General features: G+C 33.1%; 245 protein-coding genes and 1 tRNA gene (1 of these 246 running past the window's edge). 143 read left to right on the top strand and 103 right to left on the bottom strand.

Going from position 1 to position 230,686, the window contains the following annotated elements:
* The 29 genes from ABZA65_RS03305 to ABZA65_RS03165 all read left to right on the top strand — a co-directional run.
* Positions 1-48, top strand: the end of a protein-coding gene (locus tag ABZA65_RS03305) for an aldo/keto reductase (RefSeq protein WP_373070564.1). The gene continues 972 nt to the left of window position 1, outside the view; 48 of the gene's 1,020 nt are visible here — the last part of the coding sequence; its start codon lies off the left edge, out of view; its stop codon occupies positions 46-48.
* A 2-nt stretch (positions 49-50) separates the two neighbouring features.
* Positions 51-1,049 (top strand): hydrogenase expression/formation protein HypE, encoded by a 999-nt coding sequence (hypE, locus tag ABZA65_RS03300; protein ID WP_373070562.1) that lies wholly within the window; start codon positions 51-53, stop codon positions 1,047-1,049.
* Positions 1,050-1,391 (top strand): hydrogenase/urease nickel incorporation protein HypA, encoded by a 342-nt coding sequence (hypA, locus tag ABZA65_RS03295; protein WP_373070560.1) that lies wholly within the window; start codon positions 1,050-1,052, stop codon positions 1,389-1,391.
* Between the two features lie 81 nt (positions 1,392-1,472).
* Positions 1,473-1,781: a 50S ribosomal protein L21 gene (gene rplU, locus ABZA65_RS03290; protein ID WP_152306927.1), complete on the top strand. Its 309-nt coding sequence runs from the start codon at positions 1,473-1,475 to the stop codon at positions 1,779-1,781.
* Between the two features lie 28 nt (positions 1,782-1,809).
* Positions 1,810-2,067, top strand: coding sequence for a 50S ribosomal protein L27 (rpmA, locus tag ABZA65_RS03285; RefSeq protein ID WP_373070557.1), 258 nt, complete (start codon positions 1,810-1,812; stop codon positions 2,065-2,067).
* A gap of 108 nt (positions 2,068-2,175) precedes the next feature.
* Entirely contained in the window at positions 2,176-3,282 is a 1,107-nt protein-coding gene (gene obgE, locus ABZA65_RS03280) for a GTPase ObgE (protein WP_373070555.1), read from the top strand.
* Positions 3,282-4,190: a methionyl-tRNA formyltransferase gene (fmt, locus tag ABZA65_RS03275; RefSeq protein WP_373070553.1), complete on the top strand. Its 909-nt coding sequence runs from the start codon at positions 3,282-3,284 to the stop codon at positions 4,188-4,190. Before obgE ends, fmt begins: the two co-directional genes overlap by 1 nt.
* A complete protein-coding gene (locus ABZA65_RS03270; RefSeq protein ID WP_373070551.1) occupies positions 4,171-4,806 on the top strand; it encodes a biotin--[acetyl-CoA-carboxylase] ligase in 636 nt (211 codons plus the stop codon). Before fmt ends, ABZA65_RS03270 begins: the two co-directional genes overlap by 20 nt.
* Entirely contained in the window at positions 4,803-5,585 is a 783-nt protein-coding gene (locus ABZA65_RS03265; RefSeq protein WP_373070549.1) for a ParA family protein, read from the top strand. Before ABZA65_RS03270 ends, ABZA65_RS03265 begins: the two co-directional genes overlap by 4 nt.
* Entirely contained in the window at positions 5,585-6,436 is an 852-nt protein-coding gene (locus ABZA65_RS03260; RefSeq protein WP_373070547.1) for a ParB/RepB/Spo0J family partition protein, read from the top strand. The genes ABZA65_RS03265 and ABZA65_RS03260 overlap by 1 nt, the downstream gene beginning before the upstream one ends.
* A 77-nt stretch (positions 6,437-6,513) precedes the next feature.
* Positions 6,514-6,936 carry a FoF1 ATP synthase subunit B' gene (locus tag ABZA65_RS03255; protein ID WP_373070545.1) on the top strand — a complete coding sequence of 141 codons (423 nt, stop codon included), beginning with the start codon at positions 6,514-6,516 and terminating at the stop codon, positions 6,934-6,936.
* A 9-nt stretch (positions 6,937-6,945) separates the two neighbouring features.
* Positions 6,946-7,458 carry a F0F1 ATP synthase subunit B gene (locus tag ABZA65_RS03250; protein WP_373070543.1) on the top strand — a complete coding sequence of 171 codons (513 nt, stop codon included), beginning with the start codon at positions 6,946-6,948 and terminating at the stop codon, positions 7,456-7,458.
* A complete protein-coding gene (locus ABZA65_RS03245; protein WP_373070541.1) occupies positions 7,459-7,992 on the top strand; it encodes a F0F1 ATP synthase subunit delta in 534 nt (177 codons plus the stop codon). It begins immediately after the preceding gene.
* A 20-nt stretch (positions 7,993-8,012) separates the two neighbouring features.
* Positions 8,013-9,530 (top strand): F0F1 ATP synthase subunit alpha, encoded by a 1,518-nt coding sequence (gene atpA, locus ABZA65_RS03240; RefSeq protein ID WP_373070539.1) that lies wholly within the window; start codon positions 8,013-8,015, stop codon positions 9,528-9,530.
* A gap of 10 nt (positions 9,531-9,540) precedes the next feature.
* Positions 9,541-10,434, top strand: a complete 894-nt coding sequence (gene atpG / locus ABZA65_RS03235; RefSeq protein ID WP_373070537.1) for an ATP synthase F1 subunit gamma — start codon at positions 9,541-9,543, stop codon at positions 10,432-10,434.
* A gap of 11 nt (positions 10,435-10,445) precedes the next feature.
* Complete coding sequence (atpD, locus tag ABZA65_RS03230) at positions 10,446-11,840, top strand: F0F1 ATP synthase subunit beta (RefSeq protein WP_373070535.1); 1,395 nt, start codon at positions 10,446-10,448, stop codon at positions 11,838-11,840.
* A gap of 19 nt (positions 11,841-11,859) precedes the next feature.
* Complete coding sequence (gene atpC, locus ABZA65_RS03225) at positions 11,860-12,252, top strand: ATP synthase F1 subunit epsilon (RefSeq protein ID WP_373070533.1); 393 nt, start codon at positions 11,860-11,862, stop codon at positions 12,250-12,252.
* A 12-nt stretch (positions 12,253-12,264) separates the two neighbouring features.
* Positions 12,265-12,831: a MotA/TolQ/ExbB proton channel family protein gene (locus tag ABZA65_RS03220; protein ID WP_373070531.1), complete on the top strand. Its 567-nt coding sequence runs from the start codon at positions 12,265-12,267 to the stop codon at positions 12,829-12,831.
* Between the two features lie 2 nt (positions 12,832-12,833).
* Entirely contained in the window at positions 12,834-13,226 is a 393-nt protein-coding gene (locus tag ABZA65_RS03215) for an ExbD/TolR family protein (protein ID WP_373070529.1), read from the top strand.
* A complete protein-coding gene (locus ABZA65_RS03210) occupies positions 13,219-13,935 on the top strand; it encodes a TonB C-terminal domain-containing protein (protein WP_373070527.1) in 717 nt (238 codons plus the stop codon). The genes ABZA65_RS03215 and ABZA65_RS03210 overlap by 8 nt, the downstream gene beginning before the upstream one ends.
* A gap of 2 nt (positions 13,936-13,937) precedes the next feature.
* Positions 13,938-15,185, top strand: coding sequence for a Tol-Pal system protein TolB (tolB, locus tag ABZA65_RS03205; protein ID WP_373070525.1), 1,248 nt, complete (start codon positions 13,938-13,940; stop codon positions 15,183-15,185).
* 65 nt (positions 15,186-15,250) lie between these two features.
* On the top strand, positions 15,251-15,814 hold the full coding sequence (locus ABZA65_RS03200; protein WP_373070523.1) for an OmpA family protein: 564 nt from the start codon (positions 15,251-15,253) through the stop codon (positions 15,812-15,814).
* A 15-nt stretch (positions 15,815-15,829) separates the two neighbouring features.
* Entirely contained in the window at positions 15,830-16,759 is a 930-nt protein-coding gene (locus tag ABZA65_RS03195; RefSeq protein WP_373070521.1) for a tetratricopeptide repeat protein, read from the top strand.
* A gap of 46 nt (positions 16,760-16,805) precedes the next feature.
* Positions 16,806-17,327 carry a peptidylprolyl isomerase gene (locus ABZA65_RS03190; RefSeq protein WP_373070519.1) on the top strand — a complete coding sequence of 174 codons (522 nt, stop codon included), beginning with the start codon at positions 16,806-16,808 and terminating at the stop codon, positions 17,325-17,327.
* Positions 17,278-18,057 carry a helix-turn-helix domain-containing protein gene (locus ABZA65_RS03185; RefSeq protein WP_373070517.1) on the top strand — a complete coding sequence of 260 codons (780 nt, stop codon included), beginning with the start codon at positions 17,278-17,280 and terminating at the stop codon, positions 18,055-18,057. The genes ABZA65_RS03190 and ABZA65_RS03185 overlap by 50 nt, the downstream gene beginning before the upstream one ends.
* Positions 18,058-18,073: 16 nt before the next feature.
* Positions 18,074-19,012: an ACP S-malonyltransferase gene (gene fabD / locus ABZA65_RS03180; protein ID WP_373070515.1), complete on the top strand. Its 939-nt coding sequence runs from the start codon at positions 18,074-18,076 to the stop codon at positions 19,010-19,012.
* Positions 19,013-19,729 (top strand): nitrilase-related carbon-nitrogen hydrolase, encoded by a 717-nt coding sequence (locus ABZA65_RS03175; RefSeq protein WP_373070513.1) that lies wholly within the window; start codon positions 19,013-19,015, stop codon positions 19,727-19,729.
* A gap of 10 nt (positions 19,730-19,739) precedes the next feature.
* On the top strand, positions 19,740-20,438 hold the full coding sequence (locus tag ABZA65_RS03170) for a 5'-methylthioadenosine/adenosylhomocysteine nucleosidase (protein WP_373070511.1): 699 nt from the start codon (positions 19,740-19,742) through the stop codon (positions 20,436-20,438).
* 9 nt (positions 20,439-20,447) lie between these two features.
* The gene (locus ABZA65_RS03165) at positions 20,448-21,212 is read left to right on the top strand and encodes a tRNA 2-thiocytidine biosynthesis TtcA family protein (RefSeq protein ID WP_373070509.1); all 765 of its coding nucleotides are present in this window, start codon (positions 20,448-20,450) and stop codon (positions 21,210-21,212) included.
* Here ABZA65_RS03165 and ABZA65_RS03160 read toward each other — a convergent pair.
* On the bottom strand, positions 21,205-21,711 hold the full coding sequence (locus tag ABZA65_RS03160; protein WP_373070507.1) for a hypothetical protein: 507 nt from the start codon (positions 21,709-21,711) through the stop codon (positions 21,205-21,207). The genes ABZA65_RS03165 and ABZA65_RS03160 overlap by 8 nt on opposite strands.
* A 9-nt stretch (positions 21,712-21,720) precedes the next feature.
* Positions 21,721-22,425 (bottom strand): sensor histidine kinase, encoded by a 705-nt coding sequence (locus ABZA65_RS03155; RefSeq protein WP_373070505.1) that lies wholly within the window; start codon positions 22,423-22,425, stop codon positions 21,721-21,723.
* 99 nt (positions 22,426-22,524) lie between these two features.
* Between ABZA65_RS03155 and ABZA65_RS03150 the strand changes: the two genes are divergently transcribed.
* Genes ABZA65_RS03150 through ABZA65_RS03140 form a run of 3 tightly spaced genes read left to right on the top strand, consistent with a single transcriptional unit; the run spans position 22,525 to position 24,162 of the window.
* The gene (locus tag ABZA65_RS03150) at positions 22,525-22,872 is read left to right on the top strand and encodes a hypothetical protein (RefSeq protein WP_373070503.1); all 348 of its coding nucleotides are present in this window, start codon (positions 22,525-22,527) and stop codon (positions 22,870-22,872) included.
* 9 nt (positions 22,873-22,881) lie between these two features.
* On the top strand, positions 22,882-23,592 hold the full coding sequence (locus ABZA65_RS03145) for a YebC/PmpR family DNA-binding transcriptional regulator (protein WP_373070501.1): 711 nt from the start codon (positions 22,882-22,884) through the stop codon (positions 23,590-23,592).
* On the top strand, positions 23,593-24,162 hold the full coding sequence (locus ABZA65_RS03140) for a YigZ family protein (RefSeq protein ID WP_373070499.1): 570 nt from the start codon (positions 23,593-23,595) through the stop codon (positions 24,160-24,162). It abuts the gene before it with no gap.
* Here ABZA65_RS03140 and ABZA65_RS03135 read toward each other — a convergent pair whose 3' ends face one another.
* The 18 genes from ABZA65_RS03135 to ABZA65_RS03050 all read right to left on the bottom strand — a co-directional run bounded on the left by ABZA65_RS03135 (position 24,163) and on the right by ABZA65_RS03050 (position 41,492).
* On the bottom strand, positions 24,163-25,410 hold the full coding sequence (locus ABZA65_RS03135; protein ID WP_373070497.1) for a type II secretion system F family protein: 1,248 nt from the start codon (positions 25,408-25,410) through the stop codon (positions 24,163-24,165).
* Complete coding sequence (locus ABZA65_RS03130; protein ID WP_373070495.1) at positions 25,410-27,143, bottom strand: GspE/PulE family protein; 1,734 nt, start codon at positions 27,141-27,143, stop codon at positions 25,410-25,412. The genes ABZA65_RS03135 and ABZA65_RS03130 overlap by 1 nt, the downstream gene beginning before the upstream one ends.
* A gap of 13 nt (positions 27,144-27,156) precedes the next feature.
* Complete coding sequence (locus ABZA65_RS03125; RefSeq protein WP_373070493.1) at positions 27,157-27,699, bottom strand: hypothetical protein; 543 nt, start codon at positions 27,697-27,699, stop codon at positions 27,157-27,159.
* Complete coding sequence (locus ABZA65_RS03120) at positions 27,696-28,508, bottom strand: CDC27 family protein (RefSeq protein ID WP_373070491.1); 813 nt, start codon at positions 28,506-28,508, stop codon at positions 27,696-27,698. The genes ABZA65_RS03125 and ABZA65_RS03120 overlap by 4 nt, the downstream gene beginning before the upstream one ends.
* A complete protein-coding gene (locus tag ABZA65_RS03115; protein WP_373070489.1) occupies positions 28,501-29,310 on the bottom strand; it encodes an AAA family ATPase in 810 nt (269 codons plus the stop codon). The genes ABZA65_RS03120 and ABZA65_RS03115 overlap by 8 nt, the downstream gene beginning before the upstream one ends.
* Positions 29,300-30,895, bottom strand: coding sequence for a pilus (MSHA type) biogenesis protein MshL (gene mshL / locus ABZA65_RS03110; protein ID WP_373070487.1), 1,596 nt, complete (start codon positions 30,893-30,895; stop codon positions 29,300-29,302). The genes ABZA65_RS03115 and mshL overlap by 11 nt, the downstream gene beginning before the upstream one ends.
* A gap of 13 nt (positions 30,896-30,908) precedes the next feature.
* The gene (locus tag ABZA65_RS03105; protein ID WP_373070485.1) at positions 30,909-31,388 is read right to left on the bottom strand and encodes a hypothetical protein; all 480 of its coding nucleotides are present in this window, start codon (positions 31,386-31,388) and stop codon (positions 30,909-30,911) included.
* Positions 31,388-32,011, bottom strand: a complete 624-nt coding sequence (gene pilO, locus ABZA65_RS03100) for a type 4a pilus biogenesis protein PilO (protein ID WP_373070483.1) — start codon at positions 32,009-32,011, stop codon at positions 31,388-31,390. The genes ABZA65_RS03105 and pilO overlap by 1 nt, the downstream gene beginning before the upstream one ends.
* Positions 32,008-33,546 (bottom strand): hypothetical protein, encoded by a 1,539-nt coding sequence (locus tag ABZA65_RS03095; RefSeq protein WP_373070481.1) that lies wholly within the window; start codon positions 33,544-33,546, stop codon positions 32,008-32,010. Before ABZA65_RS03095 ends, pilO begins: the two co-directional genes overlap by 4 nt.
* An 11-nt stretch (positions 33,547-33,557) precedes the next feature.
* On the bottom strand, positions 33,558-34,844 hold the full coding sequence (locus ABZA65_RS03090) for a M99 family carboxypeptidase catalytic domain-containing protein (protein ID WP_373070479.1): 1,287 nt from the start codon (positions 34,842-34,844) through the stop codon (positions 33,558-33,560).
* Positions 34,845-35,813, bottom strand: coding sequence for a murein L,D-transpeptidase family protein (locus ABZA65_RS03085; protein ID WP_373070477.1), 969 nt, complete (start codon positions 35,811-35,813; stop codon positions 34,845-34,847). It abuts the gene before it with no gap.
* Entirely contained in the window at positions 35,810-36,688 is an 879-nt protein-coding gene (gene era / locus ABZA65_RS03080; RefSeq protein ID WP_373070475.1) for a GTPase Era, read from the bottom strand. The genes ABZA65_RS03085 and era overlap by 4 nt, the downstream gene beginning before the upstream one ends.
* Before the next feature lie 11 nt (positions 36,689-36,699).
* Positions 36,700-38,031 carry an HslU--HslV peptidase ATPase subunit gene (gene hslU, locus ABZA65_RS03075; RefSeq protein WP_373070473.1) on the bottom strand — a complete coding sequence of 444 codons (1,332 nt, stop codon included), beginning with the start codon at positions 38,029-38,031 and terminating at the stop codon, positions 36,700-36,702.
* Positions 38,032-38,034: 3 nt separating this feature from the next.
* Positions 38,035-38,571 carry an ATP-dependent protease subunit HslV gene (hslV, locus tag ABZA65_RS03070; protein ID WP_373070471.1) on the bottom strand — a complete coding sequence of 179 codons (537 nt, stop codon included), beginning with the start codon at positions 38,569-38,571 and terminating at the stop codon, positions 38,035-38,037.
* A 3-nt stretch (positions 38,572-38,574) separates the two neighbouring features.
* The gene (rplI, locus tag ABZA65_RS03065) at positions 38,575-39,024 is read right to left on the bottom strand and encodes a 50S ribosomal protein L9 (RefSeq protein ID WP_373070469.1); all 450 of its coding nucleotides are present in this window, start codon (positions 39,022-39,024) and stop codon (positions 38,575-38,577) included.
* Positions 39,024-39,761 (bottom strand): ferredoxin-thioredoxin reductase catalytic domain-containing protein, encoded by a 738-nt coding sequence (locus ABZA65_RS03060; RefSeq protein ID WP_373070467.1) that lies wholly within the window; start codon positions 39,759-39,761, stop codon positions 39,024-39,026. Before ABZA65_RS03060 ends, rplI begins: the two co-directional genes overlap by 1 nt.
* Before the next feature lies 1 nt (position 39,762).
* Positions 39,763-40,995, bottom strand: coding sequence for an argininosuccinate synthase (locus ABZA65_RS03055; protein WP_373070465.1), 1,233 nt, complete (start codon positions 40,993-40,995; stop codon positions 39,763-39,765).
* A gap of 134 nt (positions 40,996-41,129) precedes the next feature.
* Positions 41,130-41,492, bottom strand: a complete 363-nt coding sequence (locus ABZA65_RS03050; RefSeq protein WP_373070463.1) for a flagellar protein FlaG — start codon at positions 41,490-41,492, stop codon at positions 41,130-41,132.
* A gap of 115 nt (positions 41,493-41,607) precedes the next feature.
* Here ABZA65_RS03050 and ABZA65_RS03045 point away from each other — a divergent pair, with 115 nt between their 5' ends.
* From ABZA65_RS03045 to ABZA65_RS02995, 11 genes are all read left to right on the top strand, one after another.
* A complete protein-coding gene (locus ABZA65_RS03045) occupies positions 41,608-42,813 on the top strand; it encodes an MFS transporter (RefSeq protein ID WP_373070461.1) in 1,206 nt (401 codons plus the stop codon).
* 19 nt (positions 42,814-42,832) lie between these two features.
* Positions 42,833-43,105, top strand: coding sequence for a hypothetical protein (locus ABZA65_RS03040; RefSeq protein ID WP_373070459.1), 273 nt, complete (start codon positions 42,833-42,835; stop codon positions 43,103-43,105).
* The gene (locus tag ABZA65_RS03035) at positions 43,098-43,880 is read left to right on the top strand and encodes a hypothetical protein (protein ID WP_373070457.1); all 783 of its coding nucleotides are present in this window, start codon (positions 43,098-43,100) and stop codon (positions 43,878-43,880) included. Before ABZA65_RS03040 ends, ABZA65_RS03035 begins: the two co-directional genes overlap by 8 nt.
* A 6-nt stretch (positions 43,881-43,886) precedes the next feature.
* On the top strand, positions 43,887-45,212 hold the full coding sequence (locus ABZA65_RS03030) for an MATE family efflux transporter (RefSeq protein ID WP_373070455.1): 1,326 nt from the start codon (positions 43,887-43,889) through the stop codon (positions 45,210-45,212).
* A gap of 54 nt (positions 45,213-45,266) precedes the next feature.
* Complete coding sequence (locus ABZA65_RS03025) at positions 45,267-47,258, top strand: EAL domain-containing protein (RefSeq protein ID WP_373070453.1); 1,992 nt, start codon at positions 45,267-45,269, stop codon at positions 47,256-47,258.
* Positions 47,259-47,300: 42 nt separating this feature from the next.
* Positions 47,301-49,250, top strand: a complete 1,950-nt coding sequence (ligA, locus tag ABZA65_RS03020; protein ID WP_373070451.1) for an NAD-dependent DNA ligase LigA — start codon at positions 47,301-47,303, stop codon at positions 49,248-49,250.
* Positions 49,247-49,789: an outer membrane beta-barrel protein gene (locus ABZA65_RS03015; protein WP_373070449.1), complete on the top strand. Its 543-nt coding sequence runs from the start codon at positions 49,247-49,249 to the stop codon at positions 49,787-49,789. Before ligA ends, ABZA65_RS03015 begins: the two co-directional genes overlap by 4 nt.
* Positions 49,789-50,496, top strand: a complete 708-nt coding sequence (locus ABZA65_RS03010; RefSeq protein ID WP_373070447.1) for a TlyA family RNA methyltransferase — start codon at positions 49,789-49,791, stop codon at positions 50,494-50,496. The genes ABZA65_RS03015 and ABZA65_RS03010 overlap by 1 nt, the downstream gene beginning before the upstream one ends.
* On the top strand, positions 50,468-51,310 hold the full coding sequence (locus ABZA65_RS03005; RefSeq protein ID WP_373070445.1) for a bifunctional riboflavin kinase/FAD synthetase: 843 nt from the start codon (positions 50,468-50,470) through the stop codon (positions 51,308-51,310). Before ABZA65_RS03010 ends, ABZA65_RS03005 begins: the two co-directional genes overlap by 29 nt.
* On the top strand, positions 51,307-52,326 hold the full coding sequence (locus ABZA65_RS03000; RefSeq protein WP_373070443.1) for a tRNA pseudouridine(13) synthase TruD: 1,020 nt from the start codon (positions 51,307-51,309) through the stop codon (positions 52,324-52,326). Before ABZA65_RS03005 ends, ABZA65_RS03000 begins: the two co-directional genes overlap by 4 nt.
* A gap of 56 nt (positions 52,327-52,382) precedes the next feature.
* A tRNA-Ile gene (locus ABZA65_RS02995) sits at positions 52,383-52,459 on the top strand.
* A 14-nt stretch (positions 52,460-52,473) separates the two neighbouring features.
* On the opposite strand, the gene ABZA65_RS02990 is transcribed toward ABZA65_RS02995, so the two are convergent.
* The gene (locus ABZA65_RS02990) at positions 52,474-54,891 is read right to left on the bottom strand and encodes a DUF748 domain-containing protein (RefSeq protein ID WP_373070441.1); all 2,418 of its coding nucleotides are present in this window, start codon (positions 54,889-54,891) and stop codon (positions 52,474-52,476) included.
* 208 nt (positions 54,892-55,099) lie between these two features.
* Between ABZA65_RS02990 and ABZA65_RS02985 the strand changes: the two genes are divergently transcribed.
* From ABZA65_RS02985 to ABZA65_RS02975, 3 genes are all read left to right on the top strand, one after another.
* A complete protein-coding gene (locus ABZA65_RS02985; RefSeq protein ID WP_373070439.1) occupies positions 55,100-55,624 on the top strand; it encodes a transglycosylase SLT domain-containing protein in 525 nt (174 codons plus the stop codon).
* Between the two features lie 91 nt (positions 55,625-55,715).
* Positions 55,716-56,003, top strand: coding sequence for an HU family DNA-binding protein (locus ABZA65_RS02980; protein WP_373070437.1), 288 nt, complete (start codon positions 55,716-55,718; stop codon positions 56,001-56,003).
* Entirely contained in the window at positions 56,000-56,905 is a 906-nt protein-coding gene (locus ABZA65_RS02975; RefSeq protein ID WP_373070435.1) for an HU family DNA-binding protein, read from the top strand. The genes ABZA65_RS02980 and ABZA65_RS02975 overlap by 4 nt, the downstream gene beginning before the upstream one ends.
* 40 nt (positions 56,906-56,945) lie before the next feature.
* Here ABZA65_RS02975 and ABZA65_RS02970 read toward each other — a convergent pair whose 3' ends face one another.
* The gene (locus ABZA65_RS02970) at positions 56,946-57,785 is read right to left on the bottom strand and encodes a class I SAM-dependent methyltransferase (protein ID WP_373070433.1); all 840 of its coding nucleotides are present in this window, start codon (positions 57,783-57,785) and stop codon (positions 56,946-56,948) included.
* Between the two features lie 259 nt (positions 57,786-58,044).
* On the opposite strand from ABZA65_RS02970, the gene ABZA65_RS02965 reads away from it, so the two are divergent.
* A complete protein-coding gene (locus tag ABZA65_RS02965; RefSeq protein WP_373070431.1) occupies positions 58,045-58,218 on the top strand; it encodes a hypothetical protein in 174 nt (57 codons plus the stop codon).
* 8 nt (positions 58,219-58,226) lie between these two features.
* On the opposite strand, the gene ABZA65_RS02960 is transcribed toward ABZA65_RS02965, so the two are convergent.
* Positions 58,227-59,342 (bottom strand): FtsW/RodA/SpoVE family cell cycle protein, encoded by a 1,116-nt coding sequence (locus ABZA65_RS02960; protein ID WP_373070429.1) that lies wholly within the window; start codon positions 59,340-59,342, stop codon positions 58,227-58,229.
* A gap of 60 nt (positions 59,343-59,402) precedes the next feature.
* Between ABZA65_RS02960 and ABZA65_RS02955 the strand changes: the two genes are divergently transcribed.
* The 8 genes from ABZA65_RS02955 (at position 59,403) to thrC (ending at position 67,419) form a co-directional block, all read left to right on the top strand.
* Positions 59,403-60,377 (top strand): RluA family pseudouridine synthase, encoded by a 975-nt coding sequence (locus ABZA65_RS02955; RefSeq protein WP_373070427.1) that lies wholly within the window; start codon positions 59,403-59,405, stop codon positions 60,375-60,377.
* Positions 60,322-61,596: a fibronectin type III domain-containing protein gene (locus tag ABZA65_RS02950; protein ID WP_373070425.1), complete on the top strand. Its 1,275-nt coding sequence runs from the start codon at positions 60,322-60,324 to the stop codon at positions 61,594-61,596. The genes ABZA65_RS02955 and ABZA65_RS02950 overlap by 56 nt, the downstream gene beginning before the upstream one ends.
* On the top strand, positions 61,597-62,769 hold the full coding sequence (gene trmB, locus ABZA65_RS02945; RefSeq protein WP_373070423.1) for a tRNA (guanosine(46)-N7)-methyltransferase TrmB: 1,173 nt from the start codon (positions 61,597-61,599) through the stop codon (positions 62,767-62,769).
* Positions 62,762-63,433, top strand: coding sequence for a cell division ATP-binding protein FtsE (locus tag ABZA65_RS02940; RefSeq protein ID WP_373070421.1), 672 nt, complete (start codon positions 62,762-62,764; stop codon positions 63,431-63,433). The genes trmB and ABZA65_RS02940 overlap by 8 nt, the downstream gene beginning before the upstream one ends.
* Entirely contained in the window at positions 63,420-64,232 is an 813-nt protein-coding gene (locus ABZA65_RS02935; RefSeq protein ID WP_373070419.1) for a cell division protein FtsX, read from the top strand. Before ABZA65_RS02940 ends, ABZA65_RS02935 begins: the two co-directional genes overlap by 14 nt.
* The gene (locus ABZA65_RS02930; protein WP_373070417.1) at positions 64,229-65,443 is read left to right on the top strand and encodes a murein hydrolase activator EnvC; all 1,215 of its coding nucleotides are present in this window, start codon (positions 64,229-64,231) and stop codon (positions 65,441-65,443) included. Before ABZA65_RS02935 ends, ABZA65_RS02930 begins: the two co-directional genes overlap by 4 nt.
* A 62-nt stretch (positions 65,444-65,505) precedes the next feature.
* Entirely contained in the window at positions 65,506-65,886 is a 381-nt protein-coding gene (locus ABZA65_RS02925) for a hypothetical protein (RefSeq protein ID WP_373070415.1), read from the top strand.
* A gap of 63 nt (positions 65,887-65,949) precedes the next feature.
* Positions 65,950-67,419: a threonine synthase gene (gene thrC / locus ABZA65_RS02920; RefSeq protein ID WP_373070413.1), complete on the top strand. Its 1,470-nt coding sequence runs from the start codon at positions 65,950-65,952 to the stop codon at positions 67,417-67,419.
* A 7-nt stretch (positions 67,420-67,426) separates the two neighbouring features.
* Here the strand turns inward: thrC and ABZA65_RS02915 are convergent, their stop codons facing one another.
* Complete coding sequence (locus tag ABZA65_RS02915) at positions 67,427-68,281, bottom strand: DMT family transporter (protein ID WP_373070411.1); 855 nt, start codon at positions 68,279-68,281, stop codon at positions 67,427-67,429.
* Positions 68,282-68,322: 41 nt separating this feature from the next.
* A complete protein-coding gene (locus ABZA65_RS02910; RefSeq protein ID WP_373070409.1) occupies positions 68,323-69,087 on the bottom strand; it encodes a pyrroline-5-carboxylate reductase in 765 nt (254 codons plus the stop codon).
* A 97-nt stretch (positions 69,088-69,184) separates the two neighbouring features.
* On the opposite strand from ABZA65_RS02910, the gene proB reads away from it, so the two are divergent.
* The gene (proB, locus tag ABZA65_RS02905; protein WP_373070407.1) at positions 69,185-69,961 is read left to right on the top strand and encodes a glutamate 5-kinase; all 777 of its coding nucleotides are present in this window, start codon (positions 69,185-69,187) and stop codon (positions 69,959-69,961) included.
* A gap of 3 nt (positions 69,962-69,964) precedes the next feature.
* Positions 69,965-71,200 (top strand): glutamate-5-semialdehyde dehydrogenase, encoded by a 1,236-nt coding sequence (locus ABZA65_RS02900; RefSeq protein ID WP_373070405.1) that lies wholly within the window; start codon positions 69,965-69,967, stop codon positions 71,198-71,200.
* On the opposite strand, the gene ABZA65_RS02895 is transcribed toward ABZA65_RS02900, so the two are convergent.
* On the bottom strand, positions 71,197-72,909 hold the full coding sequence (locus tag ABZA65_RS02895) for a response regulator (protein ID WP_373070403.1): 1,713 nt from the start codon (positions 72,907-72,909) through the stop codon (positions 71,197-71,199). The two genes, ABZA65_RS02900 and ABZA65_RS02895, sit on opposite strands and share 4 nt — an antisense overlap.
* A gap of 120 nt (positions 72,910-73,029) precedes the next feature.
* Here ABZA65_RS02895 and rsmH point away from each other — a divergent pair, with 120 nt between their 5' ends.
* The 7 genes from rsmH (at position 73,030) to thiS (ending at position 79,291) form a co-directional block, all read left to right on the top strand.
* The gene (gene rsmH / locus ABZA65_RS02890) at positions 73,030-73,956 is read left to right on the top strand and encodes a 16S rRNA (cytosine(1402)-N(4))-methyltransferase RsmH (protein WP_373070401.1); all 927 of its coding nucleotides are present in this window, start codon (positions 73,030-73,032) and stop codon (positions 73,954-73,956) included.
* Complete coding sequence (locus tag ABZA65_RS02885) at positions 73,953-74,231, top strand: hypothetical protein (protein ID WP_373070399.1); 279 nt, start codon at positions 73,953-73,955, stop codon at positions 74,229-74,231. The genes rsmH and ABZA65_RS02885 overlap by 4 nt, the downstream gene beginning before the upstream one ends.
* Positions 74,232-74,244: 13 nt before the next feature.
* Positions 74,245-77,358, top strand: a complete 3,114-nt coding sequence (locus tag ABZA65_RS02880) for an efflux RND transporter permease subunit (protein ID WP_373070397.1) — start codon at positions 74,245-74,247, stop codon at positions 77,356-77,358.
* Positions 77,359-77,437: 79 nt separating this feature from the next.
* Positions 77,438-78,112, top strand: coding sequence for a F0F1 ATP synthase subunit A (locus tag ABZA65_RS02875; RefSeq protein ID WP_373070395.1), 675 nt, complete (start codon positions 77,438-77,440; stop codon positions 78,110-78,112).
* Positions 78,113-78,127: 15 nt separating this feature from the next.
* Positions 78,128-78,382 carry a hypothetical protein gene (locus tag ABZA65_RS02870; protein WP_373070393.1) on the top strand — a complete coding sequence of 85 codons (255 nt, stop codon included), beginning with the start codon at positions 78,128-78,130 and terminating at the stop codon, positions 78,380-78,382.
* Positions 78,383-78,426: 44 nt separating this feature from the next.
* A complete protein-coding gene (locus tag ABZA65_RS02865) occupies positions 78,427-79,020 on the top strand; it encodes a transglutaminase family protein (RefSeq protein ID WP_373070391.1) in 594 nt (197 codons plus the stop codon).
* Between the two features lie 70 nt (positions 79,021-79,090).
* Complete coding sequence (gene thiS / locus ABZA65_RS02860; protein WP_373070389.1) at positions 79,091-79,291, top strand: sulfur carrier protein ThiS; 201 nt, start codon at positions 79,091-79,093, stop codon at positions 79,289-79,291.
* On the opposite strand, the gene acpS is transcribed toward thiS, so the two are convergent.
* On the bottom strand, positions 79,292-79,645 hold the full coding sequence (gene acpS / locus ABZA65_RS02855; RefSeq protein WP_373070387.1) for a holo-ACP synthase: 354 nt from the start codon (positions 79,643-79,645) through the stop codon (positions 79,292-79,294).
* Positions 79,646-79,732: 87 nt separating this feature from the next.
* Between acpS and ABZA65_RS02850 the strand changes: the two genes are divergently transcribed.
* Complete coding sequence (locus ABZA65_RS02850) at positions 79,733-82,105, top strand: AAA family ATPase (protein ID WP_373070385.1); 2,373 nt, start codon at positions 79,733-79,735, stop codon at positions 82,103-82,105.
* A gap of 1 nt (position 82,106) precedes the next feature.
* On the opposite strand, the gene fliL is transcribed toward ABZA65_RS02850, so the two are convergent.
* The 4 genes from fliL to radA all read right to left on the bottom strand — a co-directional run bounded on the left by fliL (position 82,107) and on the right by radA (position 85,006).
* Positions 82,107-82,655: a flagellar basal body-associated protein FliL gene (gene fliL, locus ABZA65_RS02845; protein WP_373070383.1), complete on the bottom strand. Its 549-nt coding sequence runs from the start codon at positions 82,653-82,655 to the stop codon at positions 82,107-82,109.
* 20 nt (positions 82,656-82,675) lie between these two features.
* On the bottom strand, positions 82,676-83,332 hold the full coding sequence (locus tag ABZA65_RS02840) for a carbonic anhydrase (RefSeq protein WP_373070642.1): 657 nt from the start codon (positions 83,330-83,332) through the stop codon (positions 82,676-82,678).
* Positions 83,328-83,588: a hypothetical protein gene (locus ABZA65_RS02835; RefSeq protein WP_373070381.1), complete on the bottom strand. Its 261-nt coding sequence runs from the start codon at positions 83,586-83,588 to the stop codon at positions 83,328-83,330. The genes ABZA65_RS02840 and ABZA65_RS02835 overlap by 5 nt, the downstream gene beginning before the upstream one ends.
* Positions 83,589-83,659: 71 nt before the next feature.
* Complete coding sequence (gene radA, locus ABZA65_RS02830) at positions 83,660-85,006, bottom strand: DNA repair protein RadA (RefSeq protein ID WP_373070379.1); 1,347 nt, start codon at positions 85,004-85,006, stop codon at positions 83,660-83,662.
* Positions 85,007-85,132: 126 nt separating this feature from the next.
* On the opposite strand from radA, the gene xseA reads away from it, so the two are divergent.
* Positions 85,133-86,377: an exodeoxyribonuclease VII large subunit gene (gene xseA / locus ABZA65_RS02825; protein ID WP_373070377.1), complete on the top strand. Its 1,245-nt coding sequence runs from the start codon at positions 85,133-85,135 to the stop codon at positions 86,375-86,377.
* On the opposite strand, the gene sppA is transcribed toward xseA, so the two are convergent.
* A complete protein-coding gene (sppA, locus tag ABZA65_RS02820) occupies positions 86,363-87,232 on the bottom strand; it encodes a signal peptide peptidase SppA (RefSeq protein WP_373070375.1) in 870 nt (289 codons plus the stop codon). The two genes, xseA and sppA, sit on opposite strands and share 15 nt — an antisense overlap.
* Positions 87,233-87,297: 65 nt before the next feature.
* On the bottom strand, positions 87,298-87,741 hold the full coding sequence (locus ABZA65_RS02815; RefSeq protein ID WP_373070373.1) for a hemerythrin family protein: 444 nt from the start codon (positions 87,739-87,741) through the stop codon (positions 87,298-87,300).
* An 89-nt stretch (positions 87,742-87,830) separates the two neighbouring features.
* Between ABZA65_RS02815 and ABZA65_RS02810 the strand changes: the two genes are divergently transcribed.
* The 6 genes from ABZA65_RS02810 to ABZA65_RS02785 all read left to right on the top strand — a co-directional run bounded on the left by ABZA65_RS02810 (position 87,831) and on the right by ABZA65_RS02785 (position 94,778).
* Positions 87,831-88,481 carry a Crp/Fnr family transcriptional regulator gene (locus ABZA65_RS02810; RefSeq protein ID WP_373070371.1) on the top strand — a complete coding sequence of 217 codons (651 nt, stop codon included), beginning with the start codon at positions 87,831-87,833 and terminating at the stop codon, positions 88,479-88,481.
* Positions 88,482-88,529: 48 nt separating this feature from the next.
* Positions 88,530-89,285, top strand: coding sequence for a UDP-2,3-diacylglucosamine diphosphatase (locus tag ABZA65_RS02805; RefSeq protein WP_373070369.1), 756 nt, complete (start codon positions 88,530-88,532; stop codon positions 89,283-89,285).
* A complete protein-coding gene (locus tag ABZA65_RS02800) occupies positions 89,261-90,013 on the top strand; it encodes a patatin-like phospholipase family protein (RefSeq protein WP_373070367.1) in 753 nt (250 codons plus the stop codon). Before ABZA65_RS02805 ends, ABZA65_RS02800 begins: the two co-directional genes overlap by 25 nt.
* A gap of 77 nt (positions 90,014-90,090) precedes the next feature.
* The gene (locus ABZA65_RS02795) at positions 90,091-92,169 is read left to right on the top strand and encodes a TonB-dependent receptor plug domain-containing protein (RefSeq protein ID WP_373070365.1); all 2,079 of its coding nucleotides are present in this window, start codon (positions 90,091-90,093) and stop codon (positions 92,167-92,169) included.
* Complete coding sequence (locus ABZA65_RS02790; RefSeq protein ID WP_373070363.1) at positions 92,170-92,817, top strand: hypothetical protein; 648 nt, start codon at positions 92,170-92,172, stop codon at positions 92,815-92,817.
* Between the two features lie 20 nt (positions 92,818-92,837).
* Entirely contained in the window at positions 92,838-94,778 is a 1,941-nt protein-coding gene (locus tag ABZA65_RS02785; protein ID WP_373070361.1) for an EAL domain-containing protein, read from the top strand.
* On the opposite strand, the gene ABZA65_RS02780 is transcribed toward ABZA65_RS02785, so the two are convergent.
* The 12 genes from ABZA65_RS02780 to ABZA65_RS02725 all read right to left on the bottom strand — a co-directional run bounded on the left by ABZA65_RS02780 (position 94,775) and on the right by ABZA65_RS02725 (position 106,417).
* Positions 94,775-95,119, bottom strand: a complete 345-nt coding sequence (locus tag ABZA65_RS02780) for a translation initiation factor (RefSeq protein WP_373070359.1) — start codon at positions 95,117-95,119, stop codon at positions 94,775-94,777. The genes ABZA65_RS02785 and ABZA65_RS02780 overlap by 4 nt on opposite strands.
* A 1-nt stretch (position 95,120) precedes the next feature.
* Positions 95,121-95,957, bottom strand: a complete 837-nt coding sequence (locus ABZA65_RS02775; RefSeq protein WP_373070357.1) for a DUF5718 family protein — start codon at positions 95,955-95,957, stop codon at positions 95,121-95,123.
* A gap of 65 nt (positions 95,958-96,022) precedes the next feature.
* A complete protein-coding gene (locus ABZA65_RS02770; protein ID WP_373070355.1) occupies positions 96,023-96,457 on the bottom strand; it encodes a pyrimidine dimer DNA glycosylase/endonuclease V in 435 nt (144 codons plus the stop codon).
* A 27-nt stretch (positions 96,458-96,484) separates the two neighbouring features.
* Entirely contained in the window at positions 96,485-96,970 is a 486-nt protein-coding gene (locus ABZA65_RS02765) for a J domain-containing protein (protein WP_373070353.1), read from the bottom strand.
* Between the two features lie 9 nt (positions 96,971-96,979).
* The gene (locus ABZA65_RS02760; protein WP_373070351.1) at positions 96,980-97,573 is read right to left on the bottom strand and encodes a hypothetical protein; all 594 of its coding nucleotides are present in this window, start codon (positions 97,571-97,573) and stop codon (positions 96,980-96,982) included.
* Positions 97,551-97,748: a hypothetical protein gene (locus tag ABZA65_RS02755; protein WP_373070349.1), complete on the bottom strand. Its 198-nt coding sequence runs from the start codon at positions 97,746-97,748 to the stop codon at positions 97,551-97,553. The genes ABZA65_RS02760 and ABZA65_RS02755 overlap by 23 nt, the downstream gene beginning before the upstream one ends.
* Positions 97,749-97,797: 49 nt before the next feature.
* Positions 97,798-98,214, bottom strand: coding sequence for a DsrE family protein (locus ABZA65_RS02750; RefSeq protein ID WP_373070347.1), 417 nt, complete (start codon positions 98,212-98,214; stop codon positions 97,798-97,800).
* Positions 98,215-98,273: 59 nt separating this feature from the next.
* Positions 98,274-98,999, bottom strand: a complete 726-nt coding sequence (locus ABZA65_RS02745) for a hypothetical protein (protein WP_373070345.1) — start codon at positions 98,997-98,999, stop codon at positions 98,274-98,276.
* 143 nt (positions 99,000-99,142) lie between these two features.
* Positions 99,143-100,747: an ABC-F family ATP-binding cassette domain-containing protein gene (locus ABZA65_RS02740; RefSeq protein ID WP_373070343.1), complete on the bottom strand. Its 1,605-nt coding sequence runs from the start codon at positions 100,745-100,747 to the stop codon at positions 99,143-99,145.
* A 64-nt stretch (positions 100,748-100,811) separates the two neighbouring features.
* Positions 100,812-102,725 (bottom strand): diguanylate cyclase domain-containing protein, encoded by a 1,914-nt coding sequence (locus tag ABZA65_RS02735; RefSeq protein ID WP_373070341.1) that lies wholly within the window; start codon positions 102,723-102,725, stop codon positions 100,812-100,814.
* Between the two features lie 97 nt (positions 102,726-102,822).
* A complete protein-coding gene (locus ABZA65_RS02730; protein WP_373070339.1) occupies positions 102,823-104,325 on the bottom strand; it encodes an FAD-dependent oxidoreductase in 1,503 nt (500 codons plus the stop codon).
* Between the two features lie 127 nt (positions 104,326-104,452).
* Positions 104,453-106,417: a putative bifunctional diguanylate cyclase/phosphodiesterase gene (locus tag ABZA65_RS02725; protein ID WP_373070337.1), complete on the bottom strand. Its 1,965-nt coding sequence runs from the start codon at positions 106,415-106,417 to the stop codon at positions 104,453-104,455.
* A gap of 86 nt (positions 106,418-106,503) precedes the next feature.
* Here ABZA65_RS02725 and ABZA65_RS02720 point away from each other — a divergent pair, with 86 nt between their 5' ends.
* Positions 106,504-106,920, top strand: a complete 417-nt coding sequence (locus ABZA65_RS02720; protein ID WP_373070335.1) for a GNAT family N-acetyltransferase — start codon at positions 106,504-106,506, stop codon at positions 106,918-106,920.
* On the opposite strand, the gene ABZA65_RS02715 is transcribed toward ABZA65_RS02720, so the two are convergent.
* A complete protein-coding gene (locus ABZA65_RS02715) occupies positions 106,915-107,985 on the bottom strand; it encodes a PAS domain S-box protein (protein WP_373070333.1) in 1,071 nt (356 codons plus the stop codon). The two genes, ABZA65_RS02720 and ABZA65_RS02715, sit on opposite strands and share 6 nt — an antisense overlap.
* 121 nt (positions 107,986-108,106) lie before the next feature.
* Between ABZA65_RS02715 and pta the strand changes: the two genes are divergently transcribed.
* The gene (pta, locus tag ABZA65_RS02710) at positions 108,107-110,203 is read left to right on the top strand and encodes a phosphate acetyltransferase (RefSeq protein WP_373070331.1); all 2,097 of its coding nucleotides are present in this window, start codon (positions 108,107-108,109) and stop codon (positions 110,201-110,203) included.
* Positions 110,184-111,197 (top strand): acetate/propionate family kinase, encoded by a 1,014-nt coding sequence (locus tag ABZA65_RS02705; RefSeq protein WP_373070329.1) that lies wholly within the window; start codon positions 110,184-110,186, stop codon positions 111,195-111,197. The genes pta and ABZA65_RS02705 overlap by 20 nt, the downstream gene beginning before the upstream one ends.
* 20 nt (positions 111,198-111,217) lie before the next feature.
* Here ABZA65_RS02705 and ABZA65_RS02700 read toward each other — a convergent pair whose 3' ends face one another.
* Entirely contained in the window at positions 111,218-111,436 is a 219-nt protein-coding gene (locus ABZA65_RS02700; RefSeq protein ID WP_373070327.1) for a cold-shock protein, read from the bottom strand.
* A 219-nt stretch (positions 111,437-111,655) separates the two neighbouring features.
* Here ABZA65_RS02700 and ABZA65_RS02695 point away from each other — a divergent pair, with 219 nt between their 5' ends.
* Positions 111,656-112,207 (top strand): hypothetical protein, encoded by a 552-nt coding sequence (locus ABZA65_RS02695; RefSeq protein WP_373070325.1) that lies wholly within the window; start codon positions 111,656-111,658, stop codon positions 112,205-112,207.
* Here ABZA65_RS02695 and ABZA65_RS02690 read toward each other — a convergent pair.
* Positions 112,204-112,767: a putative metalloprotease CJM1_0395 family protein gene (locus ABZA65_RS02690; RefSeq protein WP_373070323.1), complete on the bottom strand. Its 564-nt coding sequence runs from the start codon at positions 112,765-112,767 to the stop codon at positions 112,204-112,206. The two genes, ABZA65_RS02695 and ABZA65_RS02690, sit on opposite strands and share 4 nt — an antisense overlap.
* Before the next feature lie 97 nt (positions 112,768-112,864).
* On the opposite strand from ABZA65_RS02690, the gene ABZA65_RS02685 reads away from it, so the two are divergent.
* Together ABZA65_RS02685 and ABZA65_RS02680 are read left to right on the top strand one after the other, a co-directional pair.
* Positions 112,865-113,071 (top strand): RNA-binding S4 domain-containing protein, encoded by a 207-nt coding sequence (locus ABZA65_RS02685; protein WP_373070321.1) that lies wholly within the window; start codon positions 112,865-112,867, stop codon positions 113,069-113,071.
* Positions 113,072-113,100: 29 nt separating this feature from the next.
* Positions 113,101-113,577: a cytochrome c3 family protein gene (locus ABZA65_RS02680; RefSeq protein ID WP_373070319.1), complete on the top strand. Its 477-nt coding sequence runs from the start codon at positions 113,101-113,103 to the stop codon at positions 113,575-113,577.
* Between the two features lie 5 nt (positions 113,578-113,582).
* Here the strand turns inward: ABZA65_RS02680 and ABZA65_RS02675 are convergent, their stop codons facing one another.
* From ABZA65_RS02675 to ABZA65_RS02665, 3 genes are all read right to left on the bottom strand, one after another.
* A complete protein-coding gene (locus ABZA65_RS02675; protein WP_373070317.1) occupies positions 113,583-113,936 on the bottom strand; it encodes a nitrous oxide-stimulated promoter family protein in 354 nt (117 codons plus the stop codon).
* A 30-nt stretch (positions 113,937-113,966) separates the two neighbouring features.
* Positions 113,967-115,421, bottom strand: coding sequence for a hypothetical protein (locus ABZA65_RS02670; RefSeq protein ID WP_373070315.1), 1,455 nt, complete (start codon positions 115,419-115,421; stop codon positions 113,967-113,969).
* Positions 115,422-115,495: 74 nt separating this feature from the next.
* Complete coding sequence (locus ABZA65_RS02665) at positions 115,496-116,206, bottom strand: DUF445 domain-containing protein (RefSeq protein ID WP_373070313.1); 711 nt, start codon at positions 116,204-116,206, stop codon at positions 115,496-115,498.
* A 65-nt stretch (positions 116,207-116,271) separates the two neighbouring features.
* Between ABZA65_RS02665 and ABZA65_RS02660 the strand changes: the two genes are divergently transcribed.
* Positions 116,272-116,679 carry a hypothetical protein gene (locus ABZA65_RS02660; protein WP_373070311.1) on the top strand — a complete coding sequence of 136 codons (408 nt, stop codon included), beginning with the start codon at positions 116,272-116,274 and terminating at the stop codon, positions 116,677-116,679.
* Here the strand turns inward: ABZA65_RS02660 and ABZA65_RS02655 are convergent.
* Together ABZA65_RS02655 and ABZA65_RS02650 are read right to left on the bottom strand one after the other, a co-directional pair.
* On the bottom strand, positions 116,671-116,802 hold the full coding sequence (locus ABZA65_RS02655; RefSeq protein WP_373070309.1) for a hypothetical protein: 132 nt from the start codon (positions 116,800-116,802) through the stop codon (positions 116,671-116,673). The two genes, ABZA65_RS02660 and ABZA65_RS02655, sit on opposite strands and share 9 nt — an antisense overlap.
* Positions 116,803-117,198 carry a rhodanese-like domain-containing protein gene (locus ABZA65_RS02650; protein WP_373070307.1) on the bottom strand — a complete coding sequence of 132 codons (396 nt, stop codon included), beginning with the start codon at positions 117,196-117,198 and terminating at the stop codon, positions 116,803-116,805. It lies immediately after the preceding gene.
* Between the two features lie 77 nt (positions 117,199-117,275).
* Between ABZA65_RS02650 and ABZA65_RS02645 the strand changes: the two genes are divergently transcribed.
* Together ABZA65_RS02645 and ABZA65_RS02640 are read left to right on the top strand one after the other, a co-directional pair.
* The gene (locus tag ABZA65_RS02645) at positions 117,276-118,586 is read left to right on the top strand and encodes a M23 family metallopeptidase (RefSeq protein ID WP_373070305.1); all 1,311 of its coding nucleotides are present in this window, start codon (positions 117,276-117,278) and stop codon (positions 118,584-118,586) included.
* A 39-nt stretch (positions 118,587-118,625) separates the two neighbouring features.
* On the top strand, positions 118,626-118,994 hold the full coding sequence (locus ABZA65_RS02640; RefSeq protein WP_373070303.1) for a hypothetical protein: 369 nt from the start codon (positions 118,626-118,628) through the stop codon (positions 118,992-118,994).
* Here the strand turns inward: ABZA65_RS02640 and ABZA65_RS02635 are convergent.
* From ABZA65_RS02635 to ABZA65_RS02565, 15 genes are all read right to left on the bottom strand, one after another.
* Positions 118,991-121,210 (bottom strand): PAS domain S-box protein, encoded by a 2,220-nt coding sequence (locus tag ABZA65_RS02635; protein WP_373070301.1) that lies wholly within the window; start codon positions 121,208-121,210, stop codon positions 118,991-118,993. The genes ABZA65_RS02640 and ABZA65_RS02635 overlap by 4 nt on opposite strands.
* A 22-nt stretch (positions 121,211-121,232) precedes the next feature.
* On the bottom strand, positions 121,233-123,140 hold the full coding sequence (locus tag ABZA65_RS02630; protein ID WP_373070299.1) for a methyl-accepting chemotaxis protein: 1,908 nt from the start codon (positions 123,138-123,140) through the stop codon (positions 121,233-121,235).
* Between the two features lie 108 nt (positions 123,141-123,248).
* Positions 123,249-124,739, bottom strand: coding sequence for an NADH-quinone oxidoreductase subunit N (locus tag ABZA65_RS02625; RefSeq protein ID WP_373070297.1), 1,491 nt, complete (start codon positions 124,737-124,739; stop codon positions 123,249-123,251).
* Positions 124,739-126,226, bottom strand: coding sequence for a NuoM family protein (locus ABZA65_RS02620; RefSeq protein WP_373070295.1), 1,488 nt, complete (start codon positions 126,224-126,226; stop codon positions 124,739-124,741). The genes ABZA65_RS02625 and ABZA65_RS02620 overlap by 1 nt, the downstream gene beginning before the upstream one ends.
* Position 126,227: 1 nt before the next feature.
* Complete coding sequence (gene nuoL, locus ABZA65_RS02615; RefSeq protein ID WP_373070293.1) at positions 126,228-128,072, bottom strand: NADH-quinone oxidoreductase subunit L; 1,845 nt, start codon at positions 128,070-128,072, stop codon at positions 126,228-126,230.
* The gene (gene nuoK / locus ABZA65_RS02610) at positions 128,072-128,383 is read right to left on the bottom strand and encodes an NADH-quinone oxidoreductase subunit NuoK (RefSeq protein ID WP_373070291.1); all 312 of its coding nucleotides are present in this window, start codon (positions 128,381-128,383) and stop codon (positions 128,072-128,074) included. The genes nuoL and nuoK overlap by 1 nt, the downstream gene beginning before the upstream one ends.
* A complete protein-coding gene (locus ABZA65_RS02605; RefSeq protein ID WP_373070289.1) occupies positions 128,380-128,871 on the bottom strand; it encodes an NADH-quinone oxidoreductase subunit J in 492 nt (163 codons plus the stop codon). The genes nuoK and ABZA65_RS02605 overlap by 4 nt, the downstream gene beginning before the upstream one ends.
* Positions 128,858-129,382, bottom strand: a complete 525-nt coding sequence (locus tag ABZA65_RS02600; protein ID WP_373070287.1) for an NADH-quinone oxidoreductase subunit I — start codon at positions 129,380-129,382, stop codon at positions 128,858-128,860. The genes ABZA65_RS02605 and ABZA65_RS02600 overlap by 14 nt, the downstream gene beginning before the upstream one ends.
* Entirely contained in the window at positions 129,382-130,671 is a 1,290-nt protein-coding gene (locus ABZA65_RS02595) for an NADH-quinone oxidoreductase subunit H (protein WP_373070285.1), read from the bottom strand. The genes ABZA65_RS02600 and ABZA65_RS02595 overlap by 1 nt, the downstream gene beginning before the upstream one ends.
* Positions 130,668-132,029 carry a 2Fe-2S iron-sulfur cluster-binding protein gene (locus ABZA65_RS02590; protein ID WP_373070283.1) on the bottom strand — a complete coding sequence of 454 codons (1,362 nt, stop codon included), beginning with the start codon at positions 132,027-132,029 and terminating at the stop codon, positions 130,668-130,670. The genes ABZA65_RS02595 and ABZA65_RS02590 overlap by 4 nt, the downstream gene beginning before the upstream one ends.
* Entirely contained in the window at positions 132,026-133,270 is a 1,245-nt protein-coding gene (gene nuoF, locus ABZA65_RS02585; protein ID WP_373070281.1) for an NADH-quinone oxidoreductase subunit NuoF, read from the bottom strand. The genes ABZA65_RS02590 and nuoF overlap by 4 nt, the downstream gene beginning before the upstream one ends.
* Positions 133,267-133,704, bottom strand: coding sequence for an NAD(P)H-dependent oxidoreductase subunit E (locus ABZA65_RS02580; protein ID WP_373070279.1), 438 nt, complete (start codon positions 133,702-133,704; stop codon positions 133,267-133,269). Before ABZA65_RS02580 ends, nuoF begins: the two co-directional genes overlap by 4 nt.
* A complete protein-coding gene (locus ABZA65_RS02575; protein WP_373070277.1) occupies positions 133,701-135,320 on the bottom strand; it encodes an NADH-quinone oxidoreductase subunit D in 1,620 nt (539 codons plus the stop codon). The genes ABZA65_RS02580 and ABZA65_RS02575 overlap by 4 nt, the downstream gene beginning before the upstream one ends.
* Positions 135,310-135,828 carry an NADH-quinone oxidoreductase subunit B gene (locus ABZA65_RS02570; protein WP_373070275.1) on the bottom strand — a complete coding sequence of 173 codons (519 nt, stop codon included), beginning with the start codon at positions 135,826-135,828 and terminating at the stop codon, positions 135,310-135,312. The genes ABZA65_RS02575 and ABZA65_RS02570 overlap by 11 nt, the downstream gene beginning before the upstream one ends.
* On the bottom strand, positions 135,819-136,178 hold the full coding sequence (locus tag ABZA65_RS02565) for an NADH-quinone oxidoreductase subunit A (RefSeq protein ID WP_373070273.1): 360 nt from the start codon (positions 136,176-136,178) through the stop codon (positions 135,819-135,821). The genes ABZA65_RS02570 and ABZA65_RS02565 overlap by 10 nt, the downstream gene beginning before the upstream one ends.
* A gap of 149 nt (positions 136,179-136,327) precedes the next feature.
* On the opposite strand from ABZA65_RS02565, the gene ABZA65_RS02560 reads away from it, so the two are divergent.
* The 17 genes from ABZA65_RS02560 (at position 136,328) to fumC (ending at position 154,708) form a co-directional block, all read left to right on the top strand.
* On the top strand, positions 136,328-137,062 hold the full coding sequence (locus ABZA65_RS02560) for a fumarate reductase cytochrome b subunit (protein ID WP_373070271.1): 735 nt from the start codon (positions 136,328-136,330) through the stop codon (positions 137,060-137,062).
* Complete coding sequence (locus tag ABZA65_RS02555) at positions 137,062-139,059, top strand: fumarate reductase flavoprotein subunit (protein ID WP_373070269.1); 1,998 nt, start codon at positions 137,062-137,064, stop codon at positions 139,057-139,059. The genes ABZA65_RS02560 and ABZA65_RS02555 overlap by 1 nt, the downstream gene beginning before the upstream one ends.
* Positions 139,052-139,795, top strand: a complete 744-nt coding sequence (locus ABZA65_RS02550; RefSeq protein WP_373070267.1) for a fumarate reductase iron-sulfur subunit — start codon at positions 139,052-139,054, stop codon at positions 139,793-139,795. Before ABZA65_RS02555 ends, ABZA65_RS02550 begins: the two co-directional genes overlap by 8 nt.
* Positions 139,796-139,835: 40 nt before the next feature.
* Positions 139,836-141,188 (top strand): NADP-specific glutamate dehydrogenase, encoded by a 1,353-nt coding sequence (gdhA, locus tag ABZA65_RS02545; RefSeq protein WP_373070640.1) that lies wholly within the window; start codon positions 139,836-139,838, stop codon positions 141,186-141,188.
* A gap of 15 nt (positions 141,189-141,203) precedes the next feature.
* Positions 141,204-142,454 (top strand): mechanosensitive ion channel family protein, encoded by a 1,251-nt coding sequence (locus ABZA65_RS02540; protein ID WP_373070265.1) that lies wholly within the window; start codon positions 141,204-141,206, stop codon positions 142,452-142,454.
* 20 nt (positions 142,455-142,474) lie between these two features.
* Entirely contained in the window at positions 142,475-143,533 is a 1,059-nt protein-coding gene (gene flhB, locus ABZA65_RS02535; protein ID WP_373070263.1) for a flagellar biosynthesis protein FlhB, read from the top strand.
* 32 nt (positions 143,534-143,565) lie between these two features.
* Positions 143,566-144,237 carry a bifunctional oligoribonuclease/PAP phosphatase NrnA gene (locus ABZA65_RS02530; protein ID WP_373070261.1) on the top strand — a complete coding sequence of 224 codons (672 nt, stop codon included), beginning with the start codon at positions 143,566-143,568 and terminating at the stop codon, positions 144,235-144,237.
* Entirely contained in the window at positions 144,234-145,601 is a 1,368-nt protein-coding gene (locus ABZA65_RS02525) for a M23 family metallopeptidase (RefSeq protein ID WP_373070259.1), read from the top strand. The genes ABZA65_RS02530 and ABZA65_RS02525 overlap by 4 nt, the downstream gene beginning before the upstream one ends.
* A 9-nt stretch (positions 145,602-145,610) precedes the next feature.
* Positions 145,611-146,495: a UDP-3-O-acyl-N-acetylglucosamine deacetylase gene (gene lpxC, locus ABZA65_RS02520; protein WP_373070257.1), complete on the top strand. Its 885-nt coding sequence runs from the start codon at positions 145,611-145,613 to the stop codon at positions 146,493-146,495.
* Positions 146,488-146,949, top strand: coding sequence for a hypothetical protein (locus tag ABZA65_RS02515; RefSeq protein ID WP_373070255.1), 462 nt, complete (start codon positions 146,488-146,490; stop codon positions 146,947-146,949). The genes lpxC and ABZA65_RS02515 overlap by 8 nt, the downstream gene beginning before the upstream one ends.
* 9 nt (positions 146,950-146,958) lie before the next feature.
* Complete coding sequence (gene thrB / locus ABZA65_RS02510) at positions 146,959-147,840, top strand: homoserine kinase (protein ID WP_373070253.1); 882 nt, start codon at positions 146,959-146,961, stop codon at positions 147,838-147,840.
* 276 nt (positions 147,841-148,116) lie between these two features.
* The gene (gene infB, locus ABZA65_RS02505) at positions 148,117-150,753 is read left to right on the top strand and encodes a translation initiation factor IF-2 (protein ID WP_373070250.1); all 2,637 of its coding nucleotides are present in this window, start codon (positions 148,117-148,119) and stop codon (positions 150,751-150,753) included.
* 9 nt (positions 150,754-150,762) lie between these two features.
* Positions 150,763-151,128 carry a 30S ribosome-binding factor RbfA gene (rbfA, locus tag ABZA65_RS02500; RefSeq protein ID WP_373070248.1) on the top strand — a complete coding sequence of 122 codons (366 nt, stop codon included), beginning with the start codon at positions 150,763-150,765 and terminating at the stop codon, positions 151,126-151,128.
* Positions 151,118-151,567, top strand: a complete 450-nt coding sequence (gene rimP, locus ABZA65_RS02495) for a ribosome maturation factor RimP (protein WP_373070246.1) — start codon at positions 151,118-151,120, stop codon at positions 151,565-151,567. The genes rbfA and rimP overlap by 11 nt, the downstream gene beginning before the upstream one ends.
* Before the next feature lie 17 nt (positions 151,568-151,584).
* A complete protein-coding gene (gene ribD, locus ABZA65_RS02490; RefSeq protein WP_373070244.1) occupies positions 151,585-152,571 on the top strand; it encodes a bifunctional diaminohydroxyphosphoribosylaminopyrimidine deaminase/5-amino-6-(5-phosphoribosylamino)uracil reductase RibD in 987 nt (328 codons plus the stop codon).
* A 7-nt stretch (positions 152,572-152,578) separates the two neighbouring features.
* Complete coding sequence (ubiE, locus tag ABZA65_RS02485; protein ID WP_373070242.1) at positions 152,579-153,289, top strand: bifunctional demethylmenaquinone methyltransferase/2-methoxy-6-polyprenyl-1,4-benzoquinol methylase UbiE; 711 nt, start codon at positions 152,579-152,581, stop codon at positions 153,287-153,289.
* 36 nt (positions 153,290-153,325) lie between these two features.
* Positions 153,326-154,708 (top strand): class II fumarate hydratase, encoded by a 1,383-nt coding sequence (fumC, locus tag ABZA65_RS02480; protein WP_373070240.1) that lies wholly within the window; start codon positions 153,326-153,328, stop codon positions 154,706-154,708.
* A 26-nt stretch (positions 154,709-154,734) separates the two neighbouring features.
* Here fumC and ABZA65_RS02475 read toward each other — a convergent pair whose 3' ends face one another.
* Positions 154,735-155,763 carry a hypothetical protein gene (locus ABZA65_RS02475; protein WP_373070238.1) on the bottom strand — a complete coding sequence of 343 codons (1,029 nt, stop codon included), beginning with the start codon at positions 155,761-155,763 and terminating at the stop codon, positions 154,735-154,737.
* 98 nt (positions 155,764-155,861) lie between these two features.
* Here ABZA65_RS02475 and ABZA65_RS02470 point away from each other — a divergent pair, with 98 nt between their 5' ends.
* Both ABZA65_RS02470 and ABZA65_RS02465 read left to right on the top strand, forming a co-directional pair.
* The gene (locus tag ABZA65_RS02470) at positions 155,862-157,448 is read left to right on the top strand and encodes a hypothetical protein (protein ID WP_373070236.1); all 1,587 of its coding nucleotides are present in this window, start codon (positions 155,862-155,864) and stop codon (positions 157,446-157,448) included.
* Complete coding sequence (locus ABZA65_RS02465) at positions 157,445-157,699, top strand: EscU/YscU/HrcU family type III secretion system export apparatus switch protein (RefSeq protein ID WP_373070234.1); 255 nt, start codon at positions 157,445-157,447, stop codon at positions 157,697-157,699. The genes ABZA65_RS02470 and ABZA65_RS02465 overlap by 4 nt, the downstream gene beginning before the upstream one ends.
* On the opposite strand, the gene ftsY is transcribed toward ABZA65_RS02465, so the two are convergent.
* Positions 157,696-158,577, bottom strand: a complete 882-nt coding sequence (ftsY, locus tag ABZA65_RS02460) for a signal recognition particle-docking protein FtsY (RefSeq protein WP_373070232.1) — start codon at positions 158,575-158,577, stop codon at positions 157,696-157,698. The genes ABZA65_RS02465 and ftsY overlap by 4 nt on opposite strands.
* Entirely contained in the window at positions 158,577-159,152 is a 576-nt protein-coding gene (locus tag ABZA65_RS02455) for a TlpA family protein disulfide reductase (protein ID WP_373070230.1), read from the bottom strand. The genes ftsY and ABZA65_RS02455 overlap by 1 nt, the downstream gene beginning before the upstream one ends.
* Before the next feature lie 68 nt (positions 159,153-159,220).
* On the opposite strand from ABZA65_RS02455, the gene ABZA65_RS02450 reads away from it, so the two are divergent.
* The 6 genes from ABZA65_RS02450 to arsC all read left to right on the top strand — a co-directional run bounded on the left by ABZA65_RS02450 (position 159,221) and on the right by arsC (position 164,127).
* A complete protein-coding gene (locus tag ABZA65_RS02450) occupies positions 159,221-159,769 on the top strand; it encodes a 5-formyltetrahydrofolate cyclo-ligase (RefSeq protein WP_373070228.1) in 549 nt (182 codons plus the stop codon).
* Positions 159,770-159,780: 11 nt separating this feature from the next.
* Positions 159,781-161,349, top strand: coding sequence for a ribonuclease Y (rny, locus tag ABZA65_RS02445; protein WP_373070226.1), 1,569 nt, complete (start codon positions 159,781-159,783; stop codon positions 161,347-161,349).
* A gap of 132 nt (positions 161,350-161,481) precedes the next feature.
* Positions 161,482-161,967, top strand: a complete 486-nt coding sequence (locus ABZA65_RS02440) for a PAS domain-containing protein (protein ID WP_373070224.1) — start codon at positions 161,482-161,484, stop codon at positions 161,965-161,967.
* On the top strand, positions 161,936-163,399 hold the full coding sequence (locus ABZA65_RS02435; protein ID WP_373070222.1) for a methyl-accepting chemotaxis protein: 1,464 nt from the start codon (positions 161,936-161,938) through the stop codon (positions 163,397-163,399). The genes ABZA65_RS02440 and ABZA65_RS02435 overlap by 32 nt, the downstream gene beginning before the upstream one ends.
* Positions 163,400-163,520: 121 nt before the next feature.
* Complete coding sequence (locus ABZA65_RS02430; protein WP_373070220.1) at positions 163,521-163,769, top strand: hypothetical protein; 249 nt, start codon at positions 163,521-163,523, stop codon at positions 163,767-163,769.
* 10 nt (positions 163,770-163,779) lie between these two features.
* A complete protein-coding gene (arsC, locus tag ABZA65_RS02425; protein WP_373070218.1) occupies positions 163,780-164,127 on the top strand; it encodes an arsenate reductase (glutaredoxin) in 348 nt (115 codons plus the stop codon).
* Here the strand turns inward: arsC and ABZA65_RS02420 are convergent.
* Complete coding sequence (locus ABZA65_RS02420) at positions 164,124-165,017, bottom strand: cation diffusion facilitator family transporter (protein ID WP_373070216.1); 894 nt, start codon at positions 165,015-165,017, stop codon at positions 164,124-164,126. The genes arsC and ABZA65_RS02420 overlap by 4 nt on opposite strands.
* A 58-nt stretch (positions 165,018-165,075) precedes the next feature.
* Here ABZA65_RS02420 and cmoB point away from each other — a divergent pair, with 58 nt between their 5' ends.
* Positions 165,076-165,963, top strand: coding sequence for a tRNA 5-methoxyuridine(34)/uridine 5-oxyacetic acid(34) synthase CmoB (gene cmoB / locus ABZA65_RS02415; protein WP_373070214.1), 888 nt, complete (start codon positions 165,076-165,078; stop codon positions 165,961-165,963).
* Positions 165,963-166,472 carry a PaaI family thioesterase gene (locus ABZA65_RS02410; RefSeq protein ID WP_373070212.1) on the top strand — a complete coding sequence of 170 codons (510 nt, stop codon included), beginning with the start codon at positions 165,963-165,965 and terminating at the stop codon, positions 166,470-166,472. Before cmoB ends, ABZA65_RS02410 begins: the two co-directional genes overlap by 1 nt.
* On the opposite strand, the gene ABZA65_RS02405 is transcribed toward ABZA65_RS02410, so the two are convergent.
* On the bottom strand, positions 166,469-167,065 hold the full coding sequence (locus tag ABZA65_RS02405; RefSeq protein ID WP_373070210.1) for a class I SAM-dependent methyltransferase: 597 nt from the start codon (positions 167,063-167,065) through the stop codon (positions 166,469-166,471). The genes ABZA65_RS02410 and ABZA65_RS02405 overlap by 4 nt on opposite strands.
* 8 nt (positions 167,066-167,073) lie before the next feature.
* Positions 167,074-167,667, bottom strand: coding sequence for an MBL fold metallo-hydrolase (locus tag ABZA65_RS02400; protein WP_373070208.1), 594 nt, complete (start codon positions 167,665-167,667; stop codon positions 167,074-167,076).
* 22 nt (positions 167,668-167,689) lie between these two features.
* Between ABZA65_RS02400 and ABZA65_RS02395 the strand changes: the two genes are divergently transcribed.
* The 12 genes from ABZA65_RS02395 to ABZA65_RS02340 all read left to right on the top strand — a co-directional run bounded on the left by ABZA65_RS02395 (position 167,690) and on the right by ABZA65_RS02340 (position 177,451).
* Positions 167,690-168,505 (top strand): ferritin-like domain-containing protein, encoded by an 816-nt coding sequence (locus ABZA65_RS02395; protein WP_373070206.1) that lies wholly within the window; start codon positions 167,690-167,692, stop codon positions 168,503-168,505.
* Positions 168,506-168,575: 70 nt separating this feature from the next.
* Positions 168,576-169,382 (top strand): NAD+ synthase, encoded by an 807-nt coding sequence (locus tag ABZA65_RS02390; RefSeq protein ID WP_373070204.1) that lies wholly within the window; start codon positions 168,576-168,578, stop codon positions 169,380-169,382.
* A 12-nt stretch (positions 169,383-169,394) separates the two neighbouring features.
* Positions 169,395-170,516 (top strand): DegT/DnrJ/EryC1/StrS family aminotransferase, encoded by a 1,122-nt coding sequence (locus ABZA65_RS02385; RefSeq protein ID WP_373070202.1) that lies wholly within the window; start codon positions 169,395-169,397, stop codon positions 170,514-170,516.
* A gap of 7 nt (positions 170,517-170,523) precedes the next feature.
* Positions 170,524-171,231 (top strand): nitrous oxide reductase accessory protein NosL, encoded by a 708-nt coding sequence (locus ABZA65_RS02380; protein WP_373070200.1) that lies wholly within the window; start codon positions 170,524-170,526, stop codon positions 171,229-171,231.
* A 30-nt stretch (positions 171,232-171,261) separates the two neighbouring features.
* Positions 171,262-172,173 carry a tetraacyldisaccharide 4'-kinase gene (locus tag ABZA65_RS02375; protein ID WP_373070198.1) on the top strand — a complete coding sequence of 304 codons (912 nt, stop codon included), beginning with the start codon at positions 171,262-171,264 and terminating at the stop codon, positions 172,171-172,173.
* Positions 172,157-173,008: an acetylglutamate kinase gene (gene argB, locus ABZA65_RS02370; RefSeq protein ID WP_373070196.1), complete on the top strand. Its 852-nt coding sequence runs from the start codon at positions 172,157-172,159 to the stop codon at positions 173,006-173,008. Before ABZA65_RS02375 ends, argB begins: the two co-directional genes overlap by 17 nt.
* A 1-nt stretch (position 173,009) precedes the next feature.
* Positions 173,010-173,831 carry a peptide chain release factor N(5)-glutamine methyltransferase gene (gene prmC / locus ABZA65_RS02365; protein ID WP_373070194.1) on the top strand — a complete coding sequence of 274 codons (822 nt, stop codon included), beginning with the start codon at positions 173,010-173,012 and terminating at the stop codon, positions 173,829-173,831.
* A gap of 9 nt (positions 173,832-173,840) precedes the next feature.
* Entirely contained in the window at positions 173,841-174,320 is a 480-nt protein-coding gene (locus tag ABZA65_RS02360) for a DUF4149 domain-containing protein (RefSeq protein WP_373070192.1), read from the top strand.
* Positions 174,321-174,379: 59 nt separating this feature from the next.
* Positions 174,380-174,676: a hypothetical protein gene (locus ABZA65_RS02355; protein ID WP_373070190.1), complete on the top strand. Its 297-nt coding sequence runs from the start codon at positions 174,380-174,382 to the stop codon at positions 174,674-174,676.
* Positions 174,673-175,851, top strand: coding sequence for an ABC transporter permease (locus ABZA65_RS02350; RefSeq protein WP_373070188.1), 1,179 nt, complete (start codon positions 174,673-174,675; stop codon positions 175,849-175,851). The genes ABZA65_RS02355 and ABZA65_RS02350 overlap by 4 nt, the downstream gene beginning before the upstream one ends.
* Positions 175,809-176,516 (top strand): ABC transporter ATP-binding protein, encoded by a 708-nt coding sequence (locus tag ABZA65_RS02345; protein ID WP_373070186.1) that lies wholly within the window; start codon positions 175,809-175,811, stop codon positions 176,514-176,516. Before ABZA65_RS02350 ends, ABZA65_RS02345 begins: the two co-directional genes overlap by 43 nt.
* Positions 176,513-177,451 (top strand): hypothetical protein, encoded by a 939-nt coding sequence (locus ABZA65_RS02340; protein ID WP_373070184.1) that lies wholly within the window; start codon positions 176,513-176,515, stop codon positions 177,449-177,451. The genes ABZA65_RS02345 and ABZA65_RS02340 overlap by 4 nt, the downstream gene beginning before the upstream one ends.
* 22 nt (positions 177,452-177,473) lie before the next feature.
* Here ABZA65_RS02340 and ftsZ read toward each other — a convergent pair whose 3' ends face one another.
* From ftsZ to ABZA65_RS02325, 3 genes are read right to left on the bottom strand one after another with little or no spacing between them, the layout of a single operon-like run.
* A complete protein-coding gene (gene ftsZ / locus ABZA65_RS02335; protein ID WP_373070182.1) occupies positions 177,474-178,592 on the bottom strand; it encodes a cell division protein FtsZ in 1,119 nt (372 codons plus the stop codon).
* A 12-nt stretch (positions 178,593-178,604) separates the two neighbouring features.
* Positions 178,605-179,972 (bottom strand): cell division protein FtsA, encoded by a 1,368-nt coding sequence (gene ftsA / locus ABZA65_RS02330; protein ID WP_373070180.1) that lies wholly within the window; start codon positions 179,970-179,972, stop codon positions 178,605-178,607.
* 1 nt (position 179,973) lies between these two features.
* Positions 179,974-181,302: a peptidylprolyl isomerase gene (locus ABZA65_RS02325; protein WP_373070178.1), complete on the bottom strand. Its 1,329-nt coding sequence runs from the start codon at positions 181,300-181,302 to the stop codon at positions 179,974-179,976.
* Positions 181,303-181,469: 167 nt separating this feature from the next.
* Here ABZA65_RS02325 and ABZA65_RS02320 point away from each other — a divergent pair, with 167 nt between their 5' ends.
* Together ABZA65_RS02320 and ABZA65_RS02315 are read left to right on the top strand one after the other, a co-directional pair.
* The gene (locus ABZA65_RS02320; RefSeq protein ID WP_373070176.1) at positions 181,470-181,820 is read left to right on the top strand and encodes a hypothetical protein; all 351 of its coding nucleotides are present in this window, start codon (positions 181,470-181,472) and stop codon (positions 181,818-181,820) included.
* A 36-nt stretch (positions 181,821-181,856) separates the two neighbouring features.
* Complete coding sequence (locus tag ABZA65_RS02315) at positions 181,857-183,152, top strand: adenosylmethionine--8-amino-7-oxononanoate transaminase (RefSeq protein ID WP_373070174.1); 1,296 nt, start codon at positions 181,857-181,859, stop codon at positions 183,150-183,152.
* A 6-nt stretch (positions 183,153-183,158) separates the two neighbouring features.
* On the opposite strand, the gene ABZA65_RS02310 is transcribed toward ABZA65_RS02315, so the two are convergent.
* Together ABZA65_RS02310 and dnaJ are read right to left on the bottom strand one after the other, a co-directional pair.
* The gene (locus ABZA65_RS02310; RefSeq protein WP_373070172.1) at positions 183,159-183,749 is read right to left on the bottom strand and encodes a class II aldolase and adducin N-terminal domain-containing protein; all 591 of its coding nucleotides are present in this window, start codon (positions 183,747-183,749) and stop codon (positions 183,159-183,161) included.
* Between the two features lie 18 nt (positions 183,750-183,767).
* Positions 183,768-184,898: a molecular chaperone DnaJ gene (gene dnaJ / locus ABZA65_RS02305; protein WP_373070170.1), complete on the bottom strand. Its 1,131-nt coding sequence runs from the start codon at positions 184,896-184,898 to the stop codon at positions 183,768-183,770.
* 72 nt (positions 184,899-184,970) lie between these two features.
* On the opposite strand from dnaJ, the gene ABZA65_RS02300 reads away from it, so the two are divergent.
* From ABZA65_RS02300 to ABZA65_RS02290, 3 genes are read left to right on the top strand one after another with little or no spacing between them, the layout of a single operon-like run.
* Positions 184,971-186,062, top strand: a complete 1,092-nt coding sequence (locus tag ABZA65_RS02300; RefSeq protein WP_373070168.1) for a murein transglycosylase A — start codon at positions 184,971-184,973, stop codon at positions 186,060-186,062.
* Positions 186,059-186,628 (top strand): recombination mediator RecR, encoded by a 570-nt coding sequence (gene recR, locus ABZA65_RS02295; protein ID WP_373070166.1) that lies wholly within the window; start codon positions 186,059-186,061, stop codon positions 186,626-186,628. Before ABZA65_RS02300 ends, recR begins: the two co-directional genes overlap by 4 nt.
* Before the next feature lie 52 nt (positions 186,629-186,680).
* The gene (locus ABZA65_RS02290) at positions 186,681-186,977 is read left to right on the top strand and encodes a DUF2018 family protein (protein WP_373070164.1); all 297 of its coding nucleotides are present in this window, start codon (positions 186,681-186,683) and stop codon (positions 186,975-186,977) included.
* Between the two features lie 8 nt (positions 186,978-186,985).
* Here ABZA65_RS02290 and ABZA65_RS02285 read toward each other — a convergent pair whose 3' ends face one another.
* The 9 genes from ABZA65_RS02285 to ABZA65_RS02245 all read right to left on the bottom strand — a co-directional run bounded on the left by ABZA65_RS02285 (position 186,986) and on the right by ABZA65_RS02245 (position 195,365).
* Positions 186,986-187,777 carry a shikimate dehydrogenase gene (locus tag ABZA65_RS02285; protein WP_373070162.1) on the bottom strand — a complete coding sequence of 264 codons (792 nt, stop codon included), beginning with the start codon at positions 187,775-187,777 and terminating at the stop codon, positions 186,986-186,988.
* Positions 187,777-189,180 (bottom strand): anthranilate synthase component I family protein, encoded by a 1,404-nt coding sequence (locus ABZA65_RS02280; protein WP_373070160.1) that lies wholly within the window; start codon positions 189,178-189,180, stop codon positions 187,777-187,779. Before ABZA65_RS02280 ends, ABZA65_RS02285 begins: the two co-directional genes overlap by 1 nt.
* A 6-nt stretch (positions 189,181-189,186) precedes the next feature.
* A complete protein-coding gene (locus ABZA65_RS02275) occupies positions 189,187-189,828 on the bottom strand; it encodes an SPOR domain-containing protein (protein ID WP_373070158.1) in 642 nt (213 codons plus the stop codon).
* Between the two features lie 34 nt (positions 189,829-189,862).
* A complete protein-coding gene (locus ABZA65_RS02270) occupies positions 189,863-190,405 on the bottom strand; it encodes a DUF1882 domain-containing protein (protein ID WP_373070156.1) in 543 nt (180 codons plus the stop codon).
* Between the two features lie 34 nt (positions 190,406-190,439).
* The gene (locus ABZA65_RS02265; protein WP_373070154.1) at positions 190,440-191,687 is read right to left on the bottom strand and encodes a serine hydroxymethyltransferase; all 1,248 of its coding nucleotides are present in this window, start codon (positions 191,685-191,687) and stop codon (positions 190,440-190,442) included.
* Positions 191,688-191,754: 67 nt separating this feature from the next.
* Positions 191,755-193,275 carry a lysine--tRNA ligase gene (gene lysS / locus ABZA65_RS02260; RefSeq protein ID WP_373070152.1) on the bottom strand — a complete coding sequence of 507 codons (1,521 nt, stop codon included), beginning with the start codon at positions 193,273-193,275 and terminating at the stop codon, positions 191,755-191,757.
* A 10-nt stretch (positions 193,276-193,285) separates the two neighbouring features.
* Positions 193,286-193,771 carry a Fur family transcriptional regulator gene (locus ABZA65_RS02255; protein ID WP_373070150.1) on the bottom strand — a complete coding sequence of 162 codons (486 nt, stop codon included), beginning with the start codon at positions 193,769-193,771 and terminating at the stop codon, positions 193,286-193,288.
* Entirely contained in the window at positions 193,764-194,447 is a 684-nt protein-coding gene (locus ABZA65_RS02250; RefSeq protein WP_373070148.1) for a CvpA family protein, read from the bottom strand. The genes ABZA65_RS02255 and ABZA65_RS02250 overlap by 8 nt, the downstream gene beginning before the upstream one ends.
* Before the next feature lie 3 nt (positions 194,448-194,450).
* A complete protein-coding gene (locus tag ABZA65_RS02245) occupies positions 194,451-195,365 on the bottom strand; it encodes a GGDEF domain-containing protein (RefSeq protein ID WP_373070146.1) in 915 nt (304 codons plus the stop codon).
* A 150-nt stretch (positions 195,366-195,515) separates the two neighbouring features.
* Here ABZA65_RS02245 and ABZA65_RS02240 point away from each other — a divergent pair, with 150 nt between their 5' ends.
* Together ABZA65_RS02240 and ABZA65_RS02235 are read left to right on the top strand one after the other, a co-directional pair.
* A complete protein-coding gene (locus ABZA65_RS02240; protein ID WP_373070144.1) occupies positions 195,516-196,865 on the top strand; it encodes a class II 3-deoxy-7-phosphoheptulonate synthase in 1,350 nt (449 codons plus the stop codon).
* A gap of 3 nt (positions 196,866-196,868) precedes the next feature.
* Complete coding sequence (locus ABZA65_RS02235; protein WP_373070142.1) at positions 196,869-197,495, top strand: glucosaminidase domain-containing protein; 627 nt, start codon at positions 196,869-196,871, stop codon at positions 197,493-197,495.
* Here the strand turns inward: ABZA65_RS02235 and abc-f are convergent.
* The 4 genes from abc-f to ABZA65_RS02215 are packed head-to-tail and all read right to left on the bottom strand — an operon-like array spanning position 197,492 to position 201,899.
* Positions 197,492-199,441 (bottom strand): ribosomal protection-like ABC-F family protein, encoded by a 1,950-nt coding sequence (gene abc-f, locus ABZA65_RS02230; RefSeq protein ID WP_373070140.1) that lies wholly within the window; start codon positions 199,439-199,441, stop codon positions 197,492-197,494. The two genes, ABZA65_RS02235 and abc-f, sit on opposite strands and share 4 nt — an antisense overlap.
* Positions 199,441-199,770, bottom strand: a complete 330-nt coding sequence (locus ABZA65_RS02225) for a hypothetical protein (RefSeq protein ID WP_373070138.1) — start codon at positions 199,768-199,770, stop codon at positions 199,441-199,443. Before ABZA65_RS02225 ends, abc-f begins: the two co-directional genes overlap by 1 nt.
* A 3-nt stretch (positions 199,771-199,773) precedes the next feature.
* Complete coding sequence (locus tag ABZA65_RS02220) at positions 199,774-201,210, bottom strand: FAD-dependent oxidoreductase (RefSeq protein WP_373070136.1); 1,437 nt, start codon at positions 201,208-201,210, stop codon at positions 199,774-199,776.
* On the bottom strand, positions 201,207-201,899 hold the full coding sequence (locus ABZA65_RS02215; protein ID WP_373070134.1) for a phosphoglycolate phosphatase: 693 nt from the start codon (positions 201,897-201,899) through the stop codon (positions 201,207-201,209). The genes ABZA65_RS02220 and ABZA65_RS02215 overlap by 4 nt, the downstream gene beginning before the upstream one ends.
* Before the next feature lie 155 nt (positions 201,900-202,054).
* On the opposite strand from ABZA65_RS02215, the gene htpG reads away from it, so the two are divergent.
* Both htpG and ABZA65_RS02205 read left to right on the top strand, forming a co-directional pair.
* Complete coding sequence (gene htpG, locus ABZA65_RS02210; RefSeq protein WP_373070132.1) at positions 202,055-203,941, top strand: molecular chaperone HtpG; 1,887 nt, start codon at positions 202,055-202,057, stop codon at positions 203,939-203,941.
* A gap of 151 nt (positions 203,942-204,092) precedes the next feature.
* Positions 204,093-204,602, top strand: coding sequence for a hypothetical protein (locus ABZA65_RS02205; protein WP_373070130.1), 510 nt, complete (start codon positions 204,093-204,095; stop codon positions 204,600-204,602).
* Between the two features lies 1 nt (position 204,603).
* Here ABZA65_RS02205 and ABZA65_RS02200 read toward each other — a convergent pair whose 3' ends face one another.
* Positions 204,604-204,750, bottom strand: coding sequence for a hypothetical protein (locus tag ABZA65_RS02200; RefSeq protein WP_373070128.1), 147 nt, complete (start codon positions 204,748-204,750; stop codon positions 204,604-204,606).
* A 50-nt stretch (positions 204,751-204,800) separates the two neighbouring features.
* Here ABZA65_RS02200 and ABZA65_RS02195 point away from each other — a divergent pair, with 50 nt between their 5' ends.
* Positions 204,801-205,316, top strand: a complete 516-nt coding sequence (locus ABZA65_RS02195) for a hypothetical protein (RefSeq protein WP_373070126.1) — start codon at positions 204,801-204,803, stop codon at positions 205,314-205,316.
* Here ABZA65_RS02195 and ABZA65_RS02190 read toward each other — a convergent pair whose 3' ends face one another.
* Complete coding sequence (locus ABZA65_RS02190) at positions 205,317-205,613, bottom strand: hypothetical protein (RefSeq protein ID WP_373070124.1); 297 nt, start codon at positions 205,611-205,613, stop codon at positions 205,317-205,319.
* A 195-nt stretch (positions 205,614-205,808) separates the two neighbouring features.
* On the opposite strand from ABZA65_RS02190, the gene ABZA65_RS02185 reads away from it, so the two are divergent.
* The 3 genes from ABZA65_RS02185 to ABZA65_RS02175 are packed head-to-tail and all read left to right on the top strand — an operon-like array spanning position 205,809 to position 209,177.
* A complete protein-coding gene (locus ABZA65_RS02185; RefSeq protein WP_373070122.1) occupies positions 205,809-206,039 on the top strand; it encodes an OadG family protein in 231 nt (76 codons plus the stop codon).
* An 8-nt stretch (positions 206,040-206,047) separates the two neighbouring features.
* The gene (locus ABZA65_RS02180; RefSeq protein WP_373070120.1) at positions 206,048-207,844 is read left to right on the top strand and encodes a biotin/lipoyl-containing protein; all 1,797 of its coding nucleotides are present in this window, start codon (positions 206,048-206,050) and stop codon (positions 207,842-207,844) included.
* Between the two features lie 4 nt (positions 207,845-207,848).
* A complete protein-coding gene (locus ABZA65_RS02175) occupies positions 207,849-209,177 on the top strand; it encodes a sodium ion-translocating decarboxylase subunit beta (RefSeq protein WP_373070118.1) in 1,329 nt (442 codons plus the stop codon).
* Between the two features lie 200 nt (positions 209,178-209,377).
* Here the strand turns inward: ABZA65_RS02175 and ABZA65_RS02170 are convergent, their stop codons facing one another.
* Positions 209,378-210,325 (bottom strand): chemotaxis protein CheW, encoded by a 948-nt coding sequence (locus ABZA65_RS02170; protein WP_373070116.1) that lies wholly within the window; start codon positions 210,323-210,325, stop codon positions 209,378-209,380.
* A 127-nt stretch (positions 210,326-210,452) separates the two neighbouring features.
* Between ABZA65_RS02170 and ABZA65_RS02165 the strand changes: the two genes are divergently transcribed.
* The 7 genes from ABZA65_RS02165 (at position 210,453) to zupT (ending at position 217,869) form a co-directional block, all read left to right on the top strand.
* Positions 210,453-211,250: an HlyD family efflux transporter periplasmic adaptor subunit gene (locus ABZA65_RS02165; protein ID WP_373070114.1), complete on the top strand. Its 798-nt coding sequence runs from the start codon at positions 210,453-210,455 to the stop codon at positions 211,248-211,250.
* The gene (locus ABZA65_RS02160) at positions 211,243-212,976 is read left to right on the top strand and encodes a molybdopterin-dependent oxidoreductase (RefSeq protein ID WP_373070112.1); all 1,734 of its coding nucleotides are present in this window, start codon (positions 211,243-211,245) and stop codon (positions 212,974-212,976) included. Before ABZA65_RS02165 ends, ABZA65_RS02160 begins: the two co-directional genes overlap by 8 nt.
* A gap of 49 nt (positions 212,977-213,025) precedes the next feature.
* On the top strand, positions 213,026-214,210 hold the full coding sequence (locus ABZA65_RS02155; RefSeq protein WP_373070110.1) for an aspartate aminotransferase family protein: 1,185 nt from the start codon (positions 213,026-213,028) through the stop codon (positions 214,208-214,210).
* The gene (locus ABZA65_RS02150) at positions 214,167-215,408 is read left to right on the top strand and encodes a TolC family protein (protein ID WP_373070108.1); all 1,242 of its coding nucleotides are present in this window, start codon (positions 214,167-214,169) and stop codon (positions 215,406-215,408) included. Before ABZA65_RS02155 ends, ABZA65_RS02150 begins: the two co-directional genes overlap by 44 nt.
* Position 215,409: 1 nt before the next feature.
* Complete coding sequence (locus tag ABZA65_RS02145) at positions 215,410-216,432, top strand: SAM-dependent methyltransferase (RefSeq protein WP_373070106.1); 1,023 nt, start codon at positions 215,410-215,412, stop codon at positions 216,430-216,432.
* Between the two features lie 77 nt (positions 216,433-216,509).
* Entirely contained in the window at positions 216,510-217,025 is a 516-nt protein-coding gene (locus tag ABZA65_RS02140; RefSeq protein WP_373070104.1) for a ferritin-like domain-containing protein, read from the top strand.
* A gap of 1 nt (position 217,026) precedes the next feature.
* Positions 217,027-217,869: a zinc transporter ZupT gene (zupT, locus tag ABZA65_RS02135; RefSeq protein WP_373070102.1), complete on the top strand. Its 843-nt coding sequence runs from the start codon at positions 217,027-217,029 to the stop codon at positions 217,867-217,869.
* 1 nt (position 217,870) lies between these two features.
* Here the strand turns inward: zupT and ABZA65_RS02130 are convergent, their stop codons facing one another.
* From ABZA65_RS02130 to gatC, 8 genes are all read right to left on the bottom strand, one after another.
* Positions 217,871-218,581: a TonB family protein gene (locus tag ABZA65_RS02130; RefSeq protein WP_373070100.1), complete on the bottom strand. Its 711-nt coding sequence runs from the start codon at positions 218,579-218,581 to the stop codon at positions 217,871-217,873.
* Positions 218,574-221,657, bottom strand: a complete 3,084-nt coding sequence (locus ABZA65_RS02125; protein WP_373070098.1) for an efflux RND transporter permease subunit — start codon at positions 221,655-221,657, stop codon at positions 218,574-218,576. The genes ABZA65_RS02130 and ABZA65_RS02125 overlap by 8 nt, the downstream gene beginning before the upstream one ends.
* A 14-nt stretch (positions 221,658-221,671) precedes the next feature.
* Positions 221,672-223,504 (bottom strand): nitrous oxide reductase accessory protein NosL, encoded by a 1,833-nt coding sequence (locus ABZA65_RS02120; protein ID WP_373070096.1) that lies wholly within the window; start codon positions 223,502-223,504, stop codon positions 221,672-221,674.
* Positions 223,505-223,888 (bottom strand): ExbD/TolR family protein, encoded by a 384-nt coding sequence (locus ABZA65_RS02115; RefSeq protein WP_373070094.1) that lies wholly within the window; start codon positions 223,886-223,888, stop codon positions 223,505-223,507.
* Positions 223,878-224,324: a TonB-system energizer ExbB gene (gene exbB, locus ABZA65_RS02110; protein ID WP_373070638.1), complete on the bottom strand. Its 447-nt coding sequence runs from the start codon at positions 224,322-224,324 to the stop codon at positions 223,878-223,880. The genes ABZA65_RS02115 and exbB overlap by 11 nt, the downstream gene beginning before the upstream one ends.
* A 12-nt stretch (positions 224,325-224,336) precedes the next feature.
* Complete coding sequence (locus ABZA65_RS02105; protein WP_373070092.1) at positions 224,337-226,538, bottom strand: TonB-dependent receptor; 2,202 nt, start codon at positions 226,536-226,538, stop codon at positions 224,337-224,339.
* 165 nt (positions 226,539-226,703) lie between these two features.
* Complete coding sequence (locus ABZA65_RS02100; RefSeq protein WP_373070091.1) at positions 226,704-227,798, bottom strand: type IV pilus twitching motility protein PilT; 1,095 nt, start codon at positions 227,796-227,798, stop codon at positions 226,704-226,706.
* A 15-nt stretch (positions 227,799-227,813) separates the two neighbouring features.
* Positions 227,814-228,104 carry an Asp-tRNA(Asn)/Glu-tRNA(Gln) amidotransferase subunit GatC gene (gene gatC / locus ABZA65_RS02095; RefSeq protein WP_373070089.1) on the bottom strand — a complete coding sequence of 97 codons (291 nt, stop codon included), beginning with the start codon at positions 228,102-228,104 and terminating at the stop codon, positions 227,814-227,816.
* 116 nt (positions 228,105-228,220) lie between these two features.
* On the opposite strand from gatC, the gene ABZA65_RS02090 reads away from it, so the two are divergent.
* Genes ABZA65_RS02090 through ABZA65_RS02080 form a run of 3 tightly spaced genes read left to right on the top strand, consistent with a single transcriptional unit; the run spans position 228,221 to position 230,630 of the window.
* Positions 228,221-228,817, top strand: a complete 597-nt coding sequence (locus tag ABZA65_RS02090) for a hypothetical protein (RefSeq protein ID WP_373070087.1) — start codon at positions 228,221-228,223, stop codon at positions 228,815-228,817.
* Between the two features lie 3 nt (positions 228,818-228,820).
* Complete coding sequence (locus tag ABZA65_RS02085) at positions 228,821-229,816, top strand: hypothetical protein (protein WP_373070085.1); 996 nt, start codon at positions 228,821-228,823, stop codon at positions 229,814-229,816.
* The gene (locus tag ABZA65_RS02080; RefSeq protein WP_373070083.1) at positions 229,794-230,630 is read left to right on the top strand and encodes a tyrosine-type recombinase/integrase; all 837 of its coding nucleotides are present in this window, start codon (positions 229,794-229,796) and stop codon (positions 230,628-230,630) included. The genes ABZA65_RS02085 and ABZA65_RS02080 overlap by 23 nt, the downstream gene beginning before the upstream one ends.
* Positions 230,631-230,686: the final 56 nt, after the last annotated feature.

Raw genomic sequence — 230,686 nt, 5'->3', positions numbered from 1 at the left:
AAAGAGATACAAGATATCCAAAGCGATATAATGTATCCGATGGGGTAAAGATGAACAAAACAATAACTTTAGCACAGGGAAATGGCGGAGTTGAGAACAATGAACTGATCTCAAAAGTTTTTTACAAGGCATTTAAAAATGAGATACTGGAAAAAAGTGAAGATGCTGCTGTTATACACGGCGGTGAACTTGCGTTCTCAACTGACAGTTTTACTGTAAGCCCTATTTTTTTTAACGGTGCTGATATAGGAAAATTAGCAGTATGCGGTACTTGTAACGATCTTGCTATGATGGGTGCTAAGCCTAAGTATTTAACTTGCAGCGTAATCATAGAAGAGGGTTTTGAGACAGAACAGCTAGAAACCATAGTTTCATCTATGAAAAAAGAGCTGGAATTAAACGGGGCTGTAGTTGTAAGCGGAGATACAAAGGTTATGCCAAAAGGCTCTGTAGATAAAATAATTATAAATACAACAGGTATAGGCGAGATCCAAACAAAAGGGATCAGTTCAAACAATATTTCTAGCGATGATGTAATTTTGGTAAGTCGTGACATAGGAGCGCATGGCGCTACAATTTTTATAGCACGTGAAGGTATTGAGATGGAGTCGTCTTTAAAAAGTGACTGCAAATCTCTTTATCCTCAAGTGCAGGCTTTAATAGATGCCGGTATTAAAATTACAGCTATGCGTGATGCTACACGCGGTGGAGTTGGAGCTGTTTTAAATGAGTGGGCAAAACAGTCAAACATATGTATAGAAGTAGAAGAAGATTCTATTCCCATCAGTGATGAGGTTAAGGGCGTATGTGAGATTCTTGGATTTGAAGCTACATCTTTGGCAAATGAGGGAACATTTGTTTTGGCAATTAAAAAAGATGATGCCGATAAAGCTTTAGAAGTATTAAAAAGTTTTAAAGATAATTCTATGGCGTCTAAGATTGCACAAGTTTCAGATGAGCATATTCAAAAAGTTATACTAAAGAGTTCGTGGGGTACAAAAAGATTTTTAGATACACCTACCGGTGAGCTTCTTCCAAGGATATGTTAGATGCATGAATATTCAATAGTACAGGCTTTATTAGATAGTTGCGAAGATTATGCGAAACAAAACGATGCTAATAAAGTTACAAAGGTAGTTGTAAAAATTGGTGTAATGAGTGGAGTTGAGCCGGATCTTTTAAAAACTGCATTTGATACTTTTAAGGAAGAGAGCATTTGTGCCCAGGCGGAGTTTGTCATGAACATACAAGCAATTAAAATAATCTGTAATGATTGTTCCAAAGAGAGTGAGCTGAAAAAACTTGAATATCTATGTCCTAGTTGTAAAAGTGATGATCTAAAAATCATTGACGGCGAAGATATGTATCTAATGCAACTTGAATTAGAATAGCTGATTAAATAAAACTTAAAGCTTATTTGGGTATAATTCCGAACTTTTTAAAATAGAATTATGAATTGACAAGGAATTGTAATGTACGCAATTATCAAAAATGGTGGTAAGCAATATAAGGTTGAAGAGGGCGATATCTTATTATTAGATAAAATGTCTTTAGAGCCAAAAGCTACTATCGAAATCGAAGAAGTTCTTGCAGTTAACGCTGGAGAGCTTAAAGTTGGAGCTCCATATGTAGATGGTGCTAAAGTTACTGCTGAGGTTATTAATGAAGGTCGTGATAAGAAAGTTGTAATTTTCAAAAAACGTCGTCGTAAAGACTCAAAAGTTAAAAGAGGTTTCAGAAGAGACTTCACTCGTGTTCGTATCACGAAAATTGCTGCGTAAGTCGCAAATAAAATAAAGGAGAAACAAAATGGCACATAAGAAAGGTCAAGGTAGTACACAGAATAATCGTGATTCAGCTGGTAGAAGACTTGGTGTTAAGAAATATGGTGGTGAGTCAGTAGTAGCTGGTAACATCATTATTCGTCAGCGTGGGACAAAAGTTCACCCAGGTAAAAATGTTGGTATGGGTAAAGATCATACTATTTTTGCTCTTGTTGATGGTGAAGTGAAATTTGAGCGTAAAGATAAAAAACGTCAACAAGTTTCAATCATTCCTGCTGCATAATTCTTCATACATTTAATATTTGGGTTTTTCCCAAATATTTTTCTTTCAATATTTAGAGTATAATCTCTTACACTATTTACTAAAAATTTTTCATATCAAGGATATACAATGTTTACTGACAGTGTCGAATTAAAAGTTTCATCAGGTAAAGGCGGCGCAGGGTGTGTATCGTTTCGTAGAGAAAAATTTGTATTAAATGGTGGTCCAAACGGAGGTGATGGCGGCAAAGGCGGCGACATCTACTTTAAATGTGACAATAACACACATACTCTTTCAGCTTTCCAACGCAAGATGCATATAAAAGCAGATAACGGTATGCCGGGTGAAGGTTCGAATATGACCGGTAAGTCTGGAAAGAAAAAAGTTATCATCGTTCCTCCAGGAACTCAGATCATCGATATGGAGACTGGTGAAGTTCTTTTTGATATGGTAAAAGACGGTCAGGAAGAGAAGTTTTTAGAAGGTGGAAAGGGTGGACTTGGAAACCCCCACTTTAAAAGCTCTACTAAACAACGTCCGACTTATGCACAGCCTGGTCAGAAGGGTGAAACAAGAGAGATAAAGCTTGATCTTAAACTGATCGCAGATGTAGGTTTGGTAGGTTTTCCAAATGTAGGAAAATCTACTTTGATCTCAACAGTATCAAATGCACGTCCAGAAATTGCTAACTACGAGTTTACAACTCTTACTCCAAAACTTGGTCAGGTAAACATAGGTGATTATGAATCTTTCATTATGGCTGACATTCCTGGAATAATTGGTGGGGCACATGAAGGTAAGGGTCTTGGAATTAAATTTTTAAGACATATTGAACGTACAAAAACTTTGCTTTTTATGATAGACCTAGCTTCATACAGGGATTTAAAAGAACAGATAGAAGTTCTTAAAGATGAAGTTGCATCTTTCTCCCAAAAACTTGGAGAGTCAAAATACGCTATTGCTCTTACTCGTACAGATATTATAAATCCTGAGGAGTTAAATGACTTGGTTCAGAGCTTTTTAGATATTATGGGTGTTAAAGCAAATACTAAGAGTGATTTTAACTTTGACGAAAATATTCCATATTACATTCAAGAAAGTGCAGATGAGACTTTAGGATTTGATAAAACTCTACCTTATTTCATAGCACCAATATCTTCTGCTACACATAAAAATATAGATGCACTTAAACACGCTTTATTTGATCTAGTTCAAAGTGACAGAAAGACTTATTAATGCGCGTAATCTTTATGGGGACACCCGATTATGCCCAAGCTATTTTAGATAAACTTCTTAATACTGAAAATATTGATGTAGTTGCTGTTTATACTCAGCCTGATAAACCTGTTGGGCGTAAAAAAATTTTAACTCCTCCTGTTGTAAAAACTTTGGCATTAAAGAATAATATAGATGTATATCAGCCAGATAGACTTCGTGATGAAGATGTAGTAACTGAGCTTTTAAAGATTAAATGTGACTATATAGTAGTAGCTGCATACGGTCAGATCTTACCAAAAGCCGTGTTAGATCATGCTCCCTGTATAAACCTTCATGCTTCAATACTCCCAGATTATCGCGGTGCAAGCCCTATTCAGCAGTCACTTTTAAATAATGATAATAAAACAGGTGTTACTGCAATGCTTATGGATGTAGGTTTAGACACAGGTGATATTATAAAGATAGAAGAATTCACAATTCCTAAAGATATGATAGTTGGTGAGCTTTTTGAAGCATTAACAACTGTTGCTGCTGAGCTTACTGTAGATGTATTAAAAAACTTTAATTCATATACACCTGTAAAACAAGATGACTCTTGTGCTACACATTGTACTAAGATTACAAAATCAAACGGTTTAGTAGAGTTTGATAATGCACGAGGTTTATATAATAAATATCGTGCGTATACACCATGGCCTGGAATATACTTAGATAGCGGACTTAAAATCAAAAATATATCGTTAGTTGATGAAGAAAAAGCTGGAGAGGCTGGAAAAATCTTATCTGTAAATAAAGACAGCATAGATGTCTCTTGTTCAGTTGGTATAATTCGAATTTACAAAGTTCAGCCACAGTCTAAAAAAGAGATGGATGTACTATCATATATAAACGGTAAAAGACTATCACTTGAAGATCACTTATCTTGATAGTGTTGATTCAACACAAACCTATTTAAAAAATCTTATAAAAAACTCATCTATAGAACTTCCACATGCCGTAAGTGCGGATCTGCAAACTGATGGACTTGGAAGTCGTAATAATTCATGGATCGGGTATAAAGGTAATCTTTTTTTATCTTTTGCTATAAAGTTAAAAGATTTGCCCAAAGATTTAAAATTAGAGTCCGCATCTATCTATTTTGCATATATTTTAAAAGAAACTCTAGAAAAAGAGAAATCTAATGTTTGGTTAAAATGGCCAAATGATTTTTATGTAGGTGATGAAAAAATAGGCGGTATGATTACTAATATTGTATCAGATATTCTTATTTGTGGAGTTGGAATTAACTTAGTAAAATCACCAACAAATTTTAATACGTTAGATATAGATATTTCTAAAAGTACACTACTAAATAAATATTTTAAAAATATTGAAAATTTTTCATCATGGAAGCAAATTTTTAGAAAATATAAGTTAGAATTTTATCGTAATCAAAACTTTTTTACACACAATGAGAATGATAAGATTTCGTTATCTAAAGCAGAACTTCTAGATGATGGGTCTATAGAAATAGACGGAGAAAGGATATATAGTCTAAGATGAGCGAAGTAATAGTAATAGCCAATCAAAAGGGTGGTGTAGGTAAAACAACTACTGCCGTGAACCTTGCTGCCTCACTTGCTGTTGCAGAAAAAAAAGTTCTCTTAATAGACTCAGATCCTCAAGCAAATGCAACTACATCTTTAGGGTTTCATAGAAATGATTATGAGTTTAATATTTATCATGTCCTTATCGGTACCAAAAAACTTAAAGACATAATTTTAAAATCAGATCTTCCTACACTTCACTTAGCACCTTCAAATATAGGTCTAGTTGGTATTGAGAAAGAGTATTACGATGTTGATAAAACAAAAGGTCGTGAGCTTGTTTTAAAAAATGCTATAGCTAATGTAAAAAAAGATTATGACTATATTATTATTGATTCGCCTCCGGCACTTGGACCAATGACAATTAATGCACTATCGGCTTCAAACTCTGTAATTATTCCTATTCAATGTGAATTTTTTGCACTAGAAGGTTTAGCGCAACTTTTAAACACAGTTAAGCTTGTTAGAAAGTCTATAAACCCTAAGTTAAGTATAAAAGGTTTCGTACCAACTATGTTTTCTTCTCAAAACAACCTTTCAAAACAGGTGTTTGCTGATCTTAGACAACATTTTAAAACGAAGCTATTCCGTGACTTAGAAGATAAGATAATTGTAGTTCCTAGAAATGTAAAGCTTGCAGAATCACCATCATTTGGAAAACCTGCTATTTTATACGATGTAAAATCAGCAGGTTCTATAGCATATCAAGACCTAGCTCAGGCGGTTATTGCATAATGAAATCACAGAAGTTAGGTCGCGGTTTAGATGCTCTTCTTGGTGAGATAGATGAAGCATATGATAATGAAGGTTCTTACAAAGATACTGTTGTAGAGCTAGATGTAAAGAATATACGTCCTAATCCATACCAGCCTAGAAAACATTTTGATGATGAATCACTTGCAGAATTATCTGATTCTATAAAGCATGATGGACTTATTCAGCCAATTGTTGTTACAGAAGATGTAGATGGTTATATAATAATAGCTGGTGAGAGAAGATTCCGTGCTACTAAATTAGCAAAACTAAAAACTATACGTGCGATCATTCAACATTCTGATGAACAGAAAATGCGTCAGTTCGCACTTATTGAGAACATTCAACGTCAAGAGTTAAATGCAATTGAACTAGCTAATGCATATAGTGAACTTATAAAGTTACATAAAATAACTCAAGAAGAACTTGCAGGAAAAATTCATAAAAGTCGTACACATATTACAAACACTTTAAGACTGCTTCAATTATCATCAAAAACACAAAAAGCTTTGATAGATGGAAAGATAACAGCAGGCCATGCAAAAGTTTTAGTAGGATTAGATGATCGCCAACAGCAGCTGATTGTAAATTCTATAATTGGTCAAAAACTAAGCGTACGTGAAGTAGAATCTATGATAAAAAGCTTAAAAAATAAGCAATTGACTGATGATACAATAAGCAAAGAAAAATCAAAAAAGCTTGATTTTGCTAATATTCAGACAAGATTTTATGATCTTGGATTCAATGTAAAAACCTCTCAAAATAAGCTAACTATCGAATTTGAAGACGAAGAAGATATAGCAAAATTACTCACATATTTAGATAATCAATAAAAATTATAAATTTTTCTCTACTTTAACAATTATTTCAATTTTATCATTGTATAATGGCGCAACTTTTAGGAGGTGCTATGTTAGATGTTAATCCAATATTGCTAATAGCTACGTTGGTTGTATTTCTTACACTAATCGCTACTCTTAACAGTTGGCTATATAACCCATTATTCGCTTACATGAACAAAAGAGATGATGACATTAAAAAAGACATGCAAAAAGCAGGTACTAATGATAATGAAATCAACGAATTACATGCTAAAGCTGAAAAAATAGTTATGGATGCTAAACTGGAAGCTGCAGCTTTAAGAGAAAAAGTAATTGCAGATGCTAAAGAGTTAGCTGAAAGTAAGTTAGAAGCTAAGAGAGCCGAATTGGCTAATGAATATTTAGAGTTTGAGAAAACTTTAGATGAGGCTAAAGAGGTATTAGGGAAAGATTTAGATTCTCAAATGCCAATTTTTAAAGATTCACTAAATGCAAAATTTAGTCAACTATAAGGATGTGATGTGATTAAAATTTTACTGTTATCGCTAATGGTATCAACTTACGCATTAGCATCTGGTGGTGGTGAAGGTGGCACAGATATAGTTCAAAGAACTGTAAACTTTGCTTTATTCGCTGGACTTATTTGGTATTTAATTGCAGAACCTGCAAAAGCTTTCTTTAAGGGAAGAAGTCAGGGAATTGCAGATGAATTGCAAAAAGTTAAGGACAGATTAAAAGAGTCTGATGAACTTAAAAAAGAGGCACTTGCAAAAGTTAAAGAAGCAGAGAAATTTGCTGCTGACCTGCAAGAATCATCTAAAAAAGAGAATAAAGTCTTAAATGATAGTATCATGGCACAATGTGAGAAAGATTTAGTTAATTTAGCTAAATCTCAAAAAACTCACATGGAATTTGAACAACGCAAAATGGTAAGAGAAGTTGTAGAAAATACAATTACTAAATTACTTTCTGATTCAAGCAGTGACTTTGATAAAGAAGCTATGGCTAACGTTATCTTAAAGAAGGTTGCATAGATGAGTGAATTAGTAGCTAAAAGATATATAAAAGCTCTAAAGAGTGATTTAGATAATGATTCTTTAATAAGTTTAAGTGAAATATTTTCAGAATTAGCTTTATCTTTTAAAGATGAAAACTTTAAAAATGTTATTTCAAATCCAAGTATTTCTGATTCAGATAAAACAAATATTTTATTAGACGCAGTTAAATCGGCAAAATCTGATAAAGTTAACAATTTTATAAAACTACTTGGTGAGAATAAACGTTTAAATGTTATTCCATCTTTATCAGTAGCACTTAAAAAAGATATTGCACAAAGCACAAAAACATATCACGGTGTAGTTTACAGTGATAATGATATTGACGCTTCTGTTGTTAAAAATTTAGGTGATGGATTAGGTAAAAAGTATGATTCACAAATCACACTGGATTTTGTAAAAAGTGATTTTGATGGTGTTAAAGTAGATGTTGAAGATTTAGGTATTGAGATTAACTTCTCAAAATCAAGAATCAACGACCAAATTATAGAACATATTGTAAAAGCAATATAATTTTCGAGAGGAGATAAGTAGTGGTAGCAAAAATACAAGCTGATGAAATTAGCTCAATAATTAAAGAACGTATCGATAATTTTGAATTAAATGTTGATATTAATGAAACTGGTAAGATCGTTTCTTACGCTGATGGTGTTGCACAAGTTTACGGACTAAGCAATATCATGGCTGGTGAGATGGTAGAATTTGAAGAGGGTACTAAAGGTTTAGCAATGAACCTTGAAGAAGCAAGTGCTGGTATCGTTATTCTTGGTTCTGGTACAGGACTTAAAGAAGGTATGAGTGTAAAAAGACTTGGTAAACTTTTACGTGTACCAGTTGGTGATGCTCTTTTAGGTCGTGTTGTAAATGCACTAGGTGAGCCTATCGATGGTAAAGGTCCAATTGAAACAACTGAGACTCGTTTCGTTGAAGAAAAAGCACCTGGTATTATGGAGCGTAAATCTGTACATGAACCATTAGCAACTGGTATCAAATCTATTGATGCACTAGTGCCAATCGGTCGTGGTCAACGTGAGCTTATCATTGGTGATAGACAAACTGGTAAAACAACTGTTGCACTAGATACTATTATCAACCAAAAAGGTAACGGTGTTGTATCTATATATGTTGCTGTTGGTCAAAAAGAATCAACTGTAGCACAAGTTGTTCGTCGTTTAGAAGAACACGGTGCAATGGAGAATACTATCGTTGTATCTGCAAGTGGTGCTGAAGCTGCTGCACTTCAATTCTTAGCTCCATATACTGGTGTTACTATGGGTGAGTACTTCCGTGACAACGCTAGACATGGTCTAATCGTATATGATGATTTATCTAAACATGCGGTAGCTTACCGTGAGATGTCACTTATTCTTCGTCGTCCTCCAGGTCGTGAAGCATACCCAGGTGATGTTTTCTATGTTCACTCTCGTCTTTTAGAGCGTGCAGCTAAGTTAAGTGATGAAAACGGTGCTGGTTCTTTAACTGCATTACCAATCATTGAAACTCAAGCTGGTGACGTTGCTGCGTATATTCCAACAAACGTTATCTCTATTACTGATGGTCAAATCTTCCTAGAAACTGACCTATTCAACTCAGGTGTTCGTCCAGCAATTAACGTTGGTCTTTCAGTATCTCGTGTTGGTGGTGCTGCTCAGATCAAAGCTACTAAGCAAGTTGCTGGTACTTTACGTCTTGATCTTGCACAATACCGTGAGCTTCAAGCGTTTGCTCAGTTCGCATCTGATCTTGATGAAGTTTCTCGTAAACAACTAGAGCGTGGTCAAAGAATGGTAGAAGTTCTAAAACAAGGGCCTTTCTCTCCACTTTCTGCTGAGAAACAAGTTCTTATCATCTTCGCTGGTAACGAAGGTTTCCTAGATGATATGGATGCTTCAAACGTTGTAAGATTTGAGAATGAGTTATATCCATTTATTGAGGCTTCTTACCCTCAAATTTTTGAAAACATTAGAAGTGCGTCTAAAGTTGATGATGATACTAAAGCACTTATGTTAAAAGCACTTGAAGAGTTCAAAGCTTCTTTCGTAGTAGCGTAAGGAATTTTTTATGGCAAACTTGAAAGATATTCAAAGAAAGATAAAGAGTGTTTCTAATACTCAAAAGACGACTCGTGCAATGAAGCTTGTATCAACTGCAAAGCTTCGTCGTGCAGAAGAGCTTGCAAAACGCTCACGTCTTTATTCTGATAAGCTTAATCAGGTTCTTGCCGAAATAGCTGGACGTATTAAATGTCATAAAGTTGGTGGGTTAGATGGTAATAGATGTTTTACAGATATTGAAAACCCAAAAACTGTAGATATTATTTTTGTAACAGCTGATAAAGGTCTTTGTGGTGGTTTTAATATTCAAACTATTAAAGCTGTAAACAAACTTTTAGCTGAGTACAAAGAGAAAAATGTAAAAGTACGTTTAAGTGGTGTCGGTAAAAAAGGTATTGAGTTCTTTAAATACAATGAGACTGAACTATTTGAGTCTGTTGTAGGTTTAAGTTCAAAACCTGATAAGAAAGCTTCTGATGATTTCATCTCTACTTCTATTGAAGATTTTAAAGATGGAAAAGTTGATGCAGTACATATTGTTTACAACGGTTATAAAAACATGATCACTCAAGAGTTACATGTTAATAAGATTTTACCGGTTGACACTGAACAATTTGATTGTGAAGAAGCTGAAAAATCATCAATGTTAGAGATCGAAGCACAAGATGAAGAGATTATGCTAGATTCTTTAGTTAACAAATATGTTGAGTACGCTATGTATTACTCACTAATTGATTCAGTTGCAGCTGAACATTCTGCTCGTATGCAAGCAATGGATGCAGCAACTAATAATGCTAAAGAGATGGTTAAATCGTTAAATGTTGAGTTTAATAAAGCGCGTCAAGCTGCTATTACTACAGAGCTAATAGAGATTATTAGTGGTGTAGAGTCTATGAAATAATGGAGAGAAATATGATAGGTAAAATTAGCCAAGTTATGGGTCCTGTTGTTGATGTTGATTTTGACGGATATCTTCCGGTAATCAACGAAGCAATCGAAGTACAAGTTAATGTAGAAGGTAGTGAGCACCGTTTAGTTTTAGAGGTTGCTGCACACTTAGGTGATGGTCGTGTTCGTACAATTGCTATGGATATGTCTGAAGGTTTAGTTCGTGGTATGGAATGTAAAGCTACTGGTGCTCCAATTAAAGTACCAGTTGGTGAAAAAGTTCTTGGACGTATTTTCAACGTAATCGGTGAAACTATTGATGGTGGTGAGCAAGTTACAGATTCTGATACTTGGTCAATCCACCGTGAGCCACCTGCATTAGTTGATCAATCAACTAAAACAGAGATGTTTGAAACTGGTATCAAAGTTGTTGACTTACTAGCTCCTTATGCAAAAGGTGGTAAAGTTGGTCTATTCGGTGGTGCTGGTGTTGGTAAAACAGTTATTATTATGGAACTTATCCACAACGTTGCACACGGTCACGATGGTTTATCAGTATTTGCTGGTGTTGGTGAGCGTACACGTGAAGGTAATGACCTTTACTACGAGATGAAAGAATCAAATGTACTTGACAAAGTTGCACTGTGCTACGGTCAAATGAGTGAGCCTCCTGGAGCACGTAACCGTATCGCTTTAACTGGTCTTACTATGGCTGAGTACTTCCGTGATGAGAAGAAACTTGATGTACTTATGTTCATCGATAACATCTTCCGTTTTGCTCAATCAGGTTCTGAGATGTCAGCACTTCTTGGTCGTATCCCATCAGCTGTTGGTTACCAACCAACTCTTGCTCGTGAGATGTCTGCACTTCAAGATCGTATTACATCTACAACTAACGGTTCAATTACTTCAGTTCAAGCTGTATATGTACCAGCGGATGACTTAACTGACCCGGCTCCAGCTTCTGTTTTTGCTCACTTAGATGCAACTACAGTACTTAACCGTAAAATTGCTGAGAAAGGTATCTATCCTGCAGTTGATCCACTAGATTCAACTTCAAGATTACTTGATCCACAAATTTTAGGTGAAGAGCACTATAATGTAGCTCGTGGTGTTCAACAAACACTTCAAAAATATAAAGATCTTCAAGATATCATTGCGATTCTTGGTATGGATGAGCTTTCAGAAGACGACAAAAATGTTGTTGAACGTGCTCGTAAAATTGAGAAATTCCTTTCTCAGCCTTTCTTCGTTGCAGAAGTATTTACAGGTGCTCCTGGTAAATATGTATCTCTTGAAGACACAATTAAAGGTTTCAAAGGTATCTTAGAAGGTGATTATGACCACATGCCAGAAAGTGCATTCTATATGGTTGGTGGTATGGATGAGGCTATTGCTAAAGCTGAAAAAAGCAAATAAGCCTAAATAAAGGACTCTAATGGATACGTTCAAATTAGAAATTGTAACTCCTAACGGTCTTATCTTCTCAGATGAGGCTTTAAGTGTTACTTTACCGGGACAAGAGGGTGAATTTGGTGTTTTAGCTGGTCACTCTTCTATCTCAACTTTACTTGATGCTGGTGTAGTTGATATTGAAAAAACAAACAAAAATGTTGAATCAGTATTAATCAACTGGGGTGTGGTAAATGTTGATGAAGAAAAAGTAGTTGTTTTAGTAGAGGGTGCAGTTGCTATTCGTGGTGAAAGCGAAAGTGATGTTGCAAAAGCTCTTGAAGATGCTAAAGAACTTGTTAAAAGTATTGAAGATTCAGGTGCAGCTATTGCAACTGTATCAGCTAAGCTTGAGAACGCAGCTCAAAAACTTTTATAGATAAAAAATATAATGTTTAATGAAATATTAGATTTTTATCTAAAAAGCCATCCAGTTACACTTGGGGTATTAGCAATTCTTGCTATATACTTCATTGTACTTAATTGGGTGTTTTTTTATCGTTATTTTACACTTGATAGTTGGCTGAAAAATGAAAACGAATCTTTTGAAGCGTTGTTACTAGGCTCATCAACTGTAAGTGAATCCTCTTATCTGTATAAATTTTTAAGAATATCATCTTCAACAAAAAAAGAAGTATTGCAACTAGGTTTGCTATCTGCTACAAAAAAAGCCACAAAAGGTTTGGCAATATTATCAGTATTTTCATCTACTACGCCATTTATAGGACTTTTTGGTACTGTTGTGTCAATTTTAGATACTTTTACACATATTGGTCAAAGTAGCGGTAGTATGTCAATAATAAGTAGTGGTGTATCAGATGCACTTATTGCTACAGCTGCTGGTATATTTGTAGCTATTTTTGCTTATACTTATCATCAAATCTTAAAGAGAAAATCTTATGAGATTATAAATTTTTTGCAGATGCAGAGTGATGCACTACTTTCGAAAAAAGATTAATTATGTACTATGATTGGGAAGAAAAACCAGAGTTAAATATAACTCCTTTAGTTGATATAATGCTTGTGTTACTAGCTATATTAATGGTTATAGCACCCAATATAGTATTTGAGGAAAATATAAAGCTACCTCAGGGCTCAACTTCTAAACAGCTAGAGAGTATTCCACCTATACATATAACTATAAGAAAAGATTTGACTCTAAAAGTTAATAAAGACAATTTTGACATAAACTCATTTGAAGACAATTTTTATAAATATTCAAGAAAATTAGATCTTAAAGCTACAGTTTTAATAAGTGCAGATAAAAGTTTGGATTATGGAGTTGTAATGAGTGTATTAGGTGCTGTTAAACAGTCAGGATTTACTGAAGTATCATTAGCTACAAATGGTTAAAAACGATTACTACTTCTATATAAGTGGTGCTATATCACTTTTCCTTTTTTTAGTTGTAACGCTAAGTTTCTCCTATATGTTATTTAGTGCTTCAGATATAAAATCTTATGCTTTAAATAAAAAAGATTTTATATCTGTTTCTCTAAGTACAGATATCTCGAAATTTAAAGTTAAACCTGCACAGACACAAGATATTACTATGCCTGATAAGATTGAAGAAAATGTAAATATAGATGATCTCTTTAGTGATGTTTGGACAAAAAATATTTCAAAACCTAAAAAAATTAAAGAAAAAACGGATAATAAAAGATACAACGAGATAGCAAAAAAAGTAAAAACTTCTAAAATAAACGAAGTTGAATCTATTCGTGAAAAAATAAAAAGTATCGACTCTTCAAACAACTCTGATAAAAGTTCTTCAGATTCTGGTGCTGATGAAGTTAATGAATATTTAGCTAAAATTCAAGCTACAATATATAATCATTTTGAACCACCTCAAAATACTCAAGGAAAATCTGCAGAGGTTATTATTGAGTTAAGTGCAATAGGTAAAATGATAGATTTTAGAATATTAAAATTTTCAGATAACGTTAGTTTTAATAATGAGCTAAAAAAAATAAAAAATAGATTGAAAAACGTAGTTTTTCCGAAAAATCCAAATAACAAAAACTATACGTTAAGAACATATATAATATCTGACAAGGAGTAAAGTTGAAAATACTATTTTCTATATTAATATCGATAACATTTTTATTTGCAAGTGATGCAACAATTGAGGTTATTAAAAAAGTTGATTCATTGCCTACATTAGCTGTTGAGGACTCTTCAGAACATGAAGATGAAACATTTAAACTAAAGTTTTTTAAAACATTAATAGCTGATCTAAATGTACTTTCAATTTTTAATGTAGATAGACATCATGTAATAACTGATTATGAAACTAATACTGTAGATGTAAGAAATAAAGATATGAATTATGTTTTAAAGTATAACATTGAAGATAGTGATGAGGGCTTCTTTCTAGAGATGAAGCTAATTGAAAAAGAAAATATTGTTTTAGGGAAAAAATATAAAATCAGTGATTCTAAAAAGTACATGTTTGTTGCACATACGATCGCTTATGAAATAAATGAATTTATGGGACAACCATCAATAGAATGGATGAAGAAGAAAGTTGTTTTTTCTCGCGTTGTGGGACCTAAAAGAAGTGAAATAGTGATTGCTGATTATACTTTAAATTATCAGCATATAGTTATTAAAGGCGGATTTAATCTATTCCCAAAATGGGCTTCTCAAGAACAAAATGGATTTTATTATACTTCTTTAAATGAAGAAAAACCTACATTAAAATATGTTGATATAAGAAAAGGCTCAATAAAAAATATTATATCTTCAGAAGGTATGATGACATGTTCTGATGTTAGTTTAGACGGTTCTAAACTTCTTTTAACAATGGCACCTGATTCTCAACCTGATATTTATATATATGATGTTGCAACTAAAATATATTCTAAACTAACTAACTTTAAAGGTATCGATGTAGGTGCACAGTTTATGGGTAACGATAAAGTTGCTTTTGTTTCTAATAGACTAGGGTATCCAAACATTTTTTCCAAAGATTTAAAAACAGGCTATGTGGAACAAATGGTATATTATGGTAAAAACAACTCTGCATGTAGTGCAAACGGTGAATATGTGATTTACAAGGCACGTGAGAGTTCAAATGCTTTTTCAAGAAATACATTTAATTTACATATGATATCAACTAAAACAGATTTTATTAGACGCTTAACAGCTAGCGGTGTAAACGAATTTCCAAGATTCTCAAAAGATTCAGACGCTGTACTTTTTATAAAAAACTATAAAAACCAAAGTTCAATTGGTATCATAAGATTAAATCACAATAAAAACTATCTTTTCCCGTTAAAATACGGAAAACTACAAGCAATGGATTGGTAGCATAATATATTATTAATATTATTTTGCTACAATCATGGTTATAAAAATTCATAAAAGGTAAGATGATGAAAAAAGCAATTCTTTCTGGTGCAATATTAGCACTTATTTTAAGTGGTTGTAGCGGTTCGGGAGAGCCTCAAGTTGATGAAACTAATAAAGATGCTAAAGAGGTAGAAGCAGTTAAAACTGAAACAGTATCTGAAGACAAAGCAAATGTTGCAGGTGAAAATGCAATGAGTGAAAATGCTTCAAACATAGCTGACACTAATGAGATGAATATTGCTTCATTAGAAGGTGAATTAACTTCTGCTTATTTTGCATTTGATCAGTATAGTTTAGATGCTGAAGCAAAAGATAGCATTTCAAAAAATGCTTCAACTGCTAATTCATCTGCAAGCTCATATATGATCAAGTTAGAAGGTAATTGTGATGAGTGGGGTAGTGATGAGTACAACTTTGCACTAGGTCTTAAACGTGCTGACGCTGTTAAAAAAGCATTAGTAGCTGAAGGTGTAGATGCTAACCGTATTACAATGGTAAGTTATGGTGAATCTAATCCAGTATGTACTGATAAAACAAAAGACTGCTGGGCTAAAAACCGTCGTGTAGATTACAAACTACTTCCATAATCTAACAAAAAATATATGAAAGATAGATTACTAGTATTATCTTTAACTACTTTCTTATTTACTTTAGTTTTAAATGCAGATGAACCATCTGCATTTGGAGCTGGAGATCTAAATAATCCTTCTCCTTACGGCCTAACAAAAGAGGAACAACTTCTTCTACAAAATAATCAAAAACTTAAAAAAGTTACAGTAAAAAGTAATAATCAGTCAAATGAGCTTGAGTCTTTAAGAGACAGGATTGATGGGATTCAAACTATTATAGAAAATTTGAGTCGTAAATCGCATGAAAACACGATAGATTTAAATAAGTTAAATAAGTTAAACGAAGATGAACAAAACAGCTCAAAAGAGTTTGAAAATCGCTTATTGGATATCTCTAGTCAAAATCAAAAAGAGATAGAAAATTTAAAACTGATTATTAAAGAGTTAAGCGCACTAATTGATGAAATTAATAAAAATTATGTCACTAAAAATGAATTCAATACTTTAGTTAAAAATGTAAATTCTTTTAAAGATTTGGTATCAAAAGAACTTAAAGTTACAAATAAAAACAATACTAAAACTGATGATTTTAGATCACAAAGCAATGCACAAGTGGCAAAAGACGCAAAAAAGAATTATGACAAAAAGTATTATACAAAAGCTATAAATATGTATACATATTTAATAGAAAAAAATTATAAACCAGCGTATGCACATTATATGATTGGTGAGATGAAATACTATAGAAAAAACTATTCTGATGCTATAGCATACTTTAAAAAAAGTGCTGAGTTATATTCAAAAGCTTCGTATATGCCTACACTTATGTATCATACTGCATTTGCAATGAAATATACAGGTGATAATAAGAATGCTAAGACATTTTTTAGGGCTTTAATTACAAAGTATCCAAATTCAAAATATATTTCAGAAGCTAAGAAACAAGTTGAGTTAATCAAGTAGTAAGATTAAGATGATAAAATCGCAATAACAAAATAAGGAAAGTAATATGGCAATTGAAGCAAATCAAATCGTATCTATTGAATACGAAGTACGTGATGGTGAAAAATTAGTTGATGGAAATGTAGGTGGAGCTCCACTTGTATTTATGTTTGGAAAAGGTCAAATAATTCCAGGTTTAGAGAATGGAATTAAAGAGATGGCTATTGGAGAAAAAGGTGATGTACTTGTAAAAGCAGCAGATGCTTACGGTGAGTACAATGCTGAAGCTAAACAAGAAGTTCCAAAAGAGCAGTTTGCAGGAATTGATTTAGAAGTTGGTATGACTCTATATGGTCAAGGTGAAGATGGAGGAACTGTTCAAGTTGTTGTAAATGAGATCGGTGCTGAAAGTGTAATTATCGATTTTAATCACCCTTTAGCTGGAAAAGATTTAATGTTTACTGTTACAATCAATAACGTACGTGAAGCAACAGCTGAAGAAGCAATGACAGGAATACCGGCTGAAAACAAACCGTCTGATGATGGTTGTTGTGGTTCTGGCGGCGGCTCTGGCTGTGGATGCCACTAATTTCGTAACTGCTTGTGCATCTAGTGCACAGGCATATAAAACAGCTACATTATTAAAAACACTTAATGTAAATGCCCTAATAAGTGGTGAAGTTGGTGTTGGTAAAAAAACGTTAGCTAGATATATATTAAATGATGCTCCAATCCTTGATGGCAAAGATTACGAAGATATTTTATCTACACTAGAAAGTACAAATCAAATAATAATTGTAAATTTAGAAAATGTACCTAATATAAAAATAGTTTTAGATAAAATTGTAGAAAAATCAATTAGATTAATAGCTACGGCTAAAAGCTCTTTTTATAGTGAGTATATTGATGAAGTATGTAGTATAAAGTTTGATATACCGCCATTAAGTCAAAGACCAGAAGATGTAAATGAACTAATTAAGATTTATGCAGATGAAGCATCAAAATTATTTAATACATCCAATAAAATAAATTTTGATAGTTTTAAGCCTGATCTCTCTACAAACTCAAACTCTTTAAAAAGACAAATAATTATCAGTTCACTTTTTGCTGATATTAGTGAGGATGAACTTATGAGTATTATGCATAATTATCTTGCAGATAGACTTGGCTCAAACAATGACTATAGAAAGTTTCTACATCTTTACGAAGTACCTTTGATTGAAGCTGGTTTAGAGAAGTTTAAATCTCAATTACAATTAGCTGATAGATTAGGGTTAAATAGAAATACTTTAAGAAAAAAAATAGCAGATAATAAATAATATTTAAAGGAAAACAATGAATAAAATAGCAATGATATTTGCAGGGCAAGGTTCTCAAGCTGTAGGAATGGGAAAAGATTTTTACGAAAATTCTGAAGTTGCACGTGAGATGTTTGAAAAAGCGGGTGAGAGAATAGGTGTTGACTTTAAAGAGTTAATGTTTGAAGAGAATGAAAAATTAGGTCAAACTGCTTTCACTCAACCAGCAATTCTACTTGTGCAAATGATAGCTTATAAGCTATTTAAAGATGCTTGCCCAGGTGTTAAAGCAGAACTTTTTTTAGGACACTCTTTAGGTGAATTTTCAGCTCTTTGTGCATCTGGTGCTATTGATTATGTAGATGCAGTTGAATTAGTACACAAACGTGGTGCATTTATGCAAGGAGCTTGTGAGTCTATAGAAGCTGGTATGATGGCTATTGTTGGTCTTGATGATGAGTCTGTTGAGAAAATATGTGCAGATGCACAAGCTGCGGGTAAAAAAGTATGGCCTGCTAACTATAACCAAGATGGTCAATTAGTTGTAGCTGGTATGAAAGCTGATTTAGTATCTTTAGAAGATACATTCAAAGAAGCTGGTGCTAAAAGAGCATTACTTTTAAATATGTCAGTAGCTTCACACTGTGAACTATTAGCTTCGGCTCAAGAGCCTCTAGCAGAGTTGATGTCAAGCATGGTTAATGACACTTTTGAAGCACCTATTGTATCAAACGTAACTACTGATAAATATTCATCAAAGGGTGATGCTGTAGCACTATTAAAAGATCAATTAATCAAGCCTGTAAAATATAAGCAGTCTATAGAAGCGATTGCTGGTGAAGTTGATATGGCTATAGAATTTGGGCAAGGTGTAGTATTAAAAGGACTAAACCGTAGAATTGCTAAAGATATGAAAACATTAAATATCTCTGATATGGCTTCACTTGATAAAGTTAAAGAGGAAATCTGCATCTAAATGAGAGTTACTTTAGCTCAAATATCACCCAAGTTAAATAGAACTAACCTCGATGATATCATATCTATAGTAGAAAGCAATAAAGAGCATAGTGACATTATTGTTTTTCCAGAATTGGCATTAAATGGGTATCTATTACAAGATAAACTATATGAAGATGCTTGGGATATAGATGAGTTAGAACGATTAAAAAGTTTGAGTACAGATGTAGATATTGTTGTTGGTGCAGCTATGAGAGATGGAAGTTTTTTTAGAAACGCAGGACTTTATTTCTCAAAAGGTGAACTGTTATCTCAACATAATAAAGTTCACTTACCAAACTATGGTATGTTTGAAGAAGCTCGTTATTTTGAAGCGGGTGATGTTTTTGAGAGTTTTAAATCAAAATTTGGCAAAGTATCTATGATAGTTTGCGAAGATATGTGGCATGAAAATGTACATAAGGGTTTGAAAAATGAAAACCCAGATTATGTTATAGCATTAGTTGCTTCACCTGCACGCGGATTTAGCGATGATGGTTTAGCAATAGAGGAGAAGTGGTACGATATTTTAAATAAAGTATCATTAGAATGTAACGCAAAAGTTGTATTCGTTAATCGTGTTGGATTTGAAGACGGACTAGGGTTTTGGGGTGGCTCTTGTTTAGTAGATAACCATGGCAAGATAACAGAAAAATTATCGCTTTTTAAAGAAGAAATAAAAACATTTAATATATAGGGAAAATAATATGAGTAAGATAGCAATTATGGGTGCAATGCCAGAAGAAGTGGCTCCGATTTTAGAAAAACTAGGTTCTTATAAAACTACTGAATATGCAGGGAATAAATATTATGAAGCTACATATAACGGTGTTGATGTAGTTGTAGCTTATTCAAAGATTGGTAAAGTATTTTCTACATTAACTGCTACTACTATGATTGAGCATTTTGGATGTGATAGACTTCTGTTCTCAGGTGTAGCAGGAGCTGTTTCACCTGATCTTAAAGTTGGTGATCTTGTTGTTGCTACAAAGCTTTCTCAACATGATTTAGATATTACTGCTTTTGGTCATCCATATGGATATGTGCCTGAAGGTTCTGTTTTTGTAGAAGCTGATAAAGATATGATAGAGCTATCGAAAAAAGTAGCTTCTAAAATGGATAAGAGCGTTAAAGAGGGAATTATAGCTACAGGTGATCAGTTTGTTGCAAATGAAGAGCGTAAAAATTGGATACTAGATACATTTAATGCATCGGCATTGGAGATGGAAGGTGGTTCTGTTGCTGTTGTATGTAATGCGCTAAATGTACCTTTTTTCATCCTTCGTTCAATAAGTGATGCAGCAGATATGGATGCAAGTTTTTCTTTTGATGAGTTTTTAGAGTCAAGTGCTATTATATCTGCTGAATTTGTTATGAATATGGTAGATGAACTTATTAAAAAGTAAAGAGTTAAAATGAGTAAATCTATAGTACCTTCTAAAAAAATAATGTCTAAACTTGGTAAGACTAATGCCGAGTTTGAACTTATAGAAGAGGGTGATAAAATACTTGTAGGATTAAGTGGCGGAAAAGATTCACTAACTATGATCCATGCTATGAAAGAACAGCAACGCCGCGCTCCATTTAAGTTTGAATTTTTAGCTGTAACGATCTCTTACGGTATGGGTGAGGACTATAGTGAGTTAGCACAGCACTGTAAAGAATATGATATACCTTACGAAGTTGTTGATACTCAAACATATGAATTAGCAAAAGACAAAATTCGTAAAAATTCATCTTTTTGTAGTTTCTTTTCACGTATGAGAAGAGGGTATTTGTATACAGCTGCGTTAGAGAGAGGTTGTAATAAAGTAGCACTTGGTCATCATATGGATGATGCCGCTGAGAGCTTTTTTATGAACTTTATATATAACGGTCAAATGAGAAGTTTAGCACCAAAATATAAAGCTGAAAATGGTCTTATTGTTATCCGTCCGCTAATTCAGATGCGTGAGCGTCAACTACGTGCATTTGTTGATGACAATGAATTAAATGCTATTGGTGATGAAGCTTGTCCTGCAATGAGATTTGATGTAAAAATGCCACATGCTAGAGCTAACACAAAAGAGATGTTAAGAAATATGGAGAAAGAACACCCTCAGCTTTTTACATCTTTAAATGCCGCATTTAAAAACATATCATATGATAGTTTTTTTGACAAGGAAAAATTTTCTATCTAGAAGTATATTTTGAGACTATGTTTTCTTCAGATTTTTCTATCTTATTCTGTTGAGTTTTAATAGTTTCATTCTTTAGGTTTTCTAAAAATTCCAGTATATTTTCTTGATAAGATAGCAGTTCTGGGTCTTGTGTAAATGAAAGTAGTGGTCTAAGAGCATCTACATCTATTTTTTTTGCATATCTAGGTACTATTTTTAATTCTTTTTGGATATTCGTTATTAATATATCAATATCCAAACCGTTATTATCATAAACTTTTTTTACTAGTTCCTGAGTAGTTATAGTTAACAGATGGGCTCTATGTTCATCTTTATATAATTCTAATCCATACTCTTTTACTATTTTGAAGAACTCTTTATTATCATCCATTTTATTCTCAAAAGAAGCGATAACTAAAGCAAATATTTTAGCTCTGAATTCTAAAGAACCATGGTGATGTACAAATATTTCACGAAAAGCACTAAAAAACTTATGTTTAAAACTTGATAGTATAGCCATTATTTTAACCTAATCATCATATGTTTTTACAGGTATTTCAAAATTAAAGGTACTTCCTTTTTCTTCTGAAGACTCAAACGTTATTTTACCATTTAATAACTCTATAATAGATAATGATATTGATAGTCCTAGACCAGTTCTAGTATCTTCAAAGGTAACGTTTGTTTTATCTTTAATAAACGGTTTAAAGATATCTGCTTTTTTTGAATCCGGTATTCCAGGGCCATTGTCATCTACAAAAACTTTTAAGACAGATTTGTCTTGATCAAATATGACTTCTAGTTTTACAGCGCCGTCTTTTGGTGTAAACTTAATAGCATTGCTAAGTAAGTTTGATATAACCTGAGATAGTCTATTTCCATCTGTTTCTATAAATTTTGGGAGATTTTTTCCAAATGTAATAGAGTAACGGATTGTTTTTTCTCTAGCTTTGGAGCGAAATATTTCAAAGTTTTGTGATAATAAATCTCTAAGATTGACTTTATTTAATTCTATGGAAATTGTATTGTTTTGAAGGTTTGACATATCAGATACATCTTTTATTATATTTTCTAAATTTTTAGCACTAAGATGGATTAGTTTTAAATACTTTTCCTGTGAGGCAATATCGCTTTTGTTTTTAATCAATGTATCTGAAAATTTTAAAATAGCTTTTAGGGGAGTTTGCAGCTCATCTACCATATGTGAGATAAATTGATCTTTGTAGTTATCCATATATGCACTTATTAATTTTTTTGAATATTATAGCAGAAAAAATGCTAGCTATAATATTCTTATGGTATTATACGATTAAATTTTTACTTAAGAGATCATATGTTAATTGAAGAAGATTACGAAAAGTTAAAGATGAGTTTTATTGATTCTCAAAGATTATTTAACAAGTTAAATAATGTGGCTAATCAAGCTGATGAGTTAGAATATGATGAAAGTGGTATGTATGCTGAAGAAGAAGATACACTAAAGCGTCATTGGTTAAAGTTAAGTGTAAAAATAGTAGATGCACTTGATGGAGTACTAGATGGTTATAGTGTTGAATTAAAAAGTATGATATCAATTAATGAGAGAGAATTAAATTTAAAATTGATCAAAGATGATAATGTAAGTGAAATAAAAGTAGATTATAGTGAAGATGATGCAATAAGCATTATACAAGTTAGTTAGGAGAAATTTATGGGTAGAGCGTTTGAATATAGAAAAGCATCAAAATTAAAAAGATGGGGAGCAATGTCTAAGTTGTTTCCAAAACTTGGAAAAGTTATTACTATGGCAGCAAAAGAAGGAGGAGGGGACCCTGATCTAAACCCTAAACTTCGTACGGCTATATTAAATGCAAAAGCTGAAAATATGCCAAAAGATAATATTGAAGCTGCTATTAAAAGAGCTACTGAGAAAAATGTTGCAGACATGGCAGAAGTTACTTTTGAAGGTAAAGCTCCTCATGGTGTACTTCTTTTTATAGAATGTGCTACAGATAACAACACACGTACAGTTGCAAACGTAAAAAGTATTTTAAATAAAAATAATGGCGAAATGCTGACAAACGGATCGTTAGAGTTTATGTTTGACAGAAAAGCACTTTTTGAATTTGACTTAAAAGAGGATATGGATCCTGAAGAGTTAGAGTTAGAATTAATAGATGCAGGTCTTGAAGAGATTGAAGTAGAAGACGGTGAGGTTTTAGTTACAGCTGATTACACAAGTTTTGGAACTCTAAATGAAGCCCTAGAAGGTATGGGTGTAGAGATCAAAAAAGCTACATTAGAGCGTATGGCTAATTCACCAGTATCTATTACTGAAGAGCAGCAAGCCGATGTAGATAAAATTTTAGAGCGTCTTGAAGATGATGAAGATGTTCAAAAGGTATTTACAAATATAGCTTAGATGCAATATATAAACAAAATATATACAAACACTTTAGAAGTTAAACAATCTAAGTTTATAACTTACCTTACTCCATATGCAGAGTTTGAAAAAACTCTTGCATCGCTTAAACAGCAACATCCAAAAGCAAGACATTTTGTAACTGCATCAAGGTATCTAAATGAATACAATCAAATAGTAGAGTCTTCTAGTGATGACGGTGAACCAAAAGGAACATCAGGAAAACCATCTTTAATGGTGCTTCAAGGTGCTGATATAGTGAATATAGGTGTTATCGTTGTAAGATATTTTGGAGGAACAAAACTTGGAACAGGTGGTTTAGTTCGAGCTTACAGTGATGCCGTAAATTTAGTACTTGATGAAGCGGAAAAACTTGAGTATAAAGATGAAATACTTAAAGAGATCACTTTAAGCTATGCTAATATAGGAAAAATTGAACATTTATGTTCTGAATACGATATAAAAATAATTGATAAAGAATTTGAGAAAGATGCAAAATTTAGAATAAAATCAACTAAGAAAAACTTAGATGATTTTTTTAATAAAGCAGATAGACTAATAATTAATTAATTAATGTCTACCTTGAACAGCATTACCCATATCCCACATAGGTAAGAATATACCAAGTGCTAAGAGAATAACCATACCAGCTATTAATAAAAGCATAATAGGCTCAATTGCAGATGATAAGTTGTCAATAATAGCATCGAAACGCATCTTATAATAATCTGCAACTTTCTCCATCATCTTATCAAGAGCACCACCATCTTCACCTGCTTTAACCATTTGAGTAATCATACTTTCAAAAAGTTCTGTTTCACGCAGACCATCATTAAGCATAGCACCTTTTTCAACAGATATCCTAACCTGTGCTAGCTTTGTTTTTAAAGGTAGGTTGTCAATCATATCTATTGCTGTATCTAAGGCTTCAGCGATAGGAATACCCGCACGAACAAGTTCTGAAAATACTAGTGTAAACCTATTAAGTGTAGCATATTTGATAATATTTTTTATTAGATAAGTTCTTAGAAGTAGTTTATGCCAACCAAATCGTATGTGTTTATAGTTATTTATTAGATAGTTTAGTGTAAAAAAAGATATAGCTAAGATAGCTAATACATATGGACCGTAATTATTAAAAACATACTCAAGTGTTAATAATATTTGAGTAGGCATTGGTAATTCTGCATTTAAACTTTCAAAAATATCTTTAAATTGTGGTACAACATAAGATATTAAAACTGTAAAAGCAATAGCCATGGCTATCATAACGTTTCTTGGGTATGCCATTGCTTTTTTAAATTTAACAACATTTGATCTAATCTCTTCTAACATCTCTGCTAATGAATTTAGTGCGTCATCAAGGTTACCAGTTTTCTCTCCAAGTTTTACCATGGCAATTGTAAGATTACCAAGCTCAAATCTAAAATTCTCCATTGCTTTTGAAAGAGCATTACCTGCATTTATATCATCTGCAAGTTTATCAAGAACATATTGAAGATTTTCATCAGGCGTTGAAGCAGCAACTTCTGTAATAGAATCGTGAATAGATATACCGGCATTTGTCATAACTGCCATCTGTCTAATTGCTGCAATAAGTGCATCTGGTTTAACTTTACGCTTTTTAACATTTTGAAGAAGTTCTGTCTTAATTCTTTTAAATTTAAGATCAATTGGTTCTGTAGCTTCTTCAACTTTTATTAAAAGGCCTGAGTATTTAATTTTAGCTATATCGGAAGCATCTTTTCTGTCTTTTGCATAAAAACCATGAGTTTTCTTTTTACCTTGTGTAAGTACCGTAGCTTGAAAGAATTCCATTATTTTGCCACCCTTAATATTTCTCCAAGACTTGTTATACCTGATAATGCTTTTTGTATACCGTTTTCAAATATACTAATAAAACCATCTTCTTCAGCTTGTCTTGTCATGTCGTCTTTTGAAGCACCTTTTGCAATTAGAGAAGATAACTCCTCACTAATATTTAATACTTCACAAATCATCTCTCTACCAGAATATCCCGTTTCATTACACTCCTTACATCCGGCACCTGTATAAAATTTAGATCCTTCAGGAATAAATTCGTGTAATTCTTCAAGTGTTGAAGCAGATATTTCCTCTTCCACTTTACAGTTTGGACATATTTTTCTAACAAGTCTTTGTGCCTGAATAGCAACCAATGCACCAGATATTAAATAGTGTTGTATACCCATATCTGCCATACGAGGAATTGCCGAAATTGAATCATTAGTGTGGAGTGTTGAGATTACTAAGTGACCAGTAAGGGCCGCTTTGATTGCAATTTCTAACGTTTCCTGATCGCGAATCTCACCAATCATAATTTTATCAGGATCTTGACGAAGTATTGAACGAAGAGCATCGGCAAATCCTAAACCAACTTTAGCATTTACCTGAACTTGCTGAATTAAGTTCATTCTATACTCAACAGGATCCTCAACCGTAATTACTTTATCGGCAGGATCTTTTAGTTCATTAAGTGCACCGTAAAGAGTTGTTGTCTTACCACTTCCCGTTGGACCAGTTACCAATATAATACCATACGGTGCAGCCAGGCCTTTAAGAAGTTTGTGATAGCTTTCACTATCCATACCAGCTTCTTCAAGCTTTACAAGGGCTTTTTGTTTATCAAGTACACGCATAACAATAGATTCACCGTAAAGTGTAGGTAGGGTTGAGATACGAAAATCGTATTCTAGTTTTCCTACTTCAGTAGAAAAACGACCATCTTGTGGTTTTCTTTTCTCTGCTATATCTAGGTTTGCCAGTAGTTTTAAACGAGAAGTGAGCGGTGCAAAAATATCTTTTGGAAAAATAAATATTTCAGACAGTTTACCATCTATACGACCGCGTACCGAACAGTTTCTCTCACTAGGTTCAATATGAATATCACTTGCACGACCTTTAATACATGCATTTAAAATTACGTCAATTAAAAGTAAGATAGATGAAGCTTCTTGTTGTTCTTCAATAGAACTTATAGAGTTTAATTCATCTCTTACTTTTTTAACAAGTACTTTTTCTTTATCTTTTAACTCAACTTTAAATAAGTTGTTTTGTATCTGTTTGTTAACTGCAACTTTTAATTTAATAGGCTTTCTTGGAAATAGTCTTTGAAGTGATTCTTTGGCTTCAATATCTAATGGATCATTAATAGCTATATATACATTTAGATCATCTTGATACAATGGTAGTGCATGATATTTTTGCAACTGATGAAGTGGTATTTTATTTGTTAAATCGTGATCAACATCTATATTATCCAGATCTATAAACTCTAAACCTAATCCCTCTGATAGTTTTTTTAACACTACATCTTCACGAATATAATCATAATCTGAAATTATAGAAAGGTCATACACACCTTTTCTAATTTTATCTACTATATAGCGCACAAGCCTATCCATAGTCATAAAACCAGACTGTGTAATATGTTTTAAAATTAGAGTTGAAGTAACACCTTTGGCCTTAAGTCTGTCAACTTGGCCTTTCATTATAAGACCACTTTCTAGTAAATCTTTAGTTATCCTATCCATTTAGTTCACTCCATTACCAATAAACATGACGTTGTATTGATATTTTATCAAAAAACTCTTCAATTACAATTTTACTAAGTTTATCATCTTGTACAAGATAGAGTTTGTAGTTTACTCTTGGATTCTCCTCATCATTAAAAAAATATACATTTCTTCTTTCATGTGTACCTAGTTTAGAATATAGATCAAATACTTTTGATAGTATATAGTCTGTACTAGGAAGATGCAATTTTGATAGATCATAGTTATCAACTAGAGCGTGATATAGTAGTTTTTTCTGCATCAATATAACAGAAAAATATGCCGAATTTGATCTTGATTCTTTTGAAAATTTTAGCACTGAAATAGGAATAGAGAGCCTATCTATATAGTCAGATTTTAGACAACTAAATGCATATAAAGATACAAACTCTTCATCTCTGATATTACTGTCTAACCAAGAGTGACCTAAATTACACACATCTTCATACTTTTCATTTTGATATAGATTAAACATGTCATCTTTAACATCTGCAAATAATATAGTTGATAGTAATAGTAAATAAATTATTTTCATTTAAATTTTCCCGCTTTTATATCATCTAGTAATACTTTTGCATTACCTGAACCAGAATGGTTTACATACTTTGTTAATGTTTGTATAGCTTTGTCTCTTTTGTTTAATTTTACTAAAGATTTCGCAAATATTATCCAACTATCTTCTATTTCATTGTTTATTTCATTCGTAATTAATGCATAATTATAAGCTTTTTGATACTCACCAAGTTTATAATATTTCTTAGCTACAAATAAACTAAGTGTAGGGTTGTTGTTTTTTTTGAACCTTTTAATAACATCTTTTATATCATTATGATCTTCTTGTCTTGTAATGCTGATTTTTGGTTTTTCTGTATTTTGTTCAATTTCTAGATTGTCTTCTTCAATCAGGTCTTCTTTGTTTTTATATATTTTCTGTGAACTTTGTTGATATTCCCTATCAACTTGATCGTTATATGAATTAAAGGAATCTGTTCTAAGCTTTTTCATAAAATCCAGAGATGGTGTTAGAATTATATTTTTATTAGAAGTTGTTTTTTCTTCAATTTTAGTAGGTTCTGTTATCAGAGTAGGTTCTTGTAGTTTAACTTGAATATTTTGTACTGGTACTTCTTTTATTGTTTCTGTAATCTCTTTTTTAACTGTTAGTAATGGTTCCTCTTTTTTGATTTCCTGTTTAGTTAAAATATTGTTTTCTTTTTTAGAATCAAATATAAAATATAAAGTAATTGCTAAAATTATTAAGAAAAATACAGTTATAAAATAAGGTAGAAAAAACTTAATTTTATACTTTAACCATCTTTGTTCTAGTTCATGAATATTATGCATCAATAAGTCCTGTATGTATTGCAGACATCTCTATAATTTTATTGGATACCTTATCCATGCTTATTTTTGACATATTATTATTATAGTAATGATCATATATTTCAAACACACTATAAAGTAATTTGTTTGTATCTCTATAGTTACCATTAGTTAGGTTGTAGATTAGTTTAACGGAATTATTATGAAACATATTCGCCGTATCAAAGCAGTTTGCTTTCATTAGTTTTTTTTGAATATATATTTTTATCTCAGCTAAAGAAGCATTTTTTAGCTCTATTGATTCCCATATTCTAGTTTGAAAATGTTCTTTTGCTATAAGATCTTCTGTTTGAGTTTTATGTAGCGCTATTACAAACTTTACTTTTCTAGTGTCTGATAACAGCCTGATTTTTTCCATCAAAGGGTCTGAGTAAAGTTGTGCTTCATCAAGTAGAATTAGTGGAACTTCCTCTGATTCTTTTGTTTGAATTATTTTCATCATCTGTGTGAAGTTTAACTCTTTTTCTTCATTAAAACCATACAGATCATGAGCTAAAACTCTATAAAATTCACTCTCATCTACGATTGGTGTTTGATAAAAATGGATCTCTTGAGTTTTTGAGAGGTCTTGGTAAAGTTTTGATAGAAACATACTTTTACCAGTCCCCGGTTTTCCGTATAATAAGATCATCTTAAGAGGCTTTTTAACGGAGTTTTTTAGTGACTGATAAATCGTAGATACGCGATCTAGTTGAACGTAATCCTTAGGATTTACAGTATCAAGAAAAACATCTTTAGAGTTACTGTAAATGCTAGATTTCATTTTCTTCTTTTTCTAAAGAATCAATCTCTTTAGTTATTGATTTTCTACTATCATTAACAAGTTCGTTTGTAATACCTTGATATCCAAGGTCTGCAAGAGATAGATCATTGTTTGATTTTTCAATAATATGAGTTTCGATAACAATTACAAGCTCTTCCACTTGTTTAGAACTAGATTCATATCTAAATAGATAAGATAAACCAGGGATATCACCTAATATAGGAACTTTGTTTGAATCTTGGTTATTTCTAGTGTTTATTAAACCGCCTAAAATAATTCTGTTTCCACTTTTAACAGTTACAACGGATGATAATTGACGTCTATTTAAATCCGGTGGCATAACCCTATCTACAGAAGTGCTTTGACTAAGATCAGACCTAGTCTCAGATAATGAAGGATTTATTTTTAATGTAATTGTGTCATCGTCTGAGATTTCAGGAGTAATATTTAATAATACACCGGCAAATACGGATTCCACAGACTCTTCTTGCGTTGTTGCAGCAACTCCACCACCAGAACCTTGTTGGTTAGTCGATGATTTTACTTTATAAAAGTACTCAGTACCAGCTGTAATAAGAGCCGGCTGATTATTAAGCGTTAAAACTTTAGGATTTGAAATTGAGCTTACATCACCCTGAGTTTGTAAAAATTTTACAACTTCATTTAGACTTACATCAGCTTCAATACTAATTATACTAGCTATATCCTTACCTAGATTATATGCACCTTCAGTTATCTGATTCGAGTCTTGATCAAATTTTGTAACATTTCTTATATGTTTAGTATCAAGAGATATATCTATATTTTGTAATTTATATAGTTGTGACCAATCTACACCGGTAGTTTTACCTTCACTCATTGTTACAGATAAAAGTTGAACATCGATTAAAACCTGTAATTGTACTTTTTCTTGTAATTTTTTAAGATATGATTCAAGCCTTTTCATCTGCTTAGCCGTGGCAGTTACTGTAATTAGACCTGCATTTTTATTGATGATTGGTGAAGATGCGATATATAGATCTTCAGGGCGGTTTAGAACTTGTTGTAATTCTAAATCAAGTTGTTCCCAGAATTTAACTTCATCATTTGTCTCAATTTTAATACCAGATTGGGCTGTAGATGATGTACCACCTGCAACTCCTTCTTGACCACCTGATTGCCCGCCACCTGAAGCTTGAGAGTTTGATGAACTAAGTGTAACATCAGTTGAAGCTGTTGCTTTTCTTTGTGATAAAATATAGTCTATTGGAAAAACTTTTGTAGTTAGATATGAAATTTTTAGTAGGTTGTTTTCTAATTTATATGATAGGTTGTTTTCTAATAATATTATATCTAGCACTTCTGTTATAGTTAGATTTTTTAGATGTGTTTTATTTAATGGTGTATCCATAAACTTTTGCGCATGCGGGTCTGATACAATAACACTGAATTCACATTGATCACTTAGTTGATCAATAAAGTCTGCAATCTTTGTATCTTTAGCAGAGCTAACACTAAAAAGTTCATAAGAACAATCAGCATTTACCTGTAGTGACAAGAGTGTACTTAGTAGAGCACTGAATGCAATTTTCTGTAGTAATTTCATATTTTTAACCTACCTATTTTTTAAATTTTAGTTTTGGATTTTCAGTTGCTGTTGAGAGCACCTTAGTTTTTGAACCACTTTGTAAATTAACTGTTTTTTTATTAATTTTAGTGATCTTATATCCATTTATAGTTTCACCTATTTTATGCCATTTACCATTTATCAGTGCTGTATTATTGATTATAGCACCAAGTATAAATGAATGTGTAGTAAATACAGGTGTTTTTTCCAAACTAGAGTTAGTTTTACTGTCTTTATCTTTATTTGCAGTTACAATTGTTCTTGGAGTAGCCTTTGTATTTTTATCATCTTTGTTAGTTAAATTTTTCTTTAAAAAAACAAAAGGATTTCTAATACTAGAGATATTTCTCATACTTTCACCATCTCTAGGTGGTTTAATTGCATTTACTTGTTTATCTACCCATGATAGATCATCATTGTTAGCAGATAGTACAGCTGATAGTATAAGTAAGGGCATATATATTTTTTTCATTAGTAAGTGATCCCCCATACAGAAAGTTTGATATTTGTATCTAAAGTATCCTTAGCTTTAATTTCTAAGTCATGAATATCTACAACGAGTTCACTTTTTTCAAGTGAGTTAATAAACTTAAGAGTATTTTTGAAAGTACCTGTCAGACTTATGTCTAGGTTAAGCATATGACCAAAAGATTCATTGCTATTAACATATTCATTAGAGAATTCTTTAATCTTAACATTGTAAATCTTCGCATTATATGCTATAGAGTTTATATACTTACCCCATGTTCTCTCATCATATATAAGTGATGAAATAGTTTCGATCTTATGTTTTATATAGTTATTTTTATCTTTATAGTCTAACATCTCAGTTTGAGTTTTTCTGATATCACTCTCAAGTTGTACTATAACAGCTTGAGGATTTGCAGCTAAATAAGCTTTATCTGTATTTATTTTTGACTGTATAGACTTAATCTCATTTTGAACTTTAGTAAAATCATTTGCCGAACTATCCCAAAAAAGATAAGCAAATCCAAAGATGGCAAATGCAACCATTGCATATGTCAGTTTTACATCTTTTTCACTTTTATCTTTTAAAGATGAGTCTATTTTATGTAATAAATCTTCTATATTCATAATACTTCCACCTTTAATGTACTAAAATATTTTTTTTCTTCATCATCATAAATGATTTTGTCTATAGAGAATTTTATACTCCCCTCATGAACTTTTGTAAGATGTTTTATAAGCTTGGTTATTCTAATATCTCTATAAGATACCAGACCTAGTTCAAACTTATTGTTTTTATCTTTTTGAAGGTAGTTGACTGATTCTAGTTTTACATTAAAAGTATTAAGGTTTTTAGTTAGAGCTGTTAAAATTTTTGCTTTCATAAGATAATTAACTTTTACGTCATGTATCTTAATCAATGTTCCTTTTTTATCTAAGAAAGCATTTTTTTCTTCATTTAATAGTTTTATAACTTTCTCTTTATCAGCTTTTCTGTTTTTAATAGTAGCTTGTCTTGTAATTTTTTTGTTATGCACTTCAACATATTCGTTGTTTAAAATATCTTTTTGAAGTTGTTGGGCATAAGAAGCAACCCAGTTACCAACAGGATAAGCAAATCCAAGTATTAATGAAGCAGCAGCAATTAGTATAAGTTTACCACTATCTCTTTGAATAAATTTTGGAGGTCTTTCATATTTTGTAAAGTTACAAATGTATTTTTCTTCATCAGGAAGAATTACATATAGCTGCATTAATGAATGAAGTAAGCTTATGTTTTCATCTTCAGCTTCTTCAAATCCAAAATCAAAATCTATAACGCTAGATTTAATATTAAGTTCAAACTCACATATTTCATCAAGTTTTGATGCAGTAGGACGTTGAGTACCAATATATATATGTTCAAACTTTTTAATATCATATGCTCTTTTTACATATGTTAATACATCATTGATATTATAAAAAACATCTTTGTATAATTTTATAAAGAACTCTTTATATGGACTGTCTGTTGTTTTTAAGTCCTCAAACTCCATAAAATTTAAAAAGTCTTCAAACTCTATACGCTCACCATAAAGTTCACAAAATTGCTCGTAAAGATTTTCATATGAATACTCTATAGTTTTACTGAAGATAAATTCTTTTTCATTATATATAGCTATGAATGCATTTGTTTTTTCAAAATATATAAATACATGTGCATCAGAGTTTGTGATTAATTCTTTAGAGTAAAGTGATTTAAATAGTAATGGTGAAGGGATAATAGTATCAATATATTTAATTTGTTTGATACTCTCTTCAAAACTTTCCTCAATAACCAAAGGATCGACAACAAAAACATTAAAGTATTTGTTCTCAGCATCTAGAGCATTATAAAGTTCTATATACTCTATTTCATATGATACCGCTTGATCTAAGGCTAACTCATCATATGTTTTACTAAGTATCGCATCATATACATCTTCTTCAGGAATATTTTTACTAATTGTTATTTGAGCATTTATATAACTGTTTGTATCGATATATGAAATACTAAATTGATCTTTTTTGAAAGCAATGTTATTGTCATATGCTAAAAAACTAGATATACCGCTAACGTAATCACCCTCATAAGGATTAAGTGAGATTACATTTGTAAATGTTTGTCCAGTACTTTCACTCATTAAGTAAGATCCTATTTAAAATGAACCATATTCATGGAACAAAATTTATTATTTTTATAATGTTCAATCCTGAAAATTTTACCATCATTATCGATAGAAAATCTTTTTTCAATAGAACTATAAGCAATATCAATTCCAGCTTCAGTTTTTGGATTTTTACTTTTATATCCAATAACATTAACTCTCACTGAATTGTTTTGTAATACCTTAAAATCGTCAGTTACATAAAATTCTGAAGTTTTTTTAATTTTCTTCACATTTCCATCAACTGAAATTTTGAAATATTCGGGACATTTTTGCTCTTTTTCAAAATACTGAGCTTTTAATGTCGTGACTTTTTTATTACCTATAAGTACGATATATCTATCATCTACCTTTATGAAACTACCTAAAGGATGAGAGAAATCGAATACATTATGCTTTGATTTTAACGGAATATAGCTTAAATATTTTTTTATATTGTTTAAATTAAATGAAATATTGTCATTTATTATTAAATTTCCATATTCTTTTAATGTTTTTTCAACATTTTGTACGGTCAATTCAAAGTTTCTTTGATATTTTATATCCATTATTTTCATAAATTCTTCAATGGCAAGGAGCTGATAAAAAACTTTTTGGGCTAGAGAAGACAAGTTTTTACTAGTCTCAATTGCAAATGCAGGTTTGTTATTTGTTACGGCAAAATAAGTAAGAGATAATTGCATAGCTTCATCTTCAAATTTTGTCTTAGTATTTCTAACATCAAAACTATGGTGAGATTGTATAAGCTTTTTATTCATACTATTTTTAATAGTTAAAGCTATATCGTTTAAGTTTCCAAACGGTTGGTCTTGGCTTAATTGACATTGATCAATTACACAAGTTTGACCCCATGAATTTGGATTGAAAATTCTACCCTGATCTTCTTTTCTATAAAACCCGTGTCCGTCGTGTAGATTTAAAACAAGGGATACATCTTTAGAAAGTATGATGTTTTTTATCTCTTTAATAATTGCAGCATCTTTGTCGTCCTGATTAATGATGGAAAATTTTCTGTTCATATCACCATTAATTCCACGAACGTCTTTTTGAATACTTTTTTTGTTTAGATTTGGAACTATCCATAAATTGCCTGAAGTTATTTCATAATTAGTAGCTAAAAGCGAAGCAGCGAAATAACCACCTGGTTCATCGCCGTGAATACCACCTATTACTAAAAGTGTAGTATTTGAATCATTATTTTGTTTTTTTAGAAGTTGAATATCAGATAAGGCTAAGGAGAAAGATAGTGTTAGTAAAAAAAATAATTTCAACATCTATTTTTCAATAAAGATTTTTAGCTTGTTCATATCATCAAGCCTTACTATAAGCGTTTTATCCCCATTAAATTCAAATGTTCTTGATTTATAATACTCTTTAAAAGTAACTTGGTAAACATCTTGACTTGCAGGATAAGCTATAACACTTATATCTGAAAAAATGATAGTTTTTTTCTCATCTTTTTTGAAAACTCTTGTTTTATATTTTTTAAACGTATCTATTTGCATACCATCAAACCTAGTAAAGTCATCGGAATAGTATGACAGGTATTTTTCTACATCATTATATAACCAAGAGTATCTCCATTCGTAGAGTTGAGATAATATAAAGGATAGTTTATCTTTAGATGCAAAGTTAGGCTTACTAGGATAAATAACTATAGCAGTCTTATCCATTTTGATATTTCTATCTAAACATTCAATGCTTTGATTATCAATTGCAATACACCCTTTTGTAAAATCGTCACGTTCTTGATTTATTGGAAGACCGTGTAACCAGATACCACTTCCGTTTTTACCACGCATTCTATCGTATAGATTCGGGTAGTTTGTAACAAAAGCAAGTGGACCATAAAAAGGGTCTAGTTTAGTCTCTTTACTTAATCTGTCATTTATTAAATAGATACCTACAGGAGTTTTAAGATCACCTTCTCTTTGCTTATCACCATTAACTTTACCTGTAAAAGCATTATAAACTTTTTTCTGTACGTAGGTGTTGTTTGCATCTTGTTTGTATATGGTGAGAGTTGAGCTGTTTTTATCACATATTAAAAAAGAAGAATAAAGTTCAGAGTAACCAAAACGTGTATCTTTAGTTTTTAAAACTCTGTCCCAGTACTCTTTTTTAGTAAGTTCCAGATCAAGCTGTTTTTCAATACTATCAATGCCATTTAATCTGTAGTTGTCTAAAATTGTATTTGCATTCAGATGCACTAGTGTAATAAATACTAAAAAAATTAATCTCATGATGTATAACCTATCTCTTTTAAATATTCTTTATCTTTAGACCAGCCTTTTTTTACAATTACCTGCAGATCTAAAAATACCTTTTTTCCGCTAAGTATTTCTATTTTTTTCCTAGAGTAAATCCCTATTCTTTTAATAGCTTCACCGCCTTTTCCAATAATGATACCTTTTTGGCTCTCTTTTTCAACGATAATAGAAGCGTAAATATGATCAACTTTTCCGTCTTCTTCTATTTTATCTATCAAAACATCACTTTCATATGGAATTTCATCACTTATGTTTTCAAAAATTCCTTCGCGTATAAAACCTGCATATATATCACGTACAAGTTCACTTGTTAGATCATCAGGATCATAAAGATACGGAGAATCAGGTAGATTTTTACTTATAGTATCAAGAAGATCATCATGACCAACTTGACGTGAAATAGCAGTTGGAATAAGAGCTTCAAATTCGTCAGAAAATTTGTTGTATTGAGCAATTTTTTTAAATAACTTCTCTTGGCTTACTTGATCTATCTTACTTAAAACAATTATGTGTTTAACTTTCTTCTCATTAAGTTTTAAAAATTTTTCATAGTGTTCAGTTGAATCAGTAACAGGTGCAAGATATACAATTAAGTCACAGTCTCCCATAGCTTTTAGAGCTTCGTCAAGCATAAATTGGTTTAGTACTTTCTCTTTTTCATGAAGTCCAGGAGTATCTACAAAGATTATTTGTGAGTCTCCATGCATAACAATAGCATTAGATCTTTTCCTAGTAGCATTTGCTTTTTGGCTAACCATAGCAATCTTTTCACCTAAAAGTGAGTTCATTAGGGTACTTTTACCTGCGTTTGGTCTTCCAATTAAAGAAACAAATCCTGCTTTTGTCATACTTTCCCTTTTTATAATATATAACGAGATAGGTCATCATCTTCGACAACCATATCTAGTTTTTCATGTACTAACTCTTTTGTTACTACAAATTCTTTATCTTTATACTCATCAGCAATAAAACTAATGTCTTCTAAGATTTTCTCTAATACTGTATGAAGGCGTCTAGCACCAATATCTTCAGTTATTTCATTTGCACGATGTGCAAGCCCAGCAATAGCACGAACCGCTTCATCATCAAATATAAGCTCCATACCTTCAACTGATAAAAGTGCCTGATATTGCTTTAAAAGCGAATTTTTCGTTTGTGTAAGTATTTGATATAGTGAATCCTCAGTTAAACTCTCAAGCTCAACTCTTAATGGAAAACGCCCTTGTAATTCTGGTATTAGATCACTAGGCTTACTTACATGAAATGCTCCGGCTGCTATAAAAAGTATATGATCTGTATTAATTACACCGTATTTTGTAGTAATAGAACTTCCTTCAACAATTGGAAGTAGATCACGTTGTACTCCTTCTTTTGAAGGATCGTTTCTCCCTTGTGACTTCTCACTAAGTGCGATTTTATCTATCTCATCTAAAAAGATTATACCACCGTTTTCAGCTCGTCTAAGCGCCTCGGCATTTATAGAATTGTTATCAATTAGTTTTGCACTTGCTTCTGCTCGCAGCATAATCTTAGCATCTTTTACACTTATCTCTTTTTTCTTGTCTTCTTTGTTTAATTGAGAAAAAACTTTTGTAAAAGATTCTTGAACCTTGATCATCTCAGGAGGCAGGTTTGAGTCTGCAAATTCTACTTGAATATTTGAATCAACTTCTATCTCAATTATCTTATCATCCATCTCACCTGATTCAACACGTTTCTCCATACCTTCTAGTAATCTTTGGTAGTCATCTTTTTTAGATTCGCTTGCACTCTCAGGAAGTGGTGGAAGAAGTTTTTCAACTATTTTATTAATAACATAGTTTTCAATCTTTTCTTTATTTTCTTCCTCTTTCTCAGCCTTTACGATCGATACTGAGTTTATAACTAAATCACGAACCATAGATTCAACATCACGACCGACAAATCCAACTTCTGTATATTTACTGGCTTCAACTTTTATAAAAGGAACTTTCATCATTTTTGCCAAGCGTCTAGAGATCTCTGTTTTTCCTACACCGGTTGATCCTATCATTAAAATATTTTTAGGTGTAATTTCATGTTGAAGTTCATCACTTAGCTGCATACGTCTGTAGCGTGTACGAAGTGCTAAGGCAATAGTTTTTTTAGCGTCTTTTTGGCTAATTACATATTTATCTAGATATTCAACTATCTCTTTAGGTGTTAAATCCAATCACTAGTCCTCTAAAGTTAATGTTTTTATATTTTGGTTTGTGTATATACAAAGCTCACCTGCGATCATTAAAGATTCTTTTACTAAATCTTCTTCATCCATATCGGCATGCTTTTTAAGTGCGCGTGCAGCTGAAATTGCAAAGTTTCCACCGCTTCCTATAGATGCGATCTCTCCATCTTCAGGTTCAACTACATCACCGTTACCTGTAAGTATAAAAATATGATCTTTATTTAAAACGATCATCATAGCTTCTAAACGGCGCAGTACTTTATCTTTTCTCCAAGCTTTTGAAAATTCGATAACGCTTTTTAAAATATCACCTTTTTTATCTTCTAAAAACTCTTCAAACATATCAAAAAGGTTGAATGCATCAGCCGTGCTACCTGCAAAACCTGCAAGTATCTTTCCATGATGAAGTTTTCTGATTTTAGTAGCGTTGCCTTTTAGTATGGAATTGCCAAATGTTACTTGACCGTCACCGCCTATAACAGCTTTGTTTTTACCCTTATAAGCAAGTATCGTAGTAGCGTCAAACATTTACTACTCTTCTCCTTGTACATCTACGTGAAGAGTAGCATGAATAGCATGACCTAGTTTAAGATCAACATCATGCTCACCAACACTTTTTATAGCTATTTTGTCAGTTATGTGTTTTTTATCGATCTCTATATTGTGTTGCTCTTGCAGTGCTGATGCTATTTCATCTTTTGTAACTGCACCAAACAGATGTCCATTTTGTCCAATTTTTTTAGTTATGACAATTTCAAGTTTATCAAGTTTTTTAGCCATATCTTGAAGTGAAGCAATTTCATCTTTTAGATCTTGTGCTTTTTGTGCTTCTTCCTCTTTATGTTGTGCAATTATCTCATCTGTTGCAGCTTTTGCAAAACCTTTTTTTATTAAAAAGTTTTGACCATAACCAGGTTTTACCTCTTTAACTTCGCCTGCTTTTCCTAAGCTTTTTACATCTTTTATTAAAAGTACTTTCATTATCTCTCTATCTCTCCACCGTATGAAACAATACCGTGAGTTAAGTTTCCAACTTGTGTATAGCCCATATCTTTCATAATCATCGCTACGTGTGTACTTCTACTTCCAACATGACAATAAACGATGTTATGAGCATCTTTATCTAAACTAGCTTCTTCAATCGCTTGATAAAAACTACTTGTAGGAATAAGCTTGTCTGCACCCTTAATATGACCCATTTGCCATTCCATGTGTTCACGAACATCTATAAGTGTAAATTCAACCATTCCAAGTTCTCTAGCCTCAATAAGTGCAGTTAACTCATCACCATCAAGTTCCGGTTGTTTTACTAGAACTTCACATTCCTCTTTTGTAAGACCACGTGAATGAGTATGTACAACTTCTTCCATACCAAGTTCAATTCTTTTTTCAGCAGCATATTCAGGCGTACAAAAAATTCCACAGTGACATTTTCCCTCTTCAGGAATCTCTTTTTCAATTGCAGGTTTACATGGACATATTCTATTGTCAACGCTTTGAGGTTTTCCATCAACTTCTTCTACCATGAAACATGGACAAAAAAGTTTGTTGTACATAATCTTGTTTCTTGCAAGACCCATCTGTACACCCTCGTTTACTTCCTCTTGCGGGTTATATACCCATCCGCGAGATTCACAAACTTTATCAGTAAATTTTATAGTTTTTTCCATTCTCTCCTTAAATTCAGGAGAGTCCATATCAATTCTAATCATACTCATATTAACCTCTTTTTTTACCGGCTATTATTCTTCTAAGTGCATTTAGGCGGATAAATCCTTCAGCATCTTTTTGGTTGTATACTTCATCCTCTTCAAAAGTTGAGTGCTCTTCAGAATATAGTGACATGTCAGATTCACGTCCAACTACTTCAACATTCCCTTTGTAAAGTTTTAGTCTTACGTTACCTTGAACATATTTTTGTGTAGTGTCGATTGCAGCTTGAAGCATCTCACGCTCAGGAGAAAACCAAAAACCGTTGTAGATTAGTTTTGCATAACGAGGCATCATCTCATCTTTTAAGTGAGCTTCTTCACGATCAAGACAAATTGATTCAATAGCTCTATGAGCCTTTAACATAATAGTTCCACCTGGAGTTTCATAACATCCACGAGCTTTCATACCAACGTAGCGGTTTTCAACAATATCTATTCTACCGATACCATGTTTGTTTCCATATTCATTTAGAGTTCTTAAAAGTGTAGCAGGTGACATCTCTTCACCGTTGATAGAGATAGGGTCACCGTTTTTATAACCTATTGTGATGTACTCAGCTTGATCCGGAGCTTTTTCAGGTGAGTTAGTCCATAACCACATATCCTCTTCAGGCTCATTCATAGGGTTTTCTAAGTGTAGACCCTCATATGAGATGTGAAGTAAGTTTGCGTCCATAGAGTAAGGGCTAACTTTAGGGTTCCCATTTTCGTCTACGTGTTTTTGAGAGATCTCAATTCCGTGCTCTCTAGCGTATGCTAAAAGTTTTTCTCTAGAGTTTAGATCCCATTCACGCCAAGGAGCGATTACAGTTATATCAGGGTTTAGTCCAAGGTATCCAAGTTCAAATCTAACCTGATCGTTTCCTTTACCAGTAGCACCATGGCTTACTGCATCAGCACCCATTTTTTTTGCGATTTCAATCTGTTTTTTTGCGATTAACGGTCTTGCGATAGATGTCCCTAAAAGATATTCACCTTCATAGATGGCGTTTGCTCTAAACATTGGGAATACGTAATCTTTTACGAACTCTTCTTGAATGTCAAGGATAAAAATGTTTTCTGGTTTTATACCATTGTCTAGTGCTTTTTGACGAGCTGGTTCAACCTCTTCACCTTGACCTAGATCTGCAGTAAATGTAATAACTTCAGCTTTATACTCTTCTTGTAACCATTTTAAAATTATACTAGTATCAAGTCCCCCAGAATATGCTAGAACTACTTTTTTAACCTCTTTTTTCATACAAAAAAACCTTTAATATTAAAATAATGAAGGCGATTATACAATAAAAGATATTAAAAAAACGTTAGCAACCTCAATGAAGATAAATTGTTAAGATTATGAGAGAGAGTAAAAGAATACAAAAGGGTCGACTTTTACCCTTTTGTATCAAATAACATACCTGTTACTTCTTTCATCTTAGGTAAAAATTCTAAAGCTTGTTCAGCTGGAAATCTTCTAATCATTTTGTTAGTTTTAGTCTCATTTACAGCTACGTAAAAAATATCATTCTTATCTACACCGAAACTTAGATCCGTTTTCATAGGTGCTAAAGCATCATTTAATTTTTTTACTAAGTCTTCAACTTGCTCTTTAGAATCTACTTTAGTAGCTCTCTCTTGAGAAGCTTTTACTAAATCCACTTGTTGAACTCTAGCCTCTTGTGCTCTTGCATTTTGAGAATCGCTTGTTTGAACTTGAGATTGTTGCTGCCTTGCAACGTTTGCTATGCCATCCATGACGTACTCCTTTTTTTTAGTCCAATATATTAAAAATATTGCTATCAACTACAAAATCGACACTAAAATAATTATCTTTAATAATAATGTAAAAAAATATGATAATCTTGCATTTATGAAACAATATTTACATCTACTTAAAAGCCATAAAGTTTTTAGACGTTTATCAATTATCCAGCTTATAGCCTATTTTGGCGCATGGTTTAGCAATGTAGCCATATATACTTTACTGATAGAACTTGAAGCTGATCCTAAAATTATTGCATTTGTCGCAATGCTGCATTTTTTAGCAGGTGTAGTTCAGGCTCCAATTTCAGGTTCAATAATTGATAGTGTTAAACCAAAAAAACTTATGTTGATTTTGATAGGTTTTGAGATAATTTCTACATTTTTATTAATTTTTATAGATAATATTAATGACTTAACTTTTTTGTATGTGTTAATTTTTATAAAAATGGCAGCTGCGAGTTTTTATTTCACTACAGAGATGTCATTGTTGCCAAAAATACTAGATGGTTCAAAACTGCAGCGTGCAAATGAGCTTCATTCGATCATTTGGTCATTATCTTATACGTTAGGCATGGCAGTAAGTGGGTTTTTCGTTTACTGGATGGGAATAAAAGCAGCTTTTATACTGGATGCTTTTATGTTTGTTGTAGCTTTTTTATTGCTTTATACACTTAAGGTTGATATAGAAGTTATAAGGGTAAAAGAGAGACTTTTAGATATGATGAGCGGAACGTTTAAGTATCTTAAAAAATACCCGCATGCTATGCACTTGATGTTTGTTCACTCGTTTATAGGACTTACTGCATTTGACGCACTTGTTGCACTTATGGTTGATCATTACTACGCTAATATTATTGCTGCGTCTTTAGCTTTAGGTCTTTTACATGCTACGCGTGCGGTAGGACTTGTGTTTGGACCAATACTTTTAGGAAAATTTACAAACAACAGATATTTGACTTACATTTTTATAGCTCAAGGCATTGCTATATGGTTTTGGGCGTATATGATGGAAAACTTTTACTTGTCATTGCTTGCAAGCTTATTTGTAGGGTTTTTCTCGACAACACTATGGTCATACACATATACATTGCTTCAAAAAAATATAGATGAGAAGTATTATGGTAGAATTGTTGCTTATAATGATATGTTGTTTTTAACTACGGCAGCATTTACGTCATATATGACAGGTTTTTTAATAGAAAGCGGAATCACTTTAGAAGGTGTAGCTGTTATTATGGGAGTTGGTTTCATTTTAGGCGGTTTATACTTTAAATGGGTTGTAAAAACTCACAATATAAAAGAGATTAACTAGAAATAAGGGATAGATTTAGATGATTTATAATACTAAAGATGGAGAACTTGATTTATCAAAGCTTACCAGACTTTATCCTGCATCTGTAGTGGAGTTAAATGGTGATGTAGCTGAAATGAGTTTAGAATGGACTGAGCTAAACGAAGATAAAGTAAAAGTTTTAAACTATGTTTTAGTATTTGATTTTACCCCTCAAGGACAAGAGGAAAAGATAAAGACTACTCTTGTTTTTAACACCAAAGATGAACTAATCGAGGAGATGCAAAAAGTTTCGGAGGCAATAAATGGATAACACCTCATTGTCGTTAATAGCAAGTGTTTCAAACTTGCAAAAAGATTTTATTGTTATTTTTGAAAACGATAAAGTTATTTTTACAAACGACTCGTTTAACAATTTTTTTAATGTATCCTCAACTGAACATTATAATGAGAACTTTGGAGATTTTGTAAATAACTTTGTACCGCATCCAAGCTATTTTAATAAAGATAAAGTAACATCAGGTGATCATTGGATTGATGTTATTTTTAAGTTAGACAAGAATGACAGAGTTGTAAGTATGCTTAGTCAAACATATGAACCCCATGCCTTTAGCGTTAGCATTGATAAAAGTGTAAATGGATATAGCGTAGTCGTGTTTAAGGATATTACACAAGATTTGATCAAAAGAATTATGATCCAAAATAACGCAAATATAGATCAGCATAGCGGAGCTTATGCTAAAGAGTATTTCAAGCAAATTGCAAAAACTTACCATGAAGCTGCAAGGTTTAATGAAAAAGTTGTAGCAATTTTATCAATAGTAGTAACAAAAGAAGATGTCGACCATAAAAATTTTGTTGATGATCTTGTAGTAATGATCAGACAAGATGATATGTTGGTAAGATGGGGTGATAATAGGTTTTTACTTGTATATATGGTTGATGAGGTACAAAATGCCCATAAAGTACTATATAAATTTGAAAATGCATTATCAGCTGAACATATAAAAGATTATGGCTGTAAATTAAAATTAGATATACATGATGATAAAGATGAAAAAATCACAACATTTATAAAAAGAATATAGAGCTATATGTTTATAAATTTTTCAAAAGATACTCAAAGAGTTTTTTCTCTAGCAATTCCTGCTGCACTAAAAAGTTTAGTAGATATACTTCAGTCACTTATAGATATGTTGATGGTTGGTATGATAAGTTTTTATGCACTTGCTGCAGTGGGTGTGTCTATGCAGTTTATGATGATTATAAATGTGGTTATGACACTTTATGTAGTCGGGGGTAATGCTTTATTTTCAAGGTTTATAGGAAATAACAGAAAAAAAAGAGCATCTTCACTCTTATATTCGCTAGGGATATTTTCTATTTTATTATCAATTATCGTCTCTATTTTGGGATACTCTTTTAGTGAATATTTTTACATTGCTTTAGGTGCAGATGATGAGGTTGTAAGGCTTGGCGGTGCTTATTTTGAAATTATCTCACTTGGTATGGTGGTTATCTTTTTAGACGCTCTTCTTTTTAATGCTCTAAGTGCGGCAGGTGATACAAAAAGCTCCCTCTACATTAAGCTTGTATCTGCGATTATAAATGCTTTTCTAAATTATGTACTGATCTTCGGACATTTCGGAGCTCCGGAATTAGGTATTGAAGGTGCAGCTATAGCAACTGTAATATCGTATATTTTTAATGTAGTTGTTTATTTGATAATCTTAAAAAGACCTTCTTCAAAGTTAAATCTTATTCCAATCATTCGTTTATCTGATTTAAAAAGAGCTTGGAAAGTAGGCTGGGGTGCTGCACTGGATCGTGGAATATCAAGTTTAAGTTTTTTATTTTTTGTAGCTATTATAGCCTGGTATGGAAGTGTAGAACTTGCGGGTTATCAAGTTGGTCTTAAAATTGAAGGTATAGCTTTCATGCCAGGTTTTGGATTTGCTATAGCTGCTATGGCTTTGGTTGGACAAAACTTAGGTGCAAAAAATCAAGAAAAAGCTTATAGAATGGGAATTATAAGTGGTCGAGTTGCATATACTTTTATGGCAAGTGTAGGTTTGTTTATGATCCTTGTTCCAGAACATATTGTAGGACTTTTTACGAATGATATATCTACAATTTTAGTTGCATCTCAATATTTGATTTTAGTCGGACTTGCACAGATACCTTTAGCGATTATGTTTGTATATTCATCTGCACTTCGCGGTGCAGGAGCTACAAAAACTACACTTAAAATAAATGTGTTTTCATTATGGTTTTTTAGGGTAATTCCATCATATATAGCTTATAAAATGGGATTTGGGATTTTAGCTGTATTTATAATTATGAATATTGAAACACTTTTAAAAGGTATGATTTACTGGTATATTTATCAAAAAAGAGATTGGCTGAATACTAAAGTTTAATCATAATATAAAATGTGATATAATGTATCACAATGTTTTAATAAGAGTATTTACATGGGTACATTAAAGAACACAAAACAAAAAGTTTTTATATCATCGATATTGCTAGTCTTAATACTTTTTATAGTTGGATATATCTTTTTAAATTTTGTTTTTGACAAACAAATTAAGCAAAGAGTTGACACAATATCCACTTCTACGCAGAAACTTTTCAATATATACATAGACAGATATAGAACGATACTGGATAAAAATATAGAATATATTGTTTTAAAAGAAGAATTTATTGATGCTCTAAAGAGTAAAAACAGAAAAAAAATAGATGAGATAGTTTCAAATAGTTATTTTCTTGATAAAACATCAGAACAAAACATAGAAGTTTCATACTATACAAAAACTAAAAAAGAGAGTTCTGTAGGTTTTAAAAATACAAAAAACGGTATCTATTTTTTTGTTTTAAAAAGCGTGTTTGATAAAGACAGGTACATAGGCTTTATTGAGCAATCTATAAAAATAGAACTTTTTGTAAAAGAGCTAAAAAATATATATAAAATTAAGTCCATCAATATTTTAAATAAAGATGATTCTTATATTCAAAGCAAACTCACAGACGAAACCCTGATAACAAATATACAATTTAGGTCAGATAACTCTATACCAGTAACTTATCTAAGTTTGCATTTTGATATTTCTGAGTTAATAAAATCTCAAAACAATCTTATACACACACTTTTACTAGTTGGTTTATTTATATCAGTATTAATACTGTTTTTTACAAAAAAAAGCTTTGACAGTGTTTTTTATCACTTTAAAAAACATACGTTTACAGATGCTTTAACTGGAGTAGGAAACAAACAAAAACTTGATTATGAATTATCCAAGGAGAAAGTAAACGTACTTATATTGATGAATATAAAAGAGTTTAGTCTTATTAATGAACTTTACGGGATCAGTATAGGAAATGATGTCCTTGTGTCAATATCCAAAGAGTTAACAGAGTTTGCCAAAAAATACTCATTAAAGCTATATAGAATATCTTCTGATGAATTTGCATTTTTAAAATATGATGATTCTTTTTCAGAAGATGATTATGTAGAAATTTTAGAAGAGTTACATGAAAACATACACTCCCTAAGAATTAAAATAGAAAAATTTTCAGATATACTGCAAGTCGAACCGTACTTTGGTGTTTCAAATGGAAGTGCAGATGATAACTTAGTTGAAAAATCACAAATGGCACTTAAAAAAGCTAAAGAAAAGTCTTTGCCTTTTATGGCTTATACGGAATATATAGATACAAAACAAAACTCTTCCAGAATTATTAAGATGAAAAAAACACTTAAACATGCACTTAAAAACAACAATATCGTTCCGTTTTTTCAAGAGATCAGGGATCGTGATAAAAATGTGGTCAAGTATGAAGCGCTTGTTCGTTTAATAGATTTTGAAAATGGTAAAGAAAAAATTTTATACCCTGGTGATTTTTTATCCATTGCAATCAATGGCGGATTGTATTCCGATGTAGCTAAAGAGGTTTTAAATCAGGCGTTGTCGTTTTTTTCAAATAGAGAAGAGATCATATCTATAAATTTTTTACCTAGTGATTTTTTTCAACCTAAGGTTATAGATACGTTTATAGAGATTGTTGAGGGCTTTAGTGATCCAAAAAGGATCGTTATAGAGATCACCGAAGAAGACAAAATAGAAGATTTCAACAGACTTTTAAAAATAGTAAAAAGGTTTAGAAAACTTGGTGTTAAAATAGCCGTAGATGATTTTGGAAGCGGATATGCAAACTATTCACATATATTACGACTAAAGCCGGATTATTTAAAAATAGACGGTTCGTTGGTTCAAAATATTTTAGATGATGAAGAATCGAAAATCTTAGTAAAAAGTATTGTGCATTTTGCACAAGAACTTGGTATAAAAACAGTAGCTGAATATGTAGAAAATGAAGAGATATTTGAACTATTAAAAGAATATGGTGTAGATGAGTATCAGGGTTTTTATTTCGGTAAAGCCCAAAACCTTATAAATACATAAGCCTAACATATTTTTTAGTAAGTTTAAGATAAAATCTCACTCATGAATAATCAAGAGTATAAAGAAGCAGTAGAAAAATTAAATCTGTATGCGTACCATTACTATGTTTTAGATGAACCTATAACGACGGATGAAGTATATGATCAGTTATATCATCAAGTTTTAGACTATGAAACAAATAATCCAACAGAGAAGTTAAGTAACTCCCCGACACTTAGAGTTGGTGATGTAGTGTCAGAGAAGTTTGTAAAAGCAAAACATCTCTCACGTATGTGGTCGCTTGAAGATATTTTTAATGCTGAAGACTTGGAAGCATGGTTAAAAAAGACCTATAAACTTGATGAAAATATCTCTTTTTATTGTGAACCGAAGTATGATGGGGCTTCGCTAAACCTTATCTATGAAAACGGTGAACTAATTCAGGGGATCACCAGAGGTGACGGTGAAGAGGGTGAAGATATTACTGTAAATGTAAAAACTATCCGCTCAGTTCCTCTTAGCATTGATTATCAAGGTCGTATTGAGATCAGAGGCGAAGTTGTTATTTTTAAAGATGATTTTGAGAAGATCAATGAAGATCGTATGAAAAATAATGAAGCTGTTTTTGCAAACCCTAGAAATGCAGCTGCAGGAAGTTTAAGACAGCTTGATTCATCTATTACAGCTTCAAGAAACTTGGTGTTTTTACCATATGGCATAGGTGAGAATACACTAGAGCAAAAGCTTCTAAGTGAGAGAATGAATTTTATATACTCTCTTGGATTTAAAAAACCGCCTCAAAGTGCATTGTGTCAAGGCTTTGACGATATAGAAAAAATCTATGAAGTTATGAAAGACGAGCGTGATGATTATGCGATGATGCTTGATGGTATGGTTATAAAAGTTAACGAGATATCTTCACAGATAGATATGGGTTATACGGTAAAAAATCCACGCTGGGCTGTAGCATATAAATTCCCTGCAGTTGAGAAGATAACTACGCTTAAAGAGATAAAACTTCAAGTCGGGCGCAGCGGTGCCGTTACACCTGTTGCAGTAGTTGAGCCTACAGATATTGATGGAGTTATAGTAGAGAGAGCAACTCTTCATAACTTTGATGAGATTGACAGAAAAGATATCCGTCTGGGTGATAAGGTAATTATCCTTAGAAGTGGGGATGTTATACCTAAAATAATTAAAGTACTTGAACATGAACGTAGTGGGAATGAGCAAAAGTTTGAGCGTCCAACTCAGTGTCCTGTGTGTGGAAGTGAGCTTTTACAAGAGGAAGTTTTAGTTAAGTGTCAAAATCTTACATGTGAAGCAAGAGTTGTAAACTCTATAATCTATTTTGCATCAAAACCGTGTTTAAACATAGACGGTTTAGGTAATAAAATAGTTGAGGCACTTTTTAACGCAGGACTTGTAAACAATGTGATCGACCTGTTCTCTTTAACGTTTGAACAGTTAATGGCATTAGAGAGCTTTAAAGAGAAAAAATCTCAAAACCTGCTTGATGCACTAGAGGGTGCAAAAGGTTGTGAATACTGGCGTTTTATAAACTCTTTAGGGATTGAACATATTGGGGAAGTAGCTTCAAAAACTCTCTCAGATGCTTTTGGATTCGGCTTCATAGATGCAACAAAAGAAGATATTATTGCTTGTGATGGTATAGGTGATGAGATGGCTGAATCTGTACTTGAGTTTGTAAGAGTCAACAGAGATACAATACAAGAGTTACAAGATATTTTAAAGCCGCTTGAACCTGTAAAAAAAGCCGAAGCTGAAGATAATCCTTTTAAAGGAAAAACAGCAGTTTTAACGGGTACTATGAGCCAACCAAGACCGCTAATAAAAGAGATGCTTGAAAATTTAGGTGCAAAAGTAAGCGGTAGTGTAAGTAAAAAAACCGACTTTTTGATCTATGGTGAAGATGCAGGAAGTAAGTATGACAAGGCTATGAGTCTTGGAGTTGAGTGTTTAACAGAAGATCAGATGAAAGAGATGTTATGAGAATTTTTTTAGTTTTAGTATTTTTATTTAGTTTAGTATATGCTGATCGTGATGGCGGACCATATCTTGGGATTGGATACGGTGTAGCTGAGTATGATGACGATGGGTTATATGAACAAATAACAGACAAAAGTGCTCCATATATGTTTTACTATGGTGGTGCATATATAAATAAACACTTATCTGTTGAACTGGGTTATGCAAAAATTAAAGATGAGCAGTTTAAAGTTGTAGACAGTGGTGTAAAAAAAGATGTAAGCTATAATCTTTATAATATTTCTGCTTTAGCTCACTATGCTTTTTTTGATGATATTTGGGATTTTTATGCAAAATTCGGGGCAGGTTATGTGACCAAAAATTCTAAAAATGGTTCAAGTCTACTATATGGAGTTGGAACATCTATAAGGTTCAATGAGCTGATCAGTGTTAAAGTAGCATACGATATGTATGAGTTCGGATACGATGAAAACGGAAATACATCTGCAGACTATAAGATGAGAATCTACTACCCTTATGTAGCTTTGGAGTTTCAATTTTAATGCGCTTAGATAATTATCTGGTTGAGAATGGCTTTACAGATAGTCGCACGAAAGCTCAGGAGCTTATTAAAAACTCTTTGGTCAGCATAGATAATAAAGTGGTAAAGAAAAGCTCTTTTAAGGTAGATGAAGCCTCTGTTGTAGAAGTATCAGAACATGGTAGTTATGTAAGTAGGGCTGCATATAAACTAAAGTACTTTTTAGAAGAGTTGGAACTTGACCTAAAAGATAATATTTGCTTAGATATTGGCTCATCTACTGGCGGTTTTACACAGGTGCTACTTGAATATGAAGTTAAAAGTGTAGATGCAGTTGATGTCGGAAAGAGTCAACTTCATAAGTCCCTTTTAGAGAATAATAGGGTAAACTCTTATGAGAGCTGTGATATTAGAGAGTTTAAAAGCGATAAGATTTATGATCTCATTGTTAGCGATGTATCATTTATATCTCTACTAAATATTTTAGATGACGTAGATAGACTCTCATCAGATAAAATCATACTTTTATTTAAGCCTCAGTTTGAAGTAGGGCGAGAAGTAAAGCGTGATAAACATGGTGTAGTATTGGATGACAAAGCTATTAAATTAGCTATGGAAAAGTTTGAGAACAAGTGTTCAGAAAAAGGGTGGAACCTAATACAAAAATCACCTTCAAAAATAACTGGGAAGGAGGGCAATCTTGAATATTGCTACTACTTTGAAAAATAGTATTGCTATAGCTATAGGCGGATTTGACGGAATGCATACAGGGCATCAACATCTTTTTGATGAACTTGGTGAACATGGAACTATTGTCGTAATTGAAACTGGCTATGCAAATCTTACACCTAAAAAAGAGCGTGAGAACTTTACTCATTATCCGATAGTCTATTTGGAACTTGATGATATCCGCCATTTAGACGGTGAAGGGTTTGTAAAACTTTTAAATGAAAAGTTTCCAAGTTTGAAAAAAATAGTTGTAGGGTATGATTTTCATTTTGGTAAAAATAGAAAATACAACTTTGATGATCTAAAAGAGTTGTTTGATGGAGAAGTTAAAGTTGTTGATGAGGTTTGTCTTGATGGTGATTCAATTCACTCACATAAAATTCGTGCAAAGTTAGGCATAGGTGATATAAAAGGTGCGAACGCATTTTTAGGGCATAACTATACTATAAGAGGTTCAAAAGAGGCTGGGCAAGGTATAGGAAGCAAAGAACTTGTAGCTACGATTAACATATCTTCAGAAGAGGGGTTTTTAGTTCCAAAAGAGGGTGTATATACAACTTTAACACGTATAGACGATGAAGAACATTATCATCCATCTGTAAGTTTTGTAGGGCATCGTGTTACTACAGATGGCAGTTTTGCGATAGAGAGTCATCTGCTTGATGGTAAAGTTGGCGAAGTAAGTAAAGCAAGCATTAGTTTTGTCTCTTTTATAAGAGATAATCAAAAATTTAACTCGCTTGAAGAGTTAAAAAAAGCGATAGAAAGTGATATAACTATCGCTAAAAAAGAATTAAAGTTTTTAGAATTATGAGAAAAAGAGAATATTTAGATAGCGTTGGCGATATTGGTTTTAAGTTTTACCAAACTCAAGATGATTTTTTAGTAGATGAGATCCCATCTATAGAGTTTAAAGGTAAGGGGAATTCACTTATAGTTCATGTGAAAAAAGTAGAAATGACTACGTGGGATATGATTGCTGCATTTTCAGAGTACCTTGGCATCCCTGCTCAAAAAATAGGTTATGCAGGTTTAAAAGATAAGCACGCTACAACAACCCAGTATATATCTGTAGATGTTTCTTATGAGAAAATGATCAAGCAGTTTTATCATAAACAAATAGAAGTTATAGATATTACCCGTCACTCTACAGGTATAAGAATTGGGGATTTGGCCGGAAATAGATTTAGTATAAATCTTTACGAGGTAGATAATATAGATGCTGGGCGCATAGAAAAATGTGCGAGAAAAATATCTAAAAATGGACTGCCTAACTATTTCGGTTTTCAGCGTTTTGGACGTGACAGCGACAGTTTCAAGCAAGCTAGAGAGATGATCAGTGGTGAGATATTTATAGAGGATGCTAAAATAAAAAACTTTTTAATATCTATATATCAAAGTGAATTTTTTAACCAATGGCTTCGCGAGCGTGTTGAGATCTCTCAAGATGAAAACTCTGGAGTGTTTAAGCTTTTAAGTGGTGATGTTTATATGGATAAAAAAGGAAAACTCTCAACTCCAAAGGTCATCCCTACAAAAGATTTTGAATCTAAAAAACTAACTCCGACAGGGTTACTCTGCGGTCGCGATGTATTTCGTGCACGTGATGAAGCTTTGGAGATCGAGGCTAAGTATGACGATGAGTTTTTACAAGAGAAAGGTTATAGACGTGAAGCTCTTGTATATCCTCAAGATATAGAGTGTAAATACATAAAAAAGCAGACTATGCTAAATATATCTTTTACACTTCCTAAGGGCTCTTACGCAACTGTGTTCTTAGAGTCAATTGCAGATAAAAACTACTCTGCAAAAGATGTAAAGAAAAAGTAGCGAATTAAAAAAATTATAAGCTCATAGTGGCTATAATTTCGCCCTACAACGAAAGTGGGTTCATAGCTCAGTTGGTTAGAGCCCTCCGCTCATAACGGAGTGGTCGAGTGTTCGAGTCACTCTGAACCCACCACTTTCAAACAATCATTATTTAGCATTTAGCTCAAACTTAACATCGAGACTTTGTGTTTTTATGTCTGGACATATAGTTAGTTTTTCTTTATCTACATTAAGACTTAACAGATGCTTTAAAATTCCATTTGCACGTTTACTTGCTAGATCTTCGAGTGTCTTAGAATCAATTTGTATTTTATTTAAAATAGCCGCTTTTGTAACTTCTTGATCTTTGTTGATCTCAACAGTGTATTCTTTTGCAATTTGCTCAACAGTATTTGTCTTCATTAATGCTTCCAAAGCTTTTTCTTTTAGCACTTTAATATCATCATCTTCATCGTATGCAGAACATAGTTTTAATGATAATTCAGGGCGTTCATCAAACACTTTTTTCAAAGCATCAAGTTTTACAATGTTTTCTTGAGTAAGTTTTTCACTTCCTGCTTCAAATGTAACACCTGATAGGTCATCACCGCTTAAGCCTGCTATAGCACCTAAAAGAGAAAATGGTGATGATACGGTTTTTACAATTACGTTTGTTAAAACCGTAAGAATAATATTATGCGCTTTAAAACTAGGATCATCCAAATCGTTTTGAATATCTATATTTAGATTGATCACTTGGTTCATATCTTGAAGCAGTGCTATTGCTAAATTTATAGGAAGTGTCGCAGCACCGCTTTCGTCTATATGATCACTTACATCTAAGTTGTTAATTATAACTTTGTGATTTGAATCAAGTTGAGATTTATCTATATTTACATAAAACAAATCACTTAATCGTCCGCTTGAAATGTTTCTTCCAATTGAGCCGTAAGAATATGGCGATAGCTGTTGCATATTAAATGACTTGATATCACCGTTTAAATGAAAAAATTGTTTTGGTTTAAAAGGGTTGAACTTTCCATCAAGTGAGATCGTTTCGTGTTTACTGAAGTTTGCTTTTAATGAGAGCATGGCATTGGTGCCTTGTTTAACATTTGATAGTTTTGCATTAATATTTTTCAGTTCAAGATCTGCTTTATCTTTTATAGATATACTTGAATTATTCAGGCTCATCTCTTTTAGTTCAAAGTTCATTTGTGTTTTTTCATTATTTGTTTTAGCAATTCCATTTTCTTTTTTTATGTTCTGCTTTTGAGAATCTTTCTGAGTGTTATCCATAATAATATAAAGTTTCATCTTATCTATAATCAGGTTTTCTACAACTATATCTTCAGGTTTTATTTTTAGTTTTGAACTTAGGTTTATAAATCCATATTTCATACTTATATTTGCATATTTGCTCAAATATTTGTTGTAGTTTGAGAGATCAAAACTGTTTATACCTATATCAAATTCAAAATCTTTTTGTGCCAGATTTATTTTTGAATCTATTTTCAGCTTTTGAGTATTTTCAATGATGGCATTTACATTAGCATCAAATGTATTGTTTAGATCTAATTTGTTAATGCTGATATTTAAGTCATCTACTAAATGGCTTTCTTGAGCGATAAAATTGTCATAGATCTTGTTCTGATGCAGAAAAGTATTTATTTTTTCAACTTCTAACTCTTTAGTATCTGTAATAAAGTTTAAATTGAGTAGTTCTAAGTTTATGTTTTTTGATTCAAAAGTTTTGTTTTCATCAACTAAAAGTTCCAGATCTTTAACACCTGCTTTAAAGCTTGGAATTTTAATGATAGTCTTTCCATTAGATTCAAGAATAAAGTCCATCATATATTCAAATACACCGTTATTGAATGCGAAGTTTTGGTCTTTAAATATATAATCAGTATTTGATAATTTGATAGCACTATGATCAATTTTTACTTGAACTATTAAAGGATTTATAGTTACCTTACCGTTTATTAAAAGTTTTCCGTACTCATTTAAATCAAATGCTAGTGAATGGTCTGATTTTTCCATCGGTTTAGTTGTTAAACCTGTAAATGTATGGTTAAGAGGACCTACATTTAGATCAAACACTTTCTCCTGAGTTAAATCTTTAAAATGTAAGAAAGAATCACTTAATGTAAAACTATCCAGTTTAAAAATTAACGGAGCAGACTCTTTGTTCTGAGTTTTACTCTTAGTTTTTTTAGTAAATATACGTAAAAAGTTTAAATCTTCATTCTTTTCAAGTACGGGATGAACCTTTAGTCCACTTAAAGATGCTTCTGAAATCTCAAGTGTGTTTAGAAGATATTTTGTCGGATTAAAATTGGCACTGAGTTGTGAAAAAGAGATCAGCGGAGTATTTTTTTCATAAATGTTTAAATCTTCAATTTCTATATAAAAAGTATATGGATTAAAATATATCTTTTTAATATTTAAATCGATGCTATATTGTTTTTTTAACTCTTCTGTCGCAATTTTTTTTGCAAAATAAGGAGCTAAAAAGAAACCTGATAAAGTGTATATAACAACAAGCGATCCTAGAGTCCATAAAGCTATTTTTGATTTGTTCATATGATCTAATCCCAAAGTATATAAGTTGATTACATTATATAAAAGTTAAGTTTAAATTTTATTGTACACGGTTTGAAAATGTTTTTAAGTATTTAAATAATTTATGTTTATTATTTATAAAACTTAAATTTCTAAATTAGTAGTATCTGCTTATGGAATAAATATGATTTTTTTACTAAAATTCCGCTTTCGAAAAAAAAGGGTATATTTGTTAAGATTAATATTATTGTTAAGCGTTGGAAAACTTTTATTTGCAGACATTTCTCAAAAACAGCTTGAAACATTACAAACTGTAAGAGATATAGCTAAAACTATTTCAGATAACACAGGTGAGACATACGAAAACACATTAAGTGCCATTTGTCTTACTGAGAGTAGTGGCGGTGTTCACATACTTGGTGATGTAAAAAAGGGTACCGACATTACAAAAGCATCACTTGGTGCTATGCAGATCCAGTTAAGAACGGCAAAACATATTGCAAAGCTGACACCGTCTCTAAGTCACCTGTTAAAACTAAGTGATAAAAAATTAGCATCGCTTCTACTGACCGATGTAAAAACTTCTACAAAAATTGCAGCACATTTGCTTGTAAGACTAAAACACAGTAGAAAAAAATACTTTAATATGGTTAGCGGCTATAACGGAGGTTACTCAAATGCTCCATATTATGCTCGTGTAAAAAAGAATCTTAGTTTAGTATATAAACTTGTAAGAAAGAATCTACTTCACTAAGCTCTTTGGCTTGGTACTCCAAATTATATAAAATATTCAATTGACAGTTGTGATATAATGGTTCTATAAGAAAACCTGATAAAGGATCACTATGACTAAGAAAGAGTTGATCAATATTGCGGCTGAAAAATCTTCACTTACACACGCAGAATCAAAGGTTTTACTAGATTCTACAATCAATGTTATAGAAAATCATCTAAGTACAAAAAGTAGTTTAACTATTCCACATTTTGGCACTTTTGACGTCAGAAAAAGTAAGGAACATCGTTTTTTTAATATTGTTAAAGAAACCATCATGATGGCACCTCAAAAATACTCTATCTTTTTTCATATTAGTTCAGAGTATAAAGACCAACTACAGAAAAAGTATCAGTCATGAATGAAAAACTACATTATGATGATTTTGTTGAACAAATAGTACTTGAGTCAGGCTATGATAATGAAACGGTAAGAAATTATCTCTCTGCTATGTTTGAAACAATTGTTATAGAAAGCAAAAAAGGAAACTCGGTTAAACTAAGAAACTTTGGAAGTTTTCAGCCTCGCTGGTATAAAGCAAAGCGAGGAATAAATCCACAAACAGGACAGCCTTTAGATATTCTTCCACACTATCATATACATTTTGCAAGTTCAAAAGTTTTAAAAAATGCAATAAATGAAGAGGATGAAAAATCTTTTTTACCAAAACTACTATTAGCATTATTAGTTTTATTGGTTGGGGTTTTAATCTATTTTACTACCGCTACAAATGAAACAGTTACAGTAAAGTCAGTTAAAGAGGTGGAAGTTTTTAAACCAGTTGTTCAAGAGGTTGAAAAAGCGCAAATTATAGAAGTTCAAGAAGAACAAACTATTGAGCAACCTGTAGTGACAGAGTTAAAACAAATACCTCCAACTATTCCAAGTGCAACTAAACTATATCCAGGTAGTTACACAGTCAATGCAAATGAAACACTGTCTGCTATTGGTTTAAAGGTTTATGGAGATAAAGGTTATTGGCCACTTCTTTACAGTGCAAATAATTCAAAGGTATTGAACCCTGATCTGATTTTTAAAGGATCAAATATAGTTGTCCCTGATAAAACAGAGTCAAATAGTTTATATAACTCATATATGGATGTACACAATACCTATATGGATATGGACAAAATGGGTAAATCGTTTTGGATTTTATGTGAAGGTACACATTTTATGGGTAAAGATTTTCAAATATATCTAAAAGAGCAATTATTACCTGCTGAGTATCCGATAATAAAAAGATGTAGTGATATTAAAAAATAAACTAATATAGGGTTATATAACCCTATATTTAATAGCTGAATTACTTTTTAGTAGCTACAACAGCAAACTCTGTATGGTTCTCATCATATACTGAACCCGCAACATCTTTATATATAGACTTAATAGTTAATCCAGAGTTTTCAAGCTCTTTTTGTAGTGTTTCAGGACTAAAGTATTGAAACCAGTTATATACAACGTATGATTTTGATTCCTCGATAATTGTATATTTGTCCAAAGATACTTTTTCATCTTCATATTTAAAAGTGTTTACAAACCCATAGTAGTCATTAGCCGACCAAAAGTTAAATAGTTGGTTATGTTCATAGGTAGAAATTTCTTCTTTTTCATCAAAAGCTTTTAGTGATTGCACGTCTAGTAAAATAGAACCATCATCTGACAACAGATTGTAAAACTTATCTAATAATATTTTTCTTTGATATGGGCTTAAAACACAAAAATCAAGCATTATCATTGTGATTAAATCGTATTTCTCGTCTGACTCATATTCTAGATAATTTTTATTAATATACTTTATATCTAAACTTTCTTTTTTAGCAATTTCATTTGCATATTCCAAAGAATTTTTAGAAAAGTCTATTCCTGTGACTTTAGCACCTGTTTTAGCTAGTCCAGTTGTGTATAAACCAACTGCACATCCAAAGTCACAAGTTTTACTTTTTTCAGAAATATTAAACTCTGAAATGATCCACTTTAATGACCTATTTATGAAGTCTATGTTTCTTGAAGCTACATCTATATCTTCTTTTAGATGATAAGAAAGCATCTGTTTTGATCTATACTCATCAGTCCATAAAGAATCAGCGGTATAAAATTCAAAGGCTTTTGGTTTTTTGTTAATCTCTTTTAATTGAGTGTACATTTTTTGTCTCCAAATAATTAATATATTTAGTGACAATTATGAAATATATTATTTAATTGTCACCAACTTAGTTTTTAATTTTGTTAATTGTTTGATTGAATACATAATATACCTCCTATAAAAGTTAATTAAATTGTTTATGAAATTGTATCGAAATATTGTTATGCTTAAAAAATAGATCTACTAAAAAAAAGTCTAGTTATTGTCAGTCTAATATAATAATATTTTATATTGTCAAGATATTTAAAAGGAGTTTTTCATGAAAAAACAAATAAAAAAATATCTGAATATATATGTTGTTGTAGGTTTTATAGGCATATTTTCGTTTTTGTACATGATGTCTTTTGCTTTTGTATTGCACGATGTAGCAAACGGTTCAAGTTTACAGATGAAAAGAGATTATTTAGAGAAACAAAAAGAGATGTCTCAATAAATACCTATTTATAAAAAGCTTTTAGTACCACGTCCGTCATAAAGATCCCTATACTGAAAAGTAATAAGGTTCTGCATAATGGCAAAGAGTATTATAAAGTTTAAAAAACTGCTGCCCCCGTAACTAAACATGGGCAGTGGTACTCCCACAACCGGTGCATATCCAATTGTCATAGATATATTAACACCCATGTATACAAATATCATAAATGATATTGCAATAGTCACAACTTTTATATAATAATCCGTATTGAAAATACTAAGACTTAATAAGTGCAGTATTAGTAGAATATATACCAGTATAATAGCTAACCCGCCTAGAAATCCACTGCGCTCAACTAAGTAGGCAAATATAAAATCACTTGTAGCAATTGGAAGAAACTTCATTTGTGTTTGGGTAGCTTCCTCTTTTGAGTTCCCGCTAAGTCCACCTGAACCTATGGCAATGATCGACTGCTGGACATGGTATGAGGGCTTTTCACTTATAAAATCTTTTATACGTGTTTTTTGATAGTCATGCAGACCAAATTTATATACAAGAGGGGATGAAAGTAATATTGTAGTGATTATTACAGCCCAAATTTTCCAATTAACACCTATAAAAAACAGTGTACCGTAACCTATTATCAAAAGTACCAGTGCTGTACCAAGATCCGGTTCTTTTGCAATTAAAATAAAAGGCAGTAGTATATACGCGCTTAGTTTTAAAAACTCTTTTAAATTATATCCATTCCTTTGAGGTGGATTTTTATGTATTAGATACGCGAGCATTAAAATAAGTGCAGGTTTTACAAATTCAGATGGTTGAATAGTCGCATTTATAAATGGAAGTTCTAGCCATCTTTGCGCACCCATACCGCGTGTTGTTCCAAAAAAATCAACGGCTAAAAGCAAAAGTATATTTACCCAGTATATAAGTGGAATCAGCCAGCTCATTCTTCTAATAGGGAGTAAAAAAACAACTAAAAACGCTATAGCTGCTACACCAATATAAGCTATTTGTTTTTGAGCAAGAGCTGGTACGGCTTCATCTATAAGCCAGTTTGATGTAATGATCAGAGGCAGGATAAGAATAATGGAAATAAAATCAAATTGTGCTAAAATACGCTTATCAATTCTCCACAAACTACACTTCTCCAAATTTTTACAGAATTGTAACACAAAAGGTGTATAAAAAGGTATATTATGGATAATATTAAAAGCTTTACTTGTAGCATTCCTGAGCGCTTAGACACTTTTTTAGCTAACGAATTAGACCAAAGTAGATCACAAGTAGCACAACTTATAAAAAAAGATTGTGTATATGTTGATGAAAAATTAGTTTCACGTGCAGGTGTAAAACTGAAAGAAAATCAAAACATTAGAGTAGAACTTCCAGAGGCAAAAGAAGAAGAGCCTCAAGAGATAGATTTTAGTGTAGAAATTATCCATGAAGATGATGACCTTTTAGTAATAAACAAACCTAGCGGGTTGACAGTTCATCCCGCACCCAGCGTAAAAGAAGCTACTCTTGTTGACTGGTTAAAGCACAAGGGTATAAGACTCTCGACAATTAGCGGTGAAGAGCGTCACGGTATTGTACATAGATTAGATAAAGGTACAAGCGGTGTTATGGTTGTTGCAAAAAACAATGAAGCACACCAGCTTTTAAGTGAACAACTTCAAGATAAAAGTATGGGACGCCATTATTTGGCAGTAATTGAACCACCGCTAAAAGATGATATAACGATTATAGAAGCACCTATAAAAAGAAGCTCAAACAATCGTTTGAAAATGGCTTGTGAAGCAGGTGGAAAAGATGCTAAAACAGCTTTTAAACAACTGCTTTTGAGTAATGATGAAAAACACCAGTTAATAGCTTGTAAACTATTTACGGGACGTACACATCAAATTCGTGTACATCTTGAGACAAAAAGCCGTCATATAGTTGGTGATCACATATACGGAGCTATTAAAAAAGATGATAAATCGGAACGAATTTTGCTTCATGCATATGAATTACACTTTATCCATCCAAAAACTAATGAGGTGGTTTCATTTGTAGCTCCAATAGAGCAGAAAATGAAAGAATATATAGATAAAAAATTTGATACGGAGCAAATATATGAAGTTATTGAACCTAAGTTCATTATCGATAGTTTTAATTCTCTTAACTCTTAGTGGTTGTGGGGCAAAACCAAAACCAAAAGAAGAGGCTGTCATTGATCCAACCCTTCCAAAAGTATCTTTAACAAAAAATGCTACAAAATCAGGTATGAAATCGATAGCACTTGAATGGAAGCAAATTAAGGACAAAAGAGTTGAAGGTATCTATATCTATAGAGAGTCTATAGATGAGAACTTAAGTTCTGAAGATTCGTACTTCGATACGATAAATACAAGATTTGCAACTCACTATTTAGACAACAATGTTAAACCTGAACATAGATATAACTATTTTTTCGTAACTTATTCTAAAGATGCACAAGGGGAGAGAAGTGAGGTTTATCAAACTGCTACAAAACCTATACTGAATTCTGTAACATGGGTGTATGCAGCTAGTTCAATGCCTAGAAGTACAAAAATTATTTGGAGACCGCATACAAATGAGATAGTAAAAGCTTACGAGATCCAAAGAAGAGCATTAGACGAAGAAAAATGGAAAGTAGTAGCTAGAGTGCAAGGGCGTTTAAGTGCAGAGTATATAGATGAAGGTTTAAAAGATAACCACACATATTTGTACAATGTACGTGCGATTACATACAACGGAATTACATCAAAACAGAGTGAGATTGTAAAATCTATTACTAAGAAACTACCTCTAACTATAACTAATTTAGTAGCTTCAAAAGATGTTGCAAAGAAGATAAAAATTTCTTGGGATAAAACACAAAATAAAGATTTTTCTTACTACAAACTATATAGAGCAGATAAGCCGGACGGAAGCTATGAATTTATAGCAAAACTTATTGATAATAGTTTTGAAGATGAAGTACAAGAAGACGGTGTTAGATACTTCTACATGGTAACTCAAGTTGACAAAGACGGTTTAGAATCTCTACATCAGCCATACTCAACACAAGGTTTAAGTTTATCAAAACCGCTTGCACCTGCTGTAGTTGATGCAAAGCTTGAAGATAATAAAATTGTTCTAAAGTGGAGAAAAAACGATCTAAGAGCAAACAGCTATACTGTTATCAAAGAGTATAAAACAGGTGTTTTTGAATCTACAATAGATGAGATTAAAGATATTAAAGGTGAAAGTTTTGTAGATGAGGATATACTTCCGGGAACTACTTATTACTACAAGGTTTTAACTGTAGATAAAAACTCTATAACATCAGAGCCTAGTATAGAAGTTGTTATTGAAATTCCAGAAACAAAAGAAGAACAAAAATAGATGCCACACCTACATATAGAAGAATTTAAAAAGCTAGAACTGCCATTTGAAAAAGATGGAGTAAGCTTTAATTTTTATGGACAAAACGTAAAGCACGATGACGAACTTCTTATCTCAACTACAGTTGAGGATGAAGATTTCTTTTTGCTTTTAAAAGATGATGAGAATAAAACACTTTTAAAAACAGATAAACTGACACGTCCAGCTTCTACACAAAAAGTTCATAATGCCCTTTTAACATACGCAAATGAAGCACAACTAAATGTCCTAAGTTCAAATGTACATACATCTGCAAAAAATATACACCTTGAAAAGGTAACCGCTCTTAAAAATATAGAGTATTTTGCAGATAAGTTTCCCCAAGCTGATGATGTAGCAATAGAGGTCGGTTTTGGCTCAGGAAGACATCTTCTTCATCAAGCTAAAAAAAATCCAAAGACTTTATACATAGGTATTGAGATTCATCGCCCATCAATTGAACAGGTGTTAAAGCAGATCAGCATTCAGGAACTTGATAATCTATTAGTGCTCGATTATGATGCAAGACTTTTTATGGAATTAGTACCATCAAATATAGTAAGTCAAATATTTGTTCACTTTCCTGTACCATGGGATAAAAAACCTCATAGACGTGTAATATCTACTTCATTTATTGAAGAAGCAAGACGTGTTTTAAAAGTTGGCGGAACACTTGAATTAAGAACAGACAGTGAAAACTATTATGCGTATTCTTATGAAACATTTATAAACTTTCCGAAAATAACTTTAAACATTAGAAAAAACAGCGATATAGAGGTCAGTTCCAAGTATGAAGACAGATGGAAGAGAATGGAGAAAAACATCTATGATGTAACTATGATCAACGATCTAGAATCTGAGCTTTTAAATATAGAGGGTGGATTTAATTTTGATGAGTTTAAAGGTGATGAACAAAAGTTACTTGAACTAGGCGGAGTTACAAAAAGATTTGATAGCGGGTTTATCCATTTTGAAAGAGCTTACTCATTAGAAGATGGTGTAATGCTTAGAGTCTCTATGGGTAGTTTTGACAGACCTGAGCATCTATATGTGATCATAAGAGATGAGAATATTTCATACTATCCTCAGACACCTCTTAGATCAAAAAGTAATCTCAATGCACATAAATTCTTAAATGGGGTTTTAAATGGATAAAGTGATTCTTGCTAAAGATGTTTCCCTTAGTTATGACTCTAGTCAGACAATCATAAAACAAGCAAACTTTAGTATTGACTCCGGTAGTTTTGTATTTATCACTGGGGCTAGCGGTAGTGGTAAGTCAACGCTTCTAAAATCACTATACGGTGCCATAAAACCAAAACAAGGCTCTCTTATAGTAGGTGGAGTTGAATTAAATAACGTATCAAAAAGTAAATTAAATTTCTTAAGAAGACATCTTGGTATTGTTTTTCAAGATTATAAACTTGTAAAAGAGTGGACTATTGAGAAAAATATTACTATGCCACTGTTGATCAACGGTTATGAAAAAGAGGTTACTATCAACCAGACGGAATCTCTATTGAAACATGTTAGACTAAAACATCAATATGGTAAGTATCCACTAGAGCTTAGTGGGGGTGAGCAACAGCGTGTTGCAATGGCAAGAGCATTGGCACATAATCCGATACTAATCTTGGCAGATGAGCCGACAGGTAACCTTGATGAATATTCATCTCAACTTATTTGGAACCTTTTAGAAGGGGCAAATACTCAATTAAAAACTACAGTTATAGTTGTAACTCACCATATCCCATCTACATTGAATGTTGATTATAAACATTATCATATAGAATACGGAGAGATTAGTGAAGTCAATTAAAAACCACCTTTCGCTTATTGTAGCACTTATAAGTATCCTTTTTTCTATTCAGATTTTTATTATTGTTGATCGTTCAATCGATGCATATAAACAAAATTTAGCTAATAAATATTCAGTAGTTGTAGTCAGTAAAAAGAACATATTAGAAAAAGATATGTTGTCTTTAAACAGTTTAATAAAAGAGGTAGAAGAACTATCGCCTGATAACGTTATTAAGCGTTTAGATGCGGATATAGATGAAAAAAATATGAATCTTTTAAAATTGACTTTACCAAAGTTTTACAAGCTTCATTTGAAAAAGTTTCCATCTCCCAATGAGATAGAAAAACTTAGACGTGCTCTTTTTACAAACAAAAATATTACAAAGATTGAGGACTTTTCAAATAACCATGATATAACTTATAAGTTATTAGTGCTTTTTAAAAATGTGATTTTGGTTTTTGCAATAGTAGTGTCAATAGTTACAATGCTTCTTATTTTAAAAGAGTTAAGAATATGGCAGTTTAAACACTCTGAGAGAATGAATATTATGGGATTGTTCGGGGCTCCTACATGGCTTAGATCAGCTGTGCTTTTCAGACTTTCAATTGTAGATGCAATAATTTCAAGCATTTTGATATTTTTAATTTTTTCATATATAAGTGTAAATGAGTTTGTTTTAAAACAATTTGAAAATATCAATATTAAAATTGTTATATTTGATCAAGTGTACGATTCTCTATTATTATTAGGCGTATCTTTAATCTTATCTATATTTTTAGCAACAATGATAGTATTAGGTCATAAAGAAGAAGTATGATAAGAACATTATTTGTTTTATTAATACTATTTTTATCATTAAGTTCAGAAACTAATATTGATAAAAAAATAGATAATACATCTAAAAAAATAAAGAATTTCTCTAAAACATATAGTTCTTTAAATAAAAAGATGGCAGATAATGCAAAACAGATTTTAGAACAAAAAGAAGAGATATATAAGCAGCAAAAGTATTTAAAAGAATTAGAAGAACAATTAAAGTTAAAAGAAAAAACTTACCAGGCAAATACACAAACACTATCAAAATTAAAATTAGAGCAAGCTAAGCTGCAAAAATCTCAGTCAGACATAGAACAAGAGCTTGTATTTACGATTGCTAAAAGTGTATCTTTAAGTATTATTATCGATGAGAATGAAGCTAACGATGAAAGTGCACTTATAGAGGTAGAAGTTTTAAAAGAGATGCTTCAAAAAACAAAAGAGAGAGCAAATAAATTAAATGATCGTTTTTATGAAAATGTAAAAATAATAGATGCTAAAAAAGATCAAGCTCTTCAGTTAGAAGATGAGATTTCAAAAATAGATACAAAACACAAAATACTTAAAAAGACACAAGAAAAAAACAAAACTTTACTCGCTAAGTTGGAAAAATCTAAAAAGTCTTATAAAACAGAATTAAAGTCTCTTATAAAAAAGCAGGACACTTTGAAAGAGACTCTCTCAAGGCTTAAAATTATAAAGCTAGATGAAATAAAAAAAGCTAAAGAGGATGAGCGTAGACGTCAAGCTTTTGCTGCAAAAAAAGATGAAGACCTCCCAAAAGTTAAACAACACGGAAGTTCATACCAGAGAGTTAAAACGAAAAAATATACTGGTGAAAAAACTATAACACCTATATATCCGTACACATTAACAAAAAAATACGGGACATATACAGATCCTATATACGGTATAAAAATATTTAACGAATCGATCTCTATGATTCCAAAAGAAAAAAATGCAAAAGTGAGGACTGTGTTTAACGGAAAAGTTATATATGCAGATAAAACTGCTGTTTTAGACAATATAGTTATTGTTGAACATAAAGACGGTCTTCATACTATATATGCAAATCTTTCACAAATTTCACCGAATATTCAAAAAGGTAAAAAGATTAGAAAAGGTTATACAATAGGGCGTGTTAACGATGAACTCATCTTTGAAGTTACTCAAAAATCATATCACATAAATCCTATAAGGTTATTTCAATAAACATAATGCTTAAAATTATGATACAATTATTTTAAATTATTATAAATTATTAGGTAGATATCATGGATTACGGAAGAGATCTAAACAACAGCCGAAATAACCAGATGTATTACAACCAATTAAAAAGGGACAACCTTGCCAGACGCAAGAGAACTAGAAGAAAGAATAAATCTTTCGGTTCTCAAAATGTCGATGTCAAGGAAATGGTTTGGGCACCTGATGGTTATGAAGGTATATTCGGTTTTATATACTTTTTATTTATACCATATATAGTAGGTGCCGTTTTCTTATTTTTTGCAGTAGCTCAGGCAGATTTTGACAGCTTTATGAAGTTAAATACTGCAGCATTTTTTGTAGTTTGGGCGATTGGATATGAAATAGTAGCTTCATTAGCACTTCTTATAATTTTTTGGATGTTTATGAAGTTCGATAGTGATAAATAAAAGTACTTACTCTTTACTTAAACTTCTTTTGCTATAATTGCAAAAAATCATTAAGAGAAATATATGAACTTTATTCAAACTCGTGGCGTAGATCCTTCTTTCCAAGAAACAGTTACTTTTTCAGAAGCAATTTTAAGCCCTATAGCATCTTACGGTGGACTTTATGTACCTGAGAAGCTACCTGAATTAGGGAAAGTTTTTTTAAATAAACATCTAAACTCTAGCTACAAAGAGTTGGCATTTGATCTGTTAAAACAATTTGAAATAGATATTGATGCAAATGTTATTTTAGAAGCACTTGATTTGTATGATAATTTTGATGATAAAGACAATCCAGTTCCTGTTGTGAAAGTAAGAGATAATCTTTTTGTAAGTGAACTTTATCACGGTCCAACTCGTGCATTCAAAGATATGGCACTTCAACCTTTTGGAAGAATATTATCATCTGTTGCTCAGAAAAAAAATGAAAACTATTTGATTTTAGCTGCAACTAGTGGTGATACAGGTCCGGCAGCACTAGAGACTTTTAAAAACCAAGATAATATTCAGATGGTTTGTATATATCCTGCAAACGGAACAAGTGATGTACAACGTCTTCAAATGGTTACGGAAAATGCAAAAAACCTTAAAGTAATTGGTATAAACGGTAACTTTGATGATGCACAAAGTGCATTAAAACATCTTTTAGCATCTGATAGCTTTAATAAGACATTAAAAGAGAAAGATATCTCTCTTTCAGCTGCTAACTCTGTAAACTTTGGTCGAATAATATTTCAGATTATCTATCATATTCACTCTTACTTAGAGCTAGTACGCCAAGATGAGATAACTATTGGTGAAAAAGTATATATCAATGTTCCGAGTGGAAACTTTGGAAATATTCTTGGTGCCTTTTATGCAAAAGAGATGGGATTACCTGTTGAGAAACTAGTTGTTTCTTCAAATCAGAACAATATACTAACTCGTCTGATTAATACAGGTGTTTATGATATAAAAGATGATGAATTAATTTTAACAACATCTCCTGCTATGGATATATTAAAATCTTCAAATGTAGAGAGAGTTCTTTTTAGTCTTTATGGAGCTCAAAGAACAAAAGAGTTAATGAACGACTTAGATAAAAATAGTAAATATGAACTTACTAATGATGAACTGAAAAAACTTCAAGAGATTTTTATAGCTGATTATTGTGACGATGCAGAGGGTAAGCACTATATCAAAACAATGTTTGATGAAGGTTATTTAATGGATCCTCATACGGCAACTTGTCTTAAAGCTTACGAGAGTGTATGTGATCCTAAGATAAAATCTATTGTCTATTCAACTGCGGAGTGGACTAAATTTTCACCGGTTATAGCTAATGCTATTACTGGTGAAATCGATACACGAGATCTAGATGCATTGGCTTCAATATCTAAAGCTGCAAAAGTTGATATACCACAAATAATAAAAGATCTTTTTACAAAAGATATAGCTCAAAAAACTGTTATTGAAAAAGAAGATATTGAAAAGAGTATATTAAACTTCTTATAATCAAAAGCTATTTAGCTTTTGATACTAAAATTCCTCCTAAAACTATAAGACCAATTCCGCAAAACGTTAAAAAATCAGGGAACGAATCCCCAAGCATATATCCAAAACCTATTGCAAATGGTATGTTTGTATAACTTATAACACCTATAATACTAGCCTTGGAGGCTGAATATGCTTTTGTTAAAAGCCATTGAGATAGTGTAGATATAAAAGCCATAAATCCTATAAGCAACCAAATACTAAAGTTTTGAGGAATTATAAATTCAGGAAATAAAAACATTAAATATTGCGGTGCATCTATGTAAGGTGATAGTAAAAATAAAAAAACTGGCATTACAGATCCAACCATTACAAAAGACAATACTATTACACGAGAATCATAAATATCTTTTATTTTTTTAATTGTAGCATATGCAGCTGCTGCAAAAAATCCACCTAAAATACCTAAGGCATGTTCATACGATATACTCATTCCAAATGGCTTGGTAATAAATATAATCCCTAAAAACCCTATCAACAGAGCTAGAATTGCACGTTTACTTAGATGCTCATGCAGTAGATAATAAGCTAAGATCGATACAAATAAAGGTGATGTTTTATTAAGTGTTATAGCTTCTCCAAGTGGAATTGCAGAGATAGTATAGAAAAATAAGATCATCGCCAAAAAGCCGAGAAAGCCACGTAAAAAAAGCAGATGAATCTTACCTCCTTCCAATGTGGGAGGTTTGATTCTTAGTGCCCATAGAATTAGTACAACACCGATCATATTTCTGAAAAATACAATTTCTAAAGCACTAATATCATCCGATAATATTTTAGCTATTGCTCCATTTAGTGCAGATATAAGTGCACTAAGAAGCATAAAGATTATGCCATTATCTATATTTTTGAAAACTGATTTTTTTATGATAATTCAACTGCTTTTTTATAAGCTTTCTCAATAGCATTCATGCAGGCACTTCTAACATTGCCATCTTCTAAAGCACCATATCCTGCTGCTGTTGTTCCACCTGGACTCATAACACCGTCTTTTAAAATTGCAGGATGTACATCTTGGATAAGTTTTCCAAAACCACAGAATAAGCCACGCATAATAGCCATTGCATCATCACGCTTTAGTCCTTGTTTTACAGCACCATCAGCCAAAGACTCTGCTATAAGTGCAAGATAAGCTGGACCGCTTCCTGCAAGACCTGTAGCTATATCTAATTCTTTTTCACTTGCAAGCCATCTTGTTGGGCCAATTGCACCAAGTAATTTTTCCGCTTCTTCTTTAAAAGCTTCATCTCCAGTTAAAGTAGTCATAGATGATCCAACTGAAGCAGCTAGGTTTGGCATACTTCTTACTACTCCGTCAGGTTTTAGATTATTACGTAGTTTTTGAACAGTAGTACCAGCTAGTACTGAAAATACTACTCTTGCATTACCTTGTAATCTCTCGGCTACACTCTCAACATTTGCAGGTTTAACACAAAAGATTACTGTTTTACCTGTCATGTCAAAACCATCCATAAGATGTTTTTCGATTTTCACACCAAGTTCATTTTCAAACTTGTTTAGTTTATCTGCATTTCTACCTACAACTTCTATCTTATATTCTTTTTTTAGCCCCTTTGCTATGCTTAGTGCCATATTTCCATTGCCAATAAATGTTATAAGTTTATCCATAATAATCCTTTGCTTCAATCAATTTTAACTAAGATAGTGATACAATCAATTTAATTTTATAATATTAAAAGTATAACCTAATTCAGGAATTTTTTAAATGAAAAGAATAGTAATCAAAGTTGGAAGTGCTGTTTTAACTCAAGATAATGAGATAGCAAAAGAGAGAATGCTAAATCTTGTAAACCTTATTGCTAAGCTTAGAAGAAAATATGAGGTTGTGCTTGTTTCATCAGGGGCAGTAGCAGCAGGATATTCTGCACTAAAACTTGATAAGTCAAAACAGATTGGTAAAAAAGCAATAGCTGCAGCAGGTCAGCCGATTTTGATGTCAAGTTATAAAAAGAAATTTGACATATATGGTATAGACACTGCACAGATCCTATTGACAGAGGATGATTTTGATTCTAGAAAAAGAACAAAAATCTTCCAGGAAATTATCGATATGCACTTAAGTAATAATATTGTGCCTATTGTTAATGAAAACGATATAAGCTCAACTCCTGAACAGCTTTTTGGAGATAATGATCAGCTCTCAGCTAATGTGGCATATGCGATAAATGCAGATTTATTAATTATTTTAAGCGATATTGACGGATATTATGATAAAAATCCTTCAGAGAATAAAGATGCTAAGATTTATAAAGTTCTGACTGAACTGCCTGAAGGTTCACTTGAAGATAAAGCTACACCTAATAACCCGTTTGCGACAGGCGGTATAGTTACAAAACTAAAAGCGGCAGATTTTTTAATGAAACGTGGTAAAAAAATGCTTTTAACAAATGGTTTTGATTTGACTGCTGCAGAATCATTTTTAATAGATAAAAAACACACATTAGGTACTTTGTTCGCACCTAAGAAGAAAGAGGAGGTTTAAAATATGGAAAGTTTTTTAGCAAAAGCAAAAGACTCTAGCAGGGTACTTGGTGCTTTAAGCGGAAGCGAAAAAAACAGAATTTTAAAAGAGATGGCAGAAGCTTTAAGAAGTAATACTATGAACTTAATAGAAGCTAATGCACTTGATATGTCAGATGGTGAGAAAAATAATCTTTCATCTGCTTTAATGGATAGACTTCTTTTAGATGAAGCCCGTATTGAAGGTATGGCTGTTGCCGTTGAAGAGATTGCTGCACTTAAAGACCCTGTTGGTCGTATACTTGATGGTTGGGTTACGGAAGACGGATTAAATATGCAAAAGGTATCTATCCCTATCGGTGTAATAGGTATTATTTACGAGTCTCGTCCAAATGTTACAAGTGACACTGCAGCACTTTGTTTTAAAAGTTCAAACGTATGTATCTTAAAAGGCGGTAAAGAAGCACAAAACTCTAATAAAGCAATAGCTGATGTTCTTCAAGCAGTACTAGAAAGAAATAACCTGCCAAAAGAGATGATCTCTTTAATCCCTGATTCTTCTCGCGAAGGTGTAGATAAACTAATCAAGATGGATAAGTATGTTGATCTAATTATCCCTCGCGGTGGAGAAGGGCTTATCAAACATGTTAGTGCCAATGCGACTGTAAGTGTTGTTAAACATGATAAGGGACAGTGTCACACGTATATAGACAAAGATGCAAAACTGGACAATGCTATCAAAATTGCAATAAATGCAAAGACTCAGCGTCCTGGTGTATGTAATGCTATGGAGACTCTTCTTGTTGATAAAGCTATAGCAAAAGATGCACTTCCAAAAATTAAAAGTGCATTTGATGAGTACCACACAGAGTTAAAAGGTTGTGCTGAGACTCAGACAATTATAGATGTTGCAGAAGCAACTGATGAAGATTTTGATACTGAGTATTTAGCCAATATTTTAAATATAAAAGTGGTAGATGGAGTAGAGGGTGCAATAGATCATATTGTTCGTTTTACTTCAGGACACTCTGAAGCTATCATAACTGAAAATATAACTTCTGCTGAGCTATTTTTAAACTCTATCGATGCAGCTGCTCTTTATGTTAATGCATCAACAAGATTTACAGACGGTGGTGCTTTTGGATTTGGTGCCGAGGTTGGTATAAGTACAAATAAGCTTCATGCTCGCGGACCTATGGGAATTGAAGGATTAACTACGTATAAGTTTAAAATCTACGGACAGGGTCAGATTAGAGGTTAAGAAAGATATTCTTTTACCTCTACCTCTAAAGCTTTAAAATGTGAAGCATACTGTTTAAAAGTATTTATATACTCTTTACCTTCAGGATCTTTAAGTTCTTGTTTTAAGTTTTTCAATAACTCTTGTAGATTATTTGCCCCGATATTTGCCGTAACTCCAGTAATATCAAGTAAAATTTGTTGAGCAGCTTTTCTTTCATTATTATTTAAAAAGTCTTGAATCGTTTTAGTTGAACCCTCGTAGTTATTTAAAAAGTCACTCAGGATCTCTTTATAAAAATCTTCATCGCCACCACAAACTTCTATACCTGTTTGTGTGTCAAGTTCTTTAGAAGTTGAATCATTAGTATCATCATTAGTCTGTATATCGATTTTATCTTCTCTATGGTATCCATACGCATATAATATGTCATATAAAGCATCCATTTTTAGAGGTTTTTCAAGATTTTCCTGCATACCTGCTGCGCGCATGTTTGCAATGTCATCGGCTGCTACGTCACCGCTAAGTGCAATAACTGTAATATGAGAATAGTTTGGGTTTGCACGTATAATTCTTGTAGCTTCAAAACCGTCCATATTCGGCATATTAACATCCATTAAAATCATACAAAATGCATCATCGTTTTCAAGGTGTTTTAAAACTTCTTCTCCATCATCAACGATTGTTAGTTGAATACCAGATTCTCCTAGAAGACCTTTAATAACCTTTTGATTAATAAGATTGTCTTCTGCAATCATAACTCTCATACCTTCAAACTCTTTAAAATCATCCTTGCTTATTTTTCCGTGTGTAGGTACTTTTTTCGCTTCAATTGTTGACTTTAGCGGGTCTAGTGCCTTAGTAGATTCTTTTTCTGGCTCTTTTGTTTCACTTTCTGGCTGAACTAATTCATCTTCTTGCTCATATTCTAGTTCCTCCTCATCCATCTCTATAGCAGATGCGTCAGGAACTGCTAATATATCTTCATCCTCTTGTTCTGCAGTGTACTCAGGTTCATATTCTGTTTCTTCAATATTGCTTTGAATATCATATGAATCTACAGTGTCTTCAATTATGATATCTTCACCTAGATCTTCTTGAAGTTTTTTTTGTTTGTTCTTTAGTATAAAAACATATATAACTATCAAAATAAGAATAAGTATAAATGCAATTATCTCCATCATATATGTTTGCACGAAATTTTCTTGAGCTGGTTGAGGTATTTTTATTTTTTGTATCTCTTGTTTTACAGGTTTTGGTTTAACTTCTATTGGAGTTACTTTTTCTACTTTTACAGGAGTCGTTTTTTCAACCTGTATTTTTTCTGGTTTTACCTCTTGAACTTTAACCTCTTCAACTGGAAGGTCTTCTACTTTTACCTCTTCTTTTGCTAACTCTTTTGGAAGTTCAACTTTGTCCAGAACTAGCTTTAAAACATAAGCATCTTTAAATTCTGTAGATTTAATTTTATTTAGCACATGTGTTTGAGTAGCTTTGTCTAGTAATGGTTCTAATGTTACTAAAAAGTATTTTCCGTCTTGTTTTGTAACACTTTTAATATTGTTTTTTTCTAAAAAGTTTTTAAATTCAATATCTTTTGAGATCACACTCGTTAATTCATCTTTAACACTAATAGCACTACTTGATTTTGAAAATGTACCTATGACTATCTGTGTGGCAGCACTTAGGTATGTTGTTAAAAGTATTGATATTAGTAAAATGAATTTCATGCGTGATCCTTTGTTTTTTGTATAATACAATATGTTAAATTAATTTGACTTAATTCTAATAATTTTACAAAGTATTAAATAAGTTTAAGTATAATCACTAAAAAATAAAGAGCAAATAAAGTGTCAGAAATACCGCATATTCCAGTTTTATACAAAGAAGTCCTAGATGTTGCAAAAGATGTTGATAACGGAATTATAATCGATTGTACAATGGGATATGCAGGACATTCTTCTATGATGCTCGAAGCCAATCCAAATGCACACTTAATCGGGATTGACCAAGATATAACAGCAATAGAATTCTCTAGCAAAAGATTAGAACCATATAAAAATAGAGTAGATATAAAAAAAGGTCGCTTTTCCAATGTTATTAAAGAGATAGTTAAAGAGTACAATTTAGAAGATATAAAATTAGTTCTAGCAGATATAGGAGTAAGTTCTCTTCAGCTTGATCAAAAAGACAGAGGTTTTTCTTATGAGAGCGATAATCTTGATATGCGTATGGACAAGGGAGCTGAGCTTAGTGCAAGTGAAGTTGTAAACAACTATTCAAAGTCTGAACTAGAGCGTATTTTAAATGAGTACGGTGAGCTTAGAAACTATAAAAGAATTGCAGATGTTATAGTAAAAAATAGACCGTTTCATTCTGCAAAAGAGTTGAGCGAATGTGTAAAACCACATATGCCTCGCGGTAAAAAAATTCATCCAGCTACACTTTTGATGCAGGCGATCAGAATAGAGGTAAATGATGAGCTTGGAGAATTAAAAGGGCTTTTAGAGACGATCAAAGAAGCTAAACTTCCAAATGCAAAGATAGCGATCATATCGTTTCATTCACTTGAAGACAGGATAGTTAAACAAACATTTGCTTCGTGGGCAAAATCTTGTATTTGTGATCCTGAGGCTATGAGGTGTACGTGTGGAAACAATCATGCTTTAGGTAAAGTTGTTACTAAAAAACCGCTTACTGCCGATAGTGAAGAGTTAAAACAAAACCCAAGAAGCCGTAGTGCAAAACTTAGAGTTTTTCAAATGGATATAAAATGAGTTCAAAAGATCTACTTTTAGATGAAGTCGGTAAAGTACTTGCACCGCTTAAAAGTCTTGATCTCTCATATTTAGTATATACACTTGTAGTGATGTTTTTTATACTTGCAATTTTATTTCCAAAAATTTATATAACCCAACAAATTTATTTTAAAAGCAGAGAGATATCAAAACTTAAAGCTGAATACGATACATTAAAAGAGGAAAATAAAGTAATAGGCGCATCTGTAGAAGAGATAAAGTATAAAAACCAAGTAATAGATACTATTTTTTAAAGGTATAAGTTAGATGATAAGAAGTTTTATAGAGTTTGCTATAGATAAACCAAGACTAAATCATATATTTTTAACATTTATATTTGTAATGTCTATATTTGCATATTTAAATATTCCAAAAGAGATCTTCCCTCCTATGAATATGGATAAGATCGTAATTAGTGGAGGGTATGTAGGGACAAGTGCGGACGTACTTGATAACATGGTCGTTAAAACTATAGAGGATGATCTTCAAAATATTGATGAACTTGATATTATTGAAACGACTATCAAAAACGGCTCATTTACGATAAGTGTAGATATAAAACCAAACTCTGACAATATCTTGGTTTTAAATGACGTAAAAGATATTATAAGCGGTGTAAAAAAAGACCTTCCTGCAGATATGTCAGAACCTATAGCCAAGATAATGAAGCATAATTTCCCGCTTGTTCTTATTGCACTTTCAGGTGATGTAGATAAAACCGTACTTTTAGAAAAAGCTGACAAATTAAAAAGTAAACTAAGTAACCTTAAAGATCTAAGTGAGATCACAATCCGTGGTGATGCAGATGAGGAACTTGTTTTAAGATTAAACAATCAAAAGATTTTGGCACTTGGTCTGCAACCTGCACTTGTAGTATCTGCACTGCAAAATATAAGCTCAATTTTCCCTGTAGGTACTATTAAAGACAAAGGTTCACACCTTTACATATCTACGTATAATGGTGAAAAAACTAAAATAGATGTAGAAAATACAATAATAGGCGTAGGCGGAGTTAAAGTAAAAATAAAAGATATCGCAGATGTTAGTTTTGAACTCGGTGATGAAGTGGAACTATCGCACTATAACGGAAAAAGAAATATATCTATAAACGTAACTAAGAGTGAGAGCGGAAATGCTATAGCACTTGTTAAAGAGATCAGAGAGATCCTAAAAGAAAGTGAGAGTAAAAACGAAGGTATATCTTATGATATTTACACAGATACATCGAAGTGGATCAAGAACCGTTTAAATGTAGTTTTCTCAAATATTGCTTTTGGACTTATGCTTGTATTTACTGCTATGCTTATATTTGTTGATCGTGGGATTGCACTTGTTGTAGCGATAGGTATTCCGGTTAGTTTTATGATAGGTCTGATTGCAACTGAGATTATGGGTGATTCTATAAACATGCTCTCGCTTTTAGGGGCACTTATCGCTTTAGGTATGCTGGTTGATGAGGCAATAGTTGTAGCTGAGAATATATATAGACACCTAGAAGAGGGGATGGAGAGACGCGAAGCTGTTATAAACGGTGCTGTAGAGATGTTTCCTGCAGTTTTAGCTGCAACGCTTACAACTGTTTTTGCATTCTTGCCGATGCTTCTTTTAAGTGGCGAAATGGGTATGTTTATTAAGATAATACCTATCATGATAACGATTTTACTACTCTCATCATTATTAGAGGCTTTTTACTTTTTACCTCTTCATGCTTATGATTTCTTACGTGTTAAAAAGTCAACTGACTATACAAAAGCATTATGGGACAAACTATACGAGTGGCATAATAAAACACTTCACTTTTTATTTAGAAGAAAAATAACTTCCTTAATAGTGATAGTTGTAACGATATTATCTATTACGGCTGTACTCATTAAAAACTCTAAATTCCAGCTTTTCCCTGATTTTGACAATACGCAGATATATGTATATGGAAAAGTAAATATTAACAATGAACTTGAAGATACCGAAGAGATAGTAACAGAGTTAGAGAATAAGATCATAAAAAACCTTTCAAAAGATGATATGTCATCTGTTACAAGTGTTATAGGTTTTAAACTTGATGCCAGAAATAGAGCGGTAATCGGTGAGAATATGTTCCACATATTTATTGATCTTCATGAAAAAGCCCCCGAAAATGTGTTTGATAAATATATAAGTCCGTATCTCTCTTTAGAATATGATCCTGATGTACTGATTAGAAAAAGATATGCCAGAGATATAGCTGCTGATTTAAAAGAGGTTTTAAAACCATATAAAGATCTAAAAGTAGCCGAGAGCTTATTATATGAAGAACTTGTTGTCAAAGTTCCGGGTGCTGGTGTTGTAAAACATGATTTGGAAATAAGTTTAAGTTCAAAAACAAATACAGACATTATAAAAGCACTTGGATATTTAGAAAAAGAGGTTAAAAAAATAAACGGAGTCTCAAACGTATCAAATGATGCAGATATAGGGGAGATGGAGTTAAAGCTTCGTGTTAACGAGTATGGGCAAGAACTTGGATTTAACGAACAACTTATCTCTAATGAACTTCGCGCATATTACCTTAAAGGTGAATACGGAAAGATGTTCAACGATACAGGTCTGCTTCGCATCAAAATAGAAAGCGGTATGAATGAGCTTATCTCCTCTATAGATACGGTTGAATTGCAGGTTCCAAATACAAATCAGTTTGTAGTACTAAAAGACGTGTGTGAGTATATTTTCCAGCAAGGCTATGTTGATATAAATAAAGAAGACGGTGTTCGTATAAGAAGTGTATTTGCCACTATAGATAAAACTATAACAACATCATCAGAAGTTATGGCAAGACTACAAGGTGCTTTTAAAAAGCTTGAAAACGACGGCTTCACTATAGATATAAAAGGTGAAGAGAAAGAGAATGCAAAAAATAAAAAAGAGATGACTCAATCTGCCGTAATCGCTCTGTTTTTAATATTTATAACGTTGGTGTGGCTTTTTGATTCTATTAAAAAATCACTTATAGTGATCTCTACAATCCCATTAGTACTTCTTGGTGTATTCTTTGGTCATATTGTAATGGGATTAAACCTTACAATGCCTGGTACTATAGGTATTGTAGGTCTTGCAGGTGTTGTTGTTAATGACGGACTGATAATGGTTAATTTTATAAAAAATGCTAAAAATACGGAAGATCTTATGAGTAGGGCACTTACTCGTTTACGCCCGATTTTACTCACATCTATTACGACTGTACTTGGTTTGATGACTCTTATCTTTTTTGCTTCTGGTCAGGCGATGATACTTCAACCAATGGCAGTTTCACTTGGTTTTGGTATAGCTTGGGCTACCGTTTTAAACCTTGTATATGTACCTCTTCTTTATGCCGTATTGTATAAAATTAAGGCACCAAATAGCTAAATTTAGGATAAAATCTAATAATAATTTAATACAAGGTTGATTATAATTGCGATAATTTTTAATCAGGGAGTTTATTCTAATGGGTGAGTTGTTTACTTTTTTCGGACTTGTTTCACACTCTAAAGAGTTTATCTATACTACGCACATGCTTTTAGCGGCTGGTATAGCGATAATCTTAGCTAAAATGGCTATGAGTAATTTAAAGTTAGTTCCTACAGGAACTCAAAATGTTATGGAAGCTTATATGTTAGGTGTTCTTAAAATGGGAACTGATACAATGGGTAAAGACGAAGCACGTCGTTATTTCCCACTAGTAGCTACTATCGGTTTATTCGTTGGTATCGCTAACTTAATCGGTGTAATTCCAGGTTTTGAAGCTCCAACTGCATTTTTAGAATTTGCATTTACTTTAGCTTTAGCTGTATTTGTTTACTATAACTTCGAAGGTATTCGTCGTAACGGTGTTATCAAATACTTCAAACACTTTTTAGGTCCAGTTTGGTGGTTATATTGGTTAATGTTCCCAATTGAAATCGTATCTCATTTCTCAAGACTTGTATCTTTATCTTTCCGTTTATTCGGAAATGTAAAAGGTGACGATATGTTCTTAATGGTAATCTTAATGCTTGCTCCGTGGGTATTACCAATGATTCCATTTGCATTATTAACTTTTATGGCTTTCTTACAAGCTTTCATCTTTATGATGTTAACTTACGTGTACCTAACTGGTGCAGTAGTAATGGAAGACCACTAAAACTCCCCTTGAATTATGCGAGAAACTACATTTCATAGAATTGTAAGTTTTTTGCTTGGAGCGTCTTGGGCTATTGTCCTCTTCGGCGCTCTTATTACTTTTAAATCACTTTTATTTTTAGGCTTTTTTACAGCTATTTTCTTTGCAATATTTTTTGTATTCGTATCTATGTTTATGATTCTCGCACTTGATGCTTTTGTTATCAATAGAAAACGTTTGGAAGAAACTGAGAAACAAACAAAGCTTTTGGAAGAGTTATCAAAGAAATAGTTTTTGATATACTATTATAAAATGATTTTAATATAAAGTATTTTATGATGGATATAAAAGAAGACCTAAGTATATATCTAATTGAAGATTCAATAGTAGATTTCTCATCACCAAAAATTCAGGCTCTGGCTTCCTCACTTGCTCGTGGTGTAAATAGTGATGAAGATATTGCTAGACATTGTTTTTTATTTGTTAGAGACAATATAAACCACACAGGTGATCATAAAGACAATATAACTACACTAAAAGCCAGTGAAGTATTACAACACACAACGGGTTGGTGTTATGCTAAAAGTATACTGCTTGCTGCTTTGCTACGTGCAAACAACATCCCTACAGGTTTTTGTTATCAGAGGCTCTCTTGTGGTGAATATAAAGATGATGTATACTGCTTACATGGTTTAAATGCCATATATTTAAAAGAATATGGTTGGTACAGAGTTGATGCTAGAGGTAATAAAGAAGGAATAGATGCACAGTTTACTCCACCTATGGAAAAACTTGCATTTGAACTTCAAGATGCTGAATCAGACCTTGAAGGTATCTATTCTTCACCTTTAGATGAAGTTATTGAAGCTTTAAAGTACAACAAAACTTATGAAGATATGACCAATAACTTTCCTGATATAAAACAGTAGTTATAAAAAAGTAAAACTTTTTTAATAATCTTTGGATAAAATTCCTAAAAATTGAAACAAAAGAAATATTATGAAACTGATAATTAATGGCGAAAACAAAGAATTTAACGACGGTAAGTCATTACAAGATATATTAAGTGAGTTAAAACTAGACGGAAAAGTTATGGCAGCAGCCGTAAATATGGAGATAGTTAAACAAGATAACTGGTCTGCTTATAAGCCAAAAGATGGTGATAAGTTAGAACTTTTAGATTTTGTAGGCGGTGGTTGATTAGTTTTTAGTCTCTATAGCAACTACTGCTATCGCGTATTCCCCATCATGTGTGATTGATACACTCGTATCACTTACATTAAAACTCTCTACAATTTTTTTAGATAACTTTATTTTAGGTGCACCTTTTTGTGTCTTAGATATAGTTATATCATGAAATCCGCATTCACTCCCAATTCCTACACCCAAAGCTTTTGAAGCAGCTTCTTTTACAGCCCAAAAACCAGCTGCAGTTTTATAGTTTTTAACAAGTGCTATCTCATCATCAGATAAAAATTTTTGGAGTGCTTTTTTCTCAAAACGATCCATCATGCGCTTCATTCTAGAAGTTTTAATTAAGTCTATACCTATCATTATTTAATCCATTTGTATACAATAATGGTATTATAGCGATATAAGTATTTTTTTTATTTAAGCCAATGTAGGGAAAAAAGGAATTTTATGCTTAATCCTCTAGACGTTAAAGAGCTATATAACAAGTGTGATAGCTCGATATTCAGTTTTAAAACTACAGATGATTTAGAACTGCTTAACCAGCCTATTGGTCAATCAAGTGCAGTTGAAGCTGTTAAATTTGGTACAAATATAAAACAAGAAGGTTTTAACCTTTTTATAATGGGACCATCAGGAAGTGGAAAACATTCCATGGTTACAAGTTTTTTAGAAGCCAAAGCGAAAAAAGAAAACAACATTAGTGACTGGTGTTATGTAAATAATTTTGAAAACTACCAAAAACCGATAGCTATAAAATTAGAAGCAGGTAATGCTCAAGAATTTAAAAAAGATATAGATGAACTTATAGAGCTAATCAAAGCAATTTTACCTTCGAGTTTTGATTCCAATGATTATAGAAACGACATAGAGGCTATAAATAAAAAATATTTAGAAAAGCAGTCTGAAATATTTCTATATCTTCAAGATAAAGCAAAAGAGTATGAAGTTTCAATGAATGCAACTAATACGAGTCGTGTAACATTCGTACCAATAGTTGATGGAAAGATTTTATCCCCTGAAGAGTTTAACAATATAGATGACAATAAGAAAAAACAGATCCAAAAGAGAATGGGCGAATTTGAACAGATAGTAAAAGATGAACTTAGAAAAGTAAGCCAGCTAAGTAAAGAACAGCAAACCGAGTTAAAAGAGTACGATAAAAAAGTAGCAGAACAAGCTGTAGGTTCATTGATAGATGAAGTAAAACAAAAATATGAAGAGAATAAAAAGATAGTAGAATATTTGGATGAACTTCAAAAAGACGTAATTAAAAACACTCAAGATTTTTTATTGAAGCCTGACAACATGAATATACCGGGATTTATGAAAGATTATTATACTCCGTCTTATGAAAAATATCAGGTAAATCTTTTTATAGCACATACTGATAGTGTAAATGCCCCTGTTATTTACGAAGATAACCCGACTCAGCACAATCTGATAGGTAAGATTGAACATATGTCACAAATGGGTAGTTTAATTACAAACTTTAGTATGATAAAACCTGGAGCTCTTCATAAAGCAAATGGTGGTTATCTTATTTTAGATGCGAGAAAACTGTTGACTCAGCCTTTTGCATACGAAGAATTAAAGAGGGTACTTCGATCAAAAGAGATACGTATAGAATCGTTGGCACAACAATACTCTTTAATCGCAACAACATCATTAGAACCTGAACCGATACCTATCGATGTTAAAGTAGTAATCGTAGGTGAGAGAATGCTTTATTATTTACTGTATGAGTATGATCCTGATTTTAAGGAGCTGTTTAAAGTTAGTGCAGATTTTGAAGAGGATGTTCCAAGAAACGATGAGAATATTCAACTATATGCACAGATGATAGGAACCATCTCAAAACAAGATAAACTGCTTCCACTTACTCCCGATGCAGTTGCAAGAGTAATTGAGGAGAGTTCTAGAAATATATCTCACTCTTTAAAACTCTCAACTCATCTTCGTACACTCTCAGATCTTTTAAAAGAGGCAGATTACTATTCAAAAGAACAAAACCATTCAGCTATAGAGAAAGCAGATATTGAAAAGGCACTCTATTCTCAAATACAAAGAATAAACAGAATACAAACTAAGCTCTACGACATGATAGATGAAGGTACTATAATGATAGACCTTAGTGGAAGCAGAGTAGGGCAGATAAATGCACTCAGTTATATATCTGTCGGAGGACATAACTTCGGATCACCTTCTAGGATTACGGCAACGACAAGAATAGGAAAAGGTGAGATAATAGACATAGAAAAAAAAGTCGAATTAGGTGGACCTATACACTCCAAAGGTGTAATGATCTTATCATCATACTTAGGTTCAAAATACGCTAAAGATATACCTTTTAGTCTAAATGCTTCTTTAGTATTTGAGCAGTCATACGGACATGTAGATGGAGACAGTGCATCGTCAACTGAACTTTATGCTCTGCTTTCATCACTCTCAGAACTTCCTATAAAGCAAAATATAGCTGTAACCGGCTCTGTAAATCAATTTGGAGAGATTCAACCTATAGGTGGAGTTAATGAAAAGATAGAGGGCTTTTTTGACATATGTATGAGAAAGGATTCAAAAGCATCATACGCAGTTATAATTCCAAAAGCAAACGTAAAACATCTTATGTTAAAAGAGGAAGTTTTAAAAGCGGTAGAAGATAAAAGGTTTGAGATATATGCAGTGGAATCTATAGATGAAGGTATATCGATATTAACAGGAAAAGAAGCAAGTTATATTGATGGACTTGTTACAGAAAAGTTGAGAGATTTATCACTAAAAGTTAAAGAGTTTAATCAATCAACTGATAGTGATAAAAAATAAGTTATTGGATAACGAATTCAGTAAAATAGATACCTTGGATACTGCCATCAGAAACGATTGCATTTAAAGTGTCTATTATCTGATCAGAAACTTTTTGTTTTCCTTTTTTCGAAGATATCTCTTCAAGAGTTTTAGATGTTAATATTCTGATTACTCTATCTCTAATTACAGGTGCTTTTGCATCTAGCTCCAAGCTTAGTTCTTCACCGCTTAACTCAAGGCTAAGAGTAGCTTTTAAATATCTTCTACCAGAATCACTTTTTAGGTTAACAGTAAATGTATCCAGTGGATAAAGTATACCTATTTCACTAAGTCTTCTTGAATCTTCAAGAGCCGCAGATGGACGTTTTGTTCTAGTTGGAGATACTCTTTCTTGACTTTGTGGAGCCTGTTTCACAACTTGCTCTTCATCAGAACCCATCAAGACAACAGCTAAAATAGCACCTATGATAATGATTAATACTAAAACTGCGATGATAATGATCATCAGCATATTACTAGATTTTTTTTCGCTTTGTTGTTCTTCCTCTTTAGTTTCTTCTTCAGCCATAACTATCCTTTTAATTTATTTTATATTTTAAGTTCACTTTGTATCAAACTTTTAAGTGGCAAAAACTCATAAGTATCAGCGTTATAATACTCTATTTTTCCAGTAGCTATATCATAACACCATCCATGTATTGATAAATCGCCGTTTTCAAAGCGTTTTTTTACAATAGGATACGTAAGAATATTTTCTATTTGTTTTATTATCGACAATTTTTCCGTAAGCCTTAGTAATTCCTCTCTATTTGCATCAGAACCTAGACTTAAGATAGCAGATTTTTTTGCACTTTGACCAAGTTCCAGCCATTTTTTAGTATGAACAAGAGATGGATCTTCTATCTCCTCATATAAAGAAGCACAAGCTCCACAGTGTGTATGACCGCAAATAATTATCTCTTGAACTTTTAAAACACTAACAGCGTATTCTATACCAGATGCCGTTGCATGAAAGTCTTCATCTGGTTTATAAGGTGGAACAAAATTTCCGACATTTCTAATAACAAAAAGATCCCCAGGCGCTGATTGAACCATCATATCAGGGATAACTCTTGAGTCGGAACAACCTATAAAAAGTGCTTTTGGAGATTGACCGCTCTTTACCAGTTCTAGTAAAGACTCTTGGTTCTTTTTAAAATAGGATCTAAAAAGTTTATTGCCCTGGGCATATTCTTGTAGATTAATCACAACTAGTAATGTTTAACTCTTTCATAATTTCTTCAAAAATTTGACCAGATTCACGATCGATATCATCGTGGTATTCAACAACTACTACTTCTCTACCATGTGAGATATTACAAGTATATGTTTCAGGTTTTATTTCGTACTTTGAAGTAATTCTATCTATAGTTGAACATACAAGTCGTCCCTCATCTTTGCCTTCATAAGCTATTGATAACTTTGAAAATCTTTCTTCACTTCTGAATTCTGCATCTATCATTTAAAAACCTTGTAAAAATTTATTGATTATAACATTTTTAATGATAAATATAAGGTAAATTATTTGTTAATTTAGTACCATTCCAGCAGTTTTGTTACTTCATCGACTATGAATGTTTTCATATTCGTTTTCTCTAACGGTTTTTTAGAAAGAAGCACCTTGTTTATATTTTGCATTTGAGCCTCTTTAAGTCTTGCATCAAGTCCAAACACTTCACGAACATCCCCTACAAGTGAAACCTCACCTAAAAAGATAGTCTCTTTTGAAATAGCACGGTCTCTAAAACTAGATATTATTGCAGCCAATATTGCAAGATCAGCTGAAGTCTCGTTGATCTTAATTCCGCCTGTTACGTTAATATATACATCGTATCCAGATAAAGGGATCTCCAATTTTCTTTCTAAAAGTGCGAGAAGCATATTTAAACGGTTGTTATCAAAACCGGTAGCCTGTCTTTTTGAGTTTGGAGTATGGCTCTCACTCACAAGTGCCTGAACTTCAAGTATGATCGGGCGGCTTCCCTCCATTACAACGGTAAGAGCTGAGCCAGCCTGATTAGAATCACGGTTGAAAAATCTTGATGCTATATCTGTTGCAGATACAAGTCCATCACTACGCATCTCAAATACACCGATCTCACTAGTTGGACCGAAACGGTTTTTAAATCCTCTTAGAATTCTAAGTTCCTGAGAAGAATCACCTTCAAAGTACAGTACAGTGTCAACCATGTGTTCAAGCACTCTAGGACCTGCTATTGAACCCTCTTTAGTTATGTGACCTATTATAAAGATTGCTAAGTTTTTTTCTTTTGCTATGCGCATAAGCTCAAATGTAATTTGTCTAACCTGTGTTACAGAACCAGGGGCTGAAGTGATATTTTCAGAGTAAAGTGTTTGGATCGAGTCTATAATTAAAAAGTCGTAATTATGATGCTCTAATTCTAAAAGAACTTGCTCAAGTCTTATCTCGCTAAGCAGGTAAAGGTTGTCTTGATTCGCTCCAAGACGGTTAGCACGTAGTTTTATCTGAGAACTTGACTCCTCACCGCTTACATAAAGTACATCTCTTCCACCCGATGAGATTAGCCCTCCTACCTTTAATAAAAGAGTTGATTTACCAACACCGGGGCTTCCACCGATTAGAGTTAGTGAACCCGGAACTATACCACCTCCAAGAACAGTGTCAAGTTCAGGATCGCTTGAAGAGAATCTGTAGATCTCTTCTTCTTTTATTTGGTTGATCGATACGGCTTTAGCACCTTGACTAGATGAAGATTTAGTTTGTTTTATAACTTCTTGCTGATGCTCGTTTAACTCAATAAAAGAATCCCAAGCTCCACAGTTTGTACATTTTCCCATCCACTTGGGAGTTGTCATTCCACAATGCTGACACTCAAATAGTACTTTTTTCTTAGCCATAATAATTTGTCCAGTAAATAATATTTGAAAAATTATACTACGCAAAACGATTTACTTTTAAAAATATGACATATTGCAATATTTACAATCATAGATGTTATAATCACATAAATATTAGGAGTGTAGATGAATACTTTAAGTGTGTCGGCATTAAATGAACAGATCAAATCTTTACTTGAAACCAGTTTTACACGTGTTCTCGTTGAAGGGGAACTTTCACGTATAACTTTTCATAACTCTGGGCATATATACTTCACTTTAAAGGATAATTCATCGGCTATCTCTTGCGTTATGTTTAGAGGAAATGCATCAAGGCTGAAGTTTCAGCTCGAAGAGGGGATGAAAGTCGTACTTGATGGAGCTGTTAGTGTTTATACACCTCGCGGGTCCTATCAGGTTAACTGTTTTAGCATAGAGCCTGCAGGTCAAGGTGCTTTAGCACTGGCTTACGAGCAGTTGAAACGAAAGCTTCAAGAGAAAGGTTATTTTAATCCTGAGATAAAAAAACAACTTCCGAAATTTCCAAAAAAACTAGCCCTTGTAACTTCTGCAACAGGTGCAGCCCTGCAGGATATGTTAAGAGTAGCAAACCACAGATACAGAGATATTGAAGTTGATGTATATGACGTACTTGTTCAAGGTGATATGGCTGCTTCATCAATAGCAAATGCAATATCACAAGCGAATAAAAAAGATTATGATATTTTAATAGTCGGTCGTGGTGGAGGAAGCGTAGAAGATTTGTGGGCTTTTAATGAAGAGATAGTAGCAGATGCGATATTCGCTTCAGTTATCCCGGTCGTTAGTGCAGTAGGGCATGAGATAGATACTGTTATCAGTGATTTTGTAGCTGATCTAAGAGCACCTACACCTAGTGCTGCGATGCAGATGATCTTGCCTGATGAAAATGAACTTTATCAATATTTAGATAGTATCTCAAATCAATTTACACAAACTCTAGAGCAAAAAATATATAATAAAAAACAAGAACTAAACCACCTACATCAAGCATATAAACAAAATTCCATCGAGAATAAACTAACTCAGAAACTTGAAGAGATTAAGAGTCTAAAAGAGAACTTTTTTCAAGCTATAACTTTTAAAATACAAACACATCAAAGAGATTTACAGCAGACATTTTCACAGTATCCAAATGCAATAAACTCTATTTTAAAAACAAAACAAAATGAGCTTAGTAATGCTATGAAAAATTTAGAAGCAAACAATCCTAAATACAAATCAAAAAAAGGGTTTGCTCAAATATCTAAAGATAAAAAAGTTATAGATATAGATGAGTTAAATGTAAGTGATGAATTTGAACTTATGAGCGATAAAACCGTGCTCAGCGCAAAGGTTTTATCTAAGAGTTAACTCCGGAAAATATGTATGAATAGAAGATGAAGTCTCAGCCGCAAGTTTTTTCATAAGCTTATCAAACTTGTCTTCTTTACTCCATTCAGGAAACGCTACTTTGCTTAAAAGTTCAACCCTTTTTTTAGCATTGTATTTAACGCCAAGTGAATCAACAAGACCTACATCTTTAGCTTGACTTGCTGTAAATATATGTGCATCCGCATAATTTTCTCTTTTGTTATAGTCTAACTCTCTTGCATCTGCTACATCTTTTGTGAACATATCGTAAGTACCACTGATCACTTTATTTAATTCTTTTACCTCATAGTCTTTCCAAGCACGATCACCTGTACCAACTTTTTTATACTTACCTGCTTGAACGCTTTGAGTTTTAACACCTATTTTACCCATAAGCTCGCTTACATCAGCACCTTGCATAACTACACCGATGCTGCCTACCATACTACCAGGGTTTACAACAATCTCATTAGCCCAGATACTTGCATAGTAGCTACCGCTAGCAATAGTGCCGCTTGCATATACAACAACAGGTTTTATCTCTTTTAAGCGTTTTATAGCATATGCTATCTCGATCGATGGAGCTACTGCACCGCCTGGAGAGTTTACATCTAAAAGTACACCTTTAATGTTTTCATCATCTGCCGCTTTATCTATTTTTTGAACTATGTCTGTTGCATCAAAAATAGGACCTACTAGTTTGATCTCTTGAAGATTTACAGTACTTAGTTTAGCATCTTCAGAAGGTGCAAATATCAAAAATAAAATAAGTAAAAAAAGCATCGCTTTGAAATGCTCTTGTATATATTTTAAAGTTGCACCGATTGGATAAAATATTTTTTTGATAAAGTTCATAGTTATAATCCCTGATTTTTGAAAAATTATAACTAAACTTTGTTAAGGTATGACAAATTTTAAAATTAATGTGCAGAACATGGACTAAGACCAGTTTTAAAAAACATTGCTGTTACTGTATCCATAGTTTGTATGTGATGTACTAACCATTCAGGTAGCTGATTTTCTAAATACTCTTTTAAAGCAGCAATATCTTTGGATGAATTCCAGTCCCTAAATATAGTATCCATAGTGTGAAGTGCATTGTCATGTTCACCTTTATGTACAGGGTATGGTGGAAAATGCAATTCAATCATCTTCTCTTCTTCTCTTTTAAAGTGTGCAACAGTATGATCAAACCATTCTTGATATTTATTTGTTATATTTTTTTCATGCTCTTGAGTTGGATTGCTCTCATATTCAGTTATAAATTCATAAAGATCATTTATTATATTTACATCTTCCTCATGAACATCGTTCATAAACTCCATAGCAACTTGAGGTAATGTATCTAAATTTATTAATTTCATAAAATAGCTCCTAAAAAAATTGGAAAAAGTTTATCTAAAATACAGATATAAAAAATTGATATAGATCAATTTACTGATATAATTTTTAAATGAAAAAAGAATTATTAAAGTCTGTAGATGTTTTTGTATCTTTAAGTGATGAACTATTGGAAAAAGTAGCTGACATTGCTACGATTAAACATCTAAAAAAAGATAATATGCTTTTTTATGAAGGTGATAAACCAAACTACATATATGCACTGTTATCAGGGCAGCTTAAACTTTATAAAATGGGTATAAAAGATAATGAAATAGTTCTTCATCATTTTACTAAGCCCTGTCTTGTAGCAGAAATGACTGCATTTGAACAAATAAACTTTCCTGCTTCAGCGATAGTTATGAAAGATGATACTGTCGTAGCACTTATTAAGATAGATGAATTTTTAAACCTAATAAACGAAAATAGTAGTTTTTCCATCGGCTTTATCAGATCACTAACTAAAAAAATTAAAAATCTTGAACAGACCATAAATAGAAATCTTGTTTTCGATGCGACTCTAAAAGTATGTTCACTCTTAGAAGATAATCCTGCTATTTTTCAAGCATTAAAAAATAAAGAGATCGCACAGTTGCTTAACATGGCACCAGAGACAATATCACGTGTACTTAAAAAGCTTAAAAAGATTGGTATATTGGATGAAAAAAACAGGTTGCTGGATAAAGATAAACTCTCTTTACTAGATGAATGGAAAAATTCGTAATAGATTTGTAATCAATTAGTTACAAGTTTGTAATCAGGTGAACATAATATGTCACTTATGAAATATAAATCAATCTTTGTATCAGATCTCCACTTAGGCACTCGTTTTTCCCAAGCAGAACAATTTTTAGACTTCTTAAAAGATACGGAATCCGACAACCTGTATCTTGTCGGTGATATTATAGACGGTTGGGCTATTAAAAGAAAGTTTAAATGGGAACAGTCTCACTCTGACGTAATTCAAAAGGTACTTAGAAAAGCAAGAAAAGGGACAAATGTATATCTTGTGACTGGTAATCACGATGAGTTTTTAAGACCCTTTACTCCACTTATAATGGGTGATAACCTATACATTGAAAATGAGTGTGAATATATCTCACTCAGTGGAAAAAAGTATCTGATCACTCACGGTGATTTTTTTGATAGTATAACTATGACAAAAAAATGGCTTGCTATTTTAGGAGATGTAGGTTACGACTTTGTTCTTTTTATAAACCATTATCTTCAAAAGATAAGGAAAATAGTTGGTGTTAAGAAGTATTGGTCTCTTTCAAAGTATGTAAAAGACAATATAAAAAGTTCGGTTTCTTTCATAACAGATTTTGAAGGAATCTTGTCTACACATGCTGAAAAAAAAGGTTATAATGGTGTTATATGTGGGCACATCCATAAGGCTGAAGCAAAAAGTATAGGTAATATAGAGTATTTAAATTGTGGTGACTGGGTAGAGTCTTGCAGTTGTGTAGTTGAAAATTATGATGGAAGTTTTGAGGTGATAAATTGGTTGGAGATACAAGGGAAATAGTTTTAGCATTGTCAGGCGGTGGAGCCAGAGGTGCATTTCATCTTGGTGTTTTACAGTATCTAGATGATCATAATATAAAAGTAAAAGCTATATGTGCTACATCTATAGGTGCTATTATAGCTGCAAGTTATGCATCAGGTGTGTCACCAAAAGAACAGTTGGAGATATTTAAGCAAAAATCTACAAAAAAAATATTCTCTTTTGCCTGGTTTAAAGAGTCTTTGTTTAAAGTAGATATGGATTCAAAAAGCATAGAGCAGCTGATCAAAAAAGAAAAGATAGAAGAGCTTAATATACCAGTATATATAACTGCATTAGATTTGCAGAGTGCAGAAGAGATCTGTTTTGACAGAGGTGATTTAAAAACTATATGCAGGGCTTCATCTGCATTGGTACCTGTTTTTAAACCTGTTGATTATTCTGGCAGGGTATTGGTTGATGGAGGTTTTTTTAACCATATGCCGTATGAGCCTTTAAAAAAATACTCTCAACCATTAGTAGGCGTAAATTTGAATCCTATAGTTAAAAAACCAAGCCGAAAAAAACTTATGAGTTATTTAAAAAAGGTTATTGCTATTAGATTATTTATTACGGCTTTTAGTCAAAAAGATGAGTATGATTATTACATATCTGACGATGAGATCATCAACTATTCGATCTTCTCTTTCAAAAACTTTGATAAATTGTTCGAGATGGGTTATGCAGAGGCGCAAGCTGTTTTTAAGTAATTATATAGATCTTTTGTGATAAAGTGAACAATATATAACTGGAGTGTGCTGTGGAGAGAAAATATATTTTTAATATTATGTTATTTTTATTTGTAAGTTTTACAAGCTTAGATGCAAAAAGCTCTGATATGTTGGCTTCCATTTCTAAAGATTTGGATAGATTTAACACAGTTGCTACAATTACAAAACAAAATGAGCACTATCAGCCGTATATCATATCTGTATTTAAAGGCAAAGAGTTAGAAACTTTAGGGGTTTCTAATCTTAAAGAAGCACTTCAACTTGTTCCCGGAGTAGATATAACTACCGATAACTTTAATAACCAAACTTCTATATTTCGCGGTTCAAATCCTCAAGCATACGGTCAAACAAAACTTTTCATTGATGATGTACTAGTAAACAATCTCTTTTTTGACTCATACTCGGAGTATTTAGGCATGCCTATTGAGATGATTAAACGAATAGAGATCACTAGAGGACCTGGAAGTAAAACAAATGGAGTAAATGCATATGCAGGTTCTATAAACATTATAACTTATGCAGAAGATTTTAAAGATTTTGAGTCAAACGATAAACTTCTTTTTAAATACGGTTCTTATGATTATAGAATGGGTGGTTTTGTAAAAAAATTTAAAACTGAAAATTTTGATGCTACTATAGACTTTTACTACCAAGAAGACAACAAAAAACTTTATGCCGGTCCAGATGGGTTTTCTCAGGGTTCTATGAGTATACCAGGGCTTTACGACAATACAGACATATCTCAAACCGGAGATGCTCCAGTTTGGTTCAAAGATTATTCTTTAGGTATTGACGTAAAGTACTACAATTTTACTTTAAAAGGAAGAATGCTGGATCATACTCAAGGGAGTTCTTACGGAATTAACCTTGCATTACCTTTAGATACCGATAGACTAAAACTTCCAAATGGGTATTTGGAACTTGGCTACAACAACTCTATTGACGACTTAGTCATAGATATTAAACTAGGTACTAAATACGATGCATTTGACTCAAAAGCTAAACTTAATCCAAATGGTGTAGACTTTATGGACTATTACCAATTCAACTTAGATGGTACTATAACCAATGTAACATTTTCAGATGGATTATACGGAGAGCATAAAGCTGCACAAAGAACACTTTATCAATCCACTTATCTTAAATATAACGGTTTTGACAACCATGTTATCACTACAGGGTACCGTATACTCCAAGAAAAAACTATAGATATGGTCTCAAAACTTTCAAACTGGGCGACAGGTGATGCAGCACTTGTAGACTATACCAATACTTTTCCGTTTTTTGATAAATATGCAAAACGCGATACATATATATTTTCATTGCAAGATGAATTCAAATACAGCGATAAACTAAGTTTTATATATGGTTTTAACTATGAACAAACATCACTTAAAGATGCAGGGTTTGAACCAAGAATATCTATGGTATATCAACATAATTTAGAAAATATATATAAAGCAATTTATTCTCGTGCACACAGAAATCCATCATGGCAGGAGATGTTTACGGCAAACAATGCGGCAAGAGTCGGTAGTACCAATCTTGAACCTGAAAAAGTTGATGCATTTGAATTAGCATATATTAGAAAACTTACAAGTGATACATATCTTCAAACAAATCTTTTTTATCTAAAAAACAAAGATCAAATATATAATTCAGCTACAGATCCTTTATACAAAAATGTATTAGATACTGATCTATACGGTTTAGAACTTGAGTATTCAGGGCATATCTTTTCATCGGATAAGTTGTATTTAAACTACTCTTATGTTACAGGCGATTCTAAAATAAAAAGTACAGGTGTTAATACAGACTTAACTAATGTAGCACACCACTTAGCTAAGGGATATTATATTTATAATCTAACTAGCACCATATCGTTAAGCGGTGTTGCAAAGTATGTTAGCTCAAAAGATAGAATTTTAGGTGATACACGTAATAAAGTAGATGATTATTCTACATTAGATACTACTCTAAAGTATAAAAACCGAGAGTATGATTATGATGTTACGTTAAGTGCCAAAAATATTTTTGATGCTAAAGTAAAATATCCTTCAGCACCAAAAACTTATACGGAAGATTACCTCCAAGAGGGTAGAAACTTCCTTATAACTTTAAAGAAGGAGTTTTAAATGAAAAAAATACTCTTTCTTAGTTTGATTTTTATAAACCTGGCTTTTGGATATAACTATGATGATTTACTACTTAAAGCACAAGCTTCTATTTTTCCTAAAATAATAACTTTAGATAAAAAAATAGATGAAAAACTTATAGATGGCAAAATAGTATATACAATAATTTACGATAAAACAGACTACGTTACTGCTAAATCTATTAAAGAGTTTATAAATAGTAATTTTCAAGGACGTTTAGATACATATGATTATAAAATTAACTTAGTCGATTTTTCAAATTTTTCAGAACAGACGGAAGCTTCTGCCATTTATGTACTTAACCTGCAAGATCATATTGAAGATATAGCTAATATTGCAAACTTTAAAGGGATCATCTCTTTTTCATACGATATAAATAATCTAAATAAGGGTTTAATGTTCTCTTTGGTAATTGAAAAATCAACAGTAATATATCTGAAAAAAGAGAATTTATATACAAATAAAATAGAGTTTGTCGATGCTCTACTACAGATGGTTAGGTTTATTGAAAATGATTATGCATATAAACGTGATAAATTATTTCAAAAAAAGATGCACTACAATAGTGTAAGTTTGAAAAATATTTATGCTAATATAACTAATGATATGTTGGGTAGTTATAAATAAATTTATTATAAAGATGTAGGATGAGAAAAAAGATAAATTCACTTTCTAGTAAAATAGTTTTTTTAATAGCAGTTGTGACTTTAACCTCAATATTACTGATTTTTAATGTTTTTGAAAAAATAAATAAAGAAGCTTTCTATAGTATTGAAACTCAAAAAGCAAAATTAGTACTTAGCACTATTGAACCATTAATAGCTTTGAATATCTATTTAAATTTAAATGATAAAATTGAACAAGTTACTAAGCAACTTTTGGCTAATCCAAATATTCTATCTATAAAAGTATTACAAGGTGAAATGCTTATAAATGAGAGAAAATCAAAAGAGTTTGAAAATAATGTAGATGATTCGTTTATTGTTGAAGAGCCTATTTTTCAGCCAAACTCTGAAAAAAAGATTGGAAAATTAATTCTTATATACTCTAGTAAAAACTATAAAGAACTTGTTGATAAGTATACAAAACTTTTAATGCAAGTTCTTGTTTTATTTGGAGTTTTTTTCTTGCTATTTGGTTTATATATTAAAAAATTACTTTCTCCTTTGCGGAGAATTGCAGACTTATTAAAAAATTATTCTCCAGATAAAAACTTAAGTATACCATTTAAAAATCAGAATAATGAGATTGGATTTATTTCAAATGCATTAAATAATATGCAGCAAAGTATAATAAAATATTCAGAGCAACAGAAAAATATTAATAAATATCTTGAAGAAAAGGTAGATGAAAAGACATTAGAGTTGCGTAAACAGCTTTATACAAATGCTCTGACAGGACTACCAAACAGAATAAGCCTATTACGTGATATAAATGACTATAATGATGGGGCTTTATTAATAGTTAACATCGATGACTTTAAAGAGATTAATGATTTCTTTGGACAAGCAGTGGGTGATGATATTCTAATAGCATTTTCAAAAAGACTATCAAATATGATCATAAAAGAGCAAAATATTACACTTATCCATTTATCAGGTGATGAATTTGCTCTGTTTTTTACAAAAAAGCCATCTAAAGATAAGTTTATTCAATTTGCTGTAACATTTATAAAAGATATTGAAAAAATGATATTTTATCATGAAGATAATGAGTTAACTTTAAGAGTAAGTATTGGAGCTACATTTCAAATTCAAGAAGCTTTAGAAAAAGCTGATATTGCACTAAAATCTGCTAGAAAACAAGGGAAAGAGTTTTTACTATATGATGAAACTTTAAACGTAGAACAACAATATAAAAATAACATCGAGTGGACTAAAAAACTTAATTGGGCTATAGAACATGATAGGATTATTCCTTTTTACCAAGGAATTTATGATAATAAAACAAACGAGTTAAAAAGTTCTGAGTGTTTGATTCGTTTAATTGATAAAGAAAATAATATTATAACTCCATATCATTTTTTAACAATTGCAAAAAAGAGTAAGCTTTATGCAAAGTTGACCAAAATAATGATCGAGAAAAGTTGCAAGTTTTTCGAACATTTAGATTGTGATTTTTCTATTAATTTATCGGTTGAAGATGTTTTAAATGAAGAGATAGTTGAATATATTATATACAATATGCAAAAGTATAATGTTAGTAAAAAAATTGTTTTTGAAATCCTTGAAACAGAGGGTATTGAAAACTATGAAGAGGTTTCTTCTTTTATTGATGAAATGAAATCATTAGGGTGTAGAATAGCTATTGACGATTTTGGTTCCGGATACTCTAACTTTGAATACTTGCTTCAATTGAATATAGACTATATTAAAATCGATGGTTCTTTGATAAAGAACTTAGATGTTGATAGAAATGCTCAGATCGTAGTTGAGACAATAGTAAGCTTTGCTAAAAAGCTTAACATTGTAGTTATAGCAGAGTATGTTCATAGTGAAGAAGTATATAAAAAAGTAAAAGAACTAAATATAGAGCGTTCTCAAGGATACTTTCTAGCTAAACCGGAAGAAACAATTACTTGTAATTAATGTTTAGGTTTGAACTTGTAGCCTGAATCGATTAAAAGGGGACGAACTTTCTCTTTTATATCTCCCTGAAACTCCATAAAACCATCTTTAAAACTTCCACCGCAGCCAAGTTTCTTTTTAAGAGTTTTAAGCGTGTTTGTCGCATCTTCTTTTGAGATAAAAAACTCACCCACAAGAGTTACCACTTTTCCGCGGCGTTTCTCTTTGGAGAAAAATAATTGGTGCTTAGAGGGCTCTAGTATATCGTTAGCCACTTTTGATTTTCTAGGAGTTTCTACTTCTGACCAGCCATCATCAAACTCAGCACCGATAAAAAGATCTAGTTTTTTCCCACGAGACATATTAAAGAACTTTTTGTTTTAAAACACTCATTTTTGAATCATCAAAGGTGTTGTTAGCTACAGCTTCTAAAACATCTATCTTTGATAACTGTTCGTTGTTGTAAACTACTATAATCACTTCGTCATTTGATTTTAAAAATGTAGTTTCCCCATACTCAGTATAACGTGTAGCACCGATTGAGATTATTGCTTTAGTTGGGTGTTCACATTCTGAAATATAAGAGATCAGGTTCTCTAATGGTCCAAAGTCTTCTTGCGTATCTATCTGGTTTACCATCCAGTCTGTAAGTTTAGAATAGAAGTAGCTGTAGCCATTTAGCTCAACATCTTCACCGTAAGGATGAACTTGATTATCACGACGTAAAAAAGAAGCTATAGAGAACTTGTCCATAACTCCACCCTCTTCAAATTTGTCTATCTCAAAAAGAGTGTTTGATAAACCTTTAGAAGATTCACCCCAGTTCTTTTTATCGCTGATTTTTGAAGCACCTTTAACACGAATAGAGCAATCGTTATATGCTCCAAAGTGAGTTGGTTTAATGCTAGAGAGTTTATCGCCTGTATACTCAAGTTCACATACAAGTCCAACTTCAGGTTCTGCTTGAACATTTACATCTTCTGCAGGTAGTTTTATATACTCCGCATCTAGCGGGTAAGTGTTTAATATATTTTTTGCAGCTTCTACCGGTTTTGGCAGGTAAAAAGGAAACATCCCCTTAGGAGCTGCTTCATCTGCTGTAATAATATCTTTAAAATCTTCTGCTTCACCAGCTTGATCTAAGTGCAGTGCAAAGTTTCCTGCAATACCTAAGCCGATATAGTTTTTGTATTTTGCCATCATTTATTCTTTGTGTTTTATTTTTGGAATTGTAACAAAAGGGGAATTATGTTTAGATGAAACGGTTAGTTTATGACTTCCCATTCCTCAACATCGCCTTCTGTTCTTAAAAACATAGGATGTAATTTTATATCTTTAATAGATTTTAATTCTTCATATCTTTTTGGATCGCGGATTTTTAATTTGTTAAGCAGATGGTTAAATTCGTATTCTATCTGTCCGTCAGTTACCTCTATACGGGAACATTGTCCGGCACAGTTTAGTATTTTGTCTCTATTGAAGTTGTAGCCTCTTGTATCTGCTTCATCCACAACAGAGTGAAGATAATCGGCTATATTTACTTGAGGAAATTTTGTGTTTTTAAAACGTATTAGCTGTGGATGGTTTTTATACCCTTTTGTTTTTTCATGCAGTACATTTTGAGCAAGTAATCCTTCTCTCCATAATGCTACTAAACCTTTTGAATCTAAATAAGATGGAGATATTGACCAAAGTCTCATTGTATACCTTGTTTTTACAAATTATACCTAATCCCATTTTTCAAGTAAAGTATCACGCGCCTCAGTAATCTGAATAAATTTTTCATGACTTCCACCTACATCAGGATGGACTTTTTTAATTATTTTTCTATACGCTGCTTTGATTTGAGAAACTTTAAGTTCTCCATTTGCAGGTAAACATAATAGTTCGCGATGTTCTATATCATCATTTTGAGCTTTTTTTCTGTTGTAGCGGCGTATATTTTCAAAGTGCTCCTGTTGAGCTCTTTGTTGTTTTCTAAAAGCCTCTTGTTGTAAGAATATACGTTCCTTTTTCCATCTTTCTCTAGACATGACAATACAAGCTGCGAAGCTGATCTGACCGTTTGTATAAAGTTCATCCAAACTAAACGGTCCAACCATGTCATAAGGCTCTTCCAACCAGGCATTAGTGTTATGCTCGTCAATCTCTCCGATCGTGACAAAATCACGAACACCAAGAGTAAGGTTGAAAATTATATACTCTTCATCCATAAACTTATACTACAGTCTTCTCATTGCAAATAGTTTCATAGTATTTTTCGTAGCTTCAGCAGCTATACTCATCTCAGCTCTTAATGTAGCTTCTGAAATTGTCTCCATACTTGTATAGATATCGTTAAAGCCATGCTTTGGATAGTTACTTTGAAGTACCATCTTCTCCATAGGGATATTTTTTAGAATATCTTTGTCAAATTCTTCAACACATCCAGGACCGATACTTACAAAAAAGTTCTCTAACTCATCGTGGCTTTTTGTAGCGTTTAGTATGATCCCTTTGTGGTTTTTTAACTCATTGTAAAGTGTGTCATCAAGTTTAGCTTCATCTACAAAAACTACACGATCATCTATACTAGCTAGATCATCAGTTTTAGATATACAAATACCGACACAATTTGTATCGGCTTGATCTGAAAGATCAGCAGGTGTTGTATAAAAGATAGTGTTATGCTCATTTGCCAGTTCCTGAACATTTTCTAGTGAATCTACATCTTTTGGATGAAGAACAAACATTTGTACCATCGTGTCTTCTATAATATCTTCAAGATCCTCTACGAAAGATTCATCGCATTCACTAACATTTACATCTATGATCATCTTGTTCCTTTTGATTAAGTGAGCGTTTTAGCTGACCTAAATTTTTGAAAAAACAACCGCCTGTGTAACCTTTTTCATCAAAGTCGTTATTGTGCTTTTGCATCAGTTCTAGATCTTCTTTGCGAACATTATAGTTTTCTTTGCAACTATGGCAATATAGGGGTTGTGTAATCATATAGTTTTTATATGCAAGTTTTGTTCGTTAAAGTAAAAGAGAAGAAGAGTTATTCTATTTCGATATATGCATATCCTTTGTTTTGCCACTTTATTAGAGCTACGTTTTTATTAAAAGCCGGGTTTACGAAGTTGTAGATCATTGAATTTGTAATACCTCTTTTTTTCATACCCATGCCGCACATATCAAAAGCTACGTTATATTTTTCATGCAAGTTTTGTAGTTGATTTTTTAGTGTAGGATTTGAAGATTTTAGGAAAAAGTTGTAAGCACCACCGTAAATTACAACAGCTACTTTTAGAGAATCACCTTGCTCTAAATAGTGCTTATTTAATAATGCTACTTGTTTTATTAGTTGTTCTTGTAAAACATTTTCTTTTGAAGTAGTTAAAGAAAAAACGACTTTATGTTCAGCACCCATAGCGGATACGGCTAAAAATAATAATGTTAAAATGATTGTTTTCATAATATTACCTAAAATAATTTTGGGAATTATAGATAATTATGATTAATATATTAAAAATATTAGTTCTTTAAAGTTTTAAGATTTACTTGCAGTTTTTTGATATTTAATTCGATATTTTTAATACTATCTTCTAGCTCTTTAATTTTATTATTTTCTATAATGTCAAAATCTTTATCTTCAGAAAAAAGAAGTTTATTATTTTTTTTTCTTAAAGCATATTCTATATATAAAGTTTCTTTTTTTGCTCTATCAGCACTATCTAAAATAAATTTATAGTACTTATCTTTGCTAACTTTTGATATTAATTGCTTATCATAGTTAATTCTTTCTTTTGCAAAGTGACTTACAAATACAGAAAAAATTGAAAAAATAAAAAGAGATATCTGTGTTGTATATACAAATTGTTTATTGATATCAACTTCATATTTTACTAATACAGATAATGATAAGGTTAATACAGAAAATATGAGTAGTATGATAAATAATCTACTTCCAACTTCTAATTTATAAGAAAAATCAGATTGGTACTTTGTTTTTAATTCAATAAAATGGGTAACTGTAATTCCATATAATACGATAGAAGCAAATGACAATTCAGGACTAGATAACAATTCTATTTTATTATCGTTCATTGCAAAAGATATAAAAACTATAATTAACAATGGAAGAACAGTAAATGCTAAGTCAGAAAATATGAATTTAAAAAAAGAGACTTCAAAAATATTATTAATAGCTTTAAGTTCTATTGAAAATGAATTTAATTTATTTCTAAAATATTTTATCAATTTCATTTTTCCTATTATAGAGTTATGTGAGCATTATATAAAACAAAACTTGAATTTTTCTAAAATATTTAAAAATAAAAAATGTTGTTTTAAGTTATAGTAGGTAAAAGAGCTAAAGAATTTAGCTCTTTGGTTCTGAAAATTTATAGTTTACCCTCAGCCTTAGCTTCTGCAAACTCTTCGTATGTACCTTTGAAGTCGATCACAGTACCGTCTTCTTGAATCTCAATAACACGAGTAGCATAAGCATCTAGTAACTCACGGTCATGAGATACACAGATAACATTACCTTTGAACTCGTGTAGAGCTTCACCAAGTGCAACGATAGCCTCAAGGTCAAGGTGGTTAGAAGGCTCATCCAGAACTAAGAAGTTTCCACCCTCTAGCATTAGTTTTGAAAGCATCATACGGTGTTTTTCCCCACCAGAGATACTAACTACAGATTTTTCCTGCTGTTCACCGTTGAAAAGCATACGACCAAGACAGTTACGGATCTCAGCAATATCACGCTTAGGATCAAACGCGCGTAACCAGTCATAAAGTGTACCTTCACCCTCTATGATGTCAGCTGTATCTTGAGGGAAGTAACCAGGCTCAATTGTAGCACCCCATTTAACTTCACCTGAAACAGGTTTCATCTCTTCCATAATTATTTTTAAAAGAGTTGTTTTACCAACACCGTTTCCACCGATTAGTGCAACTTTTTCATCAGGCTCAAATTTTAAAGTGATGTTGTTTAATACTTGGTTGTCCCCGTAAGAGTGAGAGATATTGTGGATCTCTAAAGCTTCATCACCCATTACACGATTAGCTTTGAAAACTATTGAAGGGTCACGGCGAGATGATGGTTTGATGTCATCAATTTGAAGTTTATCAAGTTGTTTTTGTCTTGAAGTTGCTTGTTTAGCTTTAGATGCATTAGCGCTGAATCTGCGAACGAAAGCTTCAAGTTGCTCTTTTTCTTTCTCTTTTTTAGCATTGTCAAGTTCTTGTTGTTTTGCAATTACGTTTGCAGCGATATACCAGTCATCGTAGTTACCAGTGAATTCACGGATTTTTTGGTAATCAACATCTAAGATATTTGTAACAACTGCATTTAAAAAGTGTCTATCGTGAGAGATAACAACCATAGTACCTTCATGGCGTTGCAGTTCATCCTCTAGCCAAGAGATAGTTTGGATATCAAGGTTATTCGTAGGCTCATCCAGGAAAAGTACATCTGGTTTTGGGAAAAGTACTTGTGCAAGTAATACCTTGAATTTATCAGCTGAATCCAGAGAACTCATAAGGTTGTAGTGATCACTTGCAGGGATACCAACGTTCTCTAAAATTTTACCGATGTTTACTTCGTACTCATAAGTTGGATCTTCTTCAACTGAGATAACTTCAAGTTCTGCTAAACGGTTGTTTACAGCATCATCTTCAAAGTCACCGTTTGCATAAAGATCTTCTTTCTCTTTTACTGCATCGTAAAGTCTTTTGTTACCATAAAGTACTGCATCCATAATAGTGTAGTCTTCAAATGCAAACTGGTTTTGCCCAAGTACACCGACTTTGTTAGCTTTAGGGATGATCACTTCACCCTCATACTCAGTCTCTTGTCCACTTAAGATTTTTAAAAATGTAGTTTTTCCGGCACCATTAGCACCGATAAGACCGTAACGCTTATGACGGTCAAGTTTTAGGTTTATCTCTTGAAACAAAACTCTGTTTCCAAAACGTTTTGTTAGATTTTGAACTGTTACCATACTTATCTCTCTTTTAGATATAAAATAATTTCGCGATTATAGCTAAGAGTAGTTTAAATTCTGGTTACTCCGAATATATCTCGTAATTATCAGGACCTTTTTGTTTTGCTTTATACATAGCTTGATCGGCATATTTTAGAAGTGATTCTTCATCTTTTGCATGATCTGGATAGATACTTATACCAATACTTGTAGATGGGATCATGTTATGGTTTTTAATACTAAGCGGCTCACTAGTTTTTTGGATAATTGCTTTGGCTATTGCAATAATATCCTCTTTATTTTGTATATCATTTAAAATGATTGCAAATTCATCTCCGCCAAGTCTTGCAACGGTATCTTCTTCCCTGACTGCACTTTTAAAACGTTTCGCTACCTCTTTTAAGAGATGATCACCTGTTTCATGGCCATATGTATCATTTATGTCTTTGAACTTATTAAGATCCATATATAAAACTGCTAACTTGTAGTTATGCCTTTTTGCCATACTTATGGATTGTTCAAAGTTATCGTTAAAGTGTATACGATTTGCCAAAGATGTAAGGCTGTCATGTGTAGCAAGATATGACAGGTTGTTCTCATAATTTTTTCTATCGGTAATATCGGAAAATACAGATACATAACCGTTTATATTATTGTACTCATCAGTAATGGCAGTTATACTTTGAAGAGTGGTAAAATACTCTCCGCCTTTGCGTCTGTTGTTTAATTCACCGTACCAAAATCCTTTTTCATTTAGTTCTGTCCACATTTTGTTATAAAACTCTTTTGTATGTGCACCTGATTTTAAAAAGCTAGGGTTTTTACCTTTAACATCTTCAAGTGTGAAGCCTGTAATTTCTGTAAATCTTCCATTTATTCTTCTAATCTTAACATCTGAATCAGTTATAAGAATACCTTCATGAGTATTCTCAAATACGAGTGATGCCTCTTTTAGTATTTGTTCATTTTTCTTGAGTTTGGTTATATCTTCTACACTTGACCAAATAAGATCTTCACCGTTAATATGTAAAAGTGAACCTGAAAGCCTTACGTTAAACAAGTGACCATCTTTATGTATGTATTCTTTTTCGTATGGACCGTATGAACCGTATTCTTTCAAGCTATAAAGTTGTTTTTCCTCTTCTTTTTTATATTTTATAGGTGTCAGATCCCAATATCGAAGTTCTGAAAGTTCATCTTGTGTATATCCTACTAATTTTGAAAAAGCAGGATTTATATCTAATAGCCTTCCATCTAAATCTGCTAATGCTAAACCAATTTGAGATTTGTTAAAAAGTAAGCGGTTATAGTTTCTGCCGTGCTCAATTTCTTCTGCGAGAGGTCGTGTAATTTTTATAATTAGACTACCCCCTATAATCATTAAAAGTAATCCGCCTAAAGTAGCATATATAGCCTCTATTTTATATGGTTCTTTGATCTCATCAAGATCTATTTTTGCAACTATACCCCAGTTAAGTGATTCAATCGGTGTATATGCTGCAAGAACTTTTACACCCCTGTAATCCAGCCCTATAAACGAACCTGTTTGACCACTTAAAGCTCTACGCATAGGTTCGGCCAGTTTTGAGTTTTTAAAAGGGATAGAGTTCATTCTGTCAACTTCATTATGACGGTGTCGAAGTAAAAAATGGATTTTATCATTTTCAAGTTTTGCAAGTGTAAATTCACCGCTTTTTCCAAATCCCATAAATTCTTTATGAGCATGTATTAAATTGTCTAAAACCTCTTTTGTTAAAAATTCTAATGGCTTTTCATGATCGTGCATTTGATGTTTGAAAATTGTATTGATCATGCTAGCCTGACTGTGTACAACTTCATTTAAACGTATCTTTTGTTGTTGACAACCTATTTTATAAAGTTTATACACAGATATAGTTGTTGTGAAAATAATTATTGCTGCCATTATGGCAATAAGGTAGTAAGGGGATCTAAGTAGTTTTTTAAAGGATGTAGAATTATGGTTATATCTATTCACAACGAGTTCCCCGCTCTTAAAGAAAAAAGAATTTATTATATAGCAGGGAACTTAAAGGAAATCTGTTGATTTAAATTATATTTTATTATTAAAGCTTCTATTTTAACTTTGAACTAGGTGCATTCCAGAATTCATCTTCTGGTTTACCTGCGATAATATCTTTGTTATATTTCTCATGTGTACGTTCAATCTCGGCACGGATAAGGTTTACAACAGCTTTTTGAGCACGAAGAGGCTCAGGTAATACACAGTATTCACCCTCAGTTAACTCATCGTTAAAGTGCTCTTGATTAAACTCTTTTCCTAGATATTTTGCAATGTATTTTGCATCACGTTCAGCGTTACCCAAACATGATGTAGCACCAGGTGATGGAGTCATATTGAAAATAAGACCCTCTCCTGTGTAGATCGAAGCTTCTCCAAGCATAAGTTTTTGCTCATCTTTGTTCAGAACTTGTGGGCGAACACCACCAAAACCGTCTGCATATTCAAACTCATCTAGTTTAAGTCCAGGTACTACTTTTTTAGCTGCGCGTAAAAACAGGTACTTGTTTAATAAAGGCACTTCGTAGAGGAAATTAGTAAGTAGGTAGTTACGTATATCACTCTCTTTTAAAAGTTTCCAAAGGGCTTTAACAATGTTCATATCAAATCTCAGAGTTTTCCAAAAATCCATATAAGTTCCAGGTTTATAACGCTCTAACTTTGGTAAAACAAGTGCAGTAGGACCAAAACGTGTGTTTCCATCAGCTAAAATATCTGGATCACCGTGAAGTGCTGCAAAAGGAAGTTTTGGATTTTGGATCATATAAACTTTACCGTTTAGTAGTTTTTTCTGTGTCATGTAAAAACTACCTGCAACAGGAAGACATCCAAGATTATGACCAAAGCCCATACGGTGTGCTAGGAAAAGTGAATGTGCACCTGCATCTGTAGCAACGAAGTCTGCATAAAAGTTACCTGTTTCAGTTTTTACAACATATCCGCGTTTTTTAGAACGCTCAATATCTTTAACTTCTGTGTTAAGGTATAGATCAACCGTTACGCCTTCTTGAGTTTTTGCACGCTCTACAAAATCAACAGAGAGTTTTTTAAAGTCAACTGTAGTCCATTGACCTTGTGTACCTACACCAACTATATGCTCAGGCCTTTCATTGCCATCTTCATCATATACTACACGAGGCTCTAACTCTTTTAGTTTTTCTTTGTCCCATACCTCAAGATAAGGAAATAATTTATTAAACTCTTCAAATCTGTGAAGTAAAAATTCTACCTCTTTTTCACCTACACCAAGTGCCATTTTTTGGTGAGAAAATATCACTTCATTTTGAAGTTGGTTATTTAAACAATATCTCTCAACCATTTTAGAAGTACGTTTGGTAATAGCCGCTTTTTCAAGAGTGTAGTTTGTTTCTATATCCCCAGCGTGGATAGTTTGTGAATTACTGGTTCCATTAGAATTTAGTGTAGATATACCTTCATATTTTTCAATAATTGCTATAGATTTTATATCTGTATATCTTGCAAGCGTATAAGCTAGTGCTGTACCGGTAATACCGGCACCAACAATAATTACTTCATAGTTGTTTGTTTTTGACATTATTTTCCCTATATCTTTAGCTTATTGAAATTATAACAAAGATTTTTATTTAATAATGGTAAAAATAGTGTAGGAGACTTTTATCAAAATAATAGGATTAGATCTAAAAGACTTAGCATATGATATGCTAAGCTTCAATTTCCTCTTTAGGTTTACCAAAGTAGTAACCCTGCACGTAATCGACACCAAGTTCTGAGACCTTGTCGTAAACATCTTTTGAACATACAAACTCTGCCACTGTTTCTATATTCATTTTTTTAGCAAATTCTATAATTGTCTGAGTAATAGTTATAGAGTTTTTATCTACATCTATATTTTTAACCATAGAACCGTCTATCTTTATATAGTCAACTTTCAATTTCATAAGGTATTCAAAGTTAGAGTAACCAGTACCAAAGTCATCTATAGAAATTTTAGTACCAAATCTTTTTACATCATTTATAAATTTAAATACTTCATCAAAGTTCTCAATACCTTCAGATTCTATGATCTCAAACACTATATTATTACTAATGTTAGATTCTTGTAGTTTTTTCATGATATAACTGTTTGTTTCTTCGTTAAGTATATCTTCAACAGATAAGTTTATTGATACCTGTTTGTTTGAGTCTTTAAAAATATCGATCGTTTTATCTAGCATAATTTTTGTAAGTTTGTGATAGATTTTATTCTTTTTAGCGAGCTCTAAAAAGTGTATAGGCGGTATATACGTTCCATCGTCATTTTTAATTCTTACAAGAGATTCATACTTAACAATTTTTTGTGTCTTACAATCTATTATTGGCTGAAAAAGAGGTACTATTTTGTCTTCATCTATCGCTTTTTTCAGGCGCTTAGACCATAAAAAGTTTTTCTCGTATATTTTAGACATAGCCATAGAATCATCGTAAATCAGATAGTTCTTTTTCTCTTTTTTGGCAAGTAGCATTGCTGTATCTGCATTTGGAAGTAGCATGTGCGTACCATGAGATATACCTATTGTTGCACTAATATTTATCTCATTTGTAGAGTTAATGATAAAAGTTTTATGTAATATTTTTTCAATTAGCTCATCTACAAAATGTGTAAACTCATTTATATCTATATGACTTTCACATACATATGCAAACTCATCAGAATGTAGACGGTAAAGTGAATCATTATCTGGGATAATTTCTTTTAGATAATTTGAAAATTCTATTAAAAGTGTGTCTCCTGAGTCATCACCATAAAGATCATTTATTTCTTGAAATGAATCTATATTTATAATCATTAAAATAGCAGGTTGTTCTTTATCGAGAAGTTCAATAATTCTTCTTCTGTTTTTTAAACCTGTTAATGGATCGTTATAAAACTGATATTCTATAGAGTCTAACATAGAATTAAACACATCTTTTATAGAGTCTATTTCCTCTATTTCTTCATCTATGTTTATTCTTTGTCTCATATCATGAGAAGTTGTTATATTTTTTATAACACTTGAAAAGTTTTTAATAGGTTTAATTATATATTTTTCAAGCTCTATAAATATAGCTAAAAATACGACTAATGAAAATATTGTCATAAAAAGGATAAAAAAGTTTACCATATAGTTTAGGGATACTTTTAACTCTTTTATAGGATATGAGACATTTATAACACCAAGAGTATCACCGACATTTGCATTTGTATGGCATTTTAGACAAGCATTTTTGGCACTTACAGGGTAAAAATATTTTATATTTGATTCTTCGCTTATATCTAAGGTTTCTATTCCGGACATAGCTTTTTTTACATCCATATTATTTTCTCTTATCTGTTTGTCATTTTCTATTTCACCGTAAAGCTCAGCAACCAAAGGGCTTCTATAGACGTTGATTCTCATGTTTTCATCAACTCTATTAAGCCTGTTTATAATTTCTTTTAGATCTTCTTTTGTCCATCCTCTTTGCATAGCAGAATAGAGTGATTCAAAGACAAGGCTACTTGTCTTCTTAGCATCTATATGTGCTACCTCCGAAATAGCTTTCTTTTTCATATACTCCGCATATGAATATGAAATTGCTATAGTGACAACTAATGTAAAAAAAATTATCTTAGCAGTTATCTTTGTAAAACTAGTGTTTTTACTCAAAATAAACCTCGATCATTTATGGTCCTAAATATTCAAATTATTAATATTATATCAAATGTTTTTGTTTAATAGTGTAAAATACACTTATGCAAATAAGAGAATTAGATTTAAAAGAGCTACCAGAAGCTTATGAGGTTTTATCTCAGTTAAGAAGTGATCTGAAATATAAAGAATTTGAAGATTTAGTATATGATATGCGTCATAAAGAGTATAAAATGATTGGAGTTTTTGAAGGTATAGAACTTGTGACGTATGCAGGTGTTTTTATACAAACAAACCTTTATCACAAACGTCATCTTTTTGTAGACGATCTTGTAACATATGATTCATTCCGTTCACGCGGTTACGGCGATGCAATGATAGAGTACTTGATTAACTATGCAAAAGTTGCGATGTGTGAAAATATAGTTTTATCTTCTGGTCTGCAAAGGGTAGATGCACACAAGTTTTATGAGAAAATGGGGTTTGAAAAAAAATCTTATATGTTCGTAAAGAGTTTATAAATTTCTTAGATATATAAGTGTTACGTCATCTTCAAATTCATGCGAAGATATCGTATCAAAAGATTTTACAATAGAAGACGAATCTTCAATGATTTTATCCGGTATATGGTGTTTTAAAGATTCATGTTCATGCTCTATAATTCCATCTGTATAGATCATAAGTGATTCCCAGTCATCTAGTTTTACGGTATCACATTTAGGCATTTCAGAGAAGTTCATAAACGGTGTATTGTTGGCTTTGAGTTTCAAAACTTCATCTTTTGTTTTGATCAAAAAAGGATACATACCGCCAGATGAATAAGTTATGGTTTTTTTGTCTTGACTTATAACTATCAATGAGTATGAAATTTGTTCATTTTCCGCTAAAAAACTTTTTGAAGTATGATAAGTTTTCTCTACAAGTTCTTCTAGTGTATCTACTTTATGAATAGCATAGTTAAGCATAGAAGATATCCCAAATACTGTTAAAGCTGGAGAAATACCATGCCCCTGACCATCAATAACGTAAATAAATGTTGAACCGTTTTTCATTTTATACATTGAGTAAAAATCGCCGCTTACAATATCTGATGGTTTATAGATAACTTCATACTCTTGTTTGTTTAGATCATTTTTGATTCCGCTTTCAAGCTTCTCTTTGGCAAGATTTTCCTGATCGCTTTTATATTTGTTTATATCATCTAGTTTTTTATTTAATCTTTTAAGTTCTGTGATGTCGTGGCGGATTGATATATATTCTACAATTTCATCATTTTCGTCAAGAATTGGGAATATAGAAGCTTCAACAGTATACTTAGAACCGTCTTTACTTCTGTTTGTAACTACTCCATGCCATACGTTTTTTGACTTTATAGTTTCCCATAAATTTTTGAAAACTTCTGAGGGCATATCGGGGTCTCTAATTAAACTGTGAGATTTACCTATAAGTTCATCTTCAGTGTATCCTGATACTTTCATAAATTTTGAATTTACATAAGTTATTCTACCGTTAATATCGGTCTTGGACACAATGTTGGTTTCATCAACCATATTTTGATACTGTCTGAGCAATAATTTCTTTTTCAAATCGCTCTCAAAGTTGTCGTTTTCATTAATCACCATCCTAAAATTATATTATAAAAACTTGTGATTACAAAATTATTACTGTGTGAATAGTAACACTATTACATCATGCTATAATATCTTTATGAAAACAAAATCTTTGTATATATCATCACAAGAAAAAAATGCCGGTACGCTTTTCATTACTATGGGTATGATGGAAGTGTTAAAGACAAATATTCCCCGAGTTGCTTTTTTCAGACCTATTGTCTATGATGAAAGTGTTATGGATGGGGACATAAGCTTTATAAAAGAGCGATACTCTTTAGATATGAAGTATGAGGAATGTTTTGGTTATGATATAGAGTTTGTAGAGCAAATGATATCTGAGAACAAAACAAATGAGCTTATAAATCTTCTGATCAAAAAGTTTAAAAAACTTGAAGATGAATATGATTTTGTTTTATGTGAGGGGATCAGACGCTCATTTTTAACAAACACCATAAATTTTGACATAAATATACTAATCGCCCAAAACTTTGGTTCACCAGTTCTAAACATACTTAGTGCAAAAAATAAAGATGCAGATGATATATATGAGTATATTTTAATAGAAAATGAAAACCTAAAAAGAGAAGGCTGTACACACTTTGCTACATTCGTAAATAGACTTGATGAGAAACAGCTAGACCTTTTAAGTAAAAAAACAAAAAATATTGATGATGTATATCTGTTGCCTGAAGTTGAAGAACTTACATATCTTAGCATTGCAGACGTAATTAACGGACTTGATGCAGATGTCGTTATGATGGATGAACTTGATAACTCAAGAGTTATAAAATCTGTAAAAGTCGTAGCTTTGTCTTTAGATAATTTCTTAGGTGTTATAGAAGATGGCGAACTTGTAATAGTACCGCCTGACAGAAGTGAAATTATACTTGGTATTTTAGGTGCTATTTATTCTAAAAATTATCCAAATATAGCCGGCATAGTTTTCCCTTTTGAATTAGATATGCATCCTAATATTCAAAAACTTATTGACGGGCTTAACGATATAAACACACCTATACTATCAGTTACTACAGACACATATGAAACTGCAAAAAATATATCAAATCTAAGTTCAAGACTAAGGGTTAATAGTACCCGTAAAATTGCACTTGCTCTTGGTATGTTTAATAACAATGTAGATATTAAAAAGATAGAAGAAAAAATTCAAAACTCACAAAACGATGTCATGACACCTATGATGTTTGAATATAAACTTTTTAATATAGCTTCACATAACAAAAAAACTATAGTACTCCCGGAATCAGATGATGATAGAATTCTCCGTGCAGCAGATATTATATTAAAACGTGATGTTGCAAATATAATATTGCTTGGAAATGAAGATGAGATAAAAGACAGGTATGGAAAACTGGGACTTAACTTAGAAAAAGCTACAGTAATTGATCCTAATAGATCTGAATTAACAGATAAGTTTATAGATGAGTTTTATGAGATGAGAAAAGCAAAGGGACTTCTTCGTGAAGGTGCTGCAGATGCAATGACTCACGTAAACTATTTTGCTACGATGATGGTACACTTAGGATATGCTGATGGTATGGTAAGCGGGGCTAAACACTCAACTGGAGATACTATACGCCCGGCACTGCAGATTATTAAAACAACTCCTGATGTATCATTAGTTTCATCTGTATTTTTCATGTGCTTAAAAACAAAGGTCCTTGTATATGGAGATTGTGCTGTAAATCAAGATCCTACAGCTAAACAGCTGGCTGAAATAGCTCTCTCATCTGCTAAAACAGCAGAAGCTTTTGGAATAGATCCTAAAGTTGCGCTTTTATCATACTCAACGGGTGACAGCGGAAGTGGTGCTGATGTTGACAAGGTGAAAGAAGCTACTAAAATAGTTAAAGATATCTGTGATAAGTATGAGTTTGAAGGTCCTATTCAATACGATGCAGCAATAAACTTGGATGTAGCAAGTAAAAAACTACCTGATTCAACAGTGGCAGGACATGCAAACGTACTAATTTTTCCAGATCTCAATACTGGTAATAATACATATAAAGCAGTTCAAAGATCATCAGGTGCTATTGCGATCGGACCAGTTCTTCAAGGGTTAAATAAACCTATAAATGATCTAAGCCGTGGTTGTTTGGTGGATGATATAGTAAATACGGTTGCAATAACGGCAATACAGGCAGGGCAAAAAGATGAAACTAGCTGTCATTAATTCAGGAAGTTCATCTTTAAAATTTAAACTTTTTAACATGGAAGATGAGAGTGTGATTTTTCAGTTAAATTTAGAAGAGATAGATTCCCATGTAGATGCACTGAATAAAGTCATAGAAGAATTATCAAAAATTGGAATAAGTTTTTATGAACTCGATGCAGTAGGTCACAGAGTTGTTCACGGGGGTGAAAAATTTAAAACTGCTACACTTATTACTAGTGAAGTCATAAAAAAGATAGATAAACTAAGTCTTCTTGCACCGCTTCATAATCCTGCAAATCTTCAAGGTATTATATCTGTTGCACATATTGCTCCAAATATAAAACAATATGCCGTTTTTGATACTGCATTTCATACTACAATGCCACAAGAAGCTTATATGTATGCACTCCCTTATGAGATGTATGAAAAGTATGGAATTCGTCGTTACGGTTTTCACGGAACAAGTCATTTTTACATTGCCAAAGAGGCAGCTAAAAAGTTGAATAAACCTCTAAATGAATTAAATATAATATCTATGCATCTTGGAAACGGTGAAAGTATATGTGCGATAGAGAATGGAAAAAGCATAGATACGTCTATGGGCTTTACACCTCTTGAAGGTCTTATAATGGGTACGCGTAGCGGTGATATAGACCCTGCAATAGTGCTGTATTTACAAAGAACACTCGGATATGATGTAAATGAGATGGACAATATACTTAATAAAAAGTCCGGACTTAAAGGTATTTGTGGAGAGAGTGACGTTAGAACAATAATCGCCTCAGACGATCAAAGATCAAAACTCGCACTTGATATGATGGTAAGACGTGTTAGAAAATACGTAGGTGCATATATGAGTCTTTTAGAAAGAGTAGATGCTCTTGTATTCACAGGCGGAATAGGGGAACATTCTGAATATATACGAGATAGAGTGACTAAAAATTTAGATGTAAAAAATGTTTTTGTAATCGATACAAATGAAGAGTTGGAGATAGCTAGACAGATAATCTAGCTATTTGTATATATAAAAGATTATACAGCTGTTACGTTTTCAGCTTGAGGACCTTTTTGTCCTTCACCTATTTCAAATGTTACTGCTTGTCCATCTTTTAGTGTTACACGACCACCATCTGGATTGTTTACTTGACGAAAGTGTACAAATACATCTTTTCCACCATCTTTTTGTTCTATGAAACCATAACCTTTTTCATCGTTGAACCACTTTACTGTTCCATCTAATAGCTCTGCCATTGTCTACCTTTAAATTATATGCGAATCAATCTAAAAAATAGACTAGCTCTATTTCTATCTCTCATCTTATGAGAAAGTATAGCCAAAGTTTTAGAAAATTTATATGTTTTTTGAAAAATTTTATAAAAAATTGTTAAAATATGTCGATATAATGACTAAGAGGAGAAGTTTTTACACAGTTAATATTTCTCCAAAAAATCTTGTACTAGGGGGTGTGAAATGGAAGTCTCATCAAATATGTCTAGGACTGGTTATATAGCTAGCAATAAAGAAGCTAATCCGATTAAACCTTTGTATACTCAAAAACTTTCAAAAGATGAAGTTAAAGAGATTAGAGAACAGATTGAACAAAATTCGCTTGCTTTTACTTTTAACTTTACAAATATTCAGATAGGTGTTTCTGAAAAACAAGATGACTTCTTATCTCAATATGAAGATTTTCAAAATTTTCTCAGTGATATTGGTTATGAGGGTAAACCTATAGCTGAACTCTCACAAGAAGAAGCTGCAGCTTTAGTAGCTGAAGACGGTTTTTTTGGAGTTACTCAGACATCTGAACGTATAGCAAACTTTGTTATCAACGGTGCAGGCGGAGATGAAAATCTAATGCGTGCAGGACGTGAAGGTATGCTTGAAGGTTTTAAACAAGCTGAAGAGATGTGGGGAGGGGAACTTCCAGAAATATCTCAAGAGACTATGAAGGCTGCGATTGAGCTTGTAGATAAAGCTATGACTGATTTAGGATTTTCAATTATAGATCAGAGTGTTTAAGCGGATATGTCTATTCTTATAAGAGAGGTGTTTTCTTCATCTTTCTTATCGTTTGAAGAAGATAAATTGTCGTATGCTTCTTTTGCTTTTTCTTGTTGAGCTTGAATCATCATAGCTCTGGCACTCGATGCTACAGACATGTCTTGTGCACTTGGATCAGCTGGAGCTAGTGCTGCAGCAATAACTTGCTGAGCGTTTGAAATGATCTCTTCTGGCTTAGAACCTTTTGGCATAGATATAGGTACTTCACCGCCAACGGCATACATTTTTCCATCAGGTCCGCGCTCATATGTAAAGTTTGCACCACCTGTCATACCGCCACCTGCTGCTTGATGGGCAGCTTCGTGAGCTCTTACTTCGGTATCTCTGGCTTGAAGCTCAAAAACAACTCTTTTTTCATCTAGTTCCAACTCGTTTTCATTTTTTGGTTTTTCTTCTTGAGTAGCAGTATCGCTTTTTGTTTCTTCATCACTAACACTAGAATCTAGCTGATCTTTGTTGTTTTGGTTGTAATAGTAACTATTTGAATAGTCAAGTGCATAATTATTACTTATATCCATAATCTAAATTATACATCTGATAATTTTAAATAACACTTTAAGAAGTTTTTTAATATTTTCGCTATTATTTTAAAATTAATACAACGGAAAAATAAATATGATAACTTTTAAATTAGAAGATGACTACATTGAACTTTACAAACTTATAAAGATACTTGATTTAGTTGATAGCGGTGCTCAGGCAAAAATAATTGTAGCAGAAGGCCACGTGATAAGAAACGGAGAGGTTGAAACTAGAAAAAGAGCAAAAATTATAAGCGGTGATACAATTCAGATAGCCGATGTGATCATTGAGATTAAGTAAATAAACATAGATTGTTTAAGGAATAGCAGATGAGAAGTGTCCTTACTAAAAGCATTATAATAATTTCGCTTCTTTTAACAGGACTATATGCAGTAGTTGTTCCAAATGGTGAAATCAATGATACAACATCTGGTAGTGAAGAAGAAACTATAGTCTATGCCCAACCTGATAGTGTGAGTTTGGTATGCTTAGGTTGCCATGATGGAGTTAATGCTTTGAATATGGCTATAGGAAATGGCAGAAATATTGGAAATTTTATGGAAGGCAGTCATCCCGTATCAATTGAATATATTGAAGGTATAGCTGGCTTAAGACCTAAAACCGATGCCGTAACGGCTATTAGGGGTGCTAAAACTGTTAACGATTTACTAGTAAATGGTAAAGTAGAATGTATTAGTTGTCATGACAAATACGGAATTAAAGATGGTGATCCTAGCCCTTATAAGCGATACCTTAGAAATGAGAATAAAGGCAGTGCTTTATGTTATGCTTGCCATAATAAATAGACTTATCATAGAGATCGAGTAAACATCTTTTTAACTTTTATAAATCCAAGTCTTAACCCGCTATAACGCATAATTTTTGCTAAGAGTTTCCACTTTGGTCTATCATAACATGGCTCTGAACATTTTCTACAGCTAGTTTTTTCTTCATACGGGCATTCCTGAAGCCTTTTATATGAGTAGTGCAGTGTATCTTTACACTCATCGCATAGATTGTAGTGAATCTGCATGTTGAGATCTTCAGACCTATATATAAGTTCTATAAAACCGTCATTTTTTTCTTCTATGTGTTCATGGTCACAATAGTATTGAATAAATTTTGAAACGGTTTTACAATCTTGAATAAATTTTTTTTGCTTCATATATTGTTGTCCTAAAGAACAGGTAAATAATTAAATAGTCTGCCTAGTTAATTCAGGATTGTAACATTTTTGAATATATATTCCTGCTATTGCTAAAAATACACCTGTAATGGCACTAATAAAAGCCAAAGACGAAAACCATATAAGTGCTACTAAACCAACAATATGTTTAGGTACATCTAAACCATTGTCTTTGTCACTTATATATGCAGCAACGCGATATACTTGGTTTTGATTAACCATTTTATTCATCTCATATTCTAGTTCAGTTTGATCTTTTTTAAGTTCAAATATTTCGGCATCCAATAGTTTAAGCTTAGATTGTATTACTCTGTAATCTTCATATAACTCTTTCTTTCTAATGTTTGCTCTTTGAATTATACTTGATTTATTTTGTATAGCTGTTGACGTAAACTCTGCCAATTCTGAACGATATTTTTTTTGTTGTTCTTCATTTGCATTTTGTTGTTCTTTAATTTGGTTATTTAGATAATCGATGCGAACTCTTATTGCATCAATACGTTTTTGATAGTTATTACCAACTATTTGCAACTGTTTTTGAAGTTGTTGTTCTGTACCTGTTTGTTGATCAAGTGCTTTAGAACCTGTCGCAAAATCAGATACCTTATATAAACGCTTTTCTTTTTTTTCAATTAGTGCTCTATATTTTTTTTCAACAGCAGGTCGAGTAAGAAAGTTAGCATCTTCCATTTTTCTTTTCATTTCAGCTTTTAAATCATCTAGTTCTTTAGATAATTTTTGTTTATCTATGCCTGCACCTTTAAGATTTTTATTTAGCAAGTCTCTTAAACGCTTTTGCATTGTTTCTCTTTCTTTATCCCAGGCTTCATAAATCTTGCTTTCTTTATCATAGAGTGTATTTAATTCAGCATCAATCTTTTCTTTAAAGTTTTTGTCTATATTATTTAACTGGTTTTGTATATATTCACTCTGACGTTCAACTTGTTGATTAAAGTTCATATTTGCTTTTGCTAATGTATTTGCATATTCTACTTCTATCTTTTCAGCTTTAATTGTATCTATAACCTGTTTTTTATGTTCTATATCATCAATTTTACCTTGAAGTAGAAGAGCTTCATTTTTACGTTCTTGAATTGCAAATGTTAGGTTTGAAAAGTTTCTTTCAAAACCATTCATCATAGTCTCAAATGTGATAGTTACCAATAATAAAACGCCAATAAACAACATAATCCTCCAAGAAGTATGTTTGGCATACATTAAAGCTGTAGCAATAGGTATTTTAGTAGCTTCAACAACTGCAACTAGTAAAAATGGAAGTCCTGCTACAAATATAGATGAATAATCATTAAATGTCATATCTTTATCAATATGATTAATAGCTTCATAGGCAGAATAAGCAACAATTACTGAAATTAAAAAGCCTATCATTACAGCTATTATTTCAACAACCCATGCAAATTTAACTAGCCTGACACCTATCTGATAAAGTCTTGGATTTCCCATTATATATTTCCCTCAATAATTAAATCGCGCTATTATACTGTAATTATTAATTATGATAAATAGTTTTTCTATAACTATAGAATAAACGAACTTATTAATCCAATAAGTCCACCAAAAACACCACCCCAAACAACAAGCCATCCAAGATGTGTTTTGATGAGTTCTTGGATTATATCTTTTACCATTTTAGGCGTCATTTGATTTAATCTTTCATCTATTATACTCTCAACTGAGCTGATCAGGTCATCACTTAAATGAGAACTTTTTATGTGTTGTTGGAGAGTTTTATCAAAACTCTCAGATGATGTTATTTTAATTACTGCACTTTTCAGTTTTGTTGTAAACGGTTCTCTTAATCCTTCTAATGCTTTTTCACCACCAAACATACCTAGCATTCCACCAAAAGATGATTCCATAACTGTTTTTGTAAGTGCATCGTATGCAGGTGAAAAGTCGGTTTTTCCTATAATTGGTGTTAAATCAATCTTTTTTTCCTCTTTTTCAAAAAAGTTCTCAAGCTGCTCTTTTGTAAAGAACTGTTCCATCATAAGAGTTTTAATTGAAGTCTTAAAAGACTCAAACTTGTTTGGTATAACTCCTGAACCGTAAAGCAGAGGTACACGCTCAAACAGCATATGTATAGCCAGTTGATTTGTGATAGCACCAGATAGTGCAAAAAGCCCAGTAAATAAAAAGTATTTTGATATCGATTCGTCTATAAAAAAAGATATTAAAATCAATAAAATAGCAATAAAGTTTGTTATTAAAGATTTGTTAAATTTCATATATATCTCCTAAATTAAAAGCGAAATTATACAAAAAAAGATAACATACGCAAAAAAGATATACAATGAAAAAAGAAACTTACGAATTATTTAGATCAGCATCTATGGATGAGATCTTAAAAGTTATAGATACAGAGTTACAACGAAGAAATGAATCACCATTCTGGACTGATAAAGTAGTCCCTTTTTCACGTGCTATATTAAGTGTACTTACAGTATTGCGTGATGAGAACAGATTATTTACACCTGAGGGTAAAGATGCGGATGAGTTAACACCTGAATTATTTTTTGCTTGGAGTGATTTTGTAAGCTTAAAACTATTGTATTTTAGAGCAAAAGATGTTGATTTAGATGTTTTAGGTGAGTATTTACATAGATATAATGTAAATTTAGAGAATGAAAATTTGGATTTTCCAATATCTAACTATAATCTACACCAAGGTGTAAGTAATGTTATAAAGTCTTTACTCTAAGCCTAAGACTTTATAAAAAACAACATATAAAAATCCCCAAAACAAAAACACTACAAGTGCTATAACACTAAATACAACTACAACTCTTGAAAGTAAGTGAAATAAAAATTTTAAAAATGTCATCTATTTTTTATAGCTCTGTGTCGGTAAACCTTTTGCTTTAACATAAACCATACCACCAAGTAAGTTAGTGACTTTATAGTTTAATTGTGATGATAAAAACTCAGATACTACCTGAGTACGACTTGCAGTCCTGCAAATAAGTGCAAAAGGTTTTGTAGTATCAACTTTTTTATTTAGTTCAGTTAAAAAAGCCTGAACGTTATATCTGCCTCTTTCATCGAAAAACATTATTGGTATTGAACCTTTAACTAAACCTGTTTCATACCATTCAGGTGGCGTTCTAATATCTACTATAGGGATTTTAGAGTTTATCAGCTCAAGAGTAGGGTATTCATGTTTTAGCTCTGCAAAAATAGATATATTTAAAAGAAGTAAAAATATTAAAATTTTTTTCAAAATTATATTCCTTAAATTTTTGTATAATTGTATCTATAAAAAATAAACTACTATATTTTATATAAAAAAGTTTGTACATGTTTAGAATATTTCTTTTGCTTGCTATGTTATATGTTTCCAGTCCAACCCAAGAAAACGGACAACTATTCTCTAACCTTTCTAGACCTCTTTTTGATGCTATAGAACCAACTGAAAAGTTATCAAAAGATATTAAAAATATTTCTGAATTAAACAACTATGTCAAAAAAGCAGAGTCACTTTTAGAACTTTCAAAAAACATAACACGTTCAACTGATAAGCAAAAAATACAAGATTACTTCAAAAGACTAAGGGCACTTCAAAAGGAGTATGATCTTTTAGTATCTAAAATAAATAAAGAGATAGACAATTCTATAGACGCTGACAAATATAATGATTTTATCTGTTTAACATCCTATGGTTATGATGGTTTGTTGAAGAACTACGGACTATATGAAAAAGCAGTCATATATTACAAAAAACATTCTCATAAGTTAAGAAGCAAATATTTAGATTCAAAAATAGAGCTAAAGTCTTTTACGCAGTATTCAAATAGTGAGTTAGAGGTTGCGAGTAAAGAAGTAACAATAAACTCTGCTAAAAAGCAAAGTAGTATAAAAAACAAAGTTGGTTTAAGAGCAGAATTAGCCAAAGGTTATATTAGAATTATTGGCTGGAATAACAACGTTTTCAATGTAACTACGACACTAAAGTTAAAATATAAAAATTTAAAACCAAATATAAATATGCCAAAAGCTTTTGTATTAAAGCCAAACAAACAGAGTGAACTATTTAGACTCTATCCAACTGGAAACACTCCATCATACAAATTAAGTTACAGATATATAATGGGTGCATTCAATGCAGTTCATGATGATAGTTATACTTATAAACTTCCTTACGAAACCGGCACGTCTCAAATGGTAAGTCAAGGTTATAACGGCGAATCTACACATAAGGGAAGAAGTAAATACTCTATAGATTTTGCTTTAAAAAAAGGGACTAAGGTTTTTGCTGCACGTGGGGGAGTTGTAGTTAAAACTAAAGAAGATTCAGATAAAGCAGGATTCTCACAAGAATTTGCTAAGTATGGCAATTTTGTTACTATACAACATGAGGATATGACTTTTGGAACTTACTACCATTTACAAAAAAATGGTGCTATGGTAAGTGTTGGAGACAGAGTAGAGAGTGGAAGTTTCATAGGCTACTCAGGTAATACCGGTTACTCAAGTGGTCCACATCTACATTTTAGCGTTTTTAGTGTAGATGATGATTGTATTAGTACAAAGACTATACCTGTTAAGTTTATTACATCAAATGGTGTTAAAGAAACTCTTAAAAGGGGTAGTTATTATAAATCGAAATAAAAGTATAATTTCATTAAATATTATAAGGGATAAAAATATATGGCTTCACAAAAAGCAATAGATAATTCAAAGCGTCTAAGATATGTTAGAGCATTAGAAAGATTTCATAAGAGCATAATTTCCTACCTTTCAAATACAGAAAATCTTACAAAAGAGAGTTATTCAAAAAAGATAGATAACGCGCAAAATCTTTTAAACAGAGTAGAGGAAATCTCCTTATATAAAGGTGAGTTACAGGATCTGCAAAACTTAATAAAAAAGATGATATCTTACAAAGATAGTGATGATGATATTGAGAATATAAAAGAAGATATATTATATAGCTCAAACCAGTTAGACAAAAGTAAAAACGCAAGACGCTATAAAAAAGACAAACACCAAAAAAGCAAGTTTAAAGATTGGGATTAATCTTTTAAACTATTTTTTACTTCCAAAAATTTATCTAAATTTTCAATCAATAGATCAACTAGTTTTGGATCAAAATGTTTTCCCTTTTCCTCTTTAAAAAACTCAAGTATTCTATCTAACTCCCAAGCTTTTTTATACACTCTGTCATGTCCAAGTGCATCAAATACATCTGCAATTGCAGTGATCCTGCCAGATATTGGTATCTCCTCACCTTTTAAACCACGAGGATAACCACTGCCGTCATATTTTTCATGGTGTGTTAATGAGATCTCTGCTGAGGTTTTTAAAATATCTCTGTCTGAGTGTTTGAGCATGTCATAACCTATCTCTGCATGAGTTTTCATTATTTCATACTCTTCTAAAGTTAATTTGGCAGGTTTTTTAAGTATAGAATCCGGAATGCCAACTTTACCTATATCGTGCATAGGTGATGCTTGTTTTAATAGGTTCGCTTCATCATCATTTAGTCCGTAAAGTTTAGCTAAAAGGTAAGTAAAATTAGAGACTCTTTTTACATGTTGACCAGTCTCTTTGCTTCTTGTCTCACCTATTGCTCCCATTGTTAAAACAACTTCTTTTTGGGTATTTATAATATCTTCGTTTAGTTTTACAAGCTCTGTAATATCATACATAATTTGAAGATGTTCAGAAACATTATTGTGCAGGTCTATAATAGGATAAAAAAGATTTTTTGTTATATATCTTTCGCCACTTTTATTTATATTTGTTAGAGTTGCTTTTACTATCTCTTTGTTTGTAAGTCTATCTTTTATCTCTTTACAAGTGTTGTCTTCAATGTGTTTTTTATCTTTTAACTCAGAGCATTTTTTTGTTTTTAATTCATCAATAGTATATCCGCTTAGCTCACAAAACTTTTCATTTGCATAGATAATCGTACCGTCAATATCTGACTTTGATATTGCAGTTGTTGAATTTATAGCTTCTTCGTATTGTGCAGTATAGTTTATATTTTCCTCTAAACTTTTACTCTTAGTATCTAACTCATTTTTTAGAATGTTTTTATACTCTTCTAGCTCTGTAACATCAATTCTAATACCGATATATTCTTTAAGAGAACCATCTTGATTGTAAATAGGTGCTATCTCTGATATTACGTAATAAGCCTTGCCGTCTTTTCTTCTGTTTTTAACAAGACCTTTCCACATAGAACCGCTTTGAATTGTGTCCCACATATCCTTAAAAGCCTCTTTTGGCATATCAGGGTGTCTAACAATGTTGTGCGGTTGTCCAAGCAGTTCTTCTTCAGAATAGCCTGATATGTTTTGGAAGTTCTTATTTACTTCTGTAATAACACCTCTATGGTCAGTAATTGAGAATATAGATGCTTCCTCTACGGCTTTTTTAAACTGGTTCAAATAAGATATATTGTCTTCTAATTTGAAGTTAATCTCATCCAGTTTTTTATTTTTTTGCTCAATTAATTTAGCATCGGTTATATTTGTAAATGTAGCTATATAACCTCTTATTTTTTCAAAACAGTTTAAATCATAAGAGACTGTAGTATCAAACCATAGTTTATTACCTGAAGATGATTCTATCTCAAGTTCACCTCTCCAATTTCCTTTTTCTTCAATTGTTTTAAATATGTTTTTATGAAGATCAGAGTTATTGTCTTCTGGGTTTAAACAATGATTTCTTTTTCCAATAACATCATCTTTGTTAATCTCAAGTAACTCACAATATGCAGTAGACACATCAATAATCTGTTTTTGCAGGTTTAGTGTAATTCTTGGAACATGCTTATCTATTATGTCTAATTGGTTCTCGATCATATTTATATGCTCTTGTCTCTCTCCAAGTGCATTTGAAAGGGAGTCTCTAAGACGAAATAATTGAAGTGTATTTTTTACTTTTGAAAGAAGTTCAACTTTATGAATAGGTTTTATAATATAACCAACTCCGCCTGACTCAAAGATTTTTGATATACACTCATCATCATTTAGTATTGTTAAAAAAATGATAGGTATTTCACTAGTCATTGCATTGGCTTTTAAGATATTTGCAACCTCATAGCCACTAGTTTCTGGTAGTTGAACATCTAGAAGTATTAAGTTTGGTCTATTGTTCTCAACGATGTAAAGAGTAGAATCTAAATCATTTGCTGAATCTATGTCATATTTCTGATTAAGTTCTTTTTTTAAAGTTTCAAGCGAATTTTCATCACTGTCAACCAGTAATATTTTTTCTTTATCCATTGATCTCAATGCACCTGTTTATTTAGTTTTTAGATTCAATTAAAATTTTATCTAGTAAATCAAATAACTCTTCACTTGCTTGTTCCATTCTTTCAAAATTACTGATTATCTCTTCAGTATTTTCAAGTGTAGTTTTACTTGGATTATTATCAATATAATCAAGATTTTTGTTTGCATTGTCATGTACAATTGCATGAGGTACAGACATCTTAGCATAAGACTCAGTTTTCTCAAATCTTCTTTTACCTTCCGTGTCATACCATTTTCCAAGTTCACATTCATGAGGTGTATTTGTTGGAAGAACATGCTCAAGATTCATAATTGAACTGTATGCACGGTATTTATAAAGAATATGCTCAATTTTAGCCAGAACAACAAATATAGAGTTTTCCATCTGATACGAGTTGCTAACTATAGAAGAAGAATTTTCACTAAGTTCTACAAGTGTACCTTCAAATTCACCTATTTTCTGAGTTGAACCATCAACAGTATCAAGCATAGATGCTGAACTTGATTGAATATCACCCATACCTTGTTGTAGAGATTTTATACTTATTGATATTTCCCCTGTAGCTTTGTGTGTTCGTTCTGCCAGTTTTCTTACTTCGTCTGCAACTACGGCAAAGCCGCGTCCATGTTCACCTGCACGAGCAGCTTCAATAGCGGCATTTAATGCAAGAAGATTTGTCTGATCGGCAATGTCTGTAATTAACTCTATAACAGATGTAATCTCTTGTGTCTGTGACGCAAGTTCAGCAATAGAATTGTTATTGGTATTAACTTGTTCGTTAAGAGTATTTAACTCTTCAACAATAACTTCAATATTTTGTCTTGAATCATCTGCTAGTTTTGATGCAGATTTTGTAGCACTTGTAACTGTCTTAAGATCTTCTATATTAGTAGCTAGGTCTTTTTGAATAACTGTAAGAGATTCTGAAACCTGAGTTGATTTTTGGCTAAGTTTTGAGTTGAATTCGTCTCGTTTGCTTTTATGGTGTTGATTTTCCATAAAGTCTATACTATTAGATACGTTTTCTATTGCATCAACAAACTCACCATGCAAACCGTTTGAAGATATTTTTTTTGAAAAGTTACCTTTTGATGCGTTTACAATAGAATCGTTGATCTCATGAATAGTAGTAGAGATCTGATCCATTAAAGTTTTAAGAGCATTTCCCATACGACCAAGTTCTGTTTCATCATTTGTTTCTTTTTGATCAATTTTAAAAGATATATCACCGTTTGAAGCTCTAGCAATCAGTTTAGAGAAATTTTCAATACCGTTGATTACATAGTTTTTAATTATTGTAGCCGTTACCAAAAGAATAACAGTGAATATAAGACCAAATATTAAGATAGAAAACTTGAACATATTAAGTTCATTCCCTAAGCTGTCCGAGTCTTGTGTAAGTTCATTCTCTTTATATTTAACCAGTTTTTGAAATGAGTCTCTAGATTTATTCGCATATGGTGTTAGCTCTGTTTTATATTTATGATAAAGAGTATCTTTTTTGTTTTTTATATCTTCTAAGTTTAACGACTCCATCATAATCATTGATTGGTTTAAAAATAGCATAGTTGAGCTCTTTGCTTCTTTAACCATAGATAAAGCATCATCGTTTTTCATGATCTCTTCTAATTTGTTAAAACTATTATTGATAGAAGAAACTCTGTCTCTTAATTTTTTTATATTTTTGTCATAATCTCCACCAAGTAGTATATCTCTAGATGTTCTGCTTATATAGTTTAGATTTTTTTCAATACTTAGAGTGTTTAGTGCTCCCATCATTGAATTTTTGTGCAAATGGTCATATTGTGAATTAATTAAATTAATTGACCAGTAAATTAACATAGTAGCTAAGAAGATAGCTATTGTTAGAGAGGTAATGAAGTAATTCATTTTAGATTTTATGCTTAAAGTTTTAGCCATGAGTAGATCCTATAAATTAAAAATAGTAATATTAGTATATCATACATAAGCCATTTTAATCTGATATAAAATAAATGTATGACTAATTTGTAACTTTAGTAACATTTTTTAATATGTTTTTAATGATTGAATAGCATCCTCTGCAATATTTATAAGTCCATCAGCCCCTGGAACTACTGAAATAAGGTTTGTACCGATGCCACCCCATATAACAAATACAGCCATAACAAAGATTAGTATAGTACTCATATCTATCGTAAGTGTTCTTTTTTGTTCATCTGTTGAATAAAAATACATCACTGCAATTAGTTTAAAATAATAGTATACTGAAATAAATGCCGTCAATATACCAAGTGCGGTTAATAAGATTTGTCCAGATTGAATTGAACTTGTAAAGATGTAAAATTTACCCAAAAAACCTATAGTTGAAGGAAACCCTGCAAGCGAGAGCATAAATATACTCATGAACAGAGCCATATACGGTCGTCTGTCTGCAAAACCTTTAAAGTCATCATATGTAAAATCAGATTCTTCCTGAGATGATAAAAAACTGATTATTCCAAAAGCTCCAACGGCACTTATAAAGTAAGCTATTAGATAAAACATCAACGACGGAGCTGCAAGTTCTGCTCCAAGACCTATAGATGAGAGTGCTATTAACATATATCCCGTATGTACAATGGATGAAGCTGCCAGCATCCTTTTTATATTTTGCTGAGATATCGCAAGTAATGATCCACCGATAAGTGTAGCTATAGTGATGATCTGAAGCATCTCAATCCAAAAATCGTGGATGGATGCAAAGTTTACCAGATACAGTCTAAGTATCAGTGCAAAAACAGATATTTTAAAAGTCGACGCCATATACATTGTAATAGGAGCAGGTGCACCTTGGTAAACATCTATAACCCATGAATGAAAAGGTACGGCACCTATTTTAAACATAACTGTGATCATTATTAGTGATGCACCTACAAATATAATACCCATATCGTCTATATTTGTTGTATGAACATAGTGTGTTATATCATTAAACAAGGTTGAACCTACAGCTGCATATATTAATGACACACCGAGCATAAAGATAGCACCGGCGAGTGAACCAAGTATTAGATACTTCATCATGGCCTCAGAACTTGTTTTTTTGTTTTTATGGTATCCCACAAGAGTATATATACTAAGCGATGCAATTTCAAGTGATATAAAAGATGAAATTAGCTCATTTGAGTGTGAGAGTAACATCATTCCAAATACACTAAATAAAAGTATTGCAAAATACTCACCGTTGAAATATTTACGGCTTTTAAAATAATCCATATTTATTAAAAGAGTTAGAATCGATCCGATTGTGAACATCAGATCAAATGTCTTTGAAAATTTATCGATTATAAATGTCTTTCCAAATGCAGACTCAAAAAGGTACTCTGAATCAGGTTTATCGTTAAAAATATAAAGTTGTAGTGCTAAAGATATAACTAAAAAAATGATACTTATGATATTAAATTTGCTAAGTGAAATTTTATTTTGACTAAGAAGCATTAGTGTAAATGCTCCGACAATCATTACAGCCATAGGCGATGCATATAGTAGATCAATCATTATCTCACTCCTGAAAATAGTGGAGTTATACTCTCAAGTGAGTTTATAATATAGGGCTCGATAAAAGGTGTAAAAAGAGATGGAGCTATACCCGTTAGAAGCAGCATGATTACAATCGGTGAGAGCATAAGTATCTCTTTTAGATTTAGATCTTGAGCCTCTGTATTTTTGACACACTCACTTACTTGACCAAATATAGTTCTTTGTAACATCCAAAAAACATATAAAATAGCCATAATAACAGTAGTAGCCGTAAATAAACCTACAATTAAACCTGCACTTTTAAATGCACCAAGTATTATTAGCAGTTCTGCAACAAAACCGCCAGTTCCTGGAAGCCCTGCTATGCTTAAAGCAAAAAAACTGAAGAAAAATGTGAATTTTGGAAGCTTACGAGCGACACCTCCAAGTTCAGAGATCTTTATGGTTTTAAATCTTTTGTATGTAAGTCCAATCATTAAAAATATACCTGCAGAAGCAAGTGCGTGTGTAGCAATAAAATATAGACTTCCGGCCCATGCATAAGAGTTTGCTAAAATCATACCAAGGGCTATAAGTGAGAGGTGGCTTCCCGATGCAAAAGCAAACATTTTTCTTAAATCATCTTCCGTGACAGCACGCACGGCATAATAGATCATCCCAAGAATTGCTATAAAGATGATGTAGGGCATATAAAATACAAGTACCTCTTCAAACAATGAATATCCAAAACGCCAAATTCCATATACTCCAAGTTTTGCCATAATGGCAGATAATATTACAACAGCCGGAGTAGGGCTAGAACCGTATGCCGGAGCCATCCATGTATGAAATCCAAGTAGAGGGATTTTTATGGCAAAAGCGAGTAAAAAACCAACTGCGAGCCAAGATGTTGCTTTTGCGCTAAGTGAGAGAGTAGCAAGATCATCAAGATTAAAACTCCAAACACCGTAAGTGTGAAAATATATATAACCTATGTATATGATCGAAAAGAGCATACTCATTGATCCGAGTATTGTCATAAGCAGTATCTTCATCGCATTAAACTGCTTCATACCGCTTCCGTACTTACCAATCATTATAAATATCGGCAGGAGCATAGTCTCCCAAAACAGATAAAACAAAATCAGATCAAGTGATAAAATAGCACCGCTGACACCTGTTTGAAGAAGCATCATATTGTACCAGTAGCCTTTTCTTGACTCGTTTTGCATATAGATATACAGAAGTGGCATTAAGAAACTAACCAGTAAAAGAAGTACGAGGCTCAATGCATCTACACCAATATGGTATGAAAATCCTGCACTGCTGATCCATTCTGATGTTATACTAAATTGCATCATCATATCTGGATTGAAGTTAAGAGTTAAAAGCAAACTAAAGAAAAATACAAGTAGCGATGAGATAGCAGCTCCGGCTTTTAAAATAGTTATATTGGCTCTTATGCTACCTAAAATTATTGCTGTTACAACGGGTGTGAATATTATATAAGAAAGTATATTTTCCATTTTACACCCCTAGTTTTATAATAATATATACACTCATTGCAGATATACCCACAAGCATATAGAGTGCGTAGTAACGCACCATACCGTTTTGGAGTCTTGAAAAAATCTTTCCGCAAGAGAGATATACCCACACGTTAAATCTAACAATAAAGTCAAACCCTTTTGGATCGATAACATTTGCAATAAGTGTGCTTAATGAAACGATAGGCTTCATAATCAAAAACTCGTAGAACTCATCTATGTAGAATTTATTAATAATTACTCTTTTGACTAAATTATTTGGTTGAACCTCTTTGGCATCTTTAGCGTATAGTTTATATGCTACACCCATACCGATAATTGCCAGCACTACATTTAAAGACTCAAGCATAAGCTCTTGAGAATGAGCTATATGAAAAGAGTTTTGAGTAATACCTAAAAATTTTGAAAAATCATCTTGTATGAAACCCGCAAATGTAGCACCTATGGCTAATATAACAAGTGGTATAGTCATTGAAGACTTTAGATCTACAAGTGTTTTTGTATTTTCGTTTGAGTGAAATACTACAAACAAAAGTCTAAACATATAGTAAGATGTAATTGCCGCAGTCAGTGAAGCAAGCACCCAGATAGTCGTATAACCAGACGAAAAAGCTGACACTAAAATGGCATCTTTTGAGAAGAAACCTGCAAAAGGCGGAATTCCGCTTATTGCCAGAGTTGCTATAAACATAGTTATATATACAAGTTTTAGCTCACTCTTTAGTCCGCCCATTTTAAATATATTTTGTTCATGATGCATAGCGATTATAACAGCCCCTGCACCCATGAAAAGAAGCGCTTTAAAAAATGCGTGTGTAAAGACGTGAAATATACCCTCATCGTAAAAACCAAGCCCAACTGCTACAAACATATATCCAAGCTGACTCATAGTCGAATACGCAAGTATCTTTTTTATATCGCTTTGGTACGAAGCTATAATAGCTGCAAATAGTGCAGAACTTACACCTATGATGGCTATAAACTCTCCGACATTTGGAATAAGTTCATATATAAAACTAAATCTAGCCACCATATATACACCCGCAGTTACCATAGTTGCGGCATGAATTAAAGCAGATACCGGTGTCGGACCAGCCATAGCATCAGGAAGCCATACATATAGAGGTATCTGAGCAGATTTACCCATAGCACCTACAAATAAAAGGACACCAATAAGGGTTAGTATAGAAGTGTCAACGTTAGATATATTTGATTCAATATCGACAAATGTAAAACCATTGGTACCTGCAACTAAAAACAAAATCAGTATACCCATGATAAAACCAAAGTCACCCACACGGTTAAGTATAAAAGCTTTGTTTGCAGCTTTTATATTTGCACCATTTTCATGGTAGTATCCTATTAAAAGGTATGAGCTAAGTCCTACCAGCTCCCAGCCAATAAACATGATCATTGGAGTATTTGCAAGTACAAGCAAAAGCATACTTCCCATAAAAAGGTTAAAGTAGGCAAAGAACTTTCCAAAGCCTGCATCGCCACTCATATATCCAACAGCATATATATGAATCAGAAGTCCTATTGATGTAATAAATCCAATCATTACAGCAGATAAAGGATCTGCTACAAATGCAAGATCAATTTTGAATTTGTCTATACTGATCCACTCAAAAAGTACAGTGTGTATACTTTCTCCCGTTGAGATCACTTGTGATAAAACTATTAAAGAAAATATTGTAGTTACTAAAATTGAACCCACACCGATAAAGGTATAGAGTTTTTCTCTTTGTTTTGAAGGATCGTAAAGATATGTTAGAGCCAAAATCAAAGCAGATAAAAAAGGAAGAATAACTATAAGATTTAACATTATTTTACCTCGCTTTGAGCTAAGTCTTTAAAGTCATCACTGTCAATAGAGCGTCTTAGTCTGTTGAGGTGAATTATAATTGCTAAAAACAAAGCTGCTTCGGCTGCAATCACAGCTATTATGATCAGAGCCATAACACTACCAGCAGGATCGTTAGATAGTTTTGAAAGTGTTGCAAGGATGAGGTTGATTGAGCTTAGCATCAACTCTATAGATATATAAACTATAAAAAGGTTGCGTCTGCTTACAATTCCCACTAAACCAATTGAAAAAAGAACTGAGGCTAAAAGGAAGAACATATCCGGATTCATGTATTCTCCTTTCTAGCTATCACGATAGCTCCGATCATAGCAGTTAAGAGCAGGATTGATACTATCTCAAACGGCAGTACCCAAGAGTTAAAAAGCTCATTTCCTATATCTTTTGAGGTAAAGGAGTTTTGCGTAAACTCTTTTGCTACAGACGATAATGTCTTGTAGATTAAATATGTAAAAGGTAATACCAGAGCCGAACTAAAAATAATCCACTTGTATCTGTTTGGCTCATTTGGAAGGTTTTTCTCTTTTGCATTTACGCTAAGCACTGCAAGCATGCTTAAAACAACAACAGCACCTACTGAGACCATTATTTGAGCTAGGGCTAAAAATCTGTTGTCAAGCAGGGCAAACATTCCACCAAATCCAATCATTACTATTAAAAAACCAAAAACACTAAAAACAGTCTGTTTATTTGTAATAATAGCAATTGCACCGCCAAGCATAAAAAGGCTTAGAATTATAAATATACTAACTTCTAGCACAACTGTTCTCCTCTCCAAAAGCACCCTTATAACTTAGTAGCTGATCTTTGTTTAAAACAAAATCTTCACGTGAATTACCCGTAAGTGAAAAAATACCCGTATCCATACGGATTGCATCACATGGACATGCTTCTACACAGTAACCGCAGAATATACACTCTAAGGTATCTATTGAAAAACTCTTCGGCATTTTCTCATCTTTATTATCATCTCTCTCAGTCGCTTCTATAAATATACAATCAGACGGACAAGCGGTTGCACACATAAAACACGCTACACAAGCTATGGTGTCATCAGCTCTGTGAGTCAGTCTGTGAAGACCGCGGTATCTGCTTGTAATATCACTAGGTTGTTCTTCAGGGTATTCAAGAGTATCAACTGCATTTGAATTATTTATGTTTGTAAAGAAGTGTTTAAATGTAACCTTGCAACCTTCATATATGGCAGGAAGATATAGTCTGTCTTTAAAGTTTTTCCCATATCTTGGAGTCGTTATAATATTTTTACCCATTAGTTTACTCCTACAACAACTATGGCTGTTACAAACAAGTTAAATAGTGAAAGCGGTAAAAGATAGTTCCATCCTAGGCTTTGAACCTGGTCGTATCTAAACCTCGGTAGCGTCCAACGGATTAAAATGAAAAACATGTTAAACGCCATTAGTTTTAAAACAAATATAACAACCTGAATCATAGTTACTGCTATCTGAGTTGCAAGTACATTTGGGATAAGGGATAGATAAAGTAAAATTGCATCTACAACTACGGCTAAAAACAGTAAAAATATAGTTATAACTTTAGTCTCGAAAATTCTACCGCTATCTGTAGTTACGCTTGGGCGTACACGGTTGTTTTTTCTCATAAAACTGATCATCCACCAAGTAAATGCAGGTACTAAAACTATAAGTGCATAGGCAAAATAGTTGAAGTTTTCAAGAAGCATCTGAGTCGATACATAAGGTAGTTGATAACCTCCGAAGATCATAGTGATTATTACTGCACTTGCCGTATTCATAGCTACATACTCACCCATAAAATACATAGCAAATTTCATAGCAGAGTATTCAGTCATATATCCGGCAACTATTTCACTTTCACCCTCAGCAACGGTAAACGGGTTACGGTTTGTCTCGGCAAATAATGCAACAATGAGTATGATCGAAGCAAGAGGTTGCAGAAAAACTCCCCATGATGGTAAAAACCCAAAAAGTGTATCAGTTTGATACTGCACCATTGCGTTAAAGTCAACCGTGTTGTATGTAACTATAAATGAGATAATAGCCAGACCAAGAGGCAACTCATAACTTACAACCATAGATGTAGCACGCATAGCACCAAGAAGTGAGTACTTGTTATGTGAGAGCCATCCACCAAATATTACACCTATAACCCCGACAGATCCGATAGCCAAATACCAAAACACTCCATACTCTACAGGAAGCGGCTGCATTCTTAATGCTTCACCGTCTATTATAAGAGTATCTGCAAAAGGTATAACCATAAAAGCTAAAAGTGCGGCAGTAAAAGTGATAATAGGTGATAGCATAAAAAGCCATCTTCCTATTTTTATGTGTGATGGATAATATTCCTCTTTTATAAGAAGTTTTACAACATCTGCAAAACTCTGAACTACACCGCCTAAGCGAAAACCAAATATATTTGTACGGTTTGGTCCAAGTCTGTCTTGAACAAGACCTGCAGTACGGCGCTCAAGCCATACAAGAACAGGTATGGTTAAAAGTGCGAGCAGTGCACCAAGAACAAAAGCAGTGATCGCTACGATAATTGATGCCATACTCATAACTCCAACCTTTTAAACCACTGTGCAATTGTAGGTATAGGCTCATTTAATGTAATGGCTTTTTTCAGATGTTGGGTTATGCCGTCTATATTTGTAAAACTTCCGCTGTTTTCTACATAAGTAGCTATTGGGATCGTAAGAATAGTTTCGAGCTCAAACTTATGTGTTTGAAAACTGATTATCTCTTTGGAATCTATCTTAGTTATGTCAGGATGGTTGAAATTTATAACTAGATCCGCATCTTTTGGCATCTCGTCTAAAATATTTAGATTTTGAATAGTTTTAATATTTGCTATTTTGTATTTTGAGCGTAACATATCATCTTCAAACTCTTCATCTATGTATGTATCTTGCGGGCAGTATAGTTTAGCACCTATCTTTTCTGAGAACTCTTTGATCATCTCTATCTCTTCATTAAAAAGTGAAGCATCTACAAGCACTGCAATAGCTTTGGCTTTTTCAATAGAGTTTTTTAGTATATCTTTCTCGTTTACATGAGTTGACTTTATCATTCTGTTATTTAGAAGGTTTTTATAAGAGAGTCTTCCCTCATTACATATAAAAAAGCCGTTTACTTCCAAGTTTTTACGAGGGCGGAAACGGTATATGTTTTCATCTTGATATTTTAGTTTGTTGTGATCTATGTAAATGTTGCAGTTTTTTGCACAATGTGTACATACTGATTCGCTTGATTCTAAAAACCAAACGCGTTGAGCAAATCTAAAATCTTTAGATGTCAATGCTCCAACAGGACACAGATCTACTACATTCATTGCATAAGGATTATCAAGCTTACGTCCCGGCATTGTCGTTATGTGTGCTTCATCCCCTCGACCAACGATTCCAAGTTCATGAGTATGTGTTATGTTGGCAGTAAATCGTGTACACCTTGCACATAGTACACAACGCTCCTGATCAAGCATAACGTTTGAGCCTAAGTCTATATGTTTATGGTGTGTAACTTTATCAAGACCATACATATGTGAGTCGTGTAGCCCATACTCCATATAATACTCTTGCAGACTGCATTCACCAGCCTGATCGCAGATAGGACAGTCAACAGGGTGGTTTATAAGCTCAAGTTCTAATATATCTCTGCGTATTTTTTTAATAGGGAGTTTTTTACCTTGAGAATACACTACCATTCCATCTTTTACAGGTGTATCACAAGCAATCTGCGGTCTTTTTTGACCCTCAATTTCAACCATACACATACGGCAGTTACCATCAGCCCCTAAAGCCTCATGGTAGCAAAAGTATGGAACTCTAAGATTTTCTTTTATAAGCAGATCTATAAGAAGCGAATCCTTTTCAACTTCGTAAGTATTATTATCAACCGTAACTTTAACTAGACTCATATTTTTGCTCCGGTTGATTTGTTATAAGCCTCAAACTCATCACGAAACTTACCGATAAAAGAGTTTATAACACTGCTAACTGCTGGTGCAAAAACACAGATTGTTTTACCGTTCATTGTATCTGAGATCTCAAGCAGTTCATCTATATCTTCACTACTTCCATTACCGCTTAGTATTTTTTCAACCAGTTTATCACTAAGACCAGTTCCTTCACGACATGGTGTACATTGTCCACAAGATTCTTCATGGTAAAATTCAAGCAGATTTTTTAAAGCCTCAACCATATTCGTGTCTTCATCCATAACAATCATACCACCGGTACCTAATGCACTGCCGATTGAACGTAAATATTCATAATCTAGTTTAGCTTCCATTACTTCATCTGCTGTTAATATATCTGTTGAAGCTCCTCCTGGTATTACGGCTTTTAGTTTTTTTCCATCTCTTATACCGCCGCCAAAATGCTCTATATAATCCCACATACCTGTGCCAAATTCAGCCTCATAAACACCGCGGTTTTTAACATGTCCGCTCATTGCAAAAAGAAGAGTCCCGGGACTTTTATCTGTTCCGAATTTTCTATACCCCTCTGCACCGTTATCTATAATGTAAGGAACAGAAGCGATTGTTTCAACATTGTTTACAAGTGTAGGATTGCTAAAATACCATTCACACTCTTTTTGTTTTGGTTTTAGTCTTGGGTGTCCGCGTTTACCTTCCATAGATTCTAAAAGGGCTGATTTTTCACCGCAGATATAAGCTCCTGCTCCGCGGTGGATCGTAATGTCGCAGTTATTTAGTAGACCTTCGGTATATGCTTCATCTATAGCACCTTGCAAAATATCTTGATACTGCTTATACTCTCCACGGATGTAAATATATGCATGTTTAGCTTTTATAGCATGGCATGTGATTAGGATTCCCTCTATTAAAAGGTGTGGATCTTTTGAAATTATCTGTCTGTCTTTAAAAGTTCCAGGTTCACTCTCATCACAGTTAACTGCTAAGAAACTTGGTTTGTCACTATCTTGTGGCATAAGTGACCATTTTTCTCCTGCAGGTGCACCGCCACCGCCTTTTCCTCTGAGACCGCTCTCTTTAATGATCTCAATTATCTGTTTCGGCTCTAGTTTATAAGCTTTTTTAAGTGCATTGCTGTATGCACCGTTTGCTTTAGCGACTTTTAGAGTATGGGAGTCTTTTATAGAAAAGTGTTTAGAGACTATTTTTACTTCTCTCATAACAACTCCTCTAAAATATCATCCACTTTTTGGGGTGTAAGATTTTCATAATTTACATCTTTGATCTGCATAACGGGACTTGTTCCGCAAGAACCAAGACACTCTACATACTCGATCTCAACATCCTTACTCTTTAGGTGATCTAAAATTTCATCACTTCCGCAAAGTTTGCATGAAAGTGTCTTACACACAGACACAAGAAGTTTTTCTTGTTTTTGCAGCTTAAACATTGTGTAAAATGTAGCTACTCTGTAGATCTCCATAGGCGGAAGTTTGGTTATTTTAGAGATCTCATCAATTGCTTCAAGAGATATAAATCCATCTTGATATTGCGCCATCCAAAGTAGAGGAAGACTTAGTGCATCAAGAGACGGGTATCGTGTTTTTAAGAACTCTATTTGTTTTAAATTATCATCTGAAAACTGAAAACTCATCTGTCCATCTCCCCAGCGATGATATTTAAACTCCCAAGAGTCAAAATTGCATCTGCTACCTGATAGCCTTGAATGATCTCAGGATACGCCGCCATATGGTAAAAACTAGGTGGTCTGACTTTGACTTTATACGGAGTACCGCTTCCATCACTAACTACATAAAAACCAAGCTCGCCGTTTGCAGCTTCATAAGCTGAGTAGTACTCACAAGCAGGAACTTTAACGCCGTCTATAGTAAGCATAAACTGATTCATCATCCCTTCAATCGAGCCGTATACACACTGCTTTGGAGGGAGGATTATACTTTTATCATTAACACAGATATCACCGTTTGGAAGCTCATTTACGGCTTGGCGGATAATTCTCATACTTTGGTTGATCTCTTCAATACGAACCATCATACGATCATAAGTGTCACCAACACTTCCAACTACCATGTCAAAATCAAAGCTTTCGTAAAAATCATAAGGTTTTGCAAAACGAAGATCGTATGGGACTCCGCTTGCTCTAAGATTTGGTCCTGTCCATCCGTAACTTATAGCCTCATCGGCACTTACTGGTGAGATATCTTGGAGTCTGTCGTTAAATATACGGTTATGCTCGATCATCTTTTTAGATTCAGTTATACCGTAATCTATTTTTTTAAGTACGTCTTCTAGATCATCCTGCCAGCCATCGTATAGATCATGTGTCATACCGCCAACGCGCATAAAAGAGTTTGTAAGTCTAGCACCTGTGAGTTTAGATAAAAAATTATAAGCATCGTTACGAGGATTGAAAAAGTACCAATAGTTAGTTTGTCCACCCATATCCAAAAGACCTGCTGCTAAACATACAAGATGATCAACTGCACGCGAGAGTTCAGAGAGTATTACACGTATGAACACGCCGCGATCAGGAAGTGTAACACCCAGCATATCCTCTATAGTCTTAGAAAATGCGATGTTGTTCATAAGTGCAGAACAGTAATTAAGCCTGTCAGTGTATGGAATTATTTGGTTGTAGGTATGGTTTTCACAGCTTTTTTCAAACCCGCGGTGCAGGTATCCGATCTCACTTACACTTGCTACTATTTTTTCACCATCAAGTGCAGCAAGTGTCCTTATAGTTCCATGAGTTGCGGGGTGTGATGGTCCAAGGTTTATAACCATAAGATCATCTTTATCCATATCTAGATCGTTTTTATCTAAAACAGGTTTTAACTCATCGAGAAGATCTTGTGTTTTAGTGCAGTAGTGAGCATCTCTAATATTATAATCTTTTCTAAGAGGATGACCTACAAACTCCTCATGGTTTAGTATGCGTTTTAGAAGCGGGTGATCTTGAAAATTCACGCCGTACTGATCATACACTTCTCTCTCAGCCCAAGTAGCTGATCTAAACAGAGAGCTTATACTTTTAACACCTTTTATTTCATCTTTTACATAAACTTTAATGTTCAGCGTATTTTCAAAAGTTTTATCCCTAAGTATATAAATAAGCTCAAACCTGGCAGGTGCTTTTCTGTATAAATTATCCACACACGTGATATCAAGTAAAAGTGAAAAACCTTTATGATCTCTTGCATCCAAGATGAACTCATAGAGATCATTAACATCTATAATATTAAATGTCATCTAATTTACCCTTGAAATCACTATGTTTAACACTGAAGTTATCTTCACGCTTTAGTTGTCGTTGAATATCTAGCACGGCATCTATAAGTGCTTCTGGACGTGGAGGGCAGCCTGCAACGTATACATCAACGGGTACAATCTCATCAATTCCCTGAAGTGTTGTATAGTTATCGTAAAAACCACCTGTAGATGCACAAGCACCCATAGCTATAACCCATTTAGGTTCAGGCATCTGATCATACACCTGCTTTAAAATAGGAGCCTGTTTATGGCTAACAGTTCCTGCTACTACAAGGAGATCTGCATGTCTTGGAGAGAATCGAAGGACTTCAGCCCCAAAACGGCTAATATCGTAGCGACTTGCAGCTGTAGCCATAAACTCAATCGCACAACAAGCCGTTCCAAATACAAAAGGCCAAAGTGAAGCTTCACGTCCCCAGTTTACAACTGCATCAAGCTTTGTAGTAATAATGGCATCATCTAGAAGATTTGTATGACTTAGATCCATTTTAAAACCTTTGACTTATACACATATATAAGTCCGCCAACTAGCAAACCTATAAAAACAAACATCTCTAGTATCCCAAATATTCCAAGTTCTCTTAAATTTAGTGCCCATGGGAACATAAAAAGAACTTCAACATCAAAGATTAAAAATATGATTCCCACTAGAAAAAACTTAACGTTAATCTTGTCAAAAACATCTTTATGCGTATCTCTAACACCGCCCTCAAAAGGTTCGTTTTTTCTTTCATTATCGCTTGATGTGCCCACATACTTTGTAAGATGGAATATTAGTGGAAGTAATATAGCGATTGCTACTATCATCAAAGATGAAAGTAAGATGTTTGATTGCATATTAAATTTAACCTTATGCGTTGTATATATTTGACATATTGTGGTATATTTTTTGTTATATAGTGCTTAAAGTTTTAAAAGATTTTGGAGAGTTTAATTTATAAGAATTTTATTGTAAAATACGAAAATATTTAAACGGGAGAGTGTGTATGAAGCAGGAAAAGTTAGACAAAGTACCGGCCAAACTTGATTTTACTCAAAGTATTACAGGTTTAATACTAGCAATATTCATAATGGGGCATTTACTCTTTGAAGCATCTATTCTTATTAGTAAAGAGATGATGTACAAAGTTACTATTATGTTTGAGGGGTATTACTTTTTTGGTGAGACTTATCCTGGAATAGTATCATTTATGGCTGCATTTATATTTACTATCTTTATCGTTCACGCTGCAATTGCCCTTAGAAAATTTCCTGATAACTATAGACAACACAAAGCTATGAAAAGACATACTTTAGGGATGAAACACGAAGATACTTACCTTTGGATTATTCAACTCTCAACCGGCTTTTTAATGTTTTTCATAGGTAGTGTACACCTCTATATTATGATGGCTGAACCATCAGACATAGGGCCTTATGCTTCATCGTACCGTGTAGTTCATGAGATGATGGCACCTCTTTATCTTCTCCTTTTGATCTCCGTAGTTACACACGCTTTTATAGGACTTTACAGACTTGCTCTAAAATGGGGTTTCATGGAGGGTAAAAATACAAAAGTATCCCGTGCAAGACATAAACTTTTAATGAGAGTGTTTATAGTATTTTATCTTGTGTTAGGAAGTGCATCACTTTATAAATATATAACTATCGGTCTTGAACATGATTACAGTGCAGGCGTAAAAAAATATGAAAGCAAAACGATTAAGATGGAGAACCACTAATGAAAATAATTTATACAGATGTCTTAATTATAGGTGGTGGTTTAGCAGGACTTCGTGTAGCAACTGGTGTAAAAGAACGTGGACATGATGCGGTTGTTTTAACACTTGTTCCTCCAAAGAGAAGTCATTCAGCAGCAGCTCAGGGTGGTATGCAGGCATCTTTAGCAAACTCTGCTATGGGCGAGGGTGATAATGAAGATGTTCACTTTGAAGATACGATCAAGGGTAGTGACTGGGGTGCTGATCAGGTAGTTGCTCGTATGTTCACACACTGTGCTCCAAAAGCTATTCGTGAACTTGCTCACTGGGGTGTGCCTTGGACTAGAGTTAAACGTGGTGATCACCAGTCAATCATAAATGCTCAAAAAGTAACTATTACGGAAAAAGATGAAGCTCATGGTTTGATCACTTCACGTGATTTTGGCGGTACTAAAAAGTGGCGTACATGTTATACATCTGATGGAACTGGACACTCTATGCTTTATGCTATGGATAATAAAGCGCACGAAGATAAAGTTGAGATCCATGAACGTTTAGAAGCTATGGCGCTTATACATGAAAATGGAAGATGTTATGGTGCTGTAGCACGTAATTTGATGAGCGGTGAATTAGTAGCATATGTTTCAAAAGCTACTACCATAGCAACAGGCGGTTACGGGCGTATCTACAAAGTTTCAACAAATGCCATAATCTGTCAAGGTACAGGTCAGGCTCTTGCTATCGAGAGCGGTGTTGCAACACTTGGAAATATGGAAGCTATTCAGTTTCACCCAACAGCTATTGTGCCAGTTGGTATTTTAACTACAGAGGGTTGTCGTGGAGATGGAGGACTTTTACTCGATAAAGACGGTTATAGATTTATGCCTGATTATGAGCCGGATAAAAAAGAGCTTGCAAGCCGTGATGTTGTGAGTCGTCGTATGACTGAACATATGCGCAAAGGCAAAGGTGTAAAAAGTCGCTATGGTGATCACCTATGGCTAGATATCACAATTCTTGGGCGTGAACATATTGAGAAAAACCTGCGTGAAGTAAAAGAGATCTGTGAGAACTTTTTAGGGATCGATCCTGCAGAGGAATGGATTCCAGTTCGTCCAACACAACACTACTCTATGGGTGGGATTCGCACAAAATACACAGGTGAATCCCAAACACTAAAAGGGCTTTATTCGTGTGGTGAAGCAGCTTGTTGGGATATGCACGGGTTTAACCGTCTTGGAGGAAATTCTGTTAGTGAGACAGTTGTGTCTGGAATGCTTATAGCAGAATACATATCAGATTATTTAGACACTCCTGATAGTGATCTCTCTATCCATACTAAAAATGTTGAAGAATTTGTAAAAATAGAACAGGCTAAACTTGACAAGCTGCTAGAGAACCATGGAGGTGAAGATGCTTATGTGCTTCGTCGTCGCATGGAGCAGATCATGATGGAAAAAGTAGGTATTTTTAGAAACGGTAAAGATCTAAAAGAAGCGGTAGATGAGCTTGAAGAGCTTTTAATAAGAAGTAAAAATATAGATGTTTTCCGTTCAAAAAGCCGTGCTGCAAATCCAGCTTTAGTCAATGCATACCGTACTCAAAAAATGATTAAAGTAGCACTGACGGTTGCAATGGGAGCATATCTAAGAGAAGAGAGTCGTGGTGCTCACTCTCGTGAAGATTTCCCTGAAAGAAATGACGAGAAATGGCTAAAACGTACCATAACTTCATGGCCGGATCCTGAACAGACACTACCGACTGTTACATATGAAGACATAGAAGTTGACACTATGGAACTACCACCTGGTTTTAGAGGTTATGGAAAAGATATGACTATTCATAACTCTGCTACAAAAGCTCATCAAGAAAAAGTGGATTCAATTAGGGCTACAATGGAAGCTGATGGTAAAGACAGATTTGAAATTCAAGAAGCGTTAATGCCGTTTAAAGACAAACTGCCTAAAAAATATCAGGGTAGAAATGAAAGATTAAATGAAAGGTTAGAAAATGAGTAGTGAAGAAAAACCAAGAATATTAAAGATAGATATACTCAGATTCGATCCGCACGATCCTAAAGATTTTCCAAAGTTGGAGCGTTTTGAAGTTGAAGAAGCTGATGGAATGACACTTTTTGTAGCACTAAATGATATTCGTGAACATCATGATAACTCTTTAAAATATGACTTTGTATGTCGTGCAGGTATATGTGGAAGTTGTTCTATGCTTGTTAATGGGCGTCCAACTTTGGCTTGTCGTACACTTACATCAAAACTAGATGAACATATAACCTTAGCACCGCTTCCGTTATTTGAGTTAATAGGCGATCTTTCAGTGTTCTCAGGTAAATGGATGCGTGGACTAAATGAGAAGCTTGAAACTTGGATCCACAATAAAGAAAAAGAGCTCGAAGTTGATAAATTAGAAGAAAGAATGGAACCAGAGTTAGCAGATGCCATATATGAGCTTGATAGATGTGTAGAATGTGGTTGTTGTGTGGCTGGTTGTGGTACAATACAGATGAGACCGTATTTTAAAGGGGCAGTCGGTTTAAATAAAATAGCTCGTTACCATTTAGATCCACGTGATAAAAGAAGTGATGAAGAGTATTATGAACTTATTGGAAATGAAGACGGTGTATTTGGCTGTATGACACTTTTAGGGTGTGAAGACGTATGTCCAAAAGATTTACCTCTACAGAGTAAAATAGCTTATTTAAGACGAATGATGTTAAAAACGGCAATAAAAAACTAAAAATATTATGTTAATTAAATAAAAGGAATGGGAAATATAAATAATGAATGTAAATGATTTAATTAAAAAATTTGAAAAACCAACTGATAGTAATCAACTATTTTACCAAGCGATGGAGGAAGTTGTTCTTTCAATTGCTCCGCTATTGGATTCAGATGACAGGTACAAGAAGAATGCTATATTAGAGCGTTTGGTTGTGCCTGACAGGGTTATAAAATTTAAAGTTGAATGGTTTGATGATAATCAAAATATTCAAGTCAATACAGGTTATCGTATACAGTTTAATAATGCGCTTGGACCATATAAAGGCGGTCTTCGTTTCCACCCTACTGTAAATGAAGGTGTATTGAAATTTTTAGCATTTGAACAGATATTTAAAAACTCACTTACTGGTCTTCCAATAGGTGGAGGAAAAGGGGGAAGTGACTTTGATCCAAAAGGTAAAAGTGATTTTGAGGTTATGAAGTTTTGTTCGGCTTTTATGACTGAACTTCACAAGTATATAGGTCCTCGTGTGGACGTTCCTGCCGGTGATATAGGTGTAGGTGCCAGAGAGATAGGTTATCTGTTTGGTGAATATAAAAAGATTACTTCAAAATATGACGGTATATTAACAGGTAAGCCATTTATGTTTGGCGGATCACTAATGCGTCCTGAAGCTACTGGTTACGGACTTATATATTTTACGGAAACTATGCTTGAACTTGAGAACAAAGAACCACTTACGGGTAAAATATGTACGGTTAGCGGTAGCGGTAATGTTGCACTTCATGCTATTGAAAAACTATATCACTTAGGTGCAATCCCTGTTACATGTTCAGATTCAAAAGGTACTATATACCATAAAGAGGGTGTTGATTTGGATCTTCTAAAAGATATGAAGTTTAATAGACGCGTGTCTTTAGAAGAGTACCTAGAGGTACATCCGGAAGCTACATATATTCCTGCTGAAGATTATCCTGCTGATGGGCATGCCGTATGGGATATACCATGTTATGGAGCATTCCCTTGTGCTACTCAAAACGAGCTTACGGGTATGGATGCACAAAATCTTATAGCTAATGGTGTTGAAGTAGTAGCTGAGGGTGCAAATATGCCGTGTACTACTAAAGCTACAAATGACTTTTTAAATCATAAAATATGTTTTGGTCCTGCAAAAGCTGCAAATGCAGGTGGTGTTGCCGTAAGTGAATTCGAGATGGCTCAAAATGCATCAATGGGTAAATGGAGCTTTGAAAAAGTTGACCAAAAGCTTAAAACTACAATGCAGCAGATTGCAAAACGTGTTGTTTTAACTGCTAAAGATTACGGTGTTGAAGGTAACTATGTAGACGGTGCAAATATAGCAGGTTTTAAAAGAGTAGCAGATGCAATGATAGCTGAAGGTATCTAAAATACAGGAGATTTTATGATCAGAGTTTTTATAAGTTTAGTATTTTTATCTGTATTATTAGGTGCAAATGATGCTTTGGCACCTTTTGTAAATGAACAACTCTCGATCATAAAACAGATCAATAACTATGAAGTTGTTAAAGATATAAACAGTGTTTTATCTGTAGCAGGTTTGAGTGTAGTCAAAGTACTGCTTATACTTTTTGTATCTCTATTCTTGTTTCTAATTAGAAAATATTTATATGATTTGGTAGAAAAACTTTTTGTAAAACTTAGCTATACAAGAAAAAGTGCACATGAGATACTAAAATCTTTAAAATCATCATTTGAATATCTACTTATATTTATTAATATACATATAGCTATATATATCTACAACGATTTTATGCCTAATGAGATTATAAGTATGGTATTTGCAATCATTTACAGTCTAATGTTTACGATTGTTTTATATAAAGTGATCAATAAAATAGCTTATATGAAAGTCAAAAAGATAGACAAAGATAATTCTAAAATAAAAGCTTCCGTTATCAATGTAGGGATTAAAATAATAAATTTTATTATTTTAATACTTGGAATTCTTTTAGTACTATACTATGCAGGCGTTAATTTAACTGCGGTTCTCTCTGGTCTTGGTATAGGTGGTTTTGCGGTTGCGTTAGCTGCAAAAGACTCACTAGCAAACTTTTTTGGGACACTTTCAATCTTACTTGGTGACACGTTTAGACAGGGTGATTGGATAGTTGCAGATGGTGTAGAGGGTACTGTAGTGGAGATAGGTCTTCGTGTTACAACTGTAAGAACGTTTGATAATGCTTTAATCTCTGTGCCAAATGCAAATTTAGCAAATACAGATATTAAAAACTGGAATAAACGTGAGGTTGGACGCCGTATAAAGATGAGTCTGGGTGTTAAGTACGACTCAAAGAGCCAAGATATAAAAAAAGCAGTAAACGATATAAGAGAGATGCTTCAAAACCATCCAGGAATTGCAACTGACAATACAGAGATAAGTAAGAATGCCAAACAAGAAGCAAAAATGGTATCTTATGAAGATGCAAATGGAATTAAAAAGACACTTATGGTTTATCTGGATGAATTTAGTGATTCAAGTATAAACATTTTAGTTTATTGTTTTTCTAAAACAGTAGTTTGGGCAGAGTTTCTTGAGTTAAAAGAAGATGTGATGTATAAGATTATGGAGATTTTTGAAAAAAACAATCTAGAGTTTGCTTTTCCGTCTATGTCGATTTATAAAGAAAATTAAGATTAAGAGAGTAGCTGTAGATGGCTGATGACGCTGAGAAAACAGAAGAACCCACCCCCAAGAAGATAGAAGACGCCAGAAAAGAGGGTAACGTACCAAAAAGCCAGGATGCTTCAGGTGTTGGTACTCTTTTTATTGCAATTCTTGCTTTTTTAATGCTTTTTCCTTTTTTAGGTAAGCATATGATAGGGCTTTTTGAATACTATTTTTCCTTGCAAGGTACACCTCTTGATTCAAGACTAATGGTAGATATTGCCATAGTAACTATAAGAGAGTTCTTGATAATGGTTATGCCAATAGCTATCGCTGTTGCAATAGCAGGTATTTTAGCAGCACTCGCTCAGTTTGGTTTTTTGTTTACTACAAAAGCAATCGTGCCTGATTTAAAAAAACTAGATCCTATAAAGGGTACTAAAAATCTATTTTCAATGAAAAAACTTATAGATGGTGTAAAGACAACTTTCAAGTCTTTTACAACTCTTGGTGTTGGTTTTATATTTTTCTTTTTCTTTATTAAAGAGCTTCCCACTGTTGCATTAATGAGTCTTGCAGATCAAATGGAATGGCTTGCGGATAAGGCTCTTATTATCGCACTTGTTATGCTTTTGATTATATTCGTATTTGCAGTAATAGACATAATTATAGTTAGAAAACAGTACTTTGACGGACTAAAAATGAGTAAACAGGAAGTTAAAGATGAGATGAAAAATATGGAAGGGGATCCTTTAGTAAAATCAAAGATCCGCCAAATTCAAATGCAGGCGAGTAGAAAAAGGATGATGGCTGAAGTTCCAAATGCGGATGTTGTCGTAACAAATCCGACTCACTTTGCCGTAGCTCTAAAGTATGATGCAGAGGTAAGTCATGCTCCAATTGTTGTAGCAAAAGGTAAAGATAATGTAGCACTTCAGATCAAGAAAATAGCACGTGAAGCGGGTGTCCATGTTATGCAGGACCCTCCACTTGCTCGTGCACTTTATAAAGATGTGGAGATCGACAAGCCTATTCCTGAAGCACTTTTTGCAGCCGTGGCTGAAGTATTAGCATTTGTATATAAGGCTAACAAAAACAAAAACTAGTATAATTGCAAAAATTTTAAAGAAGAGTTTTTGTGCTAAGTTTAGAACAAATCAATGATGCAGATCATATAGTTATATCTTTGCCGAGTGATGCAGATGATGCTCTTATTGCATCTGCAAATGCACTATATTCTTTTATTTTAACACAGCATAAAAAAGTAAGCTTTTATTCTGAGTGTGAGGATAGCAAAAAAAACTTGAGTTTTTTACCTTGGATGGATAAGCTTAAAAATTCTTATCCTTCTTCAGCGGATATGGATATAAAACTTGAGAGCTCTAAAGATGTTTTCAGTTTTTTTAAAAGCAATGAGATTAAACTAAATTCAAAGATGGCTACATCACTATATGCTTCTTTGATTGCAAGGACTAAAGGCTTTTTAAATAATGTTAATGGCATAACTTTTGCTTTGGCTTATGAGCTTGTTGAAGCTGGTGCCGATGTTGATAGTTGTAACAGATATATTCTAAATTATAACTCATTGGCTAGCCTTAGACTAAAGGCTATACTCTTAAAGAAAATGGTGCTGAGTGATTCTGGTGAAACGGCACTGATTAATCTAGAAGATAGTGATCTTAAATGTAGCGGATCTACTTTAAAAGATGCAAAAATAGTTGTAAAAGATGCACTTTCTTTACCAACTGTAAATAGAGTAATAGTAAAATACAAAAATAAAGAGATTTTTAATGAAGGAGATTTGGTTTGAGAAGAAGGAACAATAGTTCATCTATAGGTACACTTATATTATTTGCACTGATTATTGGTGGAGGCATCTACCTTTACAACTCTAAAATGTTTGAGAGAAATATACCTCAGGTAACACTAAGCACTAACGGTTATTGGAATTTGAAAAAACCTTTGAGTTTAGAAATTGAAGATGCTAGCGGTATTCAATCATATAGAGTTTCTTTAAAAAGTTTATCTGGTGAAAAAGTACTATATTCAGACCAACCTCTTGTATTACAAAACAATGTAAATATAAATGTAGAACCTCCTCGCAGTGCTTATGCTATGAAAGATGATGTTATAACTTTAAGTGTTGAAGCTGTTGATGGCAGCAAATGGAACTTTTTTAAAGGTAACTCTGTAGTAAAAGATTATGAATTGAAAATCGATAAACGCAGACCGTCTGTAGTTACAATCGCACACTCATACAAGATTAACAAAGGTGGTTCGGCTGTAGTTATTTTTAAAGCTGAAGATGAAAACCTAAAAGACATGTATATTGAAACAAACTACGGTAAAAAATTTATAGCTCAACCATTTTATAAAGACGGTTATTTTATATCTCTTCTAGCTTGGCCTGTAACAGAGAGAAACTTTAAAGCAAATATCGTTGTTAAAGATTATGCTGGAAATATGGCAAAAAGTTATATTCCTCTATATCTGAAAAATAAAAACTATAGAATATCACGCATTAATATAAGTGATAGATTTTTAAGCGGTAAAATCGCTGAACTGGCAGAGGAATTTTTAGAAACTCAAGGTGTAGAAAATCCACTAGAGCAGTTTAAAATAATAAATGAAGATGTCCGTGCTAAGAATGAAAAATTAATTCATGAGATAACTTCAAAAGTTCCTCAGGAAAAAGTATCACAACTTAAAATCAATAAGATGTATCCGCTTAAAAATGCACAGGTTGTTGCAACGTTTGGTGATCATAGAAAATATCTTTATAAAGGTAGCTATTTAAGTGAATCATTTCACTTAGGTTTAGATTTGGCCTCAAATGCTATGGCTGAAATTAAGCCTCAAAATAGCGGAGATGTAGTATACTCAGACTTTAATGGACTATATGGTAATATGCCGATAATTCATCATGGTTTAGGACTATACACACTTTACGGGCATTGTTCAAGTGTAAGTGTTAATAGCGGTGAGTTTGTAAATGCTGAACATTCTATTGCAAGAAGTGGAAAAAGTGGGTATGCAATGGGTGATCACCTACACTTTGGAGTTCTTGTTCAAGGTATCGAAGTTCGCCCAGCTGAGTGGATGGATACTGCTTGGATCAAGCTAAATATTACAGATATAATCGATAATGCTAAAAATATTATCGATGGGAAATAAGGGTATATTATGTATCAGAGTACAATTAAAAAAAGTGTAGAATTAGTAGGTATAGGTCTTCACAAAGGATCTCCTGTAAAGCTTAAACTTGAACCTCAAGAAGCAAATGGAGGGATTGTTTTTTATAGAAGTGACGTTGATGTAGCTATACCTCTTATTCCTGAAAATGTTGTAGATACGAAAATGGCTACCGTGATTGGTAAAGATGGAAACGTTATATCTACAATAGAGCACCTTTTATCTGCAATATATGCATATGGAATAGATAATTTAAAAGTTACGGTTGATGCTGATGAAGTACCTGTAATGGATGGAAGCAGTGCAAGTTTTTGTATGCTTTTAGACGAGGCAGGAAGACAAGAGTTAGATGAGCCTAAAAAAGTTATGCGTATTAAAAAAGAGGTTGTAGTTCAAGAGGGTGAAAAGTATGTAAAATTATCACCTTCACCAGATCTAAACTATGACTTTACAATCAAGTTCCCACACCCAGTAATCAAACAACAAGACTACTCTTTAAAATTCACTAAACAAGCTTATAAAGATGAGATTTCACGTGCTAGAACTTTCGGTTTTGTTCAAGAAGTTCAGTATCTTCGTTCAAAAGGTTTAGCACTTGGCGGATCGTTAGAAAATGCAGTTGTATTAGACGATAAAAAAGTTCTAAATCCTGAGGGGTTAAGATATTCAGACGAGTTTGTAAGACATAAAATTCTAGATGCTATCGGTGATATGAGCCTTATCGGGATGAACTTCATAGGAAACTATGAAGCAATGGCGGGAAGTCATGATCTAAACCACAAACTGACTCTTGAGCTTTTAAAGTCTGAAGAAAACTACGAAGTTATAGAACTTGTAGGTGAAAAAACGAAAGAGTTAGAAAAAGCGTATGCTTAAAAATGTAGATGTAGTTTGCGTAACTCTTTCATCTCCGATCTTAATTGGAGTATATGAAAATAAAAAACTTATAGAAACTATATCTACAGAGGAAAAAACTTCTGAAGTATTACCTGAAATATTTGAAGAGCTTTTAAAAAAATATGAGATCAAAAATCTTTTTTATGCAAAAGGTCCCGGAAGTTTTATGGCTATAAAGATCACATATCTTTTTTTAAAATCACTATCTATTTTGAAAAAAATTCCACTTTTTGCAACAGATGCGTTTTATTTTAATGATAATCAACCAATAAAAGCGATTGGAAAGCTATTTTTTGTTAAAATCTTTTCTAAAATAGAAACTCAAAAACTAGAAAAAGCGCCTATTGGTAAATTTGAACTAAAAGATGTGCTTGAGTATGATGAGTTTGATGAAAATACAACGCCCCTATATGCAATAGGAGCAGTTGGATAGGAAAAACAATTGGAAATTAGCGTACCAGCTACTAGTGCAAATTTAGGACCGGGTTTTGATTCACTTGGTCTTGCGGTTGATTTAAGAAATAAAGTTGAATTTCATCCATCGAAATTTTTTAGTGTATCTATAAAAGGTGAGGGTGAAGGTAACCCTAGACTTAAAGGAAATAACCTTTTTATAGGTATATTTAACGAACATTACAACCGTCTTACAAAAAAAAGACAAACATTTAAGTTTACTTTTTATAACCAAATACCTATGTCAAGAGGTCTTGGAAGCTCTTCTGCAGTAATTGTATCTGCTATTGCGTCTGCTCATGAGGCAGCAGGTATTAGAGTTAGCAAAAGAAGAATACTAAACCATGCACTTGTATATGAAAACCATCCAGATAATATTACGCCTGCAGTGATGGGTGGATTTAATGCTGCTACTGTTGAGAAGAACAAGGTTTTTTCACAAAAAAAGCATCTGCCTGATTATATAAAAGCTGTAGTTATTATCCCAAACAAGCAGATGAACACGTCACGTTCTCGTACGGTTCTGCCTAAGTCTTATTCAAAAGATAATGCAGTATATAATCTTTCACACACGGCACTTAGCGTAGCTTCGTTTTTTAATGAAGACTGGGAGATGTTGCGTTTGGCTTCTCATGACAGATTTCATCAAAAAGCAAGAATGAAAACTCTGCCTGAGCTTTTTGCAGTTCAAAAAGTTGCATATGAAAGTGGAGCACTTATGAGTACGTTAAGTGGAAGCGGTTCTACGTTTTTTAATATGGTTTATGATGAAGATGCAGCTATGATTGCAAACAAATTAAAGCAAAAATTTCCGGAATTTACAGTTAAAACATTAAATTTTGATAATAATGGTCTAATTATAGAGCGATAAGCTATTAAAAAAGAGCAGATTTAGATATAATGGCGAAAAAATTTTACCAACCAAGTAGAATGTGTATATGTTGCAGGGAAAGAGATTTTCAGAAAAACATGCTTAGACTGCAATGTATAGACTCAAATATAGAAGTTTTTAATGGGGTTGGTAGGACATTTTATTTGTGCGATAACTGTTTAAATGATGATAAAAAGTTATTGCGTTGCTTAATGCGTCAATGTAAGAGTGGCGATAAAGAAAAATTATTGAATAAAATAAAGGAGATCATCACTGATGATAGATAAAGTTAGAGTACACGAAGTTGCAACAGAGTTGGGTATAGCTTCAAAAGATGTTATAAATAAAGCAACCGAGATGGGACTAGTTGTAAAGTCAGCACAAAGTACAGTAAGTATGGAAGATGCTGAACAAATCATGAACTATATTATGAATGGTGATTCTCCTGCACCAAAGAAAGAAGATAAAAAACCTGCAAAAGCAAAAAAAGCTAAAGCAGAAGAAAAAACTGAAGATGCAGAACCTAAAAAAGAGGAAAAAGCAGCTGAAGTAAAAGAGACTAAAAAAGAAGAGAAAAAAGAGCCTAAAGCTAAAGAAGAAGAGAAAAAAGAGCCTAAAGCTAAAGAAGAGGAAGTTTCTGAACAAAAAGAAGAGTCTTCTAAAAAAGACGAGCCTAAAATAAAAACAGTTCAAGTTCCAAAGAAAAAGCTTGGCGGACTGAAAATTGTTAAAAAGAAAAAACCTTCTGCTGAGACTAGTGTAGAAACTAGTTCAAACGATAGCTACGATGTTCCTAAAAAACAGCCAAAAGTATCTTCATACGGTAAGATGAGTGCAGAGGTTTTAGAAGAACTTGCATCTAAGAAAAAAACTAAAAAAGAAGCACCTGTAAGTAAAAAAGATGCGGGAACTAAGATGGATATATTCGGCGGTTCTATGGCTGAAGTATCAATGGATATGGATGATCAGGTAACTCTACTTGACCTAAATGCGACTGAGCGTGCACCACTTGAGCCAGAAGCTCCTAAAAAACCTAAAGCTCCTAAGCCTATTGGTAGAAATTCTAACAAAGGTAAAAATGCAGGACGCGGTAGAAAAGTATCTCGTGATAAGCGTAAAAAATACGTAAAAGAAAAACCTGTTGATGAAGTTGTAACACACGTTGAAATCCCTGAAGATATTCGTGTTTATGAGTTTGCTGAAAAACTAAACCGTCCTATGGGTGAGATCATCAAAGTACTATTTGATCTTGGTATGATGATGACTAAAAATGACTTCTTAGGAAGTGATGAGATAGAGATTCTATCTGAAGAGTTTGGTGTTGAAGTTACTGTAATTGATCCTAAAAATGAGTTTAACTATGAAGAGGATTTATCTCACGATATTGAAGAAGATCCAAATGCAGTTAAACGTCCACCTGTTATTACAATTATGGGTCACGTTGATCACGGTAAGACTTCACTTCTTGATGCTATTAGAAGTGCTAAAGTTACTGAAGGTGAAGCTGGTGGTATCACACAACATATCGGTGCATATACGGTTGAGCAACACGGTGAGCCAATCACATTTATAGATACTCCGGGTCACGCGGCATTTGGTGCTATGCGTCAACGCGGTACTGATGTAACAGATATTATTATTATTGTTGTAGCTGCTGATGATGGTGTTAAACCTCAAACTGAAGAGGTTATAAAAATTGCTAAAGATTCAGGTGCACCTATAATTGTAGCACTTAATAAAATGGATAAAGAGACAGCTAATCCAGACTTAGTTAAAGGTCAGATGGCCGAGCATGGTATTACTAGTATTGACTGGGGTGGAGATGTTGAGTTTATTCCATTATCTGCTAAAACTGGTATGGGTATTGATGATCTGTTAGAGAACATCCTTATCACTTCAGAAGTACTAGAGCTTAAAGCTAACCCGAACGTACCTGCAAAATCTGCTGTTGTTGAGGCTTCACTTGAAAAAGGTCGTGGTCCTGTTGCTACGGTTATCGTTCAAAACGGTACCTTAAAAGTTGGTGACAATATTGTTTGTGGTAGCTCATATGGACGTGTTAAAGCGCTGATCGATGAAAATGGAAAACAGATTAAATCGATCGGACCATCACACACTGCACAAGTTGCAGGACTTGATACTGTTCCACCATCAGGTGAAGTTTTAATGGCAGTTTCAAGTGATAAAGAAGCTAAAGAATACGCTCATAAACGTTATGAATATGACAGACATAAAGAGCTTTCTAAATCAACTAAATCAACTCTAGAAGATATGACAGCTATGATTGCGGAAGGTCGTCTTAAAACTCTTAAAGTTGTACTTAAAGCAGACGTTCACGGTTCACTTGAAGCACTTAGAACTTCATTAAGTGAGTTAAGAAATGAAGAGGTAAAAGTTGAAGTTATCTCAACTGGTGTCGGTGGTATTACTGAAAACGATGTAGAGTTAGCGAGTGCGAGTGATAACTGTGTACTTCTAGGATTTAACATCCGTCCAACAGGTTCAGTTAAAGCACTAGCTAAACAGCGTGGAATTGAGATCAGAAACTACTCTGTAATTTATCAACTACTTGATGATGTAACAGCAATGTTAACTGGTATGATGGATCTTAAATTTACAGAAGAAAACACTGGTCAGGCTGATGTTCAAGATACATTCAAAACACCAAAAGGTATGATTGCTGGTTGTACGGTTGTTGATGGTAAACTTATCCGTGGTGGACTTGTACGTGTTATCCGTGAGGGTGTTGTTATATTTGAAGGCGAACTTACTTCTCTTAAACGTTTCAAAGATGATGTTGAAGAAGTTGGTAACGGATACGAATGTGGTGTTGGTATCAAAGGTTACGACGACGTTCAAGTTGGCGATGTAATCGAAACATTCAAAAAAGTTGAACAAAAAGTTTCACTGTAAAGAACTAAAGTGACTGACGCACAAATAAAACTAAAAAGAACTGACTCTATCTTACAAGAGCTTATCCCTGAAGCTCTTAGTCAGTTAAATGATAATCGTCTACATGAACTAGACGTTATAGAAGTTAGATGCTCTAAAGGGCGTGATGATGCTAAGGTATACATCGACCCAAGCTATTTTAGTGAACAAGAAAAATCTGTACTTCTTAAACAATTAAAAAAAGCCAGACCAATCATTGAAGATTATTGTATGAAAGATCAAGGCTGGTTTCGTTCACCAAAACTAAAATTTGAGTTTGATGAGCACCTAAAAAAAGCTCAAACTATTGATGAGCTATTTAAAAAAATATCTAAGGATAAAAACAATGAGTCTTGAGAGCGATATTGAATCATTTGTTAAATCTCTTGATTTAGAACTTTACGATATTTCTACAGTAAGTGAATTTGATGAGACTATATATAGAATATCTGTAGTTTCTACTGAAATAGAAAATGGAAAAAGAAAGCCTGTAAGTCTGGATACTTGTGCAGAATTAAGCCGTTTAATATCTCCGCTTTTAGATGTAACTCCTCCAGTAAGCGGTGATTATCGCCTAGAAGTATCAAGCCCTGGTATTGAGAGAAAACTAAAAAACCTGCACCAGTATGAGCTTTCAATCGGTGAAAATGTACAGCTTGGTTTTTCTAGCCGTGATAAGTTAAAAGGTAAACTCTTAAGAGTTGAAGATTCTAAGATAACTCTAGAAGTTGACGGTAAACAAGAGAGTGTCGACTTTGGCGAAATATCAAAAGCAAAAACATATTTTGAATGGTAGTCGATCATAATTTTTATATGAAATTAGCCCTTAAAGAGGGATGGAAATACCAAGGGTTGACATACCCAAATCCTGCAGTGGGCTGCTGTATAGTTTCACAAGATGGTGAAATTTTAGCAGTCGAAGCGCATAAAAAAGCAGGACTTCCACATGCAGAAGTTGAAGCACTAAAATCTGCATATACAAAACTAACTCATGACACAAAAATTAAAGACTTAACTTCCTCAGCAGATATACATGAGTATTTAAAAGAAAATCATAATAATATTTTTAAAAACTGCAGTGTATATACTACACTTGAACCTTGTTCGCATGTTGGTAAAACACCATCTTGTGCAGATCTTTTATGTGCTATGGGTGTTAAAAAAGTATATGTAGGTGCACAAGATAACAACCCCGAAGCTGCATGTGGAAATAAAAAACTGAAAGATTCAAATATAGAGGTTGAAAGTGGAATTTTAGAGACTGAATCGAAAGAGTTGCTTTACCCATTTGAGGCTTGGCATAAAAAAAGCTTTGTATTTTTTAAATGGGCTCAAAGACTTAACGGAACATACGATGATGGAATAATAACTTCTAAAGAGTCTCGTAAAAATGTTCACGATGTGAGGGACAAATGTGATCTTTTAGTGATCGGCGGTGAGACTGTAAGAGTTGACAGACCTACACTTGATGCAAGAATGGTTGATGGAAAAGCACCTAATGTGTTAATCTATTCAAGAGAAAAAGAGTTTGATAAAACAATACCGTTATTTGGAGTTGAGGGTAGAAAGGTTATAATATCCGACAGCTTAGATGAGATTAAAAACTACAAAAACATTATGATCGAGGGTGGAGCAAATATGTTTGAGGCTACTCGTGACATTGTTGATAGATATCTGTGTTATGTTGCTCCTAAGCTTGGTGGCAGTAAAGTATTTCAAACAAACAAGCAAGAATTTGAGATTTTAAATATACTCCAAGAAGACGAAGATATAATTATGTGGTTGAAAAAGAGAGGATAGTTAGCTAATGGAAAAACAGGAAAAAATAGTTTCAATGTTCGATGAGATAGCTCCGACATACGATACTGCAAACCGTGTTATGAGTATGGGTGTTGATAAAAGCTGGAGAAGAAAAGCATGTGATCTTGCATACGAATTCAAGGGTGATGACACACTTGATAAGATAGTAGATGTTGCATGTGGAACCGGTGATATGATGGAGTTCTGGAGAAGTCGAGCTGAAGTTAGTGGTATAGCTATCGGTGAAATCGTAGGTGTTGATCCATCAGAAGGTATGGTTGGTGTTGCACGTAAAAAATTTCCTAAATTCAACTATCATATAGCAAAAGCTACAGAGATCCCTCTTGAAGATGAATCTGCAGATGTTTTAAGTATTACATATGGAATCCGTAATGTTGTTGAGAGAAAAGAAGCTCTAGATGAGTTCAACCGCGTTCTTAAAAAAGACGGACTTGTTGTTATTTTAGAGTTTATGAAAAATGAAAATCCTTCACTTCTTGGTAAGATCAGAGACTTTTATATGAATAAAATACTTCCAAAAGTTGGAGGTTTTATATCTAAAAACCTCGAAGCATACGAGTACCTTCCTAACTCTATTGAAGACTTTTCAACTGTATCAAATATGATAAAAGAGCTTGAAGATGCAGGTTTTGAAATGCTTTATAACAAAAGTTTCTCTATGGATATATCTACACTTTTAATAGCTAGAAAAAAATAAGTTATAATATTCCCACTTTATTTTAAGGTGGATGTTATGACTGCTTATAGAATCGAGAGTGACTCTGTTGGAGAACTCAAAGTACCACAAGATAAATATTACGGAGCACAATCTGCACGCTCTTTATTAAATTTCCCAATAGGAATTGAAACAATGCCAAAGCCGCTTATTAGAGCTTTTGGTATAGTTAAAAAATCAGCTGCAATTGTAAATAGGTCATATGGAAGATTGGAGTCTACTATGGCTGATGCCATAATTGATGCAGCTTCTGAAGTAGCAGAGGGAAAACTAGATGATCATTTCCCGCTTTCAGTGTGGCAGACAGGCTCAGGAACTCAGACAAACATGAATGCAAACGAGGTTATATCTAACCGTGCAATAGAGCTTCTAGGTGGTGAGATTGGCTCAAAAATTCCTGTACATCCAAATGATCACTGTAATATGGGTCAGTCATCAAACGATACTTTCCCAACGGCTATGCATATAGCTGCGGTTTTAGAAATTACAAATAGTTTACTCCCAGCACTTAAACACATGTATAAAGAGTTAGAGAAAAAATCAAATGAATTTGGTCATATTATAAAAATTGGTCGCACACATACACAAGATGCTACACCTCTAACTCTTGGTCAGGAGTTCTCAGGTTATGTAGCGCAGATGAAAAATTCTATAAGACGAGTTGAGAGCACGCTTCCTGCATTATCTCAGTTAGCACAAGGTGGAACTGCTGTTGGTACAGGACTAAATTGTGTCAAAGGGTTTGATAAAGAGTTCGCTGCACAGGTTTCAAGAGAGACAGGACTTACTTTTATAACGGCTGAGAATAAGTTTGAAGCACTTGCTGCACACGATGCTATAGTAGAGGCTAGTGGTGCATTGAATACGGTTGCTGCATCTGTTATGAAAATAGCAAATGATATACGCTTTTTGGCATCTGGTCCAAGATGCGGTATAGGTGAGATTAGCTTGCCTGAGAATGAACCTGGATCATCTATAATGCCTGGAAAAGTAAATCCTACACAAAGTGAAGCTCTTACAATGATAGCTGCTCAGGTTATGGGAAACCATACGACAATAACTATAGCAGGATCAAACGGGCACTTTGAGTTAAACGTCTTTAAGCCTGTAATGATCTATAACCTCCTACAATCGATCAGACTTTTAACCGACGGATGTAATAGTTTTACGGATAGATGTATTGTAGGTATAGTTGCAAATGAAGATAGGATAAATAAGCTAAGAGATGAATCACTTATGCTGGTTACAGCATTAAATCAGCATATAGGTTATGATAATGCTACAAAAATAGCTAAAAAAGCACACAAGGACAATACTACACTTTTAGAAGCTGCGTTGGAGTTAAAGCTGGTAACTAAGGATGAGTTTAAAGAATGGGTAGATCCTACTAAAATGGTATAAACTCCCAATAATTAGGGAGTTTATTTTTATGCTGATTGAATAAGTTCAGATAGTTTAGAGTCTTTTTTTGCAAAGTCTATCTGACTTACAACTCCACTGCTACCGTCTTCATTTAAAAACAGACCGTTTGAGCGTATGCGTCCAAGTGTTTCATTCTCGTATGTTTTAAGATTAAAATCTTGTTCGCTGTAACCCAGATAAATTGCACCAATACCCATCTCTCCTAGAGCTACAAGTTCATCTTCAGTATCTGTTTTTTTCCAAATGCGCAGTGAGTCGAGAATTGAATCACTCTCATCAATCCAGCCGTTGTTGTCATCATCATAGCGTCTTAGATCATAAAAACCGTTTCCGCTTTGTGTACCAAAAAGCTCTGTACCGTCATCAATAGACCCGTTGTTGTTAGAATCGAGTGCTAAAAAGCCACAACCTTCACCGAGTTTTGAGATCTGATCAACTTCACCGTCACAATCAATGTCAAAAGAGAACTTGTTTGAATCCAAATTTGGAATATCACCTTCGAAGTTTAAAACAAGCGGATCAAAAAACATAGTTTTTGTAAGTTGATGTTTCTCTACGAATGTTGAAGATAATGAGAAGTCAATATCAAGTTTGATCTTCTGCGTAACTGTTTGAATACAACCCTCCATTGAAACATCTAAACACTCTTTATGCTCTATCTGTTTTGTTAGAGTCACCTCTTGGCTCATGAGTTTTCTTGGTTTAAAAGACTCAAAATCTACAGCTTTGAAGTTGTTTTTGGAGTATCTGTTTGAGATTATATCTCTTTGTATATCTTCTATTGAGCGGATATTCATAGTGCTGTTTTCTACAGAGTTATTGCTGAGTGATTGGATAAAGTTTTGAATAAATGTTAATTCAAGCCTTTTTGCAAACTCAATGCTACTCTCTATCTCTTGAACTTTTGTAGCCTTAGTATTTTGGATATCCTCACCTTGATTTAGGGATACCAACTCTTGCTCAAACAGGTGTGAAACTGTTGTGGAACTGCAATGTTTAGACTGCATCGCTATTGAGTAGTTTTCTATTTTCATAGCAAACCCCTTATTTGCCACATCCTTGTAAATAGTTTTTACATCTTGTATGTTTATAAAGCAAAAGAAGTACCCTTTATTTTTGCTATAATCATTAAATGATAAATTTAGTAAGCTCCAAAAAAGTAGACCTTATCTTACCAAACATGAACAAAGCGCTAAAAGAGGTGCTAAAAGATGCAACTCCCAAACAGTTAGAGAGCATCTCAAGCGGAAAAGATTTACGCTCTATTATGGATGGCATACTAAAACAAAGTTCAATCGATAATTCAAACGACAAAACGCTTTTAAACCTTGTTAAAAATAATCCCACTTTAAAAAGTTTGGGCGATGTTTCTACAACCATAAAAGATCTACTTAATACTATAAAAAACGACAAAAATCCACTTGAGATCGAGAAGGTTTTAAAAAATGTACTTGTAGATATAAAAGATGTTAAAGATGCTCAGCTAAAACAGAAGTTTGAAAGTTCAGGCGTATTTTTAGAGTCACGTCTTAAAGATGTTAAATCTCCACAGGTAGAATTAAAAAATATATTAAATAACCTGCAAAGTACTTTGGCAAAAAGCGAGTTTTCATCATCGCAGTCTATACTAAAAGATATACGTTCCATTTTGAGTGCGCATCTGCAAGAGCAAACTGCTGCTACGAAAGATATCCCGCAAGTAAAAGAGCTGGCTTTAAAACAAGATCTCCCTCTGATCGCACAAAAGTTAAAAAAGATAATAGTTGATCTAAAATCAGCTCAAACTTTAGCAGAACCGATCCATAAGCCTAGTGTAGAGAGTGCTATAAACAGACTTGAACATTTGACATCAAAAAATTTACTGCAGAATGTGGAAGATTTTAAATATCCGCAGATTAAAGATGCACTGGAAAATATAAGTATGAATCTCTCAAGAAGTTTTACATTAGAGACAAAGGGGATAATGGATGCATTAAATAAAATATTTGCAGCCCTAAAATCTGTTGAGCAAAATGTAACTAATTCAAAAGCTATGTTAGATAATTTTTTATCAAAAGGGATTGACCAAGATATAAACAAGATGACATCTAATTTAAAAGATCTTATACTAAAATCAGATCCTATTTTCTCAAAAGATATAAATAGTGCAATTCATAAACTGCAAACTTTTACAAACCCTCAAAATTTACATCCTCAGCAAAATGTTAAGGATATACTCACAAACGATTTTAAAGCGCTTCTTTCTCAAGCTGCAGATGAGATCTCAAAGTCAAATCATCCAAATAAAAATGAGCTTTTAAATCATATAGACAAGCTTGGACTACAGATTGATAACTTTCAACTAGTATCACACCTCTCAAATGCATCTTCTCTATATCTTCCATTTTCTTGGGATGGAATGCAAGAGGGAAGTATAGAGATGAAAAAAGCAGAGGACAGATTTTACTGCGATATTGATCTTAAACTAAAAGATTACGGAGAGTTAATGTTTAAACTCACACTTTATGAGAAAAACCAGCTAAATCTTCACATTTACACTACAAGCAAAGAGTTTCAAAGTATTGTAAAAGAAAATTTATCAGAGTTAAGATCTGCAATCATAGATGTAAATGTAACTCCTAGGGAGATAAGAATTTTTGAGCCAAAAGAGACAAATGCAACTATGGCTTATAATGATCCAAACGGCTCACTTGTTAGTGGATTTGAGGTAAAAGCATGAAGAAAAAAGCTGCAGCACTAAGATATGACAGGGCAAAAGAGAATGCACCTAGAATGGTTGCAAAAGGCGAGGGTAAAGTAGCCGACAACATCATAAAAATAGCGGAGTTAAATAATCTGCCTATTAAAAAAGATGAAGATTTGATTGAACTGCTTTCAAAAGTTGAGCTAGATAAAGAGGTGCCTGAAGCTCTGTACAAAGTTGTAGCAGAGCTATTTAGTTTTGTTTATAAGGTTACGAATAAAACTTAATTTTCTTCATCTGAGAATATAACATCTAATAAGCCATCAACAAACTCATATTTGTCAAACGGTGTAAGATTCTCAGGTAATTCACCTGTACCTACATAAAGTATAGGAAGTTCAAGCGCATAAGCTATAGAAAATACAGAACCACCCTTAGCAGTACCGTCAAGCTTTGTAATAATAATTCCGTCAATCCCAATCATCTCATTAAATGCTTTTGCCTGAGCGATAGCAGAGTTTCCTTGTGTACCATCTATAATTAAAACTGTTCTGTGCGGAGCACCACTGTGGGCTTTATCACATATACGGTTTATCTTTTTAAGCTCGTTTGCTAAGTTTGTCTGAGTATGCAGGCGTCCTGCAGTGTCTATGATCACATGATCAAAGCCTTTAGCTTTTGCAGAATCAATTGTATCGTATGCTACGGCAGAACTGTCATGACCTTGTTTTGATGAAACTATAGGTATGTCAAGTTTATTCGCCCACTGAGTTAATTGTTCAATTGCAGCAGCACGGAATGTATCTCCAGCACCAAGAATAACTTTTTTACCATCATCTTTATAGCGTTTTGCAAGCTTTGAGATTGTAGTAGTTTTACCGGCACCGTTTACTCCGACAATCAGTTCAACAAAAGGGGCAGTAAACTCTGGCTCTTTATATGTAGTGTGTGCAAGTGTAGCCAAAAGTTTTGAGCGAAGTATCTCACGTGTGATCTTATCTTGATATGTCTGATCTAGAATAAGCTCAATAAGTTCATACTCAACATCTGCTTCAAGTAAAATATCTTCTATTTCATCTTTTGTAAAGCTTATCTTCTTTTTCGGTGCTACAGTTTTTATTGCCTCAGCAGTTTTGCTAAGAGACTTTTTTATAAATCCAAACATTATATTCCTAAAGCCCTTTTTATATCGCTTTCAATAAACTCTTCTTGAACGCTTCCAACATAATGGGTAATATATTTTCCGTCTTTATATAAAACAATAGTTGGGATAGGATAACGCTCTCCCATTTTTAATGAAGATGTAATAGAGTTGTTCAGTCTCATATTTTGATCTGAATTTACTATTGTATATTTTGCGTTGTATTTTAGTCTAAACTCTTCTATCTTATCATTTATGATTTTACCCTCTTTGGTAAATTCAGGACGCTCAACCGTAGTACCTATAACAACTATTTTGTCTTTATACTTTTCTTGTAATGATGTCAGATGAGAAGCAGAAGCCTGACAAGGTGGACACCATGTTGCAAAAATATCAAATAAAATAACTTTTCCATCAGCTCCATTTACCATAAAACCGTCAGTTTCGTTTTTAGTAACTACAAGTTGTTTATTATCAGTAGTAGTTAGTACAAACTCTTTTGATGCTAAGAGATCATTTGCTTCATTATCGCTGCCGCAAGCTGTAAAAAATGTTATTGTTAATATTAGAGAGAAAATAGATATAGTTTTATTAAGCATAAATGCTACCTTTTTTATGTAAAATTGAAAATTAAAAATTTACGAAATTATAGCCACAAAGATTTAATATGATTCTTACAAAGAGCAGTTTTAGAAAAAAATGTATAGATGGAATGAAAAATCGTTCTAAAAATAGTTTTATCTATGATCAAAATATTATAAATAAAAAATTATTAAAGGAACTACAGGGTGTAAAGGGGAAAAATATACTTTTGTATTACCCTATAGATTTTGAAGCAGATATTAAAAAGAGTATTGTAAAGCTTAGGAAAAAAAATAATATTTTTATCCCTTTTATGGAAAATGAAAGTTTTAAGATAGTACCATTTAGATTACCGCTGCAAAAAAAGAAATTCGATATATACGAGGCGGGAAACAGTTTAAGAAAAATAAAAAAAATTGATATAGCTATTGTACCGGTTGTTGGTGTTGATGGCAATTTACAAAGAATAGGATTCGGTAAAGGGATGTATGATCGTTTTTTTGCCAAACTAAAAAAGAGACCATATACGATTTTTATACAGCCAAGAATTTGTTTTACAAAAGAGATTGTATGTGATCATTATGATGTAAAAGGTGATCTCTTAATCACAGCTGACAATAGGCATATCAAATAACAGGATGAAAAATGTTAAACGAAATGCTACTAGGTGGTGCAACAGCCACTATTAGTGGTCTGATCGGTTTTTTCATTTCTAAAAAAATTAATAATGCTAACTTTGATGTATATATACAGCAGGCAAAGGCAAAAGCCAATGTTATAGAAAACGAAGCACAAAATCTTTTAGAAAAAAGCCGCTTGAAATCTCAAGAGATTGAGATAGAGGCTAAAAAACATTATGAGAGTGCTAAAGATAGAGCTAGAGCCGATTTGCTACAAAGAGAGGAGACTGTTCTTCAAAAAGAACAGGATTTTCAAAGATTCGTAAAAGATGAACAAAGAAGACTTCAAGATGAGTTTTCTGCATTAAAAGCTAGAAAGATTGATTTACAAAGAAATGAGAAATCATTAGATTCACTTAAAAATAAATATGAAGACAATATACAAAGAGCACTTCATGCAATAGAGCATAGTGCAGGTATGACGCAAGATGAAGCAAAAGAGATGCTTCTTAAAAAAGTTGAAGACCGCTCACGTAGCGAGATAGCTCATATTGTACGTAAGTACGAAAATGAAGCTAAAAAAGATGCGAAGAAAAAAGCAAACTATATTTTAGCTCAGGCTACAAGTAGGTTTGCAGGTGATTTTGCTAATGAGTATTTGACAAATACTGTGCATCTTGAAAATGATGAATTAAAGGGCCGTATAATTGGTAAAGAGGGACGAAACATTAAGTCTCTTGAAACACTGCTTGGTGTAGATATTATTATAGATGATACTCCAAACTCTATAGAAGTTAGCAGTTTTAACCTTTACAGACGCGCCATTGCTACTAAGACCATAGAACTATTAATAGATGATGGACGTATACAGCCAGCTCGTATAGAGGAGATCTTTGATAAGGTTACTCAGGAGTTTGAAGAGTCTGTATTAAACGAAGGTGAAGAGTTAGTAGCTGATCTTGATATAGGTGTTATGCACCCAGAACTTATGAAGCTAATCGGTAAGCTTAGATACCGTGCATCATATGGTCAAAATGCACTGGCACATACATTGGAAGTATCTCATTTGGCTGCAATTATGGCATCTGAAATGGGTGGAGACGTAAGACTTGCAAAACGTGCAGGATTATTGCATGATATTGGTAAGGCACTAACACATGATGCAGATGGAAACCATGTCGATTTAGGTGCTGAAGTATGTAAAAGGTATGATGAACACGATATAGTGATCAATGCCATCTATGCACATCATGGGCATGAAGATATGGAAACAATAGAATGTGCGGCAGTATGTGCTGCAGATGCCCTCTCTGCTGCTCGTCCTGGAGCTAGACGCGAGGTACTAGAGAGCTTTTTAAAACGTGTGACTGAGATCGAAGAGATAGCATCGTCACATACCGGTGTCAGACAGGCTTATGCGATCAATGCGGGTCGCGAAGTAAGAGTTATAGTAAATGCAACTCTGATCAACGATGATGAAGCCATACTTATGGCAAAAGAGATAGCTGAAGAGATTGAACAAAAAGTTCAATATCCGGGTGAGATCAAAGTAAATGTAATTAGAGAAAGCCGCGCTATTGTCTACGCAAAATAAACTTCCATTTGGAAGTTTATTATAAACATCACATTTAACATTAAAAAATACTACTTAATAATAAATTAAATAACTTACATATATAATTGTGTCTTGTCGTATAAAAAAAAATTATACTTGGAGCCTTTCACCATGGAAAAGCATTTAGACGATGATGACTTTATTGTTTCAAAAACTGATCTAAAAGGTCGTATAACTTACGGGAATGATAAGTTTATAGAGATGTCCGGTTATTCAGAAAAAGAGTTGCTTGGGGCCCCGCATAATATATTAAGACATGAAGATATGCCAAGAATTGTGTTTAAACTATTATGGGATAGGGTGCAGTCTAGTGAAGAGATATTTGCTTATGTAAAAAACAGATGCAAAAATGATGATCATTATTGGGTATTTACAAATGTAACGGCTTCAGTAGATAAAAATGGCAACATTATAGGTTATTACTCCGTAAGACGCAAACCAAATCCAGATGCTATTGAAACTATTATACCCATATATAAAGAGCTCTTAGGTATTGAAAAAGTTTCAGGTGTAGAGGCTTCATTAGATGAACTACAATCAGTATTAGATAAAAATAAGGTGACATATGACGAATTTATCGCTAGCATTCAAAAATAATTCAATACGCTTATTGGTTTTTACGATAATTATTTTAGTAGGTTATCTATTATATTTACAAGAGTATATAGTTGCAGTTTTAGCTTTTTTATTTAGTGTATTGTCATTGTTTGTAAATAGTTCAAACTTTAAAACCTCAAACGATCCACTCGTTACTCAAATACATAAAGTTATAAACTTGGCTGCTAATGGAGAACTTGAATCAAGAATCAAAAATATAGATCAAAATTCCGAATTTGCAGATGTGGCAAAAAATATAAACTCACTCATTGATCAGGTAGAAGTTGTAATTAGAGAGTCAATTACATCTATACAGTCAGCTACAAACGGAATTGAGAATAGGGTGGCATACTCCAAAGGTTTAAAAGGTATGTTTGTTAGTACAATAAATACCATAAATGAAGCTGTTGAAAATATACATATCGGTAATAGGATGAAATACCGCGGAGAGCTTAGTAATGATCTACACGATTTGGGAGGCGGTATTGGAAAAGGGCTTGAACTGGTTCAGGCTGAGATAGTATCATGTAGTAATGAAGCAGGAAATATTTCAGATACATCGATTGAAGTGAGTAAAGATGTTGAAAGTACTGTCGAGGATGTAAAAGAAGTTAGTGCCAGTTTTGAGTCTCTTGCTCAAAATATATCTAGTAACGCTGAACTTATAGATTCATTACATCAAAGAACTCAAGAGATATCTGATGTATCAAACCTAATTAAAGATATAGCCGATCAAACAAATCTTTTAGCGTTAAATGCTGCTATTGAAGCTGCTCGTGCAGGTGAACACGGACGTGGATTTGCAGTAGTTGCTGATGAAGTTAGAAAACTGGCAGAGCGAACTCAAAAGGCTACAGAAGAGATCTCAATAACAATTAATTCTCTTAATCAAGAGAGTGTTGAGATAAAAAACAGCAGTGATATTATGTCAGATATAGCTGAGAACTCTATTGAAAAAGTGAAAAAATTTGTCAGTTCACTTGAAGATTTTAATAAGACTACAAAAAAATCTGCATGTATCGCAAAATATATTGTAAATATATTATTTACGACATTAGTTAAGATTGATCATATTATGTATAAATCTTACGCTTATTCAGCTGTTGTAACAGAGGTTGAAGAACACGAGTTAGGTAATCATAAAAATTGTCGTCTAGGGAAATGGTATGCAAATGAAGGTAAAGAGCTTTTTGGTGACACTAAATCATTCCTAAGTATAGATGCACCACATGCTGAGGTCCATAAATACGCTATGAAAAATATGGAATATGTTAGAGAAGGTACAGCTATGAAGCCTAAAAACAAGCAAGATATTTTAAATAATTTTATTGATATGGAAAAAAATAGTACAGATTTATTTAAAGTTCTTGACAGTATGGTTAAAGAGAAAAAAACTTGTATTGAAGAGGAATATCGTATTGGTGATTTATAGCCTCTTTAACTTCTATTCTAAATAAACTTCCATTTCGGAAGTTTAAGCTTTAAAATTAATTTTTCTACTAAGAATTTAAAAAAAATCACAAGATATAATTTGCAAAAATTAAAGGATTTTTATGCATAAAATTATTGTAGAAAAAGAATGTGGATGTTTTAAAAAAAGTGATTTAGTAAATAATCAAACTATAGAATCAAAAGATGATGCGCTATTAAGCGGTATGAATATGGTTAATACAATGAACTCTGAATTTTGTAGAAAACACAGTTTTAAATTACAAGAGGTTGGAGATGATTTTGTTATTGCTTTCGAAGAGTCAACATCAAATGGTTGTTGTGGTGGCGGATGTGGTTCACACCATCATTAAGGGTTAGGTAATGATACAGATATGGCATAATCCAAGATGTTCGAAATCACGTGCATCAATGGAGATATTAGAAAGCTCACAAAAAGAGTTTAGTGTAAAAAAATATTTAGATGAAGATGTAAGTTGTGATGAGATTAAAGACATACTTAATAAACTAAATATCTCTGCCCGTGAACTGATGCGTACAAAGGAAGACCTTTATAAAGAATTAGATGTTCAAAACATATCAGAAGAAGAACAGCTAATAGAGATTATGTCTTGTAATCCAAAATTAATTGAACGACCGATAATCATAAAAGGTAATAAAGCTGTAATTGGAAGACCTATTGAAAATACGATAGAACTATTAAGTTCTTAGTATTGGTCTTCATCAATATTAACATCTGAATCATCATATGGATCCATATGAACTAAGGCATGTACTTTTTTATCTGGAAAAAGCTGTTTCCATTCAGCTTCAATTTTATCTGCAACGGTGTGTGCATCATATAAAGAGATATTCATATCAAATACTGCATGAACAGAGATAAAAACATGTGAACCTGATTCTCTAGTTTGTAAAAAATGATAGTCATTTATATCCTCATGTTTTATAATGGCTTTTTGAATTTTCTTAACGTCTTCTTCTGGAAGTGATGCATCTAAAAGCATTAAAAGTCCCTCTTTGATAATAGGGATCGATGAGTAGATCATATAAACTGCAATACCAAGACCTATAACTGCATCAATAAGCTGTATATCTGTTAGGGCTACAAGACCAAGTGCAACAAGAACTGCGGCGTTTGAAAATATATCTGTTTTATAGTGAAGGGCATCTGCTTTTATAACAAGGTTTTTTGTTTTCTTTGCAACATGATTTAAAAACATAACCAAAACAGTGGTAATAACGATAGAAGCAACCATAACCATAATTGATTCGTTCATATAAAGCATATCTTGTGGATTGATAACTTTTTGGAGTGCTTCATATAAAATAAATAGAGCTGATAGAGAGATTACAGTACCCTCTATAACAGCGGCAAGAGGTTCCATTTTGCCTTTACCGAAGTTAAAATCTTCATCAGGTGCATCTTCGGCAGTATTTAGTGCAAAGAAGTTGAATAATGAAACTATAAGGTCTAAAAAACTATCTATAGCTGAAGCCAAAACTGCCACTGAACCACTTAAAATTCCTACAGTCATCTTCATAACTACTAATAAGCCTGCAACCGATGTTGATACTATGGTCGCTTTTTTCTCCAATCTCATAAATTTCCTTATTTATTTTTAGGTACAATTATAATAAAAATAACCTACGAAGAAGATTATGGACTTAGAAAAACTCAGACAAGAGAGAGAAAAATGGTTGACTTGGAAAAATATAAAACCATTAAGAGATGCACTTGATAATTTAGAAAGTGGGACATACAATATAGAACTAGGGGATGTTGTAAAGATAGAAGGGGAGTATGAAGGGGATATAAAAGAAGTAGCAAAAATGATGATGCCTTGGAGAAAAGGACCATTTGAACTTTTTGATACTTTTATTGATACAGAGTGGCAAAGCAATATAAAATATAACCTTTTACGTAAACATTTTAATTTAAAAGATAAAAGAGTTGCCGATATAGGTTGTAACAATGGTTACTATATGTTTCGTATGTTAGAGGATAAACCTGCATTATTAGTGGGTTTTGATCCTTCTCCGCTATATAGAACGCAGTTTGATTTTATAAATCATTTTGTAAAAAGTGATATAGTGTATGAGATGCTTGGAGTTGAGCATGCCGAGTTTTATGAAGAGAAGTTTGATACAATATTTTGTTTAGGCGTTTTATATCACAGGAGTGATCCTGTAGCTATGCTTAAGCAACTGTTTCGCTCTTTGGATAAAAAAGGGGAAGTTATACTTGATACTTTCTATATAGATGGAGATGAAGAGTATGCTTTGTGTCCTGAGAGTTCTTATTCTAAAATACCAAATATATATTTTGTACCTACGATAAAGGCACTTAAACATTGGTGTTTACGAGCTGGATTTGACTCTTTTGAGGTTTTAGAGACTTCAAAAACAGATGCCGAGGAGCAGAGAAAAACTGAATGGATTGAGGGACAGTCTTTAGAGGACTTTTTAGATCCAGAGGATAAAACTAAAACATTTGAGGGTTACCCGGCTCCTCAAAGAGTATATGTAAGATTAATTAAGGATAAGTAATGGCTGAAGAAAATGAAAAACAAGAAGAAGCTAGTTTAGAAGATGCAGATCTAGAACTTGATGAATATATTAGCAAATCAGAAGAGGTAGTACTAAAAACTCATCAAAGAATTCATAATGAATTCAGCGGTAGAATTGAAAAAATGCAAAGCGGTCATGTTGAGGTTATATTAGATACTACAAAAGATATGCTTGCAGATGATATGGGCCTTATTCACGGAGGATTTATATTCTCAGCTGCTGATTATGCTGCTATGGCTGCAGTAAATGAAAGAAATGTTGTTTTAGTTGCGAGTGATTGTCAGTTCTTATCACCAGTAAAGCTTGGAGATAAGGTTTTTGTTACTGCTACTGTAAGACATAAAGAGGGCAGAAAAAGAAACGTTAACGTTGAAGCATATGTACATGATATAAAAGTTTTTGATGGAATTTTTAAAACTGTAGTTACTGAACGTCATGTATTAAAATTGAAACTTTTAGAGGAAGAATCTGTAAAGCCTGAACTTTAGGCTTTAGCAGTTACTAAAAATATATCAAAATCTCTGTGAGGTTTGTTAATAGTATGGATATGTTTAAATGCTATATCCGTAAATCCACAATTTCTGATGATCGTCTCTAGTTCTTTCTCATCAAATCCAAAATGATGTACGCCTGTATTATCAGAATGAAAAGTCCCGTCTTCACTTGCTAAATCTGCTATAGCTATAAATCCGTTTTCATTTAGATTTGTTTTTATTGTTTTAAAAAAATCATCCAGATGTTCTACATGGTGAAGTGTCATTGAACTGATGATTCCGTCATACTTTGTATCTAATGGTTTTTTTACAATATCTTGGCATATAGGTTTTATGAAGCTTGTCTCAGTGTTTTTTTCTTCAAGTTTTTCAAGCATAGCTTCTGAAGTATCTACGCCATCCATACTTTTAACATCTTTTAGAACTTCAAAACCCAAAAGTCCAGTACCTACACCAAAATCCATTATATGCATATTTTTATTTAGTTCAATCTTCTCTTTAATAGCATGAGCTATAGAATGTGCATTTTGAACTCTTACACTTTTGTTATCCCACTCTTTAGCTTTATTCTCAAAGTTATCAGCCATTTGAAATCCTATAAGTTTTGTATCCAGTAATCAACATATTGTTGTTCTTGCTTTATAGTGGTTGGGTTACCATGACCCGGGTAGACTTTTTTGTCAAAGTCTAACTCTTTAAATCTTTTTAGAGAGTCTACCATATCTGATGGATTGGAGTTTGGAAAGTCACATCGCCCGATTGAACGTTCAAATATAAAGTCACCACTAAACATAGCATCACCAATCTCTATAGTTGAACATCCCGGGCAGTGTCCTGGAAAATGGCGAAACTTAACTTTAACGTCATCAAAGAAAAGTTCTGCATCACCGTCAACTTCAAAATCAGGTTTAGATGGAGGCAAACCTTCTACCCAGCTGCTAGAACTTAGCATCTCTACATCACCTTTTGGAGTGTATAGAGGAATTTTTAGTTTTTCTTGAAGCTCAGCATTGCTCCATACATGATCAAAATGTCCATGGGTATTTAAAATAGCTACAGGGTTTGTAACATTTTGCATTACCCATTCAGTAGCATCAACACCTGGATCTATTATGAAATCTTTGCCATCAATAGTCACTATATAGCAGTTCGTTTGATATGCTCCCATGGGTTTGCTTTTTATATTCATAAAATACCTCTATAATTCCGATATGAATTTTTACAGTGAATTAGAAAAAATAATTAAAACACAAAATCCACACGATAAATTTGTGAGATTTTACAGTTTTTATGATAAATATCAAAATAACGAATGTATTTTTGAGCAAAATTTTGAGCCTGAATTTTTTGAAGAGCCTTCATATGAAGGTGTATGTAAAATAGTCCCACCTCAAGTAGTACCAAAAAGAACAAATCTTACTACAAAAGATGGGCAGATCAACCTATTGCATGCAATAGCGCATATTGAGTATTCGGCAATAGATTTAGCTTTAGATGCTGCATATAGATTTATAAACTTGCCAAAAGAGTATTATGATGACTGGCTGGAAGTTGCAGAGGATGAGATTAGACATTTTAAGATGTTGGAATCACTTTTGGAGAGACTTGGTGCAAAGTATGGAGATATAGAGGTACATAATTCACTTTTTGAGGCTTCTCAAAAAACACAGACCTTAATAGAAAGAATGGCAGTAGTCCCACGTTATTTAGAAGCTAACGGGCTTGATGCTACACCTTTAATACTTAAAAAAATTGATAATTTACAAAAAGATGAAATTTTAGATGAACTTGTGAAGTCATTAAATGTCATTTTAGAAGAGGAAGTTTCTCATGTTCAAAAAGGGGATAGATGGTTTGAATATGCATGCAAACAAAATAAAGAAGATAAAAGTGTATATTTTGAGATAATAGACAAGTATTATCCGCAAGGATTTGACAGGGCACGTCATATTAATAAAGATGCAAGGCTAGAAGCAGGTTTTTCGTGTAGCGAACTGAAAAATATTGCACATAAAAATGTCTGTTAAAAGATTATGTGCTGCTTAGTAACCAAAATTAGATATAATTTAGATCGTTAAAGAAAATTAAAGGTTAGAGTTGAGTAAGTATAGTCAAATCACAGAGTTTTTAGAACATTTTTTAGACAATGAAGTAAACAAAACAGGTTTAAAAAATGTAGTGGTAGGTTTAAGCGGCGGGATAGATTCTGCCGTAGTAGCCGTACTTGCTCAGAGAGTTTTTAAAGATAAACTGTTGTGTGTTAAGATGCCTTCACATTATTCATCTCAAAGCTCACTCGATGATGCAGATGAGTTATGTAAAGATTTTGGTATAAATGCTATTGAATGCTCAATAGACCCAATGCTAAAACCTTATGAGGAATTAAATCCTGATATGGATAATCTTCGTCGTGGTAATCTGTCGGCAAGGTTAAGAATGGTAACACTGTTTGATATATCTGCGAAAAACTCGGCACTAGTTTTAGGTACGAGTAACAAAAGTGAGATTTTACTTGGATATGGAACTCTTTATGGAGATTTAGCTTCAGCTATTAATCCAATTGGCGATCTGTATAAAAGTGAAGTATATGAACTGGCAGATTATTTAGGTGTTAGTAAGTCTATTATTAAAAAACCGCCTTCAGCTGATCTTTGGGCTGGACAAAATGATGAAGAGGACTTAGGGTATTCGTATGCTGAGCTTGATCATGCAATGAAATTATATGTTGAAGATAGAATTTCTAAAGAAGAGATAGTAAAATCAGGTGTTAATGAAGAGATGTTAGAGATGATAATAACTAGAATTTTTAGAAATCATTTCAAAAGAAAGATGCCTGTAATTGCGAAATTAACATCTCGTACGATGAATCACGACTTTAATTATCCTAGAGATATTACACTTTAAAAGGAAGAACTAATGGAAGTATTGTTTAGTAAATACGAAAATGATGTAGAGGAACACTCAAACGTAAGTGATGCTCTTGACGGTGATGATCTTTGTCAAAGAGAAGAACTTGAAGATGAGTTTTGCTCATATGTAGGTGCTTCATACGCTGTAGCTACATCTCACGGAACATCTGCACTGCATCTTGCAATGTTAGCACTTGATCTAAAACGTGGGGATAAAGTTGTATGTTCTGTAAACTCACATCCAAACGTACCTGAAGTTGTACGCCATTTTGATGCTGAACCTATATTTATAGATATAGAAGAAAATTACTACAATATAGATCTAAATAAACTAGAAGAATATCTGCAGGAAAATAAGTCTAAAAAACTAAAAGCGGTTATAGTAACTCATGTTGCAGGAATCACTGTGGATTTAGAAAGACTTTACAATATGGGTAAACTTTACAATGTTAAAATTGTTGAAGATGCCTGTGATGCTCTAGGAGCTACATATAATGGGCAGAAGATTGGTTCAACAGGTGCAGATATCACTTGTTTTAACTTCTCATCACATCTAAGAGAGAATATTTGTAACGGTGGTATGCTTGTAACTGATGATGATGAAATTATAGAGCGTGCAAGACTTCTAAACAATCATGCTATTGTTAGAGATGAAGATGCACTAGAGTATATTTATGATGTTGTTGATATTGGAAATGATTACTCGATGAGTCAATTAGATGCTGCATTTATCCGTGCTATGGTTAAAAAGCAAGATAAAGTTATGCAAAGACAAAAAGAGATTGCACAGATCTATTCAAAAGAATTAGTAGGAGTTGATCATATTACACTTCCTGATCTAGAAAGTGTTGAAACACCTTATTCTTTATACATTATCAAAATAGATAAAAACCGTGATTCATTTGCAAGAGAGTTAAAGGACAAAGGTGTACATACAGGTCTGCATTTTATACCTCTACATCTAATTTCTTACTATAAAACGAAGTATTCTCTAAAAGTAAATGCGTTTCCTGTAGCGCTTCGTTCATATCAGCAAGTATTATCACTTCCGATCTATGCATCTATGAGCGATGAAGAGATCAAGTATGTTATAGATACTATTAAAGAGGTTGCATCTACAAGGGTGTAGTCTTTTTATGAACAAATACTTCCTTTTAATACTTCTTACTATTTCTATATCAAGTGCACAAGAGAACTATAACAAAGATGTTTTAGAGAAAAAGATATATCCTATGGGAAAGAAAATTTTTCAAAAAAGATGTGCCCAAAATATAGATCTGTCAAAATATAAAACTATAGATGATCTAAAAGCAGATATAAAAAATAAGAACATATGTAAGGTTTTAAAAAGCAAGCATATTGAAGCTTTGTCTTTATATGTTTGGGATATTAAACGTTTAGAATATTCAGAAATTAAAACACATAATATAATACTAAAACAAGGTGAAAAGTGTCCTGTGTGCGGGATGTTCACATATAAGTATCCAAAATGGGCTACACAAGTTTTTTATAAGCACAATTCACATGAACATCACCATTCGTTTGACGGTGTAAAAGATATGATGAAGTTTTATTTTTCTCCTATGAAGTGGGGCGATTATAAAAATTCTAAAAAAGAAAACATTGAAAAGATATTAGTAACTGATTACTATTCACAAAAAGCTATAGATGCAACAAAAGCTTATTATGTAATCGGCAGTGATGTATATGGACCTATGGGTGATGAGTTAATACCTTTTAAAAACAAAGAAGAAGCACAAACTTTTAAAATGGATCATAAAGGTAAAAAATTAGTTAACTTTAATGATATTACAGAAGACGAAGTTTATAAATTAGACTACTAAAAAAACTGATCATTTAGCTATAATTTCAAAATGAAAAACACTTTAGTATTTTGGGTAGAGAGATACCTGTATAATCCAGATTATTTCCAAAAGATATTATCATATTTATTACTCCCATTTAGTTATTTATACTGTTTTATTATGTATTTGAAATACAAATTAAGTACCCCTGAAGATTTGGGTATAGATATAGTAAGCGTTGGTAATCTAAATGTTGGTGGAAGCGGTAAAACACCGCTTGTTACAGCCCTTGCTTCAAAGTATGAAAATGCAGCGATTGTACTTCGCGGTTTTGGTAGAGATTCTTATGGTTTACATGTTATTAGTGACGGCAAAAATATTTTAGAAGATGTTGATGTGAGCGGTGATGAAGCGATGACCTATGCTACAAAACTTAAAAATGCAATAGTAATCGTAAGCGAAGATAGAAAAGAGGCAATTAAAAAAGCTAAAGAGATGGGTGCTAAGATCATATTTTTAGATGATGCATATTCAAAGCACGATATCAAAAAACTTGACTTGCTGATCTACACAGAGTTTGAAAATAATTTTTGTTTGCCGTCAGGTCCGTATCGTGAAAGATTATGGAATTCAAAAGAGGTTGTATTACTCAGAGAAGATGTTGATTTTAATCGTAAAACAACTCTTAAAGATAGATGTGATAAAATGTCGCTAATAACAGCTATAGCACGTCCTGAACGCTTGAATAAGTTTCTACCTGATGTAGTCAGTAAAAACTATTTTGCCGATCATCATAACTTTACAAAGAACGAAGTAGAAAGTATTCTAAAAAAAGATAATAGCGATAGTGCGTTAGTAACATACAAAGATTATGTGAAGCTAGAAAAATTTAACTTAGAGCTTTCTCTTTTAGATTTAGAGATAGAGCTGGATGAAAAAATATTTAAAATTATAGAGGATTATCGTGCAAAAAAAGATTGAAACAGTAAAAACACTACTTGATGCCTTACCGTTTATAAAAGAGTTTAACAAAGAGATTGTAGTTATAAAGTACGGTGGAAGTGCTCAAACATCACCACAATTAAAAGAGAAGTTTGCAGAAGATATACTACTTATGTATCTTGTTGGTATAAAGCCTGTTATTGTTCATGGCGGCGGTAAAAAGATAACTGATATGTTAGATGCTCTAAAAATTGACACTACGTTTATCGAAGGTCAGCGTGTAACTTCACCAGATGTAATGCGTATAGTAGAGATGATACTAAGTGGTGAGATAAACAAAGAAATCGTTTCACTTTTAAACTCTCACGGTGCAAAAGCTATTGGTATAAGCGGGAAAGATGCACACTTTATATCAGGTAAGCCAAAAGACTTTGAAAAATGGGGACTTACTGGAAATATAACAGATGTAAAAGCTTCAGTTATCCATAAACTGATTGATGACAAGTTTATACCTGTTATTGCACCAATTGCAGCAGGAGAAGAACTTGGTCATCCAGGTTATAACATAAATGCAGATTTTGCAGCTTCACAAGTTGCAAAAGCAATTGGTGCTAATAAAATAATCTTTTTAACAGACACTCCGGGTGTACTTAACAATGACAAAGAACTTCTAAGCTCACTTACTGAAGATGAAGTTATTGCACTTAAAAATAACGGTACTATCCACGGTGGGATGGTTCCAAAAGTAGATGCATGTTTAGAAGCTATTGACGGTGGTGTTGCAAAAGCACATATTATTGATGGTAGACTTGAACACTCAATGCTTTTAGAGCTTTTTACATCAGCCGGTGTGGGAACAGAGATAGTAAAATAAATTGAGTACTGTCAAAGAACTTCTAAAAGATATTACTGCTAAATTAGATCAATATATTCCAAGAGCCTCTCGTGAAGCTCAACTTTTTTTAATGCATCATCTTGGTGTAGATGAGTTGTGGCTTCTTACAAATCAAGATACTATAGTTGAAAATACAGATGAGCTTTATAAAATGGTTGAGCGCCGATCAAAAAATGAGCCATATGAGTACATAACAAATAAGGTAAGTTTTTATTCTGAAGAGTTTCACATAGAAGAGGGTGCATTAATCCCAAGACCTGAGACAGAACTGTTAATAGATGAAGTTATAAAACATTATCCTGATTTAGATGCAGATATACGTTTTGTTGAAGTTGGAGTCGGTAGCGGAATTATCTCAATTATGTTGGCACTTCATTATAAGAATGCAAAGTTTATTGCTGTAGATATATCTGAAGATGCACTTCGCGTTGCAAAGAAAAATATAGAGAGATTTAACCTTTCAGATAGAATAGAGTTAAGGCTGGGTTCACTTTTAGAACCTGTATATGAGCATATAGATTATTTAGTATCAAACCCACCATATATACAAGATGGAATAGAGTTGGAATCTAACTTGGATTATGAACCTCAAAATGCACTTTTTGGTGGTAAAGTCGGTGATGAGATCATAAAAAAATTACTTGATGAAGTCTTAAAAAGAGATATTAAGTTTTTTTCTTGTGAGATGGGTTATGACCAAAAGGGTAAAATTTCAGAATATTTAAAACAAACAGAGTTTAAAACCCTAGACTTTTATAAAGATTATGCGGATTTTGACCGTGGTTTTACTCTTATTTTATAGGCTATACATATGAAAAGAAACATTTATGCTGATTTTACTTACCTTTTAATTTTAGCAGCAACATTTGGTGCTGTTATAACACTTGGTGCTCTTGTAGCTCCAGTAGTTTTTCATAACTCCTCTTTAGGTATGGAAGTAGTTGTTGACAGATATAATGCCGGAATGATGATGGCAGAAGTTTTTCATCGTTTTTCATACTGGCTTTATGTTGTAGCGTTTTATGTAATTATTTATGAGCTGTATATGTATAAAATAGGTCAAAGAGATACATATATATTCGTAAGCTCTACAGTTGTAGCTTTTACATCTTTAATGTTTTCAGCCGTATATTCTCCAAAAATACTTGTTATGCAAGAGTTAGGTCGTGAAGCTACACAGAGTGATACATTTTTAGCTATACACAAAGCAAGCGAGTTCGATTTTAAGATATTGGCAGTGGCGCTTTTAGTTTTATTTGTAAGACGTCTAATGCTTATGAGAATTAAATAGTTTTAACAAACATTTAACACAACTAGGATAAAATAAACCCCTTATTTCAAGGGGTAGATTTGTTATACAAAAAAGCAAAAATAGTTATATACTCATTTTCATTTTTGACTATAGCTCTTGTTTTAGAGCTACTATACTTAAATACTACACAAAATATTTCAAATGATCAGATAAAGCTTAAAAAAGAGTTCGTATCACTTATACAATTACCTGACCTTGCAATTTCAACAGAAGCTACATTTATAAGACACAGAAGTTTATCAACAACATTTGATATCTACAAGGACGACGGTGTTCTACGCGAATACTTTCCATCTAGTTTTGTTATCATGAACTCAAAGATAGGTAGCAAATGAGTAGATATTTAAATCTTTATCTAATTGAGTACGCTTTTAATGCACTACTTCGCCAAAAGTATAAAAACATATTTATATCTTTTATACTCTCCTTTTTAATCTTTTTACTTTCAAGTGTATTTTTTATAACATCCTCTATAAAAAATGAACTCCAACTTAGCGTTGAGTCACTCCCTGAGATTACGGTTCAAAAACTTATATCAGCAAAGCACTACGATATAGAAGTAAACAGATTAGATGAGATTTTATCTATTACAGGTGTTAACGATGCCTATGCTAGAGTTTGGGGATATTACTATTTTGCAAATGCAGGTGTAAATTTTACACTTGTGGGTATTGATCAGTTTGAAAAACAATATAAAAATTCACTGCAAAACCTAGTAGATACAACTAAAGGTTTTAATGATAACAATGCATATATAGGTCAAGGTGTAAAAAAGATACTAAGCAAAAACTATTACAAAGATTATTTTAATTTTATACTACCTGATGGCTCAATAAAAGAGATAAAAATAGGTGGAACATTTAAAGCAGATACAAATCTTGAATCAAACGATGTAATTGTGCTCTCAAAAGAAAATATGCGAAGCATATATGGTATGAGTGACGAGTATGCTACAGATATAGTCGTAAAAGTAAAAAATGTAGACGAGATTGAAACCATAGCCGCAAAGATCAAAGTTTTATATCCAGATACAAGGGTAATTACAAAGAACGATTTTAAAGTTTCATATCAAAATATTTTTGATTATAAAAGTGGTTTGTTTTTAGCACTATTCATCGTCTCTATATTTACATTTTTTATCATCGTTTATGACAAAGCAAGCGGTCTGAGTTCATCAGAAAGAAAAGAGATAGGTGTTTTAAAAGCAATAGGCTGGAGCTTAGATGATGTATTAAAAGAGAAGTTTTATGAAGCAAGTATAATCTCTGTATTTTCATATATCTTAGGTGTCTTTTTAGCACTTGCATTTGTGTACATGTTTCAAGCACCTATTTTAAGAGATGTATTCAGCGGTTACAGTGAATTAAAAACTGCGTTTGATCTTCCTTTTGTGTTTGATATACAAACAATGGTACTTGTATTTTTTCTAAGCGTACCTATCTATATAGCTTCTATAATTATCCCATCATGGCGCGCGGCTACTATGGATGCAGACGAGGTTATGAGATGATAGAGTTTAAAAACATAAACAAAACATATACACTAGGTAAAAATAATACTGTCTTTGCATTAAAAGATATTAATGTGAAGTTTAAAGAAGGCAGTGTAGTTGTTTTAAAGGGTGCAAGCGGTAGCGGGAAAAGCTCAATACTATCACTTGTATCTGCTATATCCAAACCGACAAGCGGAGAGGTTATAGTAGATGAGAAGCAAATCTCTAAACTCTCAGACAAGTTTGCTTCAGAGTATAGACTAAACAACATTGGTATTGTATTTCAAAAGTATAATCTTATTGAAGATCTATCAGCCCTTCAAAATGTGATCTTGCCTTTGATTCCTAAAAATATAGATGCAGATATATTAGAGAAAAAAGTTGATTCTGTACTTGATATGTTTGGAATTTCTCAGTACAAAAACACAACAGTTAAAAATCTATCAGGTGGTGAACAGCAACGTGTGGCAATCGCAAGAGCGTATATTAACGAGCCTAAGATAATCATAGCCGATGAACCGACTGCAAACCTTGATGAAAAACTCTCCCTTGATTTTATAGATATTATAAAAGAGTTAAAGTCAAACAACAAAACTGTGATCATAGCTACACATGATCCTCTATTTTTTGATTTGGATTTTGTAGATCAATATGTAGAGATGAAAGACGGACAAGTAGTATGATCCTCTCACCTGAGATACTGACAATATACATACTTGATGTTTTATTTTTTGTATTTGGTTCAATTGCTCTTTACTTGAGTTTCAAAATATATTTAAAATATGACAAAAACTCATCTGATCCGCTTCAATACAAACTAGAGCGACAAAGTTATTTGGCATCTACTATAATCAAATATATATTTGCTCTTAAAGTACCTCTGTTTCTATTTTTCATATTTACATTAGATAAACTCTCAAACGTTCTAAGTGGAGCTATGTGCGGTGCAGGTGTACTAGATGCTATGGAATATGGTACTTTTTTAATTGGTATAAAAGTATTGAACATCTACCTGTTTGCTTTTTGGCTTGTTTTAAATACAGATGATGTCAATAAAGAGAATCAACCGTATATGAAAATAAAGTTTGGACTTTTTATAGCTCTTTTTGCACTGTTTTTGGCAGAGATAATTTTAGAATTTTATACATTTTATAATTTCGAAGTTGATAAGTTGGTTTCATGCTGTGGTACACTTTACTCATCTTCTTCAACATCAGCAGTCTCAAACCTATTTGCAATCGATAATAAAATAGTAGTAAGTGTTTTTTATCTAAACTTTGTTTTTATAGTTATCTCTTACTTTTTAAAATCAAAATATATATATGTACTATCAAACTTGGTATTTATAATAGTATCGATCATAGCTTTGATAATGTTCTTTGGAACATATATATATGAACTCCCAAGTCACCATTGTCCGTTTTGCTATCTTCAAAGCGATTATTATTATATAGGGTACATTGTATATGCTTTATTGTTTTTAGGCACTTTTAATGGGCTTATAGTGCTTTTTAATGAGAAGTATATAAAACTATCTTTTATATCTAACGTTTTGTTTGTAATTTTGGTAAGTCTGTATGTTGTAGTTTACTATTTAAAAAATGGAGTGTTTTTATAAAGTGGGAGTGGAAGTAGCAAGATTAATCTTGCTGTCTTCTCATATATGATGGAACGTCTAAATGACTCTCATCCATATCACCGCCAACTACTAAACGTGGGCGAGATTTAGCTATTGGAGCTGGGTTCTCACTTACAAAGTCTTCATTATTTGTAAGTTTTTCCTCTTGTTGTTCAAATCCAGTTGCTACGATTGTGATTTTTACATAATCTTCAGGAATACTCTCATCTGTAGATGTACCGAAAATTATATCAGCATCTTCATGTGCAGATTCATTTACAACTTCCATAGCCGAGTAGATCTCCATAGTAGGAAAATCTGGGTGCATTGAGAAGTGTACAAGTACACCCATAGCACCGTTAATGCTCATATTATCAAGAAGTGGAGACTCAATAGCTGATTTTATAGCTTCATAAGCTGCGTTATCACCTTCATGTTCACCAACACCCATAAGAGCCATACCTTTGTGGTTCATTACAGTTTTTAAATCGGCAAAGTCAAGGTTGATGTCGTTTGAACCGCTAGAAAGGATTACACCAGAAGTTCCGCTTACTGCTTGAGCAAGTACACTGTCAACTATTTTAAAACTGTCTTTTAGACCTAGTTTTCTATCGATTATAGATAAAAGCTTGTCATTTGGAATTACAACTATCGAATCACTCTCACGTTTTAACTCTTCTAAACCAGCTTCTGCAAGTTTTTGTCTTTTTTTACCTTCAAACATAAAAGGTTTTGTAACAACAGAGATTGTAAGAGCACCAACATCTTTAGCGATCTGAGCTACAACAGGAGCTGCACCAGTACCAGTACCACCACCAAGTCCAGCAGAGATAAATACAATGTCTGCACCATCTAAAGCTGCACGGATCTCATCATAACTCTCTAAAGCACTCTCTTTACCGATCTCAGGTTTCATACCAGCACCAAGACCTTTAGTAAGTTTTGCACCGATTTGAATTTTTGTCGAACCGCTGTCTTTTAAAACTTGGGCATCAGTATTAACACTGATCATCTCAATACCTTCGATACCTTCGTTTAACATGTGCCCGATCATGTTTCCACCGCCGCCGCCAACGCCGACAGCTATGATTCTTGCACCATTTAACCCTTGAACTTCTTCAACTACAAATGCTTCATCCATACTTCCACTCCTTTAAAATAACTGGGTAGCCCAGTTCCAAAATTTATTAAATGCCGAGGCTTCATCGCTCTTTTTCTCTTTCTTATTAGGAAGAGTAACCAATGATTCTTTTACATCTTCATCAGCTATCGGTGTTACCGGAGCTACAGGAATCTCAGAATCATTTTTAAAATTAACATTTACACTCTCAAGAGGTGTCTCATTTGAGTGACGTACGTGTTTATTTACATCTATCTCATAAGGAGTATAGTTTTTAGCTGCGAACATTACAAGTCCCACAGCACTTGAAAATTCAGGACCTCTGATATCATCAAAAAGACCTTCCATCTCTTTTGGTTTAGCTAATCTAACAGGACCGCTGTCAAATGTAGCTACTGCAAGTTCACGAATACCTTCCATCTTTGAAAGACCACCTGTTAAAACAATACCAGCTCCTAGCTGATCTTTAAGACCGCTGTTTTCAATAAACTGAGCAAGTATCATTAACGTCTCTTCAACTCTGGCATAGATAACATTGTGAACAACTTCTAAAGATACCTCATGAGTTGAGTTCTCATCACCTATCATCGGCAATTCTATCAAATCATTTGAAGGAGTTAAAAGTGAACCGTAATCTATTTTTACATTTTCAGCTACACTTAGAGGTGTATGAAGTGCCATAGATAAGTCATTTGTTACATGGTTTGAACCTACACCCAAGAATTCATTATGTCTTATAGAACTACCTGAGTGAATAATGATATTTGAAGTGTTACCACCGATATCTATAACAGCTACACCAAGTTCTTTCTCATCGTCATTTATAGTAGATATTGAAGAAGCATAACCGCTAAGTATTATGTTTTCAACTTCAATTCCTGCACCGCTTACAGCTTTGCGAAGATTGTTAAGATTTGCTTTTTGAGTAGTAATGATGTGTGTTTCAACTTCAAGACGTGCCGCATTCATACCTAGAGGATCTTCTATATAGTCTTGATCATCAACTTTAAAGTTATAAGGAAGTGCATGCAGTACTTCATATTCATTAGGGATGTTTGCATTATACAAAGAAGTCTGCATAACACGTTCAATCTCAGCAAAGCTTATCTCTTTGTTTTGAATATTTACTATACCGCTAGAATTTAAACTTTTTGTGTATGAGCCAGATATTGAAACGATAGCACTCTTAACTTCCGTAGCTGCTACACGTTTAGCATCATCTACTGCTTGTTTTATAGATTTTGATGCAAGTTCAATATTTGTAATAGTCCCGCGTTTAAGACCTTGGGCTTTATTAATACCGGCACCTATAACTGCACAAGAGCTGTCATCGTCAATTCTTGCTATTATTGCGCATATTTTTGTAGAGCCAATATCTATGGCTAGTACAGTTCTTGCCAACTTACAGTCCTTCTATAAAAATTTCTGTTTTGTACTTGCTTTGTAAAGTGCTCAACAAACTGTCGTTGAAGATGGAACCTTTTAATTTAGCAAGTGTATCACTTTGTTGTGTTTTATCAAGCATCTTTTGTTCCAAAATATTGTAAAGAACAATCTTTCCATTGCTTAATTCAATTAAACCTCTTTTCTCCTGTTTAGTAAAAAGTTCATTTAAAAAGTTTCTTGCTTCATTAGGTGTTAAAAGTTTTAGTTTGTCTGCATCTGTTTGAGTTATAAAATCTGTTGTAGTCCCTTTAAAAGTCGCTACTGAGTTATTAGCAAGCTCTTGAAGCTTTAACCTTTTTTGCTCTTGAGTATAAAGTGCTTTTACTTCTTCTTTTGCATCTTCAAAAGTTTTTGGAACAGACTGATTTACTTTTTGCAGTTCTATGGTGTAGTAAATACCGTCTATCTCGACAGGTTTCATAAATGGAGCAGCTAAAGTAAGGTTTGAGATTTTGTCTAAAGTTTCTGCATTAAATGGATTACTGCTAGCTTTTATAGTAGCCTTAGTTGTTTTTACATCAGAAGATAATTGAGACTTTTTAAAATCTATATATGTACGAAGTGCATCTTTTTTACTTGTGTTTGCATCGTGCTTGATATAGTTTACATCGTAACTTACTTCAGTCATAAAGTTTTGCTTCATACCTTCCCAGTAAGGTTTTAGCATTTCATCTGACGCATCTACTTTTATTTGTTCATCACTTAAAACTTTATAGTTTATTTTATCGCCTATGTTAAGTATAGTAGATAGTATTTTGTCTTCATTCTCATTTGTTTGAACTTTAAAAAGAGTTAGTACTTTTTGAATTAGAAGTTGTTTCTTAACATCAGCCTCATACTCTTTCATAGAAAGGTTGTTACGTGAAAGCATCGTTTTGTAAACTTCTTTTGAAAATACGCCGTCTTTAAAGAAAAAGTCTTGTTTCTTGATCTCATCCAAAAGTTCAGTATCACTTACACTTAAATCATACTCTTCTGATAAGTTTAAAACTAAAGCCTGATCTAAAAGTTGTTGCAGAGCCTGCTTTTGAAGTCCGAAGCTTTTAGCTTTCTCTTCATCAAAGTTTCCTTGGAAAACCTGGTTGTATTGATTATATAATCTTGAATAAGACTTTTGTAGATCACCCATACTGATCTCAATATCTCCAACTTTTGCCACGGCACCTGCTTTATCACCGTAAGAATATTGTCCCCAACCTACGAATCCTGCACCAACGAAAGCTATAGTTGATATCCAAATAGTAATAATCAAGTATTTTTTATGTCTTTGCATCCATGTAATCATCTATATATAAACCTTGTATGTAATTTTCGTGTATTTTATGTAAATTAGGCTTTAAGCTTCATAAAGAATGAACTAACTTTAACTATGTGTAGTAGGTTATATTATTAAGTGCGGTGTAATTCGATTTTTATTACTATTTTTTATTAATGTCACTACAAGGAGATGTCATGAGCCGAGTAGAAAAATATGATAGATTAAAAGAGAAACTTCCTCAGTTGCCGGAAGTACTGTTAAACACGATTCAATCAGAGATTTTGGAGCTGAAATGTGTTAAAAAAGATTGTGAAAAATTCAAAAAAATCAGTGAAGAATTTCCCATATTAAAAGAAGCTGTTTATGTTGTTTATTCTAATTATGTAAAAAAGAGTGATCATAAATATGAAAAGTTTATTTTTCTTGGTGAAAACGGTAATGAACTTTGCGATTTAAGCGGTAGAGATTTTGAGCTTTACGGATTATTACAGTGTGTAAGAATTCCATATAGTGATGAGTATTGTGAAATGCAGAAATTTTCATAATATTTTTGTTTAAAAACTTATGGTTATAATTCGACCATGATGAATAATGAATTAAAAAACAGAGATTTAGAAGTACTATGGCATCCGTGCTCTCAGATGAAAGACTATGAACAGCTCCCATTAACACCTGTAAAAAAAGGAAGTGGTGTATGGCTTGAAGACTTTGAAGGTAACAAATTTATAGACGGTATAAGCAGCTGGTGGGTAAATATATTCGGTCATGCTAACCCTTATATAAATGAGAAAATAAAAGAGCAACTTGATACGCTTGAACATGTGATCATAGCAGGCTTTACACATGAACCGATTATAAGACTATCTGAGCGCTTGGTAAAATTAGCTCCAAATGGTTTAGATAAATGTTTCTATGCAGACAACGGCTCATCTGCCGTTGAAGTAGCTCTTAAAATGAGTTTTCATGCACATAAAAATGATGGTAAAAATAAACCTATTTTTGTATCTTTAACAAATTCATATCATGGTGAAACTATTGGTGCCTTAAGTGTAGGTGATGTAGAACTTTACAAAGAAACTTATGAACCACTACTTATTCAAAGTATACAGACTCCAGTACCAAAAGATATGAGTATAGAAGCTGCACGTGAAGCGGCAGAGAAGTTTGAAGAGTTGTGTAAACAAAGAGCAGATGAGATTAGTGCGATCATTCTTGAACCTCTTATTCAAGGTGCCGGATATATGCATATGTATCATCCTGAATTTTTAAAACTTGTCAGTGATATATGTAACAGATATGATATACATTTTATTGCAGATGAAGTTATGGTTGGTTTTGGAAGAAGCGGGAAGTTATTTGCTTGTGAACATGCAGATGTTACACCTGATTTTTTAGTGCTATCAAAAGGGATCACGGGTGGTTATCTTCCGCTGTCTGTTGTAATTACATCAAACGATATTTATGCCAAGTTTTATTGTGATTATTTGGAATATAAAGCATTTTTACACTCTCATTCTTATACAGGTAATGCTCTTGCATGCGCTGCTGCAAATGCAACTTTGGATATCTTTGAGAATGAAAATATTATAGAAGAAAATGAAAAAAAATCAGCCTATATGTTAGAGAAATTAAAAGAGTTTGAAAATCTTGATAATGTATTAGAGATCAGACAAACAGGAATGGTAAGTGTGGTTGAATTAAAAGGTTACAGCTCAGAAGAGAGAATAGGTCTGAAGGTTCATCAGTACTGCTTAGAAAGAGGTGTATTAATTCGTCCGCTTGGACATGTAGTATATTTTATGCCACCATATGTGATAAGCTATGAAGAGATAGATAAAATGATGGATACAACACTAGAGGCTATAAAAAGTTTATAGCATCGATTAGTCGAAGTTGTAGTCTTTTTTATCACCCTCTAACATTAAGAGTCTGCAGCTTTTCTCTAAAATAGCCAGTTTTTTGGCCATTTCATGAATATCTCTGTTGTAAGAGTATACTCCATATCCGCGAATAACCATAATATTTGTCGTATTTTTTTGAAAATAGTGTGTAATCGTACTTTGTGCTCTATCGTACCAATCTTCAAAGTTACCAGGATCCACAATTTCAATAGAACCTATTTCTTTATGTCCAAAATAATCTTTAGGGTTTATAACATTATGTTCAAGTGAATACGCAGTAGTAAACTGCGGCATAGAGAAAGATATGAATTTTGCGTCAGAGATTTGAGAATAGATACTTTGATGAATAGTAGCATCCATACTCGCCTGATTCCAGCGATAATCTTTTTTATAATAAAGTTCTATAAGGGAAGACTCATCCAACGCATCAAAAACCGCTTCTTTTGTATTTATAAGAAAACGGTTTGACTCTGTTTTTGCAGAGATGGAACCGTGATAGATTCCAAAGAAGTCTTTTCTAAACATGGATAGGGCTAAAGTTGACAGCTTCTTTGTAAGATTAGTTTTATTCATGTTTAGCCTTTTGTTATTTTATTTAAACCAGCTTTTCATCTTGTCTATTGCAGAATCAAGTACACTCTCATGCGGTTTTGATTCTATTCCAAAAGACTCTTGAAGCTCTGCTATAAGCTCTTTTTGTTTAGCATCAAGAGACTTCGGATATGTAATACTAATATGTGCAATCAGATCACCTTTACCATGTCCATGTACATCATCAATACCTTCACCTCTGAAAGTAAATTGTTGTTTATCTCTTGTACCAACTTCAAGTCTCAACTCAAGTTCACCTGTAAGTGAAGGGATAGTGATAGTATCACCTGTTATAGCCTGAGTGAAAAACACAGGAATTTCTATATGAATGTCATTTCCATTTCTGATAAAGTGTTTATCAGATTTTACTTCAAAAGTTACATATAGATCACCACGATTACCGCGTTTACTTACATTACCTTTACCAGATACTCTTAAACGGTTTCCATCATCGATCCCTTTTGGAACCTTTAACGTTACAGTCTCTCTTTTTTCTTCATATCCGCTACCATTACAGTCAGGACATTTATCAGCAGGTGCACTTCCACTACCATTACATGCCGGACATGTTTGTGAAAAAGTCATAAATCCTTGCTGCATGTGAACTTGACCTTGACCGCCACACTGTTTACAAGTAGATAGTTTACCATCTTTTGCACCGGTTCCGTTACAAGATTTACAAGAATCTTTATAGTTGTAAGTAACTTCTTTTTCGCAACCGAATATTGCTTCATGAAATGATAGGGACATGTTTATATTCATATCTAACTGATACTTGTCCATATCTGCAGGATTTTGGCGTCTGCGTGAACGACCACCGCCGAATCCACCCATCATCTCTTCAAAAATTGCACCAAGATCCTCAAATCCACCCATACCAGATGAACGGCCACTGCCGCCCATACCTTGTAGACCCTCTTTTCCATAACGGTCATAGATACTTCTTTGTTTATCATCGCTTAAACATTGGTAAGCTTCATTACAAAGTTTGAATTTATGTTCAGCTTCACTATCACCTGGATTTTTATCAGGGTGGTACTGTTTTGCCAGCTTTCTGTATGCTTTTTTAATCGTACTTTTATCTGCGTTTTGGCTTACTTCAAGTATTTCATAATAACTCATCTCTTCCATAAATACACAATATCCTATCTAATTTTTTCGCAATTATATCGTTTTTAATTTAATCTTTGTATAATCGCACTTATGAAGTATATAGCTAATTTTTTTATAATATTAATTTTATTTGCGGGATGTAGCGTTAAAGAATATGTCAAACATAACTCCTTACCTAAAACAAAACTGTTAAGCAGTGACTTTGATGATCTGCCAAATTGGGATGATGAAAACTACGATGATGCATTAGAGAATTTTAAAAACAGTTGTAGAAGCGGAAGAACAAAAAAAATATATGAAGATTTGTGTCTTGAAGCAGAAAATGTAGATAATGCTAAAAACTTCTTTTTGTTAAATTTTGAACCTTTTGAGATACATGCTGAAGATGGAGATAAGGAGGGTTTACTGACAGGATACTATGAACCTTATTTAAGAGGCTCTTTAACAAAGCACGATCAGTATGTATATCCTGTTTATAAAACACCAAAAGATCTGATTACAGTTGATCTTAGCTCTATATACCCTGATCTTAAACACTATAGACTCAGAGGTCGTATAGATGGAAATAAACTGGTACCGTACCATACTCGCAAAGAGATCTCAGAAGTTGAAGTGGATGCGGATGTGATCTGCTATGTAGACAATAAAGTTGATCTTTTCTTTTTAGAAGTTCAAGGCTCGGGCAGGGTAGTTCTTGATAATAACGAAACAATTTTTATAGGTTACGATAACCAAAACGGACACAAGTATAAATCTATTGGAAAATATTTAGTAAATCAAGGAGAGATACCATTAGAAAAGATCTCTCTTCAGTCTATAAGAGAGTGGTTTAAACAAAATCCGGACAGAGTAGATGAAGTACTAAACTATAATGATTCTTTAGTTTACTTCAGACAAAAAACTCAAGCAGCTACTGGTTCTTTAGGATTAGAATTAACACCTAAAAGATCAATAGCAGTCGATAGAAGATTCATTCCGCTTGGTAGTATGCTATACTGCAGTGCTGAGCAAGAAGGCACTAAATTTAGCCAAATAGTTCAGGCTCAAGACACAGGCGGTGCTATAAAAGGTGCGATCAGGGCTGATATGTTTTTAGGTTTTGGAGATGAAGCTAGAGACGTTGCAGGAGGCTTAAAAGCACCTCTTAAACTTTGGATATTTTTGCCAAAGGATGATATGTGATTAGATCATTAGAGAAGTTTAATCGTCTTGTCGAAGCTTTAGAATCTTTACCGACCGTAGGTAAAAAATCAGCTACAAGACTAGCTTACCATATGGTTATGAATGACTCATATACGGGCATAAAAATCGCACATGCTATAGAAGATGCACTTGGTAGTTTAAAAAAGTGTACCAGTTGTGGCGGTATGAGTGAGGATGAGCTTTGTTTTATATGTTGTGATGAGAGCAGGGATGAATCACTCCTTTGTATAGTTGAAAATGCTAAAGATATACTTCTTTTAGAAGAAAACGGCTTGTTTGACGGTAAGTACTTTGTGTTAGAATCGCTTGAGAATTTAAGCATAGAACATCTTGAAAAAATAGTAAAAAATGGAGTTAAAGAGATAGTGTTCGCAATAACTCCATCGATCTCAAACGATGCAGTAATACTGTACATAGAAGATAAGCTTCAAAAGTACAATATTAACTTCTCTAAAATCGCTCAGGGTGTGCCTACAGGTGTTAGTTTAGAAAACATTGACATCCTTTCTTTAACCAGAGCATTAGAGACAAGAGTTAAAGTTTAAAACAAGTATTAAGAGATAAAATTCTCTAATTAAAAAAACAAGGAAATATCTAATGGCAAAATTTGAAGCACTATTAGAAGATGAAGATAATATCTTTGGTGGTACGCCAAAATCAAAATACTGGGACTTTAACTCTCAGGTAAGTAAAGATCTAGCTGAAGATGAGTTTGACAAGATAGTTGAGAAGATAGCTGTAATGGAAGTTATGCTTGCTGAACACTACGATATAAATTCTTTAGACAAAATGATAAAAAGTTATGCAGTACAAAACATGTCTGAAGTTGAAGATATGAAAAAAAGTGTATATATGGAGTTAGCAGGTTCTCTATTAGAGCGTCTTAACGACTAATATATGAATTAAAGCTCAAAGCTTTTTTTCATATACATACGAATATCTTCTTTTTTTAACTCACCATTTACAAACAACTCATTAGCCAAAACACCTTGACCAAGAAGCATGTCGGAACCATCTTTATATGTCAGACCTTTTTCACTGGCAAGTTTTAAAAACGGAGTTAGTTTTCCGTATATAGCGTCTGCAACGTATGAGGTGTTATCTAGTATATTTTCAAGCATGTTAAGCGGGCAAGGGTAGTTCTCATCACTTAGGCCTGCACTTGTCGTGTTTACTACAAGGTCGTATTTTTTAATTACGAGACTATCCCAAGTGTAAGTGTTATCAACTATCGATTTAAACTCCTCAAGTCTGCCTTCACTTCTATTTAGTACATCTACGACTATACCGTCTTGTTTAAATCTTGAAGAGAGCGCTTTAGAAGTTCCACCTGCACCGATGACTAATATGTTTTTTATATCTCCAAACTCTTCTATAGAGTACATAAAGCCATCAGCATCTGTGTTATAGCCTATCAGTTTGCCATTTTCGTTGATGATCGTATTTACAACACCTACAGTTTTAGCAAAGCCTCTGATCTCATCACATGCGTTGTAAGCTGCTTCTTTATGTGGGACAGTTATATTTGCACCGCTTAAACCGAGTGCAAAGAAAGTATCACGAAGTTTAGAGCCGTCTTTTAGATGTACACGAGTATAACATGCGGGATAGTTTAGATTTTTAAATACACAGTTGTGCATAAGAGGAGATCTTGAGTGTGAAACAGGATCGCCAAAAATAGCGAACAGTTTCATTAATCCAAGTCCTTTAAAGAGTGAACAAGTGCACCTAGTTTATTTGTAACTTCTAAATACTCTAGCTCATTTTGACTATCAGCTACAACACCTGCACCGGCTTGAAGAATAACCTTATCCTCTTTTACCATTGCAGTACGGATTGTGATCGCAGTGTCCATATTTCCATCAAACCCGAAGTAACCAATACTTCCACTGTAAAATCCACGTTTGATTCCCTCATACTGTGCAATGAGCTCCATCGCACGAATTTTTGGAGCACCAGTCATAGTTCCTGCTGTAAATGTAGCCATAAACAGATCAAACATATCTTTGTCATCAGCTATCTCTGCAACTACATCAGATACTATATGCATAACGTGAGAAAACCTTTCAATATGCATCATATCTTCAACTTTTACAGTCCCGGTTTTTGCAACACGACCTACATCATTACGTCCAAGATCTATTAGCATTAGATGTTCTGCAAGCTCTTTAGGATCGTTTAGAAGTTCTTCTTCAAGCTCACGATCACGCTGCTTTGTAGCTCCGCGTTTTCTTGTACCTGCAATTGGACGTAGAAGAAGTTCACCCTCATTTAGTCTAACCATAACCTCAGGTGAGCTTCCAACTATGCTAAAGTCTTCATATTCCATTAAAAACATATATGGAGAAGGGTTTTTAGTACGAAGAATTCTGTAAAAACTAAATGGATCAACTTTTATATTTCTTGTAAAGCGGTTTGTCATAAGGATCTGAAATACATCACCGCTTTTGATCATCTCTTTAGAATCATCGATCATTTTAAAGAATTTTTCTTTTGAATGTGCGAAAGTTCCTTCATCGTTACCGATGTTTTTAACTAACTCAATGTATTCAGTAGGTGATTTCAGCTCAGATTCTATTTTTTCAAACTGATCTGCATAATCTTTAAGAGTAGATACTAATGTGATCTCATGGTTTTTATGCGAATATACGAGTACTAACTTTGGAAGTATTAGATCAAGATCAGGTGTGTTTAACTCATCTACCAAGTCATCCATAGTTCCGTGTAGTTTTGGCTCAAAAACTTTAACCATATCGTAACCGATATAACCTATGAAACCATCCACATAACCAATCTTTAATTCGCTAGTAGCTTTTTTGTACTCATGAGTATCTATATTTTTATAGTACGACTTTAAAAAGTCAAAAGGGTTTTCATCTTTAGTGTGTTTTATGCCGTCTTTGTCAGTGTAGACAGTTTTATCATCGATAAATTGTAGTCTCTCACGTGCACCGATTGCAACAAAACTGAAGTTCCCTTCACTTTGACCGGCACTCTCAAAAAGGTAGCTTATCTCATCTGGATAAAGCAATTTTAATTTTTCATACACCGCTATGGGTGCAAGCATATCTTGTGTAAACTTTTTAGAATATATCATATTTGCCTATTTTCTAGTTAAGAAAGCACCGGCTTCAATAGAGCTTCTAATAGTTCTAAGTGCGCCTCTTGCTTCTTTTTCATTAGCAAACGGACCAACAAGAACTTTATTTAAAGTTCCAACTTTATAGAACTCGTATGTATAACCTTTGCTTGTTATAGAGTTTAAAAACTTTTTATTTGGTTTATATTTTGAAAATGAACCAACTTGAACAAAGTATTGTTTACCAGTAGCTTTAGGTGTTGTTACAGGTTTTGGCTTAGGAGTTTGTTTAACTACGGGTTTTGCAACAGGCTTAGGTGTTGGTTCAACTACTGTTTCAGCCATACTCTCTTCTTTTAGTTTCTGAGCTATTTGGTCAAGGTTATTCTCATCAATATTTTTCTCTTGAACAACTTCTACCTCTTCAAATAAAGCTTCCTCTTTAGGCATATCTTCTACAGTAGTTTCAGCTACGCTTTGTGGAGTTGGAAGTGGAACCGGTTTAGGTAGGTTTTCCCCGTCATTAGAATTAATAGTGTTCATTAACATTACTACAATTATTAAAACTACACCTAGTGTAGCTACGGCTAGAACTACCTTCTTATTTGAACTAGAGCTGTTTCCCTTGTTCAAAATAATATCATTTAACTCGTTATTCTCTTCCATCTTTAAACTCCTTAATTTAAACTATAAACACACTCTATAGATGCTTCGACCAAGAAGCACCACGCTCTTTTGCATATACTTCATACGGCAGTGTCAATATGTTGTACTCGTCGGGCATATCGTTGTTTGGAAACATACGCCATTGTTTTGGTTGCTTCGCAGCTAGTTTCATGCTGATCATTTTACCAAGTTGTATAGCTTCTTGTAAAGTGGTATGACCTTTATGTATATAAACATGAAGGTGACCCTCTGTTTTTGTTTTATAAGCTGTAAAGTTTATATATCCCTCTTCACGTAGCAAAAGTTGTGCCTTATGATAAAAACGCTCAGGATCACGACCGTTATAATCAATTACGATATTTTCAACTTTTCCACGAGAATTTACTAAAGAATGTGCAGCAGTTATTTCACCTTTTAAGTGTTTATTTATCACTTGTGAGTTTAACGGTGAGTTTATTTTTTTAAACTTGTTATAAAATGTACGGCCTTTAAAAGATATCTTATTGACCACTGTATCACTTTTTTCCCAATAGTGATCAGTAATCATCTTGATAAGTTTCATATCCATTGCCGTCATTTAAAGCTGCCCCTTTTTATAGTAAAAAATTTTATTAGTATGTTGACTGATTATAAATTACAAAGTTTTGAGCTAACTCTTTTAACTCTTCTTTTACTTTAGCTTGTAATTCAGTGTTGTTGATATCATCTAATACGTCAGCCATTTTGTTTGCGATTAGTTCAAACTCTTTCTCTTTCATACCACGGCTTGTAAGAGCAGGAGAACCTACACGGATACCAGAAGTTACAAATGGGCTTCTTGTCTCACCTGGAACAGTGTTTTTATTTACAGTGATACCTGCATTACCTAGTGCCGCATCAGCATCTTTACCAGATATTTCGCGACCAACAAAACTTACAAGTACTAAGTGGTTGTCAGTACCGTCACTAACTACATCGTATCCGCGTTTGATAAGTACTTCAGCTAAAACTTTAGCGTTAGCTTTTACTTGTTTAGCATATTCTTTCCACGCTGGAGATAAGTTGTGTTTGAAACCAACCGCTTTAGCTGCAATAACGTGAACTAATGGACCACCTTGAAGTGCAGGGAAGATAGCAGAGTTGATTTTTTTAGCTATATCTTCATCGTTAGTCATGATCATACCACCACGAGGACCAGCTAGAGTTTTGTGAGTAGTTGTAGTTACAACGTGTGCATGTGGGAACGGGCTAGGGTGCTCACCAGCAGCTACTAAACCAGCAATGTGTGCGATATCAGCAAATAAAATTGCTCCAACTTCATCAGCAATCTCACGGAAACGTTTAAAGTCGATCTCACGTGCATAAGCTGAAGCACCACATACGATTATTTTTGGTTGAGTAATTTTAGCAATGTCTAAAACTCTGTCGTAGTTGATACGACCGTCTAACTCAACACCGTAAGTGAATGAGTGGTAGTTTTTACCAGAGAATGAAGGTTTAGAACCGTGAGTTAAGTGACCACCGTGGCTTAAGTCCATACCTAAAAGTTTATCACCAGCTTGTAGTAGTGCTGCATATACTGCACCGTTTGCCTGGCTTCCAGAGTGTGGCTGAACGTTTGCATAGTTACATCCAAAAAGTTTACATGCACGGTCAATTGCTAATTGCTCAACACCATCAGCATATTCACAACCACCGTAGTAACGCTTACCAGGGTAACCTTCAGCATACTTGTTTGTAAATACAGAACCCATAGTTTCCATTACAGCAGGTAGTGTAAAGTTCTCTGATGCGATCATCTCTAGGTGATCAGTTTGTCTTTCCAGCTCTTTTTCGCATAAATCGAAAATTTCTTTATCAAATTCTTGTAAAAAACTCATGTTACAAAATTCCTTGTAATTTAAATATCGCGATTATACAAAAAAAATGATAATAACTGACTGAAAATTATTCTTCCGGGATTTCATCCTCTTTAGAACCTTCTGCTAGAGGTTTCATAGCAGGGAAAAGAAGTACGTCACGAATAGAGTGCTCATTTGTTAAAAGCATTACTAATCTGTCGATACCAATACCTTGTCCCGCAGTTGGAGCCATACCGTAGCTTAGTGCATCTACGAAGTCTTTATCCATCTCGTGAGCTTCATCGTCACCGCCTTCTTTTGCTTCACCTTGAGCAACAAAACGCTCATACTGATCAACTGGATCGTTTAACTCGCTAAACGCATTTGCAATTTCACGACCTGCAATAAACAGCTCAAATCTTTCAGTAATATCAGGATTTTCATCGTTTCTTCTTGCAAGAGGTGAAAGATCAACAGGGTATTCAGTGATGAAAGTAGGATTGATCAGTTTCTCTTCAACAAACTCATCAAATAACTCACCTTGAAGATAACCAAGAGTCATTTTTGCATCAGCTTCAAGGTTTTTACTTCTTAGGTAGTCTAAGATCTTTTCTTTGTCGTTTACAACATCAGCAGGTACGCCACCGATATCAGTAAGTGACTGAATTAACGGGATCTCTGTAAACTTATCAAAATCAACTTCCATATCACCGTAAGGCAGAATTGTCGGAAGATCCAGATGTTCAAAAAGGTACTTGAAATAATCTTTTGTGATCTCAATTAGATCTCTATATGTTTTATATGCCCAGTAGAATTCAATCGATGTAAATTCAGGGTTGTGAGTAGCATCCATACCTTCATTTCTAAAGTTACGGTTGATCTCAAATACAGCTTCAAATCCACCAACGATTAGACGTTTTAGGTAAAGCTCAGGTGCGATTCTTAAGTATCTGTCGATTCCAAGTGCATTATGGTGAGTTACAAACGGTTTCGCATTTGCTCCACCGGCAATTGGGTGCATCATAGGAGTTTCAACTTCTAAGAAACCTTTTTCCTCAAAGAAGTGACGAGTTAAAGAGATAACTTTAGAGCGGATTTGGAATGTTTTTCTAACTTCTGCATTCATAATAAGATCAAGATATCTTTTTCTGTATCTGATCTCTTTGTCAGTTACACCGTGGAATTTCTCAGGTAATGGTGCAATGGCTTTAGTTAAAAGTTTTAGAGAGTGTGCATGTAGTGAAAGTTCACCATGACCAGTTACAAATGGATAACCCTCAACCTCTACAATATCACCGACTTCAATGTTCTTTTTAAAAATATCGTTATAGAAACCTTCAGGAAGATTGTCACGTGCCACATATACCTGAAGCATACCGCTTTCATCTTCTATCTTTATAAAACTGGCCTTACCCATAATACGTTGAAGCTTAATACGTCCGCTAACAGTATAGTGACGTTTCTCATCACGTTTTTCTTCTAAGTTGTGAATATCATCGTTAACGTTTAAATATTTTGAAATAGTAGTGTTTCTTTTAGAATCATTTGCATATGGATTAAATCCAGCCTCTTTTAGCACCTGTGCTTTTTGGATTCTTTGTTGTATAAATTTATTTTCAAAAGCCAATATATCTTCCTTATTTGTTTTCTTCTTGTTGACACTTTTCACATATGCCGTATATTTGCATAGAATGGTCTTGCATTTTAAAACCTAACTCATCCGCTATCTTGTGTTGTCTCTCTTCTATTTGTTCATCTACAAATTCTGTGATTGTTCCACATCTGGTACAGATTAGATGATCATGGTGCTCTTTTGCACCAAGCTCATACTTTTTACCTTGAGCACCAAAAGAGAGTGAAGTAACCATCTTTGAATCTTCCAAGAGTGACAGTGTTCTATAAACCGTAGCTATACCAATCTTTAACTCAGAATATTTTTTTTGTAAAACTTGGTGTAAAGATTCAGGAGTTAAATGCTCGCTAGAGTTATATAGTGTCTCTAAAATAACTTCTCTTTGAATAGTAAACTTAAGATTGTTTTGTTTTAAAAGATTTTTGAAGTCTTCTAAAAGTTGATTGTATTCAACAGTAGGTTCTGAAAAGTTAGTTGATATATCACTCACTATTTTCTCCTGTTATTCTACTCTCAATATCTTTTTTATTTGCTTCTACTTGTTCTTTGATCTGCTGTTCTACGTTTTGTGTAATCTCTTTTGCTTTCTCATCTACTACGTCTTGAACTACATCTTTAGTCTTATCTTCTATAACTTTTGTAGTGTTTTCAATAGTTTGGTTTAGGTCATTGCTAATAGATACAGGGTCTATCTTCATAATTACAGAACCTGTTTTTGTAAGTACTGGAAATAAAACGGAATTTCCCATAGCCGAATCAATTACACCTCTTAATGATTGTACATTGTATATAGCATGTGCAATTACTGCCGCTATTAGAAAGAATTTACTTGCACCAAAAACAAAACCTAAAATTCTGTCATATATACCAAGCCCACTCATAGAGCTTAACTTTTTAAAGATTGCCCCTGCAGCTATCATAAGTAGCCAAAAAATAGCTAAAGTTGCTAGAAAACCTGTAAAACCAATAGCACCTTCATTATCGAAATTGAAGATTAGAGTGTTTAAGTACTCTCCAACATCAGGACCAAATCTAGATGCTATAAATATACCACCTATGATTCCGATAAGACCGAAAACCTCTTTAAAAAAACCGTTTAATATCCCTTTTAAACCTAAAAGTAAAATTATTGCTGAAGCAACAATGTCGAAATAGTTTATATCCATGTGTTAAATAGGCTCCGTAGATAGTTTGTTTTTTCCAGACTGTTTAGATCTGTAAAGTGCTTTGTCTGCTCTTGTTATAAAAGCATCAGGTGTATCGCCGACTTTTAGTTTTGTAGAACCAATGCTTACTGTTACACCGATATTGTCACCTTTGTAGATAAGCTTGTTATCGCTAACAAGCTTTAAGAGTCTATGCGCTATGTCCATACATTGGTTTTCTTTAATTCTATTTAGAACTACAATAAACTCTTCTCCGCCAAATCTGAATACTTTATCGCCATCCCTTAGTGTCTTTTTTAATATTCTTGCAATATATATTAGTATTTTATCGCCGGCAATGTGACCGTATTTGTCGTTAATTGCTTTAAAATCATCAATATCTATAGCTAGAAGATGTGTCTCATATCTGTCGTTAGCATTTTCACACATTTCGCTAAGGTACGTATTTAAAGCGCCTCTGTTATAAATTTTTGTAAGTGGATCAAGGTTTGATTTCTCTTCTAATTCTTTTATTTGAGAAGATAATTGAGATATTATTGAGTTTGCTTTGGATACTTCATCAACCATATGCTCTTGAATTTCGTTAAATTTAGATGTGATTTTTGGCAAATCAATATGCGTAGCATCACACTTCGCTAAAGTTTCTTGATGCTCTACTGAGAGTTTTGATATTTTTGAACTAGTATTTGCATAGTGAGTCAGACACTCTTTTGCAATATTTTTATATTCATCTGAAAGAATATATTTATCGGTATTATAAGAATTCAGTGTATCTGTTGACATATCTGAAATTAATTGTGCAGAGTTTCTTAAGAATTCGGCTAGGTGCTCTTTTGTCACATCACTGTTTTCATCAAGGAAACTCTTGATATTTAAACATAATTCATTAAGAAGAGGTTCTAACTCATTATTTGCCATATTTGTATTTCTTTTAAAATTGAATTTTATCTTCAGAATTATACAATCTTAAACTTTATAGATACTAAAGAGGGAAGTGTTGATTGCCCTAAAGTATAACTTAGGTATATTTGGCTAGAATTACAAAAATTATAAATTAAGGTAATAACGATGAGTATCTGGACACCAGAGAGCTGGAGAAGTAAACCAATATTACAACAACCGACTTATAAAGATCAAGAACACTTAAACAGAGTTTTAGGTGAATTAAAAAATTATCCGCCATTAGTTTTTGCTGGGGAAGCTAGAAGACTAAAAGAACAATTAGCAGATGTAGCTAAAGGTGAAGCATTTTTATTACAAGGTGGAGATTGTGCAGAGAGCTTTAGCGAATTTCATGCAGTAAATATCCGTGACACGTTTAAAGTGCTTTTACAGATGGCAGTTGTTATGACATATGCCGGTGGTGTACCTGTTGTAAAAGTTGGTCGTCTGGGCGGTCAGTTTGCAAAACCACGCTCGTCTGATACTGAAACTATTGACGGCGTTACACTTGATTCATATCGTGGAGATATCATCAACGGTGTAGAGTTTACAAAAGAAGCTCGTGTTCCGGATCCTGAGCGTATGATTAAAGCTTACAACCAGGCTACGGCTACTCAAAACTTACTTCGTGCTTTTGCAACAGGTGGTATGGCAGATCTTCATCAAGTTCACCAATGGAACCTTGATTTCGCTCATAAAAGTGAAGTAAGTGAACTTTATGAAAAACTTGCTGAAGAGATTGAGACATCTCTAAACTTTATGCAAGCTTGTGGTATTACGTCTAAAACTTATAGAAACTTACGTGAAACAGATTTTTATACATCACATGAAGCTTTATTACTTCCATATGAAGAAGCTTTTACTCGCAGAGACTCGATGACTGGCGAATGGTACAACACTGCAGCTCATATGGTTTGGATTGGTGATAGAACTCGTCAGCTTGACGGTGCTCATGTTGAGTATATGAAAGGTATTAATAACCCAATCGGTATTAAAGCAGGTCCAACTATGGATCCTGAAGATTTAGTAAAACTTGCTACTGCCGTTAACCCTACTAATGAAGCTGGAAGACTAAACATCATTGTCCGTATGGGTGCTGATAAAGTAGGTGATCATATGCCTCAACTTATTCGTGCAGTTGAGCGTGAAGGTTTAAATGTAGTTTGGTCATGTGACCCAATGCATGGTAACACTATCAAATCTTCTAATAACTATAAAACTCGTCCTGTAGACTCAATTCTTACTGAGATGAAACAGTTCTTCCAAGTTCATAAAGCTGAAGGTACTGTTGCAGGTGGTGTTCACTTAGAGATGACAGGTAAACATGTTACTGAGTGTATAGGTGGTTCTTTTACAATTACAGAAGAAGACCTAAGTTCACGTTACCACACACATTGTGATCCGCGTTTAAATGCTGATCAGTCTTTAGAGCTTGCGTTTTTAATCGCAGATACTCTAAAAGAAGCTAGAAAGTAATCTATGCTAAAACTGGTTCTTCTTTTAGGACTGGTTTTTCCCCTTTTTGCATCTCAAACCCCTGCAAAACTCAAAAAACAAAACTTTTACAAACGTGTAGTTCCCGCAGTAAATAAAGTATATGCAGAACTTGACTACAGATACAAAACTCTTAAAACAAATATAGACAACAACAACACAAAAAGCTCATTTGTAAAAAAATACATGAAAAAATACTCTGCCAAAGATTATAAAGAACTTTTGAGAAAAGTTAAACCACACCCTAAAAGCATAGCGATCGCTCAAGCTGCTGTTGAAAGCGGATGGGGTACTTCGCGTTTCACAAAAGTTGCAAACAATCTTTTTGGAGTCTGGTCTTTTAATAAAAATGAACCAAGAGTAAGGGCACTCCAAACTAGGGGTGAAAAAAAGATCTTTGTAAAAAAGTATGCTACTTTGGAAGACTCCATAAGGGATTACTATTTTGTGTTGGCCACAAGCAGATCTTTTGGTGAATTTAGAAAACTAAAAATGAAAACAAACGATCCGTATGAGCTTGTAAAAAAATTGGATATGTACTCAGAGAAACGTGCAGAATATGGAAAAGAACTCATACGTGTTATAAAGTTTAACAAACTTTATAACTATTAGTTTTGGTTTTCTATCTCTTCTTGTTTCTCCTCAATACTAAGTAGCTCTTCCACCTTTTGCTCATAAGTAGCCTCAACTTCTTCTAACTCATTTGCAAGTTTTGTAAGTCCTATCTCCTGATAACAATTAGGATCAGCTATACAGTTGTTTAGCTCTTCGATCTTAGCTTCAAGCTCTTCAATCTCAGCCGGAAGTTTTTCAAGAGCAATTTTTTCTTTGTACGTGAGTTTTATTTGTTTAGGTTTTTGCTCTTTAGTTTCAACAACTTTAGGAGCTGATAACGCCTCTTTTTCCATCTCATCAAGCTCTTTTAGCTCTTTTTCTATCTCAAGATATTCCGAGTAATTTTGGTACGACTCTTCTATAGTTTTGTCAGGTTTGAAAATAAAAAGTTTTTTTGCGATCTTATCTACGAAATATCTATCGTGACTAACTATGATAACCGCACCTGGAAAGTGAGTGAGTTGCTCTTCAAGGATGTTGATCGTTGGAATGTCCAGATCATTAGTAGGTTCATCAAGGATAAGAATATCTACGTTTTTAGTAAACAAGAGAGCCAAGGCTATACGGTTTTTCTCCCCACCACTAAGAACACCTATTTTTTTATCTAAATACTCACGCGGGAATAAAAAGTTTTTTAGGTATCCATAAACGTGCATGTTCTTCCCACGTACTTCAACACGATCTCCACCAAAAGGACAAAAGGTCTCGATCAGGTTTTTATCATCATCTAGCATCTCGCGGTGCTGATCGAAGTAACCTATTTTAAACTCACCCTGTTTTATTTTTCCATGTGTTGGTTTTATACGCCCAAGAAGTGCTTTTAGAAGCGTTGATTTTCCACTTCCGTTTGGTCCAACGATCGCTATAACGTCTTTTTGAAGAATACGAGTGTTAAAATCATGTAATAGCTCTTTATCACCCAAAGTAAGTCCCAAGTCCTCAACCTCAAAAAGCATCTTTTGTTTGTTCACACTTTTTTCGCGGTTAAAGTGTTTAGCCTCACGTTGAAGCTCAATTGACATTTTTCTTATCTGTGCAGGATTTGTTTTTGCAGCTTCGCGAAGTTCCATTAAACGCTCTTTACGACCCTCGTTTCTTTTAAGACGTGCACGTACACCACGGCTGTACCATTCGTTCTCACGTTTTAATAGTCCAAGCAGGTTTTCATGCTGCTTTTGAAGTGTACGAAGATATTCCTCTTTTTGAGTCAGATAGTCTGAATAACCGCCTGAGTATTGGCGAAGTTTTTCATCTTCTACCTCTATGGTTTTTGTTGCAACCTTGTCTATGAAATATCTATCGTGAGAGATAAACACAAGTGTGAAACGCTCTTTTAATAAAAGTTGTTCCAAAAACTCCACCATATATACGTCAAGGTGGTTGGTAGGCTCATCTAAAAGTAAGATGTCAGGCTTTTGAAGAAGCAGTGATGCAAGGGCAACACGACGTTGTTCACCACCACTTAAAAGGTTTATATTTTTGTTCTCATAACGCTTTAGATCAAAGTGTTGGATAATGCGTTCTATTTTGTCATCTAAGTTCCAAGCTGAGTGATGCTCTATATATTTTGATAGTTTTTCATGTTCATCTATAAGCTTTTTGTTCTCAAAATCTTCAGCTATTTGATGAGATAGTTCTTCATATCTTTGTTTTGCTTTGTTAATCTCTGCAAGTCCAGCTTCAACTGCTTGACGTACGTTATGATCAGGTTCAAAAACAGGGCGTTGATCTAGCATTTTTACTTCTAAGCCCTGGCGGATTATACGCTCACCTTCATCTTGTTCAAGTGTTCCGTTTACGATCTTCATAAGTGTAGATTTTCCGCTACCGTTTTTACCGATAACAACTATGCGCTCACCCTCGTCAACATGAAAGTTGATATCTGTTAAAATCTTTTGAGCTTCATAGTGTTTTGAAATGTTTAAAAGATCTATTAGTGCCATTATATTCTTTCTATTTTTTTATTTGCTTCATCGTAACATAGTTCACGAGCTGTATACCAGTCTGCTATCCCTTTATCGTTATACTGATATTCTTGTTGTTTTTGAGGGATTGCAATATTTCTAAGTTTTGATCGAATTATACCCATAACAATAAAAGATAAGATTAAAGTCAAAAAAGCGATGAAATAATCGTACAAATACCAAGATAAAATAGTGACAATATATGTAGTGAATTTTAAAAACAACCAGATCACATATGAGATCAGCTTACATTTTTTAGAGTGTAATTTCGGTGTTGGTTCGATCATATCTATTATATCGTTTTGCATCTTTTATACTTTGTTCTTTATATTTGTATTTGACATTGCAGCAGGGTAGCCTTTATCTTGAGCTATTATTTTAGCATTTTGTACGATCTCTTCTTCTTGAAGTTCTTCAAGGTGTTTTGTGTCTCTTGAGTTTATTACAGAGTCATCCAAAAAACCTAGTTTTATAAACTCTTTGACTATAGCATCGATCATGCTAAGCACCGAAGATACTTTTACAACTTCACATCTCGCATAGTTCTTATCTACAAATGAAACTTCTGCTACACGCAGTGTAGGATCATCTCCTGGAATCTGTTGAGCTCCGAATAATGGTTTTGAAGCTACAGTCGCATTTGAAAATGATGGAATATATTTTGAAATATGCTCTATTGCTTTTTTTGTACGACTATCAATCTCTTCTTGATCCCACGAACTTTCTATCTTTTTTATAAAATCTTCTTGTAGTTGCGGTTGGCAGCTTTGCTTTGTATTAGCTACAAGTCCGCCTTTGTAAAGAGTTATCTCCTCTGTCATGCCATGAAGTTGAAAGTGGCCGTTTGGATATGGCGTGAATTGTCCCATACCTTGAGGAGTTCCACGCTCTCCATGAAATATGATCTCAGGGAATAAAGTATCATTGTTTTCCCATTTTGTAACGTATGCAGCTTTAAATTCAACCATGCGTTTACAAGGAACACCAAGCATATCATCTATTTTTCCACTGCGAAATCCAGCCGCATTTATTATATAGTCAAAGTTTTCACTATGTTCTTGATTGTCTTTTTCATATGTGAATACAAAACTATCAGAATCTTTTTCTCTTATGATATTTTTTACTTTTGTATTTGTTCTTAGTGTAATATTAGCTATTTTTGAGAGTGAAGTTTTCACACCAGATGCTAATCTAAAAAGATTAAGACCATACTCCTGAACCATAATTATCGGAAACTGAACTTTTGTAAAGTCTATGTTTTTAGCAACCGGGATCATCCACTCATCCATACTTTTTGGAATAGAGGAACTTTCTTTATTCTTTAGAAGTTGCATATCTTCTTCTGTATAAACTTTAAAGTACTCCTCACTTTTTCCAAGTACCATGTTTTTCTCATCTAGATCTATCAGTTTTTGATACTCTTTTGTTAAAAGTTCAAGTCTTGGAATCAGTTTTTGCGGAGTACCTTTGTCTTCTTTAGGAAGTACTATAACGGTTGGACGATAATCTACGACATAAGGGTAGTAGCGTAAAAAATCTATAGACTGTTTTAATAGTGTTACACACTGCTCATCTGAAATCTCACGATATAAGTTCCCACCTGCATGAAGATGACAAAAAGGTGGTCCGCTGATTAGATCGTTTTGCTTCTCAAAAAGAGTTACATCAAGACCTAAATTTCCAAGGTATAAAGCTGTAGTTGAGCCTGCTACACCACCACCTATTATTGCTATTTTTGTATCTTTCATTTTATTACTCTCAAAATATCTTTAAAATCATTAAGTACGACAGTTGGATTGTATATATTTATATCTTCACCGTAATTATACCCGTAACTAACTCCTATACTTTGCATCGAACAAGCATTAGCCGATAAAATATCATTTTTAGAATCACCGACCATAACTGAATCGTTTATATCTATGTTTAGCGTTTCACAAACATGAAGCAGTGGAGCAGGACTTGGTTTTTTCTCTTTTAACGAATCACCGCCAATATAGTATTCAAATAGATCATCAAGTTCTAATTTTTCTAATATAGGTTTTATAAAAGCATGCGGTTTATTTGTAACAATAGCCATCATATAACCGTCATTTTTTAAAGTTTTTAGAGTTTCAGATACATTTGGATAGGTAATGGTTTTTATACAAACATGTTCACTGTAATAAGTTAGAAATATATTTAACGCATTTTCAAGAACTTCAGCATCAATATCTTGATCGTCTATATCCGTTTTTCCAAGTAGCCCGCGTTGTACCAAAGTTTTGGCACCGTTTCCTACCCAGCCGTGGATTATTTCTTCAGAGTATGTTTTTAGTTCGAGTTGTGATAATGTGTAGTTAAGTGCATGTGCCAAATCAGGACCACTGTCTATAAGTGTTCCGTCAAAGTCAAAAATGATAAGTTTTTTATTTTTTAAAATATTATTGTTTTTCAAATGAGCTCTTTTTTCAAAATTATAGCAAAAGCTAGTTAACTAAATTAACTTTAGTGTATTTGACTAAATTAACTTGATGCTATTTGTAATTATTAACTTTTTTTTGCTAACATTCTATCGATTAAAATAAAAAAATATTTAAAAAAGGATACTTAATGGCAAAACATCAGTTTCAAACAGAAGCAGACCAAATATTACATTTAATGACACACTCACTTTACTCAAATAAAGAAATTTTCATACGTGAGTTAGTGTCAAATGCATCAGATGCATTAGATAAACTAAACATGCTTGTTTTAACAGATGAGAAGTATAAAGACGTGACGTTCTCACCTCGTGTTGACATAGTTGCAAATAAAGATGCAAAGACTCTTACTATCAAAGATACTGGTATCGGTATGAACGAAGAGGATCTTATGAACAACCTTGGTACTATCGCAAAAAGTGGTACTAAAGCATTCATCGAGAGTATGACGGGAGATCAGAAAAAAGATTCACAACTTATAGGACAGTTCGGTGTTGGTTTTTACGCTTGTTTCATGGTAGCTGACAAGGTTGAAGTTACTACTAAAAAAGCAGGCGATGATCAAGCTTTTATCTGGACAAGTACAGGGGCTGGTGAATTTGAGATCGAAAACGCAACACAAGATGGTCACGGTACTACAATTGTTATGCACTTAAAAGACGATGAAGGTGAATTCTTAGAAGAACACAGAATTGAGAGCATTATCAAAAAATACTCTAACCATATCCCATTCCCAATTTTTATGGATAAAGAGAAATACATTCCTGCCGTTACAGATGATGAAGGGAATGAGACAGAACCTTCTAAAACTGAGATCGAAAATCAGCAGATCAACAAAGCAAACGCTCTTTGGACAATTGCTAAAAAAGATATCACTGATGATGAGTACAAAGATTTCTACAGCTCATTTGCACACTCTAGTGAAGAACCGCTTACTTGGATGCACAATAAAGCTGAGGGTGCAATAGAGTACACTACACTTTTCTATATCCCAAGCAAAGCTCCTATGGATCTTTACCGTGTTGATTATGAAACTGGTATCAAGCTTTACATCAACCGTGTATTTATCACAGATGATGAAAAAGAGCTTATGCCTACATACCTGCGTTTCTTACGCGGTGTGATCGATTCAAAAGATCTTCCACTAAATGTATCTCGTGAGATTCTACAATCAAACGCTGTTATGACTAAGATCAAAAACGCTTCGGTTAAAAAAGTATTATCTGAACTTTCAAAGCTGAAAAAAGACAAAGAAAAATATGATAAGTTCTATGCAGAATTCGGTAATGTTTTAAAAGAGGGTCTTTACAACGACTTTGCAAACCGTGAGAAGATTTTAGAGCTTTTACAATTCAATACTTTAAACTCAGATGAGAAAGTGTACATTGAAGATTTCGCTAAAAACGTAGACGAAGATAAGAAGGAAATCTACTACATTACTGGTAAGACTTCAGTAGAGATGTTAAAAGCTTCACCTAGCTTAGAGCGTTTCAAAGCTAAAGGGATCGATGTACTTATTCTAAACGAAGAGGTAGATAGCATCATCTTCCCAATGGTTAACGAGTACAAAGAGTATAAGTTAATGCATATTTCAGATGCTAAATTTGAACTGGACGAAGAAGAGAAAAAAGCTGAAGAAGAGACTGCTAAGACTTATGAAGGACTTGTTGGACAGTTTAAAGAGGCTCTTGGTGAAGCTGTAAAAGAGGTTGAAACTACAACAGATCTTGTTGATTCACCTGTTAAATTAAAAGAGGATAAAGAAGATCCTGCTTACATGATGGCACAGATGATGAAACAAATGGGTCAAGAAGCTCCTGAAGCTCCAAAACCGATCTTGCAGATTAATCCTAAACATGAACTTTTGGTTAAACTAAAAGACTCATCTGATCTAAACCTTGTTCAAGATGCTGCACACGTACTTCTAGATCAGGCTAAACTGTTTGATGGTCAAGAGCTTGATGATACTGCAGATTTTATAGCTCGTCTAAACAGAATCATTACAAAAGCTATATAATATACATGCTATTTTACTCCCATTTATTTTATGGGAGTAATATTTAGGCAACTAAATGTAACTATTTTGTGATTTTTTTCAATTCTTTTATGATATAATCTCTAATCAACTTATTACACTTTGTAATAATTAAATCAATATATGGAAATGCATGCTAAATAAAGTAGTTATTGATGATACTCTTTCAAAAGATGACAATATAGCGTCAATACTTAAATTAGCCCAGTCTGTTTGTGATCAAGTGATCGAACATAAACAAGAAGACTTTTCTCCTACATATGTCTTTGACTATTCTAAACCAGCACATGAACTAGGTCTTGAAGAAGAATTAATCGCACAGCTTATAGAAGATTATATTTATCAGGTTTTTAACTCTTACGAGAATTTTCATAAAATTTTAGATAACGTTTCAACATCGGATGAACAGGATTTGGATGAACATCTTATAGAACTTAAAAACTTAGCACACAAGAATTTAGGTGTGGCAAGAAACTTAAGAATTGAAGATTCTCAGATACTATTAACTGAGCTTATGAACAATCATACAGATATTGAGTATTTAAAAAAATGCGTAGAAGCTTTAATGGGTTGTTCGTTTAAACTAAACCCTGGTTATGCATATGATGTGTTGAAGCTTAAAAAAATTAAAGACAATTTCTAACTTACTTTCTAACAGCTCCTGAAATTTTTTGTAATACATTCTCATTTGACTGCTTATAAACAACATTTTTGTCTTTTACAGGCAGCGATAAAGCTAATATAATAAATACAAATGAGAAAATAACCCCAGATAGTATACTAAGAATCATTTTTAATTTAAAATCTTTCATGAATTTATTATATCATGTTACTATGTCACATGCATAAAATCTTTAGATATATTTTTATTTTTTTACTTTTTAATATTGCTATTCTTTCAAAAGAACCAACACTCGCTATTTTAAGATCAGTTGATACAAATGAGTATCAAAAATTTAGTATAGGGATGTATGAATTTATATGCAGACCTTATGGCGTAGTTACTTTAGAAGAGTTGTTTCAAAGAGCTGAAGCTAACTCGCTTTGCCAGACAAGTATAAATGAGTTTTATTTAAAAAACCATATGCAGAGATACTTTGCACAAAATCTATTAAAAAACAGACAAACTTATCATATAGAGTTTAAAGAGAACCGTTGTATATTGTATGCAAAAGGAAGATTAAGTATGTCTGAACTGCTTATACAAAACGGTTTGGCCTTTAAAAAGCCAAATTTTAAGGATAAGGAGTTTGAACACTCTTTTACGCAATCACAAGAGTATGCACAGCGTTTAGAAATAGGACTTTTTAAAGAGAAAATTGAAAAAAAGTGCGTATCTGAATTATCTAAGTTCTAGTTAGTCTTTATTATGAGTCATATATACCCAAAATTCTTTGTGAGTATAACCTCTGTTTAAAAAATATATTTGAAGTATTGTAACCCTGTATAGTGTAACAAGCATCTTTGCAAAAGGGATAAAAAGACTTATACTTACTAATAAAGATTGTTGTTTATCACCCTTAGATTTTAGCATCTCTTCCATACCGATATTTTTTGTTAAATACATTCCAAAAAGAATAGAAAATACAAAATTAAGGGTTAACCCAAAAATTAAATATGCGATAAAATCTTGTTCTAGCATTCCAGCAATCATGGTAAATTTTCTCCATAAAAAATATTAAATAATACAGTATATTATCCAATAAAATCTTTTTGTTTTATTAGAAAATTTATGTAGGAAAAAAAAGTAACAAATCTGTATTGTTTTTACATTAAAAAGTTCCTAACAAGTAAATTTAAACATCTTTGTATTATAATGCATCCAAATTATAAAAATAAAGGTAGATTTATGGAAACTAACCTCGTAGTTGAGGGATTTAAATTTATGGGTCTAGGAATGGCAACTGTGTTTGTTTTCCTTATTATTCTGATAATCGCAATGAATGCAATGTCTGTAATAATCCACAAATTTTTCCCGGAGCCACAGGCTAATGATTCGTCAAATGCAGGTAATGCAAGTGACAATAAAAAAATAATCGCGGCGATTACTGCTGCTGTTAAGTACCATAGACAAGGTTAAGGATAGAAATGGCTAAAAAATTTATAGATATAATGGATACAACATTCAGAGATGGTTTTCAGTCAGTATACGGCGGTCGTGTACTTATGAACGACTTTTTTCCGGCTGTTGAAGCTGCTAAAACAGCAGGTATTAACCACTTTGAATTCGGTGGTGGTGCTAGATTTCAATCTCTTTACTTTTATTTAAAAGAAGATGCGTTTGAGATGATGGATAAGTTCCGCGAAATCGTTGGACCTGATGCAAATCTTCAAACATTAGCTCGTGGTGTAAACACAGTTATGCTAGATACGGGTTCAAAAGAGTTAATTGATTTACATGCTAAGTTATTTAAAAAACACGGTACAACTACTATACGTAACTTTGATGCATTAAATGATATAGAAAACTTAAAATACTCAGCTGAGAGAATTACTCATCATGGACTTAAACACGAAGTTGTGGTGACAATGATGGATTTACCACCGGGATGTTATGGTGCTCATGATGTTGCTTTTTATGAAAAAACTCTTCGTGATATTTTAGACAGCGGTATTCCATATACAAGTATTGCATTTAAAGATGCTTCTGGAACATCGTCACCTCAAAAAGTTTATGAGACTATTAAAATGGCTAGAAATCTAGTTGGAGAAGATACTCATATCCGTATGCATACACATGAAACTGCAGGTGTATCTGTTTCTGCTTATATGGCTGCGTTAGAAGCTGGTGCTGATGGTATCGATTTAGCTGCTTCACCTGTAAGTGGTGGAACTTCTCAACCAGATATTCTTACAATGCTTCATGCTACTAAAGGGATGGACTTTGATTTAGGCGGATTAGAAATTGAAAAAATTCTAACTTATGAAAAAGAGCTTCAGTCTTGTCTAAGTGATTATTTTATGCCACCTGAGGCTACAATGGTATCTCCTGTAATCCCATTCTCACCAATGCCTGGTGGAGCACTTACTGCAAATACTCAGATGATGCGTGACAACGGTATTATGGATAAGTTCCCTGAAGTTATCGCTGCTATGCAAGAGGTAGTTGAAAAAGGTGGTTACGGTACTAGTGTAACTCCAGTTTCACAATTTTATTTCCAACAAGCACTTAACAATGTAATGCAAGGACCTTGGAAAGCAATTGCACCAGGTTATGGAAAAATGGTACTTGGATATTTTGGTAAAACTCCTGTTGCACCGGATCCAGAAGTTGTAAAAATTGCTTCAGAAAAATTAAATCTAGAGCCTACAACTGAAAAAGCACTTGATTTAGCAAATGCTGATGAGTCTAAATCTTTAGAGACTTGGATAAATAAGCTTAAAGAAGAAGATATTGAAATAACAGAAGAAAATATTTTTATTGCAGCAGCATGTCAAGACAAAGGTATCGCATTCTTAAAAGGTGAAAGCGAATTAAACGTAAGAAAAATTTCTCAAATGAAAGATGATTGTAAAGGAAGTGAAGAGATGAGTGGAAATTATACAGTAGTAGTAGATGGTCAAAAATTTAGCGTTCAGGTTGCTGAAGGTGATGCAGATATTCAAGTAACTGCAGTAAACGGTGAGAGTGCAGCTCCTGCAGCAGCTCCTGCTCCTGCAGCTGGTGGTACTGGTGATGATATTAAAGCACTAGTTCCAGGTAATGTTTGGAAAATAATTATGAACCCTGGTCAAAGTGTAAATGAGGGTGACGTTATTATGATCTTAGAATCTATGAAAATGGAAATTGACGTTGTTGCTACTCGCGGTGGTGTTCTTAAGTCTATTAATGTTGCTACTAATGATAAAGTAGTTGAAGGTCAAGTAGTAGCAGTAATAGGATAAATTAATGAAATTATTTATACTTAAATTTCTTGCAGTATTTATGCTTTTTGGCATGAGTAGTGCATATGCAAGTTCTGCCGCCCATACTGATGGTGCAGCAGAATCGACACACAAAGAAGAGACATATCAGTCTAAGCCTTTTGGAGAGATGATTACAGGTTTCCTAAAGTCAACTGGTATAGTTGCTTTAGTTAATCCGGATCCAAATGAATTAAACTCTCATGGTGAAAAGATGAGTGATTTTCATAAAGGATTAGGTCGTGTAATAATGATCCTAGTCGTATTTTTACTATTCTATTTAGCAATTAAAAAAGGTTTTGAGCCGCTTTTATTACTTCCAATCGCTTTTGGTGGACTATTAGCTAATATTCCTGTTGCAGGTATTGCTGGTGAGCATGGTTTCTTAGGCGTTATTTATAACATGGGTCTTGCAAACGAGATGTTCCCGATCATTATTTTCATGGGTGTTGGTGCTATGACAGACTTTGGTCCGCTTTTATCAAACCCTAAAACAGCATTACTTGGTGGTGCTGCTCAGTTTGGTATCTTTGGAACACTTGTTGGTGCAGTTGCTTTAAGTCAAGCAGGACTTGTTGACTTTACTCTTCAACAAGCTTCAGCTATCTCTATTATCGGTGGAGCTGATGGTCCGACATCTATCTTTATTGCTACTAAACTTGCACCTGAATTATTAGGGGCTATCGCAGTTGCATCATACTCTTACATGGCTATGGTACCTATTATCCAGCCTCCGATTATGAAAGCATTAACTACTGATAAAGAGCGTAAAATTAAGATGACTACTCGTCGTCATGTTTCTCGCTTAGAGAAGTTAATATTCCCAATCATGGTTTTAATACTTGCTATTTTAGTTTTACCGGAATCAACACCACTAATCGGTGCATTTATGTTTGGTAACTTCTTAAAAGAATCAGGTGTTGTTGAGCGTCTAAACGATACTCTTCAAAATGCACTTATTAATATTGTTACTATCTTCTTAGGTCTTGGTGTTGGTTCTAAACTAGCAGCTGATCAGTTCTTAGTAGCAGATACTATGTTTATTATGGTACTTGGTATTGTTGCATTCTCTGTAGGTACTGCAGCAGGTGTAATTATGGCTAAGATAATGAACTTATTCCCTGGTGAGAAGATTAATCCATTAATTGGTTCAGCTGGTGTATCAGCAGTTCCAATGGCAGCTCGTGTATCAAACAAAGTTGGTATGGAGTATGATAAACAAAACATGCTTTTAATGCATGCTATGGGTCCAAACGTTGCGGGTGTTATTGGTTCAGCCGTGGCTGCGGGTGTTCTTATTTCACTATTCCAATAGTTGGATTTAATTTATTAAATTCAAATAGCAGCGCATTTACTGCGTTGCTCACCTCGTCAAATACTTTTAGTATTCTTCCTCGGCGTACGCCTTGTAACTACACTACTCTTTAAATTTGTCATTCTCAAATACGTATGGAATACTTTTTAATTGGAAAGTTAAAATGATGGTTGTAATGCAAAAGCATTACATAAGAGGTTTTATTTTGCTGCTACTTTGTTCATAGCTTCAACAACAAGAGGAATTACATTATGGCTTTTTGTTTTGTCTATAAAGCCATTTGCACCTAAAGCTTCAGCTTCTCTTTTATTGTTCTCACCAGTCATTGATGAGTTTACTATTATAGGTATATTTTTAGTCATTGGATTTTTTCTAATCTCTTGGATAACTGTAAATCCACTCATTTCCGGCATCTCAATGTCTGTAATTATTGCAGGTACAACAGATGGATCAGGCATTGCCTTTATATAATCAATAAGTAGTTTTCCATTTTCAAACAGCTTCATGCTTATATTTGAATTATTGAATATTTGAATGAGATGTCTTTGAGCTGTTTTAGAATCCTCTGCAACTAGTACAGTTCCAACTTTTAGTTTTGAAGGTATTTCAATATCTTTTAAATTACCGGCTTGTTCTTCTGTATCAACCATAGCTTGAGGAATTACGTCTGCTAATAGTTTTTCATAGTCTAGAATTAAACATAGTGAACCGTCTTCAAGTCTAGTATGGTTCATAACTACACCGTCTTCTTGGCGATAACTATCAGGTGCATGCATCTCATTCCAGTTTTTCTTTATAACTCTGTAAGCAGACATTATTCTAAGGCCTATTATTATGCCATTAAAGTCACAGATTAGTATATTTGATTTGCTGATGGACTCTTTGCTCAGAGTTACACCTAACCATGCAGGTAGGTTTAAAATAGGGATCTGCAAGCCACGAAGGGTTATAGTGCCTTCCAGTAATGGATGACAACTAGGGATTTGTGTTAAAAAATGGTTTTTAGACTCAACTACTTCACGAGTTTTGAATACATTTATAGCATAGTAAGCAGACTCTTCGCTCTCACTTATTCTAAAAACCAAAAGTTGCAATTCATTATTTTTTGCAAGGTTTGTTGCCGCATCTACATTATCTAATACAGACATAAAAATCCCTTTATCTAATTATCTTTAAATAATAGCGAAAAAAAAATGAAATAAAGATGAATATGTAACTGTATTAATATTGAAGTGGTAAAATAACCATCATAATTAGATACTACAAGGTTATAAAATGAAATTTTTAGTTATTTTACTATTACCAATGACTTTTTTGTTCGCAAGTGAATATTATGCGAAAGTAGAGCCGGTTGAGATCCGGGATATAAGCTCAAATGTTTCTGGATTGGTTATATCTGCAGATGAGAAAAATCTAGGAAAAACACTTTCATCTGAGTCATATATAAAAATCGATTCAGAGTTGGATGAAAAAGAGTTAAAGTACATAAAAAGTAAACTAGAGTATTTACAAAACACAGTTGTAGCAAATGAGGAAATTGTCAAAAATTTAGAGAGCTCACTTGTTAGAAAACGAACAAACTACAAAAGAGTAGAAGGTTTGAAAATTAAGTCTCAAGTTGAAAAAGATAAAGAATATTATGACTTAATTAATAGTGAGAACCAACTATTAAGTACACAAAAAGAGATCCAAAGCCTAAAGGTACAAATAACTGATCTTAAGCTAAGAGAGGCAGTTTTAAAACGTAGTGTAAGCGATAAAAATTTAAAAGCCAATGGTTTTGTTCTTTATGAGTTAAATGTAAAACCGGGGCAAGTTGTTAATCTTTCAACTCCTCTGGCTAAGGTTGCTGATATATCAAAAGCAAAATTGACAATATATTTAAATAGAGATGATCTCTCTGGTGCGCAAAATAAAGTTGTGTATATAAATGAGAAAAAGACAGAGTATAAAATTAGCAGAGTCGTGAATATTGCTGATTCTAAAAATATATCAAAATATATGGCTCAAATAATTATAGATTCGCCAAATGTATTTTCAAACCTTGTAAAGATTGAGTTAAAAGATGAATAAAACGGCATGTCCTCTTGACTGTTATGATGCATGTGAAATAATATATGAAGATGATAAAATAACTGCCAAAAAAGAAGGTCATACTCAAGGCTTTTTATGTCCGCATCTTAATCACTATGAAGGTTTTGAAGAGATTCAAAAACCTAGATTTAACGGTTGTGAGATCAGTATGGATGAGGCTCTTTTAAAATTAAAAGAGATCATTCAAAATAGTGAAAAAAGTAAAATTCTTCATTATAAAAGTGCCGGAAATTTTGCTCTTTTACAAGGAGTTGTCGGGCACTTTTTTGCTTCACACGGGGCTATACTTACAGATGGAAGTCTGTGTGATGGTGCAGGGGAGGCTGGAATAGTTGAAGGTCGCGGATCAAATAAAAATATGCCGCTCTCACAAATAGCAAAATCTGATGTTGTAATACTTTGGGGAAGAAACCCACATACCACTTCATCTCATCTATTACCATTATTAAAAGATAAAAAAATAATTGTAATAGATCCTGTAAAAACACAAGCCGCTAAAACTGCAGATCTTCATGTTCAGATCAAGCCACGCGGAGATCTTGAACTTGCAATACTGCTTAGTCGCTTTTTACATATTGAACATGGACATGATGAAGAGTATTTAAAAAAATATGCAAGTGAGTATGAAGATTTTTATGAACTTACACAAACGATCAGGATTAAAGCTACACTTGACAAAATAGACGTAACACTTGGTGAGATAGGTGATATTTTGGCTATGGTTAAAGATAAAAAAGTAGCCATAGTTTGTGGCGTAGGAATTCAAAAGTATAGAGACGGTGCTGATGTTATGCGCTCAATTGATGCTTTTGCAGTTAATTTAGGTCTTTTTGGGAAAGAGGGGTGTGGTGTTGCATATCTTGGCAATTCCAGTGAAGGGATAAGCTCACCCTTTAATACTAAAGCAAAAAGAGTTTCAAAAGTTGATACAAAATTTTCCGACTTTGAGAGCGTATTTGTTCAAGGTGCAAATCCATTATCACAAATGCCAAATAGTACCAGAGTTAAAGAGGAACTCTCAAAAGTGAAAAATCTAATCTATTTTGGTTTATATGAGAATGAAACAAGTGAAGCAGCTTCACTTGTAATCCCTGCTAAAAACTTTTTGTATAAAAATGATATCCGTACATCATTTTCACATAACACAATGTCAGAGATGCATAAACAAAAAGATATTGACAGCGGTATAAGCGAGTACGAGCTGAGTAGATATCTATGTGATGAGTTTGGAATTGAGATAAAAAGTGAAGATGAATATATAGAACATTTTAAAAGTTTTTGTGAAGAAGATTCAGAAGGAAACTTGCATGTTAAAGGTGTAGAAGAGATTCCATACAAAAATGGATTCGATACAGACGATGACGAATTTGTATTTTTAGATGAGTATGATGCTTTTGTAGCGGATGAAGAGAAGTTGTTTTTAATAACACCGAAGAGTTCAAAAAGTTTAAATTCTCAGTTTAACAGAGAAGATGGCGTATATATTAATGCTTCACACGGATTTAACGATGGAGATTTAGTAAAGATAAAGTCATCAATTGGCTCAGTTGATTTAATAGTGAAAATAGATGACGATCTTAGAGATGATTGTGTAGTTATTTACAGTGGTGTCAAAGGTGTTAATAATTTAACTTCATCACTACATAGTTATGAGGGCAAATGTGCCATCTACCAAGAAGAGATGGTTTGGATAAATACTATTTGATTATTTTAGATATAATTCAGTTTAAAAATAAATAATATCAGGTTTAATTATGAATACTCAAGAATTAGATAAAAAATATGTACTGCCTACGTATGCACGTGCAGATGTTGAGTTTGTAAGCGGGAAAAATGCAACTCTTAAAGATGCAGATGGAAAAAAATATATAGATTTTACTTCTGGTATAGGTGTATGTAGTGTCGGTCATGCAAATGAGACTTTGAATACTGCTATAACTAAACAAATATCAAACATTACACACATATCAAATCTTTACAATATAGCTCCACAAGCTAAAGCTGCTCAAAAAATAGTTGAAGCTAGCGGTTATGATATGCAGTGTTTTTTCGGAAACAGCGGTGCTGAAGCAAATGAGGGTGCTATAAAAATAGCTAGAAAATGGGGTGAGAGTGATGATGGAAAAGTTAAAAGATATAAAGTTATAACACTTCAGCAGTCTTTCCACGGACGTACAATTACTACTGTAAAAGCAACCGGACAAGAATCTATGCATAACTACTTCGGACCGTTTCCTGATGGTTTTGTATATGCAGATGACATGAATCATATTGAATCTCTTATAGATGATCATACATGTGCAGTTATGATTGAACTTGTTCAAGGTGAGGGTGGTGTTCAACCTCAGGATAAAGCAGAGGTTAAAGCACTTGCAAAACTTTTAAAAGAAAGAGGTGTACTTTTAATTGTAGATGAGGTTCAAACAGGAGTATACAGAACAGGTGAGTTCACAGCATCTCAGGTTTATGAAATTGAGCCTGACATTATAACTCTTGCAAAAGGTTTAGGTGGAGGTGTACCTATAGGTGTTGTAATGACTTCTCTTAAAGGAGTTTTGGGCGCAGGTGATCACGGTTCAACTTTTGGTGGAAACTATCTAAGCTCAACTGCAGCGTGTACAGTTATAGATATATTAAAAGATTACAAAAAAAGCGGTGATTTAGAGATCAATACTTTGCTGTTTAATCAAGCTGTTGAGAAGTTATATAAAAAGTATACAAATCTTTTTACTGAAAAAGTTGGTATAGGTATGATGTGCGGACTGCGTGTTAAAGATGCAGAGACATTGGCTGCAATTATAAACTCTGCAAGAGAGCAAGGAGTTATGGTTCTAAAGGCTGGTAGAAATACATTAAGACTTTTACCACCGCTTACAATTACAAAAGAGGAAATGGATGAAGGTTTTAAATCTTTGGATAGCGCTCTTAGTTCTTTGTAATATTGCTAATGCTGAGGAACAGTTAAATGAATCGCTAGAAAAATATATTAGCGATTCAAAAAAGCAACAGTTCGAGTATAGCTATGAGAAAAATGAAGCTGAAAGTTCTAAGCTTCGTGATTCTTGGATAGCACCTTTTATGCTTAACTACAGTTTTACAAAAAATAAACAAGAAGATGAAGCTACATCAACTGCAGCAGCTAGTGAGAGTGAGTGGGATCAAGAAAGTGCATCTGTAACATGGACTCAACCTATTTTTCAAAGCGGCGGTATTTACTACGGGATCAAATATGCTACAGCTAGCGGAAAATATGCAAATTATTCAGTAGATGTACAGAAAAGAAAACTAGTTAAAGACGCTATATCTATCCTTATGCAGATCAAGCAGATAGATCTAAGGGTAAAACGTCAAAACCTGCAAATAAGAAATACCGAGATAGCACTTGAACAGGTCAAAGAGCAATATTTAAGCGGACAGCTTGATTCAAGTTTTTTAGATAATGCAATTATAGACAGAAACGTTGTTATTCAAGCTTTATATGATATAGAGACCAATAAAGAGCGTTTAATATCAAGTTTTGAAGCTCTAAGTGATATGAACTATAAAGAGGCTCGTATTCCAAGTTTGGGTGTGTTATCTAAAGATGATTTTTTAACTTACAATATAGTACTTCAAATGAGTGACAGCGAAGTAGAAAAAAACAGATATTTTAAAGATGTAACAATTGCAAAGTATCTTCCAAAAGTTGATTTTATTGCAGATTATACTTGGACTGACGAAACAAAAATGTTCGGTACTTTTGACAGACCTGAAAATACATCATATAGTTACGGTGTAAAAGCAAGTATACCTTTAAATATAAATACTTTTGTGGATGTATCATCTTCAAGAGTTGATTATTTAAAAGCCAAAGTAGTAGTTGAAGATAAAAAACGTGAACTTAGTGCTATATATGATCAGGTTATGCAAAACATAGATAATCTGGATAAGAAAAAACAACTAAGTGTTGAAAATAAAGATATCTATAAAAAACTTCTTGATGATACTACAGAGTTGTATAAAGCAGGGTATAAAACAGAGTATGATGTAGAGCTTCTTAAAAACTCTTTTGAGATGGCGGAGTTAGATTCTAAGATTTATGATATAGATAAACAACTAGAGTTATTAACTCTATATGAGATGTATAAAAAAGATTAAAATGGATAGAAAATTTAGTGAATATATGACCGATTGGTTATATGGAAAAGACGGATATTATGCTAGTTATAAAGAGATCGGTAAAAAAGGTGACTTTTACACGGCTGTAAGTACAAGCAGATTTTTTGGCGGATGTATAGCTAAACATATAGTGTCGTTGGTTGATGAAGGTTTTTTAAAAAAAGACAGCACTATATGTGAGATCGGAGCACATCACGGTTATTTCTTAGCTGATGTAGTACAGTTTATATATACACTTCGTCCTGAATTATTGGAGAGTTTAAAATTTGTAATTATAGAGCGCTTTGAAGATTTGCAAGAGTTTCAGAAAAACTACTTTAAAGAGAGTTTTGGAGATGCAGTCAGTCTTACACATTACAAATCTTTAAGTGAGCTAAAGTGTGAAAATGCTTTTTTTATAGCTAATGAGATCTTTGATGCATTTCCATGTGAGTTATATTACAAAGGTAAAACAGCACGCGTAGAAGAGGATCATAATGTTGAGTTTGACGTAGATAATGAGTGGGTAAGCCAAAAAGCACAGAAGTATCATAAAGATAGAGGTGAGATAGCTGTAGGTTATGAAGAGTTTGCACGTGAGATGGAACAGGCTGCAGATAAATTTGAGTTTATGAGCTTTGATTATGGTGAAATGCAAGCGCGTCCGGACTTTTCTCTTCGTGTATATAAAAAACACGATGTTATACCTTTCTTTCAAGATAAAGATGAAGAGGGAAATGAGATAAAAAGAGATGAACTTTTTGGCTCCACTGACATAACTTACGATGTAACGTTTGAGCATGTTAAAGATGCATATGCAGATGTAGGTGTAGAATTTGTTGAGTTTAAAGCTCAAATGGTAGCTTTAGTAGATATGGGAATATTAGAACTTTTAGAGATGTTAAAAGAAAATGTAGATGAAAAGATATATAAACAGGAACTCGAAAAAGCAAAGATACTGATTATGCCTAACTTCTTGGGTGAGCGTTTTAAAATGATCAGATTTAGAAAAGAAAAAAAATAAACTAGTAAATAATAATCATTTTCCTTTAAGTTATATCTTCTACAATATTAGATAGTTTATGTTTAAAGGAGACAGTTATGGCAAAGCGTGGTATATCTATATTAAAAGGTATAGAAGCAGAGAAAGTAACAGAGCTTTTAAATAGAGCGTATTGTGATGAGTGGCTAGCTTATTATCAGTATTTTATAGAATCAAAAGTTGTAAAAGGTTTGATGAAAGATGCGGCAATAGCTGAGCTTGATCAACATGCAGCTGATGAGTTAAGACATGCGAATATGGTGGCTGATCGTATGATGCAACTTGGAGGAACTCCGGTACTTCATCCAAATGATTGGACAAAATACTCAAACTGCGGGTATGAAGCTCCAGAAGATCCGGATGTACTTTCTGTACTAGAACAGGCTATAAAAGGTGAGCAGTGTGCTATTAGCGTGTATTCGGAAATTGTTGATATTACGCGTGACAAAGATATTGTAACTTATGATATGGCATCTCAAATATTAGCTGATGAGGTAGAACATGAAGAGGATCTACAAGACCTTTATGATGATATCCATGAGTTTATTGCCGAGATAAAGAAAAACATTCATTAAAATGGAAAATTTAGCACCTGAAGTTTTTTTCCCTGCTTTATTACTCACTATACTAGCAGGTCTTTCAACAGGTATAGGTGCTATGCTTGCTTTTTTTTCCAGAACAAGTAATTATAACTTTTTATCGATTGGAATGGGTTTTTCAGCCGGTGTAATGATATATATCTCATTCATGGAGATATTAATAAAATCACAAGATGCATTTAAACCAATTTACGGTGAAATAATTGGTGAGAGTTTAGCTCTTGCTACATTTTTCGCAGGAATAGGATTAGCTGCTTTTATAGATAGAGTGATCCCAGAAGATGTAAATCCGCATGAGTTAAAATCACAAAATGAGCTTAGTGAACTAAAGCCTAGCAGTTCAGAAGATGTAAGTACAAAGGCACTTAAAAGAACTGGTATATTTACCGCTATTGCAATAGGTATTCATAATTTTCCAGAAGGGTTTGCAACATTTGTTTCAGCTTTAGACGGGTTAGCACTTGGTATACCTATAGCCCTTGCAATAGCAATTCATAACATCCCTGAGGGGATGGCGGTAAGTCTTCCAATCTATCATGCAACGGGAGATAAAAAAAAGGCATTTTACTATGCTTTTGGAAGTGGAATAGCAGAACCTATAGGGGCATTGATAGGTTTTTTTATTTTACTACCCCTCATGGGTGATATGACACTTGGAATAACTTTTGGAATGGTTGCAGGGATTATGATCTATATTAGTTTTGATGAGTTGCTTCCTGCAGCAAGAATATACGGCAATGCTCATACAACAATATTAGGAATAGTGCTTGGTATGGGTGTTATGGCTTTTAGCCTAATCTTTTTTAAGGTGATTTTGTAATCTAGCTTAGTATATATTTTACAGATATTTTGAACTGTTTTGGAAAAGTGAAAAGTGACTGATCTACTTCCATAGGAAAACTGTTCTCTATCGCTTTTATAATTGATTCTTTAAATACTTTTTTACCTGATAAAAACTCAATATCTTTTACATTTCCATCATTGCATAAACTAAAACTTACTTCTACATCACCCTCAATGCCTCTACGTCTTGCAGATCTTGGATATGTTTTGTTTTGATCAATTTTATTTCTTACTTTTGTAAAAAAAATATTTTGTTTCGCTCTTATCTCATCAAGATTTACTTCTGTTTTTTTTGTTGCAATAACCTGCTGTTTAACTTCTGTATTAGTAGTCTCTTGAACTATAGGTTCCTCTTCAACTATTTCTTCTTTTATCTCTTTTTCTATAATCTCTTCTACAGGTTTTTGTTCTATCTTTTTTGGTAGTGTTTCTTTTTTTATAACTTTTTTTACAACCTTCTTTTTAATAGGTTTTTTCTTTACAACTTTTTTCTTTTCTTTAACTATTTTTTTCTTGATCGGTTTTTTTGGAGTTTTCGGCTGAGAGATCATATTTACACTGATAACATTTGGTTTATCCATTTTTTTATCAGAGAATGTATTGTCGTTTGAAAAGAATACAACAGCACCTGCTATTAGGCTAACATAAATAAAACTTGTAATGATAAATGACGAGAGGTATCTATTCATGTTTAAAACTTTTAGTGAAATTATACATTGTCGGTAGATAAAATAAGTTTAAGATAGTCCCCCATAACAGACCGTAACCCAAAGTTACGGCAAGTGGTTGAAAAGAAACGGCTTGAGCAGTTGCGAAAAAGATCAGTGATGATAAACCTATAATAGTAGTGATAGATGTTAGAATAATTGGACGAAAACGTTTTGCTGCAAGAGTGTAGATATTATCTTTAGAACTTGCGGAATTTAGTGTAGCCATCATTATAATACCATCATTTACTATAACTCCGGCAAGTCCAAGAGCACCAATTAAAGACGGCAGAGATATATTTAAACCCATTATATAGTGACCTATAAAAATACCAAGCAGTGAAAACGGTATAACCGACATTACTATCAATGTCTCTCTTAGTGAATTAAACAGATAAAGAATAGATATGAAAATAAGTGCTATTGCTAAAACTGATGCAAGTACCATCTCTGTTTTTAGTGTTTGAGTTTTTTCTCTCTCACCTTTAAACTTCAGATCAATTCCTTCTTTTTTTAACTTGTTTATGATCGGTGTTATTTTTTCTATGACTTCGTTTGCAGTAATCACTTTCGCATTGACATTTGCAAACACATAAAAGCTTGTTTCGCCATCATCTTTTACAAGTTGTTCTAAGGACTGAATCGTTTTAAAATCACATATATCTTTTAGTCTTACAAGTGTTCCGTCTCTAAGCGGAATTTGCAGCGCTTTAAAACTCTCCAGATCTTTGTCGTAGTTTGTCGATTTTATCTTTATATCTACAAGCTCATTTTCATCAAAGATTGTCCCGATTTTTTTTGAGAGGAAAAGCTCAGATATATAATTACCTACGTATTTCTCAGTAATACCTAATGCTTCTCCATAAGAGTTGATCTTTAGTTTGATCTCATCAATTCCGAGTTTTACATTATCTCCAAAGTATTTGATACCGTCTATTTTGGCAAAACCGTCTTCTAACTCTTTAATGGCTTTAATAGCTTTTTGATAATCTTCACTGACTACACCTATGCGTACATCTGCTTTTGCATGACCCATCTTTTTCTCTACTACCATCAAGTTTGAAAGTGTAAAAGTTTTTTTATAGTTTTGCTCTTTTAAAAACTCTCTGATCTCTTTTGAGATCTGCTGCGATGATTTTTCTCTGGTTCTACCCTCAGCGTTATAGTATAAACTCAGATATGGAGTTATATATTTATCTAGAAAATTTTGAGGCTTTTGTTTTTGTAGTTCAACGGTTATGTATCCAACATAAGGGTACATCTCTGCATCACCCGTAGCACTTCTTCTATAACCTGCAGTTGAACTTACATGCTCTATAAAAAATTTATCTTTGTTTTTTAAAAGATCCATTTCAATAGTCTGAACTATTTTTATAGAGTCCTCCAAAGTAGTAGTAGGCTTTGCTTTGAAAGTTATGTCTACACTTGTTGCATCAAATGCAGGAAACATTTGAAATTTAGAAGTTTTAATAGCTATGAATATTAAAACAGGGACAATAATTATAAACACAGTTAAAAAACTTTTCTGATACTTTACACAAGCTCTTAGTGCATCGGCATATAAGTTGTTTACTTTCTCCCAAGAAAGTGTCTTGGCATTAGAATTTAGTGTATGTGTAGCATGGATCGGTAAAAATATAAATGACTCGATTAAAGAGGCAATTACAAGGGCAGAAAAAGCGATTGGAATCAGTTCAATAATATCTCCAAGTCTTCCGCTGATCATAAGTAGAGGTATAAATGAAAAAAGTGTAGTCAAAGATGCAATTGTTACAGGTTTGGCCATCTCTTTTGCACCAAGAAATGCAGCTTCACTTGCTTTGTAGCCTTTTTCAATATACTGTTGAATATTTTCACTAACAACTATGGCATCATCAACAATTATACCTATTGCTATAAGCACACCTATAAGTGAGTTCACATTTATACTGTAACCTGTAAAGTAAAAATATATGGAGCCTATAATGAAAGATGTAGGTATCCCCAAAGCTATGATAAAAGCTATACGGATATTTATTAAAACTGCCGTTAAAATTGTAATTAGTAAAATACCGAGTATGATGTTTGAGATAATAATATTTAATCTGTCTTTTATTATGATTGACTGATCACGTCTTATGTCAAATATAGCATCATCTACTTTCATTTTTGATATCAACTCTTTTATATCATCAGCTATCTCTATGGCATCGCCTAGAGGGTTTTGAGATATAGCTAAAGTAATAGAATTTTTACCGTTCATACTAGCTAAAGTCGATGCATCTTCATATTTTTTATTTACCGCAGCTATATCTTTTAGCATGATCTGCTGATCGTTTATATTTAGTATGGTGTTTTCCAGATCACTTGATAGTTTTTTACCATTATATGTAGATATGTAGTATTGCTCTTTTATATTGTCTATTTTGCCAAGTGGAAATATATGTGATAGTTCAGATAATACTTTGGTTACATCACTTAGTACAAGACCATATGCGTGTACTTTGTTCTCATCTATGATAAGTTCATAAATAAGATCAGAATCACCAAAGATTCTGACCTCAGATACATTTTTAATGTTAAAAAGTTTGTTTTTAAAATCTTTTGCAAGTGTTTTTAACTCGCCTCTTGATATTTTTGATGAGCGGATAGAGACATGCATAATACTTCTAGAGTGTGCAACACCCCTAACAATAGGTTCATCCATGTCTGATGGAAGGTTCTGTCTTACAAGCGATATAACGTCTTTTACGGAATCTGTAACCTCTTGTTTGTCGGCTCCGTCTTCAAGCTCTAAAGTTATGGCAAAACGACCTGGAGATATACCTGATGATATCTCTGCTACACCGCTGAGGTTTTTAGTCTCTGCTTCTATCTCACTTACAGCAATTCTATTTAATAGATCTACGGAAGCTCCAGTGTATGATCCGCTGATCGTTACCGAATTTGGCTCAATTGTAGGTGATATCTCTTTTGGAATTTGTGTATAGGAGTAGATACCTGCTGCAAAAAGCAGGATAAAGAGGGTATAGTTTACTTTATAATTTTCAATAAAAAATTTTAATACCCTGTCTATCATTTATCCTCTTTATTTTAAAAATCTTGCTCAGCTACCTTGAGAGCATCTTTATAGCACATAATTTTACCACCATTTTCTTTGGCAAATGCTTCAGCTTTTTCTTTTGTACTAAATGCATATTTGCTAATTTTACTCATAGTACCTTTCTTACTGCTATCTACTACATAAAATGCAGATCTCGCATCTATGAATGTTAAGCTGATAGTATCTACAACTTTCTCACTTGTTGTTGCTTCACTGTGCTTATGATCCAGCATACAATGAATAGAGCAGTATTGTTTTACTTCTCCTTTTGAATCAGTTGCTGCATGATTAGTTTTGTAAAACATAGGTAGCTTCATACCACATTGTGAACAAGATTTGGCATTCTCACCTTTTTGTAAGATGATCGCTTTATTTGGACTTACACTTTGGAACATTTTAGCTGTGCTGTTAGGATGTTCACCATGGTGAGAGTGCCCTGATGTTGCTTTTCCGTATGTGTGCATTGCATAGATTCTAAATAAGTTAAGAGATAAAAAGAATACGATTAAAAGTGAAGCAAATATATAGGCTACAGTTTTTGCCTTTTTACTTGCTTCAAACAGATTCACACGTGTATATAAAATATAAAATGCCCATATAGCAGCTATGTAAGGAAAGTAACTAAAGATTGAAAGCCAAGCATCTTTACGTGTCGCCAAGTTTTCAACATGACCTTCAATTCCAAAGCCGTATAAAAAACCGTTTGCAATATTTGCATATGTATGTGTAAAGAAACTATGTAACAGGTGTGATAATCCGCCAATTACAAAGATTGGTGCAAATGCATACCCAAGAGTATAAAAAGTTTTAGAATAATCGGCTTTTAGAGCTTTTGAAGCTATAAACATTCCAGAGAGCACAAAAAATAAAACAAGTAAATTTGAGAACATAAATGCAAATAAGCCGACAAGATCAAAACTAACTGCACCAAAAGTGTTTTCAAACCAGTTTGCCGCTTTAGTCCAAGGCATAAATTCAGCTGCTTTACTTCTACCTAAACCATGATGAAAGCTCATTGTAATTGAAATTGCTGCAGCTATAAGTATATATGTCCAAACTTCTATCTTATCAATTTTAAATTTTTGATATAAAGACTTTCCAGGTTTTACCATTTTAAAACTAATACCTTCACAAGCTGCACTACAATCCATACATAAAGAACAGTCTTCCATAGAGTTCTTTTTATCAAAAGTAAAAGGTTTTAGATTATATGTACAAGCTTTTGCACAATCAAAAGTTTTACAATCACCACAATCGCTTTTATATGAACCAAGCCATGTAAAAGATATACGGTGAAATGCTTTTGTTAAAGAACCTATTGGACAGATATTTTTACAATATTCCATATCTTTATAAAGATAAAACATTAAAAATGCTATTAAAGTTAGTACGGTAAACAGCATCGCTGTTGCAAAAGGAGCTTTAAAAAAGCCAGGGTACATATAGTAAACTCCCCACCAGCCAATTATAATAAGCATTAAACCCCACCAAGGATTTTTTAGCCATTTAGGCATCTCTTTTTTAAGTCCATATCTAGTTAGATACTTTCCTATAAATCCATGAGGACAGATACCGCAAAAGATACGACCAAATGTAGCTAGAGTTACTACCATAAAAAGTGACCAAAACAGTCCCCAAAAAAGGTAACGTGTAAAAGTATTCTCTTTTGTTTGTACCTCAAAGCCAAGGTATATTCCGTATAAAAAAAGTCCAAGAACTAGAATTCTTACAAACATAAGAAAGTTTTGGTTTTTAAAGATAAACCCAAGAACGGGCATGCCGAATATATCATTTTTATCGCGATTATTATTTATTTCGATCATCTATTTTTCCTTTTGAGTAATTATTCCTAGATTTTTAAACTCTTTGAGTTTTAGAATGTCTAAAACCTCTACAAAGAGTTCAAATTCTGCTTTTTTATCGCAGTTTATGTGGATTGGAGTAGTTTTTTTAAGTGATTCTAATCTAGATGAAATATCTTTTTTAAGGACTTTTTCTTTGTCGAATAAAACTTCTCCACTCTCTTTAATAGTTATAGTTAGATTTTTTATATCTTCCTGTTTTGAAGCACTTTTAGAATCAGGCAGATCAACAGGTATAATTCCTTTTGCAACAAAAGAAGCTGTTGTGAGAACTATCACAAGCAGTACGAGCATAATATCAATAAACGGCACTACATTGATAGAATCAAACTTTTTAATTTGCAAGATCGTTTTCCTTTTGATGGATATCATATTTTGCAAGTATAACTTCTATTTTTCTGCTTAGGTGGTTGTAAAATATAATTGAAGGTATGGCAACCAAAAGTCCCATAGCAGTTGCTTTAAGAGCAAGTGCAAGTGATGTCATTATCATTTTAGCATCCAAGTCACCGCTTTGTCCCATGGCATAAAACGTTATGATAATCCCAAATACGGTTCCAAGTAAACCTATGTATGGAGCATTTGATCCAAAGGTAGAGATGATGTTAATATTGTTTGTAACATCAATCTCCAGAGCTTCTTTGGTATTATATTTTGAAACATCTACTTTTTTATAAAACATTATACGCTCGATCCAAAACCATAAAGCTATAAAACTCATAAGACCTAAAAGACCGATGATTCCGTAGTCAACAATTGTTTTTAAAAGTTCGATATCCATCATAAAACTCTTCTAAAATTTTGCAGAAAGTCCGGCAGTTAATACTCTTCCAGGATTAACCGTAATAGATAAATCTTCAGAATTAAATAAACCGTCTTCATTTCTATCAGAACTACTTCTTGCTGAAGTGTAATATTGTTTATCTAAAACATTGTCAGCTCTTACAAAGAAGCTAGTATCAAACATACCAAGTTTACTATTATACGTAGCCATAAGGTTTAGTGTAGCATGACCACCAATCTCAATTTGGTTTAGATCATCTGCATAATATTTGCTTTTTGCATTTACTTCAGTCATAAAAGAAAGCTCTTTTGTAGCTTTGTAGTCCATAATTAGGTTTACAGTATGTTTAGATGTTCTAGGGATTGTATTTCCAGTTACATCATAAGTCATTACAGGTGCAGGTGTAAAAACAGGGAAGTATACATCTGAACCCAATGTGATACCAAAGTTTCTATAGTTAGTATATTTAGCTCTTAAATAAGTATATGCCATATTAAAAGATAAAGAATCGGTAATCTCTCCCATAGTTGATAGCTCTAAACCTCTATGTCTAGCTCCACCTACATTATCCCACATATCTGTAGTATCAGTATCACCATAGTTTCCAGAAGTTCTCATAATAAAGTCTTTTCTATCTAGCTGGAAGATTGAAGCTTCGTATTTGATATTGTTTGCTAATGCTCTTACACCGATTTCATAGTTGAGTGATTCTTCCGGTTTTAGATTCGGATTATTTATAGTTGAACCCCATGTACTTACATCACCTGCAAAAAGTTGAGAGATTGTAGGTGCGCGAAAACCTGTAGAATAGTTTGCAAATAGTGTAGAGTTATCACTCATTTGGTAGTTAAGACCAAGTCTGTATGAATACACTGAAAAATCTTTATTTAAATCATTTGCTTCTGAATCAGTATAGTCAAGTTTTATCTTGTCATATCTTAAGTTTGCAGTAGCACTAAAAGAGTTAGTAAATGCATATTTATATTCTCCATACACTGCATATACGTTTTCATCAGTTTTATTGTTGCTTTTAAAGTCACCAGGTTGATAATAGTCAGGATATACACCAGCCATAGGTCCGCCGTAAACTACTAATGCTTGAGCAGCTCTAAATGTAGTTTTATTTTCATACTCATTTGCACGTAAATCAACACCAACTAGTGCAGCTGAACTGTTAAATGAATCTCTATACTCACCTTTTACACCTTTTTGAGTTTGTTCATAGTGGTTGTCATATACGTAATTGTCATCTGTTAATGTAAGATCTGTATTACCACTAGAGTCTTTAGTCTGAGGAGCAGACATAAACTCTGTAGTGTCTGTATAGATGTAAGTATTTACCAAAAGATTCGCACCATGGTCAAAGTCTTTTGAATATGTTAAGAATGCTTTTAATAGTTCAACATCATATCCTCTTGTATAGTCACGACTTTGCTGATCACCAAGGTAAATAGATTCAGGGTTTGTTAAAGCTTCAAGACCACCGCCAACAGTACCGTGTGAGTCTTTTTCTCTCTCAGAATACTCTACACCAAGGTTGATATCAGAACTATCATCTATATAGTATTGTAATTTACCATTTAGATATTTTGTATCATAGTCTGAATCTTCATGATATCCATCAGCAGATCTTGTACTCGCTTGAACGTGAAAACTTAAATCATCATTTGCATATCCTGTTCTTGCAACAGCTTTTTTATATCCATCACTTCCGACTTCAACTGCACCATAGTTGTGGTTATATTTTGCACCTCTTTTTGTTGTAATAATCACGGCACCAGATAATGCGTCATCACCAAATAGATAAGATGCTCCACCTTTTATAACTTTTACGCTTTCAATATTGTCAAGGTCTATATTTACTTTACCAGTTCTCTCAAAAACAGGTACACCGTCAATTACAACTGCAACACCCGGTTTTTCACCCATATACATTTGGTTTTCTACACCTCTTAAGTGTATTTTTAAAGTATCACCAGTAGATGATTCAGTAGTTATACCAGGAATTGACTGTAGAATTTGTTGAAGATTTTCAACATGTTCTTTATCAACTCTTTCTCCACTAATTGTAGTTGTACTTGAAACTTCACTTTTTTTATTCTCAAATTTATCATCAATTGTTGATGACTCTACTTTAATCGTTCCCAAGTCTGATGCATATGCGCTAATAGCAAGTGCACATACGGCTGATATAGCTGTTATTTTTTTCATATACTTTCCTAAACTTTAAATAATTGGTGTAAGTATATTTTTAAAGTGTTACATTAGTGTTAAATAAAATTAACAATAAAAAGTTATAAAATATAATGTAACATTTTTGGAATATTTGATTATGAAGAAGTTTTAGGAAAAATCCTAAAACATTAGTAAAATTGCTTATAAATTGTCTATAATCTTTAACAGCTCTTCAGGTCTGTTAGAGTTTTTAAGAGCATTCTCTTTAGATATAGTTTTCTTTTGAAGAAGTTCCATAATTTCTTGAGTTTGAGTTTTCATTTGCGTTTCACCCTGATTTAACTGCATTTGTGAGTACAGCTGGTGAACTTTATCTTCACGAATAAGGTTCGAAATAGCAGGATTTGTAATCATGATCTCTTGTGTTGCAACTTTACCGCCACCGATTCTTGGAATAAGCATCTGCGAGATAACTGCTACTAAAGATGAAGCAAGTTGTGCACGTATTTGCCCTTGTTGTTCAGAATCAAAAACGTCGATAATACGGTTGATCGTACCTGCTGCAGAGTTTGTGTGAAGTGTTCCAAAAACAAGGTGACCTGTTTCTGCTGCCGTTAGTGCTGCACCGATTGTTTCAGCATCACGCATCTCCCCGATTAGGATTATGTCCGGGTCTTGTCTAAGTGAGTATTTAAGTGCTGCAGCGAAAGAACGTGTAGAACTACCAACATCACGCTGAGAAAAAAGAGATTTATTGTTTTTATGAACAAACTCCACCGGATCCTCAACCGTAATTATATGTTTACGCTCAGTTAAGTTGATCTCGTTAAGCATAGCAGCAAGTGTAGTAGACTTACCTGAACCTGTAGGACCTGTAACTAGAATAAGACCTTTTTCTCTTTTTACAAGCTCTTTAAAGATTGGTGGAGAATCAAATGAATCAAGTGAAGGGATCTCAATAGGAATCATACGAAAGGCACAAGCAGTTCCACCGATTGTTTTATAGTAGTTCGCACGGAAACGTCCAACATTTTCTATCTCAAAAGAGAAGTCAAGTTCGTTATATTCTTCAAACTCTTTCTTTTGTTTCTCTTTGATTAAAGAGTTCGCCATAGCATCAACATCTTTAGATGTAAGCTTTGGTAACTTTAATGGTTTTAACTCTTTATCTATACGGATTTGAGGTTCACTACCAACAACAAGGTGTAAGTCAGATGAACCAAGTGCTAGAGTACTTTTTAAAAGTTTTCTAACGTCAATTGTTTTTCCCTCTGTTTGTTCTGTCTCTTCTGCCATATTGATCCTTGAATTTTATTCTATGATTTTTGGTACTACAAAAAAGTGGTCTGCACTGTTTGGTGAATTTTTTAATATTTCATCGTTTATATGAGTATCGCATGATGGTATATCGTCTCTTGTAAATGTAGCTCTGTCATCCATTGCAAACTTGTCATCTACACCATCAGTATTTAATTCACTTAAGTTATCTACAAAAGATACAATCTCAGATAATTGTTCTTTTATCTCTTCTCTTTTACTCTCATCTACCTCTAAATAAGATAGTTTTTCAAGCTTTTTTAAAAGAGTGTCATCTACTTGCATATAAGTTCCTACTATGTAAATTTGTATTATTGTAGCTAAAAAAAGTTATTTATTTGATAAAAATTTAACAAACTATTAGGTAATATTACGCACTACTTAAAATATAAGGATTTTTTTTGAGTTTAAAAGAAAACATAAATATGGTTAAAGACGAGCTTAACTCAGAAGAGAAGTTTTTTGAAAAAGCGGTAATAACTGAAAAGTTTGTTAAAAAATATAAAAACGTAATGATTGGTGCAGTTATTGCAGTAGTTTTATTAGTAATGGGAAATTTAATTTACGAAGCTAATAAGAGTGCTAGTATAGAAGAGGCAAATGTAGCATTATCTGCATTAAACCAAGATCCTACTAATGTAGATGCAAAGTCAGAGCTAGAGTCATTAAGTAAAGAGCTTTTTGATGTGTGGAGTTACTCTCAAGCTATAGCAAATAATGATATGAAGGCTTTAAAAGAGTTAAGCTCATCTAAAACTTTTGTTGTCGCTGATCTTGCCAGTTATGAACTAGCTTCTAGCAGTGCTGATCAAGATGCTTTATCAAAATACTCTATGAAACAAAATTCAATCTATAAAGATTTGGCACTTGTGCAAAACGCTATTTTATTTATTAATAAAAATGAGATTGAAAAAGCGCATCAAGAATTAAAAAAAGTTCCTCAAAGTTCAAGTTTAAACAAAGTTGTCTTAGCTTTACTTCATTATGGAGTGAAATAAAAATTGCATAAAATATTTTTAACATTTTTAACAGTTCTTGTACTGGTTTTTAGTGGCTGTAGTTCAAAAAAGGTATATGAACCAAAGTCAGTAAAAGATGATTGGGAAATCTACGGTGATATGAACCAAAGCATAGTAGAAACTAATCAAGATGGTGCTCTTTTAGAAGACAGACGTGTTTTTGTAGAGGGAAAGGTTAGCAATATTACTATAGATGAAGATAAATACTTTTTATCTTACAGTGACGGTTGGGTTATAAGTGCATCTTTAGATGGAAATATGACACTTGCTTATGAATCAGACCCTAGTATGATTCACAATTTTGATTTAGAGAAATCAGTAGCTACTGCTAGTGTAAAAAATGATACTTTAGCCGTACTTTTTGCAGATAATGAGATGGCACTTTATTCTATATCTAGTAAAAAACCTATTTTAAAAGAGCAGGGAAATCCACCTATTATTATAAACTCAAAAGTTGTAAAACCATATTTTATGAATGACTTGGTACTTTTTCTAACGTTGGATGGAAAAGTAGTTATCATAAGTTCTACTCAAAACAAAAAACTAAGAAGTATTATTGTATCAAGTGAAGATAACTTCAATAATATTATTTACTTTAACATAGTTAATGATAAATTCATAGCAGCAACAGGTACTAAGATACTCTCTTTTGGTCAAAAAGAGGTAAGGGTAGAGTATGAAGCGAGATCTATCATTACTGATGGCAACAATATATATGTAGCAACTAAGCAGGGGGATATTGTCTCTTTAAACTCTGAACTTGGAGTTAATGAAAAAGTAAAATTCCCTTTTGCCCATTTTTTAGCTCTTATAGCTACAGGTGATAAAATTTATGCACTGGAAAAAGAGGGATATTTAATAGAGTTCAGTAAGGATTTGTTAGAGTATGATGTATATGAAGTTGATGTAGAAGAGGGCTACATCCATGTAAACGATAAGACTTTTTATATAGAAGATGAGTACATCTCAGTTCAGTAAAGAGTTAGAAGCTTTTTTAGAATATATAAGTGTAACAAAAGCACTAAACAAAAAATCAATTGAGGCTTATATGGGTGATCTCTCATCCATAGAGGCAGAACTAGACTCACCTTTAATTAACATAGATTCAGACAAACTTTTAAACCTACTCTCAAAGTATGAAAACAAACGCACGCTAAACCGTAAACTCTCATCTGTAAATGCATTTTTCGATTTTTGTTACAGTAGTAATTTTGTGCAGGAAAAAACAAAATTAAAAAGTGCAAAGATACCAAAACTTTTACCAAAGTTTCTCTCACTTGATCAGCTAAGTGCCGGTATAAAACTATGTGATACTACTAACTGGCTCGGTCTGCGTGATGCGGCACTTTTATACTTTTTATATGCTTCAGGTGTGAGGATCAGCGAGTGTTTGAGCCTTACCAAAGAAGATATGGATGGAGAATGGCTTCTTGTGCGTCACGCTAAGGGTGATAAAGAACGTTTGGTACCGGTTGCAAAAGTGGCATTAGATGCGCTAAAAAGGTATTTAGATGCCATGCCGTATGAAAAAGATTTTTTATGGTGTAATTATAAGGGTGATAGATTAAGCAGGGTATCTGCTTTTAAGATAACTCAAAAATATTTAGGCGTATCTCCACACGTACTTCGCCATTCATACGCAACTGCACTTATAACAGGAGGGGCTGATCTAAGAGTTGTTCAAGAGCTTTTAGGTCATGCTTCTCTTATAACAACCCAAGTATATACACATATTCAAAAACAGCATTTGAGTGAGACTGTAGATGTATGTCACCCATTTTCAAATATTTAGAAATAAGCTTAAAAATAGCACGAATAATGTAAAATAATTTTCATGAATGAGACCAA

Source organism: Sulfurimonas sp. (genome assembly GCF_041583195.1).
Classification (GTDB): domain Bacteria; phylum Campylobacterota; class Campylobacteria; order Campylobacterales; family Sulfurimonadaceae; genus Sulfurimonas.
The sequence above is the reverse complement of the archived record's forward strand: the minus strand, read 5'-3'. Positions and strand labels throughout refer to the sequence as shown.

Coding starts and splice junctions, on each gene's coding strand:
- ABZA65_RS02325 (WP_373070178.1), bottom strand. CDS start 181,302: ATGATTACATGGATGCAAAGACATAAAAAATACTTGATTATTACTATT.
- ABZA65_RS02975 (WP_373070435.1), top strand. CDS start 56,000: ATGAATGAAAAACTACATTATGATGATTTTGTTGAACAAATAGTACTT.
- ABZA65_RS02620 (WP_373070295.1), bottom strand. CDS start 126,226: ATGGAAAATATACTTTCTTATATAATATTCACACCCGTTGTAACAGCA.
- ABZA65_RS02775 (WP_373070357.1), bottom strand. CDS start 95,957: ATGGCAAAATACAAAAACTATATCGGCTTAGGTATTGCAGGAAACTTT.
- ubiE (WP_373070242.1), top strand. CDS start 152,579: ATGGAAAAACAGGAAAAAATAGTTTCAATGTTCGATGAGATAGCTCCG.
- ABZA65_RS02665 (WP_373070313.1), bottom strand. CDS start 116,206: ATGAAATTTAACAAATCTTTAATAACAAACTTTATTGCTATTTTATTG.
- ABZA65_RS02465 (WP_373070234.1), top strand. CDS start 157,445: ATGAAGAAAAAAGCTGCAGCACTAAGATATGACAGGGCAAAAGAGAAT.
- ABZA65_RS02250 (WP_373070148.1), bottom strand. CDS start 194,447: ATGGATATAAACTATTTCGACATTGTTGCTTCAGCAATAATTTTACTT.
- ABZA65_RS02435 (WP_373070222.1), top strand. CDS start 161,936: ATGACGAATTTATCGCTAGCATTCAAAAATAATTCAATACGCTTATTG.
- ABZA65_RS02310 (WP_373070172.1), bottom strand. CDS start 183,749: ATGAATAAAACTAATCTTACAAAGAAGCTGTCAACTTTAGCCCTATCC.
- ABZA65_RS03255 (WP_373070545.1), top strand. CDS start 6,514: ATGTTAGATGTTAATCCAATATTGCTAATAGCTACGTTGGTTGTATTT.
- ABZA65_RS02300 (WP_373070168.1), top strand. CDS start 184,971: ATGAAGTATATAGCTAATTTTTTTATAATATTAATTTTATTTGCGGGA.
- ABZA65_RS02780 (WP_373070359.1), bottom strand. CDS start 95,119: ATGTCTCGTGGGAAAAAACTAGATCTTTTTATCGGTGCTGAGTTTGAT.
- ABZA65_RS03260 (WP_373070547.1), top strand. CDS start 5,585: ATGAAATCACAGAAGTTAGGTCGCGGTTTAGATGCTCTTCTTGGTGAG.
- ABZA65_RS02165 (WP_373070114.1), top strand. CDS start 210,453: ATGAAATTTTTAGTTATTTTACTATTACCAATGACTTTTTTGTTCGCA.
- nuoK (WP_373070291.1), bottom strand. CDS start 128,383: ATGAATCCGGATATGTTCTTCCTTTTAGCCTCAGTTCTTTTTTCAATT.
- ABZA65_RS03145 (WP_373070501.1), top strand. CDS start 22,882: ATGGGTAGAGCGTTTGAATATAGAAAAGCATCAAAATTAAAAAGATGG.
- trmB (WP_373070423.1), top strand. CDS start 61,597: ATGCCACACCTACATATAGAAGAATTTAAAAAGCTAGAACTGCCATTT.
- ABZA65_RS02575 (WP_373070277.1), bottom strand. CDS start 135,320: ATGACATTTAATATTATAGATGTTAATGATCTCTATGAGTTCATCTTG.
- ABZA65_RS02795 (WP_373070365.1), top strand. CDS start 90,091: ATGTTATTTTTATTTGTAAGTTTTACAAGCTTAGATGCAAAAAGCTCT.
- ABZA65_RS02140 (WP_373070104.1), top strand. CDS start 216,510: ATGGCAAAGCGTGGTATATCTATATTAAAAGGTATAGAAGCAGAGAAA.
- ABZA65_RS02540 (WP_373070265.1), top strand. CDS start 141,204: ATGATCAGAGTTTTTATAAGTTTAGTATTTTTATCTGTATTATTAGGT.
- ABZA65_RS03010 (WP_373070447.1), top strand. CDS start 49,789: ATGCGCTTAGATAATTATCTGGTTGAGAATGGCTTTACAGATAGTCGC.
- rplU (WP_152306927.1), top strand. CDS start 1,473: ATGTACGCAATTATCAAAAATGGTGGTAAGCAATATAAGGTTGAAGAG.
- ABZA65_RS03085 (WP_373070477.1), bottom strand. CDS start 35,813: ATGAGATTAATTTTTTTAGTATTTATTACACTAGTGCATCTGAATGCA.
- ABZA65_RS02750 (WP_373070347.1), bottom strand. CDS start 98,214: ATGAAAACAATCATTTTAACATTATTATTTTTAGCCGTATCCGCTATG.
- ABZA65_RS02895 (WP_373070403.1), bottom strand. CDS start 72,909: ATGAAATTCATTTTACTAATATCAATACTTTTAACAACATACCTAAGT.
- pta (WP_373070331.1), top strand. CDS start 108,107: ATGAAAACAAAATCTTTGTATATATCATCACAAGAAAAAAATGCCGGT.
- ABZA65_RS02220 (WP_373070136.1), bottom strand. CDS start 201,210: ATGAAAGATACAAAAATAGCAATAATAGGTGGTGGTGTAGCAGGCTCA.
- ABZA65_RS02570 (WP_373070275.1), bottom strand. CDS start 135,828: ATGGATCTAAGTCATACAAATCTTCTAGATGATGCCATTATTACTACA.
- acpS (WP_373070387.1), bottom strand. CDS start 79,645: ATGATAGGTATAGACTTAATTAAAACTTCTAGAATGAAGCGCATGATG.
- ABZA65_RS02160 (WP_373070112.1), top strand. CDS start 211,243: ATGAATAAAACGGCATGTCCTCTTGACTGTTATGATGCATGTGAAATA.
- ABZA65_RS02640 (WP_373070303.1), top strand. CDS start 118,626: ATGGCTTCACAAAAAGCAATAGATAATTCAAAGCGTCTAAGATATGTT.
- hypA (WP_373070560.1), top strand. CDS start 1,050: ATGCATGAATATTCAATAGTACAGGCTTTATTAGATAGTTGCGAAGAT.
- ABZA65_RS02450 (WP_373070228.1), top strand. CDS start 159,221: ATGATTCTTACAAAGAGCAGTTTTAGAAAAAAATGTATAGATGGAATG.
- ABZA65_RS02925 (WP_373070415.1), top strand. CDS start 65,506: ATGGATTACGGAAGAGATCTAAACAACAGCCGAAATAACCAGATGTAT.
- ABZA65_RS02145 (WP_373070106.1), top strand. CDS start 215,410: ATGGATAGAAAATTTAGTGAATATATGACCGATTGGTTATATGGAAAA.
- ABZA65_RS03090 (WP_373070479.1), bottom strand. CDS start 34,844: ATGTTGAAATTATTTTTTTTACTAACACTATCTTTCTCCTTAGCCTTA.
- fabD (WP_373070515.1), top strand. CDS start 18,074: ATGAATAAAATAGCAATGATATTTGCAGGGCAAGGTTCTCAAGCTGTA.
- ABZA65_RS02285 (WP_373070162.1), bottom strand. CDS start 187,777: ATGAAACTGTTCGCTATTTTTGGCGATCCTGTTTCACACTCAAGATCT.
- ABZA65_RS02175 (WP_373070118.1), top strand. CDS start 207,849: ATGAAATTATTTATACTTAAATTTCTTGCAGTATTTATGCTTTTTGGC.
- ABZA65_RS02955 (WP_373070427.1), top strand. CDS start 59,403: ATGGATAATATTAAAAGCTTTACTTGTAGCATTCCTGAGCGCTTAGAC.
- ABZA65_RS02100 (WP_373070091.1), bottom strand. CDS start 227,798: ATGGCAGAAGAGACAGAACAAACAGAGGGAAAAACAATTGACGTTAGA.
- ABZA65_RS02470 (WP_373070236.1), top strand. CDS start 155,862: ATGATAAATTTAGTAAGCTCCAAAAAAGTAGACCTTATCTTACCAAAC.
- ABZA65_RS02685 (WP_373070321.1), top strand. CDS start 112,865: ATGATAACTTTTAAATTAGAAGATGACTACATTGAACTTTACAAACTT.
- ABZA65_RS02760 (WP_373070351.1), bottom strand. CDS start 97,573: ATGATCATAGATGTAAATGTTAGTGAATGCGATGAATCTTTCGTAGAG.
- ABZA65_RS02120 (WP_373070096.1), bottom strand. CDS start 223,504: ATGATCGAAATAAATAATAATCGCGATAAAAATGATATATTCGGCATG.
- ABZA65_RS02625 (WP_373070297.1), bottom strand. CDS start 124,739: ATGATTGATCTACTATATGCATCGCCTATGGCTGTAATGATTGTCGGA.
- ABZA65_RS02670 (WP_373070315.1), bottom strand. CDS start 115,421: ATGGGAAATCCAAGACTTTATCAGATAGGTGTCAGGCTAGTTAAATTT.
- ABZA65_RS02265 (WP_373070154.1), bottom strand. CDS start 191,687: ATGAGTTTTTTACAAGAATTTGATAAAGAAATTTTCGATTTATGCGAA.
- ABZA65_RS02785 (WP_373070361.1), top strand. CDS start 92,838: ATGAGAAAAAAGATAAATTCACTTTCTAGTAAAATAGTTTTTTTAATA.
- hypE (WP_373070562.1), top strand. CDS start 51: ATGAACAAAACAATAACTTTAGCACAGGGAAATGGCGGAGTTGAGAAC.
- ABZA65_RS02130 (WP_373070100.1), bottom strand. CDS start 218,581: ATGAATAGATACCTCTCGTCATTTATCATTACAAGTTTTATTTATGTT.
- ABZA65_RS03045 (WP_373070461.1), top strand. CDS start 41,608: ATGAAACAATATTTACATCTACTTAAAAGCCATAAAGTTTTTAGACGT.
- ABZA65_RS02730 (WP_373070339.1), bottom strand. CDS start 104,325: ATGTCAAAAACAAACAACTATGAAGTAATTATTGTTGGTGCCGGTATT.
- ABZA65_RS02550 (WP_373070267.1), top strand. CDS start 139,052: ATGAGTAGTGAAGAAAAACCAAGAATATTAAAGATAGATATACTCAGA.
- ABZA65_RS02350 (WP_373070188.1), top strand. CDS start 174,673: ATGAGTAGATATTTAAATCTTTATCTAATTGAGTACGCTTTTAATGCA.
- ABZA65_RS02290 (WP_373070164.1), top strand. CDS start 186,681: ATGGCAAAATTTGAAGCACTATTAGAAGATGAAGATAATATCTTTGGT.
- ABZA65_RS03165 (WP_373070509.1), top strand. CDS start 20,448: ATGAGTAAATCTATAGTACCTTCTAAAAAAATAATGTCTAAACTTGGT.
- ABZA65_RS03120 (WP_373070491.1), bottom strand. CDS start 28,508: ATGCATAATATTCATGAACTAGAACAAAGATGGTTAAAGTATAAAATT.
- ABZA65_RS02630 (WP_373070299.1), bottom strand. CDS start 123,140: ATGGCTAAAACTTTAAGCATAAAATCTAAAATGAATTACTTCATTACC.
- ABZA65_RS02765 (WP_373070353.1), bottom strand. CDS start 96,970: ATGGATGAAGAGTATATAATTTTCAACCTTACTCTTGGTGTTCGTGAT.
- hslV (WP_373070471.1), bottom strand. CDS start 38,571: ATGTTTGACGCTACTACGATACTTGCTTATAAGGGTAAAAACAAAGCT.
- ribD (WP_373070244.1), top strand. CDS start 151,585: ATGAAATTAGCCCTTAAAGAGGGATGGAAATACCAAGGGTTGACATAC.
- ABZA65_RS03150 (WP_373070503.1), top strand. CDS start 22,525: ATGTTAATTGAAGAAGATTACGAAAAGTTAAAGATGAGTTTTATTGAT.
- ABZA65_RS02700 (WP_373070327.1), bottom strand. CDS start 111,436: ATGGCAGAGCTATTAGATGGAACAGTAAAGTGGTTCAACGATGAAAAA.
- ABZA65_RS02740 (WP_373070343.1), bottom strand. CDS start 100,747: ATGGTAACAGTTCAAAATCTAACAAAACGTTTTGGAAACAGAGTTTTG.
- ABZA65_RS02385 (WP_373070202.1), top strand. CDS start 169,395: ATGGAAGTATTGTTTAGTAAATACGAAAATGATGTAGAGGAACACTCA.
- ABZA65_RS02645 (WP_373070305.1), top strand. CDS start 117,276: ATGTTTAGAATATTTCTTTTGCTTGCTATGTTATATGTTTCCAGTCCA.
- ABZA65_RS03155 (WP_373070505.1), bottom strand. CDS start 22,425: ATGGATAACTACAAAGATCAATTTATCTCACATATGGTAGATGAGCTG.
- ABZA65_RS03175 (WP_373070513.1), top strand. CDS start 19,013: ATGAGAGTTACTTTAGCTCAAATATCACCCAAGTTAAATAGAACTAAC.
- ftsZ (WP_373070182.1), bottom strand. CDS start 178,592: ATGGATGAAGCATTTGTAGTTGAAGAAGTTCAAGGGTTAAATGGTGCA.
- ABZA65_RS02235 (WP_373070142.1), top strand. CDS start 196,869: ATGCTAAAACTGGTTCTTCTTTTAGGACTGGTTTTTCCCCTTTTTGCA.
- ABZA65_RS03095 (WP_373070481.1), bottom strand. CDS start 33,546: ATGAGTGAAAGTACTGGACAAACATTTACAAATGTAATCTCACTTAAT.
- atpD (WP_373070535.1), top strand. CDS start 10,446: ATGATAGGTAAAATTAGCCAAGTTATGGGTCCTGTTGTTGATGTTGAT.
- ABZA65_RS02405 (WP_373070210.1), bottom strand. CDS start 167,065: ATGGCTGATAACTTTGAGAATAAAGCTAAAGAGTGGGATAACAAAAGT.
- ABZA65_RS02835 (WP_373070381.1), bottom strand. CDS start 83,588: ATGATAGATGCAGAATTCAGAAGTGAAGAAAGATTTTCAAAGTTATCA.
- nuoL (WP_373070293.1), bottom strand. CDS start 128,072: ATGTTAAATCTTATAGTTATTCTTCCTTTTTTATCTGCTTTGATTTTG.
- rpmA (WP_373070557.1), top strand. CDS start 1,810: ATGGCACATAAGAAAGGTCAAGGTAGTACACAGAATAATCGTGATTCA.
- ABZA65_RS02105 (WP_373070092.1), bottom strand. CDS start 226,538: ATGAAAAAAATAACAGCTATATCAGCCGTATGTGCACTTGCTATTAGC.
- ABZA65_RS02430 (WP_373070220.1), top strand. CDS start 163,521: ATGCATAAAATTATTGTAGAAAAAGAATGTGGATGTTTTAAAAAAAGT.
- ABZA65_RS02170 (WP_373070116.1), bottom strand. CDS start 210,325: ATGTCTGTATTAGATAATGTAGATGCGGCAACAAACCTTGCAAAAAAT.
- fliL (WP_373070383.1), bottom strand. CDS start 82,655: ATGGCTGAAGAAGAAACTAAAGAGGAAGAACAACAAAGCGAAAAAAAA.
- ABZA65_RS02690 (WP_373070323.1), bottom strand. CDS start 112,767: ATGGATATAAGTAATAATTATGCACTTGACTATTCAAATAGTTACTAT.
- ABZA65_RS02600 (WP_373070287.1), bottom strand. CDS start 129,382: ATGGGTAAAAATATTATAACGACTCCAAGATATGGGAAAAACTTTAAA.
- ABZA65_RS02195 (WP_373070126.1), top strand. CDS start 204,801: ATGCATAAAATCTTTAGATATATTTTTATTTTTTTACTTTTTAATATT.
- nuoF (WP_373070281.1), bottom strand. CDS start 133,270: ATGAGAGAAGTAAAAATAGTCTCTAAACACTTTTCTATAAAAGACTCC.
- ABZA65_RS02755 (WP_373070349.1), bottom strand. CDS start 97,748: ATGATTACACAACCCCTATATTGCCATAGTTGCAAAGAAAACTATAAT.
- ABZA65_RS02770 (WP_373070355.1), bottom strand. CDS start 96,457: ATGAGACTTTGGTCAATATCTCCATCTTATTTAGATTCAAAAGGTTTA.
- xseA (WP_373070377.1), top strand. CDS start 85,133: ATGAATACTTTAAGTGTGTCGGCATTAAATGAACAGATCAAATCTTTA.
- ABZA65_RS03265 (WP_373070549.1), top strand. CDS start 4,803: ATGAGCGAAGTAATAGTAATAGCCAATCAAAAGGGTGGTGTAGGTAAA.
- ABZA65_RS02695 (WP_373070325.1), top strand. CDS start 111,656: ATGGAAGTCTCATCAAATATGTCTAGGACTGGTTATATAGCTAGCAAT.
- ABZA65_RS03170 (WP_373070511.1), top strand. CDS start 19,740: ATGAGTAAGATAGCAATTATGGGTGCAATGCCAGAAGAAGTGGCTCCG.
- ABZA65_RS02900 (WP_373070405.1), top strand. CDS start 69,965: ATGGAAAGTTTTTTAGCAAAAGCAAAAGACTCTAGCAGGGTACTTGGT.
- ABZA65_RS02950 (WP_373070425.1), top strand. CDS start 60,322: ATGAAGTTATTGAACCTAAGTTCATTATCGATAGTTTTAATTCTCTTA.
- arsC (WP_373070218.1), top strand. CDS start 163,780: ATGATACAGATATGGCATAATCCAAGATGTTCGAAATCACGTGCATCA.
- fumC (WP_373070240.1), top strand. CDS start 153,326: ATGACTGCTTATAGAATCGAGAGTGACTCTGTTGGAGAACTCAAAGTA.
- ABZA65_RS02930 (WP_373070417.1), top strand. CDS start 64,229: ATGATAAGAACATTATTTGTTTTATTAATACTATTTTTATCATTAAGT.
- ABZA65_RS02515 (WP_373070255.1), top strand. CDS start 146,488: ATGCTTAAAAATGTAGATGTAGTTTGCGTAACTCTTTCATCTCCGATC.
- cmoB (WP_373070214.1), top strand. CDS start 165,076: ATGGACTTAGAAAAACTCAGACAAGAGAGAGAAAAATGGTTGACTTGG.
- proB (WP_373070407.1), top strand. CDS start 69,185: ATGAAAAGAATAGTAATCAAAGTTGGAAGTGCTGTTTTAACTCAAGAT.
- ABZA65_RS03000 (WP_373070443.1), top strand. CDS start 51,307: ATGAGAAAAAGAGAATATTTAGATAGCGTTGGCGATATTGGTTTTAAG.
- ABZA65_RS02125 (WP_373070098.1), bottom strand. CDS start 221,657: ATGATAGACAGGGTATTAAAATTTTTTATTGAAAATTATAAAGTAAAC.
- ABZA65_RS03030 (WP_373070455.1), top strand. CDS start 43,887: ATGTTTATAAATTTTTCAAAAGATACTCAAAGAGTTTTTTCTCTAGCA.
- lpxC (WP_373070257.1), top strand. CDS start 145,611: ATGTATCAGAGTACAATTAAAAAAAGTGTAGAATTAGTAGGTATAGGT.
- ABZA65_RS03040 (WP_373070459.1), top strand. CDS start 42,833: ATGATTTATAATACTAAAGATGGAGAACTTGATTTATCAAAGCTTACC.
- ABZA65_RS02965 (WP_373070431.1), top strand. CDS start 58,045: ATGAAAAAACAAATAAAAAAATATCTGAATATATATGTTGTTGTAGGT.
- ABZA65_RS02705 (WP_373070329.1), top strand. CDS start 110,184: ATGAAACTAGCTGTCATTAATTCAGGAAGTTCATCTTTAAAATTTAAA.
- ABZA65_RS02850 (WP_373070385.1), top strand. CDS start 79,733: ATGCTTAATCCTCTAGACGTTAAAGAGCTATATAACAAGTGTGATAGC.
- ABZA65_RS02320 (WP_373070176.1), top strand. CDS start 181,470: ATGAGCCGAGTAGAAAAATATGATAGATTAAAAGAGAAACTTCCTCAG.
- ABZA65_RS02340 (WP_373070184.1), top strand. CDS start 176,513: ATGATCCTCTCACCTGAGATACTGACAATATACATACTTGATGTTTTA.
- ABZA65_RS03130 (WP_373070495.1), bottom strand. CDS start 27,143: ATGGATAGGATAACTAAAGATTTACTAGAAAGTGGTCTTATAATGAAA.
- ABZA65_RS03135 (WP_373070497.1), bottom strand. CDS start 25,410: ATGGAATTCTTTCAAGCTACGGTACTTACACAAGGTAAAAAGAAAACT.
- ABZA65_RS03215 (WP_373070529.1), top strand. CDS start 12,834: ATGTACTATGATTGGGAAGAAAAACCAGAGTTAAATATAACTCCTTTA.
- ABZA65_RS03025 (WP_373070453.1), top strand. CDS start 45,267: ATGGGTACATTAAAGAACACAAAACAAAAAGTTTTTATATCATCGATA.
- ABZA65_RS02185 (WP_373070122.1), top strand. CDS start 205,809: ATGGAAACTAACCTCGTAGTTGAGGGATTTAAATTTATGGGTCTAGGA.
- ABZA65_RS02875 (WP_373070395.1), top strand. CDS start 77,438: ATGGGTGAGTTGTTTACTTTTTTCGGACTTGTTTCACACTCTAAAGAG.
- ABZA65_RS02940 (WP_373070421.1), top strand. CDS start 62,762: ATGGATAAAGTGATTCTTGCTAAAGATGTTTCCCTTAGTTATGACTCT.
- ABZA65_RS02655 (WP_373070309.1), bottom strand. CDS start 116,802: ATGACATTTTTAAAATTTTTATTTCACTTACTTTCAAGAGTTGTAGTT.
- rny (WP_373070226.1), top strand. CDS start 159,781: ATGTTAAACGAAATGCTACTAGGTGGTGCAACAGCCACTATTAGTGGT.
- ABZA65_RS03210 (WP_373070527.1), top strand. CDS start 13,219: ATGGTTAAAAACGATTACTACTTCTATATAAGTGGTGCTATATCACTT.
- thrC (WP_373070413.1), top strand. CDS start 65,950: ATGAACTTTATTCAAACTCGTGGCGTAGATCCTTCTTTCCAAGAAACA.
- ABZA65_RS03125 (WP_373070493.1), bottom strand. CDS start 27,699: ATGAAAATAATTTATTTACTATTACTATCAACTATATTATTTGCAGAT.
- ABZA65_RS02805 (WP_373070369.1), top strand. CDS start 88,530: ATGTCACTTATGAAATATAAATCAATCTTTGTATCAGATCTCCACTTA.
- ABZA65_RS03220 (WP_373070531.1), top strand. CDS start 12,265: ATGTTTAATGAAATATTAGATTTTTATCTAAAAAGCCATCCAGTTACA.
- obgE (WP_373070555.1), top strand. CDS start 2,176: ATGTTTACTGACAGTGTCGAATTAAAAGTTTCATCAGGTAAAGGCGGC.
- rplI (WP_373070469.1), bottom strand. CDS start 39,024: ATGAAAGTACTTTTAATAAAAGATGTAAAAAGCTTAGGAAAAGCAGGC.
- ABZA65_RS02870 (WP_373070393.1), top strand. CDS start 78,128: ATGCGAGAAACTACATTTCATAGAATTGTAAGTTTTTTGCTTGGAGCG.
- radA (WP_373070379.1), bottom strand. CDS start 85,006: ATGGCTAAGAAAAAAGTACTATTTGAGTGTCAGCATTGTGGAATGACA.
- ABZA65_RS02280 (WP_373070160.1), bottom strand. CDS start 189,180: ATGATATATTCTAAAAAGTTTACACAAGATATGCTTGCACCCATAGCG.
- ABZA65_RS02410 (WP_373070212.1), top strand. CDS start 165,963: ATGGCTGAAGAAAATGAAAAACAAGAAGAAGCTAGTTTAGAAGATGCA.
- ABZA65_RS02865 (WP_373070391.1), top strand. CDS start 78,427: ATGATGGATATAAAAGAAGACCTAAGTATATATCTAATTGAAGATTCA.
- pilO (WP_373070483.1), bottom strand. CDS start 32,011: ATGAATATAGAAGATTTATTACATAAAATAGACTCATCTTTAAAAGAT.
- ABZA65_RS02815 (WP_373070373.1), bottom strand. CDS start 87,741: ATGAAATTAATAAATTTAGATACATTACCTCAAGTTGCTATGGAGTTT.
- thiS (WP_373070389.1), top strand. CDS start 79,091: ATGAAACTGATAATTAATGGCGAAAACAAAGAATTTAACGACGGTAAG.
- exbB (WP_373070638.1), bottom strand. CDS start 224,324: ATGGATATCGAACTTTTAAAAACAATTGTTGACTACGGAATCATCGGT.
- era (WP_373070475.1), bottom strand. CDS start 36,688: ATGACAAAAGCAGGATTTGTTTCTTTAATTGGAAGACCAAACGCAGGT.
- ABZA65_RS02475 (WP_373070238.1), bottom strand. CDS start 155,763: ATGAAAATAGAAAACTACTCAATAGCGATGCAGTCTAAACATTGCAGT.
- ABZA65_RS02245 (WP_373070146.1), bottom strand. CDS start 195,365: ATGGCAAATAATGAGTTAGAACCTCTTCTTAATGAATTATGTTTAAAT.
- ABZA65_RS02980 (WP_373070437.1), top strand. CDS start 55,716: ATGACTAAGAAAGAGTTGATCAATATTGCGGCTGAAAAATCTTCACTT.
- ABZA65_RS02595 (WP_373070285.1), bottom strand. CDS start 130,671: ATGAGTATGGCATCAATTATCGTAGCGATCACTGCTTTTGTTCTTGGT.
- ABZA65_RS03015 (WP_373070449.1), top strand. CDS start 49,247: ATGAGAATTTTTTTAGTTTTAGTATTTTTATTTAGTTTAGTATATGCT.
- ABZA65_RS02225 (WP_373070138.1), bottom strand. CDS start 199,770: ATGCAAAACGATATAATAGATATGATCGAACCAACACCGAAATTACAC.
- ABZA65_RS02990 (WP_373070441.1), bottom strand. CDS start 54,891: ATGAACAAATCAAAAATAGCTTTATGGACTCTAGGATCGCTTGTTGTT.
- ftsY (WP_373070232.1), bottom strand. CDS start 158,577: ATGTTTGGATTTATAAAAAAGTCTCTTAGCAAAACTGCTGAGGCAATA.
- ligA (WP_373070451.1), top strand. CDS start 47,301: ATGAATAATCAAGAGTATAAAGAAGCAGTAGAAAAATTAAATCTGTAT.
- ABZA65_RS03140 (WP_373070499.1), top strand. CDS start 23,593: ATGCAATATATAAACAAAATATATACAAACACTTTAGAAGTTAAACAA.
- ABZA65_RS03115 (WP_373070489.1), bottom strand. CDS start 29,310: ATGAAATCTAGCATTTACAGTAACTCTAAAGATGTTTTTCTTGATACT.
- ABZA65_RS02440 (WP_373070224.1), top strand. CDS start 161,482: ATGGAAAAGCATTTAGACGATGATGACTTTATTGTTTCAAAAACTGAT.
- ABZA65_RS02565 (WP_373070273.1), bottom strand. CDS start 136,178: ATGCAATCAAACATCTTACTTTCATCTTTGATGATAGTAGCAATCGCT.
- ABZA65_RS02155 (WP_373070110.1), top strand. CDS start 213,026: ATGAATACTCAAGAATTAGATAAAAAATATGTACTGCCTACGTATGCA.
- gatC (WP_373070089.1), bottom strand. CDS start 228,104: ATGCAAGTAGATGACACTCTTTTAAAAAAGCTTGAAAAACTATCTTAT.
- ABZA65_RS02205 (WP_373070130.1), top strand. CDS start 204,093: ATGCTAAATAAAGTAGTTATTGATGATACTCTTTCAAAAGATGACAAT.
- ABZA65_RS02395 (WP_373070206.1), top strand. CDS start 167,690: ATGAATTTTTACAGTGAATTAGAAAAAATAATTAAAACACAAAATCCA.
- ABZA65_RS03055 (WP_373070465.1), bottom strand. CDS start 40,995: ATGAAAAAAGAGGTTAAAAAAGTAGTTCTAGCATATTCTGGGGGACTT.
- ABZA65_RS02885 (WP_373070399.1), top strand. CDS start 73,953: ATGAGTTCAAAAGATCTACTTTTAGATGAAGTCGGTAAAGTACTTGCA.
- ABZA65_RS02270 (WP_373070156.1), bottom strand. CDS start 190,405: ATGACGGCAATGGATATGAAACTTATCAAGATGATTACTGATCACTAT.
- ABZA65_RS02180 (WP_373070120.1), top strand. CDS start 206,048: ATGGCTAAAAAATTTATAGATATAATGGATACAACATTCAGAGATGGT.
- ABZA65_RS02150 (WP_373070108.1), top strand. CDS start 214,167: ATGAAGGTTTTAAATCTTTGGATAGCGCTCTTAGTTCTTTGTAATATT.
- ABZA65_RS02400 (WP_373070208.1), bottom strand. CDS start 167,667: ATGAATATAAAAAGCAAACCCATGGGAGCATATCAAACGAACTGCTAT.
- ABZA65_RS03105 (WP_373070485.1), bottom strand. CDS start 31,388: ATGAAAAAAATATATATGCCCTTACTTATACTATCAGCTGTACTATCT.
- ABZA65_RS02200 (WP_373070128.1), bottom strand. CDS start 204,750: ATGATTCTTAGTATACTATCTGGGGTTATTTTCTCATTTGTATTTATT.
- ABZA65_RS02275 (WP_373070158.1), bottom strand. CDS start 189,828: ATGGAAGAGAATAACGAGTTAAATGATATTATTTTGAACAAGGGAAAC.
- ABZA65_RS02555 (WP_373070269.1), top strand. CDS start 137,062: ATGAAAATAATTTATACAGATGTCTTAATTATAGGTGGTGGTTTAGCA.
- ABZA65_RS02375 (WP_373070198.1), top strand. CDS start 171,262: ATGAAAAACACTTTAGTATTTTGGGTAGAGAGATACCTGTATAATCCA.
- ABZA65_RS03200 (WP_373070523.1), top strand. CDS start 15,251: ATGAAAAAAGCAATTCTTTCTGGTGCAATATTAGCACTTATTTTAAGT.
- ABZA65_RS02345 (WP_373070186.1), top strand. CDS start 175,809: ATGGCGCGCGGCTACTATGGATGCAGACGAGGTTATGAGATGATAGAG.
- ABZA65_RS02880 (WP_373070397.1), top strand. CDS start 74,245: ATGATAAGAAGTTTTATAGAGTTTGCTATAGATAAACCAAGACTAAAT.
- ABZA65_RS02240 (WP_373070144.1), top strand. CDS start 195,516: ATGAGTATCTGGACACCAGAGAGCTGGAGAAGTAAACCAATATTACAA.
- ABZA65_RS02675 (WP_373070317.1), bottom strand. CDS start 113,936: ATGAAGCAAAAAAAATTTATTCAAGATTGTAAAACCGTTTCAAAATTT.
- ABZA65_RS02455 (WP_373070230.1), bottom strand. CDS start 159,152: ATGCTTAATAAAACTATATCTATTTTCTCTCTAATATTAACAATAACA.
- ABZA65_RS02720 (WP_373070335.1), top strand. CDS start 106,504: ATGCAAATAAGAGAATTAGATTTAAAAGAGCTACCAGAAGCTTATGAG.
- ABZA65_RS02080 (WP_373070083.1), top strand. CDS start 229,794: ATGAGTACATCTCAGTTCAGTAAAGAGTTAGAAGCTTTTTTAGAATAT.
- zupT (WP_373070102.1), top strand. CDS start 217,027: ATGGAAAATTTAGCACCTGAAGTTTTTTTCCCTGCTTTATTACTCACT.
- ABZA65_RS02590 (WP_373070283.1), bottom strand. CDS start 132,029: ATGAGTCTAGTTAAAGTTACGGTTGATAATAATACTTACGAAGTTGAA.
- ABZA65_RS03050 (WP_373070463.1), bottom strand. CDS start 41,492: ATGGATGGCATAGCAAACGTTGCAAGGCAGCAACAATCTCAAGTTCAA.
- ABZA65_RS02910 (WP_373070409.1), bottom strand. CDS start 69,087: ATGGATAAACTTATAACATTTATTGGCAATGGAAATATGGCACTAAGC.
- infB (WP_373070250.1), top strand. CDS start 148,117: ATGATAGATAAAGTTAGAGTACACGAAGTTGCAACAGAGTTGGGTATA.
- ABZA65_RS02915 (WP_373070411.1), bottom strand. CDS start 68,281: ATGCTTCTTAGTGCACTTATATCTGCACTAAATGGAGCAATAGCTAAA.
- ABZA65_RS03060 (WP_373070467.1), bottom strand. CDS start 39,761: ATGAGTATGATTAGAATTGATATGGACTCTCCTGAATTTAAGGAGAGA.
- ABZA65_RS02635 (WP_373070301.1), bottom strand. CDS start 121,210: ATGGATAAAGAAAAAATATTACTGGTTGACAGTGATGAAAATTCGCTT.
- atpG (WP_373070537.1), top strand. CDS start 9,541: ATGGCAAACTTGAAAGATATTCAAAGAAAGATAAAGAGTGTTTCTAAT.
- abc-f (WP_373070140.1), bottom strand. CDS start 199,441: ATGGCACTAATAGATCTTTTAAACATTTCAAAACACTATGAAGCTCAA.
- ABZA65_RS02660 (WP_373070311.1), top strand. CDS start 116,272: ATGAAAAAAGAAACTTACGAATTATTTAGATCAGCATCTATGGATGAG.
- ABZA65_RS02560 (WP_373070271.1), top strand. CDS start 136,328: ATGAAGCAGGAAAAGTTAGACAAAGTACCGGCCAAACTTGATTTTACT.
- ABZA65_RS03245 (WP_373070541.1), top strand. CDS start 7,459: ATGAGTGAATTAGTAGCTAAAAGATATATAAAAGCTCTAAAGAGTGAT.
- ABZA65_RS02970 (WP_373070433.1), bottom strand. CDS start 57,785: ATGTACACTCAATTAAAAGAGATTAACAAAAAACCAAAAGCCTTTGAA.
- ABZA65_RS02810 (WP_373070371.1), top strand. CDS start 87,831: ATGAAAAAAGAATTATTAAAGTCTGTAGATGTTTTTGTATCTTTAAGT.
- ABZA65_RS03190 (WP_373070519.1), top strand. CDS start 16,806: ATGGCAATTGAAGCAAATCAAATCGTATCTATTGAATACGAAGTACGT.
- ABZA65_RS02190 (WP_373070124.1), bottom strand. CDS start 205,613: ATGATTGCTGGAATGCTAGAACAAGATTTTATCGCATATTTAATTTTT.
- ABZA65_RS03185 (WP_373070517.1), top strand. CDS start 17,278: ATGATGGTTGTTGTGGTTCTGGCGGCGGCTCTGGCTGTGGATGCCACT.
- ABZA65_RS03195 (WP_373070521.1), top strand. CDS start 15,830: ATGAAAGATAGATTACTAGTATTATCTTTAACTACTTTCTTATTTACT.
- rimP (WP_373070246.1), top strand. CDS start 151,118: ATGAGTCTTGAGAGCGATATTGAATCATTTGTTAAATCTCTTGATTTA.
- dnaJ (WP_373070170.1), bottom strand. CDS start 184,898: ATGGAAGAGATGAGTTATTATGAAATACTTGAAGTAAGCCAAAACGCA.
- ABZA65_RS02380 (WP_373070200.1), top strand. CDS start 170,524: ATGAACAAATACTTCCTTTTAATACTTCTTACTATTTCTATATCAAGT.
- ABZA65_RS02680 (WP_373070319.1), top strand. CDS start 113,101: ATGAGAAGTGTCCTTACTAAAAGCATTATAATAATTTCGCTTCTTTTA.
- ABZA65_RS02790 (WP_373070363.1), top strand. CDS start 92,170: ATGAAAAAAATACTCTTTCTTAGTTTGATTTTTATAAACCTGGCTTTT.
- atpC (WP_373070533.1), top strand. CDS start 11,860: ATGGATACGTTCAAATTAGAAATTGTAACTCCTAACGGTCTTATCTTC.
- htpG (WP_373070132.1), top strand. CDS start 202,055: ATGGCAAAACATCAGTTTCAAACAGAAGCAGACCAAATATTACATTTA.
- ABZA65_RS03160 (WP_373070507.1), bottom strand. CDS start 21,711: ATGGCTATACTATCAAGTTTTAAACATAAGTTTTTTAGTGCTTTTCGT.
- fmt (WP_373070553.1), top strand. CDS start 3,282: ATGCGCGTAATCTTTATGGGGACACCCGATTATGCCCAAGCTATTTTA.
- ABZA65_RS02315 (WP_373070174.1), top strand. CDS start 181,857: ATGATGAATAATGAATTAAAAAACAGAGATTTAGAAGTACTATGGCAT.
- ABZA65_RS02580 (WP_373070279.1), bottom strand. CDS start 133,704: ATGAGTTTTCAGTTTTCAGATGATAATTTAAAACAAATAGAGTTCTTA.
- flhB (WP_373070263.1), top strand. CDS start 142,475: ATGGCTGATGACGCTGAGAAAACAGAAGAACCCACCCCCAAGAAGATA.
- mshL (WP_373070487.1), bottom strand. CDS start 30,895: ATGAAATTACTACAGAAAATTGCATTCAGTGCTCTACTAAGTACACTC.
- ABZA65_RS02420 (WP_373070216.1), bottom strand. CDS start 165,017: ATGAGATTGGAGAAAAAAGCGACCATAGTATCAACATCGGTTGCAGGC.
- ABZA65_RS02360 (WP_373070192.1), top strand. CDS start 173,841: ATGAAAAGAAACATTTATGCTGATTTTACTTACCTTTTAATTTTAGCA.
- sppA (WP_373070375.1), bottom strand. CDS start 87,232: ATGAACTTTATCAAAAAAATATTTTATCCAATCGGTGCAACTTTAAAA.
- ABZA65_RS03035 (WP_373070457.1), top strand. CDS start 43,098: ATGGATAACACCTCATTGTCGTTAATAGCAAGTGTTTCAAACTTGCAA.